The organism is Streptomyces sp. NPDC053750, assembly GCF_044544295.1.
Classification (GTDB): Bacteria; Actinomycetota; Actinomycetes; order Streptomycetales; family Streptomycetaceae; genus Streptomyces.
Genome location: NZ_JBITXB010000005.1, coordinates 107,702 through 333,331, shown reverse-complemented (window position 1 = coordinate 333,331; position 225,630 = coordinate 107,702). Strand labels below are relative to the sequence as shown.

Here is a 225,630-nt window from a genome sequence, read left to right as displayed (position 1 = left end):
TCCAGAACCCGTCGATCACGGACTGCCGCAGATCCAGCTCACCGGCCGCGTCCGCCGCGCCCATCGTCACGAACAGCGGCGCGAAGTGCTCGGTGCGCGGGTGGGCGAGCCGGCCCGCCGGGGACTTGCGGGTGAAGTCCAGCAGCCCGTCCACGTCACCGGCCTCCAGCGCGCGCCGTCCCCAGTCGTCGAACTCGGCGGACCAGGCGGGGATGCCGCCCTGGCGCAGCGCGGCCAGGTTGTGCGTGAAGAAGCCGGAACCCATGATCAGCACGCCCTCGTCGCGCAGCGGCGCGAGCCGGCGGCCGATCTCCATGAGCCGCGCCGGGTCGAGGGTCGGCATGGAGACCTGGAGGACCGGGATGTCGGCGCCGGGATACATCTCGACCAGCGGCACGTACGCGCCGTGGTCGAGGCCGCGGTCGGGGACATCCTGCACGGGCGTGCCGGGGGCGCGCAGCAGCTTGCGTACGGACTCGGCGAGCGCGGGGGCGCCGGGGGCCTCGTAGCGCACCTGGTAGTAGTGCTCCGGGAAGCCCCAGAAGTCGTAGACCAGCGGGACGGTCCGGGTGGCGCCGAGGGCGAGCGGGGCCTCCTCCCAGTGGGCCGAGACGACGAGGATCGCCCTGGGGCGGGGCAGGGCGGCGGCCCAGGCGGCCAGCTCGCCGGGCCAGACCGGGTCGTCGGCGAGCGGCGGGGCACCGTGGCTCAGATAGAGGGCGGGCATGCGCTCCGGTGCGGTGGCGGACACGAGGCGACTCCAGTCACTGGTTACTTGAATCCTCAAGCGTTCCCCTCGAATTTAAGGGTTCCTTGTTTAAAGTTCAAGGATTCGTACGATGGATACATGAATACGGCACCCATCCCGCCCTCCGCCGACGAGCCCCGCTGGCTCACCGCCGGGGAACAGCGCGTCTGGCGCTCCTACATCGAGGCCGCCACCCTCCTCGAGGACCACCTCGACCGTCAGCTCCAGCGCGACGCGGGCATGCCGCACGTCTACTACGGCCTCCTGGTCAAGCTCGCCGAGTCCCCGCGCCGGCGGCTGCGCATGACGGAGCTCGCCCGGTACGCGAAGATCACCCGCTCCCGCCTCTCGCACGCGATCGCCCGCCTGGAGAAGAACGGCTGGGTGCGCCGCGAGGACTGCCCCTCCGACAAGCGCGGCCAGTTCGCCATCCTCACGGACGAGGGGTACGACGTACTGCGCCGGACCGCGCCGGGCCATGTGAACGCCGTACGCCAGGCCGTCTTCGACCGGCTCACCCCCGAACAGCAGAAGTCCCTCGGCGAGATCATGACGATCGTCGCCGAGGGACTCCAGCCGAGCGAAGCGGGTGCGGACCTGCCCTGGCTGCGCTGAGCGCGCGGCCGGGGCAGGTCCTGGGAACCGCGGGTACGGGGCGTCCCCTCCCCGTACCCGCGGAGGGCACGGAACGGAACCGGCAGCGCCGGCCTCAGTGGGCGATGACCGGCACCGGCAGCTCGTCCTCGACCGCGTCACCCGAACCGGAACCCGTGACGGTGGTGCTGCCCGGGCGGCCGGCGTTGATGAAGGTCAGGGCGATCACGGCCGCCACGACCAGGATGCCGACGGCGAACCAGATCGCGCTGGTGTAGCCCTGCACCTGGCCCTCCAGCTGGACCAGCTGCTGCTGGGTGCGGGAGGTCGCGCCGGCCATGTGGTCGGCGATGTAGGACGTGGTGGCCGAGGCGGCGATCGTGTTCAGCAGCGCCGTACCGATCGCGCCGCCCACCTGCTGCGAGGTGTTGACCATCGCGGAGGCGACACCGGAGTCCCGCGGCTCCACACCCTGGGTGGCCATGGACATGGCCGGCATGAACGCCGTACCCATGCCGAGGCCGAGCAGCAGCATGCCGGGCAGCAGCACGGCGGCGTACGAGGTGTCCAGCTCCAGCTGAGTCAGCAGCAGCATGCCGAGGGCGGCGACCAGGAAGCCGGGGCCCATCAGCAGCCGGGGCGCGACCCGGGTCATCAGACGGGTACCGATCTGCGTGGAGCCCGTGATCATGCCCACGACCATCGGCAGGAAGGCGAACCCGGTCTTGACCGGCGTGTAGCCCTTCACGATCTGCAGGTAGTAGGTCAGGAACAGGAACAGGCCGAACATCGCGATGATCGCCAGGCCCAGCGAGAGGTAGATCCCGCCCCGGTTGCGCTCGGTGATCACGCGCAGCGGCAGCAGCGGGGCCTTGACCCGCGACTCGACGATCACGAAGGCGAGCAGCAGCACGGCGGAACCGACGAACATGCCGACCGTCACCGCGTCGCTCCAGCCCTCGGACTCCGCGCGGGTGAAGCCGTAGACGAGCGCGACCAGACCGAGGGTGGACAGGATCACGCCGGGGACATCGAGCGGCGAGCGATTGCGGCCGCCCTGCGGCTCGCGGACGACGAGGTACGCACCAACCGCGGCGACGACCGCGAACGGGATGTTGACGAAGAACGTCCAGCGCCAGTTCAGGTACTCGGTGAGGAAACCGCCGAGGATCAGGCCCACGGCGGCGCCGCCACCAGCGATCGCACCGTAGATGCCGAAGGCCTTGGCGCGCTCCTTGCCGTCCGTGAACATCACGGCGAGCAGGGAGAGGGCGGCCGGCGCGAGCAGGGCACCGAAGGCGCCCTGGAGGGCGCGGGAGCCGAACATCATCGCCTCGTTGGTGGCCGCACCGCCGAGCGCGGAGGCGGCGGCGAAGCCGGCCAGACCGAGGACGAAGGTGCGCTTGCGGCCCCACAGGTCGGCTATGCGTCCGCCGAAGAGCAGCAGCCCGCCGAAGGCGAGGGCGTAGGCCGTGACGACCCACTGCCGGTTGCCGTCGGAGATGCCGAGGTCCTGCTGGGCGGAGGGCAGGGCGATGTTCACGATGGTGGAGTCGAGGACGACCATCAGCTGGGCGAGCGCGATGAAGACGAGCGCTTTCCAGCGGCCGGCGTCCGGGACGCCGGGAGCCTTGACGGCTGTTTCAGACATGGGGATACCCACTTCGGGACTTCGTGACGGAAAAAGGCGAGCAAAGGGACGTAAGGCCCCAGGGCGACGGCCGCGAGGGCCGCCGTCCGCTGTTCAGACGGTCAAGTTGTGCGGAACTACTGGTCGCAGGGCCGGCGCAGGTCCTCCAGAGTCGCGGGGGTCCCCGGCAGGTCGGAGCGGGCCGGAGCCCGCAGACCGTCCAGGAACAGCTGCAGATGGCGGTGGACGAACCGGTCGGCGCTCATGCACCCCGTACCGGCCGGGGGCCGGCTCAGCTGGGCCGCGACGATCATCACGTCGCCCACGCCCACGTCCCTACGGAGCTGACCGGCCGCCTTCGCCCGGTCCATGACCTCGGCGACGAGCCGCTCGACCCGTTCGCGCGCCGCTTCCAGGTCGGGGTGGTGCTGGTCGAAGGTGCTGGACACCATGGGGCACAGGGCGCTGATCCGCTCGTCGGCGGAGACGTGCACGAAGCGCTCCAGCGCCTCGAAGGCGTCGCCGGTCTCCGCGAGCGCGATCTCGGCCGCCCGGGCCGTGCGGTCCATGACCGAGCAGACGACCTCGCGGACGAGGGCGTCACGGTCGGGGAAGTTGCGGTACACCGTGGCATTGCCGACGCCGGCCCGGCGGGCGACGTCGTCGAGCGGCACGTCGGGGCCGTGCTCGACGAACATCTCGCGGGCGGCGGTGACGATCCGCTCCCGGTTGCGCAGGGCATCGGCGCGGGGCCGGGGCGCCTTGCGCTGCTCGGGGGCTGCGGTCTGCACGGCGTACTCCTCGGACGACTGGGTGGGCGATCCGGGGAGGGAATCCCCGTTTCGCTCGGACACTGGGCTAAACGGGGAAACGATCCCCGGTTATTTCCCGCACCCGAAGAGTTCTGCGGTGACCTGCGTCACACTCCACCGAGGCGCGAGCGCCCCTCCGCCGGCAGGCCACCCGGCCGGCGGCTACCGGCGAGAAACCCACGATCGGCTGCTCCAGCGCGCGCCCGCCCACCCCTCGACACAGGGTGATCACAGGGTGCAGCCGGTGTCCGGCGGCTGCCGGGGTCCGGGAGGTCTGCATGCCGCCGCAGCCGCAGGCGCCCAGCCGTCGCATACGCACGCGCCGGCTGGCCGCGCTCGCCACCGTCTCCGTACTGACCCTCGCGGTCAGCACCTCGGCGGGCGCCGGGCGGCTCGCGCCGAGCACCACGGCGGCGGGCCCGGGCCCGGCCACCCTCTCCCGCTCCTCCGCGCACGGCCCCTGCCTGATCACCGGCGGCCCCGAGATCCAGATGTCCGAGGGCGTCCCCACCTCCGCCGGCTACGCCCGCTCCACGGGCACCGTCCGCGCCCTCACCCTGATGGTCGACTTCTCCGACGCGCCCGGCGTGGGCAAGGCGCTCGACCGCTTCGCCGAGTTCTTCCCGCAGACCCGGGAATGGTTCCGCACCAGCTCCTACGGCCGCCTCGACTACCGCGCCGAGACCCCGATCCGCGACTGGCTGCGCATGCCGAAGTCGTTCGCCGAGTACGACATAGAGCGCGGCGCCCCCTTCGACCCCGGCTACCGGCAACTGGTCCAGGACCTGGTCGCGCAGGCCGACGCGAAGGTGGACTTCCGGTCGTACGACCTCCTGAACGTGCTGGTCACGCCGAACGCGGGCCCCTCCGCCCTGGACACGGTCCTGTCCGTGACCTTCGCCGGCAACACCGAGGCTCCGGTGGCCGACGGCGTCCCGGTGGCGAACGCGTCCTTCGTCTACTCCCGCCAGGACGACGGCTCCGGCTCCTACGACGAGACCGGCTACCGCGTACTCCCCCACGAGAACGGCCACGTCTTCGGCCTGCCCGACCTCTACACCCAGGAGGGCGGCGGCGCGGCCGGCCACTGGGACATCATGAGCGAGGACTGGGGCGCCAACAACGACCTCCTGGGCTGGCACAAGTGGAAGCTGGGCTGGCTGGACCGCACCCAGGTGCACTGCGCGTCGGCGCCCGGAACGACGGAGTACACGCTGACGCCGCTGGCCCGCAAGGGCGGCGACAAGCTCGTGGTCGTCCCGCTGGACGGGACGTCCGGGTACGCCGTCGAACTGCGCACCCGCGAGGGCAACGACGAGGTCATGTGCCGGCCGGGCGTGCTGATCTACAAGATCGACGCGGACGTGGACACGGGAATGGGCCCGGTCACGGTCTACGACTCCCGCCGCGACAGCGGAGGCTGCACCCGCAGCCCCAACGTCCACGCCGAACTCTCCGACGCCGCCTTCACACCGGGCGAGACCTTCAAGGACCCGCGCCGGGGCATCACGATCGCGGTCTCGGGAGCGAACGCGAAGGGCGACCATCGGGTACGGATCACGCGCGGTCGGGACGGCGGGTGAGACAACGGGTGAGGCAGCGGGCGGCACAGCGGTGAGCTGGTGGGAAAACGGCGACGCCCGGACCAGCCCACCACCGGCATTACGGTAGGCCTGCCGCGACCGCCGTACCGGAGACCCGATGCCCGCCACCACCACGAACGACGACGCCGCCGCCCCCGGCGAGGCAGTCGCACCCCTGCTGCGCGGAATCGCCGTACTGCGGCAGCTGACCGAGGCCGACGACGGCGGCACCCTCAGCCTCAGCGGACTGGAGAAGGCCACCGGCCTGGCCCGCTCCACGGTCGACCGCGTCACCGCGACCCTCGCCCGCATGGACTACGTCCGACTGGACGGCCGCGACGTCACCCTCGCCCCCCGCCTGATGGAACTGGGCAACGCCTACCTGGCCGCCCTCCGCCTCCCCGCCCTGCTGTCCGCCCGCGCCGACGCCCTGGCCGACGAACTGGACGAGTCGGTCTCCCTCGCCGTCGGCGACCGCGACGGCATCCGCTTCATCCACCAGGCCACCCGCCGCCGCGCGATGTCCCTGAGCTTCCGCATCGGCGACCTGCTCCCCGCCGAACGCACCGCGCCGGGCCCGCTGTTCGCCACGGAGTGGACGCAGGCCGACTGGCGCCGCTGGCACGACCGCCGGGCGGCGGACCCACAGGACCGCACCTTTCCCGCCGTACCCCCACGCGAACACGCAACCCCGGACTCCGACTTCGAACACCGCACGGCCCGGGCCGCGTCGGACGGCTGGGCACTGGACGACCAGCTGATCGAACCGGGCCTGATCGCGATCTCGGCCCCGGTACGGGACCCCCGCACCGGTCGTACGGCGTGCGTGGCGAACGTGGTGAGCCACACCAGCCGCCACACGGCCGAGGACCTGCGCACGACCCTGCTCCCCCGCCTCCGCACGGCGGTACGTTCGATGGAGGACGACCTGCGCACCGCCCCGCCCCCGGAGCCGGGCGCTCCCCCCGCCGGCCTGGCCACCTGGACGGGTGCGTCGAAGCAGGAACTCGGCCGGGAGTTCATCGAGTCCCTGGCCCGCGGCCTGACGGTACTGACCGCCTTCGGCGAGGGCCGTTCGCCGCTGACCCTCACGGAGGTCGCGAAGGCGACGGGCCTGGCCCGCGCCACGGCACGCCGGGCCCTGATCACCCACGAACACGCGGGCCTGGTGACCCCGACCCCCGACCGGGGCGCCTTCACCCTCACCCCCCGCGTCCTCTCCCTCGGCTTCCCGCCCCTCTCCCGCACCTCCCTGCCCCAGATCGCCCAGCCCCACCTGACCGCCCTCGCCGACCGCGTCCACGAGTCGGCCTCGCTGGCCGTCCTGTCGGACTCGGGCGAGGAGATCCAGTACACGGCCCGGGCGTCCACGAGCCGCGTGATGAGCGCCCACATCACGGTCGGCACCCGCCTCCCGGCCCACGCGACCTCCCTGGGCCGCGTCCTGCTGGCCGACCTCCCGACCGCCGACCCCCGCTCCGAGATCCGCTCCCAGGGTTACGCCCTGGTCGACGAGGAGCTGGAGCCCGGCCTGCGCTCCCTCGCGGTCCCGGTCCGCGACCGCACGGGCCGCGCGGTCGCCGCGGTGAACGTCGCCATGCACGCCGCCCGCCGCACGGCAGCGTCCTGCGTGACGGAGATCCTGCCCGCCCTCGAGGACACGGCGGCCCACATCGAAGGGGACCTGCGCGTGGCGGGCCGCTTCCGCACAGTCCCCCTCACCTGACCAGCCCCGGCTCTTCGACCCACCCGCTACACTGTCGGGCGGTGGCACACCCACACCCAGCAACACCGCCACCGCACCACGACCGGCCTTCGTAGCTCAGGGGATAGAGCACCGCTCTCCTAAAGCGGGTGTCGCAGGTTCGAATCCTGCCGGGGGCACAGAGGAAGGGCACCTACGGACCCGTAGGTGCCCTTCGGCGTTCGTAGTCGGCGGTTCGTCTGCCGAGGGCTCACGCGGCGTGCGGGGTGAAGGTGACATGCGAGTCGCCTTCGTCGATGGTCAGGTTCAGCGTGCCCTCCAGTGCTTTGGCCAAGCGCCGCAGCAGCGGAAGAGTCGGCACGGTGTCGCCGCCCTCCATCCGGGAGACCTGGGGCTGAGTCATCCCAGCCCGCTCTGCCAGCTCCGTCTGAGACAAGCCGAGTTCGATCCGGCGGTCGTAGACCGCCTGCCCGAGATCGCCGGCCAGCCGCGCGTCGACGTACTCCTGGTCATACTCCACCGCCTCACCCGCAAGCTGCCGGGCCCGGCGCGTCTTCCACGTGCTGTGATTCATCAGTTCTCCTTGCGTCGCTCGTACGTGTGCTGAGCATGACCATGCTCGGCCTCGCAGACCTTCTGGGCCTGGTGCGCACGCTCGACTTCCGCCGCTTCACGCATCCTCGTCTTACGGAAGACCGTCAGCAGCACGATCCGTTGTCCCGGCGCCAGCCAGTACGGGATGCGCACGGCTTCGCCGTCCAACTCGAAGCGGAGCTCACGTAGCTTGCCACCCAGGTGCCGCGAGTACGGCTCGCCGAGGGTCGTCGGCTCGTCCAGCAGTCGGTCCGTCTTGTCCTCGACCCGCCGGTAGAGGCGGAACGGAAGCAGCTCCAGCCAATCCCGTACCTCGGGTTCGATCTCGATCTCCCACTGCTCCGCCATGCAATCAACGGTATATACCTCCAAATATATAACGCAAGCCGCTGCGGCCCACAGGAGCTGCTACTGCCCCATGCCGCGCTGCCATCCCGACCCGCCCGAAAAGGTCGCTGCAGTAGACGGCCTGACGTTCTCCCCCAGGGAGGGCTGCTCCTACTCGGGCTCGGACTCCTCGTCCGGTGCGGGCCCGGTCGGTGAGGGCCGGTCGTCTCAGTCCCGCGCCGGCGCGGGCCGGGACAGGTTCCAGTACGCGGCGTACCGGCCGGCGTGCCGCAGCAGCTCCTCGTGGCTGCCCTGTTCGACCACCCGCCCGGCGTCCAGGAAGACGACCCGGTCGGCCCGGCGCACGGTCCCCATGCGGTGCGCCACCAGCACCACGGTCCGGCCCGCCATCAGCTTCTCGATGCCGGCGTGCACGGCCGCCTCGTTCACCGGGTCCAGGGCGGAGGTGACCTCGTCGAGCAGCACGATCGGCGCGTCCTTCAGCAGTGCGCGGGCGATGGAGACGCGCTGCCGCTCGCCGCCCGACAGCAGTGCCCCGCCCTCGCCCACCTCCGACGACCAGCCGCCCGGCAGCCGCTCGATCACCTCGTCGAGACGGGCCGCGGCGGCCGCGGCCCGTACCTCGGCGTCGGTGGCGTCCGGGCGGCCGAGGCGCACGTTCTCCTCGATCGTGCCGTCGAAGAGGTGGACGTCCTGGAAGACGATGGCGATCCGCGCCATCAGCGCCGCGGTGTCCATCTCCCGCACGTCCACGCCGCCGATCCGCACCGCGCCCCCGTCGACGTCGTGGAAGCGGGCGAGCAGCTGCAGCAGCGTCGTCTTGCCCGCGCCCGACGGTCCGACGACGGCGAGCCGCCGGCCCTCGGGCACGGACAGCGTCACGCCGTCGGCGACCGTGCGGTCGCCGTGCCGGAAGGTGACCGCGTCGAACTCGACGTCGTGGCGGGACGGTTCGCGCGGTGCGCGGGGCTCCGGCAGCGGCTCGGTGGTGAGGACGTCGTCGAGGCGGGTGAGTTCGGCGCGGGCCGCGCGGATGCCACCGCTCATCTCGGCGAGGGACAGCAGCGGGTCGGCGCAGCGGGCGGCGAGCACCAGGACCGCGAGCACCTCGGCCGCGCCGGTGTCCCCGCCGAGGGCGAGGTACGCGGCGAGTGCGAGCAGTGCGGTGAACACCGCCTGCACGGTGACCGCGAGACCCAGCACACCGGGCAGCGCCGAAAGGGTGGAGCGTCGCGAGGCGCGGCCCAGTTCCTCCAGGGAGTCGTCCAGCAGACCGAATCGCTCGCCGGTACGGCCGCCGGCGCGCAGCACCGGCTGGGCCTGGAGGTACTCGATGACGCGGCCGGTGGCCTCACGCTCGCGTTCCGCGCGCTCCGTGTCGGTCGCCGCCGTCGCGCGGGCCGTGCGCAGCTGGACCGCGGCCACCAACGGCACGGCGGCCAGGCCGGCGAGCCCCAGCTGCCAGTTGAAGGCGAGCATCACGGCGACGATCGTCAGCGGCGTCACGCAGGCGGCGATGAACGGCGCCAGCAGGTGCGCGATCACGCCCATCGCCTGCAACACGCCCTGGCTCGCGAGGACGGACACCTCGCCGGTGCGGCCGGGTTGATACCAGCCGATGGGCAACCGGGCGAGGTGTTCGCCGAGGCGCTCGTACATGCCGTGCAGCATCGTCGTGCCCACGCGGAAACCGGAGCGGTCGCTGATGTACCGCAGCACCGCGTAGACCGCGACCGCCGCGCCGAAGGCGGCCAGCCAGGGCCGGGCGTCCTCGGGTGTGCTGCCGAAGAGCGCGCGCAGCACGGGCACCAGCAGGGCGTACGACAGTCCCTCGGCGAGGGCGGTCGCCGTCATCAGGGCAACGGTGCGGCGCACCGGCCCGGCGTACTCGTGGCCGAGCACACGCAGCAGTGTGCCGATCATCGGGCCTCCTCCCCTTCCGGGGTGCCGAAGTGGATCTCCCAGAATTCGGCGAACGCGCCGCCCCGCGCGAGGAGTTCCGCGGGCGTGCCCCGCTCCACGATCTCGCCGTCGCGCAGCATCACGACGGTGTCGGCGTCGGCGATCGTCTCCAAGCGGTGGGCGATGACCAGCGTCGTCCGCTTCTCCCGGGTCTGGGCCAGCGCCTCGCGCACCGCCTGCTCGGTCCCCGGGTCGGCGAAGGCGGTGGCCTCGTCGAGGACCAGGACGGGGGCGTCCGCGAGCAGGGCGCGGGCGATCGAGACGCGCTGCGCCTCGCCGCCGGAGAGGCGGGCGTCCTCGCCGATCACCGAGTCGTAGCCGCGGGGCAGTTCGAGAACGCGGTCGTGGATGCTCGCCCGGCGGGCGGCGCGGACGACGGCGTCGCGGTCGGCGTGCGGGACGGCGAGGGCGATGTTGTCCGCGACCGAGGCGCGCAGCAGCCGGACGTCCTGGAAGACGAAGGACACCCGCCGGTACAGCTCCTGGCTGCCCACCTCGCGCAGGTCGACGCCGCCGAGGAGCACGGAGCCGTGCGTCGGGTCGTGGAACCGCGGCAGCAGCTGCACCAGCGTGGACTTGCCGCTGCCGGACGGCCCGACCACGGCCGTGATCGTCCCCGGTTCCAGCACCAGGTCGATGCCGCGCAGCACCTCGCGCCCGGCCGCGGCGCCCTCGTACCCGAAGCGGACGTCCCGCAGCTCCACCCGGTGTCCCTCGGGCGCCACCGGCCGTACGGGCTCGGGCAGCGACGGCTCGGCGAGTACGTCCCGGATGCGGCCGACGGCGCGCCGGGCAGCCTGGAGGTCGTCGAAGCCGTGCCCGAGCGCGGCCACGGGCGCGGTCAGCCCGAGGCCGAGGAGCAGGAAGGGCAGCAGGTCCGCCGGGGCGATCCCGCCCCCGGTGATCCGGTATGCGCCGCCGGCCAGCACCGCCAGCAGCACGAACGGCGGCGACAGCGCCACCTGCATCCCGGCGGCGACCCCGGAAAGACCGCGCACCATCCGGTAGAAGCTCCGGGTGAAGTCGTCCACCGCGGTACGGAACCTGCCGTGTGCCCGCTCCGACCCGCCGAACGCCTTCACCACCGCGATGCCCTGCACGAACTCGACCACCGACGCCGAGATCCGTCCCATCGCGGCGTCGAACTCCTTCTGCTCGCGCAGCCGCGCGGGGGTCATCATCAGGGGCACCAGCGCGACCGCCAGCAGCACGGGGATCAGCGTGATCAGCGTCAGCCGCCAGTCCACGGTGAGGAGGTAGCCGAGCGAGACCAGCGGCACCACGAAGGCGGAGACCAGCTCGCCCGGTGTGTGGGCGATGAACGGGTGCACGGCGCTGACGTCCTCGCCCACCAGCTTCGCCAACTCCCCGCTGCGCCGCCGCGCCAGCCGGCCGATCGGCACCCGTCCGAGCCGCGCGGCGAGTTGGCGGCGCAGCGCCAGCTGCACCCGGGTGTCGAGGAGGTGTCCGACGCCGGACGAGGCGGCCGTGAACAGCAGCCGTACGAGCAGCCCCGCCGCGCCCGCGATCACGACGCCGCGCACGTGCCCGTCGTCGGCCGGTCCCGGCGCCAGCAGCGTACGGCCGAGCTCGACGACCGCGAGCAGCGGCGCCAGGCCGGCGACGGCGCCGATGACCTGCAGGACGACGACGACGGCCAAGCCGCCCGCGTACGGGCGCAACAGGCGGGCCATGCCCGGTGGTGGCGGCGCGGCGGTTCCGGTGGAAGTCATGCGCTCACCTTCGCCGCGGCTGCGGCCCGCTGGATTGAAGAAATGTTCCGTCCGGATGTTCCGTGCGGATGTTGCGTACGGGCGGCCCGTAGCATGGACGCATGTCAACTGCCGTGCGCCGGCGCGTCGCTGATCCCGTGTGGCAGGTCACGCGTCCGGCCCGGCCCGGCCGCGTACCCGGCGTCGTCCTGGCGGGGATGCGCGACCGCGGCCCGGCGCCGGTCGACCACCGGCTCGACCCGCACCCCGTGCTGACGCTGGCGCTGGCCTGCGGCGAGGCGGTGCTCGGCATCGACGAGTCGACGGGGCGGCAGCACCGCGGCAGCCTTGTCACCGGGCTGGAGTTCGGTGTCGGCGGTGCGGCGCGGGTGCGGGCCGCGAACGTCGAGTGGATGCAGGTGCGCCTGTCCCCCGCCATCGCGCGCGCCGTGCTGAGGGTGGGCCCTGGTGAGCTGGAGGGCTCCGTGGTGGCCCTGGACGACCTGTGGGGCGAGCGGCGGGCAGCCCGGCTGCGCGAGCAGCTGGCCCAGGCCGCCTCGTGGGAGGACCGCTTCGCGCTCGTCGAAGCGCTCCTCGCCCGGCTGTCCGCCGCGGGGCCCGCCATCGAGCCGGAGCTGGCCTGGGCCTGGGACCGTATCGTCGCCGGGCACGGCCAGGTGCGGGTCGAGGGGCTGGCCGACGAGCTGGGCTGGAGCCGCAAGCGCCTGTGGTCCCGCTTCCACGCGCAGCTCGGCCTGCCGCCCAAGCGCGCGGTGAAGCTCGTCCGCTTCGACTGGGCCGCCACCCGCCTGGCCGGGGGTCAGGAGGCGGCCGGGGTCGCGGCCGACTGCGGCTACGCCGACCAGTCGCATCTGCACCGGGACGTCGTGGCGTTCACCGGTGTGACCCCCGCGACCGTGGCCGGCCAGTCGCTCGTCGCGACGACCGACCTGGCGTGGGTGGACCACGTGCCGCGCCTCTCGGCACGATGGGGCGGTGCCCCGGCCTCCCGTTCCGACGGGCCGCACCGGCCACTGCCGCCGGCCGGCGGAGACACCCGAGGGGGAGGGGTTCCCGGGGGGCCCACGGATGTACGGTCGCGTCACCGGCGCCGGCAGCCCGCTCACGCCGCCGATGCGGGTGACTCCGGCTGACGGCGGTCAGACGTTCATGGTGATGCCGATCCGGGAGTGCCCGAGGGTTCCGTGGCCGGCTCACGCCGGCGGGTGTGGGCCGCGGTGGACGACCGTGATGAGGCGGTCGGGGCCAGGGGTCTCGAGTTCGTCGACCACGGCGACGGCCAGGTCCTCGGCGCTGATCCAGGACCGGCCGTCGTCGCTGACGAGCAAGGTGTCGGTGCCGCGCCGGTAGCGGCCGGTCCGTTCGCCGGGCTCGAGCAGGGCCGGTGGACTCAGGTACACGTAGTCGGCACCGGCATGGGACCGGCAGGCCCGCAGCTGGGCGACTCCGGCGGCGGCGACCGCCCTGATCTCGGCGGGCACGTACGCCGGGTTGTCGGCGACCAGCAGATCGCGGTCACCGGGGCTGCGCAATGCGCCGGCGCCGCCGACCACGAAGACGTGGATCCCGAGCCGGGCGGCGACGTCCAGCACCGTACGGGTGGCGCCGACCAGGAACGCCTCGTCGGCCGGCACGGTCCGCACGGCGAGCACGACAGCGTCCGCGACGCCGTGGGAGGCGGAGCCCGCGAGTGCCTCGTGCAGGGCGTGCGAGTCGGTCACGTCGGCCGCGACCGGCGTCACGTTCGGGTTCCCCGGGTTCTCACCCGCGGGTTTCCGGGACAGGGCGAGCACCTGGTGTCCGCGTGCGCCCGCCTCGTCGACCACTCGGCTGCCGACCATCCCGGTGGCGCCCAGTACGGCGATAGTCATGCCTGTCCTCATCGGGTCCGTCCTTCTCGTATGTCTCGTAGGGGGGCGTCGTGCTTCCGGTCTTCTCGGCTGTGGGCTTTTGCCGGCCCGCCGCGCGCCACGCGGCCCGACCGGTTCGGGGCATCGAACTGCGCCGCGAGCAACGCGGCCAGGGCGAGGACGAAGCCGGAGGTCTGCAGCAGGCTCAGTGACTCGCCCAGCGCGGCGCCGATGACGGCCGCGACCATCGGGGACAGCAGGACCAGCGGCGCGGACGCTCCGACCGGCAGCTTTCCGATACCGCGGAACCACAGCGTGGACGCGATCAGTCCGCCCACACTGCCGAGCCACAGGTATCCGCCGGCGGCTCCGGCGTCGATTCGGGGCGGCGCCCCCTCGATCGCGACGGTCAGCGGGAGCAGGAGCAGGCCGCCCGCCGTCAGTTGCCAGCCGGTCAGGGTCAGTGGACCGACACCCGCGGGAAGCCCCCACCGCTTGGTGAGGACGATCCCGGCGGCCATGGTGGCCGTACCGCCGAGGCCGGCGACGACCCCGACGGCGTCCAGCCGGGCCTGCGGCCCCAGTACGACGAGGCCGACGCCGACCACGCCGAGCACTCCCCAGGCCAACCGCCAGGCCGTCGGCCGGTCGTGGAGCAGCGCGACGGCCAACCCGGCGACCAGCAACGGCTGGGTGGCACCGAGGGTGGCGGCGACACCGCCGGGGAGTCGCTCGGCCGCCACGAACAACAGGGGGTACAAGGCACCGATGTTGAGCGCGCCGAGGACGGTGGCCTTCCACCACCAGTCCCCGCGCGGGAGCACGCGGGTGATCGCCAGCGCGAGCAGCCCGCCGGGCAGGGCGCGCAGCATCCCCGCGAACAGCGGATGGCCGGGCGGGAGCAGTTCCGTGGTGACGACGTACGTGGTGCCCCAGGACGCGGGGGCGAGCGCGGTCAGTGCGACGGTGGCCGCCCGCATCCCGTAGCGCGGCGGGCCCGGTGCCCGCTCGGTCGAGGTGTGCATGTGAGGAAGTCTCGGGACGAGCCCCGCCATGAGTCCAACACATGCTTGTCATCACAGCCATGGACCAGAACGATGGATGGGTGGATCTCCAGCAGATGCGCTACGTCGTCGCCGTGGCCGAAACCCGTAACTTCACCCGCGCCGCCGAGCGCTGCTTCGTGGTGCAGTCGTCGCTCAGTCACCGGATCGCCGGTCTGGAGCGGGAACTCGGGGTCAAGCTGTTCGCCCGGTCCAGCCGCCGCGTCGAACTGACCCCTGCGGGAGCGGCGTTCGTCGCCGGTGCGCGCGAGTGCCTGGCCGCCGCCGACCGCGCCGCTGCCGACGCCGCCGCCGCGACCGGCCTGGTACGCGGCCGGCTCGCCGTCGGCGTGATCGTGACCACGGCTGCCGTGGACGTACCGGAGCTGCTGCAGCGGTACCGTGCCCAGCACCCGGACGTCCAGGTCGCCCTCCGTTCGGGACGCAGCGACGAGCTGGCGGCGGCGGTCCGGAACGGCGACCTGGACATCGCCTTCCTCGGCATGCCGGAGAGCGAACGGCCCTCCGGTGTGGAATGCGTGGTTCTCGCTCACGACGAGCACGTGCTGGTGGTGCCGGCGGGACACCGGCTGGCGCACGTTCCCCGGGTCACGCTGCGGGAGATCGCCGACGAGACGTTCGTGGACTTCGTGAGCGGGACGCCCGCCCGGGCCCAGTCCGATCAGGCATTCGCCGCCGCGGGCCTGATCCGCGAGGTCGCGTACGAAGCCGGCGTCGTGGAGCTGATCACCCGGCTGATCGGACGCGGACTCGGCATCGCGCTCCTGCCGTCGGCGTTCATCGCACCGCGGGCCACCGACGACCCGGATCTGGCGCTGGTCCCGATGGCCGGCGGTCCGCGTCGCGTCGAGTACCTGGTGTGGAACCGCTTCAACCCCAGCCCGGCCACCCGGGCGATACTCGACCTCCTCGAGGCCGGACCGCCGATGACAGTGTCCTGACCCGCAAGGGAGCGGCAAACGGCTGCGAGCGGGGCATCTCCCGGCCGACGGCTCGCCCGGCACCGTGGTGTCGCCCGCAGGCAGGCGGGGAACGGGACGGGGGGGTCCCGTGGGGCGGGTGGGCCGCCGCGCGCCCCGGCCGCAGGGCTGGGATGCTGGGCGTAGCGACCGATCCGTGACGTGACCCTGGCGGACTGGGTGGTGAGCGCCGTGGCCGGGACCGACAGGGGAGCGGGACGAGCGGACGAGCCGGTCGTCGTAGGCGTGCCGTGTGCCGATCCCCTCGGGGACCCGTTCTTGCGTACCCGGTTCGTTCTTCCCTCACTCCCGGCCACGTTCCTGCGGCGGCAGCGGCTCGTCGATCATTTCGACCGGGCTCTGCGGACACCGTTGACGCTGGTCAACGGGTCGGCCGGAGCCGGCAAGACGCTGCTGGCCGCCGACTGGGCCGCCGGGCTGCGGCAGCCGGTCGCCTGGCTCACCGTCGAGGCGGGGGACCGGCGCCCCGGGGTCTTCTGGGCGTACGTCTTCGAGTCGCTGCGTGCCTGCGGTGCGCGGGCGTCCGGCGCGGCCGGGGCTCCGGCCGACGCGGACGGGGTGGACCGCGCACTGCTGGCCGCGCTCGCCGCCGAGCTGAACGCCCGTGAACGGCCGGTGGTCCTCGTGCTCGACGAGTACGACCGGATGACCGCACCCGAGGTCGCGCAGCAGTTGGAGTTCGTCCTGCACCACGCCGGGCAGGGGCTGCGCCTCGTCCTCGTCACCCGTACCGAACCGCTGCTTCCGTTGCACCGTTACCGGGCCACCGGCGAGCTGACGGAGATCCGTGGCGCCGAGCTGGCCTTCACCGCGGGGGAGGCCGTGGCGCTGCTGGAGCTGCACGGGCTGCACCTGCCGGTCCACGCCGCGAGCGCCCTGGTGGAGCGCACCCGGGGGTGGGCCGCCGGGCTGCGGCTGTCCGCGCTGGCGGCTCGGGAGAGCGCCGACCCCGAGCTCTATCTCAAGGAGTTCGAGGCGGACCACACCACGGTCGCGGACTTCCTGCTGGCCGAGGTCCTCAAGGGCCGGACGGCCGAGACGCAGGACCTCCTGCTGCGCGTCAGCGTCCTGGAACGCTTCTGCCCCGACCTGGCCGACGCACTGACCCTGCGGACCGACGCCGCGCCCCTCCTCGCCGGGCTGCACCGCGAGAACGCGTTCATCGAGCGGCTCGGACACTCCTGGTACCGGCTGCACCCGCTGTTCCGGGAGATACTCCGGGCCCATCTGCGCGAGCGCCTGCCCGGCCTGGAGCCGGAGCTCCACCGGCGGGCCGCGCGGTGGTTGCGCCGTTCCGGCTTCCTGCCGGAGACGCTGGCGCACTGCGCCGCCGCGGGCGACTGGGACCTCGCCGCCGGGGCCCTCGTCGACGACCTCGCGATCGGCCGGCTCTTCACCGGCCTGCGCTCGGGTGACCTGGCCCAGCTGTTCTCCGGCATGGGGCCCGAGTCCCGCAGCCCGGCGTCGGAGCTGGTGCGGGCCGCCCATGCCCTGTCCCGGCAGGACATCGATCACGGCCTGGAGCGTCTGCGGCGCGCCGAGGACCGTCTGTCCGACGACGGGTCCGGGGCGGCGCAGGTCCGGCTGAGCTGTGCGCTGCTGGAGACGCTGGCCGCCCGGCTGAGCGGGTCTCCCCCGCGCGCGGAGAGGGCCGCCGAGGCGGCCGACGCGCTGCGGGAGGAAGTACCGGCCCACCTCCTGGACAAGCACCCCGAGCTGACCGCGCTCCTGCTCACCCACCTGGGCTCGGCACGGCTGTGGGCCGGGCGTTTCGAGGACGCGCGTGCCGTCCTGACCGGCGTGGCCGGCACTCCGGGCGGGGCGGCCACCGTGCTGCCCCGGGCGGAGTCGATGGGGCACCTGGCCCTTCTCGACTATCTGAACGGCTGGATCGGCCGGGCGGAGCGCAGGGCCCTGGCCGCGGTCTGCGAGGTGGAGCGGGCCGGCCTGCCCCGGCCCGCCGGCGCCGGTCTCGGCCGGCTGGTCCTGGCCGCCGTGGCGGTGGACCGTCACGAACTGGACCGCGCCCAGGCGCTCCTCGACGAGACGGCCACGGCCCGGCTGCCGGCGGGGCAACGCGATCCGGTGCCGGCGGCGGGGCGGGCCATCGCCGCGTCCCGTCTGCTGCTGGACCGGGGCGACGCGCGAGCCGCCGTGGAGGCGGCGCGTCCGGGGGTCCCCGTCGCCGTGGCCTCGCCCTGGGCGACGAGCCACGCGGCGCTCGTCGTCTCCGCCGCCCGTCTGGCCGAGGGCCGGCCGGACAGCGCCGCGCAGGCGCTCCGGGGCGTGTCCGGCGATCTGCCGGTGTGGGCCGTGGAGGCCGCGGCGATCCAGGCCGCCGCGGGGCGCCCCCGGGCCGCCGCCGACCTGCTCGACGGCCTGCGCACCGAGGGCCGGGCCGGGCCCGCGGTGTCGGTGGGGGCGGCGCTCGTGAGGGCGCGGGCCGCCCTGGGGTCGGGAGACGAGGCCACCGCCCGCAGGCTCGTCGCGCGGGCGCTGCTCGACGCCCGGAGGGAGCGGCTGCGGCGTCCGTTCCTCCGGGCCGGGGAGTGGATACGACCGCTGCTGGCCACGCCTGACCTGCACGAGCTGGCCGCGGGCTGGCTCACGGGGGCCGGACCGTCGCGACGCCGGGGTGGGCGGACCCGGTGGCAACCCGGGACCTCGACCTCGGCCTCGGCTCCGCCCCTCGTCGCGGTGGAGCTGAGCGGACGCGAGCGGGACGTGCTGGAGCGGCTGGCCCGGATGATGTCCGCGGAGGAGATCGCCGCCGATCTCTGGGTATCGGTCAACACGGTGAAGACTCACCTGAAGAGCGTGTATCGCAAGCTGGCGGTGAACCGGCGCAACGACGCGGTGCACCGTGCGAGGGACCTCGGACTCCTGTGACCCCGGACTGCTGTGATCTCGGGCTCCTGTGACCCCGGACTGCTGTGATCTCGGGCTGCTGTGACGGGGTCCCGCCGAGCGGCCCTCCCCCCCCCTGGCGGGTGAGGCGCGGGGCGCCCGCATCGGGCGCGAGGGGAGGCGTGAGGGGGGTGAGGTGCATGGAGGGAGGCGTCGGTGTCCAGCAGAGCCGGGGCCGGGCGGGCCACCGGTCGGCGGGCGCGGCAGTCGCCGTCAGCCCGGCTGGTCCACGCAGGAGCCCGCCGGATCGGTACCGGGTCACCTGTACCGGGTGAGGCACGCGCCGGACCCGGCGGCGGACGATCGACGGGAAGGAGAAGGGGCAGAGTGCCGGCCACCCGTCGCCGGAGGGACCGCTCGTGCGTTACGAGATCCGCGTCGAGGGACACCTGTCGGAGACGCTCGCGAACGCGTTTCCGGAGCTGGACCACGTCGTGATGTCCGGCCAGACGGTCCTGTACGGCACGGTCGTGGACGAGGCCCAGCTGTACGGGCTGCTGTCGCGCTGCCAGTCACTGGGGCTGCACGTCATGGAGATGCGGCAGGTGCCCGAGGTCCGGTGACGGGCGGCCGGGCCGCCGCACACTCACCCGCGCAGGGTGAGGCCGTACGCAGTGGCCGTCGGCACCCTGAAGTCGGTACGGCACGGCGGCCGGGCACACGCCCGGGACGGACGACGGAGGACGGACATGAGCGCGCAGACCTACCTGGCGTACGACTACCCGCTGCTGGGCGCCTTCTGGACCATGCTGATGATCTTCCTGTGGATCATGTGGTTCGTCCTGCTCTTCCGGATCGTCGCCGACATCTTCCGTGACGACGAACTGAGCGGCTGGGCGAAGACCGGCTGGCTGGTGTTCTGCATCGTCCTGCCCTTCCTCGGCGTGTTCGTCTACGTGATCGCCCGCGGCAGGAACATGGGCCGCCGGGAGCGGGCGCAGGCACGGGCCCAGCAGGAGGAGTTCAACGCCTACATCAGGAAGACCGCGGCGAGCGACCGGCCCAGCAGCGTCGACGAGCTCGCCAGGCTCTCCGAGATCCGCGACCGGGGCGCCATCACGGACGAGGAGTTCCGCAAGGCCAAGGAACTGGTCCTGAGCGGCCACGGCCCGACGTAGCACCCCCCACCACGAATCGAGGCGCAAGATGACCGCGACACACACCCGGCCGGTGCACACGGCGAGGCAGGACTGGGCGACCGGCCTGACCGCCTTCGCGGCCGTGATGCTCTTCCTGGCCGGCCTGCTCGGCGTCTTCCGGGGCATCATGGCGATCGCCGAGGACGACGTCTTCGTCACGACGCCCAACTACGTCTTCAAGTTCGACCTCACCAGCTGGGGCTGGATCCACCTCGTACTGGGCGCACTCGCCATGCTCGTCAGTTTCGGGCTGTTCAAGACCGCGACGTGGGCACGCGTCGCCGGCGTGACCATCGGCGCACTGGTGATCATCGCCAACTTCCTCTCCATGCCGTACTACCCGGTGTGGTCGATCGTGGCGATCACCATGTCGGGCTTCATCATCTGGGCCCTGACCGTGGTCCATCGCGACACGGTCTGACCTCCACAGGCTGCTTGCGGAAATCGGGCCGCCGGTGATGTCGAGAACGCGTCGGCGGCTCCGTCCTCGGAGTGAACGCGGCCACAATGGGCCGCACCCCACCGAGGAGAAGCACCATGGCCAAGTACCTGTTGCTCAAGCACTACCGCGGCGCCCCGGCGGCCGTGAACGACGTGCCCATGGACCAGTGGACGCCGCAGGAGATCTCGGCGCACATGCAGTACATGCAGGACTTCGCGTCCCGGCTCGAGAAGAGCGGCGAGTTCGTCGACGGCCAGGCGCTCGCCCCCGAGGGAGCGTGGGTCCGCTACGACGGTGAGGGGCGCCCGCCGGTCACCGACGGCCCCTTCGCCGAGACCAAGGACCTCATCGCCGGCTGGATGATCATCGACGTCGACAGCTACGAGCGCGCCGTCGAGCTGGCCGGGGAACTCTCCGCCGCCCCCGGGGCCGGCGGCAGGCCGATCCACGAGTGGCTCGAGGTACGGCCGTTCCTGACCGCGCCGGCCACCACCGTCACCGAGTGACCCCTGTGGTCGACGAGGCCCTGCTGAGGAGCCTCACGCCGAGCGTGCTCGCCGTCCTCGTCCGCCGCGGAGCCGACTTCGCGGCGGCCGAGGACGCCGTGCAGGACGCGCTCGTCGAGGCGGTCCGCGTCTGGCCCGACGATCCCCCGCGGGACGCGAAGGGCTGGCTGGTCACGGTGGCCTGGCGCCGGTTCCTCGACGCGACGCGGGCGGACGCCGCGCGGCGCCGGCGTGAGGACCGCGTCGACGAGGAGCCCGCGCCCGGGCCCACGCCCGCCGTGGACGACACCCTCCAGCTCTACTTCCTGTGCGCCCACCCCTCGCTCACGCCGTCGTCCGCGGTGGCGCTCACGCTGCGTGCCGTCGGCGGGCTCACCACCCGCCAGATCGCCCGGGCCTACCTGGTGCCCGAGGCGACGATGGCGCAGCGCATCAGCCGGGCCAAGCGCACCGTGTCCGGGGTGCGGTTCGACCGGCCCGGTGACGTCGCCACCGTGCTGCGCGTCCTCTACCTGGTCTTCAACGAGGGCTACTCCGGTGACGTCGACCTCGCCGCCGAGGCGATCCGCCTCACCCGGCAGCTCGCGGACCGGGTCGACCACCCGGAGGTGGCGGGGCTGCTCGCGCTCATGCTGCTCCACCTCGCCCGGCGCGCCGCCCGTACCGCGGCCGACGGCAGCCTGGTCCCGCTGGCCGAGCAGGACCGGAGCCGGTGGGACACCGCGTCGATCGCGGAGGGCGTCGAGATCCTTCAGGCGGCCCTCGCCCGCGACCGGCTGGGCGAGTTCCAGGCGCAGGCCGCCGTCGCGGCCCTGCACGCCGACGCGCCCACCGCCGAGGAGACCGACTGGGTGCAGATCGTCGAGTGGTACGACGAGCTGGTGCGACTGACCGACAGCCCGGTCGTCCGGCTCAACCGCGCGGTGGCCGTCGGCGAGGCGGACGGACCGCGCGCCGGACTGGCGGCGCTCGCGGCGCTGGACGACTCGCTGCCCCGCCACGCGGCGGTGGCGGCGTACCTCCACGAGCGCGACGGCGACCTGGCGACGGCGGCACGGCTGTACGCCGAGGCGGCCCGGAAGGCACCCAACCTCGCCGAGCGCGACCACCTGACGCGCCGGGCCGCCCGGATCAACACCCGGCGTCGTCACTGACGGGTCGCGCTCGGCGCGCCTCCGGGGCGCCGGCCGGGTCAGATCAGGCGGAACAGGTCGGCGGCGGCGTGGACGTCGGTGAGGTCCTCGACGCAGCGGAGGTTGTCGCACAGGGCGTCCAGGACCGAGTCGGCCTCGGCGACGCGCGGGGCGCCGACGGCCACGCCGAAGACCCGGAAGCCCAACCGGTGCTTGGCCTCGTTCCAGCCGCGCATCCAGTCCTCGGTGACGCCGCAGTCGTCGTCGGTGATCATCACGATGTCGCCGCGCGCACGGGCGGCGTCGTCGAACTCCTCCTCCAGCAGTTCACGGGCCGCGGTCAGTGGCCGCTGGTAGCTGGTGCCGCCGCCGAGGAAGGTCTCCGCGAAGTCGAGGACTTGGGCGGTGCCGGCGGGCTCGCCGGCCGGGAAGCGGAAGACCTGGAGCTTGTCGGCGGCGGAGAACAGGATGCCGACGAAGTCGCGTCCCGCGTGGCGGGCCTGGTCCAGCAGCGCCAGGGCGCACGCCTTGGCCCACGCCTCCCGGGTGATCCCGCCGGGCCCCGCCTCGTACATCGAGTGCGAGGTGTCGACGCACGCGATGACGGCGCCCTTACCGGTGGTCTGCTCGCCCTGGCTGTCGTAGAGCATCAGTTCCCCGGCGGCGTAGCGGGCGGCGAAGACCGCGCGCAGTGCGGGCAGGCCGAGGTTCGCGAGCTCGGAGGGGATGACGCGGGAGAGGTCGTCGCCGAGCGTGACGCCGACCAGTTCGCCGGTGGCGTTCTCGACCTTGCGGGCGCGCTCGCCGTCGGCCATCTGCCGAAAGCGGCCGATCAGGTCGGCCCACCGGGCGAGACGGCCGGTGCGCAGCCGCTCGGCGAGCCGCGCGCGCCGGTCGAACGGCATCCGCTCCAGCTCGCCGGGGCCCACGCCCCACGCCCGCATCAGCGCGGCCTCCTCGCGGGCGGCCCCGGCCGCCGTGGCCGTGGCGTTCCGCGCGGCGGCACGGACACCGGGGGCCGCCGCCGCGAGGGACGGCGCGGCATCCCGGGCGCCCTGGCGTGCGGCGGCGTCGGCCCGTTCGGCGGCCTCGGCCGTCTGCCGTACGGCGTCGGCGGCCTGGCGTACGGCGTCGGCGGCCGGGGAGGGCGCGGTGCCGTCCCCGTCGGCGGCCTGCCGGAGCGCCTCGTCCGCGGCGGTGGCCGCGTCGTCGGCGGCCTGCCGGGCCTTCCGCGCCGCCTCGGCCCGTTCCCCGGCGTCCCGGGTGCCCTCCAGCATCCGGCGCAGGGCGGGCGCCTGGGCGAGCACGGCCATGGCGGCGGCGTAGGGATCGCCGGCCGTCTCCCGGTGCAGCTCGGCGAAGGCCGGTGACTCCATCAGGGAGGTGACGATCAGGTGGTCGACCAGCCGGGAGGGGTCCATGTCGGCGCGCTCGCGCACCCGGGGACGGGCCTTGTAGGCGGCCAGGAACGCGTCGGTCAGGAGGTCGGTGGCGTGGTCGTGGAGGTCGGTCAGCTCCTCGGCCAGCTCACGCAGGCCGGCCGACTGTACGTAGGTGTCGCGCCAGGTGATCCGGTCGAACCGGTCCGCGACGACGACCGCGGTGTGCCGCCCGGGAGCGGCGACGGGCCCGCTCGACGCCCCGGCCCCACCCACGGCCTGGTCTGCCTCCCCCACGGCCCGGTCAACCTCCCCCACGGCTTGGTCCCCCTGCCCCACGACCCTGTCCCCTTGCCCCATGGCCTGGTCCCCCTGCCTCACGGCCCGGCCCCGTTGCCCCACGACCGGGTCCGCCTAAACCCACAGCCCGATCCCGTTGCCCCACAGCCCGGCCCCCTTGCCCCACCGCCCTGTCCCCCTCCCTCCACGACCCGGCCCCCGTGCCGCGGTTCGGTGGTCAGAGCTGGGTCTGGATCATGCTCGCGTCCATGCCGAGGGCCTCGGTGAGGACGCGGGCGCGGACGGCGCGCTGGCGGCCGGTGACCCGGTCGAGGGCCGTCGTGGAACGGCCCGCGCTCGTCGCCTCCGCACGCAGCTTCTCCAGCCGTTTGCCCGCCATGGCGAGCTGGTTGTGGGCCTTCTTGATGACCCACTCGCTCAGCGCCTCGCGCGACTGCCCGGCCATGGCGTCGAGCTGGGCCTCCAGCTCGTCGATGACGTCGGCCAGGTCGAGCGCCTCCTTGGCGTCGGGGTTGACCAGGTGCAGCACCTCACGCTCGACGGTGGGGCGCTGGGCCGGGGAGTCCCACAGCACGTGTGTCAGCACCGACAGGTCGGACTCGGTGACCTCCGCGCGGCCGTCGAGGTACGCCGACGCCTGGAGCAGGCCCACCGCCTGTCGCCAGCGCCGGTCGGAGGCGACGAGTTCCCTGCGGCGCAGGGCGGCCCGCAGGGTGCACACCGCGTCCACGATCGCGTCGGGGACCTCCACGGCCGGGACGGCCTCGGTCACGGCGTGCTGCAGCGCGGCCAGTTCGACGGTGGTCCGGCGTGGTTCCGCCGGGCGGCCGACGGCGGAGCGGACCAGCGCGGCGAAGTTGGCGGGGTCCTGCAGGTAGCCGACCTCGATGCGCACCAGCAGCCGGTCGTAGATCGCGGCCGAGTCCTCGCCGCCGGGCAGTTCGTTGCTGGCCGTGATGGCCCCGATCAGGGGGCAGCGGATCGGGGCGCCACCGCTCTCGGGGTGGTAGATCCGCTCGTTGAGGTAGCCCAGCGTCTCGTTCAGCGCGGCCGTGGAGCACTTGAAGATCTCGTCGATGAAGGCGACGTGCGCGGTCGTGGCGCGGCCGTCGTAGACCTGGCGGTACTCACCGCGGGCCAGCGCGGCGACGTCGACCGGGCCGAACATCCTGGTCGGCGCGGTGAACTTCGACAGGAGGATCTCCCAGTACGACGCCCCGTCGATCCGGCCCGTGAGTTCCCGGGCCATCTCGGACTTCGCCGTCCCGGGCGGGCCGAGCACCAGGGAGTGGCGGCCGGCCAGCAGCGTCACCACCAGCGTCCGCACCACGTCGGCCCGCTCGTAGAACCGGTCCGCCAGCTCGTCGCCGATCGCCCGCAGCCTCGCGGCCGTGTCCTGCGCCCCCTGCGCGTCCATCTTCGACTCCTCGCCCTTGCCCCGAGCAAGATAGCGCCACCGGGAGGCCCCACCGCGGGGCTTTCGGTCAGGAGCGGCCGTACTCCGCGAGGGCCGGGGTCAGCAGGTCGAAGGCCTGCCGGGCCTCCTGCGTCAAAACCTCCGCGATCTCCGGGTTGGTGCGCCCGGCCAGGGTCAGCTGCTGGATGCGGGTGAACAGGACGCGGTGGACGCCGCCGAGCAGGGCCGCGGCCGTGCGGGGCGTGATGGCGTCGGGCGAGGTGGCCGTCGCCTCGGCCAGGGCCGCGGTCAGCGCCTCCTCTCGCCGGTCGTGCAGGCCGCGCAGGCAGGACGTGAGGGTGGGGCTGTCGGCGATCATGCGGGTGAAGGCGGGGCCGGCGAAGCCCGCGACGGGGTCCTGGGCCGCCACGGCCGCCAGGAAGGCGCGGCGCAGGGCCGTCAGGGGCGTCTCCCCCGGTTCGCGCGCGGCCACGGTGTCGGCGAGCGCGGCGACGAACTCGTCCTGGTGGTCGAGGGCCAGGTCCTCCTTGCGCGGGAAGTAGTTCGTCACCGTCTTCTTGGCGACGCGGGCGGCGTCGGCGATCTCGGCGATCGTCGTGTGCTCGAAGCCCTGCTCGATGAAGAGCCTGGTCGCCTGGTCGGAGATCAGCTGCCGCGTCTCGCGCTTCTTGGTCTCGCGCAGGCCCAGTGCCGGTGTGTTCGGATCCATGGAGAGAATCTTACCTCGGTTGTATTTTTATGTTGACAGGCAACATAGCCCGTGCGTAAAGTTATCTCCGATGAATGAATATTTCGAGGGGAGCGGCACTGGCGACGGCGCCGTCATCTACGTGCACGGGGGCGGGTTCGCCCACACCGCACCGGAGGCCGAGCGGGCCCTCGCCCGCCGACTGTTACGGGCCACCGGGCGGCGCGTCCTGCGGGTGGACTACCGGCTGGCGCCCGCCCATCCGTACCCGGCGGCGCTCGAGGACGTCCTCGCCGCCTGGCGGAGCGTGCTGGACCAGGGCGTTCCGGCCGCGCGCGTGGCGTTCTTCGGCGAGTCGGCGGGGGCGACGCTCGTCCTGTCCGCCCTGCTGGAGATCGAGCGGACCGGCGGGCCACGGCCCGAAGCCGCCGTCGTCGTCTCGCCCGTCACCGACCTGGCCCTCACCGGCGACTCCCTGACGGCCAACGACGGCAAGGACGTCATCGACCGGACCGTCCTCACCTCCGTCTGCGCCCAGTACCTCGCGGGCGCGGACGCCACCGAAGCGCCGCAGTCACCGCTGTACGGCGATCTGCGCGGGCTGCCGCCGCTGCTCGTCGCGGTCGGCGGGGACGAGGTGCTGCTGGACGACGCCCGCCGGTTCGCGCGGGCCGCGCAGGACGCCGGGGTGAGCGTGACCCTGCGCGTCCACGAGGGCATGAAGCACGCGTTCCACCTCTCCGAGGACGACGGCGCCCCACTGTTCGAGGAGGTCGGGCGCCTACTCGCCGACCCCGGCACCGAGCCCGACGCCAAGTCGGATCCCGACCCCGACCCCACCCCCGCTCCCTCCCTCACCCCCTCCCCCGTACGCGAGTTCACCGTCAGCGGCCCCGAGGCCGGCCCCTACGCCCTCGCCGAAGGGCCGGACGGCGCCCTCTGGTTCACCCTCGTCCACCAGGGCGCCGTCGCCCGCCGGGACCCGGGCGACGGGAGCGTCACCGTCCACCCGGTCGGGGACGGGCCGACCGTCATCGCGCGGGGGCCGGACGGGGCGATGTGGTTCACCGAGTACCGGGCGCACCGCATCGGCCGCCTCTCCCCCGACGGCACCTACTCCTCCTTCACGCCCCCGACCCCCGAGGGCGGACCGTTCGGGATCGTCGCCGGGCCGGACGGGGCGATGTGGTTCACCCTCTCGTCCGCCGACCGGATCGGCCGGATCACCATGGACGGCGAGATCACCGAGTACCCGGCGCCCGGCGCCTTCCCGTCCGCCATCGCGGCCGGCCCGGACGGCGCCCTGTGGTGCACCCTCAACCAGCACAACGCCGTAGGACGGCTCACCACCGACGGCCACGGCACCGCCCACCCCCTGCCGACCGAGGGCGCCGCCCCGGTGGGCATCGCCGCGGGACCCGACGGGGCGCTGTGGTTCACCGAGATCGGCGCCGGACGGATCGGCCGGATCACCGTCGACGGCACCGTCACCGAGCACCCGCTGCCCGACCCGGCGGCCCGGCCGCACGCGGTCACGGCCGGGCCCGACGGCGCGCTCTGGTTCACCGAGTGGGGCAGCGGCCGGGTCGGCCGGATCACCGTCGACGGCCGCATCACCTCGTACGCGCTCTCCCGCCCCGACAGCGAACCGCACGGCATCGCCGTGCACGACGGCGCCCTGTGGTGCGCCCTGGAAACCGGCTCCCTGGCCAGAATCGAGGTCACCGCATGACCGGTCCCGCCGCCGCTCCCGACCCCGGCGTCCTCCACCCGCTCGCGCAGCATCCGCGGGTCGTCCTCCTCAAGCCGCTCGTCACCGACGAGCGCATCCAGGTCGGCGACTTCACCTACTACGACGATCCCGACGACGCCACCGCCTTCGAGACCCGCAACGTGCTCTACGCCTACGGGCCGGAGAAGCTGATCATCGGCAAGTACTGCGCGATCGCCTCCGGCACCCGGTTCCTGATGGCCGGGGCCGAGCACCCCACCATGGGCGTGTCGACCTTCCCGTTCACCATGTTCGGCGGCGCCTGGGCCGAGGCCACCCTCGACCTCGTCACCACCATGCCCAGCCGCGGCGACACGGTCGTCGGCAACGACGTGTGGTTCGGCTACGGCGCCACCGTGATGCCCGGCGTGCGCATCGGGGACGGGGCGATCATCGCCGCGGGCTCGCTGGTCACCGGCGACGTCCCCCCGTACACCGTCGTCGGCGGCAACCCGGCCCGGCCCATCCGCGCCCGGTACGACGCCGAGGACGTCGAGCGGCTCCAGCGGGCCGCGTGGTGGGACTGGCCGATCGAGCTGGTCACCCGCCACGTCAGGACGATCATGTCGGGCAGCCCGGCCGACATCGAGACCATCGCGACCAAGGAGAACCTCGCTTGACCGACCGGACGCACTCCCCCGCCCACTCCGCCCACTCCGCCGGTTCCGCCGGTTCCGCCTACGACGCCGCCGCCGAGTTCGACCGGCAGGTCCACACCCTCACCGCGCTCGGCTACCCGGCGCTCGGCGGGCGCACCCCGGAGCAGTTCGCCGAGCTGGTGGCGCCGCTGCGCGCCGAGGCCGTGGCCCACGCGGGTGACCCGGGCCAGGAGTACGACCCCGCCGTCACCGGACGGGTGCCGTTCGTCCTGGTCGTCAGCCGCGAGCTCGCCCCGGTCGAGCGGACCATGCCGCTGACCGCACTGCACGGCGGCCGGCTGCCCGGCTTCGTCGACCGCACCTTCGAGCCCGGCTCCCTGGAACGGTTCGTCGCCACCAAGGAGGCCGAGCCGCCCGGCCGGGACGGTGTCCACCTGCTGTTCGACGTCGAACGCGGGGAGGAGTTCTGCGGTGTCGTGCCGAACGACGCGATGGCCACCGTCGCCGAGCGGGGGCGCGGTCTGCTCACCATCGAGGAGGGCATCGCGCTGATGACCCACGTCCCGCAGCTCCTGGTCAAGAACAAGTGCTTCTCGCTGGGCGGTTCACGCTCCGGCGACCGCCGGGTCCCGGCGATCTGGATCAGCCAGAAGGCCCCGAAGCTCGGCTGGTGCTGGGAGGGCAACCCGCACACCTGGCTCGGCATGGCGTCCGCGGGCTCCCGCCGCGCCTGAGCGCACCCCCCGCACCGCTGTCGTCCGGGACGGCCGCGCTCACCCCCGTGGGCCGGCCGTCCTGCCTAGGCAGGGGTTCACCCCGGCCGGCGTGCTCCGGCAGGTCTTGACCCAATCGAGGCCGGGCGGCCGGCCGGTCCGTCCCGGCAGCACATCTACGCTGCTGCCGTGAACGACGCCGCCCTGCCCGGGCCTGCCGCCCGCCACCGTCGCGGCACCCCGGTCGACACCGTGGTCCGCCGCCTCGCCGACCTGCTGGGGCCGGGCCTCCTGTGGTGCGGGCCCGTCACCGAGGTGCGCGACCTCGTCATCGCCGAGCCGGGCGAACCACTCGACGGCCCGCCCGACGACGTCGACTCCGACGACGTCGGCTCCGGCGACGGCATCTCCGGCGCCCTCGTCCTCGCGGTCGGCGCGCGCGGCCCCGAGGCCGCCGCGATGGTGACGGCGGCCGGTGCCGCGGGCGCCGCGGCCGTCGCCGTACGCCTGCCCGTGCCGGCCGCTCCGGACACGGACGAGCACCCGCCCGCGGACCCACCGGAACCCGCGGGCGCCCTCCCCCGGGGCGTGCGGGCGGCCGCCGAACGCGCCGGGATCGCCGTACTCGGCATTCCCGCCGGGGTGCGCTGGGACCGGGTGGCGGCCGAGGCCCGCACGGTGCTGGACCACGGGCGGGGCGCCTTCGGGCTCGGGCCGGACCGGAGCGGTGACCTGTTCTCGCTGGCCCAGACCGTGGCGACGCTGACCGGGGGCCTGGTCAGCATCGAGGACGCGGCGCACCGGGTGGTGGCCTACGCGGGTTCCGGCGACGAGGCCGACGAGCTGCGCCGGCTGTCCGTACTGGGCCGCAGCTGCCCGGAGCCGTATCTGGCGCTGCTGCGGAAGCTCGGCGTGCACCGCCGGCTGCGGGCGGGCGACGAGGTCGTCGAGGTCGCGGAGCACCTGGAGCTGGGGGCGCGCGCCCGGCTGGTGATCGGCGTCAACTCCGGGCGGCGGCCCCTGGGATCAATCTGGGTGCAGGAGGGCGCCCGGCCGCTGGCCGAGCGGGCGCCCGAGATGCTGCGCGGCGCGGCCCGGCTGGCCGCCCCGCACCTCGTCGACCACTACTTCCAGGGCGACGCACGGACCCGGCTGGCCTCCCGCGAGGAACTCAGCCACGGCCTGCTGACCGGCCGCTTCGACGCCGCCGCGCTCGCGGCCCACCTGGGCATCGATCCGTCCGCGGGCGCGGACGTCCTCGCCGTCGACCTGCGCGAGCCCACCGGCGAGAACGGCACCGGCCACTGGGCGGCCCAGCGCGCCGAGGCGGCGGGGATCATCTCCGTGCACGCCGCCGCACACCGGAAGAACGCCCTCGTCGTCCAGGCCTGCGGCCAGATCTACGCCATCCTTCCGGCGCCTCCGGCCGGATCGGGCGCCGACGCCGAGGGCCCGCTGCTGCGCTGGACCGGCGACCTGGTGACCACGTTGCGCCGGCTGACCGGGACCGGCGTCCAGGCGGTCCTCGCCGGTCGGGCGGAACGCCTGGCCGACATCCCGGCCGTCAAGCTGCGCGGGCACCGGGCACTGCTGTTGCTGGCCCGCACCCCCGGCGTCCCGGTCGGCACCCACACCCGGCTCACCCCGGCGCTGCTGGTGCGCGACACGCTCGACCTGCTCGCCGGGGCCCCGGGCATCCGCTTCCCGGCGGTGGCCGACCTGGTCGTCCGCGACCGCGAGCAGGGCACCGACCTGGCCCGGTCGCTGCTGCTCTACCTGGACGCCTTCGGCGACGTCGGCGCGGTGGCCCAGCACCTCAACGTGCACCCCAACACACTGCGTTACCGGGTGCGCAGGGCCGTGGCGCTGACCGGGCTCGACCTGGACGACCCGGAGCACCGGCTGGCCGCCGCCCTCCAGCTGCGCCTGGACCTCGACGGACACGAGCGCGAGGCCACGGCCTTCCCGGCGCCCTGAGGCCCGGCCCGGTCCGACCGCCCTGCCCGACCGCCCTGTCCGGTCGCCCTGTCCGGTCGAACAGGACGAGGGGCCGAGCGCTGTCCGGGCGGACAAGAACCGGGCCGATGACGTCGGCTTACGTTCACACCCTGTTCGCGTTCTGCGACGGCGTCCTTGTCCCTCACCGCTCCGGAGGCCCCTCATGCCGTCATCCGCATCCCCTGGCACCCCCCAGTCCGGACCCCCCGCCCCGGCAACGCCCCCGGCCTGCGCACCTGAGGAGCAGGGCTCCTCGGACATGCGCCGGGTCGCCACCGCCAGCTTCATCGGCACGGCCATCGAGTTCTACGACTACTACATCTACGGAACCGCCGCCGCCCTCGTCCTCAACGACGCCTTCTTCCCCGAACTGTCCGAGACCGCCGGCACCCTCGCCACCCTGTCGACCTTCGCGGTCGGCTTCGCCGCGCGGCCACTGGGCGCGGCGATCTTCGGCCACTTCGGCGACCGCGTCGGCCGCAAGGCCGTCCTCGTCGTCTCGCTGCTGATGATGGGCCTGTCCACGGGCGTCATCGGGCTCCTGCCCGGATACGACACCCTGGGCGTGGCCGCCCCGATCCTGCTGGTGCTCCTCCGCGTGATCCAGGGCCTCGGACTGGGCGGCGAGTGGGGCGGCGCCGCACTGCTCGCCGTCGAGCACGCGCCGAAGGGCAAGCGGGGCCTGTACGCCGCCGCCCCGCAGATGGGCTCGCCCGTCGGCTACTTCGCCGCGACCCTCACCTTCCTCATCATGTCCTCGGTGCTCGACGACGACGCCTTCGACAGCTGGGGCTGGCGCATCCCGTTCCTGATCTCCTTCGTGCTGGTGGCCGTCGGCCTGGTGATCCGGCTGCGGATCGCCGAGACCCCGGCCTTCTCGAAGGTCACCGAACAGCGTGAGACGGCCAAGGCGCCCCTGCTGGAGGCGTTCCGTGTGCACCCGAAGGAGATCCTGCTCGGCGCCGGCATGATCACGGTCGTGTACGTCATGTTCTACACGGCGGCCACCTACTGCATGACGTACACCACCGACGACCTCGGTATCCCGAAGAACGACATGCTGCTGCTGACCCTGGTCGCCGTCGCGGTCCTCGGCGTCTCGACGTACGTCGTGGCCCGCTGGTCGGACAGCATCGGCCGCCGCAAGCTGATCATCGGCGGCGCCGTCTTCGGCATCGTGTGGGGCGCGGTCCTCTTCCCGCTCCTCGACACCGAGAACTACGTCCTCATCGCGGTCGCCCTCAGCGGAGCCCTGCTGTGCATGGGCATCATCTACGGCCCGGCCGGCGCCTACATGCCCGAACTGTTCGGCACCCGTATGCGCTACTCCGGCGCCGGTTTCTCCTACAACCTCGGCGGAGTCCTCGGCGGCGCTGCCGCACCCCTGATCGTGACGGCCCTCGCCGAGAACTACAGCGCGACGGTGGGCGGCTGGTTCATGAGCGCCATGGCCCTCCTCTCCCTGCTCTGCGTCCTGGCCCTGCCGGAGACGAAGGACAGGGACCTCGACGCGGTCTGAGGGAGCGCGGGGCTAGCATCCGCTCCATGACGACCTCACAGAACACGCAGCCCCACGACGGCCTCCCCCTCGACGTAGAGATCGGCGCCCTGCAGGGCGGGGCCGCCGACCTCTCCCAGTACGCCGGCCGGGTGGTCCTCGTGGTCAACGTGGCCTCCAAGTGCGGGCTGACCCCGCAGTACGCCGGCCTGGAGCGGCTGCACGAGCGGTACGCGGAGCAGGGCCTCACCGTGCTCGGCGTGCCGTGCAACCAGTTCATGGGGCAGGAGCCGGGCAGCGCCGACGAGATCGCCGAGTTCTGCTCGGCGACGTACGGCGTCACCTTCCCGATGACCGAGAAGGTGGACGTCAACGGGGAGGGCCGGCACGCGCTGTACGACCGGCTGACCGGCTTCGCCGACGCCGAGGGGCACAGCGGTGACATCCGCTGGAACTTCGAGAAGTTCCTGATCGGCCGGGACGGCAAGGTCGCCGCCCGGTTCGCCCCGCAGACCGAGCCGGAGGCGGCGGAGGTCGTGGCGGCCGTGGAGGAGCAGCTGGCCGGTTGAGTCGGAGGCCGGTTGACCTTGCCCCTGGGGCAGGCCCGAGGGTCGTCGTCGCCGGGCGGAACAGGCCGCCCGGTGACGGAGGATGACGCTGTGGACGATGCACGCGACGACGAGTTGCTGACCATCGGGGCGTTCGCCGCGCGGGCCCGGCTGTCGGCCAAGGCCCTGCGCCTGTACGACCGCCTGGGCCTGCTGGCGCCCGCCCATGTGGACGGGACCACCGGCTACCGCTACTACCGCGCCGAACAGACCGAGCGCGCCCGTCTGGTGGCGCTGCTGCGCCAGTTGGACATGCCGCTCGCGCGGGTCGCCGAGGTGGTCCGCGCGGACGGGGTCGAGGCGGCGGGGCTGCTCGACGCCTACTGGGCCGGGATCGAGGCCCGGGTGGCCGGGCAGCGGACGCTCACCGACTACCTCCGTGCACGACTGTCGGGGAGGAGCTCCGAGATGTACGGAAAGTTCGTGGTCGAGACGGTGGACGTGCCCGAGCAGGTGGTGATCAGCGAGACGCGGCACACGCTGGCGGACGAGCTGCCGACGTGGATCGGCGCCTCGCTGACCCGGTTGGAGGAGGCGGCCCGGGACTGCGGGGGTGTGACGGCGCCGCCGTTCGTCGTCTACCACGCCGAGGTGTCGACGGAGAGTGACGGCCCCGCGGAGTCGTGCGTGCCGGTCGCCGACGAGGCGGCGGCACGGTCGTGGGTCGAAGGTCGGGGACGGGCCTGGCAGTCACAGGTACGGGTGGAGCCGGCCCGGCGGCTGGCCCGCACCCGGATCACCAAGGCGCAGGTGGCCCATCCGCAGATCCTGGCGGCTTTCGAGGCGGTGGAGGAGTGGGTCGCCGCTCAGGGTCTGACGGTGGCGGGGCCGTGTCGTGAGGTGTACTTCGCCGACTGGGAGGCAGCGGGACCCGAGGACCCGGTGTGTGATGTGGCGTTCCCGGTGAGGTGAGACAGCTCCCCCGTGAGACAGAGCCCTCTCGGCAAGGTCGGCGAACTGGTCGAGAGGGCTCCGCCGGCAGGGCCGACGGCGCGTGGGGCCGTTACTTCTTGACCGAGGTCACGAAGGCGTTCCACGCGTCGGCGGGGAAGGCCAGCACCGGGCCCGCGGGGACCTTGGAGTCGCGGACGGCGAGGGCCGCCACGACCGGTGACTTGACCTCGACGCACGCGCCGTTGCCTCCGGAGTAGGAGGACTTGGTCCACGATTCCTGGGCGCCCTGAAGAATTGCCATGTCTGCTCCGATGGCGAGTCGTTGAGTGTGGTTTACGCCAATGACGCGTGATCTTTGGCGTGATCGACGCTACTCGCTGTCCTCGCCCCACGGAGCCGTCATTCACCCGACCGGATGGCATATTCCAGGTGAGTCTTCCAGTGCAACCTGGCGGGGGTGTAGCATCCCGCCCCCGCCTCCCCAGGAGTCTCAGCGCGCGTAATCCTTGGCCACGTCCTCGATGCGCTGCCGCGACTGCTCCACGTTCAGCGCCTGCGCCCGCAAGTGCTCGTACATCACCGTGTACTTCTGCACGTCCTGCGCCTTCTCCAGGTACAGGTCGCTGGTGACGCCCTCGATGTACACGACGCTCGAGTCGGCCGCGTCGGCGAACTCCAGGATCGAGTACTGGCCGTTGATGCCGGGGTGCGCCCCGACGTCGAACGGCAGCACCTGCACGGTGATGTGCGGCAGCTGCGACATCTCGGCGACGTGCTCCAGCTGCTCCCGCATCACCTGAGGGCTGCCCACCACCCGGCGCAGACAGGCCTCGTCGAGAACCACCCACAGCCGCAGCGGGTTGCTGTCGGCGGAGATGCGCTCCTGCCGCCGTATCCGGACCTGGACCCGTTTCTCGATGTCGGCGACCGACGTCTCGGGCAGGGCGCCCTGGATGAGCGCCTCGGCGTAGGGCCGGGTCTGCAGCAGGCCGGTGATGATCTGGGGCTCGTAGGTCCGCAGCGACTCCGCGTCGGTCTCCAGGCCGATGTAGACGCTGTACGGGATGTCCCCGAAGGCGTGCCACCAGCCCTGCTGGCGCGAGTCCTTCGCCATCTGCATCAGCGAGTCGACGATCCGCTGGTCCTCGACCTCGTAGACCCCGCACAGGTCGCGGACGTCCCGCTGGCTGATGCTGCGCCGGCCGTTCTCCAGGCGGCTGATCTTCGACTGCGAGACCAACAGCCGCTCCGCCACCTCCTCGGCCGTCATGCCCTTGAGCTCACGGAGCCGGCGCAGCTCCTGGCCCAGCCGGCGCCGCCTGACGGTGGGATTGACATTGGACGCCACGGAACGTGCACCTCCGGCTGCGTGACTCACACTGTGCCACTTTGCGTATCTGCTGCTGAGCAGACTGCCACCAAGGTGCTTTCTACCGCTGGGAAACGGTCGATATGCGCCGCGTACACGCCAGTTCGGAGCGCCACCCGCACACATGGCCGCGCGGGGCGGCGGGACCGGGCCGTACGTCCGGACGTGCCGGACGTACGGTCGGCCCCGCCGCCCCGCGCGAACCTGCGGCTCCCGTGACCGGGTCTTGGGGACTGGCGGTGCGGCGGTGCGGTACTGCGGGTGCTGCGGGCGTCGCGGTGCGGCTCAGTGGGCCACCGCGCGCGCCATGGATCCGTGGCGCGGTTGCGCCGGAACACCGCGGGCGGGTTCCGGGGCGGGCCTCGCTCCCGGCCCCGCGGCCTGACGGCCTGCCGGAGCCGTGCGGCGTGGCTGGGCCGCCGCGCCGTTCTGGACGTCCATCACCGCGTGCGCCACCAGTCCGCCCATGGGGTCGTGCCTGATGAGGTCCCGCAGACGGGACCGCGACGAGCGTCCTTCGTTGCCCGGGTAGAGGTGCTTGCCGAGACCGACCGCGTGGGCCAGCGCGGCGAGCGCCGCGGTCCGCGGGTCCGGCGGTACGCCGGTGCGGATCGCCGAGTCCAGCCGGGCCTTGATCTCCCTGCTGATCGCCGTGTCCGTCGCCTGATAGCGAGTCGTCGGCAGCACCCCGCACATCTGGCCCTCCACGGCATGCACCATGCCGCATCGCTCCAGATGCGAGAGGTAGGTCTGACGCAGCCCCAGGCGGGGCCCGCCAATCCAGTTGACCGCCCGTACGGGAGCGCCACGCCTTCGCAGCAACTCCAACGCGCAGTCCAGTGTTGGATCTCCTGTCGGCCGTGGGGCCACCACGGCGATACGATCCCCGTCTGGGGCTATCCGTCCGGCCAGCGCCAGCTCCACCAGCTGTGCTCCGGCCAGACCGAGGTCGAGCGACTGCGGCTGCGCGGTGGTACCCGTGGTCGGGTCCAACGCCAGCAGCAGAAGCTCCTCCGGAAGTGTTCTGCGGCTCCTGCCCATCCATGCCTCCCCGCGTGGATGACAGACAGGGTGACCCCTCTCACATTGGTCTGTCGAGGGTGCGTGACCGCTTCGTAGTGGAACCAGTAGGTATGTCGTTCTCGTCTACCGCGTGGGTCCTACCCGTACACAGGACACTGGTACATGGTTCGGTACGCGGTTCGGTAGCGCACGCAGGACGTGCGGCGCATGGAGGAGGCATCGGTGGCGGGCGAGTCCCCCGACAGGTCGAAGCAGCGCGAGTCGTCGGAAGAACCGACGTCGGGGAGCGCGGGTCCGGTTCCCGAAGCCAGGACCGAGACGAACGAGACGCGTGACCCGCGGCTGGCGGTGGCGCGGGAGACGGCGAAGCCGTCGAAGTCCGCCGGGTCGCGCGGGGGCGTCGACACCGCCACCCGGGTGCTGTCGGTCCGCGACACGGCGGCGGACGCCGGGGCAGAGGCCGAAGCCGCGAAGGAGGCCGGGACCGAGGCCGGGGCGGAAGCACCCGATACCGCCGACACGGCCGATACCTCCCACTCGCCCGAAAGCGACCGCGCCGAACCCGCCGCCGCGAACGACGGCCGGCTGCGGGACGCGGTCGCGGCCTGGGTCGCGACCGCGGAAGAACGCGCCGCCGCGAACGCGAGGCACGACGACGCGGAAGCGCCGGAAGCCGCGGAAACCGCGGCGGAGGACACCGAGGACGCCGGTACGACCGAGGAGGCGCCCAAGGCGCCCGAGGGCGCGGAGGAGTCCGCGGACGGCCCGGAGGAGGCCGAGGGCGCGGAGGAGTCCGCGGACGGCCCGGAGAAGGCCGAGGGCGCGGAAGAGGCCGGGGACGGCCCGGAGAAGGCCGAGGACGGCCACGAGGGCGCGTCCGAGGCGGTCGGGGACGGGGAAGAGCTCACGGGCGGCCCGGAGGAGGCCGAGGGCGTGCCCGTCGAGGCCGACGCCGACGCCGGTACCGACCCCGCCACGGACGAGGCCGCCGACACCCCCTCCGAGCCCGAGCCCCAACCCGAGGCGGAGACGGAGACCGACGCCGAGTCAGACGCCGACGCCAAGTCCGAGACCGGCACCGAAGACGACACCGACACTGACGCCGAGGTCGCGCCCGACGGCGGCGGCAAGGCCGATGCCGCGGCAGACCCCGACACGGACACGGACCCCGACGCCGGAACCGACTCCAAAGCCGATGCGGACGCCGACGCCGACGCCGGTAAGTCCCCCGTCGATCAGCCCACCGCCGTCTTCAAGGCGCCGCGGCCCTCCGCGCCCGCCGTCGACCAGCCGACGACCATGCTCAAGCTGGGCGACGCCGCCACACCCAAGAAGGCGGAGGAAAAGGGCAGGTCGCCCGAGGCCGATGCCGAGCGGACCAGCAAGTTCGTCGCGCTCAGGCACCCCGACGACCCGGCGACGCGCAAGCCCCCGCGGACCCCGTCCCAGGCCCCGTCCCCGGCCCCCGAGGCGCCGCAGGCGCCCCGTACCGGGACCACCACCGCCGTACCGCACGTCGGGCCCGAGCGCACCACGCAGCAGCCGGTGCCGCCGAAGCCGCCGCTGGACCTGCTGGCGGAGCTGACGAACACCCCGCCGCCCCCGGAGACCCCGCTCCGCACGACGGTGCGCCGGGTCAAGATCTGGACCCCGCTGGTCATCCTGCTGGTGATCGTCTTCGGCGTCGTGCAGGCCATGCGTCCGCTGCCCGCGCCCACCCTCGAGCTCACCGCGCAGGACAGCTTCACGTTCGAGGGCGGCAAGCCCGAGATCCCGTGGCCGTCCAGCGGACAGGCGGCGCTGGACGTGCAGGGCATCGGCACCTTCGGCTCGTCCGGCGACCAGAAGCCCGTGCCGATCGCGAGCGTCGCCAAGGTCATGACCGCGTACGTCGTCCTGCGCGACCACCCGCTCAAGAGCGGCGCCGAGGGGCCGAAGATCCCGATCGACCAGGCCGCCGAGGACCAGTCGCAGGCGGGCCAGGAGTCGACGGTCAACGTCTACGCGGGCGACTCGATCTCCCAGCGCGAGGCCCTGGAGAGCATTCTCATCGCGTCCGCGAACAACGTGGCGCGGCTGCTCGCCCGCTGGGACGCGGGGTCGGAGAAGGCGTTCGTGGAGAAGATGAACGCCGCCGCGAAGGACCTCGGCATGACCAACACGACGTACACCGACCCGTCGGGTCTGAACGACACGACGGTCAGCACGGCCGTGGACCAGGTGAAGCTGGCCAAGGCGGCGATGCAGGAGCCGGCCTTCCGTGAGGTCGCCGCGATGATGTCGTACGACGACTACAAGGGCGTGAACCACTCCAACTGGAACCACCTGGTCGGCAGCAACGGCGTGGTCGGCATCAAGACCGGCACCACCACCTCCGCGCTCGGCAACCTCGTCTTCGCGGCGAAGAAGGAGGTCGGCGGTGAGACGCGGACCATCGTCGGTGCCGTGGTGCGCCAGCCGGCGGGCGGCAAGGACAACACCATCCTCGGCGCCGCGCTGGACTCCAGCGACAAGCTGATCCGGGCCGCGCAGGACATCCTGGAGTCGTCGACGATCCTGCAGAAGGGGACCGTCGTCGGGTACGTCGACGACGGTCTCGGCAACCGTACGCCGGTCGTCGCCACGCAGGACGTCAAGGCCGTCGGCTGGCCGGGCCTGACCGTGAAGCTGACGTTCCAGGCCGACGAGGTGCCGCACACGGCCGCGGCCGGTACGAAGGTCGGCACGCTCACGGTGGGTGACGGCGGCGCCGCCGGCGCCGTGAAGGTGCCGGTCGCGCTGCAGGAGGAGCTCGCGGAGCCCGCCTTCACGGACAAGCTCACCCGCCTGGGCTGACGGCAGCGGCCCCCTGGGGCCCGACCGACGCCTCCGCCCCCGTGGCCACCGGCCGCGGGGGCGTTCGCGTGCCGGAACGTCCGGGAAGCTCCCCCCGGGGCCCGCAGGCGAGGAAGCCACGGTGCGGGGGTGCGTGCTAGCGTCACGAAACGGGGCAGGTCGCCGGTCGCGGGAACGGGACACGGCCCGAAGCAGAAGACGGGACACGGGGAGTGCCTTCAGGTGGCCACTGCGGAGCCGACACGCGCCGACGACGCCGATTCGGGCCCGGGAGCCGGTCCGCGACCACGCGTACCCGCGCCCCGCAAGGACGACGGGGAGAGGGCGGAGAGCGGGCGGGCCGGTCATGACCCGGCGGCCGGCGGCCGTGCACCGGACGGTGCCGAGCCGGAAGCACCGTCCGCGGTGAAGGCCGCCTTCCTGGCCCTGCGCGAGCGCATGCTGCGCCACCCCGTGCTGTCGGTGACCGCCCTGGCGGGGCTCCTCCACATCGCCTGGTTCTTCACGTTCGCGAACAGTGGCGGCGACCTCGCCGCGCAGGACGCGTGGGCGGAGTTCGTCGGCCGGCACCCGGACTCGGCGTACAACCTCGCCTGGTACGGCGGCATGCACCCGGTGTCCTACAGCGTGGTCTCGCCGTATCTGATGTCGCTGCTCGGCGTGCGGACGACGATGATGATCGCGGGGACGCTGTCGGCCGGGCTGCTGACGATGGTCCTGATCCGCAGCCGTGTGGTCCGCAATCCGCTGTGGGCGTCGCTGGCGGGCCTGTTCGGGCTGCTGTGCAACGCGGCGTCGGGGCGGGTGACGTTCGGGCTGGGCATGATGTTCGGTCTCGGCGCGGTCGCGGCGGTGTTCTGCTGGCCGCACCGCTGGCGCCACGAGCGCTGGGCGAAGGCGCTGTGCGCGGCGCCGCTGGCCGCGCTGGCCACCATGGCCTCGCCGGTCGCCGGCCTGTTCGTGGGCCTGGTGGCGGTGGCCCTGTTCCTCCAGAAGCGGCGCCCGGGCGCATGGGCGCTCGGGCTGGCCCCCAGCGTGGTCGTCGGGCTGTCGGCCTGGCTCTTCCCCTTCTCCGGCACGCAGCCGATGGGCTTCGGCTCGGCGGTCCTGCCGATCCTCTACGCGGGCCTGGTGTACGTGTTCGTGCCGCGTACGTGGACGACCGTGCGCATCACGTCGGCGGTCTACGGGCTGTCCGTGCTGCTGGTCTGGCTGATCAGCTCCCAGATCGGCTCCAACATCACGCGCCTGGCGATGCTCTTCGCCGGGGTGGCGCTGGTGGCCGCGCTGCCGTTCACGGTGGCGCGGACGCGCAAGTGGTACGCGCTCGTGGTCGCCCTCGTCGGCTTCGTCGGCTGGATCGGCTTCAAGTCGGCCGACGACATCGTCCACACCACGCCGGCCGCTTCCTGGGCGCGCGAGCTGGCGCCGCTCGTCAACGAGTTGCAGGAGGTCGGTGCGGAGAAGGGCCGGGTGGAGGCCGTACCCGCCCGCTCCCACCGGGAGGCCTCGGCGCTCGCGCCGTACGTGAACCTGGCCCGCGGCTGGACCCGTCAGGCCGACATGAAGCGCAACCCGCTCTTCTACGACGACACCCTCAACTCGGCGAACTACCACGAGTGGCTGAAGCGCTGGGCCGTGCACTATGTGGTGCTGCCCAAGGGCGAGCCGGACGGCGACGGCGGCAAGCGCGAGCGGGAGCTGCTGCAGCGAGGGCTGCCGTATCTCAAGCAGGTCTGGGGCGACGCCAACTGGCAGCTGTTCCAGGTGACCAACCCGACGCCGCTGGCGGAGCCCCACGCGGTCGTCCAGCGCGCCGAGCAGGGCGAGTGGACGATCGACGTGCAGCAGCCGGGCCGCATCCTGGTCCGGATGCCGTACTCGCCGTGGCTGAGCATCGTCGACGCCGAGGGCAACAAGCTCGATCCGCCCGAGGAGACGGAGGCCTCCAAGAACGGCCCGGAGGGCTCGCCGAAGACGTACGACAACGTCAACGGATGCCTGGCGGAGACGGAGGAGACCCCCGAGGGCGACACGTGGACGACGCTGGTCGCCCCCGAGGCGGGTACGTACCGGCTGGCCGCGCCGTACGGGCTGCAGCGCGGCACACCGTGTCCGGACGAGCTGAAGTAGGCCGCGGAGCAGGGAGAACACGGGGTGGACCGGGCTCTCGTCGCACCCGTCCTGCGTTCATGTAGGTGAACCAAGGTCAGCAAGCCGAACCTTTTTACTTCCTCTTGACCATCCTCTTCCTTGTCGTGCCCGCGTCCACGCACCCACGATGAGCGGGCACTTCGCGGCCTGCCACGCCCTTACCCCGCTCGTGCGAAGTGCCAACCAGCTGAGCGGAGTTCACAAGGCGGACCCCGGAAGGGGGCACATGAACGGTCTCGACTGGTCCGTGCTCATCGGCTACTTCGCCGTGATGGTGGTCATCGGCGTGTGGTCGCACAAACGCGTGGACAACGTCAGCGACTTCTTCACGGCCGGCGGCAAGATGCCCTGGTGGCTCTCCGGCATCTCCCACCACATGTCGGGCTACAGCGCGGTGATGTTCACCGGGTACGCGGGCATCGCCTACACCTACGGCGTCACGTCCTTCGTCACCTGGTCGTTCCCCATCGCGCTCGGCATCGCCATCGGCTCGAAGCTGTTCGCGCCGCGCATCAACCGGCTGCGCTCACGCCTCCACGTGGCCTCTCCCCTGGAGTACCTGAAGAACCGGTACAACCTGCCGACCCAGCAGGCCCTCGCCTGGTCCGGCATGCTGCTGAAGATCGTGGACGTGGCCGCGAAGTGGGCGGCCATCGCCACCCTGCTGTCGGTCTTCACCGGCATCACCCTCAACCAGGGCATCCTGATCACCGGCGTGGTCACCGGCATCTACTGCACGATCGGCGGCCTGTGGGCGGACGCGCTGACCGAGCTGGGCCAGTTCGTGATCCAGCTGCTGGCCGGCATCGCGATGTTCGTGGCCGTCGTCATGAAACTCGGCGACCACGGCGGCTTCTTCGGCGTCTGGGACGAGCCCGCTCTCCAGGGCCACGGCAAACCGCTGGTCGGCCCGTACGGCACGGTGTTCCTGCTCGCGTTCCTCTTCATCAAGCTCTTCGAGTACAACGGCGGCATGCTCAACCAGGCCCAGCGCTACATGGCCACGCCCAACGCCCGCGAGGCCGAGCGGTCGGCGCGGCTGTCGGCGGTGCTGTGGCTGGTCTGGCCGCTGGTGCTGTTCTTCCCGATGTGGATGTCGCCGCTGCTGGTGGAGTCGCAGAAGCCGGACGGCTCCGACTCCTACGCCCTGATGACCGAGCAGCTCCTGCCGCACGGCCTGCTGGGTCTGGTCATCGTCGGCTTCTTCTCGCACACCATGGCCATGTGCTCCTCGGACGCCAACGCCATCGCGGCCGTGTTCACCCGTGACGTGGCGCCGGTGCTCTCCGCGCGGGCGCGGGAGTGGGGCGCACGGACCGGGCTGCTGGCGGCGCGGCTGGCGACGGTCGTCTTCCTCGGGCTGTCGATGGCGGTGGCGACGCAGGTCGACTCGCCGACGTTCAAGGACATCATCACCGTCGTGATCAAGTGGGTGGCCGGGCTGATGGGCCCGATCGCGATCCCGATGATGCTCGGTCTGCTCCGGCCCTTCCGCCGGTCGGGCCCGACGGCCGCGCTCACCAGCTGGGCGATGGGCCTGCTCGCCTTCTGGCTGGTCAACTACCCGATCCACTGGAACGTGGACGGCGGGGTGCCGCTGGAGTACCAGGTGTCGATCCCGCTGGCCGTGTCGCTGATCCTGTACGTCCTGATCGGCTATCTGAAGCCGGAGGACACCCCGGAACGGCTCGCGATCATCGAGCGGGTCAACACGGACGGCGACGACGACGCCTCCGGTGCGGCGGCCGCGATCCCCACGCCCGCGGGCGCCGCGGAGGACGCGGTGGGGCGGACCCGGACCGGCCCCGGGGCGTGAGGGCGGTCGCCCGGGCCCCCGGTGCCCCGGCTGCGGCCGCGGCACCGGGGGCTCAGCGCACTTCCTGGATGCGGACCTGGTTGCCGGCGGGGTCGCGGACGGCGCAGTCGCGCATGCCGTACGGCTGCTCGGTCGGTTCCTGGACGATCTCCGCGTCGCCGGCCCGCAGCTTGTCGAAGGTGCCGTCGAGGTCCTCGGTGGCCAGGAGGATCCACCCGTAGGTGCCCTTGGCCATCATCTCGGCGATCGTCCGGCGCTCGGCGTCGGTGATGCCGGGGTCGACGGCCGGCGGCGCCAGGAGGAGGGAGATGTCGGGCCGGCCGGTGGGGCCGACCGTGATCCAGCGCATCCTGCCCTCCCCCACGTCCTTGCGGACCTCGAAGCCGAGGAGGTCGCGGTAGAAGGCCAGGGCCGCGTCCGGGTCGTCGTGCGGGAGGACGATGGTGTGAATGCTGAGGTCCATGGCCCTCACGCTAGCCCCACTGCGGTGACCTGCGCCGTCCGAATCCCGACGGGAGGGGACCGTCAGCTCCGCGGGTAGCGGGCCAGCCAGCCCGGGGACGAACCCGCCGGGCCGTGCAGTGCGGCGCCCTGGGTCATCTCCATCGCGAAGTCGTCCGCCAGTTCCAGCATCGTCGGCCGGCCCTCCAGCTCGGCCAGCCAGGCCGGCGGGAGAGCCGTCTCGCCGTGCAGCGCGCCGAGCAGCCCGCCCGTCAGCGCGCCGGTCGCCGCGGAGGGACCGCCGTGGTTGACGGCCAGCCGCAGCCCGTGCCGTACGTCCTCGCCGACGAGGGCGCAGTACACCGCGGCGGCGACCAGTCCCGCCGCCGTGCCCTCGCCGATCAGCTCGCTCACCCGCGCCGGGCCCGGCAGCCCCTGCCGTACCGCGCCCAGGGCGTGCTGCAGGGCGTCCGCCACGGCCTGGTGCCCCGGGCGTGCGGCGAGCAGCGCGAGCGCCCGCTGCACGGCACCGTCCAGGCTCTCCCCGCGCGCCAGCCCGTGCACGATCACGGCGTACGCGCCCGCCGCAAGAACGCCGGTGGGATGGCCGTGGGTCTGCGCCGCGCACTCCACGGCGAGCTGGGCGACCAGCTGCGGCTCCCAGCCGACCAGCAGACCGAACGGCGCCGACCGGGCCGCGGCCTCGGGCCCGCGCTCACCGGGGTTCTTGGGCGCCTGAGGCGTCCCCATCGTCTCGTCCCCGAGCCCGAGCAGCAGCGCACGCGGGGCGTTCCGGCGGACGTACATCCACTCCTCGCGGGCCAGCCAGCCGTCGTCCTTGCGCCGCAGGTCGGGCCCCCAGTCACGCTGGGTCGCGGCCCAGCGCCGGTACGCCCGGTGCACGTCGGTCGGCGGATGCCAGGCGCCGGTGTCCCGCCGTACCTGGGCGCGGATCAGCCCGTCCACGGAGAACAGGGTGAGCTGCGTGAGGTGGGTGACGGCGCCGCGCCGGCCGTACGCCGGGGCCAGGTCGGCCAGCCCCTCCGCGCCGTGCGCCTCCCGGATGGCGTCGAGGTCCAGCCCGTCGACGGGCGCGCCGAGGGCGTCCCCGACAGCCACGCCGAGCAGCGTCCCGCGGACCCGGCTGCGGAAGTCCTGCTGCTCGGCACGCCCCCAGACGGCACCGGCTGTCACGCCCACCTGGACCTCCCCTCGGCCCTGTCCACACCGCTGTCCGTACGTACGACGTCCAGCACTGTATGCGAACGGAAGCGGTCGGTTCAGTGCCGGAACGTGCCGTAATCGTGTGGAAACCCGCACGGCCGGGGGTGTTCCCAGGTACACCCCCGATCCGCCACCTGGCACCATCGAGCGGACAGCCGGGCTGCGACAGGCTCAAGGAGTCGCGAGAACAGCCCTGTTGGAAGGAACCACCGTGTCCGCTCGTCTCCACACCGCCTCCCTCCGGAACAAGCCGAAGAAGCAGCGCGGGCGCGCGCTGGCCGCGGTCGCCGCGCTGGCCCTCCTGGGCGGCGGCCTCGCCGTGACCGGTTCCCTGGCCTACGGCGCCCCGGGCCACACCGGTCACCGCGACGCCGTGCGCGAGGGTGCGAAGGACCTGGTGCGCGAGGACGGTTTCCCCGCCGCGCTGGTCGCCGACCAGGGACGTGACGGACGCGTCCGCGACTACACGGCGGGCACCGGCGACCTGGAGACCGGCGCGTCCGTGCCGGTCAACGGCCAGGTCCGGGCGGGCAGCAACACCAAGGCCTTCACCGCGGCGGTCGTGCTCCAGCTGGTCGGCGAGGGCAAGGTGAAGCTGGACGAGCCGATCGAGACGTACCTGCCCAGCCTGGTGCACGGCGACGGCATCGACGGCGGCCGGATCACCGTGCGGAACCTGCTCCAGCACACCAGCGGCCTGCCGGACTACGTGCAGACGCTGGGCCTGGACCCCTTCGAGGTCCGCGACACGTACTACAACCCGCGTGACCTGCTCGACCTCGCCCTGAGCCAGAAGGCGGCGTTCGAGCCCGGCGCGAAGTGGCAGTACAGCAACACCAACTACGTCCTGGCGGGCCTGCTCGTCGAGAAGGTCACGGGGCGCCCCTTCGGCGAGGAGATCACCGACCGGATAGTCCGCCCCCTGGGTCTGAAGGGCACCTACTGGCCCGGCGTCGGCGAGCGCGGCATCCGGGGCGCCCACCCCAAGGGCTACGCCGCCCCCACTCCCGGCACTCCGCTGGAGGACATCACCCGCCTCGACCCGTCCCAGGCCTGGGCCGCCGGACAGCTCGTCACCACCCCGCGCGACCTCAACCGCTTCTTCTCCGCCCTGCTCGGCGGCGAGGTCCTCGAGGCCGCCGAACTGAGGGAGATGAAGACCACGGTCCCGGTGACCGAGGGCGCCCCCGCGCCCGGCACCGGCTACGGCCTGGGCCTCTTCCGCACCCCCCTGTCCTGCGGCGTCGAGCTGTGGGGCCACGGCGGCTCCGTCCACGGCTACGAGACCTACGGCGGCGCCACGCAGGACGGCCGCGCGGCCACGGTGGCGACGACGGCACTGTCCAGCTCGGTGGCCGCCGAGCCGGCCGACATGATGGCGGCGCACCAGCACGTCTTCGACGTGGTGGACACGGCCGTCTGCGAGTGACCGGGTGAGCCGGAGGGCGTGAGCACCTCGGCGCAGCCGGGTCGCCCGTCCACACCGTCGCGTCGGCCGGCCGACTCGCGTAGTTCATGATCCGTTGGCGGGGTGCCCGTCCGGGCGCAGAACGATCCGGCCATGACGACCAAGACACGTGTCACCCTGGCCTGCGCCCTGTCGGCCACCGCGCTGCTCACCGGCATCGCCGCCCCCGCCGCCACGGCCGCCCCCGCCGGTCACCACAGCTCGCACCCCGGCGACTCCGCGCGGCAGATACCGTTCACCGCCGCCGAGGTGACCGCGCAGGACGACGGCACGTACGAGATCACGTGGCAGGCGCCGGGCACCCGCAAGGTCGCCGTCCGGGCGAACGGACGTACCGTCGCGACGGGCGGCTCCGCCGGGAAGGTCACCGTGTCCGGGCTGCCCGCCGCCGACCGGCAGTGGTTCGACCTGGTCCCCGACCGAGGGCAGCGGCTGCGGCTCGCCGACCGGCTGATCGAGCTGGAGGGCACGGTCAACTTCCGTGACGCGGGCGGCTACCGCACCAAGGGCGGGCAGTGGGTGCGGATGGGCGCGGTGTACCGGACCGACTCCCTGGACAGGCTCACCGACGCCGACCTGGCCAAGCTGAAGCGGCTCGGCATCTCCGTCGACTACGACCTGCGTACCGCCTCCGAGCGCTCCGCGGCCCCGGACCGCCTCCCCGAGGGAGTGCGGTACGTCGTGGCGGACGTCCTGGGGGACGACTCGCCGGTCTTCTCCATGCCGACGACGGCCGCCGAGGCCGAGCAGATGATGATCGACGGCGAGAAGACCATGGTCAGCGGCGAGAACGCGAAGGCCGCCTACGCCACCGTCTTCTCCGGCCTGGTCCGCGACGCCGACGGCGCCCTCTACCACTGCACCGCGGGCAAGGACCGCACCGGCTGGGCCGGCGCCACCCTCCTCACCGCGCTCGGTGTGCCGCGCGAGACGGTCATGGCGGACTACCTGGCCTCCAACGAGTACCGCGCCGAGGCCAACGCCGCCGCCCTGGCCGCCATGCCCGCCGAGCAGGCCGCGGTCTACAAGCCGATGCTCGACGTGCGCGCCGAGTACCTGAACTCCGGTTTCGCCGAGGTCGAGGACGCGTACGGCTCGTTCACCGCGTACGAGGAGAAGGCCCTGGGCCTGGACGCCCGGGAGCTGCGCCGGCTCAAGGCCGACCTGTTGGTGGGCTGACCGTGGGCGGCGTGGGGAAGGGACAGATCATGACCACCACCAGACACTCCCTGCGCTCCCTTCCCCTCGCCGCCACGGTCCTCACCGGCATCCTGGCCCTCTACATCGCCCTCGTGGCCCTGGGGAACATCACCGACTTCGGCAGCAACCAGCAGTTCGTGCGTCATGTCCTCGCGATGGACACCACCTTCAAGGACGACGACCTGATGTGGCGGGCGATCACGAACACAGGCGTTCAGGACGCCGCGTACGTCGCGATCATCGTGTGGGAGACGGTGGCCGCGCTCGTGCTGCTCTACGCGACCTGGCTGTGGATACGCCGGGACCACGCGCCCGCGCGGCGGATGACCACGTACGGCACGCTCATGCTGATGCTGCTCTTCGGCGCCGGGTTCCTCGCGATCGGCGGGGAGTGGTTCGCGATGTGGCAGTCGGAGGACTGGAACGGGCTGGACGCGGCGACGCGGGTGTTCCTGGTCAGCGGTGTCGTGCTGATCGTCGCCCAGCTGACGCCCGGCGACGCGGACGCTAGCCGACGACCGTGACCTTGGTGCCGGACGTCGCGAAGGCCCAGACCGCCGCGCCGTCCGCCGTCTGCAGCCGTATGCCGCCCGTCTTCGTGCCGGAGGCGGGCGGAGGGGGCGAGGAGCCGTCGACCGCGTTGGAGAAGGCGACGGAGACGCCGTCCTCCTGGGCGAAGTAGACGATCTGCTCGATCTGTACGCCGTCGGAGCCGGTCGTGGCCCCCTTGGTGCGGCTGCCGACCGTGTAGGTGCCCGGGTCCGGGTCCACCGTGCCCGGCCACACCGTGAACGTCCGTCGCGCGGCGTCGCTCGCGTCGACCAGCCAGACCCGCTTCTGGTCGAGGGAGTACACGACGCGCCGCCCGGTGCCGGAACCGTCCGGTACCGGGGTCGGCGCGGTCTCCTTCGGCGTCGGCTTCGCGTCCGCCGTCGCCGAGGGACGGGGTGCGGTGGCCGCGGCGGTGGGATGAGGGCCCTGGTCCGCCTGCACGGCCAGGACGGACACCGCCGCGATCGCCCCCACGGTCAGACCGGAGACCCAGGCCCATGAGGGAAGTCGGGCAGGCACGGGCACGCATCTCCTCAGCTACGAGAACCCCGACACACCGGGGGCCCGATCATCGTACTGCGGGAGCGCCGTGCCCCGACGCCCGTGCCGCAGTCCCCCGGTCCCTTCAGTCCAGCACCGGCAGCAGCTTGGGCAGGTGCCCGTCCGAGGCCGTCGCCGCACGCCGGCGTTCCTCCGGTACGGGGCCGTACAGCGTCGTCCGGGGCTTGGCCGGGCGGCCTGCGGCGTCCGCGACCGCGATCAGGTCCTTGACCGACTTGTAGGAGCCGTAGGACGAGCCCGCCATGCGGGAGATGGTCTCCTCCATCAGGGTGCCGCCGAGGTCGTTGGCGCCCGAGCGGAGCATTTCCGCCGCACCCTCCGTGCCCAGTTTCACCCAGCTTGTCTGGATGTTGGGGATGTGCGGGTGCAGGAGGAGACGGGCCATCGCCGTCACCGCCCGGTTGTCACGCGTCGTCGGGCCCGGCCGTGCGATGCCCGCCAGGTACACCGGCGCGTTGGTGTGGATGAAGGGGAGCGTCACGAACTCCGTGAAGCCGCCCGTGCGCTGCTGGATGCCGGCGAGGGTGCGCAGGTGGCCGAGCCAGTGGCGGGGCTGGTCGACGTGGCCGTACATCATCGTGGAGGAGGAGCGGATGCCCAGGTCGTGGGCGGTCTCGACGACCTCGATCCAGGTGGCCGTGGGCAGCTTGCCCTTGGTCAGGATCCAGCGGACCTCGTCGTCGAGGATCTCCGCCGCCGTGCCCGGGATCGAGTCCAGGCCCGCCTCCTTCGCCGCGCTCAGCCACTCGCGGATCGACATGCCGGTGCGCGTCGCGCCGTTGACGACCTCCATGGGTGAGAAGGCGTGCACGTGCATGCCGGGGACACGCTCCTTGACCGCCTTCGCGATGTCGAAGTACGCCGTGCCCGGCAGGTCCGGGTGGATGCCGCCCTGCATGCAGACCTCCACCGCGCCCACGTCCCACGCCTGTTGCGCGCGGTCGGCGACCTGCTCCAGGGAGAGCGTGTAGGCGTCGGCGTCCGTGCGGCGCTGGGCGAAGGCGCAGAAGCGGCAGCCGGTGTAGCAGACGTTGGTGAAGTTGATGTTCCGGGTGACGATGTAGGTGACGTCGTCGCCGACCGCCGACCTGCGGACGTCGTCGGCCACCTTGCACAGGGCGTCCAACGCCGGGCCGTCGGCGTGCAGCAGGGCGAGGGCCTCGTCGTCCGTCAGCTTCGTCGGGTCGTCGGCCGCCGTGGCCAGCGCGGCGCGTACGTCGGTGTCGATGCGCTCGGGTGCCATGCCGGGGGCGGCGGCCTCGCGCAGGACGCTCCAGTCGCCGTAGACCTCGTCGAAGTCGTCGCGGCGGTCGGCGGTACGGCCCTCGGTGTCGATGGTCGCGTGCAGGTCGGTGCGGCCGGTGGCGGTGAAGGCCTCGTCGGGTTCCTGCCAGGGGTGGCCCTCGACCGTCGCGTCCTCGCGTGCGAGGCCCGTGGCCGGGTCGGCCAGGGCGGCCACGTGCGGGCGCAGGCGCGGGTCCAGCCAGGGCTCGCCGCGCCGGACGAACTCCGGGTACACGCACAGGCGCTCGCGCAGCTCGAAACCGGCCGCGCGGGACCGCTCGGCGAGTTCGTCGATCTGCGGCCAGGGGCGCTCCGGGTTGACGTGGTCGATGGTGAGCGGGGAGACGCCGCCCCAGTCGTCGATGCCGGCGCCGATGAGGCGCTCGTACTCCGAGTCGACCAGGTTGGGCGGGGCCTGGAGGCAGGCCGCGGGGCCCATGATGTGCCGCGCCACCGCCACCGTCGCGACCAGCTCGTCCAGTTCCGCGTCCGGCATGCCGCGCATCGCGGTGTCCGGCTTGGCGCGGAAGTTCTGGATGATCAGTTCCTGGATGCCGTGGTAGGCGCGGGAGACGCGGCGCAGCGCGAACAGGGACTCGGCGCGCTCCTCGTAGGTCTCGCCGATGCCGATCAGCAGGCCCGAGGTGAAGGGGACGGAGGAGCGGCCGGCGTCCTCCAGGACGCGCAGCCGTACGGCCGGTTCCTTGTCCGGGGAGCCGTGGTGCGGGCCGCCGGGCTCGGACCACAGGCGGGTGGCGGTGGTCTCCAGCATCATGCCCATCGAGGGCGCGACCGGCTTGAGGCGCTGGAAGTCCGTCCAGGCCATGACGCCCGGGTTGAGGTGCGGGAGCAGTCCCGTCTCCTCCAGGATGCGGATGGAGATCGCGCGGACGTACGCGATCGTGTCGTCGTATCCGTGCGCGTCGAGCCACTCGCGCGCCTCGGGCCAGCGGTCCTCCGGCTTGTCGCCGAGGGTGATCAACGCTTCCTTGCAGCCGAGGGCGGCACCGCGCCGGGCGATGTCGAGGACCTCGTCGGGCGACATGAACATCCCGTGCCCGGCCCGGCGCAGCTTGCCGGGGACGGTGACGAAGGTGCAGTAGTGGCACTTGTCCCGGCACAGCCGGGTCAGCGGGACGAAGACGCTCTTCGAGTACGTGATGACGCCGGCGCGTCCGGCGGCCTCCAGGCCCGCGTCCCGGACCCGGGCGGCGGACGCGGTGAGGGCGTCGAGGTGCTCCCCGCGGGCCTGGAGCAGCACCGCGGCCTCGGAGACGTCGAGGGCGACGCCGTCCCGGGCGCGTTTGAGGGCGCGACGCAGGGAGTTCTCGGTGGGACCGGTCGGACCGTGGGGACCGGTGGAGTCGGCGGGTCCGGTTCCGGGGGTCGCGGAAGTCGTCATCCTTCGAGCATACGAGCGGCATGATCGGCTCGCGGGAGCCGGCCGCACCGGCCCCCGCCCGGTCTCCTGCCCTCAATCCGTCGAACCCCTTTCCTTGCACGGGAGTTCACGGCTCAATACGAGGGTTGCACGCACCACCCCTGCACCACCCATGTCAGGTCACTCACGACGCCTTGGGAGCAGCAGCATGTGCGAGGACGACCACGCCGGCATTGGCAGACGCGCGGTGTTCGTGACGGGAGCCGCCGCCGCGCTTACGTTGGGAAGCGTGAGCTTCGCATCGGCGGCACCCCGCGAGCAGCGGAAGAGAACGGTGCGCGGCACCCTGCCCACCGGTTCGCCCGACTTCGTGTACGTCCCCGTCGAAGTCCCGTCCGGTGTCCGGGAGATCCACGTCGCCTACACGTACGACCGCCCCGCCGTCCCGGCCGGTACGGCGGGCAACGCCCTCGACATCGGCCTCTTCGACGAACGCGGCACCGACCTGGGCGGCCGGGGCTTCCGGGGCTGGTCGGGCGGGGCCCGCACGGAGTTCTTCGTACGGGCGGACGACGCGACCCCCGGCTACCTCCCGGGGCCGCTGCGGGCGGGCACGTGGCACATCGCGCTCGGCCCGTACACGGTGGCGCCGCAGGGCCTGTCGTACGAGATCACGATCACGCTGACGTACGGGGAGCAGGAGGAGACCCCGCGGCCGGTGTATCCGCCCGAGCGGGCCAAGGGGCGGGGCCGCGCCTGGTACCGGGGCGACTGCCACCTGCACTCCGAGTACTCCGACGGGCGCTACACCCTCGCCGAGATCGCGGCGCTCGCCCGCGCGGCGGGCCTGGACTTCATCAACTCCTCGGAGCACAACACGCACTCGGCGCACGCGCACTGGGCCGACCTGGCCGGGGACGACCTGCTGATCCTGCTCGGCGAGGAGGTGACGACGCGCAACGGTCACGTCGTCGCCCTCGGCACCGACCCCGGCACCTTCGTCGACTGGCGCTACCGGGCCCGCGACAACCGCTTCGGCCGCTTCGCCCGGCAGATCCGCCGCGCCGGCGGCCTGGTCGTACCGGCCCACCCGCACGCCACCTGCATCGGCTGCAACTGGAAGTTCGGGTTCGGGGAGGCCGACGCGGTCGAGGTGTGGAACGGGGCCTACACGCCCGACGACGAGGTGGCGCTGGCCGACTGGGACAGCATGCTGGTCGCGTCCGTACGTGACGGGCGGGGCGACGGGGGATGGCTCCCGGCGATGGGCAGCAGCGACTCCCACCGTGCGCCGGACGTCATCGGCCGCCCGCAGACCGTCGTCCTCGCCGACGACCTGAGCCGGGAGGCGATCCAGGAGGGCATCCGCGCGGGACGGTCGTACGTCGCGGAGTCGGCGAGGGTGTCGCTGGCCTTCACCGCGTCCGGCGGGCGCGGCGAGCACGCCGGCATCGGCGAGCGGCTGCACGTGGACCAGGACACCCCGGTCACCGTCCGTCTGGAGGTGACGGGCGCCCCGCGCTGCACGGTGCGCTTCGTCACCGACCAGGGCGTGCTGTTCACCAGCGCGCCGCTGCCGGTGTCGGGCTCGGGCGTCGTCGAGTGGCGCACGACCGCCTCGTACGCGGCGTACGTACGGGCGGAGCTGCGGCACGAGGCGGCGGCGGGTCCGCTGCCGGGGGCGCTCGCGGCGTTCACGAACCCGGTGTTCCTGGGGCGGCGGTAGCCGGAGTACCGGTGGGCCCCGTCGCCCGGCCGTCGTCCAGGTCGGCGACGACCGCGGCGTGGTCGGAGGGCCAGACACCGCCGACGGGGCCGTCGCCGGCCCGCCGTACCGCCCGGACCCGGCCGAGCCCGCCGGGGCCGGGCGGGCCCACGTGGACGTAGTCGATCCGCAGGCCGGGCCCGCCGTCGGCGGGCGCCGCCACGTAGGGGTTCGCCGGGTCCCAGGTGCCGGACGCCTGCTGCGGGCCGGCGTACTCCCAGGCGTCCTGGAGCCCCCGGTCCCGCAGGAGGCGGACCTCGGGCGCCTCGGGCGGGGCGTTGAGGTCGCCGGTGACGACGGGCGGGAAGCCGGCGCCGGGCCGGTGCCCGCGCTCGGCGACGAAGTCCGCGAGGGCGGCGGCCTGCGCGCGGCGCGCCTCGCGGGCGTGAGCCCCTGACGTCAGGTGGGCGGTGAAGAAGGGCACCTGGTGGCCGGGCGCGTCCAGGCGGGCGTACAGCGCCAGCCGTCCGTCGTCGAGTTCCGCCGGCACGGGCAGCCGCAGCACCGCCCGCTCCACGATCGGCCAGCGGCTGAGCACCGCCGTGCCGATGCCGACCGTGTCGTCCCCGATGCGCCGCTGCCAGCGTCCGGGAGCGGGCGAGGGCGCCCAGGCACAGTGCAGACCGAGTTCGCCGGCCAGCCACTCGGCGAGATTCTCGCCGTGGGCTGCCCGGGGCGGGGCGGCCCACACCTCCTGGAGGCCGACGACATCGGGCCGCAGCTCCCTCAGCACGGCGAGGATCGCCTTCTGCCGCTCGGCCCACGGACCGAACCGCCACCACAGATTCCACGTCACGACCCGCACGCCCGCACCACCCGTCCTCCCGCCCCGCCCACACCGTCTCCCAGAGGATTTCCGGAGAACATGGAGGCACACGAACCGGAAGGGTGAACGAACGATGTCGTCGTCCTACGCCGAGAAGAAGTACCGGACCGTCACGGCCGTCCAGCGCCGCCTCAACGCCGTCATGCGCCGCCTGCCGACCCAGACCCTGCTGGAGACCACCGGCCGCGTCTCCGGCCTGCCCCGCCGCACACCGGTCGGCGGGCGCCGGGTGGGGGACGCGTTCTGGCTGGTGTCGGAGTTCGGTGAGCGGTCGCAGTACGTCCGCAACATCCGGGCCGACCCGCGGGTGCGGGTGCGGGTCCGGGGCCGCTGGTACACGGGGACGGCCCACGTCCTGCCCGACGACGACCCGGTCGCGCGGCTGCGCCGCCTCCCCCGCCTCAACAGCGCGGCGGTGCGGGCGATGGGCGTCGGGACGGGACTACGGACGGTGCGGGTGGACCTGGAGGGGCGAGGGAGCAGGTGAGGAGTGAGGAACCTGTGATCGGCGTCCCCCGCGGCTGACGTGGTCGGCATGAACAAGGCAAACTGGCGTAGTTGCTCAGGATGTCTAGGGGGACGGCATGGACGGTGTACCGCGGGTTCCGGAGCAGCGGCGTCCCGGGCCCCCGGCGGAGCCGGACGAGCCGGCCACGCTGCGCTTCGGCGTGCTCGGGCCGGTGCGCGCCTGGCGCGGTGACGAGCCGCTGGCCACCGGCTCCCCCCAGCAGCGCGCGCTGCTGGCCGCCCTGCTGCTCCGCGAGGGCCGTACGGCCACCGCCGCCGAGCTGATCGACGCCCTGTGGGGCGAGGAACCGCCCTCGCAGGCGCTGGCGGCGGTACGGACGTACGCGTCCCGCCTGCGCAAGGTGCTGGACCCCGGGGTCCTGGTGAGCGAGTCGGGCGGGTACGCGGTACGGGGCCTGGGCGAGGGCGCGCTGGACCTGGGGCTGGCCCAGGACCTGGCCACCGAGGCGGAGAAGGCGCGCGGCGCCGGGGACCTGTGCCACGCCCGTGACGTACTGCGCCGCGCGCTGGACCTGTGGGACGGCGAGGTACTGGCCGGCGTCCCGGGCCCGTACGCCCAGGCGCAACGCGTCCGCCTGGAGGAGTGGCGTCTCCAACTCCTGGAGACCTGCCTGGACATGGACCTGGAGCAGGGCTGCCACGCGGAGGCCGTCTCGGAACTGACGGCGCTCACGGCGGCACACCCCCTGCGCGAACGCCTGCGCGAGCTCCTGATGCTGGCCCTCTACCGCAGCGGACGCCAGGCGGAGGCCCTCGCGGTCTACGCGGACACGCGGCGCCTGCTCGCCGACGAACTCGGCGTCGACCCGCGCCCCGGCCTCCAGGAACTCCAGCAACGCATCCTCCAGGCCGACCCGGCGCTGGCCGAACCGTCGGCACCGGCCGCGGAGACGTCCGTACCGCAGGTCCGCCCGGCCCAACTCCCCGCCACGGTCCCGGACTTCACGGGCCGCGCCTCCTTCGTCCGCGAGCTGAGCGACGTACTGTCCTCGGCCTGTGACGACGGGACGGGCAACGGGGGCCGCGTGATGGCGGTCTCGGCACTGGCCGGCATCGGCGGCGTCGGCAAGACGACCCTCGCGGTGCACGTCGCCCACCAGGCGCGGGCCGCCTTCCCGGACGGACAGCTGTACGTCGACCTCCAGGGCGCGGGCGCGCGGCCGGCGGAGCCGGAAACGGTGCTGGGCTCCTTCCTGCGCGCCCTGGGCACGGCCGACTCGGCCATCCCCGACTCCCTGGAGGAGCGGGCCGCCCTCTACCGCTCCGTCCTGGACGGCCGACGCGTCCTGGTCCTCCTCGACAACGCCCGCGACGCCGCCCAGGTACGCCCACTGCTGCCCGGCACGGACGGGTGCGCCGCCCTCGTGACGGCACGGGTGCGGATGGTGGACCTCGCCGGGGCGCAACTGGTCGACCTGGACGTGATGTCCCCGGACGAGGCGCTGGCCCTCTTCACGAAGATCGTGGGCGAGGAGCGGGTGGCCTCGGAACGGGAGGCGGCCCTGGACGTGGTCGGCGCCTGCGGCTTCCTGCCGTTGGCGATCCGCATCGCCGCGTCGCGCCTCGCGGCCCGCCGCACGTGGACGGTGTCCGTCCTCGCGGCGAAACTGGCGGACGAGCGACGCCGGCTGGACGAGCTGCAGGCCGGTGACCTGGCGGTCAAGGCCACCTTCGAGCTGGGCTACGGCCAGCTGGAGCCCGCCCAGGCCCGCGCCTTCCGCCTGCTGGGCCTGGCCGACGGCCCGGACATCTCCCTGGCGGCGGCAGCGGCGGTACTGGACCTGCCGGCGGAGGACACGGAGGACTTGCTGGAGTCCCTGGTCGACACGTCGTTGCTGGAATCGGCGGCGCCCGGCCGCTACCGCTTCCACGACCTCGTCCGCCTCTACGCGCGTGCATGCGCGGAACGCGACGAACACCCGCCGACCGAGCGGGATGCGGCGTTGTCACGGTTGCTGGACTTCTACCTGGCCACGGCGGCGGAGGTCTACGCGATCGAGCGGCCGGGCGACCGGTTGGTGAAGGATCTTGAGCCGACGCAGTACCCAGGGCTTCGTTTCGACGACGGGTCAAAGGCCCTCGACTGGCTGTACAGCGAAGCATCCCCCTTGTTGGCCTGCGTGCGGCAGGCGGCGAGCTCGGACCGACTGAGGCCGGCCGTGGACCTCCTGTGGGCGGCCAAGGACTTGATCGAGTCCGGGGCCAACTCCCACCAGTACGAGGCGACAGCCCGCGCCATGTGCGAGGCGACGCGGACCGCCGGGGATGCTCGCGCCGAAGGAAGAGCGCGGACGACGCTCACCAACGTTCTGCTGGTCTACGGCCGCATTCAGCAGGCGGAGGAGGAAGCACAGTTCGCCATGGAACTGGCGGCGTCCGCACGGGACGCGACCGCCGTCAGTTGGGTGGCCAACGATCGCGGCCTCATCTGTCTTCACCAGGGCCGCCATGAGGACGGGAAGGCCTTCTTCGAACAGGCGATCCACGGCCATCGGGCTGCCGACAACAGGCTTGGCGAAGCCGTCACCCTCGCCAATCTGTCCCGTGCGTATCTAGGCCTCGGAAACGTGTCCCAGGCCGTGGAGATCGCGCAGCAAAGCCTCGCCGCGCACTCACAGTTGGGTCGGCCCATGCGCCGCGCCAGTGCCCACTTCGCCTTGGGGCTGGCCCTGGCCAAGGCCAACCGGCACGCTGAGGCACTCGGTCAGTTCACTGATGCGCAGGGCATTTTCCATGCTCACCGGCAGCGGCTCTGGGTGGGAAACACACATTTCCGGATCGCAGAGGTGCATCTCGCCGCCACTCGCTTTGCTTCAGCGGCCCAACATGCCGAGCAGGCACTGGCCTTGGGCTGTGTCGGCGGTGACCGGATGCGCGGCAACGTCGTGACCCTCCTCGGCCGGGCCCTTGCCGCTCTCGGCCAAGCAGACCGGGCGAGGGCCTGCTGGCAGGAGGCCCTCAACCTCTACGAACAGAGCGGAGCCGCGGAGGCGAGCGAGGTCCGCGCCCTGATGTCCCCCGCGTCGGCTGCCTAGCAGGCGCCGAACACGGGCGTTCAGCAATCGTTTATGTCCGCCCGGCACGCTGACACCAGTCAGACCGTCGCGTCGGGGGGCAGACGGTCCGACAGGAGCCCAACGAGCTAATGTGCGGCTCCGAACGCCCGTCCGGCGGCCCTCGGGGGAGCTTCCGGACGGGCCTTTCCGACCTGTAACGACCTGGAGGAAGCCAAGCTCATGAGCGACACGAAGAGGGACGCGGCCGTCACGACGCAGGACAACAGCATGCCCACGCCGCCGAAGGACGCGGACGCGACGACGCAGGACAACAGCATGCCGAGCGAGCCCGCCAAGGGCGAGGCCATCACCACGCTGGACAACAGCATGCCGACCCCGCCTGCCCTGGACCTGGACGGCAAGTAGACCTTCTTCCCGCACGGGGATCGGCCGCGGCGGCGCGGAGGGGAGCCGCCGCGGCCGACGTGTGTCGTGATCAATCCCCGATGTCGCCGCCGAGCCGGGCGAGTTCGTCCGCCCGGCGGTGGTCCTTGGGGCGGCCCAGGGAACGCCGCATCTGGATCAGGTCGTCGCGGGTGGCGTAGCGGATGGTGAAGCCTGCCGGGTCGCGGGTGGTTTCGTACCGGGTCAGGCAGGGCGTCACGTTCATGGAACCCCAGGGCAGGGCGGGGGTGCACAGGTCACCACCGGCACCGGTCACCCGGTATCCCGCCTGCGGGCGGTCGAGGTCGGGGAGTTCGGTGCAGCCGCAGCGGGCCAGGGCTTGGCGCAGGGCGCGTGCCTCGTCAGGGGTTCCGTCCCAGAGCAGGTCGAGGTCTCCGGTCAGTTCGGTGGAGCCGTGCATGATGCCGGCGACCTGACCGATGACCACCGCGTGCGCGCCGGCGTGGTGGAGCGCCCGGAGGAAGGGGAAGGGGTCGAAGCCGAGGGCGCCGTCGGTGGCGAAGGTGCCCAGCAGGTCGTCGGCCTTCTCCGGGGGGCGCCCGGTGACGGCACGCTCTCGCGTTGCCTCTTCGGTCCGGGCGATCGCCTGCCGCAGGCGCAGGGCAGCTGTCGGGCTCATGCCGCCGTCCAACAGGTACGGCCGCCGCCTCGCCCACCCCTGTCCCGGCTCACGTCGTGCGTGCCGTCCCCGTTCCCTTCTCCGCGTCCAGGGCGTACACGCAGCGGTCCTTGCTGCAGGCGTACACGATGCCGTCGCGGACGACCGGGGAGCCGGTGATCTCGCCGCCCGTGGCCAGCTTCCAGCGGAGGCGGCCGTCGTCGGCCTTCAGGGTGTAGAGGAGGTGGTCCGTGGAGCCGAAGTGGATGCGGCCCTCGGCGACCGCGGGGGCGCCCACGATGTCGCCGCCCGCCTGGAAGCGCCACTTGGGCGTGCCCGTGACCGCGTCCAGGGTGTAGAGGGCCTTGCCGCTGCCCACGTGGACGTGGCCGGCGGCGACCAGGACCGGGTCGGTCGAGGAGCGGCCCTCGGTGGCGATGCGCCAGCGGTCGCGGCCGTCGGTGGCGTCGAGGGCGTAGACCGTGCCGAGGTAGTCGGCGAGGTAGACACCGCCGCCGGTCACCGCCGGGCCCGGCACGAAGGTGGGCGGGGCGAGGAAGACCGCCGGGGCCTCGAAGTGCCAGCGGACGTGGCCGGAGGTGACCTCCAGGGCGAGGACCCGGGTGCCGGCCGAGACGTAGACGTAGCCGTCGGGGGCGGGGGCGACCCGGACCGGGACCCCGCCGCAGGAGGCGGCGTCGCCGATCGGGTACGACCATCTCTCGTCGCCGGTACGGGCGTCCAGGGCGCGCAGCCGGGCGTCCTGCCAGACGTACACCGTGCCGTCGTGCAGCGCGGCGCCCGCCTCCGGGGACTCGAAGTCGGTCTGGCAGCCGGTGACCTCCCACAGCTTCTGGCCGCCCGAGGCCTCCCAGCCCTGCACGCCACCGCCGCGGGTGGCGGTGACGACGGTGCCCCGGTCGGCCTGGAGGGAGTACACCCAGGCGTCGGTCTGCACGCGCCACAGGTCGGCGCCCTCGCGGGCGTCCAGGGCGAAGAGGGTCGGGCCGTCGGAGGCGTGGATACGGCCGTCCGCGACCGCCATCGACCAGGCGACGTCCCGGGTCTTGAAGCGGCGGCGGCCGGTGGCGACGTCCAGGGCGTGCACCTCGAAGGAGGTGACGTAGACGAGGTCCTCGGCGACGGACGGCGTGCCCCAGACGTCGTTGGACATGCGGAAGCGCCAGGGGCGCCAGCCGGCCGGGGACGCCTCCGGGGGCGCGGCGGGGGCGGGCGGCGCGGCCGGTACGGCGGGGTCGGCGCCGTTGACGCCGGGGCGGGGCCGGGACCAGGACGCGGAGAGGGCGGCCTCCGGCGGGGGCGGGGCCACGGCGGCGGCGCGCATGTCGGCGACGCGCGGACCGGGGCCGATGGGCACCGGCGCCCCGGCCAGCTGGACCGGGCCGGTGTCCGGCGCGCCGACGGGCGCGGGAACCGGCGGCGCGTGCACGGGCGGCGCGTGCACGGGCGGTGAGGGCACGACGGGGTCGTGGGAGGGCGGGGGCGGGAGGGGAGGCGCGGGCGCCGCGGGACCGGCGACCGCGGAGGCGGCGCCGCCCGCCCGGCCGCCGGCGGTCGTGGCGAGCTTGGGTGCGGGGCGCCCGCCCCGGCGGGTCTCGATCAGGCCGACCGCCCGCTCCGGCAGCCACGCCGACGCCGTACCGCTGTCGTCGGAGCCGGAGCCGAACAGGTGCGGGGCGAGCTGGGCCTGGAGGTCGGCCGGGCCCGGGCGGGCCGTCGCCTCCATCTGCATACAGGACTCGATGAGCGGACGCAGCTCGTCCGGGAGGCCCTCGAGGTCGGGGCCCTCGCGCAGCAGCATGAAGACCGTCTCGACCGGGTTGGCGCCGTGGAAGGGCGGGTGGCCCGTGGCGGCGAAGACCAGCATGGAACCGAGCGAGAACACGTCGCTCGCGCCGGTGACGCTGCGGGAGTCCTTCGCCTGCTCGGGGGACATGTAGGCGGGGGTGCCGACGGCGACGTTCGTCATCGTCAAACGGGTGTTCGAGACGCCGGACGCGATACCGAAGTCGATCACCCGGGGGCCGTCCTCGACGACGAGGACGTTGGACGGCTTGAGGTCGCGGTGGACCAGGCCCGCGCCGTGGATCGACTGGAGCGCCTCCGCGACGCCCGCCGCCAGCCAGCGCACCGCCTGGGCCGGGAGCGGCCCGCACTCGTTCACTATCTCCTCTAGGGAGGGCGCGGGGACGTACGCCGTGGCCAGCCACGGGACCGCCGCGCGCGGGTCGGCGTCGACCACGGCCGCCGTGTAGAAGCCGGAGACGGCACGGGCCGCCTCCACCTCACGCGTGAAGCGGACGCGGAACAGCTGGTCCTCCGCCAGCTCCGTCCGGACCGTCTTGATCGCCACGCGCCGCCCGGACGCCGAGCGCGCGAGATAGACCAGCCCCATGCCGCCGGCGCCGAGCCGCCCCAGCACCTCGAACGGCCCGATCCGCCGCGGATCGTGCTGCGTCAGCTGATCCACCACTTGCCTGCCACCTCCCCGTACGAGCCGCGCCACCCACATATGTACGCGACCGAAGTGCAGCGTCTCACCACCGCACCTCCGTGGCGGCACGCACCCCGATTCTTCCTGTCCGAGACGCTGGTGGCGAACCTCGGGACAATCGGGGTGTCTCGCCTCATCCCGGGCAAAGGGCTGTGCTCGTCGGCCCGTGTTCAGCGCTGGAGCAGCGCGAACGACGCCCCCTGGCCGTCCGAGACCACGGCCACCCGCCCGTACGACGTCTCGAACGGTGGTACGCGTACCCGTCCGCCGAGCCGGGCCACCGCGCCGAGCGCGGCCTCGCAGTCCTCGACCAGGAAGTGGACGAGGAAGTGCGGCGGCATCTCGGCGGGGAAGACGTCGGAGACCGGCGCCCGGCCGAAGTCGGGCGCGGCGCCGGGGCCGAACAGGGCGTCGTGGAACAGGTCGCCGTAGAAGGCGTTGGCCGCCTCGGTGTCCCGGGTGTACAGCTCCACCCAGGCGAAGGCGCCCGGCACGTGCCGCTGCCCGAAGCCGGCGAAGCCGGGGGTGCCCTCCGTGGCGGCGGCCGGCTGCCACAGGGCGAAGACCGCGCCCTGGGGATCGGTGACGAGGGCGGTCGTGCCCAGGTCCGCCACCGGCTGCGGCGGCGTGACGATCTGCCCGCCGGCCGCCCGGATCCGCCCGGCCAGCGCCGCGGCGTCGGCGGCGGCGAAGTACACCGTCCAGACGGTGGGCAGCCTGCCGTCCGACTTGCGTACGAGCGCGGCGACGGGCTCGCCGTCCAGTCGCGCCCCTACGGACTCCCCCGGCGCCTCCTCGAAGGTCCAGCCGAAGAGCTCGCCGTAGAAGCGCTTGCCCGCCTCGACGTCGGAAAGCTGCGCCTCCACCCAGCAGGGAACGCCTTCCGGATAGGCGGACGGGTCGCCGGCCGTCCGCCTGGATGTCCGCTTCGCAGATGCACCGTTTTCGGCCATGCCGTCAAAGTAACCGCGTCGCCCGCACCGCGCAGACCAGGCACACCAGCCCCTCTTCGCCCGCGCACCCCATTTGCACTCGGCCGAATCGCGCCCGGATCACCCGCCGGTAAGCTGACGGCATGACAGGACAAGTGCGCACCGTTGACGGCCGCGTGGCCGGTCGACGCGGGCAGGCGACCCGGCAGAAACTGCTCGACTGCCTCAGCGAAATGCTCAGCTCCTCCCCCTATCGCGATGTCAAAGTCATCGATGTCGCCCGCAAGGCGGGCACCTCGCCGGCGACCTTCTACCAGTACTTCCCGGACGTCGAGGGCGCCGTCCTGGAAATCGCCGAGCAAATGGCCGCGGAAAGCTCCGGGTTGGCCGAGCTGACGGCGGGCCGCTCGTGGGTCGGCAAGGCCGGCTGGCAGACCGCGCAGGAACTCGTCGACGGATTCCTGGAGTTCTGGCGGAAGAACGACGCCATTCTCCGCGTGATCGACCTGGGCGCGGCCGAGGGCGACAAACGGTTCTCCAAGATCCGCATGAAGATCCTGAACTCGGTGAACTCCTCCCTCGCGGACGCCGTCGCCGAGCTGCAGGCCAAGGGCAAGATCGACAAGGACGTGAACCCCGCGGCGATCGCCGGTTCACTGGTCGTGATGCTCGCCGCCGCCGCCTCACACCAGAAAGGTTTCTCCTCGTGGGGCGTCAAGCAGGCCGAACTCAAGCCGGCGCTGTCGCTGTTGATGTACCTGGGCGTCACCGGGAAGAAGCCCACCAAGTAGGAGGCGGTGGAGCGGCGACGCGACACAGCGGCCTGTCACCTGTGCCACGTCCCCCACGGCCCCCACTTCCCCCGCAGCACCTCCCCCGCTAGGCCGGCAACGGCCGGTCCCGCACCACGTGCTTCATCACCAGCGTCGACGTCAGCCGCTGCACACCCGGCAGGGTCGCGAGCCGCTCGTCGTAGAGCCGCTGGTAGGCGGCCAGGTCGGCGGCGACCACGCGCAGCAGGTAGTCCGGCTCCCCGAACAGCCGCTGCGCCTCCTGCACCTCCACCACCTCGCTGACCGCCCGCTCGAACTCGGCGACCGTGTCCCGGTCCTCCTGCCGCATCGACACGAAGACCAGCGCCTCGAAGTTCAGCCCCACGGCGGCCGGATCCACCACCGCCCGGTACCCGCCGATCGCCCCCGACCGCTCCAGCTCGCGCAGCCGCCGGTGACAGGGCGAGACGCTCAGCCGCACCCGCGCGGCCAGCTCGGTCACGGTCAGCCGCCCGTCCTGCTGCAGCTCGGCAAGAATCTTCCGGTCCATGTCGTCCATGGGGGAGATTTTTCCAGCACCGCGCTGGTGAGGGGCAAATTCCGGGAACATCTTTGGGACAATCGCGCCTAATCTTCCCCGCATGGACTCGGGACTCCTCATTTCCTTCCTCGCCCTGGACCTCCTGCTGGTGTGCGTGCCGGGTGCCGACTGGGCGTACGCCATCGCGGCCGGGCTGCGCGACCGGTCGGTGACGTGGGCGGTGGGCGGCCTGGTCGCCGGGTACGCGCTGCACACGCTGCTGGCGGCGGCCGGGCTGGCGGTCCTGGTGGCCGGGTCGCCGGGCCTGCTCACGGGGCTGACGGTGGCGGGGGCGGCGTACCTGGTGTGGCTGGGGTGGGGGGTGCTGCGCCGGCCCGGCACGCCGGGTTCCGCGGCGAGTGACGCGGCGGGTGCCGCGACCGGTGCCGCCCGGGACGCGGCGCAGAGCGCCCCGCACGCCGCGGAAGGCGGCTCGCGGGCCCGGGTCTTCCTGCGCGGTGCCACGATCAGCGGGCTCAACCCCAAGGGCCTGCTGCTCTACCTCTCCGTACTGCCGCAGTTCCTGGTCACCCGGGGTGCGCACCTGCCGGTGCCCGTGCAGACTGTCGTCCTGGGGCTGCTGCACATGGCGTGCTGTGCCGCCGTCTACCTCACGGTGGGCCTGGCCGCCCGTGCCGTCCTGGGCGCCCGCCCGGCGGCGGCCCGCGCGGTCACCCGTACGTCGGGCGCCGCGATGCTGGGCATCGGCGCGTTCCTGCTGGTGCAGCGCCTGGCGATGTCCTGACCGACGTCGGGCACTGCCGGGACGGGGAACAGCCGCCCGCCCGGCCGGTGTTGTGCTCGGCATCGACGCCCGTACCCGCAGGAGGAGACCGGAATGGCCCTGACCCGCGATGAGCGTGAGAAGTTCCTGGCCGAGCCGCACGTCGCCGCGCTCGCCGTCGACGCGGAGGCGGGCCGTGCCCCGCTGTCCGTGCCGATCTGGTACCAGTACGAGCCCGGTGGCGACGTATGGATCATGACCGGGCTCGACAGCCGCAAGAACCAACTGATCCAGGCGGCGGGCCGGTTCTCCCTGATGATCGACCGGCTGGAGCCCACCATCCGGTACGTGTCGGTGGAGGGACCGGTCGTCGAGACGGTCGCCGCCACGGAGGAACAGCTGCGGGAGCTCTCCTCCCGTTACCTCCCGGCCGACAAGGTCGACGGATACGTCGCCTTCGCCACGGCGAACCACGGCGAGCAGGTCGTCGTCCGCATGCGGCCCGAACGCTGGGTCTCCTCCGACCTCGGCACCGTGTGAACCCGCCCGAGCCGCCCCGCACAGCCGCGACACCCGCGACAATCGCGGCATGGGAACCGATCTTCACGAGCTGCTGAGGTCACTGCGGGTATGGGACCCCGCCGTCACCGAACTGCCGCCCTTCGACCCGGCCACCGCGCCCGGCGAGCCCCTGCCCCTGTTCACCCGGTGGTTCGCCGAGGCCGTGGCGGCCGGACAGACCGAGCCGCACACGCCCGCGCTGGCCACGGCGGACGCGGAGGGCCTGCCGGACGTACGGATCGTGATGCTGCACGGCGCGGACGCGGCCGGCTGGTCCTTCGCCACCCACGCCGACAGCCGCAAGGGCCGCCACCTCGCCGCCCGCCCGTACGCCGCCCTCTCCTTCTACTGGCCGGTGCTGGGCCGTCAGGTGCGGGTGCGCGGCCCGGTCGCCGTCGCTCCGGCCGAGGAGGCGCAGGCCGACCTGCACGCGCGGTCGACGGGCGCGCTGGCCGCCGCGCTCACCGGGCGGCAGAGCACGGAGCTCGGCTCGCCGGACGAGCTGGCCCGCGCCTCCGAGGCGGCCTGGGAGCGGGCGGGCCGGGAACCGGAGGCGCCCGTCCCGTCCTGGACGCTGTACCGGCTCCAGCCCGACGAGGTGGAGTTCTTCCAGGGGGACGCCCGCCGCCGCCACGTACGGCTGGCCTACCGGCGGTCGGAGCAGGAGGGGGGCGGTTGGCGCACGCGACTGCTGTGGCCGTGAGCGGCGGTCGGCATCCGTCGCCCCGGCCGCGGACCTGTGGGTCTCCCGTGAGTACCCATGAATCCGCTCGGATTGTTGGCAATTTTGTCGGCACTCGAAGCACAGGGCAGTCAAGCGCAGGAGCGTCGTCATGGGCATCGGGGCGACCGCCGGGGTCGCGGCGGTCGGCGGTCTGGCGCTGAACGCGCAGGCGTCGGGCGAGGGTGCCGGGTCGGGCGGCTCGTCGTCCTCCGAGGCCCTCGTCTTCGACCAGGACGGCTACTCGACCCTGACGACGACGATCACCGACGCCGACGGCGCCGACCACGAGGTGACGTACCACTTCTACAAGGCGATCACCTACGTCGCCCGCCCCGTCGACGAGAAGTACCAGAGCCTCAACATCAGCGTCCCCGTCACGATCGACGGCAAGGCGGTGGACGCCACCGACGCGCCCATCCTCTTCGCCAACTCCGTGGGCGGCTACATGCCGTCCTCCGTGGCGGACGCCACCGGCGTGGGCGGCGGCGGCATGGCCGGCGGTCGCGGCGGCGCGGGCGGCGCCTCGGCGAGCGCCGCCCCGAGCGCGAGCGCCCCGTCGGGCGGCACCGAGTCCGGCAGCGCCGGCCAGGTGAGCGGCGGCAAGATGGTCAGCCTGCCCCGGCTGGGCCTGGCGGCCGGCTACGTCGTCGTGGAGCCCGGCGCGCGCGGCCGCACCCTGAAGGACGCCGCCGGCGCGTACTACGGCACCGCCCCCGCCGTCATCGTGGACCTGAAGGCCGCGGTCCGGTACCTGCGCGCCAACAAGGGCCGCGTACCCGGCAACGTCGACCGGATCTTCTCCACCGGCACCAGCGCCGGCGGCGCCGTGTCCGCGCTGCTCGGCGCGTCCGGCGACAGCCCGCTCTACGACGAGTACCTGAAGGAGATCGGCGCCGCCGACGCCGGCGACGCGATCTTCGCCACCGGCGCCTGGTGCCCGATCACCGACCTGGAGCACGCCGACGGCGCCTACGAGTGGTGCTGGGGCACCAACGCGCTCAGCACCGGCGAGCAGGCCGACCAGACGGTGTCGAAGCAGCTCAGGTCCCAGTTCGCCGAGTACCAGGCCGGACTGAAGCTGCGCGGCCTGAACGGCTTCGGCCCGCTCACCGCCCGCAACTACGACGAGTACATGCTCAAGCAGTACCTCCAGCCGGCGGCCTCCACCTACCTCGGGGGCCTGTCGGACTCCGCCCGTGAGACGTATCTGGCCGCCCACACCTTCATCACCTGGGACGGGAAGAACGCCACCTTCACCTGGGCCGACTTCCTCACCCACGTCGGCGCGCGCAAGAAGGACGCCCCGGCCTTCGACCTCTTCGCCTTCCCCACCGACTCCTCCGACACGATGGCCGGGGACATCAACAACGAGTTCGGCACGGGCACGACCCAGTACCGGCACTTCACGCCGTACAGCCTGCGCAAGGACAAGGGCGCCGGCGCGCGGCTCGCGGGCGACGTCCCCGAGAAGCTGCGGCTGATGAACCCGATGTACCACCTGGTCGACAAGCCCAACGCGGGCCGGTCGAAGCACTGGTGGATCCGCCTCGGCAGCTCGGACTCCGACACCTCACTGACGGTCTCCGCCAACCTGGCCGCCGCCGCGCACCGGTTGGGCGACGAGGTCAGCCACCTCTACTACTGGGACCAGGGCCACGGCGCGAACACCGACGCCGGCGACTTCGTCGCGTGGATCGCCAGGACGGCGGGGCACCGCGCCCAGTAGCGCCCCGTGACCAATCCGCAACCGATTTCGGTCTTGACCGAGACCCATCAAGCGAGTGCGAGATTACGCTCGCGGCATGCCCGACTCCACAGCGTCCGCCGACCCCTCGCCCGCGGACCGTCCCGTGTACGTCATCGGCGGCGGCCCGGGCGGTCTCGCCGCCGCGTACGCCCTGCGCGCGCGGGGCGTACGGGCCGTCGTCCTGGAGCGGTCCGACCAGGTCGGGGCGTCCTGGCGGCGCCACTACGACCGGTTGCGGCTGCACACCACCCGCCGGGCGTCAGCGCTGCCCGGGCTGCCGATGCCACGCCGCTTCGGGCGGTGGGTGACCCGGGACGACGTGGTGCGGTACCTGGAGAAGTACGCCGAGCACCACCAACTGGAGATCGTCACCGGCGTCGAGGTGTCCCGCGTCGAGCGCGCGCCCGACGGCACCGGCTGGTTGCTGCACGCCTCCGGCGGCCGCGAGCTGACCGGCGCCGCGGTCGTGGTCGCCACCGGCCACAACCACACCCCGCGCGTGCCGGACTGGCCCGGCCGCGACACGTACACCGGCGAGCTCCGGCACGCCGCCGAGTACCGGAACGCGGCTCCCTACGCCGGACGGGACGTCCTGGTCGTCGGCGTCGGCAACACCGGCGCCGAGATCGCCGTGGACCTGGTGGAGGGCGGTGCCGCCCGGGTCCGCCTGTCCGTGCGCACGCCGCCCCACATCGTCCGCCGCACCACCGCCGGCTGGCCCGCCCAGTACTCCGGCGTCCTGTGCCGGCGCCTCCCGGCCGCCCTCGTCGACCGGCTGGCCCGTCCGCTGGCCCGGATCAGCACGCCCGACCTGTCGGCGCACGGGCTGCCCCGCCCGGAGACCGGCCTGCTCACCCGGGCCGCCGAGGGCGCCGTCCCGGTGCAGGACGTCGGCCTGATCGACGCGGTGCGGTCGGGGCGGGTGGAGGTCGTCGCCGCCGTGGACGGCTTCGAGGACGGCAAGGTCGTCCTCGCGGACGGCACCCGCACCGCCACGGACGCGGTGATCGCGGCCACCGGCTACCGGCGGGGCCTGGAGGACCTGGTCGGCGACCTCGACGTTCTCGACCCCCGCGGCAGGCCGGTCGTCCGGGGCGCCCGCACTCCGGCGCACGCCCCCGGCCTGTACTTCACCGGCTTCACCAACCCGATCAGCGGCATGCTCCGCGAGCTGGCGATCGACGCGGAGCGGATCGCCAGGGCCGTGGCGAAGCACAACGCGGGCCGCGTTTCGCGACTGCCGGGCTGAGCGACGGGCGCGCCGAGCCACCGGCGGGTCGATCGACCGGCGGGCCGGAAGCACCGGGCCGGTCAGGACGCCGCCCCGGGCTCCGGAGCCGTCCGGCGCCGGATCACCAGGGCCATCAGCGCCGCCGCCGCGCACAGGGCACCGGAGGCCACCCAGACCACGTCGTAGGAGCCGAACCGGTCACGGGCGACGCCGCCGAGGAAGGCGACGAGGGCGGCGCCGACCTGGTGGGAGGCGAGGACCCAGCCGAAGACGATGGCGCTGTCCTCGCCGTACTGCTCGCGGCACAGGGCGAGGGTGGGCGGGACGGTGGCGACCCAGTCGAGGCCGTAGAAGACGATGAAGAAGACCATCGGCGGGTGCACGCTGGGCGCGAGCAGGAGCGGGAGGAAGAGGAGGGAGATGCCGCGCAGGGCGTAGTAGACGGCGAGCAGGCGGCGCGGTTCGAAGCGGTCGGTGAACCAGCCGGAGGCGACCGTGCCGACCACGTCGAAGATCCCGATGACGGCGAGCAGCGAGGAGGCGGTCGTCAGCGGCATGTGGTGGTCGTGGGCCGCCGGGATGAAGTGGGTCTGGATCAGGCCGTTGGTGGAGGCGCCGCAGATCGCGAAGGTCCCGGCGAGCAGCCAGAAGGGGCCGGTGCGGGCGGCGGAGAAGAGGACCGTGAGGGCGCGGCGGGCGGCGCCCGGCACCGGGGCGGGCTTGGGGACGAACTCCTCGGCACCGTAGGGCTTCTGGCCCACGTCGGCGGGGTGGTCGTGCAGGAGGAGCCAGACGAAGGGGACGACGGCGAGGGCGGCCAGGGCGACCGTGACGGCCGCGGGGCGCCAGTCGTACGTCTCGACGATCCAGGACAGCAGCGGCAGGAAGATCAGCTGTCCGGAGGCCGAGGCGGCGGTGAGGACGCCGGTGACCAGGCCGCGCCGTTCGGTGAACCAGCGGTTGGTGACGGTGGCCGCGAAGGCCAGCGCCATCGAGCCGGAGCCCAGGCCGACCAGCAGGCCCCAGCAGAGGATGAGCTGCCAGGCGGAGTCCATCCACACCGTCAGGCCCGAGCCGAGCGCGATCACGGTCAGGGCGACGGCGACCACGCGACGGATGCCGAAGCGGTCCATCAGCGCGGCGGCGAAGGGCGCGGTGAGCCCGTAGAGCGCCAGGTTGACGGAGACGGCGGCCCCGATGGTGCCGCGCGACCAGCCGAAGTCCTGGTGGAGCGGGTCGATGAGGATGCCGGGCAGCGAGCGGAAGGCCGCGGCGCCGATGATCGTCACGAAGGTGACGGCGGCGACCCACCAGGCGCGGTGCACGCGGGGGCGGCGGGGCCGGGTGGGCTCGGGCTTCCGTACGGCTGCTGCGGCGTCGGTTGTCTGGGTCACGTCATCGAGCTTCCGCCACCGGGCCCGGCCGAACGAGTGGCCCGAAAGACAGGGTTCGTTAGGATCGGGCCATGACGTCCGAGCCCCTGCCTCCCGCTCCCCGGCCGCACCGCGTCGTCGTCCTCGCCCTCGACGGCCTGCTCCCGTTCGAACTGGGCATCCCGCAGCGGATCTTCCGACTCGCCCGCGACGAGCACCGGCGCCGGCTGTACGAGGTCGTCACCTGCTCCGTCCGCCCGCCGGGGCCCGTCGAGACCGACGCGGACTTCGCGATCTTGGTCGAGAACGGCCCGGAGACGCTGGCCACCGCCGACACGGTCGTCGTCCCGGCCTCCTACGAGCTCGGCCCGGTCCACGACGAGGGCGTGCTCACCGAGGAACTGGCCGCCGCGCTCGCCCAGGTCCGGCCCGGCACCCGGCTCGTGGCGATCTGCACCGGCGGTTACGTCCTGGCCGCGGCCGGGTACCTCGACGGCCGCCCGGCGACCACGCACTGGGCCTCCGCCGAGCACTTCCAGCGGCTGTTCCCCAAGGTGCGGGTGGACGCCGACGTGCTGTTCATCGACGACGGGGACGTCCTCACCTCGGCCGGGGTGGCGGCCGGGATCGACCTGTGCGTGCACATCGTGCGCCGCGACCACGGCACCGCCGTCGCCAACGAGGTGGCCCGCCGCACCGTCGTACCGCCCCACCGCGACGGCGGACAGGCGCAGTACATCGAGCGGCCGGTGCCGGATCCGCAGCAGTCGTCCACGACCAACGCCCGCGCCTGGGCACTCGCCCGGCTCCGGGAGCCGCTCCAGCTGCGGGACATGGCGGCGCAGGAATCCATGTCGGTACGCACCTTCACCCGCCGGTTCCGCGAGGAGGCCGGCATCAGTCCGGGGCAGTGGCTCACTCAGCAGCGCGTCGAACGGGCCCGGCACCTACTGGAGTCCACCGGCCTGTCCGTCGACCAGGTGGCCACCGAGGCCGGCTTCGGCACCGCCCAGTCGATGCGGCAGCACCTCCAGGCAGCGCTCGGGGTCACCCCGACCGCGTACCGGCGAACCTTCCGGGCGGAGTTGTCCACAGCTTGTGGAGAGTGACGAGGCGGAGATGTCGGCCGGCGGCGCGGCGCCATTCGCCCCGAGCCTGACATCGCGCGCCGCCACCCGACTCCGGCGCTCCCGCCCGGCTCCCCTCGCCCCCGAGGGAACCGCCGCCGAATCACGACCCACACTCGCCGAGGGCCCCGTCACCGGGCCCTCGCCGTCCCCTCGCGGCGAATCGCTGCCTACAAGCGTGAGGAAACGGTAACGATCCGTCAACCGGCGCAGAGGGATTCACCACTTACCCCCGTCGGCGAAGGGCGCGCACGGAAGCACACGCAGGCGCACCGCCGCACCATCCCCCGGGGAGCCGGCGGCCCGTGCACCCGGCGCCTCTAGACCACTTCGTACGCCAGCCCCTCGTACGGCACCGCACCGACGCTCCCGCAGGCCGCTGCGGGCTCCGCGCGCTCGGCGCAGCGGTCCAGTTCGCACCAGATGCGCTTGCCGGCGCCCTCGCGGCTCCAGCCCCAGCGGTCGGCGAGGCCGTCGACGAGGGCGAGGCCCCGGCCGCCCGTCGCCTCGCCGTCGAGGCAACGGGGCACCGGGGCCCGGTCGCTGGCGTCGTCCACCTCGAGACGGACGGTCGCCCCCTCGGTCTCCTCGGTCACCGCTCCCGGCAGCACCAGCCGCACGACGGCGGAACAGCCGGTGTGCACCACGGCGTTGGTGACGAGTTCGGAGACGAGCAGGACCAGCGTCTCCGCGAGTGGTTCATCGGCCTGTATCCCGGACCCGACGAGCCGTGATCGCGCCCACCGCCGGGCACGCCCCACTTCCGAGGGGTCGGGCCGGATCTCCAGCTGCACTTGAAGCACCTGCACCGCTCACACCATCCGAACCGGCGGACACAAAGGCTCGCGCCTCATGAGGGCCACGATCGTAGCCATTTTCTGCATGACCAGAACAAAGGCCGGGCGAGGGTTCACGGAACGTGAATCCCTTGTGGGACAGCATGGTTGACGTACAGTCACGCCAACAAGCGCTTCGGGCATATTCCAGCGCGAAGGAGTACCCGTGCGGCATACTGTGCGACGCTCGTTCCGGGAAGTCGAACAGGCGGCGGTCGACAGCCGTTCCACCCTGTAGGGCAGGCCGCGCACCTCGGGTTCCGGAGCCGCCTCGGGGGCAACTCCGGCACGGTCGGCGCTCGGGACCACTCGCATCCCACACAAGGTACCGGAGTGTGGCACCGACTCCGGGCCGTGACGGGACCCCCGGCGGACACAACCCGATATCAACGCTCTGTGACGCCGCTCTGCCACGATCCGCGACATCCGGCCCCGGCGCTACTCGGGAACCGTGAAGTAGCGGGCGAAGGCCGGGACGATGTCCGCCTCCCCCACCCTGCCGTCGCGGTCCGTGTCGAGCGCGGTGGCGACCTCCGCCGCGACGTGGTCCGGCAGATCGAGCGCGGCGAGCAGGCGGGTCACGTCCCCGACGGTGACGCCTCCGTCGCTGTCGGCGCCGGCGACGGCCAGGGCCGCGTGCAGGAACGGGCGGGCGATCTCGCCGAACCGTTCCGGGTTGTCCCGCAGCCGCTTGACGGCCCCGGTGACGAACTCCTCACGGGTGATGCGCTGGTCGCCGTCCCGGTCGGCGATGCCCGCCATGCCCTGCCAGAACGCCTCCGCGCCGCTGTACAGGGCCTGGCCCCTGGCGGACCGGGCGGCGGTACCGAACGCGGCGAGCACCGCCTTGGCCGCGCGACTGAAGTCCTCGCGGTCGATGTAGCCGTTGCGGTCCTGGTCGAAGGTGGCGAACCGCGCGGCGATCCTGCGCTCGTACTCGCTGTTGTCCATCTTTCCTCCGGCCGTCTCACGTCTCGGTGTCGGTGCGTGCGTCTGGCTCGGAGCGTACGACGTCACAGGCGGGCGCGGGCGGGCGCGGGTGGAATCCTCCGCGGTCTACGCGGAGAGCGGGCGCGGCTCGTCGCCGGTCGCCGAGGCGAGGTCGGGGTGCACGTCGAAGAGCCGGCGCACCCCGAGCGCGCCGAGCACGCGGTTGACGTGAGACCCGTCGACGGCGCCCTGGGCGGGCAGTATCAGGCGCAGCCGCCCCTGACAGGAGCGGATGAGCCGTCGCGAGGCAATGAGCACGCCGACCCCGCTGGAATCGCAGAACAGGACCTCCGAGAGATCCAGGACGAGACTGTGCCGGCCCTCGGCCACCTCGTCGTGCACCCGCTGCCGCAGCACCGGTGACGTCACCAGGTCCAGCTCGCCCGACACCTGGAGCACGGCCCACTCGCCCCGACCGCCGCCGGTCACGTTGAACATCACCACCATGCCCTTCATTCGTCGGACCGTTCTGATTCACCCGAAACGGAAGCCGTGCCTACGCTTCTTGGGCGCGCGCCTGCCCACCGGCCGTTCCCGCAAACACGCGACGGGAAACGGAGTCCGGTCGGAAGTGGCTTGTTTCAGACGCTTTCGATCTCGTTCGATCGAATTCGGTCGCACGGTAGAGGGTAGGGGAGACGTGGGCAGGCGCTTACCACCTGCGGACCGTCGGGGGCGCACATTGGCACAAAGGGGCGTGCGCTGTCGGACGTGCCGACTACATTCGGGGAGACGGTGACCGCAGGCTGGGGCGTGGGCTGGGAGGCTGAAACCCGGAGCCACGGCGAGCGGGGGCCGGACGCAGCAGGCCGGACAGGGGGTGAAGGAACCGCATGGCGAAGAGGGACGTACCACTGCGCTGGGACCGCAAGATGCAGCAGCGGCTCGCGCGCGGCGAGGCGGCCGCCCTGGGTGAGCTCTACGACCGGTTCGCGTCGCTCGTGCACGGTCTCGCGCACCGTGTGCTCGGTGACGAACGCGCCGCCGACCGCATCACGCGCGACGTCTTCGCGCACGTCTGGGAGCATCCGGACGCCTACGACCCCCGGCAGGGCCCGCTGCGCACCTGGGTCGCCACGCTGACCCACCGCCTGGCCGTGCAGCGGCTGCGCGCCACCGAGACGGCCGCCCTCGCGCGCGGGGGCCCCGGCACCACCGAGGAGCTGGAGAGCAGGGTGCGCCACGCCTCGGTCGCCGCCCGCGCCGACTACATCGTCCAGTCCATGCCGGCCCCGCTGCGCGCCGCCCTGGAGCTGGCCTACTTCCAGCGCCGCGACTACCGCCAGACCGCCGCCGACCTCGGCGTCACGGAGGACGAGGCCCGCCGCCGCCTCCGCCTCGGCCTCCAGCTGCTCTCCACCGCCCGCGACGCCGGCTCCCCGCAGTCACCCGGGGCGCCACCCGGATACGGGGGTGCGGCATGAGCGACGCGTACGACGAGCACGGCGAGCACGGGCCCCGCGACGTCCCGGGCATTCCCGACGGGCCGGGGACCGAGAGGCGTATACCGCTTCCGAGGATCTCCGTCGAGGACGGTGGGCGGTCCCTGCCCGACCCGCCGGTGGTCGCGCCGCTCGCGCTGGAGCACCAGGTGCTGACGTCGCTGCTCGGAGCCTGGGCACTGGCCGCCTGTTCGCCGGAGGAGGCGGCGGCCGTCGAGGAGCACCTCGGCGGGTGCGACACCTGCGCCGAGGAGGCCCTGCGGCTGCGGGAGGCCGTCGGGCTGCTCCAGCGCCCGGAGAGTCTCGACCTGGACCCCGCCCTGCGCACCCGCGTGCTGGAGGGCTGCCTGGAGCGGCGTCCGCCGCGCATCCCGGTGCCCGAGTGGGCCACGCCCTACGACGCCGAGACGGCACGGCTGGACGCGCTGCTCCAGGACATCGGGGACGCCGAGTGGCACGCCCCGGTCCGGCTGCGCTGGTTCGAGGCCGACAGTGCCGCGAGCCGCCGTACCACCGTCGCCGGTGTCCTCGCGCACCTCCTGACGGTCGACGGGCTGGTCGCGGTCGCCCTGGGCCTCACCGACCCGCTGGGCGAGATCACCGCGGCGGCCCCCGCACCGGCCGCCCGCACCGAGGCCTACTGGCGTGCCTCGCACTACCCGCCGACCCGCGCGGTGCGCGCGCCGTGGCGGGAGCAGAGCCACGGCATCGTCCGCACCGTGGCGTTCACCGGCGGCTCGGGCGGCGGCGCGGGGCGGATGCCGGTCTCGTACGGCGACTTCGAGCTGCCGCTGCACGACGCGATGCTGGACCGGGCGTTCGAGTGCTGGGTGCACGCGGAGGACATCGCCGACGCGGTGGACTACCCGTACGAGCCGCCCTCCGCGCGCCACCTGAACCTCATGATCGACCTCGCCGCCCGGATGCTGCCCCGCGTGCTGGCCGAACGCCGCCGCGCCGGGCCGGCCGCGCCCGGCACCCGGCCGCATCTGGTCGCCGCCGGTGAGCCGGGGCGCAGCCTGCGGCTGGAGATCGAGGGCTCGGGCGGCGGCGAGTGGTTCATCCCGCTGGACTCACCGGGCGCGGTGGGCTCCGCCGAGCACGAGGTGGCCCATGTCGCCCTGGACGGCGTGGAGTTCTGCCGACTGGCCGCGGGCCATGTGCCTCCGGCGGAGGCGGCGGCGGGTCAGGTCGGGGACCGGGAGGCGATCCGGGACGTACTGTTCGCGGCGGCGAGCTTGAGCCGGATGTAGGGGCCGAGCCGCTAGGCGAACACGACCGTCCGGCGTCCGTTCAGCAGAATCCTCCGCTCCGCATGCCACTTCACGGCCCGCGCCAGCGCCTGGCACTCCACGTCCCGCCCGACCGCGACCAGCTGGTCCGGTGTGACGTCGTGGCCGACCCGCTCGACCTCCTGCTCGATGATCGGCCCCTCGTCGAGGTCGGCCGTCACATAGTGCGCGGTCGCGCCGATCAGCTTCACGCCCCGGGCGTGCGCCTGGTGATACGGCTTCGCGCCCTTGAAGCTCGGCAGGAAGGAGTGGTGGATGTTGATGATCCGCCCGCTCAGCTGCTTGCACAGGTCGTCCGAGAGGACCTGCATGTAGCGGGCCAGCACGACGAGTTCGACTTTCTCCTCGCGCACGAGCTCCAGGAGCCGCGCCTCGGCCGCCGCCTTGGTGTCCTTGGTCACCGGGATGTGGTGGAAGGGGATGTCGTAGGACCCCACCAGCTCGGCGAAGTCGGTGTGATTGGACACCACCGCCGCGATCTCCACCGGCAGCGCGCCGATCCGGGACCGGAACAGGAGGTCGTTCAGGCAGTGCCCGAACTTGCTGACCATGAGGACGATGCGCATCTTGTCGTCGGCCCGGTGGATCTGCCAGTCCATGTGGAAGGCGTCACCGATCGCCGTGAAGCTGGCGCGCAGCTTGTCCACGGTCACCGGAGCCTCGGCCGAGAAGTGGACCCGCATGAAGAACAGTCCCGTGTCGTGGTCGCCGAACTGCTGGCTGTCCTCGATGTTGCAGCCGGTCATGAACAGGTAGCTCGACACGGCGTGCACGATGCCCTGCTTGTCGGGGCAGGACAGGGTGAGGACGTACTGGTCGGCCGGGGCGGCGGAGGGGGCGGCGGCCGGGGAGGACTGCTCGTTCATGCAGGACAGGTTCCCATATCCGGCCCCGGAACCGGTGGGCGTCCCGTCAGACGGACCGGGTCAGGATCCGCAGCACCTCGAGCGTGCGCGGCGCCGCCTCGGGGTCCTCGCCGTCGCCGGTGGCCAGCCGCACGTGCGCGTCGCGCGCCGCCCGCACCGCCTCCGGCCAGTCCGGGTGGTCGAGGTACGCGTGCACCGGCGCGTCCGGTCCGACCTGGTGCATGATCCGCAGTACGCGCAGCACGGCGGTGTCGACGAGCGCCGCCTCCTGCGAGTCACGGAAGACCGTGCCCACGTACTTCTCCGCGGACCAGTGGTCCAGCCAGGTGTCCTCCACCAGCCGGTACACCGCGTCGGTGACGTCCCCGTAGCCGTCCACACCGGCCAGCCAGACGTCCCGCTGGAAGGCGGGGGCGGAGAGCATGTGCAGCGCGGAGCGCACATTGCTGCGCCAGCGCCACCACGGCATGTCGTTGAGTGGCATGCCGCCCATGGTGGAGGAGCGACGGCCGCGACGGGAAGAGTTCTCCGAACCTTGCACGGTCATCGATCGTACGTTCCCTTCCACTCGTGACGCGCCGACCCCCGCAATTCACCTCCGCGTCACCATGTGTTGACCGCAGGTCACTGCCAGGTTGGCCGGGTGACGGAATCGTGCGGATACATGACCGGAAGGCGACCAACCCGCAGCAGCTTCCTCCGCGGCCTCTGCGGCCGCTCCCGGGCCACCCGTCGCGGCGCGCTGTCCGCCGGCGCGCTGGTGGCGTGCGCGTCGCTCGCCTCCTGCGGGGTCGTCCCCGGTGCCACGGGGGGCTCCGGGGACGACCCGATCACCGTCATGACCTGGGCCCCCGCGGACACGGGCGCGACCAACAAGCCCGGCATGCCCGCCTTCGCGCGCGCCTACGCCCGCTGGATCAACGCCCAGGGCGGCATCAACGGCCGCAAGCTCAACGTCCTGACCTGCAACGACCACAACGACAGCGTGACCGCGGCGAAGTGCGCCCGCCGTGCCGTCAAGGAGAACGCGGTCGCCGTCGTCGGCTCCTACAGCCAGCACGCCGACTCCTTCTTCCCGGTGCTGGAGGGCGCCGGGATCCCGTACATCGGCGGCTACGGCATCACCAACACGGAGTTCACCAGCCCGCTGTCCTACCCGGTCAACGGCGGCCAGCCCGCGCTGCTGGCCGGCCTCGGCAGCGCGCTCGCCGACACCTGCGGACCCGTCACGCTGGTGCGCCCCGACACCATCGCGGGAGACCAGCTGCCCGTGCTGCTCGACTCGGGACTGACCGCGGGCGGACACGAGCCGTCCCACGACCAGCGGGCGGAGGAGGACGCCACCGAGTACGACGGCCAGTCCGAGCGGGCGCTGGAGCGGACGACCACCGACCCGACCGAACCGGGGTGCGTGGTGCCGGTCCTCGGGGACCGCACCGGCACCTTCATGGACTCCTTCCGGCGGGCCCGCACGGACTACGCCGAGGTGCGGACCGCGACCGTGCTCGGCAGCGCCGACCAGACCACGATCAACGCGAGCGGCGGGGCGACCGGGCCGTACGAGGGGGCGTACGTCACCGGCTGGTACCCGGCGGCGAGCGACCCGGCCTGGGACGGGATGAAGAAGGTGATCAAGGAGGAGGCGTTCGGCGACAACAGCATCGACGCCGCGGACGCCGGAGTGCAGACGACCTGGATCGCGTACACCGTCCTCAAGGAGGTCGTCGAGTCGCTCGGCGACGGCGAGGTGAGCGCCGGCACCGTCCGGCGGGCCCTCGACGGCGGGCTGAAGGTCGGCACGGGCGGACTCACGCCGACCCTCCAGTGGACGTTCGCCGACAAGCTGGCCTCGGTCGGCTTCCCGCGCCTGGTCAACACCGAGGTCACCGTGCAGGTCGTCCGGCAGGGCCGCCTGGTGTCGGACCGCGAGGACGCCGTCGACACCACACGGATCCTGCGCAACGCCGACGTGGCCTGACCCGCGCCGCGGGGTCACAGCTCCGTCGGGGCGCGTTCGGTCAGGCCGTACTGCTTGGCGATGACGTTCCAGAGCTTGGCGGCCGTGGCCTTCTCCTTGCTCGCGGTGCCGCTCGCGCGGTTGGCCTCGTTGGGCTGCGTGGCGGCCTTGCCCTTCTTGCAGCCCTTCTTCCCGGCGGTCCGGTCGGCCCAGGCCGCGTAGTGGTTGTCGGCCGACGCCGAGGCCTGCCACGCCTTGGTGAGGGCCGCGGTCAGCTCGGTGTGCTGGGGCAGCTTGTCCACGGACAGCTGGGAGAGGCTGGTGACCAGCCCGGTGCGCTGCTTGGCGGCCTCGCGCAGGTCCTTGGCCGCCTGGGGGAGGTTGTCGCAGGACCGCACGTCGGCCACGGCGTTGATCACGGTGGTCCGGCTGTTGCCGCTGTGGGCGAGGAGCTTGTCCAGCTCGACGGCTTGCTGCCGCACCGGATCGGCGGACGGCGAGGCGGAGGCCGACGCGGACGCGGTCGCGGACTCGGAGGCGGGGGCCGTGGCGGACACGGTCTGGTTGCCGCCCTGGTCCTCCTCGCCGTCCCCGCCGGCCATCAGGGCACCGGCGCCGACACCGACGACGGCGATGCCGACACCGACGGCCGCGAAGAGCGGCAGCCGCGAGCCCGTCCGGCCGCCGCGGCCACCCCGGCCGCCGTCGTCGTATCCGCCGCGCCGCCTGCCGGCCCCGGCGCCGGGGCCCTGCGGGGCGTATCCGGACGGGCCGGCGGGGCCGGGTGGCCGCGGCTCGTCGAAGTCGAGGCGGGGCATCTGCTGGGTGCTGGAGGCCGCACCGTCGGCGGCCGGCGCGCTGCGGAAGAGGTTGTCGAACTCGGCGGGCGGCTGCCGTCCCTCGTCACCACCGGGCACGGGCGCGATGTACTGCGTGGCCTCGGCGTCGGGGTTGGGGACGGGCGCGGCGGGGGCGGGCTGCGGGGCGTACTGCGGGGCCCGGCCGAGGAACTGGGTCGACTCGGCGTGCGTCTCGACGGGTCTTTCCGGCGGCAGCGCCCCCGGGGCGACGGGGGGTATGTACTGCGTCGCACCCTCGTCCACGGGTACGCCGACCGGCGGCAGGTACTGGGTGACGCCCTCGTCGACGGGCGCCGACCCGGGCGCCTGCGGGAGCGGCGCCTGCGGCTGGGCGGCGGGCGAGGGCAGAGGCGCCTGCGGATACGCGTGGGACGACGGCAGGGGCGCCTGCGCATGAGGGGCGGCCGTCGGCAGGGGCGCCTGCGGCTGAGGGGCCGCCGCCTGGCCGTACTGCGGGTACGGCGGCTGCGCGCCGTAGGCGCCGCCGGCGGCCGGTGTGCCGTACGCCGGGGCGGGCGCGCCCTCCGGGGGCAGCGGGCCGGGGCCGGCCTGGGGCGGCAGGGCGCCGGGGGCCTGGGCCGGGCCGTCCGGCACGGACCAGGGCTGCGGGGCAGGAGAACCGGCGGACTCCAAAGACCCCCAGGGCTGGGCGCCGGACGGCGTGGGCCAGCCCTGGTCCGGGACCGGGCTCTGCTGCCCGGGGCCCCACGGCTGGTCCCAGGCCTGGCCGCCGGGCGGTGCCGAGGCGGGCGCGCCGACCTGCGGGCCGACGGGACCGCCGGCCGCCGGGCCGGGCAGCAAGGGCTCACCGCCGTCGGAGGGCAGCACGATGCCTTCGCGCGCTTGCCGCGCCGAGGGCTCCTCGCCCTGTCCGCTCTGCGTCACCGGGACTCCTACGAATGGGGGACCTTCGGAATCGTCGGCTCACGCTACCGGGTCCCCTGAGCCCGCTGCCACGCCGCCCGGGGCGTCAACTCCTTCCCTGTGACCGCAGTAACAAAACCGGGCCGCGGCACGCTGTTGATGGTCGTTTGCGCTCATCGGCCCGCGTTCACCGCCCTGTTCAGGCGGCCGCCTGCAGGTCGATCCGCGCCCCGAACTCCCTGACCACCGCCTCCTCCCGGTACGGCTCCAGTCGCGCCTGGAAGTCGTCCAGGTACTCGGCGCCGCGGTTCGAGCGCAGCGTCTCGAGGAGTTCCACGGCCTTCGTCGCGGTGGTGCAGGCCTGTTCGATCTCGCGCTGCTGCACCTGCGCGGTGGCGAGCAGCACATGCCCGATGGCCCGCCTGCGCGCCCGCGACTCGGGGTGCCCCTCCAGCGACTGCCGCGCGTACCGCGCCGCCGCGTCGGCCTGCCCGAGGTCCCGGTGGCAGTGCGCCAACTCGTCGGCGAGATAGGCCTCGTCGAAGTGCCTGATCCACACCGGGTCGTCCCCGGAGGCCGCGTCGGCCGCCTCCATGGCGCCGACCGCGCGCCCGGCCGCCTCGTGGGCGGCCCGCACGTCACCGAGCAGCGCGTGCCCGCGTGCCTCCGCCGCGTGGAACATCGCCTCCGCGCGCGGTGTGACCCGCCCGCGCGCACCCTCCTGCGCCGCGCGCGCCAACTGTGCGATCTCGCGCGGGTTTCCGAGCTGTGCGGCCAGATGGCTCATGGACGCGGCGAGGACGTACCCGCCGTATCCGCGGTCCCCGGCCGCCTGCGCGAGGCGCAGCGACTGGATGTAGTACCGCTGGGCCAGGCCCGGTTGCCCGGTGTCGACGGCCATGTAACCGGCGAGCTCGGTCAACCGGGCGACCGTGGCGAACAGTTCCCGTCCGACCGCCTCCCGGTAGGAACCGGCGAGCAGCCCCGAGACGACGCTGTTCAGGTAGTGCACGACCACCGGGCGCACGTGCCCGCTGCCGTACTGGTGGTCCAGGTCCACCAGGGCCTGCGTCATCGCCCGCACGGCCGCCACGTCCGACTGGCCCACCCGCGGCCCGGCCGAGCGCGACACCTGCGAGTCGGGCGCGGAGATCAGCCAGTCGCGGCTGGGTTCGACGAGCGCGGAGGCGGCGACGGACGAGCCGGACAGGAAGTCCCGGCGTCCCACGTCGCTGCGCCACAGCTCGCAGACCTGCTCGATGGCCCCCAGTACCGTCGGCGAGAACTGGAGGCCGACGCCCGACGCGAGGTTCTTGCCGTTGGCCATGCCGATCTCGTCGATCGTGACCGTGCGGCCGAGCTTGCGTCCGAGCGCCTCGGCGATGATCGCCGGGGCCCGGCCGCGCGGTTGCTGTCCACGCAGCCAGCGGGCCACGGACGTCTTGTCGTACCGCAGGTCGAGGCCGTGCTCGACGCCGCACATGTTGACCCGGCGGGCGAGGCCCGCGTTCGAGCAGCCCGCTTCCTGAATGAGCGCCTGCAGTCGTTCGTTCGGCTGCCGCGCGACGAGCGGCCTTGCGGCCATGGCATAACCCCCATGCGGTCTCTTGCGGTTCGATGCTGTCCCGGCGGACGAGAAGGTCCGGCCGTGAAGATCAATGCCCCGTCGATGTGCCGACAATGCGAGTCTTGCGAAGCTTGCGAGGATCGCCCGGGATGACGGTCGGTGACGATCGCCGCCGGTCCGTGCTGGTCTGCGCCGGTCCCCGTCGTGGCTACCCAGACGTGGCTACCCAGCTCGCGCGGCGAATCCTCCCGCGCGCCCCCACATATGCGCCCATGCGCCCCGAATGCGGCATCGATGCTCCTCCCCCGCGCGCGCAACCCCCGTAACCCGGGTTGAGCACGGGAGTTGTGGTTCACGTGACAGAGACCATCCGGGGCACCGAAACCGCTCAGATCCCGCAGCAGCGCGGCGCAACGCTGCTGGAGACCGCCGTCCGCTACGCCGAGGAGCGCCACTGGGACGTGTTCCCCGGCACCTGGCTGGAAGCCGCCGACGGAGTGCAGCGCTGCTCCTGCGGGGACCCGGCGTGCGCCGCCCCGGGAGCACACCCGGCGCGCGAGGACTGGGCGACGCAGGCGACGGGCAGCGCGACCGTCGCCCGCCGGATGTGGCAGAAGCAGCCGACGGCGTCGATCCTGCTGCCCACGGGGCGCACGTTCGACGCGATCGACGTGCCCGAGACGGCGGGGTTCCTGGCGCTGGCCCGGATGGAGCGGATGGAGCTGACGCTCGGGCCGGTGACGCTGACGCCGGACCGCCGCATGCGGTTCTTCGTGCTGCCGGGAGCCGCGGTGAAGGTGCCGGATCTTGTACGGCGGTTGGGGTGGTCGCCGCTGGCCCTTGATCTCACGGCGTTGGGGGAAGGGACGTACGTGGCTGCGCCGCCTACGCGGTACGGGACGCGGGGGGCCGTGCAGTGGGCCTGTCGGCCGACGCCGGCGAATCGGTGGTTGCCGGATGTGGAGGAGCTGATCTCGCCGTTGGCGTATGCGTGCGGCAGGGATCGTTAGGGGCGCCTATTCGCCTATTCGTCTGCCGGGTTGCAGTTTGTCTGGCGACCGCGGGCCCGTCGTGGTTGATCGCGCCCACGCGGCGGAGCCGCACATCGACACCGCCCCGCGCCCCTGACGGGACGCTTCTCCCTCCGTAGGGTTCGAAGGTGACGGAGGGAGACGCAGGTGGGTACGAGCGCCGTACGTGTGCAAGGGCTCTGGAAGCGGTTCGGGCAGCAGGTTGCCGTGGGTGGGGTTGATCTGGAGTTGCCTGCGGGCAAGTTCATCGGGCTTGTCGGGCCGAACGGGGCCGGGAAGACGACCACCCTCTCCATGGTGACCGGGCTGCTGCGGCCGGATCAGGGGTCGGTCCAGGTCGTCGGGCACGACGTGTGGCGCGATCCGGTGGAGGTGAAGGCCAGGATCGGCGTGCTGCCCGAGGGGCTGCGGCTGTTCGAGCGGCTGTCGGGGCGCGAACTGCTCGGCTACACCGGGCGGTTGCGCGGGCTGCCCGGCGCCGAGGTCGACAAGCGGGCCACCCAGTTGCTGGACATGCTCGACCTGGCCGGGGCCCAGCACAAGCTGGTCGTCGACTACTCGACCGGCATGCGGAAGAAGATCGGGCTCGCGGCAGCACTGCTGCACAATCCCGAAGTGCTGTTCCTGGACGAGCCGTTCGAGGGCGTCGACCCGGTGTCGGCCCAGACGATCCGCGGGGTGCTGGAGCGCTACACCGCCTCCGGCGCCACCGTCGTCTTCTCCTCCCACGTCATGGAGCTGGTGGAGTCGCTGTGCGACTGGGTGGCCGTCATGGCCGCCGGCCGCATCCGCGCCACCGGGACCCTCGCCGAGGTGCGCGGTGAGGCGGACTCGTTGCAGCAGGCGTTCCTCGAACTCGTCGGTGCCGGGGCCCGGGACGCCGGGTCCGACCTGGACTGGCTGGGTGGCGGGGCCCGATGAGAGCGGAAGCCGCGCCCGTCGCGTCCGTCACGTCCGTCTTCGTACGGCTGAAGCTGTCGCTGCTGCGCAACGGGCTGCGGCAGTCCGGCGGGCGGCGGGCCGCCTACATCGCGTCGGTCGTCGTCGTCCTGCTCTTCACCGCGCTCCAGCTGCTCGGCCTGATCGCCCTGCGCGGACACGCGCACGTGGACTCGCTGATCGTGCTGCTGGCGGCGGTGCTGGGACTGGGCTGGGCGGTGATGCCGCAGTTCTTCCCGAGCGGGGACGAGACGCTCGACCCGACCCGGCTGGTGATGCTGCCGCTGCGGCCCCGCCCGCTGGTCCGGGCCCTGCTCACGGCGTCGCTGGTGGGGATCGGGCCACTGTTCACGCTGTGCATGTTCGCCGGTTCCGTGGTCGCGGTCGCGCACGGCGGGGCGGCGTACGCCGTCGGGGTCGTCGGTGCCGTGCTCGCGCTGCTGGTGTGCGTGACCCTCGCCCGGGCCGTCGCCGCCGCCAACGTACGGCTGCTGACCAGCCGCAAGGGGCGTGACCTGGCGGTGCTGAGCGGACTGGTCGTCGCGGTCGGGGCGCAGCTCGTCAACTTCGGGGCGCAACGGCTGGGTTCGTCGGGCCTGGAGCAGCTCGATCCGGTGGCCGACGTGCTGCGCTGGGTGCCGCCCGCCTCCGCGGTCGGCGCGATGGACGCGGCGAGCGACGGGTCGTACGGCGTCGCCGTCGCCCAGCTGGCGCTCACCGCGGCGGCCCTGGTGCTGCTGCTGCGGGTCTGGTCGCGCCATCTGACCCGGCTGATGACCACGCCCGACGGCTCCACCCTCCAGGGCGACACCCGGCCGGTGCGCGAGCGGGACTCGGCGGGGCTCGCCCGGCTGCTCCCCGCCGGACGCACCGGCACCACCATGGAGCGCACCCTGCGCTATGTGTGGCGCGACCCCAAGACCAAGGCGGCCTGGGTGACGTCGCTGGCCATCGGTCTGATCGTGCCGGTGTTCAACGCCTGGCAGGGCACCGGTTCCGTCTACTTCGCGTGCTTCGCCGCCGGGATGCTCGGCATCCAGATGTACAACCAGTTCGGGCAGGACACGTCCGCCTTCTGGATGGTCGCGATGACGATCTCGTCGACGCGGGACGCCTACGTCGAGCTGCGGGCCCGCGCGCTGGCCCTGCTGCTGATCACGCTGCCGTACGCCACCCTCGTCACCGTCCTGACCACGGCGATGCTCGACGACTGGCGGACGCTGCCGGAGGCGCTGGGCCTGTCCTTCGCGCTGCTCGGCGCGATGCTGGCGACCGGCGCATGGACGTCGGCCCGTTTCCCGTACTCCATCCCGCAGGAGGGCTACAAGAACGTCGCGCCCGGTCAGGTCGGGCTGGCCTGGATCTCGATCGTCGGCGGCATGGTCGGCGCGGCCCTGCTGTGCGCGCCGGTGATCGCGCTGACGATCTGGCTCAACGTGCGCGAGGGCGGCGGCGGGGGCTGGCTGCTGCCGGTCGGCGCGGTGTACGGCGCGGGTCTGACGCTGCTCGGGCTGCGGCTGGCGGCGCCGCGTACGGCGGGTCGGCTGCCGGAGATTCTCACGGCGGTCAGCAAGGGGTGACGGGGTCAGCTCTCCCGGAGGCCGTCCAGGAAGGGTTCGATGGCCGCCCGCCAGGCCTCCGGCTGGTCGTAGTGGACGAGGTGGCCGGCGTCGGCGACCTCCGCGTACTGACCGTGGGGCAGCACCCGGACCATCTCCTGCGCCTCAGCGCGGCCCAGCTCGCCGTCGAGGCCGCGGACGACCAGGGTGGGGCAGCGCACCTGGGCCAGCTCCTCCCAGTGGGCGTCGTAGACCCAGGTCTCGCGGGACCTGAGCATCTGCTCCGGTTCGAAGACGGGCCGCCAGCCGTCCGGGGACTCGGCCATCACCTCGACGTAGAACTCGCCGCGGGCCGGATTCGGCCGTTCCACCCACGGGTCGTCCTCGCCGAACCACTTGCGCACGTCGGCGAGCGTGGCGAAGGGGACCGGCCAGGCCCGGAACCACTCGGCCCAGGTGTGCTGCGAGGCGGCGCCCAGCGCGGAGGCCCGCATGTCGCAGATGATCAGACCGCGGACCAGGTCGGGGCGTTTGGCGGCGAGCTGCCAGGCGGTCAGCGCACCCATGGCGTGGCCGATGAGGACGGCCGGGCCCAGGGCGAGCTGCTCCAGGGCGGCCTCGGCGTCCTCCACGTAGGCCTCCCGGGTGTAGGAGGCCCGCGGGGGCTTGTCGCTGCGGCCGTGGCCGCGCTGGTCGAGGGCGACGGCCCGGTGGCGGGCGGAGAGCCAGCGGGCCGTGGGGGCCCAGTGCGAGGCGCGGCCCATCAGGCCGTGCAGTAACAGCACGCCCGGCCGTCCGTCGGCCTCGTGCGCCCGGTCGGTCTTGGGAGGGTCGCCGAACTCCCAGGCGGCGAGGCGTACGCCGCCCGCGCCGGTCACGTCGATGCGCCGCGCCATAGGTCTGGCACCCCCAAGCTCCGCTCGGACGGCGCCCCTCGGGCCGCCGGTCCTGTGAACCGTGTCCTGCCTGCCGTGCCGTCCTGCTTGCCGGTCGACACTCGCAGCGTATCGAATACCTATTCGAAGACGCCGTTTCGGTGAGCAACACCCCTCGTTCGAGTGACCCCCCTCAGGGATTGATCGCCGCCGCCGGGGGGAGATCTTCAACGGGAGGCGGACCGCTCGGGGAAAACGGTCCGAGGGGATTGACCCTGAGAGCTCGGGGCTCCGGGTCAGCACAGGGGAGGACAGGCCCCGGCGCCATCGCGCGCCGGGGCCCTCTCCTTCTCTCCGGCACGTCCCTCCCCCTCTCCGGCCGGGTGACATCACTGTCGGCCCGCGGCCAAGAGCCCGCACACCATGGGTCGCACATCGCGGACCGCACATCGCGGCCGCACGCCACAGCCTCGCACGCGCGGCGGCCGGACGCTGCGATTCGGCGCACTGAATCCCGGAAACGACGGGAACCGCGCGATGGGCGCCGGTGGCGCGAACTCCCCGCACCGGGCGGGAAGTTGACGACTCAGCGCTTGGCGACGAACACGTGGGAGGCGATCTCCGACTCGAGCTCGGCCGCCTCGCCGCCGCTGCCCACCAGGACGCCGCCCGCCGACTCCGTCACGCTCACCACCGAGCCGGGCTGCACACCCGCCCGGCGCAGCGTGTACATCAGCTGCGCGTCCGTCTGGATCGGCTCGCCGATACGGCGCACGACGACCGTCTTGCCCTCCATGCCCGGGTCCAGGTCGGCGAGCGACACCATCCCCTCGTCCAGGAACGGGTCCGCGCCGTCGGTCTCGCCCAGCTCCTCCAGGCCCGGGATCGGGTTGCCGTACGGCGACTCCGTCGGGTGGCGCAGCAGCTCCAGCACGCGGCGCTCCACGGCCTCGCTCATCACGTGCTCCCAGCGACACGCCTCGGCGTGCACCTGCTCCCACTCCAGGCCGATCACGTCGACGAGCAGGCACTCCGCCAGGCGGTGCTTGCGCATCACCCGCGTGGCCAGCCGACGGCCCTCGTCGGTCAGCTCCAGGTGCCGGTCGGCCGCCACGGACACCAGACCGTCGCGCTCCATGCGCGCCACCGTCTGGCTGACCGTCGGGCCGCTCTGGTCGAGCCGCTCGGCGATCCGGGCGCGCATCGGGACCACACCTTCCTCCTCCAGCTCGAGGATGGTGCGGAGATACATCTCCGTGGTGTCGATCAGTCCGGACATACGTGCCCCTCGATGAGATTGCCGGAGGCTGCGGCCCACCGGCGCGTGCGCTGGCCCTGCATCCAATTCTGACGCATACCACTGACAACCGTGCCTCGCCGCGGAAAGCCGGGGCCACCCGGGGCTCCCCGAGGGCCGTCCGGCCGTCCGTACCGGCGTGTTCCGGCCACCGGTGCCGCCGCCGCGGCCCGGCCCGGCCCGGCGTATTGACACCGCACTGGTCCAGACCGCACGGTGATCGCGACGCAGCCACACCGAAGGGACACCGCATGAGCGACCGCAAGCCGGCCGGCCAGTTCCTCGACGCGGCGATCGACCTCCTGCGACGCGTGCGCGACGAGGAGGCGGACACCATCGAGGCGGCCGGTACGCTGCTCGCCGACACCGTGCAGAACGGCGGCCGGCTCTTCGCCTTCGGCGCCGGCCACTCCTCCCTCGCCGCGCAGGACGTCGTGTACCGCGCCGGCGGACTCGCCCTGATGAACCTGCTCGCCGTGCCCGGTGTCGTCGGCGTCGACGTCATGCCGGCCACGCTCGGCTCCGCCCTGGAACGCGTCGACGGTCTCGCGAGCGCCGTCCTCGACTCCTCGCCGCTGCGCGCGGGTGACGCCCTGGTGATCGTCTCCCTGTCCGGGCGCAACGCCCTGCCCGTGGAAATGGCCGTGAACGCACGCGCGCTGGGCGTGAAGGTGATCGGCGTGACCTCGGTGGCGTACACCTCCGGGACGACGTCGCGGCACGCCTCCGGCACCTTCCTCAAGGACCACTGCGACCTCGTCCTGGACTCCAAGATCGCCGTCGGGGACGCGGAGCTCACGCTCGACACCGTCCCGGCGCCCTTCGCGCCCGCGTCCACGGTCGTCACCAGCGCCCTCCTCCAGGCCGTGATGGCCACGGCGGCCACCTCCCTCGCCGACCGCGGCATCGAGCCCCCGCTGCTGCGCTCGGGCAACGTGGACGGCGGCCACGAATGGAACGGCCGCGTGCTGGACCAGTACCGGGACCGGATCTTCTACCGCCACTGATCCCCCCGCGGACCTGCCCCCGGGGCCCCACCACGGCCCGCCCGGACACGACCGGACCCACGCCCACCCGGGCACGCAGCCACCCGCCCGAACACCACCGGCCGCGTCCCCGCCCGCCCCGGCGCCGCAACCGACACCCCGCGCCCGAACACCATCGGCCACACACCCGCGCCCGCCGGCACCACCGGCCACACGCCCGCGGCCCGTCCGCGCCGGCGGTCGGGTGCGGGCGGCCGGCCCGGTGCCCTGCTACCTCTTCTCCGGCTGCTCCATCGTGTCGGCCAGGTCCAGGGCCGTTGCGATGTGGGTCGCCACGTCCTCGGCGTACATCGCGTCGGGGCGTTCGAAGGCGCTGCGGCCCGCGCCGCGCAGGAACGTCACGACTCCCAGGGTCCGGCCCCGGCTGCGCAGCACCGCGCACAGGCCGTGCACGGTGTCCGCCGGCCACTGCCGCGCCGCGGCCCACTCGCGCGCCTGCTCGGGCGTGGCCCTGACCCCCGCGCCGGTCCGCACCGAGCCCGTCCGCTCCACGCACTGCACCGCCGGATGCCCCTCGGCGTACCGCACCGGCACCCCCGCCGTCCCGGTCAACACGCTCGGGCCCGGCGCGCCGGACGGTGTGGCCGCGACCCGGACCAGCCGGACCGGCTCGGCCGTGTCGGTGTCCGCCGCCGACCCGCCCACCACCCGGTCGATCAGGGCGTGGTCGGCGAACCCGGCGAGCGCGAAGTCCAGGTGGACGACGGCCGCCTCCGCCGGATCCTCGCACTCGGCCGCCGCCCGCGCCGCCCGGTGCAGCTGATTGGCCCGGAACCGCAGCAGCGCCGCCTCCTGCTCGCCCTGTTTGGCCTCGGTGATGTCCTGGAAGAGCCAGCCGACGCCCAGGGGCACCGGCTCCTCGGCGAGCGGCGACGCCAGCCGCACGAACCCGCTGCGCCAGCACCGGCGCCGCTCGCCCTCGGAGGTGCGCACCCGCACCCAGACCTCGGCGGGCGCGGGCGGCGCGCCCTCCGCGAGGACGTGCGTCAGCGCGTTCTCCAGCTCCTCGACGCCCTGGGTGAGCAGCTCGCCCAGCGGCCGGCCCAGTACGGACGTACGCCCGGCGCCCAGCGCACGCGCCGCGTGGGCGTTGACCACGGCGGGGCGCAGGTCGGCGTCCACGAGCACGACACCCCAGCTCGCGTCCTCCAGCAGGGCCTCGCTCAGCGCGATGGACCGCTCCAGGTCGATCTGCGCGTGCACCTCGCTGAACGCGCAGTACACCCCCGCGGGTCTGCCGTCGGGGCCGCGCACGGCCGCGGACTGCGTACGCACCAGCACGCGCCCGCCGTCCTTGGTCAGCAGCGCGAACTCGTGCACCTGCCGCCCCGGCGCCCGCATCGCGGACAGCAGCCGCTCCTCGACCTCCCCGGCGTCCGCCGTGCGCACCGCCCAGCCGGCGAAGCCCTGCCGCCCCACGGCCTCGGCCGCGCTCCAGCCGAGGATCCGCTCCGCCTCACGGTTCCAGTGGGTGACGACCCCGTCCGCGTCGAAGGCGCACAGGGCGGCGTCCATGCCGTCGAGGAGCGCGGCCAACAGGTCCGCGCCGTCCCGCTCGGGCTGCTCCGGCTCGTCCGGCCCCAGCTCGTCGGTGGTCCCACTACGCCGGGAAGCACTCACCTGGACCCCCTGCAGGCTGCGTCCGCCGTACCGTACGCCGGTTCGTTCACTGGCCTTCATTCAACTCGAACGTGATGCACCACACACCGGGTTCCCGCAAGATTGCAGAAATCGTTGTACTGCGGAAACTCGGCATACGCCCCCGTCATGCCGGGTGCGGGACGAGCCGCAGATCGACCCATTCGTCACTCTCGCCGTCCAGCACGTACCGCTCCCGCTCCGCGAACCCCCGCGCCTCGGCGAACCGCAGCCCGTCGGCGTTGGCCGCCAGCACCACGGTCTCCACGGCCCCGGCGCCCAGTACGCGCGCGTGCGCGAGCCCCGACGCGTAGAGCGCCGTACCGATCCCGCGCCGGCGGAACGGGGGCAGTACCCGGGCGATCACGGTCGCCACCCGTTCCTCGCCCTCGGGCGGGCGCACGGTCGAGCAGCCGACGAGCACGTCCCCGAGGTAGGCGTTCTCCAGCCGGTAGCGCGCGCAGCGTTCCCGCGCCTCGTCCAGGGACATCGCGGCGGGCGGCACGACGGCGTTGTGCACGTGGCGCCACTCCTCCACCATGGCGTCGCCGTCCACGGTCGCGATCCGCAGCGTCGGGTCCGGCAGTCGGCCCAGTCGGTTCGTCATGGGCGGAACCGTAGGTGACCAGCGCGGACGCGTCCATGGAGATCGTCGGCGGATCCGGGGCGAAAAAACCGATTGCCCGGTGGGCGACCGGTTCCTAGGGTGTGGAGTACACGGAAGGGAGGTGGTTCGGCAGATGTATGACTACCGGACGCGTGAGGTGACTGCGGGCTAGCGGCTCGCCACCACACTCAGTGCGGTGCCGGACCAGCGTGTGACAGACGCGCGCGGCCGGCCCAATCCCAAGCAGTCACCCGACCCGCGAGTCGCCGGTACGTCCGGCCGGCTCCTCCACTGGAGGAACCAGACTCGCGGGTCGTCTGCGTGTACGGGGGCTCCTCGGCCCCCGCCCGTCAGTTCGCGATGTCCTCGTAGCCCTCGATCTCGCGCGGGTTGCGGGTCCCCGGGCCCACGTAGCGGGCGGAGGGGCGGACCAGGCGGCCGGTGCGCTTCTGTTCGAGGATGTGGGCGGACCAGCCGGCGGTGCGGGCGCAGGTGAACATCGAGGTGAACATGTGCGCCGGGACCTCGGCGAAGTCCAGCATGATGGCCGCCCAGAACTCGACGTTGGTGGCCAGGACGCGGTCGGGGCGGCGGGCGTGGAGTTCGGCCAGGGCGGCCTTCTCCAGGGCCTCCGCGACCTCGAAGCGCGGCGCGCCCAGGTCGCGGGCGGTGCGGCGCAGCACGCGCGCGCGGGGGTCCTCGGCGCGGTAGACGCGGTGGCCGAAGCCCATGAGGCGTTCGCCGGCGTCCAGGGTCTTCTTGACGTAGGCCTCGGCGTCGCCGGTGCGTTCGATCTCCTCGATCATGTGCAGGACGCGGGAGGGGGCACCGCCGTGCAGCGGGCCGGACATGGCGCCCACGGCGCCGGAGAGGGCGGCGGCCACGTCGGCGCCGGTGGAGGCGATGACGCGGGCGGTGAACGTGGACGCGTTCATGCCGTGCTCGGCGGCGGAGGTCCAGTAGGCGTCGACCGCGGCGACGTGCTTGGGGTCGGGCTCGCCGCGCCAGCGGATCATGAAGCGTTCGACCACCGACTGCGCCTTGTCGATCTCGCGCTGCGGGACCATGGGCAGCCCCTGGCCGCGGGCCGACTGGGCGACGTAGGACAGGGCCATGACGGCGGCGCGGGCCAGGTCGGCACGGGCCTGCTCGGCATCGATGTCCAGGAGGGGTTTGAGGCCCCAGACCGGTGCCAGCATGGCGAGCGCCGACTGGACGTCGACCCTGATGTCGCCGGAGTGCACCGGGATCGGGAAGGGCTCCGCGGGCGGCAGGCCCGGGTTGAAGGCACCGTCGACGAGCAGGCCCCAGACGTTGCCGAAGGAGACGTGCCCGACCAGGTCCTCGATGTCGACGCCGCGGTAGCGGAGGGCGCCGCCTTCCTTGTCGGGTTCGGCGATCTCCGTCTCGAACGCGACGACTCCTTCGAGCCCGGGTACGAAGTCGGACATCAGGCGGCTCCTCGTGATCGTGATGTGTGGCGACCGGCCCGTCGCGTGCACCGGGTCCCCCGGATCCGCGGTCCTGCTCCGACTCGCGGTCCTTGTGTGCGGTCATCCCTGTGATGCCCCGTTCGGTCGGCGGTCATCCAACCGGGACGGGACCAGCACGATATCTCCGAGTGCCACCTTTGGGGAGGGGGCGCGGCACTCAGTGCCACTCCGTGACGAAGGACACGACGCATACGGCAGGATGGCCGATGTGACCGACCGCGATGCCATCCCCCATGCTCTCGCCTCGATGCGCAAGCAGTACCGGGCCGAGGGGCTTTCCGAGTCAGCGCTCGCCGCCACCCCCGTCGAGCAGTTCGCGCGCTGGTTCAAGCAGGCCGCGACCGATGGCGGGCTGTTCGAGCCGAACGCCATGGTCGTCTCCACGGCCGACGCCGAGGGCCGGCCCAGCTCCCGCACGGTGCTGCTGAAGCACTTCGACGAGCAGGGCTTCGTCTTCTACACCAACTACGACTCCCGCAAGGCGCGCGAGCTGGGCGAGAACCCGTACGTCTCCCTGCTGTTCCCCTGGCACGGAATGGCCCGGCAGGTCGTCGTCACGGGCGTCGCGCGGCGGACCGGGCGGGACGAGACCGCCGCGTACTTCCGGACCCGGCCGCACGGCTCCCAGCTGGGCGCCTGGGCCAGCGTCCAGTCGGCGGTGGTGGCCGACCGGGGCGCCCTGGACTCCGCGTACGCCGAGCTGGCCGCGCGCTATCCGGAGGGCGAGCAGGTGCCGGTGCCGCCGCACTGGGGCGGGTTCCGGGTGGCGCCGCGGACGGTGGAGTTCTGGCAGGGACGCGAGAACCGGCTGCACGACCGGCTGCGGTACGTGGCGGAGGCGGACGGAAGCTGGCGGGTGGAGCGGCTCAGCCCCTGAGCGGACCGGGCTTCAGTCCAGCGCCTCGTCCAGCAGCCGGGCCCACTGCTCGACCACCCGTTCCCGGCGTGCCGCGTCGTCGGTGAGGAGGTTGGCGAGGCCCAGGCCGCGGGCCATGTCCAGCAGGCCCTGGACGGTCTCGCGGACGCCGGGCCGGGACTCGTCGGCGCCGAGGAGTTCGACCGCGATGCGGTGGCTGTCGCGGCCGACGCGGGCCTCCAGCTCGGTCACCCGGCCGCGCAGCTGCTCCTCGTTGGAGGCGGCGACCCACAGGTGGAGGGCGGCGCGGAACAGGGGCCCGGTGTAGAGGTCGACCAGGGCGGCGACCACGGCCCGGCGGTCGTCGGCGGCCGCGCCCTCGGGGAACAGGGCCCGCAGGGCGACGGACCGCTCCTCCGCGACGTACTCCACGGCCGCCGTGAACAGGTCCTCGCGGGTCGGGAAGTGGTGCTGGGCGGCGCCCCGGGAGACCCCGGCGTGTTCGGCGACGACGGAGACCGTGGAGCCCGCCCAGCCGCGTTCGGCGAGGCAGGCCACGGCGGCCTCGAGGAGCCGTTGCCGGGTGGCCCGGCTGCGGTCCTGCTTGGGCCTGCGCTCCGCACGGTCGGCCGTGTGCACGGCGCCGCTCACACCACCCATTCCGGATCCCGTCGTTCGAGGAAGGCCGTCATCCCCTCGCGGGCCTGCGGGGAGGCGAACAGCCGGGCCGAGAGCGCGGTCAGGTCGGCCGCGTCCCGGTCGAAGGCCTCCAGCACCCTAGCCGTGAGCAGCCGTTTCGTCTCGGCCAGGCCCTGCGGTGAGGCGCGGCGCACACCGTCCAGGACGGGTTCCAGTACGGCGTCCACGTCGTCGCCCGCCGCCGTGACCAGGCCGATCCGGGCGGCCTCGGCGGCGTCGAGGCGCTCGCCGGTGAGGTAGTAGCGGGCGAGGGCGCGGGGGTCGGTGCGCGTCAGGAGCGGGAGGGAGATGACGGCGGGGGCCACGCCGATGCGCACCTCCGTGAAGGCGAAGGTGGCCTCCGTCGACGCCGCCGCGATGTCGCAGGCGGCCAGCAGGCCGAGGCCGCCCGCGCGGACGTGTCCGCAGACGCGGGCCACGACCGGCTTGGGCAGCTCGACGATCTGACGGAGCAGGCCGACCAGGGCGCCCGGGTCGGGCGGGTCGCGCAGGTCGGCGCCGGCGCTGAAGGTGTTGCCGGTGTGGGTGAGAACGACGGCGCGGACGTCGGTGTCCTGGCCGGCGTCGGTGAGGGCGGCGGCCAGGTCGGTGACGAGGGCGGCGGAGAGGGCGTTGCGGTTGTGCGGGGAGTCGAGGGTGAGGATCTCGACGCCCCGCGCGCGCGTGCGGGCGACCGGGCTCATGAGTGGCGCTCCCGCAGTTCCCGGCGCAGGATCTTGCCGCTGGCCGCCCTGGGCACGCCGTCGATGAAGGTGACCCCGCGGACGCGTTTGTAGGGCGCGACGCGTTCGGCGACGTACATCATGATCTCGCCCGCCGAGAGGTCGTCCGCGGCGGCCGGCCCGCGCACCACGTACGCGTGCGGCACTTCGGTGCCGTCGTCGTTGTACACCCCGACGACGGCCGCGTCGGCGACGCCGGGGTGGGTGAGCAGCAGGGCCTCCAGTTCGGCGGGGGCCACCTGGAAGCCCTTGTACTTGATGAGCTCCTTGACCCGATCGACGACGAACAGCCAGCCCTCGGCGTCGACGTGTCCGACGTCGCCGGTGTGCAGCCAGCCGTCCTCGTCGATCATGGCGGCGGTCGCGTCGGAGCGGCCCAGGTAGCCCTTCATGACCTGGGGGCCGCGGATGAGGATCTCGCCGGACTCCCCGGTCCCGAGGTCCTTGCCGGGGTCGGTGAGGGAGACGATGCGCATCTCGGTGCCGGCGATCAGCTTGCCGACGGTTCCGGGCGGCGCCTCGGCCATGGCGTCCAGGGGGACCACGTGGGTGCCCGGGGACAGTTCCGTCATGCCGTAGGCCTGGCCGACGGGCGGCAGGCCGAGCCGCTGCGAGCAGGCGGCGGCGAGCTTCGCGTCCAGGGGGGCGGCGGCGCTGACGACGTACTTCAAAGAGGAGAGGTCGTAGTCGGCGACCAGGGGGTGCTTGGCGAGGGCGAGGACGATCGGCGGGGCGACGTACAGGCCGGTGATGCGGTGGTTCTGGATGGCGGCGAGAAACTGCTCCAGGTCGAAGCGGGGCAGGACGACGACGGTGGCGCCGAGCCGCAGCGGCGCGTTCATGAGGGCGGTGAGGCCGTAGATGTGGAAGAACGGCAGCACGGCGAGGACGCGGTCGCCCGGCGCGGCCGGCATCAGCGGTTCGAGCTGGGCGAGGTTGGTGGCGATCTGCCGGTGGGTGAGCATCACCCCCTTGGGGGTGCCGGTGGTGCCCGAGGAGTACGGCAGCGCGGCGACGTCCTCGGCCGGGTCGACGGCGACGGACGGTTCGGGCGCGGTCGAGGCCAGCATGTCGATGAGCGAGCGGTGGCCGGGCGCGCTGTCGCAGACGAAGATCTCCCGTACACCGCCGGCGAGTTCGGCGGCCCGGCGGGCGGTTTCCAGCAGGGGCGAGACGGTGACGATCCAGCGGGCCCGGGAGTCGGCGAGCTGCTTGGCCAGCTCCTCCGCCGTGGCGAGCGGGTGCACGGTGGTGACCGAGGCACCCGCGCGCGTGGCGGCGTAGAAGGCGAGCGGGAAGGCGACCGTGTTGGGGCTGTGCAGGGCGAGGACGTCGCCCTTGCGGACACCGGCCTCGGCGAGGGCGGCGGCGACGCGCCGGTGGAACCGGTCCACCTGCTCGTAGGTGAGGGTGGTGCCGTCGGTGCCGTCGATCAGCGCCGGGGTGCTGCCGAAGCCCGCGGCCCGGCCGAGCACCGCGTCGTGGATGGGCAGGTCGACGGGCGGGACATCTGCGTACGCGCTGCGGAACACGGTTCCTCCCAAACGGGTTGGGGCACGGGCTAGTACGACTTGGGCAGACCCAGGGTCTGGTGGGAGACGTAGTTGAGGATCATCTCCCGGCTCACCGGTGCGATACGGGCCACGCGCGCCGCCGTTATCAGCGAGGCGAGCCCGAACTCGCGCGTGAGGCCGTTGCCGCCGAGGGTGTGGACGGCCTGGTCGACGGCCTTCACACAAGCCTCCCCGGCGGCGTACTTGGCCATGTTGGCGGCCTCGCCGGCGCCCGTGTCGTCACCGGCGTCGTAGAGGTGGGCCGCCTTCTGCATCATCAGGCGGGCGAGTTCGAGGTCGATGTGCGCCTGGGCGAGCGGGTGGGCGATGGCCTGGTGGGCGCCGATGGGGGTCTTCCAGACGGTGCGCTCGCGGGCGTACTCCAGGGCCCGGGAGAGCGCGTAGCGACCCATGCCGATCGCGAACGCCGCCGTCATGATGCGCTCGGGGTTGAGGCCGGCGAAGAGCTGGAGGAGGCCCGCGTCCTCGTCGCCGACGAGCGCTTCGGCGGGCAGCCGCACGTCGTCGAGGGTCAGCTCGAACTGCTTCTCCGCGGCGTTGAGTTCCATGTCGATCTGCCGGCGCTCGAAGCCGGGGGTGTCGCGGGGGACGATGAACAGACAGGGCTTGAGCCTGCCGGTGCGGGCGTCTTCCGTTCGGCCGACGACGAGGGTGGCGTCGGCGATGTCGACGCCGCTGACGAAGACCTTGCGGCCGGTGAGGAGCCAGTCGGTGCCGTCTTTGCGTGCCGTCGTGGTGATGCGGTGGCTGTTGGAGCCGGCGTCGGGTTCGGTGATGCCGAAGGCCATGAGGCGGGTGCCGTCGGCGAGCGGCGGGAGCCACTCGCGCTTCTGTTCGTCGGTGCCGAAGCGGGCGATGACGGTGCCGCAGATCGCCGGGGAGACGATCATCATGAGCAGGGGGTTGCCCGAAGCGCCCATCTCTTCGAGGACGAGGGAGAGTTCGGTGATGCCGCCGCCGCCACCGCCGTACGCCTCCGGCAGGTTGACGCCGATGTAGCCGAGCTTGGCTGCGTCTTGCCAGAGGCGGGTGTTGTCTTCGGCGTTGAGGGTGTGGGGGTGGGTTTTGGCGAAGGCCGTTACCGCTTCGCGGAGGGACTTGTGCTCTTCGGATTCGAGGAGGGTGGTCATCTCTGTGCTCCTTCGGGTGCGGGATTCGTCGTGGCTTGTCGCGCAGTTCCCCGCGCCCCTACTCGGCATCTCCCTCTACTACGGCCAAGAGGGCGCCGACCTCCACTTGCCTGCCGGGCTCGGCGTTGAGGGCCGTCAGCGTGCCCGTGGCCGGGGCGGTGATCCTGTGTTCCATCTTCATGGCCTCCAGCCACAGGAGGGGCTGGCCGGCTTCGACCCTCGCCCCCTCCGTCAGGCCCTCCGCGACGCGGACGACCGTGCCCGGCATGGGGGCCAGGAGGGAGCCGGGGGCGTGCTGGGCGGTGGGATCGGGGAAGCGGGGCAGAACGGTGAGGGTGGTGGCGTTGACGTGGACGCGGTCGCCGTAGCGGGCGACCTCGTAGCGGCGCTGTACGCCGTCCGCTTCGAGGACGACCCGCGTGGCGTCGGCGTGGACGACGCGTACGCCGTCGGCGGCGAGGCCCGTGCGGGTGTGGTGGTAGCGGACCTCGTGTTCCTCGCCCGCCATGGCGTACCGCTTGAGCTGGGGCTGCGAGGGCAGGTTGCGCCAGCCGCCGAAGCGGGAGCGGGCGGGCGCGCTCGCGTCGGCGAGGGCGGCGGCCAGCGGAGCGAGAGGGTCCGGCGCCGGCACCGTCAGGTCGGTCAGGTGGCGGTCGTAGAAGCCCGTGTCCATGCGGGCGGACGTGAACTCCTCGTGGCGCAGGGAGCGGACGAGGAGGTCCCGGTTGGTGACCGGGCCGTGGATCGCCGCCCGTTCCAGGGCGCCGGCGAGGCGGCGGACGGCCTCCGCACGGGTGGGTGCGTGGGCGACCACTTTGGCGAGCATCGGGTCGTAGTGGACGCCGATGTCGTCGCCGTCGGTGTAGCCGGTGTCCAGGCGAATGCCGTCCGGGACGGCGAGGCGGTGCAGGCGGCCGGTCTGCGGGGCCCAGCCCTGCGCGGGGTCCTCGGCGTACAGGCGGGCCTCGACGGCGTGGCCACGCGCGCGGGGGAGGTCGTTGTCGAGAGCGTGGCCCTCGGCGATCCGCAGCTGGAGGGCGACGAGGTCAACGCCGAAGATCGCCTCCGTCACCGGGTGTTCGACCTGGAGCCGGGTGTTCATCTCCAGGAAGTACGCCCTGCCGTCGGCACCGACCAGGAACTCGACGGTTCCGGCGCCCACGTAGGAGACGGCGCGGGCGGCGCGGACGGCCGTGTCGCGCAGCTCGGCGTCGAGCCGGGGACTCAGGCCGGGTGCCGGGGCCTCCTCGATCACCTTCTGGTGGCGGCGCTGGAGGGAGCAGTCCCGGGTGCCGAGCGCCCACACCGTGCCGTGGGTGTCGGCGAGGATCTGCACCTCCACGTGGCGGCCGTTCTCGACGTACGGCTCGACGAACACCTCGCCGTCACCGAAGGCGCTCGCCGCCTCCGCGCGGGCGGCGGTCAGTTCGGCTTCGAGGTCGACGAGACGCCGTACGACGCGCATGCCGCGCCCGCCGCCACCGGCCGCCGCCTTCACCAGGACCGGCAGGTCGGCCTCGGTGACCCGGTCCAGGGGCGCGATGCCCATCAGCTCCTTGGCGCGCGTCTTGGACGCCATCGCCTCGATCGCCTCCGGCGGCGGCCCGATCCACACCAACCCCGCGTCCCGCACCGCGCGCGCGAAGTCGGCGTTCTCGGAGAGGAAGCCGTAACCGGGGTGCACGGCGTCCGCTCCGGCGGCGATCGCGGCCTTCACGATCAGGTCGCCGCGCAGATAGGTGTCGGCGGAGGCCGTCCCCGGCAGTCGTACGGCCGCGTCGGCCACGCGCGCGTGGAGGGCGTTCTCGTCGGCGTCCGAGTGCACCGCGACCGTTCGGATTCCCGACTCACGGCAGGTGCGGAAGATCCGGCAGGCGATCTCGCCCCGGTTGGCGACGAGGACGGTGCTGATCACGATGTCTCCCTCGTTGATCACGGGGTTCCCCTCACATCCGGAAGATGCCGAAGCCACCGCGCGCACCCTCGTAGGGCGCGGTGTGGATCGCGGACAGGCACAGGCCGAGGACGGTGCGGGTGTCGCGCGGGTCGATGACGCCGTCGTCGTAGAGCCGCCCGGACAGGAACATGGGCAGCGACTCGGCCTCGATCTGCTGCTCCACCATGGCGCGCAGCGCCGCGTCGCCCTCCTCGTCGTACGGCTGTCCCTTGGCGGCGGCCGACTGGCGGGCGACGATGGACAGCACGCCGGCGAGCTGCTGCGGGCCCATGACGGCGGACTTGGCGCTGGGCCAGGCGAAGAGGAAGCGGGGGTCGTACGCCCTGCCGCACATGCCGTAGTGACCGGCGCCGTAGGAGGCGCCCAGGAGGACGGACAGGTGGGGGACGCGGGAGTTGGAGACCGCGTTGATCATCATCGCGCCGTGCTTGATGATGCCGCCCTGCTCGTACTCCTTGCCGACCATGTAGCCGGTGGTGTTGTGCAGGAAGAGGAGCGGGATGTCGCGCTGGTTGGCGAGCTGGACGAACTGGGCGGCCTTCTGTGACTCCTCGCTGAAGAGGACCCCTTGGGCGTTGGCCAGGATGCCGACCGGGTAGCCGTGCAGGGACGCCCAGCCGGTGGTCAGGCTCGTCCCGTACAGCGGCTTGAACTCGTCGAAGTCGGAGGCGTCGACGATCCGGGCGATCACCTCGCGCGGGTCGAAGGGGGCCTTGAGATCGCCCGGGACGATGCCGAGCAGGTCCTCCGCGTCGTACTTGGGTGGCTCCGCGAGGGGCGGGTCCGGGTACGCCTTGCGGTGGCCCAGTCGGGCGACGACGCGGCGGGCCTGGCGCAGGGCGTCCGGCTCGTCGACGGCGAAGTAGTCGGCGAGACCGGAGGTGCGGGCGTGCATCTCGGCGCCACCCAGCGACTCGTCGTCGCTCTCCTCACCGGTGGCCATCTTGACCAGGGGCGGCCCGCCGAGGAACACCTTCGCCCGCTCCTTGACCATGATCACGTGGTCGGACATGCCGGGGATGTACGCGCCCCCGGCCGTGGAGTTGCCGAAGACGACGGCGACGGTCGGGATGCCGGCCGCCGACAGCCGGGTGAGGTCCCGGAAGATCGCGCCGCCGGGGATGAAGATCTCCTTCTGGGACGGCAGGTCGGCGCCGCCGGACTCGACCAGGCTGATGCAGGGCAGCCGGTTGGCGAGCGCGATGTCGTTGGCGCGCAGGGCCTTCTTCAGCGACCAGGGGTTGCTGGCGCCACCGCGCACGGTCGGGTCGTTGGCGGTGATCAGGCACTCGACGCCCTCGACGACCCCGATGCCGGTGACGAGGGATCCGCCGACGGCATACTCGCTCCCCCAGGCGGCCAGCGGCGACAGCTCCAGGAAGGGCGTGTCGGGGTCGAGGAGCAGCTCGATGCGCTCGCGGGCGAGCAGCTTGCCGCGCTTCCGGTGCCGGGCGACGTACTTCTCACCCCCGCCCGCGAGCGCCTTGGCGTGTTCGGCGTCCAGGTCGGCGAGCTTGGCGAGCATGGCCTCGCGGTTGGCTCGGTGGTCGGGGGCGGCGGGGTCGAGGGCGGAGGCGAGGACGGTCACAGCAGAACCTCCGGGATGTCCATGTGCCGGGCGCGCAGCCATTCGCCGAGTGCCTTGGCCTGCGGGTCGAAGCGGTGCTGGGCGGCGACGCCCTCGCCGAGGAGGCCCTCGACGACGAAGTTGAGGGCGCGCAGGTTGGGGAGCGGGTGCCGGGTGACGGGGAGGTCGCGGGCCTCGGGGATCAGTTCCCGGAACCGGTCGGCGGTCAGCTCGTGCGCGAGCCAGCGCCAGGCCTCGTCGGTCCGCGCCCACACACCGACGTTGGCGTCCCCGCCCTTGTCGCCGCTGCGGGCGCCGGCGACGAGACCGAGGGGGGCGCTTCTGCGCGGCCCCGGCGGGAGCGGCTGCGGCAGGGAGGGTTCCGGTACGTCCGTCAGTACGGCGGTGTCCTGGGCCGGCGCCACCGGCACCCGGCGTCCGTCGTGGAGCACGGCCACGTGGTCGACGGTGTCCTGGGGGACGTGGGTGGCCTCGAAGACCCCATAGGGCGCGCCCTTTCCGGGTGGCGCGAGCACATGGAAGCCGGGGTAACCGGCCAGCGCCAGCTCGACGGCGGCCCCGCTGAGCGCCCGCCCCACGACCTGCTGGTCGGCGTCCCGGACGACGAGCCGCAGCAGGGCGCTGGCCGTCTCCTCGGTCGGGGCGTCGGGCCGGTCGGTGCGGACCAGGTCCCAGCGGACGTCGGCGGCCTTGCCGAGCACCGGCTCCATCTGGGCCCGCACCAGCGCGGCCTTGGCCTCGATGTCGAGGCCGGTGAGGACGAAGGCGACCTCGTTGCGGAAGCCTCCGAGGCGGCTCCGCCCGACCTTGAGGGTGGGCGGGGGCGCCTCGCCGCGCACCCCCTCGACCCGCACCCGGTCGGGCCCGTCCTGGGTGAGCCGTACGGTGTCCAGCCGGGCGGTGACGTCGGGTCCGGCGTACCGGGCGCCGCCGGTCTCGTACAGCAGCTGGGCGGTGACCGTGCCGACGTCGACGAAGCCGCCGGTGCCGTCGTGCTTGGTGATGACGCAGGTGCCGTCGGCGTGCAGTTCGGCGAGGGGAAAGCCGGGGTGCCGTACGTCGCCGTCCCGGAAGAACGCGTAGTTCCCGCCGGTCGCCTGCGCCCCGCACTCCAGCACGTGCCCGGCGACGACCGCGCCCGCGAGCCGGTCGTACTCCGTCGGCGCCCAGCCGAAGTGCGCGGCGGCGGGCCCGGTGACCAGGGCGGCGTCGGTGACCCGCCCGGTCACGACGACGTCGGCGCCCGCGCGCAGGCACGCGGCGATGCCGAAACCGCCGAGGTAGGCGTGGGCGGTCAGGGCTCCCGGGTGGGCGGCGGTGAGGTCGTCGCCCTCGACGTGGGCGACCCGTACGGGGATGCCGAGCCGGTCGGCGAGGGCGCGTACGGCGTCCGCGAGACCGGCGGGGTTGAGTCCGCCGGCGTTGGCGACGATCCGCACACCCCGCTCGTGGGCGAGGCCGAGGCACTCCTCCAGCTGGCGCAGGAAGGTGCGGGCGTATCCGGCGTTCGGGTCCTTCAGCCGGTCCCTGCCCAGGATGAGCATGGTCAGCTCGGCGAGGTAGTCGCCGGTGAGGACGTCCAGCGGCCCGCCGGTGAGCATCTCGCGCAGGGCGGCGAAGCGGTCGCCGTAGAAGCCGGAGGCGTTGCCGATGCGGAGCACGCTCACCGGGCGGTTCCCTTCGGCGGGCGTCCGGCTCCCGGCGGTCCGGCGAAGGCCTGGGCGAGGTCCAGCCAGCGGTCGGCGTCCGGGCCCTCGGCGGTGAGGGCGAGGTCGGTGCGGTGGGCGCGCTGGGTGGCGAGGAGGCAGAAGTCGAGCGCGGGGCCGGTGACGCGCTGGGCGGCGTCCTCGGGGCCGTAGGTCCACAGGTCCCCCGCGGGGCCGGTGAGCTCGACGCGGAACGGGGCGGCCGGCGGGGTGAGGCCGTGGGCCGCGTAGGCGAAGTCCCGGGCGCGGACGCCGATGCGGGCGATGTGCCGCAGACGGTCGGTGGGCGGCCGGGTGGCGCCGAGGGTGTCGGCGATGTCGAGGCCGTGGGCCCAGGTCTCCATCAGGCGGGCGGTGGCCATGGAGGCGGCGGCCATGGGCGGGCCGTACCAGGGGAAGCGGGCGCCGGGAGCCGACTCCCGCAGCGCCTCGTCGAGGGCGGCGCGGCCCTCCCGCCAGGCGGCCAGCAGCGCGTCGGGGTCCTGGCGGGCGCCTTCCTCGGCGCCGTCGTCGACGTACCGGTCGGGGGCGGCGAGGGCCTGCTCCACCAGTCGCCTGAATCCGTCCTCGTCGGTGACGGCGACGCGTGCGGCCCGGTCGGTCCAGGCCAGGTGCGCGATCTGGTGGGCGATCGTCCAGCCGGGCGCGGGGGTGGTGAGCCGCCACTCCTCGGGGCTCAGCCGGGCGACCAGCGCGTCGAGCTCCTCGCTCTCCTCGCGCAGGTCGTCGATCACGGGCGTCGGGTCGGACACGGGGCGCTCCCCTCGGGCACGGCGGCGTGCGGCGCGGCGTGGGGAGGAGCATGGCAGCGGGCGTAGAAACAATCAAGCATGCTTGCATGAATTGAGTGCCCGGGTGACCGGGCACCCCCGGCCCCGGCCCCGGCTAGTGGCCGTCGTCCCCCGGCCCCGGGAGCGGTCGCTTCGCCCGGCTCCCCCGCCCCACCTGGGTCCGCACCGCGCCCATGCTCGCCGCGATGACGAGCGCGATGGCGGCGGACTGGGTGGCGGACAGGGCCTGGTCGAGGATGAGGAACCCGGCCGCCGCGGCGATGGCGGGTTCCAGGCTCATGAGGATGGCGAAGGTGGGCGCGGGCAGGCGGCGCAGGGCGAGAAGCTCGAGGGTGTAGGGCAGGACGGAGGAGAGCAGGGCGACCCCGGCGCCCAGCGCGAGCGTCACCGGGTCGATGAGCGCGGTGCCCGACTCGGCGATGCCCAGCGGCAGGAAGAGCACCGCCCCGACCGCCATCGCGAGGGCCAGCCCGTCGGCCTGCGGGAAGCGGCGCCCCGTACGCGCGCTGAAGACGATGTACGCCGCCCACATCCCGCCCGCCGCCAGCGCGAAGGCGGCGCCGACCGGGTCGAGGCTGTCGAAGCCGCCGCCGCCGAGGAGGAACACGCCGGCCAGGGCGAGCGCGGCCCAGACGAGATTGACCGCGCGGCGGGAGGCGAAGACGGAGAGGGCGAGCGGGCCGAGCACCTCCAGGGTGACGGCGGGGCCGAGGGGGATGCGGTCGACGGCCTGGTAGAAGAGGCCGTTCATACCGGCCATGGCGATGCCGAAGACGACGACCGTGCCCCAGTCGGCCCGGGAGTGGCCGCGCAGCCGGGGCCGGCACACCAGGAGCAGGACGACGGCGGCCACGACCAGCCGCAGGGTCACCACTCCGAGCGCACCGGCGCGGGGCATGAGGCTGACGGCCAGCGCGGCGCCGAACTGCACGGAGAGCCCTCCGGCGAGGACCAGACCGACGGGACCGAGGGCACCCCACCGGCCGCCCGGCGCGCCACCCTGCGCGGGCGCGCGGCCGGAGGCGGGCGCTGTCTCGGGGGCGGCCACGGGGGCGGCGGCCGGGGACGAGGTGCCGGGGGTGGCGCTGGGGGTGCTCACGAGGGCTCCGGGACGGGACGGCGGGTGGACTTTGTTCATCATGCTGTACGGCAGAGTCCAGGGTAATGGACTCGGTCAGGCGTGTAGCGCTTTTATGCAACTGTCAGGGGCGGGGAACGGGGCTGTCAACGGACGTCCGCCAGGCGGGCAGGACGCGCCGGACGACACCGCTCGCCGACCAGGTAGCGTCCGCCTTGTGAGACGACTCCTGACCCGCCTCTGGCGCCTCCTGCGCCCGCTGCAGAGCCGCGTCATGTGGCTCGTGAACGCCAAGTTCGTGGTCGGCGTGACCGGCGTCGTGCGCGACGACGAGGGCCGGGTCCTGCTGCTGAAGCACCGGATGTGGCCGCCGGGCCGTCAGTGGGGCCTGCCGAGCGGTTTCGCGCACAAGGGCGAGGACTTCCGGCAGACCGTGGTCCGCGAGGTCAAGGAGGAGACGGACCTCGACGTGGAGGTCGGCCGCCTGGTCATGCTCAACAGCGGCTTCCGCACCCGCCTGGAGGTAGCCTACGAGGCGCGACTGCTCGGCGGCGAACTGCGCCTCGACCCGTTCGAGATCCTGGAGGCCCGCTGGTGTCACCCGGACGACCTGCCCGAGGACGTCCAGCCGGTGTGCCGCCCGCTGGTGCGCGGCGAAACGGCGCCCTGAAGCACCTTCGTGGGCGTGTTCGTGGGCGTCTTCGGCGACGCACCTGAAGTATCGCCTCGGAGAATGAGCCCGGCCGCCGTCCCGCCGCTACCCTCGAAGCCGTCACAGCGAGGAGGGCTTCTGATGCGCAGCGTGACCTATTCGATGGGTGTCTCGCTCGACGGCTACATCGTCGGGCCGGACGGCGACTTCAACTGGACGGAGCCCGACGCGGACGTCTTCCGCTTCTGGATCGACGAGATCCGGGACGTCGACGTCCACCTGCTCGGACGACGGCTGTACGAGACGATGCTGTACTGGGAGACGGCCGAGCAGGACGCGTCGCTCGACGACTCCGAGCTCGAATGGGCCGCGCTCTGGAATCCGCTCCCGAAGGTGGTGTTCTCGACCACGCTGTCGTCGGTGCAGGGCAGCGCCCGCCTGGCCTCCGGCGGGGTGGCGGAGGAGATCGAGCGGTTGCGGGCCGAGCCCGGGGAGGGCGACATCGCGATCGGCGGCGCGACGCTCGCCGCCCAGGCGGCCGAGGCGGGCCTGATCGACGAGTACCGCGCCGTGGTCCACCCGGTGCTGGTCGGCGGCGGCATTCCGTTCTTCCCCCGGAGCGAGCGCCGGGTGGATCTCGAACTCGTCGAGACCCGCACCTTCGACTCGGGAGTCGTCTACCTCCGCCACCGCGTGGCACGGGCCTAGAGGCTAGTGAGCGATCCCACCGCCCCCCATCAGCAGGTCCAGCCTCTCGCTGTCGTCGAAGGTGTCCCCGTACAGCCGGGTGACACCCGCGGCGGACGGCCCGCCGCCCGTGCCGGGCAGCAGCCACGCGGAGCTGTCGCTCGTGTCGCCGCCCGGCTCGGCCACCACCAGGTCGGCACGGTGGTCGCCGTCCAGGTCGGTGAGGGCCACCTCCGCACCGAAACCGGCCCGCTCGGCCGAGCCGGGGAGGTCACCGCCCTCGAACACCCGGGCGCCCTCGCCGGTCAGTCCGTCCGGGCCGCCCGCCAGGAACAGCACCTGCTCCGGGCCCGGTTCGGCGTACGGGTCCCACCTCGAGGCCCCGGCCACCACGTCCGCGTATCCGTCGCCGTTCACGTCCCCCGTATCCAGGGAGACGAGAACGGCGTCCTCGTCCTGGGGCTCCTCACCGGGCACGCCCGGCGTGTCGCGGTCGATCGTCGTCCTGCGCTTGCCCGGCCCGGACTCCGACCCGTAGACCACCGTCACCGAACTCCGGCTCGCGTCGCCGCCCCGGGGACTGAGCACCAGGTCCCCGTATCCGTCGCCGTCCACGTCACCGACGGCCGCCGTCGCCGCGTCGGGGAGGTCGACGCCGTCCGGCTGGGTGAGGCCGTCGGAGCCGCCGCGGAAGTAGCCGACCGGCCAGCGGGTCTCGGACCATGAGGCGTCCCGGGACCAGTCGTAGTGGAAGGTCACCAGCTCGTCGGCGCCGTCGCCATTCAGGTCCCCGGCGACGAGGTCGAGGTAGTTCGCGTTGTCGACGTCCCCCGAGGGCCGGCGCGGGGCCGGGACCGCGGCCGTCTCCGCCGGGGTGCCGTCCCTTTCGAACGGCCCCTTGAGCAGGCCCTCCCCTGAGCCCAGCCCGAAGACCAGATCGGCGTGCCCGTCCCCGTCGAAGTCACCGGCGGCGAGCTGCTCGTCCAGGATCGGGTCGTTGTCCCAGGAGACGTGACTGGTGTCCGTCCCCGGCACCCGGGTGGCACGCGACAGCCCGTCGGGGGAACCCCACATCACGACGACGCCCGGTTTCCAGTCGAAGACGGAGGTGGCGAGGTCGGTGTACCCGTCCTCGTCGAAGTCACGGGCCACGACGTCGGTCCCGAAGAACGCCTCGTCGCGGTTCTTCCCCGGTATCCCGGGGTCGTCCTGCGTGAGGTACTGACAGCGGGAGAGCCGCGTCCCGTCCCCCGCCCCGTACGCGACCTCGATACTCCCGCCACCGCTCCCACCCTCCACGCTCCCCAGCGAGCCGAAGGCCAGGTCGGGGTGGCCGTCCCCGTCGAAGTCGGCGGCGGTGGTGGCGGTACCGGCCGGAACGGGCCGGTCCGAAGCGGGCGCGGTGCCGTGCAGCGAGGTCCGGCAGGCATGCGGCGCGGCGAGGTCGGCCGCCGAGTCCCCCGCGATCACCACACCCGCGACGACGGCCAGCGCGACAAGGGCCGCACCGCCCCCGACGAACCACCACCGCTCACCGCCCCGCTGCCGCGCCCCTACCCCTTGATCACCCGAACCGTCCATACGAACGATCACGCAGCGGCTGCCCGGCACGGTTCCGGTCAGGCCGGGGCGGCGTCACTGCCTTCCGGCCGCTCGGCGACGAAGGACCCGAGGCCGGGCTCCGTGTAGGTGAGCCCCTCTTCGCGCAGTGCCCGCAGGACCTTGTGGGCCGTCGCGTTGGCGATCCCGAACTCGGCGGTGAGTTGCACGACGGACGGGACGCGCGTACGCGGCGGGTAGGTGCCGTCTGCGACACGACCACGCACCACCTCGGCGACCTGACGCCAGCGGGGGACGTCGGGAACAAAATCGATCACCGGTTCAGGATGAGCATACTTAGCGCGATAGGCGATACGTAGCACCCCTAGCATGCCTAGAATGCTCACTGTCGTACCCCCGCGACGGATGGAGCCGTCCGGGGGCGTGGCCACCAGCCAAATCCACGAAGGAGCTGATGACATGACCGACCTTATCGGCCGCCTCATCACCTGGGTGAGCCTCCTGCTCAACCCTCAAGGCACCCACCGCCGCACCGGCCCACGTCCGACGGCCCGCCCCGCACCGCCCCACCCGACCCCCACCGGCATGGCCCCCCTCCCCGCCCACCGCAGCTCCTACGGCCTGCCCACCCCCCTCGACGGCGCAGAGACCGCGGCCGTACGCCCGTACGTCCTCCTCCACACCCCGTACGAGCTGGAGGCAGCGGCATGACGACACCCCGCGAGCCCCGCCTGCTCCCCTGGTCCGGCCCCGAGGGCAAGCCCTGCTACCTGATCACCGACGACGACGGTGGCCCCGTCTCACGACTGGCCGACACCACCGAGGTCACCCAGCTCGGCATGGGCGCAGAGCTGCTCGCCCATGCCCGCGAGCTCCTCCCCAGCACCCCGCGCGGCGAACTCCACTACCTCGCCGAACGATTGGCGGAATGCCTGGCCAACGCCCTGAGAGTGGCCGAGAGTCGCGGCCGACGACTGGAAGCCATCGACTCCGCGGGCTGAGGCACTGACACGAGCCGCCCCTCCCCTCACCCCGCGGTATCACCCCGTCCTCTGGCATCACCCTCCAGTCGTACGCCAAGTAACGCCAGGGATCGATGTGTTGAGTGCGTTCGGAACCTAGGTTCGGTGCATGACCACAAGATCGCGCAAGGCCGCAGTAGCCGCTCTGCTGACGTGCGCGTTGGCTGCCCCGCTCCTGGGCGCCGCGCCCGCGTCGGCTTCACAGCAGGCGCACGCTCAAGCGCAGTACTCGGTACCGGGGACGCGCAGCACCAGCGCACTCGAGCTCCCGCGTCCCGCCGGACCGTACCCGGTGGGACGCCGCACCCTGCACCTCGTCGACCGGCACCGTACCGACCCCTGGGTACCGACGGCACAGGGAAGAGAGTTGATGGTGTCCGTGTCGTACCCGGCCCGGTCGGCGCGGACCGGGTCACCGGCGGCGTACGTGACGGCCGGCGAGGCACGGCTCCTGCTGGAGGCCAGGGGCCTGACCGGTGTCGTGCCGGCCGAGACGCTGGCCGGCACCCGGACGCACGCGCGGGTCGACGCCGCTCCGGCGCGGGGACGCTTCCCGCTGGTGGTGCTGTCTCCCGGGTTCGGGATGCCGCGCACCACGCTCACCTCGCTCGCCGACGACCTGGCCAGTCGCGGCTATGTCGTCGCCGCCGTGGACCACGCCTACGAATCGGTGGCCACGGAGTACCCCGGGGGACGGATTCCGGCCTGCGTGGCCTGTGACGAGGTCGACGGGCCTCCGGCACTGGCAGCCGTGGTGCGCGGGCGGGCGGACGACCTGTCGTTCGTGATCGACGAGCTGACCGACCACCGGAGGGCCGGGGCGCTGGCCCGCATGATCGACTCGCGGCGGATCGGGGCAGCCGGGCATTCGATCGGCGGAGCGACGGCCGCGGCGACCATGGCCACCGACCGCCGGGTGCGGGCCGGCGTCGACCTGGACGGCAACTTCTTCGTCGACGACGCCGGGGCAGGGCTCGGTACGCGGCCCTTCATGATGCTCGGCGCGGAGAACGTCCACAGCCCCGGCGGCGACATCACCGACTGGGACGACGCCTGGGACCGTCTGCACGGCTGGAAGCGCTGGCTGACCGTCGAAGGCGCCGGGCACTTCTCCTTCACCGACTTCCCCTGGCTCGCCGACCGGTTGGGACTGCCGGAGGACCCCGCGGTTCCGCTCTCAGCCGAGCGGGGTTGGTACATCACCCGCGACTATGTCGGTGCCTTCTTCGACCTCCACCTCCGCGGCAACCCCCAACCCTTGCTCGACGGCCCCACGGCATCCCGCCCCGAGGTCGACTTCCACCGGCCGTAGCCCGCGTCACGCCTGGTCCAACCCCTCCGCCAGCACCTCCGCCAGATGCCGCCCCCGGGTCCCCGCCAGTTGCTCCAGCTGCGTCCGGCACGAGAAGCCGTCCGCCAGGACCACCGCCCCCTCCGGCGCCTCCCGCACTGCCGGGAGCAGCTGGTCCTCGGCGCACGCGGCCGACACCTCGTAGTGGCCCTTCTCGAAGCCGAAGTTGCCCGCGAGGCCGCAGCAGCCGCCACTCAACTCGCCGCTCAGGCCCGCTGCCTCACGCAGGCGGCGGTCGGCCGCGTCGCCGAGGACCGCGTGCTGGTGGCAGTGGGTCTGGCCGACCGCCGGGAGGTTCAGGGCGGGCGGCCTCCAGTCGGGGGCATGGCGCTCCAGGGCCTCCGCGAACGTCACCACGCGGGCGGCGAGGCGGGCCGCTCGCGGATCGTCGTGCAGCAGTTCCGGCAGGTCCGTGCGCAGGGCGGCGGCGCAGCTCGGTTCCAGGACGACGACCGGAGCCGAGGTCTCCAGTACCGGGGCCATCAGGTCCAGCGTGCGGCGCATCACCGCGCGGGCGCGGTCCAGTTGGCCCGTCGAGACGTACGTCAGGCCGCAGCAGACCCGGCCCCGGCGGGCGGTGAGGAGCGAGGCAGCCGACCTCGACGTACCGTCCCCGACCACGGCACGCCCCCGCAGCGTCGGCGGCAGCACCACCCGCAGCCCCGCCGCCTCCAGCACCCGTACGGCCGCCCGGCCCACGGACGGCGACAGGTGCTCGGTGAAGGTGTCGGGCCACAGCACCACCAGCTCGCCCTCGCCGACGGGACGCCCACGCCGCCGCCACCACCGGCTGAACGTCTCCCCCGCCAGCCGCGGCACCTCCCGCTCCCCCGCGATGCCACCCAGCCGTTTCGCCACCGCCGCCAACGGGCCCACGGACGCCAGCGCGTTGACGACCGGCGCCACCCGCGTCCGCGCCGCCCAGCGCAGCCACACCGGCAGCCACCCCATCGCGTAGTGGGCGGCCGGGCGGCGCCGCCCCGCGTAGTGGTGGTGCAGGAACTCCGCCTTGTACGTGGCCATGTCGACCTCGACCGGGCAGTCCGAGCGGCACCCCTTGCAGGACAGGCACAGGTCCAACGCGTCCCGGACCTCCGGCGACCGCCAGCCGTCCGTCACCAGCTCCCCGGCGAGCATCTCGTGCAGCAGCCGGGCGCGGCCGCGCGTGGAGTGCTCCTCCTCCCCCGTCGCCCGGAACGACGGGCACATCACCCCCGAGCCGGACACCGACGTCGTACGGCACTTGGCGACCCCGACGCAGCGCCGGACCGCCGCCGAGAAGTCGCCCCCGTCGGACGGGTAGCCGAACTCCACGTCCACCGGCTCGCGCGGCAGGACGGAGAAGCGCAGGTTCGTGTCCAGCGGCGCCGGACGGACCAGCATCCCCGGGTTGAGGAGGTCGTCCGGGTCCCAGACGGCCTTCGCGCGCTCGAAGAGCGCCACCGTCTCCCCGCCGTACATCCGCGGCAGCAGCTCCGCCCGCGCCTGCCCGTCCCCGTGCTCCCCGGACAACGAACCCCCGTGCGCCACGACCACGTCCGCCAGCTCCTCCGAGAAGCGGCGGAAACGGGCGACCCCGGCGTCCGTCAGCAGGTCGAAGTCGATGCGCACGTGGATGCAGCCGTCGCCGAAGTGGCCGTACGGCGTGCCGCGCAGGCCGTGGGCGGTCAGCAGGGCCCTGAAGTCCCGCAGGTAGGCGCCCAGTCGGGCCGGCGGCACCGCGCAGTCCTCCCAGCCGGGCCACGCCTCCGCACCGTCCGGCATCCGCGTCGCCGTACCGCTCGCGTCCTCCCGGATGCGCCACAGCGCCCGCTGCCCGGCCGGGTCGGTCACCACCAGCGCGTCCACGGCGTCCTCCGCCGCCCGCACGACCGCCTCGGCCCCGGCCCGCGCCTGCGCCGCCGAGTCCCCGCCCGTCTCCACGAACAGCCACGCCCCGCCCCGCGGCAGCCCCTGCGTGGACGGGACCAGGTCCACCGCCATGCCCTCCACGGTCAGCGGCCCGAGGGGCAGCAGCCCGGCCGCCGCCTCCGCCGCCCCGGCCTCGTCGGCGTATCCGAGGACCGCCAGAGCACGTGCCCTCGGAGCCTCGACCAGCCGCACGACCGCCTCGGTCAGCACGCCCAGCGTGCCCTCCGCACCGCAGAAGGAGCGGGCCACGTCCGCGCCCCGCTCCGGCAGCAGCGCGTCCAGCGCGTAGCCGGAGATACGGCGCGGGAGGTCGGGAAAGCCCGTGCGCAGGCGCGCCAGGTCGCCGGACACCAGCTCGCGCAGGCCCTCCGGCGCCCCGGCCCACCCCTGCCCGAGCCGCAGGGACCGCCCCCGCGCGGTGAGCACCGTGAGCTCGCGCACGCTGTCCGCCGTCGTGCCCCACGCCACCGAGTGGGAGCCGCACGAGTTGTTGCCGATCATCCCGCCGAGCGTGCAGCGGCTGTGGGTGGAGGGGTCGGGGCCGAAGCGCAGGCCGTGCGGGGCGGCGGCCTGCTGGAGCCGGTCGAGGACCAGGCCCGGCTGGACGACGGCCGTACGGGCGTCGGGATCGAGGGCGACCAGCCGGTTCATGTGCCGGGTGAAGTCCAGGACCACGCCCGTGCCCGTCGCCTGCCCGGCGATCGACGTGCCCCCGCCCCTCGGCACGACCGGCACCCCGTGCGCCCGGCACACCTCCAGCACCGCCGCCACGTCGTCGGCGTCCCTCGGCGCCACCACGCCGAGCGGCACCCGGCGGTAGTTGGACGCGTCCATCGTGGTCAGCGCCCGGGACGTGACGTCGAATCCGACCTCGCCCCGGACGGCCCTGCGCAGTGCTGCCTCCAGATCGGTCATGCCCCCAGCATGGGCTCTCGTAGCTCCGTACAGGTCCGCACGGCGGAGATCTCGTCTCATCGGACGGACATGACGCCGTCCGGATCGGCCGAGGGGATACGCTCCGGATCGTGGCTGAGATCCAGATTCCTGCTGACATCAAGCCCGCGGACGGTCGATTCGGCGCGGGTCCCTCCAAGGTGCGGGTGGAGGCGCTGGACGCCCTGGCCGCCACCGGTACGTCCCTGCTCGGCACCTCCCACCGCCAGGCGCCCGTCAAGAACCTCGTCGGCAAGGTCCGTGAGGGCATCCGCGAGCTGTTCCGGCTCCCCGACGGCTACGAGGTGATCCTCGGCAACGGCGGGTCCACCGCGTTCTGGGACGTCGCGACCCACGGTCTGATCGAGAACAAGTCGCAGCACCTGAACTTCGGTGAGTTCTCCTCCAAGTTCGCCAAGGCGGCCAAGCTCGCCCCCTGGCTGGCCGAGCCGACGGTCATCGCCTCCGACCCGGGCACGCACCCCGAGGCGCAGGCCGAGGCCGGGGTGGACGTGTACGCGTTCACGCACAACGAGACCTCGACCGGCGTCGCCATGCCCATCAGGCGCGTGGCCGGTGCCGACGAGGGCGCCCTCGTCCTCGTCGACGCCACCTCCGGGGCCGGCGGCCTGCCGGTGGACATCGCCGAGACCGACGTCTACTACTTCGCCCCGCAGAAGTCCTTCGCCTCCGACGGCGGCCTGTGGATCGGCGTGTTCTCCCCGGCCGCGATCGAGCGCGCCGAGCGGATCCACGCGTCCGGCCGCCACGTCCCGGAGTTCTTCTCCCTCCCCACGGCGATCGACAACTCCCGCAAGAACCAGACGTACAACACCCCGGCGCTCGCCACGCTGTTCCTCCTGGGCGAGCAGTTGGAGTGGATGAACGGCCAGGGCGGCCTGGACTTCACCACTGCCCGCACCAAGGACTCCTCGACCCGCCTGTACACGTGGGCCGACGAGTCCAAGTACGCCACCCCGTTCGTCTCCGACCCGGCCAAGCGCTCGCAGGTCATCGGCACCATCGACTTCGCCGACGACATCGACGCCGCCGCCGTCGCCAAGGTGCTGCGCGCCAACGGCATCGTCGACACCGAGCCGTACCGCAAGCTCGGCCGCAACCAGCTGCGCGTCGCGATGTTCCCGGCGATCGACCCGGCGGACGTCGAGGCACTGACGAAGTGCGTCGACTACGTCATCGAGAAGCTGTAGCCGCCACCACCGGCACGACGACGGAGGGCGCCCGGCGGATGATCCGCCGGGCGCCCTTCGTACATCGGTGGGATCTCTACTCCCCGACGAACAGCTTCTCGGCGTGCTCCACAGTCAGGGAGCGGTCGAGCCAGGTGCCCAGCACGTCGAGGTCGGTACAGGCGGTGACCCGGTCCCGGACGGAGTCGGAGGTCTCGACACCCCGCACCTCGAGAATGCGCAGAATATCCTCCGCTTTGCCCTTGGCGCGGCCTTCGAGCCAGGACTCCTCGACGATCGAGTTGCTGCCCGGAAAGTTCGGGGTGTAAGTGGCCATCAGCTGCCTCCAATAGTCACGCCCCGGGCCCTCGCCCAGACCGACTTCTACGATCTCCGCCCAGTCCACCCGGTCCACTTTCCCGGATCCGGACTTCCCTGCGTCGTCCGCCACTCCTGACGCCAGCGCGTCCAGTATCGCAGTCAGTCCCGGGTCCGAGGCGTAGGCGAGTGCAGAGAAGACGGCGACCCCGAGGTCTCGGGCCGCCTCGTCCGGCTCCGTGATCACGGGGAGGATTCCAGGTCCCAGAACCAGCGGGAAAACAACCATGCTCGTGTGGAACCCGCGGCCGACACGGATCGGTTCCGACGCCCAGGACGCGGTCGCCTTGTCCTTGCACACCACCAGAAGGAACGGCGGCAACCGGTACTTGGCGTACATGTGGCCAAGTAGTAGGTCCAGCTGTTGTGCTTTTCCGGGTCCGGCTTGCCCTGCGATTCGACGGCGAGCACGAAGCCGCCCTCCTCACCGGGCACGTGCACCCGGAACACACTGTCCACGCGGCGCTCAAGTGGCCTGATCTCGGTGAGATCGGTGTCCAGGGGTTCGATCGCGGTGTGCTCCGGAAACCCAATGCCCGCCCGCGGCAACAGCCGGGCGAACAGCCCCGGATCCACGCGGAAGATCCGGTGCAACGCTTCATGCGGTGAACTCACCATGCGACGGAACGTAATTGCATGGGCATATTAAGCGGGGGGATTCGGCTCGGACCCAGCCGAACGGGTGAACATGCCAGCGACCTATGCCAGAAGCATGCGTCTCCGGTACGACAGCGGACGGCGCCCGGCGGCGCACCGGCAGGACGCCAAGACGTTCCGACGAACGCGCGTGATCCCCCGCCGCGTCTCCTGGTCGGCCAGTGCTCCGTCAACCGGGCTTGAAGCTGACACCGTGTGAGGGCCTAGCGTTGCCGCCGTGGACGACGGGACGTGGTGGACGGTGGGCGAACTGGCGCACGCGTCCGGGGTGTCGGTGCGGGTGTTGCGGCACTGGGACGCGTTGGGCGTGGTGTCTCCCGAGCGCACGCCGAGCGGTCACCGCCGTTACGGCCCCGCGCACGTCACACGTCTCTACCGGGCGATGGCCCTGCGCCGGACCGGCCTGGGGCTTCGGCAGGTCGCCGCCTTGCTGGACCGCGAGGATCCGGACCCGGCGGCGACGCTGCGCGCGCACCTCGACGACGTCGAGGAGGACCTCAGGCGGCGAAGTCAACTCCGCGACCGGCTCGTGGCCGCGCTCGGGGGTTCGGAGCCGGACCAGCTGATGAAGGTGATCGAGACCATGACCATGTTCGAGCAGTACGTGCACGGCTACCGGCCCGAGGAGAGCACGCGGCTCGCGGACCAGGCGGACGCCCTGGTCGAGCTGTTGCACGGCGACACCCGGTTCCGGCCCGGCGAGCGGGTTCTGGAGATGGGGTGCGGCGTGGGCGCGCAGACCACCGCCCTGGCTTCGCGCAGCCCGCACTCGCACTTCGTGTCGGCCGACATCGCCACCGACTCGCTGAAGTCGGCCTCGGGGCGTGTCGCTGCCGCGGGGCTCACGAACGTCGAGTTCGTCGAGAAGGACGTCTTCGGGCTCCCCGAACGGGAGGGCGGGTTCGCCGAGGCGTCCTTCGACCACGTCTTCGTGTGCTTCCTGCTGGAGCACCTGCCCGCTCCGGTCGACGCGCTGCAACGGCTGCGGCGTCTCGTGCGGCCCGGCGGGACGATCACCGTGATCGAGGGCGACCACGGCTCGGTCTATTTCCACCCGGACGACGAAGCGGCGCGCGCGGCGGTCGCGTGCCAGGTGACGCTGCAGCGGCACGCCGGCGGTGACGCCCTCATCGGCCGGCAGCTCTTTCCCCTGCTGCACGAGGCGGACTGGTCGGACATCGCCGTCAGCCCGCGCACCGTCTACGTCGACGGCAGCCGGCCGGAACTGGCCGAGAGCTTCACCAGACGCACCTTCACCGCGATGATCTCGGGGGTCCGGGAGCCCGCCGTCGCGGCGGGGCTGATCGACGCGCGGACCTTCGACGCGGGCATTGCCGCCCTGCGGCGCACGGCCGAACCCGACGGGGTGTTCTGCTACACCTTCTTCAAGGCGGTCGCACACCGCCGGACCTAGTACTCAGAGGCTCCCTGGGCCTGCCTGCCGGCGAGGACCCGTGGGTGGAGCCGGGAGTGGAGATCCACCGCTCCCGCGGCCTCCACCCCCGGCTCCCCCCGGTCGTCCCGCCACGGCCCTACCGGCTCAGCCGCTGGAACCTCCGTACCGCCAGCGGCAGGAAGACCGCCGTCAGGACCACCGGCCACACGCCCGCCATCAGCAGCGCGTGCTGCTCGACCCACGAGTCGCCGCCGCCCACCGGCGTGCCGAACAGCTCGCGGGCGGCTGCCGCCGTGGAGGAGATCGGGTTCCAGGCGGCCACCCAGCCCAGCCAGTCCGGCATGAGCTGCGGTGCGACGAAGATGCTGGAGATCATCGTCAGCGGGAACGCGACCGCGAACAGGCCGCCCGCCGCCTCCGGGTTGGGGACCAGGAGCCCCAGCCACACGCCGATCCAGATCAGCGCGAACCGCAGCCACAGCAGCAGTCCGAACGCGGCGAGGAATCCCCAGCCGCCGTCCGGCCGCCACCCCATGGCCAGTGCCGTCAGCATCATGATGGCCAGCTCGGCACAGGCGACCAAGAGGTCGGTCACGCCGCGCCCCGCCACCACCGCCGAGGACGACATCGGCATGGAGCGGAACCGGTCGATGACGCCCTTGGTGGAGTCGTAGACCACGACGGTCGCGGTGTTGATGAAGCCGAACGCCATGGTCATCACGAACATGCCCGGCATCAGGAAGTCCTTGTAGTCCCCGCCGCCGGGCACGGTCATCGCGCTGCCGAAGACATAGCCGTAGAGGAGGACGGAGAGGATCGGGAAGCCGAGCTGCCAGGCGATGTTGACGGGCTGGCGCTGGTAGTGGGTCAGGCCGCGGCGGACGATGTTGCCGCAGTCGGCGAGCAGCCAGTGCAGCCGTCCGCGCTCGCGCGGGACCGCGGTCGGGTCGAGGGCGCTCATGCCGCCACCGCCTCCTTGTCCGCTTCCTGCGTGGGCTCGGCACTCGTACGGTGGCCGGTCAGGCGCAGGAACACGTCGTCGAGGCTCGGCCTGCGCAGCCCGATGTCCTCCACGGCGACGCCCTCGTCCCGGAGGGTGCGCGCCACCTCGGTCAGCGCGGACACCCGGTCGGTGACCGGGGCGTGCACGCGCAACGCCGCCTCGTCGGCCTCGGGTTCGCCGTCGCAGACGCGGGCGACCACCTTCACCACCCTCGGCATCCCGGCCCGCTCGGCGACCACCACCTCGATGCGGTCGCCGCCGACCAGGTTCTTCAGCCCGTCCGGGGTGTCGTCGGCGATGGCCCGTCCCTGGTCGATCACGGTGATCCGGGAGGCCAGCTTGTCGGCCTCCTCCAGGTACTGCGTGGTCAGCAGCACGGTCGTGCCGCTCGCCACCAGCGCCCGCACGGAGTCCCACACCTCGCCGCGGCTGCGCGGGTCGAGTCCCGTGGTCGGCTCGTCGAGGAACAGCACGGACGGGGCGAGGATCATCGACGCGGCGAGGTCGAGGCGGCGTCGCATGCCGCCGCTGTACTTGCCGACGCCCCGGTCGGCGGCGTCGGTCAGGTCGAACTGCTCCAGCAGCTCGACGGCCCGCGCCCGGGCCCGCCTGCCGCCCAGGTGGAACAGGCGCCCGAACATCTCCAGGTTCTGCCGGCCGGTGAGCACCTCGTCCACGGCCGCGTACTGCCCGGTCAGGCCGATCCGCGCCCGGACCTCGCGCGCCTGCCGGGCGACGTCGAGGCCGGCGACCTCGGCCCGTCCCCCGTCCAGCCGGATCAGCGTGGACAGGATGCGCACGGCGGTGGTCTTGCCCGCGCCGTTCGGCCCGAGCAGGCCGTGCACCGTGCCCTCCCGGACGGCCAGGTCGAAGCCGTCGAGGGCGCGTTTCTCGCCGTACCGCTTCTCCAGCCCCTCGGCCCGTACCGCGTGTCCGTCGCTCATGGGTGGCCCCCTCTCACTCCTTAACTGAGTACACCGTACCCGATTACGCGTACACCGTACTCAGTTTTTTCGCGCGGACCTAGACTGACCCCATGGCAAGCGGTACGGAGACCAGTGGCAGCGGTGACGTCACCCGCACCCTGGAACTGTTGTGGGACACCGGCCGACGGCCCAGCCGTGGACCCAAGCCGGGGCTGACGCTGGAACGGATCGTGGAGGCGGCCGTCGAGATCGCCGACCGCGACGGGCTCGGGGCCGTCTCGATGCGCCGCATCGCCACGGAGCTGGGCACGGGCACGATGTCCCTGTACCGCTACGTCCCCGGCAAGGCCGAACTGCTCGACCTGATGCTGGACCGTGTGCAGCGCCCCTCCGAGGACCCCGGCGACCTCGGCGACGGCGACTGGCGCTCGGCGCTGGAGGCCCTCGGCCACGCCACCCTCGCCCTCTACCGCCGCCACACCTGGCTGCTGGAGGTCAACCAGTCCCGCCCGATCCTGGGCCCGAGCGCGCTGGACGGCATGGAGAAGGTGCTCGCCAGGATCAAGCCGATGGGCCTGACCGACCCCGAGCTGGTCTCGGCGCTCGTCCTGATCGACGGGTACGTCGTCGGGGCCGCCCGCACGCAGGTGTACCAGGAGGAGGCGGAACGCACCTCGGGGCTCACCGACGCGCAGTTCTGGCAGGCCCAGGAACCGGTGCTGGTGAAGGCCATGACCAGCGGGCGCTACCCCGTGCTGGCCTCCCTCTCCGAGGACGCCTTCGGCACCGGCTTCGACCACTTCGGCTTCGGGCTGCAGCGCATCCTGGACGGGCTGGAGGTGCTGGTGGCCGCGCGGAACGCGACGGACGGTCCCGCCGGATCAGCGGCGGCGGAACAGCCGTCGTAGCCCGAACAGGGCCACGACGGCCACGATCAGCCCGACCGCCCCGACCTTGATGGTGTCCCCGCCCGGACCGTCGGACCCGTCGGTGCCCTCGCCCGGGGCGGCGGACCCGCCCCCGCCCGGCCCGCTGCCCGTCCCGGGCACGTCCTCGGCCTTGACGGGGCTGCTCTCGCCCTCCATGCCGAGCAGCAGCTTCTCGCCGTCCGTGGTGTACGTGGCGGACTCGCCCTGCCCGAGCGGCACGCTGATCCGCCCCGTGCGCTGGATCTTCCCGCCGTTCCAGTCGTACCAGATGCCCCCGAGGTAGCCGCGCACGGCCAGCTGCTCGCCGTCCGGGGAGAAGGCGGCGTCGGTGGCCCAGAGCTCGACGGGGGCGGCGGGCCGGAAGACGTTGGTGCCGGAGGCGGAGAGCTTCGCGGGGCCCTCGTACAGGTGCCCGCCGTCCTCGTTCTTGTCGATGAGGTAGACCCGCCCGGTCTTCGGGTGGACGACCATCGACTCGGCGTCCCGCGCACCGTCCGCGTACGTGACGACGTACTGCGTGGCCTTGACCGTCTGGTCCTTGAGCTCCTGCGGCTCGGGCAGCTCGTAGATCCACACGTGCGGCCAGGTGCCACCGAGGTTGTCCCCGATGTCGCCGACGAAGATCCGGTTGCCGGGCCCGACGGAGATCGCCTCGACGTCGCGCGGCGTGCCGACGCCGGAGAGCGCGACGCGGGCGACGGTCTCCCCGGTGGCACCGTCCACGGCGTACAGGTACGGGCCGTTGTCCTGGTCGTTGTGCGTCCAGTAGATGCCGGGGTGCAGGCGGGAGGCCGCGAGCCCGCTGGACTCGGTGATGCGCGGGTCCTTGATCGTGAAGCCGCTGCTCCCGTCCCCGTCGGCGGCGGAGGCGGGCACGGCGAACGCGCCCACGAGAAGGGCCGAGGCGAGGAGGGCGAAAGATCGGCGCATGCGCCAAGCCTGCCATCCCGCACACGCGTTCACGCCGCCGGTCACGCTGCGTGGCCGGGCTCACATCGCGTCGACCAGGCCGATCGTCCATGATGAGCGGATGCTCAGGTTCATGTTCGTCGGTGACTCCATGACGATCGGAAGCGCCGGCGAACACACGTGGCGCTACCGGATGTGGCAGCACCTGCGCGACTCCTACGGCCGCCCCTTCACCTTCGTCGGCCCCCGCGAGACGCTGCACGACCACTCGACGGACGCGCCCACCTCGTACGCCTACGCCGCCCCCGACTTCCCCCGCGCCCACCTGGCCGGCTGGGGCGAGGGCTGGCACCACATGGCCCCGCTGATCGGTGAGACGGTACGCGCCTTCCGCGCGGACGTGCTCCTGGTCTCCCTGGGCCTGATCGACCTCGGCTTCTACACGAACGCGGAGCAGACCGCGGCCAACGTCCGCGCCTTCGTGACGGACGCGCGCGCGGCGAACCCGCGCATCCGCATGGCCGTGATGCCGGTGCTGCACAACATCCGGGTGGACGCGGACGACACCTTCGCCGAGCAGGTCGCCCACTTCAACGAACTGCTCGTGAAGACCGCCGCCGACCTCGACACCCCGGGCTCCCCGCTGCTGCTCGTCCCGCCGCCGCCCGCGTACGACTTCCACACGGACACCTACGACGGCACGCACCCCAACGAGAGCGGCGAGCACCGCATCGCGGAGGCGTTCGCGACGGCGATGGACGAGGAGTGGGGGCTGGGCGGGCCCTACTCCCCCGCCTCGTAGGCCGCCCGGATCTCCCGGACCAGCCGGTCGGCACAGGACCGCACGGACCGGCCGCTCCAGTTCTCCGTCTCCTGCCCGAGGTAGACGGCGCGCGCGTGGGCGAGCGGCGGCCGGTACGAGGCGGGCAGCCGCCCAAGAGCCCAAGCCGCCGCCGCGTCCTTCGACCGGATGTCTCCGGTGACGAGCGTGCTCCAGACGCGGGCGAGGGTGAGCAGCACGTTGCGCGTGTCCGACTCCACCTCGGCCATCAGCTCCGGCACCCCCGCGACGATCGCGCGCCGCAGGTCCGTGTGCGGAACGGGGTCGAGCAGGGTCGCGGGCGGCGGGCCGTACAGCGGCGCGTCGGCGCGCAGCACCATCGTCAGGAGCGGGGCCAGGTCGGGGTCGTCCTCGGGCTCCGGGACGGCGCCGCGTTCGTAGGCGTCGCGCAGCCACTCGCCGTACAGGTACTCCCGGCGGGGCGGATACCGCCAGGGCCGGACCTCGTCCCGCACGACGGCGATCAGCTCGACGGGACGCCCTTCACCGCCGGACACGCCGAGCAACTCCCCGGTGAGCCGCGCGCGTTGCCCGTACGTCGTCGGACGCGCCAGGACGACGAGCAGATCGAGGTCGCTGTACGGGCGCAGCCCGCCGAGGGTGCCCGAGCCGTGCGCGTAGACGCCGAGCACGTCGTCGTCACCGAGGTGACGCCGGACGAGGGCGACGAGGTGGTCGGTGCGGTCCCGCTCTGGCATATGCGCGTCCTCCCGTGTCCCGGTCGCCGTGCGTATCGTTGTACCGCGCGGCTGCTCCCGCCCGGGGGACGGCCGGGGAGGAGCGCCACGATGACCGTCCTTGAAGACAGGATCGCCATGGCCGACGCCAACACCCAGCGCCTGGACGAGTGGTTCGAGCGGCTGGAGCGGATGCCCGTCCCCGAAGGATTCAGGGTCGAGATCGTCGGGGGCAGCGTCCACATGACACCGCAGCGGGACACGCACTGGGAAATCATCCGCCGGATCGTACGGCCCATCGAGGACCGGTTCGGCATGAACGTCGCCGTCTTCTCGGACGTCCGCATCGACTTCCCCGGCCATGAGAACGGCTTCTGCCCCGACGTGGCCAAGCTCTGCGACGGGGCGAAGCGGGATGAAAGCGGCCACTGGCGCCACCAGGACGTCGAGTTCGTGGCCGAGGTCATCTCACAGGGCACCGCTGCCAACGACTACGGCCCCAAGAAGCTCGCCTACGCCACCGCCGAGGTCCCCCTGTACCTCATCGCCGACCCGTACCAGGGCCGCTGCCACATCTTCACGCACCCCAAGGACGGCGACTACACCACCGAGACCCGCGTCGCCTTCGGACAGGATCTGGACCTCACCGACACCGTCCTCGGCCTCACCCTCAGGACCGACACCTTCCCCCGCGACTGACCGACCGAATCCGCTTGCCTGGAGCGCACTCCAAGCCGTTGGCTTGGGGGCCATGGAGTACACGCAGCTCGGACGCACGGGACTCAAGGTCAGCCGGCTCGTCCTCGGGACCATGAACTTCGGTCCGCAGACGGACGAGGCCGACAGCCACGCGATCATGGACGCGGCGCTGGACGCCGGCATCAACTTCTTCGACACCGCCAACGTGTACGGCTGGGGCGAGAACAAGGGCCGCACCGAGGAGATCATCGGCAACTGGTTCGCCCAGGGCGGCGACCGGCGCGAGAAGACCGTCATCGCCACCAAGGTGTACGGCAACATGGGCGCCGACGGCGAGGCCTGGCCCAACCACGACAAGCTGTCCGCGGTGAACATCCGGCGGGCGGTCGACGCCAGCCTCAAGCGGCTGCGGACGGACCACATCGACCTGTACCAGTTCCACCACATCGACCGCGCCACCGGATTCGACGAGATCTGGCAGGCCATCGACGTACTGGTCCAGCAGGGCAAGATCCTCTACGCCGGGTCCTCCAACTTCCCCGGCTACAAGATCGCCCAGGCCAACGAGACCGCCGCCCGGCGCGGCGGCACCATCGGCCTGGTGAGCGAGCAGTGCCTGTACAACCTGGCCGAGCGCCGCGCCGAGATGGAGGTCATCCCGGCCGCGCAGGACTACGGCCTCGGGGTCATCCCCTGGTCACCGCTGCACGGCGGGCTGCTCGGCGGCGTGATCAAGAAGGAGGTCCAGGGCGGGCGCCGTGCCTCCGGGCGGGCGGCCGACACCCTGGCCGACCCCGCGAAGCGGGCGCAGATCCAGGCGTACGAGGACCTGCTCGACAAGCACGACGTCGAGCCCGGCGAGGCCGCCCTGGCGTGGCTGCTGACCCGGCCCGGCGTGACCGGCCCGATCGTCGGTCCGCGCACCGCCGAGCAGCTCACGTCGGCGCTGCGGGCCGTGGAGCTGGAGCTGTCGGAGGAGCTGCTGACCGGGCTGGACGAGATCTTCCCGGGGCCGGGGCCCTCACCGGAGGCGTTCGCCTGGTAGCGGAGTGACGTGGTGAGCGGGGCGCCGGCCGCCGCACGGCTGCTCAGCCGAGGGCCGCCGCCACCGCCACCACCACGAGCATCAGTACGAGCACACCGGCCATGATCCGGTTACGGGTCTTCGGGTCCACGTGTCCGAGCCTAACCGGACGCGCCGAGCGGGCTGCGGGCGACCGCCTCGTAACGGGGCTGCTCGCCCGGCACCCCGGACGTCGGCAGGTTGCTGCGCACCAGCGCCAGGTCCGTCACGGTCCAGGTGCGGCTGGTGAAGCCGTCCAGCGCATCGACGTAGGGGCGCACGTCGTACGCGTCCCGGCTGCGGGCCAGCGTCAGGTGGGGGTGGTAGCGCCGGTGCTGCCCCATCGGGACGCCCGCCCTGCGCGCCGCCGACTCCGCGCGGTCGGCGAGCAGCCGCAGCGTCGTGAGATCACCCTCCGCTCCCGCCCACAGGGCCCGCCCGTGCCCGAACTGACCGCCCCCGCGCAGCGCCAGCCCGAAGGGCGCGGTCCGCCGGGCAGCCCGCTCCAGGCGGGCCGACAGATCCGGTACGAGCTCGTCGTCGACCTCGCCGTAGAAGGCGAGGGTGAAGTGCCAGCCGGGGCGGCCGGTCCAGCGCAGCCGGTCGGCGCCGGGCAGCTTCTTCAGCGCGGCCACTTCGGCGGCGAGGGAAGCGGCGACGTCCTCGGGGGGCAGTACGGCGGCGAACAGTCTCATGGACCCCCAGTCTGCCCGCATGACCCCACGACGACCCGGGCGCCGGCTACGCCGCCCGCGCCAGCTCCTCCCGGCGCTCGCGCGGCACGAAGCGCACCTGCGGGTGCCCCCGGTGCCAGCCGACCGACAGGCGCAGGTTGCCCACGCGCGCCAGGACCAGGCCGATGACGAGCGCTGCCACGGCCGCGACCGCGCCGCCCGCGGCGAAGCCCGCGCGGGCGCCGTAGGTGTCGGTGACCCAGCCGACGATCGGGGCGCCGACCGGGGAGCCGCCCAGGAAGACCATCATGTAGAGGGCCATCACGCGGCCGCGCATGGCCGGGTCGGTGGACATCTGGATGCTGGTGTTGGCGGTGACGTTCACCGTCATGCTGAAGACGCCGAGGGGGATCATCAGCAGCGCGAACAGCCACAGCTCGGGTGCCGTCGCCGCCACGATCTCCAGGGCGCCGAAGGCGAGCGCCGCCGCGATCAGGACGCGCAGCCGGGCCGTGCCGCGCCGGGCGGCGAGCAGGGCGCCGGCGAGGGAGCCGACGGCCATGAGGGTGTTGAAGAGGCTGTAGGCCCCGGCGCCCGCGTCGAAGACGTCGTCGGCGAAGGCGGACAGGAAGACCGGGAAGTTGAAGCCGAAGGTGCCGATGAAGCCGACCAGAGTGATGGTCCAGATCAGCTCGGGGCGGCCGGCGACGTAGTGCAGGCCCTCCCGCAGCTGGCCCTTGCCGCGCGGCGTGCGCTCGACGGCGTGCAGGTCGCGGGCGCGCATCAGCAGCAGGCAGCCGAGCGGCGCGACGAAGGACAGACCGTTGGCGAGGAACGCCCAGCCGGTGCCCACGCCGGTGATCATCAGGCCGGCGACGGCGGGGCCGACGAGGCGTGCGGACTGGAAGTTGGCCGAGTTGAGGCTGACCGCGTTCTGCAGCTGGTCCCGGCCGACCAGCTCGGAGACGAAGGACTGGCGTGCCGGGTTGTCGACGACCGTGGCCAGGCCCATCGCGAAGGCGGCGACGTACACGTGCCAGACCTCGACGTGGCCGGTCAGGGTGAGGACGGCGAGGAAGAGCGCGGTCAGGGCCATCGCCGACTGGGTGACCAGCAGCGTGGGCCGCTTGCGCAGGCGGTCGACGAGGACGCCGCCGTAGAGACCGAAGAGCAGCATCGGCAGGAACTGCAGGGCCGTGGTGATACCGACGGCGGCCGAGGAGCCGGTGAGGCTGAGCACCAGCCAGTCCTGGGCGATGCGCTGCATCCAGGTGCCGATGTTGGAGACGACCTGCCCCAGGAAGAACAGGCGGTAGTTCCTGACCTTCAGGGAGGAGAACATCGAGGTCTTGCGAGGGGCGTCGGGGGTGGTGGTGGTCGGGTCGTCGGGGCCGTCAGGTGCGGGGGCGGAAGCTGCTCCGGATCCCGTACTCAAAAGGGTTCGCCTCCTCGCGAGAACTGCTTACTTGTGTGCGAGCTTCTCCAGCACGGGGGCGGCGGCGCGCAGTTTCGCCCACTCGTCCTCGTCGAGTCCCTCGACCAGCGTGGCCAGGAACGCGTTCCGCTTGCGGCGGCTCTCCTCGAGCATCACCACGGCCTGCTCGGTCTGTGTCACGACCTTCTGCCGCCGGTCCTCGGGGTGCGGCTCCAGCCGGACCAGCCCCTTGGCCTCGAGGAGCGCCACGATGCGGGTCATCGAGGGCGGCTGGACGTGTTCCTTGCGGGCGAGCTCGCCCGGGGTCGCGCTGCCGCAGTTGGACAGGGTGCCGAGCACCGACATCTCGGTGGGGCTGAGCGACTCGTCGACCCGCTGGTGCTTGAGCCGACGGGACAACCGCATCACGGCGGAGCGCAGGGAGTTCACGGCGGCGGCGTCGTCGCCATGCTTGAGGTCCGGCATGTTCCTTAGCGTAACTCATTAGTCTCGCGAAATACCAACGCTCACTCGCCCGCCTGCCCGTGACGCCCGCCACGGAAACCCACGATTCACCCGTACGAGTGAGCCGTTTCCGGAAATCGGAGCGTCACCCGGTCCCCGGGGCGACCCTCGTGCCCATGGGGACCAGCGTGCTCAGCCTGCGGATGGACGGGGAGCTGCTCGAAAGGCTCCGGCACCATGCGGCGAAAAGAGGAATGAGCGTCCAGGACTATGTCGTCCGGACGCTCATTCGTGATGACTTCGACCAGCGGTTCCAGTCCGCCGTGGAGGAGACGGAACGGTTCTACGGGGTGCCGTGACCCGAGGGTCAGGTCAGACCCAGGGCCGGCATCAGGTAGTAGAAGGCGAACACCGCCGACACCGCGTACATCGTGACCGGGACCTCGCGGCCCCGCCCGACGGCCAGGCGCAGCACCGAGAAGGCGATGAAGCCCATGCCGATGCCGTTGGTGATCGAGTAGGTGAACGGCATCATCAGCATCGTCACGAAGGCCGGGATCGCGATCGTGAAGTCGCTCCAGTCGATCTCCCCGATCGAGCCGGCCAGGATCAGGAAGCCGACCGCGACCAGCGCCGGGGTGGCCGCCTGGGACGGCACCATCGTGGCGACCGGCGTGAGGAAGAGGGCCAGCGCGAACAGCGCGCCGCTGACGATGTTCGCGAAGCCGGTGCGGGCGCCCTCGCCGACGCCGGCCGTGGACTCCACGAAGCAGGTCGTCGCCGAGGCGGAACTGGCACCACCCGTGGCCACCGCGATGCCGTCGACGAAGAGGACCTTGTTGATGCCCGGCATCTGGCCCTCGCCGTCGGTCAGCTTCGCCTCGTCGCCGACCGCCATGATCGTGCCCATCGCGTCGAAGAAGCACGACAGCAGGACGGTGAAGACGAACAGCACGCCGGTCAGGACGCCGACCTTCTCGAACCCGCCGAACAGGCTGACCTCGCCGACCAGGCCGAAGTCCGGGGCGGAGACGGGGTTGCCGGGCCACTCCGGGGTGGTCAGACCCCAGGAGGGGACGTCGGCGACCGCGTTGATGATCATCGCGATGATGGTCATCACGACGATCGAGATCAGGATCGCACCGGGCGTCCGGCGGACGATCAGCGCCAGGGTCAGCAGCACACCGAGGACGAAGACCAGCACCGGCCAGCCGAGCAGATGGCCGCCCGTGCCGAGCTGGAGCGGGACCGTGGTCTGCGCGGCGTCGGGCATGCGGGTGACGAACCCGGAGTCGACGAGCCCGATCAGCATGATGAACAGGCCGATACCGATGGCGATGGCCTTGCGCAGGCCGAAGGGCACGGCGTTCATGACACGCTCACGCAGACCGGTGGCGACCAGCAGCATGACGACGAAGCCCGCCAGCACCACCATGCCCATGGCGTCCGGCCAGGACATCCGCGGGGCGAGCTGGAGGGCGACGACCGAGTTCACGCCGAGGCCGGCGGCGAGCGCGATCGGGACGTTGCCGATGACGCCCATGAGGAGCGTGGTGAACGCCGCCGTCAGCGCGGTGGCGGTGACCAGCTGGCTGTTGTCCAGCTGGTGGCCGTACATGTCCTTCGCGCTGCCCAGGATGATCGGGTTCAGCACGATGATGTAGGCCATCGCGAAGAAGGTCGCGAAACCGCCGCGGATCTCGCGGGGCAGCGTGCTGCCGCGCTCGGAGATCCTGAAGTAGCGGTCGAGGGCGTTCTGCGGGGGCCGCCGGTCTTCCGGCGACTCGGGGGACGGGGGGACCTTGGCGGAGGCCGAGGTGGACATGCGGGACCTCATGCACCAACAGGTTCCCCCACGGCCTTGTCGGTGTTCCTATTGGTGGTTTCTACGAATGAAAGCGGTCAGAGACAAACGGGTTCAGTATGAACGTATGAGCCCCTGATCGCTATCTCCGCGCGTAGACCCGCATGGCGCCGCGCCGTCAAGCCGTCGGCTCCCTCCTCGTAAGCTGTACGCATGACGAAGTGGACACCCACGCACGAGGCGCCGGAGCCCCTGGAGGGCCCCGTGGTTCCGACCATCATCGGCGGCACCGTCCTCTGGTTCGTCCTCTTCCTCGTGCAGCTCCCCTTCTACGGCTGGTTCGACGACCACGGGCACACCTGGTGGGTGTGGACCTGCCTGGCCGGCGGCGGGCTCGGTCTGATCGGCGTCTGGTACGTGCGCAAGCGCGACGCCGCGATCAAGAGGGACGCCGCGATCAGGCAGGCGGCGGCGCGGGACGCCGCGTAGTACCACGGCATCATCGCCCGGGCCGCCCCGTCCTCCCCGGGTCGGATCTTCCTCGCATTCGGCGGGTGAAGCCGTAAAGCCGCACGTACCGTCGAATGCATGACGCATCTCGACGCGGACGACCGAATCGATCCCGCGGACCCTGTGCACGCCCTCTCCCCGGCGACCGGGCTGACCGCGGCGGCCGTCGCCGAACGGGTCGCGCGCGGTGAGGTCAACGACGTACCGGTGCGCAGCAGCCGTTCGCTGGCCGACATCGTCCGCGCCAACGTCTTCACCCGTTTCAACGCGATCATCGGCGTGCTCTGGGTGATCATGCTGATCGTCGCGCCGATCCAGGACAGCCTGTTCGGCTTCGTGATCCTCGCCAACACCGGCATCGGCATCATCCAGGAGTGGCGGGCGAAGAAGACCCTCGACTCCCTGGCCCTGATCGGCGAGGTCCGGCCGACCGTGCGCCGGGACGGGACGGCCGTCGAGGTGAGCACGTCCCGGATCGTGCTGGACGACGTCATCGAGATCGGCCCAGGGGACAAGATCGTCGTCGACGGCGTCTGCGTCGAGGCGGACGGGCTGGAGATCGACGAGTCGCTGCTGACCGGTGAGGCCGACCCGGTGGTCAAGCAGCCGGGGGACGAGGTGATGTCCGGCAGCTTCGTGGTCGCGGGCGGCGGCGCGTTCCGGGCGACCAAGGTGGGGCGCGAGGCGTACGCCGCGCAGCTCGCCGAGGAGGCCTCCCGCTTCACCCTGGTCCAGTCCGAGCTGCGCTCCGGCATCTCCACCATCCTGAAGTACGTCACCTGGATGATGGTCCCGACCGCGATCGGCCTGATCGTCAGCCAGCTGGTCGCCAAGGACAACGAGCTGGACGACTCCGTCGCGCGGACGGTCGGCGGCATCGTGCCGATGGTCCCGGAGGGACTGGTCCTGCTCACCTCCGTCGCCTTCGCGATCGGCGTCGTCCGGCTCGGCCGCAAGCAGTGCCTGGTCCAGGAGCTGCCCGCCATCGAGGGCCTGGCCCGCGTCGACACCGTCTGCCTGGACAAGACCGGCACCCTCACCGAGGGCGGCATGGACGTCACCCACCTGCGGATGCTCGACGGTGCCGACGAGGCCTACGTCCGCACGGTGCTCGGCGCCCTCGGCGAGTCCGACCCGCGCCCCAACGCCTCCCTCCAGGCGATCATCGACGCCTACCCGCTCGCCGAGTTCGACGGCGAGTGGCGCTGCACGGAGTCCCTGCCCTTCTCGTCCGCCCGCAAGTACAGCGGCGCCACCTTGGGCGAGGGCGACGGCACCTCCAGTACGTGGCTGCTGGGCGCGCCGGACGTGCTGCTCGCCGAGGACGACCCCGCCCTCGCCGAGACCGGGCGGCTCAACGAGCAGGGCCTGCGGGTGCTGCTGCTCGCCCGCGCCGTCCGCGACCTGGACGACCCCGAGGTGGCCGAGGGGGTCACGGCGACCGCGCTGGTCGTCCTGGAGCAGCGGCTGCGCCCGGACGCCGCCGACACCCTGCGCTACTTCGACGAGCAGAACGTCCGGGCCAAGGTCATCTCCGGCGACAACGCGGTGTCGGTCGGCGCGGTCGCCGCCAAGCTCGGGCTGTCCGGCGCCACCGTCGACGCGCGCCGACTGCCCGCCGCGCGGGAGGAGATGGCAGGGGCGCTCGACGAGGGCACGGTGTTCGGGCGGGTCACCCCGCAGCAGAAGCGGGACATGGTGGGCGCCCTCCAGTCACGCGGCCACACGGTCGCCATGACCGGCGACGGCGTGAACGACGTCCTCGCGCTGAAGGACGCCGACATCGGCGTGGCGATGGGCTCGGGCTCGGAGGCCACCCGGGCGGTCGCGCAGATCGTGCTGCTCAACAACAGCTTCGCCACGCTGCCGTCGGTGGTCGCCGAGGGCCGCCGGGTCATCGGCAACATCACCCGGGTCGCGACCCTGTTCCTGGTCAAGACCGTGTACTCGGTGCTGCTGGCGATCCTGGTGGTCTGCTCGCAGGTGGAGTATCCGTTCCTGCCCCGGCACCTCACCCTGCTCTCCACGCTCACCATCGGCGTCCCGGCCTTCTTCCTGGCCCTCGCCCCGAACAGGGAACGGGCCAAGCCGCACTTCGTACGGCGGGTGATGCGGTACGCGATCCCGGGCGGGGTGGTGGCCGCGACGGCGACCTTCGCGACGTACCTGGTGGCCCGGCAGCACTACTCCGGGCCCGGGGCGCTGGACGCGGAGACGAGCGCGGCGACGCTGACGCTGTTCCTGATCTCGATGTGGGTACTGGCGATCATCGCGCGGCCCTACACGTGGTGGCGGGTGGGCCTGGTGGCGACGATGGGCCTGGGTTTCGTGGTGGTGCTGGTGGTGCCGTGGTTGCAGGACTTCTTCGCGCTGAAGCTGGTGGGGGTGACGATGCCGTGGACTGCCGTCGGCATCGCGGTGGCGGGAGCGGGGCTGTTGGAGCTGGCGTGGAGGTGGGTGGACCGGCGCATTCCAGCGTGACGGTCCGTTGTTCGCTGCGGCGCCGTCGTGGCTGGTCGCGCCCACGCGGCGGAGCCGCATGTCGAACACGGCCCCGCCAACCGCATGGTGCTGTACCTCAGTCGAACCAGCGGTCCCGCGCCAGTTCCTCCGTGCGGGACTCGTCCTCCAGGAGCGCCGCCACCTCGAACCGCCGCGGCCACTGCCCCGCCGCCCAGGCGAGCCCCGCGGCGACGCCCTCCAGCGTCGCCGCGTGCACCGCACCGTCGTCCGTCATGCGCCAGTCGATCTCCACGCCGTCGACGACCAGCTCCTCGTGCTCCACGTACGAGACCGGGGTCCGGGCCCCGAGCAGCACCCGCACGGGCTCCGGTACGGCGTGCTCGGTGCCCTCGGAGTCCACCCGTCCGGTGACGGACTCGCTCAGCCGCCGCACCTGGAACAGCTCCGCCAGGTCCGCGGCCCGCGCCGGCCGTACGGGCAGCAGCGGGACGCCCGACGTGAACGGCAGCAGGTCGGGCGAGTCCACCACCACGGCGTCGGCGGCGTCCACGACCTCCACCCGGCCGTCCACCACGGCCCGCACCTCGTCCGGCAGGGTCACCTGCTCCGGTTCCAGCTCGGCCAGCGCGCCGTACAGGGCGTGCAGCTGGGCGGCCGTGACCGGGCGGTCGGGGTCGGCGAGGCGGTCCAGCAGCTCGGCCGCGCCGCCGGGCTCGTCGAGGAGGGCGGCCACCGACGTGCGGACGCCCAGCGCCCGCAGTACCTGCTCGTCCTCGAAGCCGGTGGCGTCGGCCTCGTCGTACAGGCCGCGCAGCAGCGGGTCGCCGCCCGCCGCGCGCAGGCCGGCCGGGCGCCGCCCGCCGAGCACCGGGTGGCCGCGCAGCCACCACGCGGTGTAGGGCCGTACGACCTCGTGGGTGCCGTCGTGGAGCAGGATGCGGACCGGCTGGACCAGTGCGTCGCGCAGGGGCGGCCGGGACAGCAGGGCGAGGGCCTCGGGCCACCGGTCGTCGGCCACGAGGTCCAGGTCGCGGACGGCGACGATCTCGGTGGCGACCGGCGGGACGGGACTGTCCGGGAAGCGGTCGAGGACGTCCTCGCTCCAGACGTCCACGGCGTCCAGCAGGCCCGCGTCGTCGGGTTCGGCGAAGTCGCCCTCGCGGGGCTCGAGTTCGTCGGGGTCGAGGACGACGTCGGTGGCGCGGACGAGTGCGAAGGTGACCAGGACACCGCAGGCGGCCAGCGGCTCCGGCCCCCACTTCTCGGCCAGCTCCGCGTCCACGGCGGCGAGTTCGTCCTCGCGCATGACCTGGGCGAAGGGGCTGCCGGGGAAGACGAGTTCGCCCGCCGGAGAGAGTTCGCCGTCCTCGTCGGGCAGGGCGAGCGCGCCGAGCCAGGGCTCGTCCCCGGGGTCGAGTCCGGCGTCGCGGACCAGGCCGAGGACGGTGTCGGCCAGTTCGTCGGCGTCGAGGGTGTCCTCCTCCCAGTTCGTGCCGCCCTCGTCCTCCAGGGACGCGGCGACGGCGGCGCGCACCTGCGGGGTGGTGAGCACGGCGCGCGGGGTGGCCGCGAGGGCGCCGAGCTTCTCCAGGAGCGGATGGGCGGCGTCCGGGTGGGCGACCTTCAGGCCGAGGCGGGTGAGGACCTCCGGGTCGAGGGAGGCGGCCTCCGGGGAGGGCAGGAGCACCTGCCGGGGGCCGATGGTCGTACGGCCGTCCGCGAGCGGCACGGGCAGCCCGGACAGCCGGTCGGGATCCACCCCGGCGAGGCTGTCGTAGAGCCGCCGCCACCAGGCGGGGGCCTTCTCCAGTCCGGCCAGGCGGTCGATCGCGTCGGTCAGCGGCACCCGGGCCACGCCCAGCGTGCGCAGCTCCGTACGGCGTTCCAGCCCCGCGGGCAGCAGGGTGGGCAGCACCTCGGCGAGGACCCGTACGGTGTCGGCGCCCGCGCCCTCCACCACCTCGGCGTCGCGGGGCCGCAGGGACTCGGGCAGCTCCGGGTCGTCCTCGCGGGGCGGGGCGGCGGGCGGCAGGAACGAGGTGCGGGGCAGCCGTGCGAGGATCGCCTGCCGCAGCGCGCCGTCCAGCTCGCCCTTGCCCAGCGGGCCGGGCACCAGGTCGATGAGACCGGCGGCGACCGGCCGCCAGTCGGCGAGCAGCCCGGCGTAGGCGTCCGCGGCGCGCTCCGTCAGGAAGTCGGTCAGAGGGCCGCGCGCGGCGTGCCGGCGGGTGGAGTCCAGCGGGAAGGACGCGATGAGCAGGGCGGGCACGCCGAGGGGCTCGTCGCTGGGCGTGGGCGCGTGGACGACGGGGCTGGTGCGGGGCCGCTCGGGGCCGCCGTCGGCGTCCACGGGCACCGCCCAGGTCACGGACCAGTGGGGGCGCAGCCGCTCCTCCACCGGCCGGTCGGCGAGGAGGTCGGGGGTGAGGGGGCCGTGCGCGGCGGCGGTGCGCCAGCGGGTGACGCCCTCCCGGGAGTCCTCCACGACGGTCAGCGGGCCCTCGGTACGGCGGGACAGCGTGCGCACGTCGTCCGCGACCTCGACCACGACCTCCTGAAGGCCCGGCAGGGCCAGGAGCAGGGCGTCGTCCACGGCGTGCAGGAGCCGTTCGGCGAGGTCGGCGGCGGCCGTGTCGCGCAGCGGGAGGATGACGGCGGTGTCGTACGGGTCGGGGGCGCTGCCCTCGGCGGGGAACGGCAGCCGCAGCAGCGGGACGTGTCCGTCGCGCCGCCGGATCTCGTCGCCCAGGCCGGGGCTGTGCCGCGCGGTGTCGGCGGCCAGGTCGCGGGCCTCGGCCAGGGACCAGCGCACCCCGCCGTGCCGGGCGACGACGGCGGGTTCGTCGGTGACGGCCAGGACGGCGGCGAAGCCCACCCCGAACCGGCCGACCGCGCCGGCCGCGGCGTCCCGCTTGGCGGAGGCGCGCAGCGTGGACAGCGACTCGACGCCGGCCGCGTCCAGCGGGGCGCCGGTGTTGGCGGCGACGAGGACACCGTCGCGCAGGGTGAGCCGGAGCCGGCCGGGCACACCGGCCCGGGCCGCGGCGTCGGCGGCGTTCTGCGCGAGCTCGACGACCAGCCGGTCGCGGTAGCCGCCGAGGACGAGGTCCTCCTCCGCGTTGGCGTCCTCACGGAACCGGGCCGGGCTCGTCGCCCAGGCGTCCAGCACCCCGCGCCGCAGACGTGCCGTACCGAACGGGTCCGCGCCCTCGGCAGCAGGCCGTACGAACATGCTCACGGTGACTCTCCTCATCGACGGACCACGAAGGTACCGCCCTGCGAGCCTGTCCCGCGTCCGAGGACGGGGCTCGCGCTACGAGTGCCCCAGCTCCGCCGACGCCTCGTCCTCGGCCACGGGGACCGAACCGGAGTCGGCCGCCGGGCGCAGCGGGAACGGGTCGACCCGCGTCTCGTCGATCACCGGCGGAGCCACCCGCGGCGGCTTCGGCATGACCGCGGCCTCGGAGTGCCCGCCGCACCCGTAGGCCAGCGACACCACGTGCCCGTCGGCCGGCGAGAACTCGTTGGCGCACACCCCGAAGGCCTGCCCCAGCGAGCCGCCGATCCGCGCCAGGAAGCCGCAGCTCACACAGGAGGCGGGGGCCGCCTGGGCCATCGCGGTCTTCGGGCCGTAGCCCTCCTCCCAGCGGTCCGCGGCGACATGCAGCCCGTACCGGGAGAGCACCCGCGCGCGGCGCATGCCCAGCTCCTCGGCGACCGCCGCGATCGTGCCGCGGGCCGGGGCGGTCCGCAGCTCGGCGGGCGGCCCTGCGGTGACCTCGGCGTCCTCGGCCTCGACCAGGTCGGCCATCTCGTGGGACACGGCGGAGTTCGGCGGCGGCTCGTCCTCGCCGGTCCAGCCGGGCTCGAGCCGCAAATCCTCCGCGTCGGTGGGCAGCAGGTCGCCGGGGCCCATGTCGCCGGGGCGCAGCCGCTCGCTCCACGGCACCCACTCGGGGGCGAGGAGGGCGTCGGGGCCGGGCAGCAGGACCGCCTCGTCCACCGTGACGATCTTGGCGCGGGAGGCGCGGGCCACGGTCACGGCCCAGCGCCAGCCGCGGTACCCCAGCTCCTTGCAGGCGAAGTAGTGCGTGACGACCCGGTCGCCCTCCGACACCATGCCCTCGTGCTCGCCGACGACGCCGGGGGCGGCGGCCTCCTCGGCTGCGGCGCGGGCGAGGTCGACGGCCTCGGCGCACAGACGGTCAGGGGTGCGGCTTCGCGTTGTCGCTGCGCTCACAGGTATCGCTTCTCTCCATACGCCGTCTCACGAGTGCGCCGCTGCCTGCGAGGGGCGGACGGAGCGGACCTGTGGACCGCGTCGACGTCCGCGCCCGATCGCGCTCGGGCACACCTACGTCATCCATTCTGCGGGATGGCCGTAAGGCGCGCGGCCGAGAACGTTCGCCACGGCGCGCTACGCACGCTACCTGCTCATGTGCCCTGGGCCTACACCGACGGGAGTTTCGGCGGGGTACGGACCTGACGTTCCCCGCTGGTGCCGGTGCGGGGGTCACCCGACTCGATCACCGCCATCCGCGCCGTATCAACGCTATAGCCCCGGCTCTCGGGGCACTATGACGGGGTGGCAGCCGCACGCACGGACTTCAGGGGCGGAAGCCGGGGCCGCGCCCCCGGGCGGTTCCGCGTGATCGGCCGTGCCCTGCGCCTGCCGGTGACCGGGACCGCGCGCGGCATCCGCCGGGCGACGCACGCGCACGGCGCCGGCGAGTCGGGCCTCGGCAAGCTGATCGAACTGCACGGGGTGAACGGCGCCGGCGACGTCATGATCACCGTCGCCCTGGCCTCCACCGTCTTCTTCTCCGTCCCGACCGACGAGGCGCGCGGCCGGGTCGCGCTCTACCTCGCGATCACCATGGCGCCGTTCACGCTCCTCGCGCCGGTGATCGGCCCCCTCCTGGACCGCCTGCCGCACGGCCGCCGCGCGGCGATGGCGGCGGCGATGGGCACCCGGGCGCTGCTGGCGCTGGTGCTGTCCGGGGCTGTCATCACCGGCAGCATCGAGATGTACCCGGCCGCGCTCGGCGTGCTGGTGGCCTCGAAGGCGTACGGCGTGGTCAGGAGCGCGGTGGTGCCGCGGCTGCTGCCGCCGCGCTTCTCCCTGGTGAAGGCGAACTCGCGGGTGACGCTGTGCGGGCTGCTCGCCACCGGCGTCGCCGCGCCGATCGCGGCGGGGCTCCAGCAGGTCGGGCCGCGCTGGCCGCTGTACGGCGCCTTCGTGATCTTCGTCGCGGGGACGGTCCTGTCGTTCACGCTGCCGCCGAAGGTGGACTCGGCTCGCGGCGAGGACCGGGCGCTGCTCGCCGCCGACGAGCGGCACCTGCACGGGCCGCACCGCAAGCCGGTCAAGCGTCCCGGGCTGCGCACGGTGGGCCCCGCGGTGACCCACGCGCTGGCCGCCAACGCCGCCATCCGCTGCCTCACCGGCTTCCTGATCTTCTTCCTGGCGTTCCTGCTGCGGGTGCATCCGCTGTCCGGGCAGAGCGCGGCCGTGTCGCTGGGCATCGTGGGCGTCGCGGCCGGCGCCGGCAACGCGCTGGGCACGGCGGTCGGGGCATGGCTGCGCTCCCGCGCACCGGAGATCATCATCGTGACGGTCGTCGCGTTCGTGCTGGGCGCGGCGGTCACCGCCGCGGTGTTCTTCAGCACCGTCCTGGTGGCGTGCCTGGCGGCGGTCGCGGGGTTCGCGCAGGCGCTGGCCAAGCTGTCCCTGGACGCGCTGATCCAGCGGGACGTGCCGGAGCAGGTCCGCACCTCGGCGTTCGCGCGCTCGGAGACGCTGCTCCAGGTCTCCTGGGTGCTGGGCGGGGCGGTCGGCATCGTGCTGCCGCTCAACGGCACGCTGGGCCTGTCGGTGGCCGCCGCGATCATTGCCGCCGGGTGGCTGACGACCGTACGGGGGCTGATCGGCTCGGCGCGGCACGGAGGTCCGGCGCGCCCGAGGGTGGCGTGACCACGCCACGCCGTACCCAGGTGGGGGGACCGCCACGGCCGCCATATAGCCTTCGGCCATGACCACGTTGCCCCGCGGCAATGCCGCTATCGGACACGGCGCCGTGCGACGCCGCCGCGCCGTCGCCGCCGCCGGCGCCGTTTCCGCCGGACTGCTCCTGCTGTCCGCCTGTGACCAGCCGACGCCCATGGCCACGGTCACGGTCGGCAGTGACTCGGTCAGCTCCGAGGCCACCTGCGGTGGCGAGGACAAGGTCCTGGAGACCGCCGAGATCCAGAAGTGCCTGCAGGACGACGACGTCAAGTCCATCGCCGTCGACCCCGACGAGACCGTGCGCTTCGGCGTCGACCCGGACCTCGCGGACAAGCGCTGGACGATCCTGATGAACGGTCAGCAGCTGGTCGACGACACGGACAACACCTACCGCACCGTCCCGGGCAGCGTGTTCTTCAACGCCCAGTACGGCGCCCAGGGCGACTCGACGCTGGTCACCATCAAGGCCGGCGACGGCAAGGACGACAGCGAGGAGGCCACCGGTCTGTGGTCCTTCAAGCTGAAGAAGGACGACTGACCACGTCCCCCGTGCGCGTCCTCGTGGCCACCGCGGTCCCCGTCGAACGGGACGCGGTGGCCCGGGCGTTCCCCGAGCCGGGCACGGAGGCGCCCCTGCCCGGGGCGCGGCTCCTGCGGCTCCCGGACGGCCCGGACCTGCTGGCCGCCGGTGTCGGCCCCGCCCTCGCCGCCGCCTCCACCGCCGCCGCCCTGACCGCGGCGGCCCTCGACGGCGCCCCGTACGACCTGGTCGTCTCGGCCGGCATCGGCGGCGGCTTCGCCCCGGACGCGCCCGTCGGCTCGCTCGTCGTCGCCGACGGGATCACCGCGGCCGACCTGGGCGCCGAGACCGCGGACGGCTTCCTGCCGGTCACCGAGCTCGGTTTCGGCACCGTCACCCACCGCCCGCCCGCCGGCCTCGTCCGCGCCGTCGCCGCCGCGACCGGAGCCCGCCCCGGCACCGTCCTGACCGGCTCCACCGTCACCGGCACCGCCGAACGCGCCGCGCTGCTGCGCGCCCGCCACCCGGGCGCCCTGGCCGAGGCCATGGAGGGCTTCGGCGTCGCCGAGGCGGCCGCCGCGCACGGGGTGCCGGTGCTGGAGCTGCGCGCGGTCTCCAACCCGGTCGGCCCGCGCGACCGCGCCGCCTGGCGCATCGGCGACGCGCTCACGGCACTGACGGACGCCTTCGGGAAGCTCGCACCCGTCCTCACGAGTTGGAACCCACATGAGCGCTGAGTCCCCCGAGTCACTCGAGTCCCCTGCGTCCTTGCGGATCGCGTACTCCCCCTGCCCGAACGACACCTTCGTCTTCGACGCCCTGGCCCACGGCCGCGTCCCCGGCGCCCCCGCGCTCGACGTGACGTTCGCCGACATCGACATCACCAACGGCATGGCCGAGCGCGGCGAGTTCGACGTGCTGAAGGTGTCGTACGCCGTGCTGCCGTACGTCCTCGGCGAGTACGCCCTGCTGCCCTGCGGGGGCGCGCTGGGCCGGGGCTGCGGGCCGCTGGTGCTGACCCGGGAGGCGGACGCGGACCTGGCCGGCCGCCGGGTCGCGGTGCCGAGCGAGACCTCGACGGCGTACCTGCTCTTCCGGCTCTGGGCGGCGGACACCGTGCCCGGAGGGGTCGGCGAGATCGTGGTCATGCCGTTCCACGAGATCATGCCGGCCGTGCGGGACGGGAAGGTCGACGCGGGACTCGTGATCCACGAGGCCCGCTTCACCTACCAGAACTACGGGCTGCACAAGCTCGCCGACATGGGCGAGCACTGGGAGCAGACCACCGGGCTGCCGATCCCGCTCGGCGCGATCATCGCCAAGCGGTCGCTGGGCGAGGCGACGCTGACCCGTCTCGCCGACGCGGTCCGCGCGTCCGTGCGCGCCGCCTGGGACGACCCGGAGGTCTCCCGCCCGTACGTCATGGAGCACGCCCAGGAGATGGACCCGGCCGTCGCCGACCAGCACATCGGGCTGTACGTCAACGAGTTCACGGCCGACCTCGGCGAGGACGGCTACGCGGCGATCCGGGGCCTGCTGACCCGCGCGGCGGCCGAGGGACTGGTACCGGCCCTCGGCCCGGACGCGTTGGCGTTCCCGTAGGACGTGTGCGGCGCGGTGGTCAGACGTCCAGCTGGTCGGCCACCGCGCGGAGCAGGCCGGCGATCTTCTTGCCGGCGGTCTTCTCCGGGTAGCGGCCCCGCTCCAGCATCGGGGTGATGTTCTCCAGGAGCGTCGTCAGGTCCTGCACGATGGAGGCCAGTTCGTCCGGCTTCTTGCGCTGCGCGGCCGCGACCGAGGGGGCCGGGTCCAGCAGGGTGAGGGACAGGGCCTGGTCACCGCGCTGTCCGGCGACCACGCCGAACTCCACGCGCTGTCCCGGCTTCAGTGTCTCGACTCCGGCGGGGAGGACCGAGGAATGGACGAAGACGTCACCGCCGTCGTCGCGGGAGAGAAAGCCGAAGCCCTTCTCACTGTTGAACCACTTGACCTTGCCGGTAGGCACGTCTGTCCTCGTCCTCGTACTCGTCGGAAAACTGCTCGGAATACTGCTTGAAAACGGCTCTTGATAGCACTTGGGCGGGTCGTCCGGACCCGCCGGTACCAAGCCTATTGGTCTTCGGGCCGGTGACAAGACGTCCCCCGGTTGTTCCCTCGGGCTGGGAACTACCCTGGTCGGGTGCGTGACAAAGCCCAAACGAATTCCGCCGCGCCCGGTGACCGACTGATCCGCGCCGGTGCGATCGTCTTCTTCATCGGTACCGTGGCCACTCTGGTCACGGTGGCCCCGCTGCTGCTGGGGACGACGCCGTTTCCCACCTACATGTTCGTGCTGAGCATGCTGATGGGCGTGGGCTTCCTCATCGCCGGGGCCGGCGTCTTCCAGTCGATCGCGGCGGGCCGGCGTCAGGCCCGCGCGGCGTCGAGCCCGTCGGCGCCGGCGTCGCAGTAGTCCGCGAGCCAGGCCGGGAACGCGGTCAGGTCGCCGAGGACGACGTCGGCGCCGGCCTCCCGCAGCTCCTCGGCGCTGCACGGGCCGCTGGCCACCGCCACGGCGCGGGCGTCGGCGGCGCGGGCGCCGCGTATGTCGCCGAGGTGGTCGCCGACGTACACGTGGGCGCCGTGCTCGCGCAGGGCCACGGCCTTCTGCTCGGCCCACAGGTCGCCGATCACGGCGTCCGGCTCGATGCCGAGGTGCGCCAGGTGCAGCTTGGCGTTCGGCTCGTACTTGGCGGTGACGACGATCGCCCGTCCACCGGCCTCCCGTACGGCGGCGACGGCCTCGCGGGCGCCGGGCAGCGCGGGCGTGGCGGCCACGGCGTACGTCGGGTACATCTCCCGGTACAGGTCGGCGGTGGCCGCGATCTCCTCCGCCGGGAACCAGTGCGCCAGCTCCTCCTCCAGCGGCGGCCCGAGCCGGGTGACGGCCAGATCGGCGTCGACGTACGTCCCGGTCCGCTCGGTCAGTGCCAGGTAGCAGGCGTGGATGCCGGGCCGCGAGTCGATCAGCGTCATGTCGAGGTCGAAACCGACGGTGGGCGCGGGGCGGGTCGTGGAGGCCATGCGCCCCATTGTGCCGGGAGGCCCCGGCCGGGCCTGGATCAGCCCCGGGGGCGGCGGGAGCGCCACAGGAGGTACAGGGCCGTGGCCACGGCGGCGGAGCGCAGGACCCAGGGCCAGGTCTCGGTGACGGCGTCGCTCATGTGGCCCTCGGCGACCGGGTCGCCCCAGCGGCCCTCCGCACGGCCCCACAGCCAGACGACGCCCGCGGCGGCGACCGTGCCGGGCAGGCCCAGTACCGCCCACTTCGCCTGGGCCGGGGTCAGGCGGCGGGAGAGGTAGACGATCAGCCAGCCCAGGCCCAGCGGGACGAGGCTGCCGAGGACGGCGCCGGCGATCAGCAGGGCGGCGGCGAGCAGCAGCAGGGGGTTGTTCCAGCCGCCCTCGGGCCACGGGCGGGGCAGGCGGCGGCGCGGGGCCCGGCCCGGCTGCCCGGCATCCGGCCCGGCGGCCGCCTCCCCCACCGGTTCCGCGGCCGCCTTCTTGGCCCCGTCGGCCCTGCCGGTCTTCTCCGCGTCGTCGGCCTTCTCCCTGGGCGGTGGCTTGAACAGCTCCGGGATCTCCACCCCGCCGACGAAGCCCGGCACGCTGTCGCCGCCGACCCCGAACGGGCCGTTGTCCACCCGCCACCAGTCGGGCTGTGCGGCGGTGTCGCCCAGTTCCTGGGCGCTCGCCAGGTGCGGCGGGGAGGGCGCCGGCGCGGGGGTGGCCCCGGCCTCCGGCTCGGGCACGGCCGGGCGCGGCACCGCGCGGCGCAGGCCCTTGCGGCGCTCCGTCTTCCGCGGCTCGCCCTCCCGCTGGTCGGGCACGGCCGTGGGGGGCGGCGGCGCCGGCTGCGGGGCACGACTGCCGCCGCTCGCCGCGTCCACGACGTCGTCGGGGCTGCCCAGCCGGTCCAGGATGCGGCGGACGGCCGCGGGACTGTCCACGGTGGCCCTGGCCCGGCTCCGGTCGATCTCGCCCCGCAGCTCGGACACCAGCCGCATGCGGGTGGCCGACGGCAGCTGCCGTTGCTGGGCCACGTCGCCGACGCGGCTCAGATACTCGTAGACGACCTGGTCGCTCTCGATCCCCACGAACCCCTCCGGGGCGGTGCGTTGTGGTACCCGGTCGGACGAAGGTATCGAATGTTCCCGTGCACGGCGGAGCCCGTGGCCACCGCGCCACCGCACGCGCGCCCCACCGTCGTACCCACCCGCTAACGTGGGCCGGATGAGCACCGAGGAGAAGTCCGCGGCCCCCCGGTCCCTGGCGGAGGCGCTCCGTGTCAGGGACGACGTCTCCCTGGCCGCCCTCCTGCGCAGCCGGCCCGACCTCATCACTCCCGTACCCACGGACCTCACCCAGCTCGCCACCCGCGCCGGCACCCGTGCCTCGGTCGTCCGGGCCCTGGAGCGGCTGGACCGGTTCGCGCTGCAGACGGCCCAGGCGCTGGCGGTGGCGGCGGACCCGGCGCCGTACGAGGAGCTGTTGCGGCTCATGGCCGGGGACCCCGCGGTCGCCGCCGATCCGGCCGTCGCCGCCGCCCTGCCCCGGGCCGTCGCGCTGCTGCGCGAGCAGGCCCTGGTGTGGGGTGCCGACGACCGGCTGCGGCTGGTGCGCACCGCCCGTGAGCTGCTCGCGCCCTCCGCGCAGCACCCGTCCCCGACCGGCCTCGGCCCGACCGTGCGGGAGGCGACGGCGGGGATGTCGCCCGGCCGGATCCAGGAGATCCTCGCCGCCGTCGGCCTGCCCTCCACCCACGACTCCGTCTCCGCCGTGTCCGCGCTCTCCGCCCTGTTCACCGACCGGACGCGGATGGCTGCGCTCCTCGCCGAGCTGCCCGAGGAGTCCCGCGAGGTGCTGGACCGGCTGGTGTGGGGCCCGCCGTACGGCCAGGTCACCCACGACCCGGCGCCGCACCTGCGCGCGCTGCTGGACCGCGGTCTGCTGCTGCCGACCGCGCCGGGCACGGTGGTCCTCCCCCGCGAAACCGCCCTGCACCTGCGCGCGGGCCGGGCTCACCGCACGCCCGAGCCGGTGCCGCCGCCGGTGGAGGCCGCCGCCACGCACCGTCCACAGATCGTGGACGCCACCGCGGCCGGGCAGGCCCTGGCGGCGCTGGCCACCGTCGAGGAGCTGCTGAAGGACTGGGACGAGGGCGGTCCGGCGGTGCTCCGGGCCGGCGGGCTGAGCGTGCGCGACCTGAAGCGGACGGCCGTCGCCCTGGACGTGCCCGAACCGGTCGCCGCCTTCTGGGTCGAGCTGGCCTACGCGGCCGGGCTGATCGCCTCCGACGGCGAGGCCGACGAGCGGTACGCGGCGACCCCGGCCTACGACGAGTGGCGGGAGCTGCCCCCCGCCGAGCGCTGGGCCCGGCTGGCCGGGACGTGGCTGACGGCCACCCGGACGCCGGGTGTGGTCGGCGGGCGGGACGCGAAGGACCGCACGCTCTCGGCGCTGGGCCCGAACCTGGACCGTTCGGCGGCGCCCGAGGTACGGCACCGGGTGCTGGCCCTGCTGGCGGGGCTGCCGGAGGGCACCTCGGCCACCGAGGAGTCGCTGCTGGCCCGGCTGCACTGGGAGCGCCCCCTGCGCGCGCCCCAGCGGGAGCAGCGGGAGGACGACCTGCGCACCAGGATCGCCCGGTGGACACTGTCCGAGGCCGAACTGCTGGGCGTCACCGGGCGCGGTGCGCTGGCCGCGCCGGGGCGGGCGCTGATCGGGGCGCCCCCGCCGCCGCACCGGGCCGAGCCGTCCGGGACATCCGAGGGGCAGGCGTCCCGGGGGCCCGGCGACAAGCTTCCCGTGCACCACCACACGCCGCCCCCGCTCGCGCCCCTCACCCCCGCCGAGCAGGCCGCGGCCACCGCGACCGCCGCCCGGCTGCTCGCGCCGCTCTTCCCCGAGCCGCTGGACCACGTGCTGCTCCAGGCCGACCTGACGGCGGTGGCGCCGGGGCCGCTCGAGCGTCCGCTGGCCGATCTGCTGGGGGTGCTCGCGGACGTGGAGTCCAAGGGCGGGGCGACCGTCTACCGGTTCACGCCGGGCTCGGTGCGCCGCGCGCTGGACGCCGGGCGGACCGCCGCCGACCTGCACGCGTTCCTCGCCCGGCACTCCCGTACGCCGGTGCCGCAGCCCCTGACGTACCTGATCGACGACGTGGCCCGGCGGCACGGGCGGCTGCGGGTGGGCGCGGCCTCGGCGTACGTGCGCTGCGACGACGACGCGACGCTGGACGAGATCCTGGCCGACAAGCGGGCCGCCGGCCTCGGGCTGCGCCGGCTCGCGCCGACCGTGCTGGCCGCGCAGAGCGACCCGGCGGCGCTGCTGGAGGGGCTGCGCGCGATGGGGTTCGCGCCGGCCGCCGAGTCCGCCGCGGGCGACGTGCTGATCGCCCGCGCCGACGCCCACCGCACCCCGCCGCGGGCGGCACCGGAGCCGGTGCCGGAGGGGCCGCCGGCCCCCGACGACACGCTGCTGACGGCGGCGATCCGTGCGATCCGCGCAGGGGACCTGGCCGCCACGACCCCGCGCAAGCCGGGCCCCCCGGCCGACGAGGGCGACCCCCCGGCGGCAAACGGCGACCTGCCCCGCACGGCAGCCGCCGAGACCCTCGCCACCGTGCAGGCGGCCGTCCTGACCGGCGAGGCGCTGTGGATCGGCTACGTGAACGCCGAGGGCGCCGCCAGCCAGCGCGTCATCGCCCCGATCCGGGTCGAGGGCGGCTTCGTCACGGCCTACGACCACACGGCCGACGAGGTGCGCACGTACCCGCTGCATCGGATCACCGGCGTGGCCGAACTCGCCGACGACGCGACGTGACGGGGGCGGGGCGGGGGCGGGACGGGACGCCCCGTTCACTCGTTCGGGCGTACGCGGTGATTCATGCACGCCACGCCGGGTGATTCGCACCTGCGAGGGAGCTTTTTTCATCTACCGCATCGAGCCGTCGACGGTCGGGCAGCCACCGGGTGTCCTGCACCGAACCGAAAGGGGAAACCCGATGCGTGCCGTTCGTCGTGTCGCCACCGTCCTGACCTCCACCGCCGCACTGATCGCGGCGTTCGCCGCCGAGGCCGCCGCGATCGGCATCGACCTCGGCGGGGGCGTGACCCTCTGATCAGAAACCTTCTGATCAGGACCTCCTGATCCGTCCGCCGTTCCGTACCTCTCCTACCGCGGGCCGGGTCCCCGTCCCCCAGGGCCCGGCCCGCTCGGAACTCCCCCACCACTCCCTCCCCTGCTCCTCGCCCTCCTTCGAAAGGCCGACCTCATGCGCTCCAAGCTCCCCACCTCCGACCGTTCCACCGCCCGCTCCGCCGTCGCCGTCTCCGTCGCCGCCCTGATCACCGCCGCCGCGCTGTTCGGCGCCCTCGCCCCCAAGGCCGCCGCCCTGCCGCTGCCGCTGCCGGCCACCGGCGTCGAGTCCCTGGTCACGGAGGGGGTAACCGTGGAGGGTCCGCTGATCAACAACATCGGTCTCAAGTAGCCCGGGTCCGCGATCAGGCACACTGGACGTTTGGCCGGTCCGTCCAGTCGCGGCCGGCCGTACGCACGCGAGAGGGTGCCGCCCGTGAATGGTCCGCTGATCGTCCAGTCCGACAAGACCCTGCTCCTGGAAGTCGACCACGAGCAGGCCGACGACTGCCGTCGCGCCATCGCGCCGTTCGCCGAACTGGAGCGGGCGCCGGAGCACATCCACACCTACCGGGTGACCCCCCTGGGCCTGTGGAACGCGCGGGCGGCGGGCCACGACGCCGAACAGGTCGTGGACGCGCTCGTCGAGTACAGCCGCTACCCGGTGCCGCACGCGCTGCTCGTCGACATCGCCGAGACGATGGACCGCTACGGCCGCCTCACCCTCTCCAAGCACCCGGCGCACGGCCTGGTCCTGACGACCACCGACCGGCCGGTGCTGGAGGAGGTCCTGAAGTCGAAGCGGATCGCGCCGCTGGTCGGGGCCCGCATCGACCCCGACACGGTGGTCGTGCACCCCTCCGAGCGCGGGCAGATCAAGCAGACACTGCTGAAGCTGGGCTGGCCCGCCGAGGACCTCGCCGGGTACGTCGACGGCGAGGCGCACCCGATCGAGCTGGCCGAGGACGGGTGGGCGCTGCGCCCGTACCAGAAGCAGGCCGTGGAGAACTTCTGGCACGGCGGCAGCGGTGTCGTCGTCCTGCCCTGCGGCGCCGGCAAGACGCTGGTCGGGGCCGGTTCGATGGCACAGGCCAAGTCCACGACCCTGATCCTGGTCACCAACACCGTCTCCGCCCGGCAGTGGAAGCACGAGCTGGTCAAGCGCACGTCGCTGACCGAGGACGAGATCGGCGAGTACAGCGGTACGCGCAAGGAGATCCGGCCGGTCACCATCGCCACGTACCAGGTGCTGACGACGAAGCGGAAGGGCGTCTACCCGCACCTGGAGCTGTTCGACTCCCGGGACTGGGGCCTGATCGTCTACGACGAGGTGCACCTGCTGCCGGCGCCGGTCTTCAAGTTCACCGCCGACCTCCAGGCCCGGCGGCGGCTCGGCCTGACCGCGACCCTCGTCCGTGAGGACGGCCGCGAGTCGGACGTGTTCTCCCTCATCGGGCCGAAGCGTTTCGACGCCCCGTGGAAGGAGATCGAGGCGCAGGGCTACATCGCGCCCGCCGACTGCGTGGAGGTCCGGGTCAACCTCACCGACTCCGAGCGGCTCGCGTACGCCACCGCCGAGACGGAGGAGAAGTACCGCTTCTGCGCGACGACCGACACCAAGCGCAAGGTGACGGAGGCGATCGTGCGGCGCTTCGCCGGGCAGCAGATCCTCGTCATCGGCCAGTACATCGACCAGCTCGACGAACTGGGCGAGCACCTGGGCGCGCCGGTCATCAAGGGCGAGACGTCCAACGCCCAGCGGGAGAAGCTCTTCGAGTCCTTCCGCCAGGGCGAGATCAGCGTGCTCGTCGTGTCGAAGGTCGCGAACTTCTCGATCGACCTGCCGGAGGCGACCGTCGCCATCCAGGTGTCGGGCACCTTCGGGTCCCGGCAGGAGGAGGCCCAGCGGCTCGGCCGGGTGCTGCGTCCCAAGGCCGACGGCCACCAGGCGCACTTCTACTCGGTCGTCGCCCGCGACACGCTCGACCAGGACTTCGCCGCCCACCGCCAGCGCTTCCTGGCGGAACAGGGCTACGCGTACCGGATCATGGACGCGGACGAGATCCTCACGCAGAACTGAGCGGTGTGCGTCGGCGTACTCGAACGCCGACGAGGGCGGCGTGCACCGACGCGGTGTCGGCGTACGCCGCCCTCGGGCGGGCGGGGTGCGGGCGGTGGCCCGCACTGTCACGGGGGTTACTTCGGGTCCTGGTTGAACTTGGCGGCCGACCAGAAGTAGCCGAGCACCGCCAGCCCCAGGCACCAGGCCACGGCCAGCCATCCGTCGTGGCCGATCTCCGTGCCGAGCAGCAGTCCGCGCAGGGTCTCGATGGCCGGCGTGAAGGGCTGGTACTCGGCGATCGGCTGGAACCAGCCGGGCATCCCGTCGACCGGGACGAAGGCGCTGGACAGCAGGGGCAGGAGGATCAGCGGCATCGCGTTGTTGCTGGCGGCTTCGGCGTTCGGGCTGATGAGGCCCATGCCGACGGCGATCCAGGTGAGCGCCAGGGCGAACAGGGTGAGGAGCCCGAGCGCCGCGATCCACTCCAGGGCGGTGGCGTCGGTGGAGCGGAAGCCGATGGCCACGCCGACGGCGCCGACGAGGATGACGCTGGCGATCGACTGCAGCACGCTGCCGATGACGTGCCCGATGAGGACCGAGCCGCGGTGGATGGCCATGGTACGGAAGCGGGCGATGATGCCCTCGGTCATGTCGTTGGAGACGGAGACCGCGGTGCCGATGGTGGTGGATCCGATGGTCATCAGGAGCAGGCCGGGCACGATGTAGGCGATGTACGCGGACCGGTCCGCGCCACCGTCGCCGAGGCCGGCGCTCATCGCGTCGCCGAAGATGTAGACGAAGAGCAGCAGGAGCATGACCGGCGTGAGCAGCAGGTTCAGGGTGAGGGACGGATAGCGCCGGGCGTGCAGGAGGTTGCGGCGCAGCATCGTGGACGAGTCGCGCACGGCGAGGGAGAGAGCACTCATCGGACAGCCTCCTTGGGCTGGGCGGGGACGGCGGCGGCGCCGGTCAGGGCGAAGAAGACGTCGTCGAGGTCGGGGGTGTGCACGGTCAGCTCGTCCGCCTCGACGCCGGCCGAGTCGAGCCGGTCGAGGACGGCGCGCAGCTCGCGCTGGCTGCCGTCGCTGGGGATCTGCAGGGAGAGGGACTCGTCGTCGCAGGAGGCGTCCCGCAGTGCGGAGGCGGCGGCCCGGTAGGCGGCCGGGTCGGTGAAGCGGAGCCGGACGTGTCCGCCGGGGATCAGCCGCTTCAGCTCCTCGGCGGTGCCCTCGGCAGCGATCCTGCCGTCGTTCAGTACCGCGATGCGGTCGGCGAGTTCGTCGGCCTCCTCCAGGTACTGGGTGGTGAGGAAGACGGTGACGCCGCCGGTGACCAGCTCGCGGATGATCTGCCACATGTTGTGGCGGGAGCGCGGGTCGAGGCCGGTGGTGGGCTCGTCGAGGAAGATGATCCGCGGGTCGCCGACCAGGGTCATGGCGATGTCGAGACGGCGCTTCATACCGCCGGAGTAGGTGGAGGCGGGCTTCCTCGCCGCCTCGGTGAGGTCGAACCGCTCCAGCAGCTCGGCGGCCACCCGCCGCCCCTCCTGCTTGGAGAGGTGGTGCAGGTCGGCCATCAGGAGCATGTTCTCCTCGCCGGTGATCAGCCCGTCCACGGCCGAGAACTGACCGGTGACACCGATCGCGGCCCGCACGGCCTGCGGGTCGGCGGCCAGGTCGTGGCCGCCGACCCGCAGATCGCCTGCGTCCGCGGTGATCAGGGTGGAGAGGATCTTGACGGCGGTGGTCTTGCCGGCGCCGTTCGGGCCGAGCAGGGAGAAGATCGTTCCTTCCGGGACGGTGAGGTCGACGCCGTCGAGGACGACCTTGTCGCCGTAGGACTTGCGCAGCCCGTTCGCCGCGATGGCCAAGCCGGTCATGAGGGGTTCTCCTTTACGGATCTACAGGCGGCGGACGGTCACAGGCTGCGGGCGGTGATGTCGCCGTAGGCGGTGGTCGCGTGGAGGGTCAGGCCGGCGGCGGCGCCGTCGGCGTTCCGGAGCGTGTTGTGGACCCGGCCGTAGCCGGTGCCGGCGTCCAGCGAGGCGGAGACTCCGTGGGCGGCGCCGACCGAGATGTCGCCGTGTTCCGTGCGCAGCGTGACCGTGCCGCGCAGGGCCTCGCCGATGTGGATGTCGCCCTTCTGGGTGCTGATCTCCGCGGGGCCGCCCAGGCGGCCGACCGAGATGTCGCCGGCGAGGACGGTGAGGCGGGCGCTCGCGGTCTCGTCGAGCTTGAGCGTGCCCTGGGCGCCCTCGAGGGTGACGTCGCCGAGCCGTCCGACGCCCCGGAGTTCGGCGGAGGCCGCCTTCGCCTCGACGTGGGAGCCGGCGGGCAGCTGGACGGTGACCTCGACGGCGCCGGACGGGCCGAGGATCTGGTTCTTCGCCGGGGGACCCTCGATCCGCAGGACACCGTCGCCGTACTCGACCGTGGTCTGCTCCGCCGCGTTCGTGTCGCGGCTCTTCCTGGCGTCCGCGGGCAGGACCTCGACCACCGTGTCGGCCCGGTCGGCGGCGATGAACCGGATGCGGCCCGCGGGGACGTCGAGGACGACCGAGACGGGGGCGGGGGTGTCGAACTGCATGGTGCGCTCCTTCGGGTTGTCGTTTCTGACACCCGAAACGCTACGTTGCATTCATAGGCTCGGCAACTACTTCGTTGCATACAGTATTGATTTCTGCAGTTCAGAGCCTATAAATCGTTGCAACGGACGGAAACGTAACGCAACAAGTAGAGGTTCGTTCATTGCAATGAATGGAAGTGAACGCTACTCTGTCGACGTCACCGGACCACGAAGGAGACCGCGTTGCCAGGAGGCAGGCTCACCCAGCAGGAACGCCAGCAGATCGCGACGGGGCTGGCCGACGGGCTCGCCTACGCGGAGATCGCCAGGCGTCTGGACCGCCCCACCTCGACGATCACGCGCGAGGTGATGCGCAACGGCGGACCCGCCGGCTACCGCGCGGACCTGGCCCACCGCGCCACCGAACGCCGCGCCCACCGGCGCAAACCGGCCGCACCCCGGGGCCCGAGGGCGCTCACGGAGGACCACGGACGCGACGCGGAGGCCGTGCGCGAGTACGAGGAGACGCTCACCACCGTCTTCATAGCGTCGGGCACGCCCAAGATGATGGCCCGGGTCATGGCCTGTCTCACCCTCACCGACAGCGGGAGCCTCACCGCCGCCGATCTCGCCCAGCGCCTCGAGGTCAGCCCGGCGTCCATCTCCAAGGCGGTCACGTTCCTGGAGGGCCAGGGCCTCGTCCGGCGGGAGCGCGAGGAAGGGCGCCGGGAGCGCTACGTCGTCGACGACGACATCTGGCACCAGTCGATGATCGCCAGCGCCCGGTCCACCGCCCAGGTCGCCGAGACCTCACGGCAGGGCGTCGGCATCATGGGACCCGGCACGCCGGCCGCCACGCGCCTGGAGAACATCTCCCGCTACCTCGACTTCATCTCCGAGGCGATCACCCGCGCCGCCGAGCAGGCCCGCGAGATCCTTCACACGAAGTCCACCGCGACCCCGGACGACACGGCCGAGTCGGGTCCGGCTCACGGGTGAGGTGACCGGCCCGGCGATGCGGGGCCTACTTGCGGCGGACGCCGGCCTCCTCGCCGTACTCGCCGAGGATGACCACGTCGAAGGCGGCGCCGGCGAACACCCTGACCGCGCGCAGGGCGTCACCGAGCCGGTGCCGGTGGCTGCCGGCCACGGGCGTGGCACCGGACGGGCGGCCCGGTGCCGGGGCGGGGGAGATGGTTGCTGCGCTCATGTCTCCATGGTGCGACCGCGGCCCCCGGACCGGCATCGGTCCCCGGGCCAATCCCCGCCGTCCCCCGCTACGACCGTGGAGGGAGCGCATCCCCCCGGAGCGGAGGACGTGATCCCCTAGGGGACGAAAAAACCGTTGGCCCGCGACTCCCCCGCTCCCCTACAATCTCCGCTCTTGCCCGCCTCCCCACGGAGCGCCGCCGACCGGACGGAAACCGGCCGGCCCACCGCGCGAACCCGCGCCCACCACACCGCAGGTCATCCGGAGGCACCCTCTTGTCCACGCCCGTCCACGACGACCCCCTGTCCCGGGAGCGCGACCACCTGGCCGCGTCCCGTTCCGCCCTGCGCGCCATGCGGGAGGACGTCGAGTCCCTCGACATCACCGACGTCACCGCGAACTGGGTCAACGCCGCCGTACTGCAGAGCCAGATCGAGGAGCGCATCAAGGCGCTCGCCGACCTCAGTGAGACCCCGCTGTTCTTCGGCCGGCTCGACTACCTGCACGCGCCGGGGGCCGACCAGGCCGAGGGCGCGGAGGGGGAGCGCTTCTACGTGGGGCGCCGGCACGTGCACGACGCGGACGGCGACCCGATGGTGATCGACTGGCGGGCGCCGGTCTCGCAGCCGTTCTACCGGGCGTCGAAGAAGGACCCGCTGGACATCGGGCTGCGCCGCCGCTTCGGGTACACCGGCGGCGACCTCACCGCGTACGAGGACGAGCACCTGTCCGACCCCACCGAGGCGGCGACCACCAGCAAGCTGCTCCAGCAGGAGATCGAGCGGCCCCGTGTCGGCCCGATGCGCGACATCGTGGCGACCATCCAGCCCGAGCAGGACGAGATCGTGCGCGCCGGGCTGGCCGGCTCGGTCTGTGTGCAGGGCGGTCCCGGCACCGGGAAGACCGCCGTCGGCCTGCACCGGGTCGCCTTCCTCCTCTACGCCCACCGCGAGCGCCTCGCCCGCACCGGCACGCTCGTCATCGGCCCGAACAAGTCCTTCCTGCACTACATCGAGCAAGTCCTGCCCGCCCTGGGTGAGCTGACGGTGCACCAGGCCACCGTCGACGACCTGGTCGCGCACGTCGAGGTGCGCGGGGCGGACGACGCCACGGCGGCGGTGGTCAAGGGCGACGCGCGGATGGCGGCGGTGCTGCGCAGGGCGCTGTACGCGCACGTCGCCCTGCCCACCGAAGGGCTGGTCGTCGTGCGCGGGTCGCGCCGGTGGCGGGTGGCGGCGTACGAGCTGGAGGAGATCGTCCGCGAACTGCTCGCCCGCGACATCCGTTACGGGGCCGCCCGCGAGGCCCTTCCGCAGCGCATCGCGCACGCCGTGCTGGTGCAGATGGAGCGTGCGGGCGAGGCACCGGACGACCGCGTGCAGAACGCGGTGGCGCGCAACGCGGCGGTGAAGGCGGCGGTGAAGGCCGTCTGGCCGCAGGTCGACCCGGCGAAGCTCGTCCTGCGTCTCCTCTCGGACGCGGACTTCCTCGCCGCACACGCCGAGGGCGTCCTCACCGAGGACGAGCAGAAGGCGGTGCTGTGGGTGAAGCCGGCCCGCTCGGTGAAGTCCGCCAAGTGGTCACCGGCCGACGCCGTGCTGATCGACGAGGCCACCGACCTGATCGAGCGCACCCACTCCCTCGGGCACGTGGTCCTCGACGAGGCGCAGGACCTGTCCCCGATGCAGTACCGGGCGGTGGGCCGGCGCTGCTCCACCGGCTCGGCGACCGTCCTCGGCGACCTCGCGCAGGGCACCACGCCGTGGGCGACCCGAAGCTGGGAGGAGGCGCTGGCGCACCTGGGCAAGGGCGAGGCGGTGGTCGAGGAGCTGACGGCCGGTTTCCGCGTGCCGACGGACGTCATCACCTACGCCTCCCGGCTGCTGCCGCACATCGCGCCCGGGCTGACGCCGGTGGCGTCGATCCGCGAGAATCCGGGCTTCTTCGAGATCCGCACGACCGGGGCGGGGGCGGTGGACGCCGGGGTGACCGAGGCGGGGGCGGCGGACGCCGGGACGGCCGGTGCCGGGACGGCGGACGTGGTGGCGGCGTGCCGCGAGCTGCTGGAGCGCGAGGGCTCGGTCGGCCTGATCGCGGCCGACGCGCGGGTGCCGGGGCTGGCGGAGGCGCTCGGCGCGGCGGGCATCGGCTTCGTCGCCCCCGGCGAGGAGACGACCCACGCCACCCGGCTGACCCTGGTCCCGGCCTCGCTGGCGAAGGGCCTGGAGTACGACTACGTGGTCCTGGACGAGCCACGGGCCGTGGTCGACGGCGAACCGGACGAGCGGACGGGGCTGCGGCGGCTGTACGTGTGCCTGACCCGAGCGGTGTCGGGCCTGATCGTGACCCACGGAACGGACCTGCCGCCGCAGCTGGCGTAGCGCGGCCGCGGCCGCCGCTGCGGGCAGTCGTGCCTCCCCCAGTGCCTGCCCCATGGGGGGGGTACCTCCCAGGCCCTTCAGGCACTGGGGGAGGCACGACTGCCCGCGGTTACGCCCCCAGCACCCGCCGCCACTCCGCGACCGCCTCCGCCGAGACCGGACCGTCCCACCCGGAGGGCCTCGCCGCGCCGCCGATGTGGAAGCCGTCGATCCCCACGTCCAGCAGCCCGGGTACGTGCTCCAGCCGCAGGCCACCCCCCACCAGCAACTGCTGCTCGTACCCCGGCTCCCCCCGCCGCCGCGCCTCGGCGAGCAGTACGGGCAGCCCCTCGTCCACCCCACCGGCCGCCCCGGCCGTCAGATACGTGTCCAGGCCGGGAAGGTCGGCGAGCTGCTTGCGCAGGGCGTCCCGGTTCCCGGCGCGGTCGATCGCCCGATGGAAGGTCCACCGGCATCCGTCCAGCGCCCCGACGACCCGCTCCACCGCCCGGAGGTCCACGTCACCGTGCGCGTCGAGGAATCCGAGCACGAACTCCGAGGCCCCGGCCTCCCGCATCTCGCCGGCGATCCGCGCCAGCCGCTCGACGTCCCCCGCCGCGAACCCGTCCGCGAGCCGCAGCATCACGCGCAGGTCGATGTCGACGGCGGCACGGATCGCGGCGACGGTCGCGGTCGACGGGGTGAGTCCGTCGGCCGCCATGTCGGTGACCAGTTCGAGGCGATCCGCGCCTCCGGCCTGGGCGGCGACCGCGTCCTCGACGTCGAGGGCGATCACCTCCAGGACTGCACGCTTGCTCATGGGACCCCATTCATCGGCCTACTACAGGTCTAGTCCAATCCAAGACTACGCCCAGACCGCGCGCCGGGGATGCCCGACGCCCCCACTCAGCCGCTCACCCGCCGAAGAGGTTCAGCTCCTCCGCCTTCACCCCGGCCAGCTCGTATCCGGCCGCGTGGTCCACCGCCCGTCCCGCGTACAACCGAACGAGCGTGGCGGCGTCGCCGATGAAGCGCCCCGGCGGCCGCTCGCCGCTCACCTCGCCGAGTTTCAGGGGCTCGTCCAGGTCGTCGAGGTCGGCGTGCAACGGCACGTGGGCGCGCTCGCGGGTGAGCGAGGCGAGCAGCGCGAGCGCCACCGGCAGCCCGCGCCCGGCGTACGCCCCCGGCTCACCGAGGGCCACCCGGACATCACCGGCGTGCACCCACTCGCCCAGCGCGAGCCCGTCCAGGGCGCCGCCCGCGCGGCCGATCACCGGACCGGCCTCGGTCATGCCGCGCTCCAGCTCGTCGACGATCCGGGCGTTGCTCCAGTCGGCGCGTTCGGCGATGTCGCGGTCGTTGGACTCGGGCGAGAAGACGCCGTCCTCGAAGCGGTTCTCCACCGCCCGCATCAGCGCGCTGGAGCAGTGGGCCAGCACGTCCCGCACGGTCCAGCCCGGACACGCGGTCACCGGCAGCGCGAAGTCGCCGTCCGTCCGGGCGCGCAGCAGCGGCACCAGTTCGTCCCGCTCGATGGTCAGCAGCCGCCCGGGCAGCTCGGGGTCGTGTACGTGGTTCACGTCGGCAGGAGTCGTCATGGGACCACGTTAGGGCCGGCGCCGCCTCGCGGTCAGTGCGCCGACAGGTCGTCCAGTTCGGCGGCGTAGAGCAGGGCGGGGTCGAACGCCATGCCGGTGAAGTGGCCCGCGAGCTCCAGGGAGAGCACGCCGTGCAGCCGGGTCCAGAAGGCCAGGGCCCGGTGGAGGGCCGCGGGCGGGGCGGCGTGGGCGCCCGCCCACTGCCGGTGGCCCTCGATGTGCGTGTCGAACGGTGTCGCGGGGCGGTCCGAGGGCAGCGCGGCACAGGTGTCGAGGATGGCCGCCATCGTCTCGGCGGCGATCTCGGTGACGTCGTCGGGCGCACGGTAGCCCGGGACGGGGGTGCCGAAGACGAGGAAGTAGCGCTGGGGGTCGTCCAGCGCCCATGCGCGCAGGGCGTGCGCCAGCCCGGCCAGGTCGGCACCGGCCTCGGAGGCCGCCCGGAAGGTGTCCGCGAGGCTCCGGTAGGCGTCCCTGACGAGCTCGGTGATCAGTTCGTCGCGGCCGGCGAAGTACCGGTAGAGCGCGGGACCGCTCATGCCCATCCGCTTGGCGATCGCGTTGAGGGAGAGCGCGGACGCCCCCGCGGTGGCGATCTGCTCCCACGCGTGTTCCTTGATCTCCGCGCGCACCTGGGAGCGGTAGCGCTCGCGCGGGGTCTTCGCGCGTGCTTCCGGCATGATCCCGCCACCTCCGCCCTCTACGGCTTCACCCGTCCGTTAGAAGCTATCACGAAGGTTACTGGGGTCGTCGCATCTCGCCTCTCCCACTGGAACAATGAGCGCATGGCCGATCTCGACGCCCTGCGTTCCCGCTTCGCCCGCGCACTGGAAGGAACCCGGAGCCCGGGCTCCGGCCCGGACCCGACGCCGTACGCCGACAACCTGCTCGCCCGCTGGCAGGAGCCCCAGCGGCACTACCACACGCTCGCCCACCTCACCGCGGTCCTGGACCACGTCGACGTACTGGAGGAGTGCGCCGACGCCCCCGACGTCGTACGCCTCGCCGCCTGGTTCCACGACGCCGTCTACCTCCCCGACCGCTCCGAGAACGAGGAACGCTCGGCCCGTCTCGCCGAGCGCGCCCTGCCCGAGGCCGGGGTCCCGGCGGAGCAGACCGCAGAGGTGGCCCGGCTGGTCCGCCTCACCGTCACCCACGCCCCGGCCGACGACGACCGCGACGGCCAGGTGCTGTGCGACGCGGACCTGGCGATCCTCGCCTCGCCCCCGTCGGCGTACGCGGCGTACACGGCCGCCGTCCGCGAGGAGTACCACTTCGTCCCGAACGAGGCCTTCCGCGAGGGACGGGCCGCGGTGCTGCGCCAACTCCTCGACCTGCCCCGGCTGTTCCACACCCCGCACGGGCAGCGGAAGTGGGAGGCGACCGCCCGCTACAACCTCACCGGTGAGCTGGAAATGCTGTCGCTCGCGGACACCCCGTAGCCGTAGCCTGCCCGGCATGCGGACCATGGGTGGGGAACAGGTGGAAGAGGCCGTCGCGGGCGCCGTCGCGCTGCTGCGGACGGCGGCGGACCGGGACTGGGAGGCGGTGCGGGCCGCCCGGCTGGAGTGGAGCTGCCGGTACACGGCGGAGCACATCGCGGGCGACCTGATCGCCTACGCCGGCCAGCTCGCCGGCCGCGCCACCGAGGCGTACGTGCCCTTCGAGATCACCCTGGACGGCACCGACGACGGCTTGGACCCCGCCGACAACGAGGGCGTCCTGCACGTCATCGAGACGACCGGCGCCCTGCTCGCCGCCGCTGTCCGCACCACCCCGCCCGAGGTCCGCGCCTTCCACCCGTACCCCTTCCGCAGCGCGAACCGCGAGGGCTTCGCCGCCATGGGGGTCGCCGAAGTGCTGTTGCACACCCACGACATCGCCGAAGGCCTCGGACTGGCCTACGAGCCGCCCACCGGGCTGTGCCAGGACGTCCTCACCCGGATCTTCCCGCACGTCCAGCCCGGCGCCGACCCCTGGCGCACCCTGCTGTGGGCCACCGGCCGCGGCGAGCTGCCCGGACGCGCCCCGGTCACCGAGTGGCGCTGGCGCAACAACCTCGTCATCCCGGCGGAGCGGCTCACCCTCCAGGGCGTCACGCCCGCCGCCGCGTACGACCTGGCCGCGGGCGGCGACGGCGGGTTCGCGTGGGTCGAGGGCGGGCCGTACCAGGGCACGCGGGATGCCGCAAGCATGCTGCTGAAGGCGTACGAGGCGGGCGTGCACCGCCCGGAGTGGGGCGTGTTCACGCTCGTACGGCGGGAGGACCGACGCGCGGTCGGCGGCATGGGCTTCCACGGCGCGCCGGACGAGGACGGCCGGGTGGAGATCGGCTACGACCTCGTCGAGTCCGCCCGCGGGCACGGCTACGCCACCGAGGCGCTGCGCGCGCTGTCCGCGTGGGCGCTGGCCCGGGACGAGGTGACGTCCGTGTTCGCGACGACCGAGCCGGACAACACCGCCTCGCAGGCCGTCCTCACCCGCGCCGGTTTCACCCGGGTCTGCGGGGAGGACACCGAGGACACGCCGGACACCGGGCAGTTCGCCTACGAACTGCGGGGCTGAGCGGAGCCCTTGCGCCGGCGCAGCCCCGCCCCGTGCAGCAGCCGCACCACCTCGCGGCTGCTGACCTCCAGCGCACCGGCCGAGACCGCGTCGGCGTAGCGCTGGGCGGGGAGGTCGTAGTGGTCGCGTTCGAAGGCGCGGCGGGGCACGCCCAGCCGCTCGGCGAAGGCGTGCAGTTCGGCGTAGGAGACGTCGCTGACGAGGTGGGACCACATGCGGCCGTGGCCCGGCCAGGACGGCGGGTCGATGTAGACGGTCACCGGGCGGCCCCGGTCACGAGGACTGCGCGTCGCCGGTGGCCGCGCCCAGCGAGCCGACCGCGGCGACCTTCACGCCCGCCTTGCCGCACACCCAGTGCGGGTCGGGACCGAGCTCCGGTTCGACGTCCAGCGCGTGCGGGTCGCCGGAGCCGCACACCGGGCACAGCGGCCAGCGGCCGTACCGCTCCAGCAGGGCGTCCTGCACGTCCTGGGCGACCAGTCCGGCCACGAACTCCACGCCCTCGGGCCACTGCTCGACCCACCAGCGCCGCTGCACGACGGACTCCTCGACCAGTGACACGACGTCCGGCTCGGCGACCTGGCCCGCCACCAGATCGGCGAGCACGAGGGCGCGCGCGGCGTGCAGCGCCTGCTCCAGGGGGCTGATGGGGTCCATGCACCCATTGTGCGCACTCTTGACCCGTCGACCGAAACGAAAATATCTTTCATGAGTGACCGATGAAGTGAAGGAAACTTTCGCAGGGGAAACTTTCGCAGGCGCGGGCGGCACCAGGACCTCGACCTCGCTTCCCGTGCCCGCCGCCCTCGCGGCCAAGGTGCGGACCCTCGCGCCGTCGATGACCCGTTCCATGCAGCGGGTCGCCGAGGCCGTCGCGGGCGACCCGGCCGGCTGCGCGGCCCTCACGGTCACCGGCCTCGCCGAGCTCACCGGCACCAGCGAGGCGACCGTCGTACGCACCGCCCGGCTGCTCGGCTACCCCGGCTACCGCGATCTGCGCCTGGCGCTGGCCGGCCTCGCCGCGCAGCAGCAGTCCGGCCGCGCGCCCGCCATCACGACCGACATCGCGGTCGACGACCCGATCGCCGACGTCGTCGCCAAGCTGGCCTACGACGAGCAGCAGACCCTCGCCGACACCGCCGCCGGCCTGGACACCGTCCAGCTCGGCGCGGCCGTCGCCGCACTCGCCGCCGCCCGCCGCACCGACGTGTACGGCATCGGCGCCTCCGGGCTGGTCGCCCAGGACCTCACCCAGAAGCTCCTGCGCATAGGGCTCATAGCCCACGCCCCCAGCGACCCGCACCTCGCCGTCACCAACGCGGTGCAGCTGCGCGCCGGGGACGTCGCCCTCGCCATCACGCACTCCGGTTCGACCGGGGACGTCATCGAGCCGCTGCGGGTCGCCTTCGAACGCGGGGCCACGACCGTCGCCATCACCGGCCGCCCCGACAGCCCCGTCACGCAGTACGCCGACCACGTGCTGACCACGTCCACGTCCCGGGAGAGCGAGCTGCGGCCGGCGGCGATGTCCTCGCGGACCAGTCAGTTGCTGGTGGTGGACTGCCTGTTCGTGGGGGTGGCGCAGCGGACGTACGAGGCGGCGGCGCCTGCTCTGGCTGCGTCCTATGAGGCGTTGGCACACCGGCACGGGGCGCTCCGCGCGGGGGCCGGGGACCGTAGGGCTTGATCTTTGTGGGTGGCTGCGGGCCGAGTGTGGCTGGTCGCGCGCACGCGGCGGAGCCGCACATCGACACAGTCCCGCGCCCCTGGGTTAGTACTGGCATCGCAAGTTGAAAAGGGCCGCATCCTTATGACCTCCACCCCCCATCACCCCGACCTCCTTTCCCAGTTGGAGACGTTGACCACCGAAGCGTTCCGGCCCGAGCTGGCCGAGATCGACCGGATGGCCACCCTCGACATCGCGCGGCTGATGAACGGTGAGGACGCCACCGTGCCCGCCGCCGTCGCCGAGCGGCTGCCCGAGATCGCCGCAGCCATCGACGCAGTGGCCGCCCGGATGGCGCGCGGCGGCCGGCTCGTCTACGCGGGCGCCGGCACGGCAGGCCGGCTCGGAGTGCTGGACGCCTCGGAGTGCCCGCCCACCTTCAACACCGCCCCCGGGCAGGTCGTCGGCCTGATCGCGGGCGGCGCGGACGCCATGGTCACCTCCGTCGAGGGTGCCGAGGACTCGGCCGAGCTGGCCCGCGCCGACCTGGACGCCCTCGCCCTCACCTCCGACGACACGGTGGTCGGCGTCTCCGCCTCCGGCCGCACCCCGTACGCCATCGGCGCGGTGGAGCACGCCCGCGCGCAGGGTGCCCTGACCATCGGGCTGGCCTGCAACAGCGGCAGCGCCCTGGCCGCCGCCGCCGAGCACGGCATCGAGGTCGTCACCGGACCCGAGCTGATCACCGGCTCGACCCGGCTGAAGGCCGGCACGGCACAGAAGCTGGTCCTGAACATGCTGTCGACGATCACGATGATCCGGCTCGGCAAGACGTACGGGAACCTGATGGTGGACGTCCGGGCCTCCAACGAGAAGCTGCGCGCCCGCTCCCGCCGCATCGTCGCGCTCGCCACCGGGGCCGCCGACGCCGACGTCGAACGCGCTCTGACCGCCACCGACGGCGAGGTCAAGACCGCCATCCTGACCCTGCTGGCCGACGTGGACGGCCCGACCGCCGCCCGTCTCCTGGAGGACTCCGGCGGCCATCTGCGCGCGGCGCTGACGGCGGCCCACGACTGACGCGCGCCCCGGGCCGTCAGTGCGGTGTGCGACTCTGGGGAACATGAACCACGCCCAGCTGACCGCCCTGGGCCGCGCCCTGCGTCTCCTCGGTGAGCACGGCGAGGCCCTGACCTCCGACACGCCGGAGGCCAAGCTGCACGAGGTCCGCGCGGACCTGAAGCGTGCGCTGGACCAGCTGGAGGAGAGCGTCACGACGACGGCGCCCAGCACCCGCTGCCCCGAGCACCCGAACGGCCCGGTCGACACGGCCGCCCCCGACCTGTGCCTCCTGTGCGAGACCCGCCGCCGCAGCGCCCGCCGCGCCGAGTACAGCGGCGGCCCCCTCCCGACGGCCCCGCCCACCGAGCCGGTCCAGTCCCGGTACGGGGTGCGCGGCGACCGGCCGCAGCCCCAGCAGCGCTGGCTGCCCGAGCTGTGGAACGGCCAGGCGTGGCAGCTGTGCGGCACCCCGCGCCGCGACCGCCGCGAGGCCGAGCTGTACATCGCGGCCCAACTGCGCGGCCCGCACGCCGCCATGGCGTACCGGCTCGTCCACGAGTTCACGGACTACGAGGTCCTGCGGGTGTGGGGCACGCCGGTACGGGTGGACATCGAGCCGATGGGCGGCCTCTGACCCGTACCGGCGTCACCCCACCGGGTCAGATCTGGTTCTCGCCGCCGTCGACGTACCAGTTCGCCCCGAGGACGAAGCTGCTCTGCCCCGAGGCGAGGAAGGCCACCACCGCGGCGACCTCCTCGGGGCGCCCCATCCGCCCGATCGCGGTGTCCGATGCGAGGGTCGTCCGCATGGCGGGCAGGTTCTCCTCGCCGAAGAGGTTGGTGATCCCGGGGGTCTCGACCGGACCCGGGGAGATCGCGTTGACCCGGACGCCACGCCCCTTGAGTTCGTTGGCCCAGCCCCGCGCGAAGGTCCGGACGGCGGCCTTGGAGGCGGCGTACAGACTGAACGCCTCCGCGCCGTTGTCGGCGGCGGTGGAGGCGTTGAGGATCACCGAGGCGCCGTCGTTGAGCAGCGGCAACGCCTTCTGCACGGTGAAGACCGTGCCCCGCACGTTGACGCGGAAGATCTCGTCGAACCGCTCCTCGGTGATCTCCTCCAGCGGCACGAGGGAGGCGATCGCCGCGTTCGCGAAGACCACGTCGAGCCCTCGGCCGCGGGCGCGGACCGCGTCGTAGAGCCGGTCCAGGTCGGCCTGGTCCGAGACGTCACCGGCCACGCCCGTGGCCCGCTCCGGACCGATGATCTCCACGGCCGCGTCCAGCGCCGCCTTGCGCCGCCCGGTGATGAACACGTGCGCGCCCTCTTCCGCCAGCCGCACCGCGCTGGCCAGGCCGATCCCCGTGCTGCCGCCGGTGACGACGGCCGTCTTGCCTTCGAGCTGTCCCATGGTGAAAGACCTCCACGATCTTCTGTACCGATCGGTACTGAAAGCGACCGTAGCACATCCGTACCGATCGATACGGAAGGCGTAGACTGGGGGCCATGGAGACGCGACAGAAGGGGCCGATCGGCCGGCCGAGGGGCTTCGACGCCGACGAGGCCCTGGAGAAGGCCATGCGGGTCTTCTGGGAGCAGGGCTACGAGGGCGCCAGCCTCACCGACCTGACCAGCGCCATGGGCATCACCCGCACCAGCATGTACGCGGCCTTCGGCAACAAGGAGGACCTGTTCCGCAAGGCGCTCGAGCGCTACGAGGAGGGGCCCGCCTCCTACGTCGCCCGGGCCCTGCGGGAACCGACCGCCCGAGAGGTGGCGACGGCCTTCCTGAAGGGTGCCGTGCAGGTCTGCACCCGCCCCGACTGCCCCTCGGGCTGCCTGGGCGTGCAGGGCTCACTCGCCTCCGGCGAGACGGGGCGCTCCGCCCGTGACCTGCTCGCCGACTGGCGCGAAGGGGGCGTCGCCCAGCTCCGCGACCGGTTCCGGGAGGCCGTCGACGACGGCGACCTGCCGCCCGGCACCGACCCGCTGCACGTCGCCCGCTACCTCATGACGTTCGCCAACGGCATCTCCGTGCAGGCCACCGGGGGAGCCACCCGGGAAGACCTCCAGCGGGTGGCCGACACGGCCCTGCGCAACTGGCCACCCGCCTGACGGACGCGCTGGGGCCGCACGACACCGCCCGAGAGGCGGGCGGCCCCACGGCCACGTGGAAGTCGGGGACGCCTGGAACGCCGCGAGACCCGCGCCTCAGGAGCGACGGCGTTCTCGGCCCCGGTGGGCGACGACGGCCAGGCCCGTCACGCCGTACGCGAGCCACCAGCCCCCGGCCCAGTAGTCGTCCACCGCCTCCTCGTCCTGCGCCTTCTTCTGCTGCTCGTACGTCCGCGTGCCCGACGAGCGGCCGTCGGTGAAGTCGTACAGGTTGCACGTTTCCCCCGGCTTCATGGGGCCGGAGCGTTCCGCGTCCCCGTACTCCTCGATGATGCCGTCGCACTGCGGGGTACCGTCGGCGGTCGCCGCCTGGCCGAGGAAGTACAGGCCGCCGACGACCGGCACGACGAACAGGCCGAGCAGGGGGCCCCGAAAGCTCAAGCCTCCGGTCCCAGCAGGGGCAGCGCCGCGAACTCGTGCCCCTCCCACAACCGCCGCGACGCCTCCTGCGGATACGGCGCGACGACCGGCTCGGCGTCCAGCACCTGCACCAGGCGCCGCTGTGTGTCGTACGCGGGCCAGCCGGGATCACCCGTGCGCGCGAACGCGGTCCACGCGGCCCGGAAACGGGACGACAGGGCCAGCGCCTCGGGGGACGGCTCCGTACCGGCGAAGAGGAGGGCGCCGAGGTCGGCGTGGTAGGTGCCGAAGAGGAGGGGGAGGTCCAGGGCGTGACAGGCGCCCAGGGCACCGCCGAAGGCCGGGGCCGGCCAGGTCAGTTCGTAGACGTGGGCCCGGCCGCCGCCCGCCAGGTGGGCCTCGGCCAGGTGCAGGGACGGCATCGCGAACAGCCAGTCGGTCTGGACGCGTTCGTAGAGGTCGTTGGCCGACGCGTCCGGGAACGCCGCGCGGTAGGCGGCCTCGCCTCCCGGGGCGTACAGGCACAGGGCGGCGCTCGCCCGGTCCTCGCCGATCTCGCCCAGCTTGCCCGCCATCGCGGTGAACAGCCGGTTCTCGTCGCGGTTGTGACCGACGACCAGCTCGACGTCACGGGCCGCGCCGGACGCGAGCGCCTGCCAGGGCGCGACCGGCAGGAACTCGCCGTCCACGACGGGCGCGTACGGGGTGACCGTGGGTGCCGCCTGGCCCCAGCGGGGGACATTGCCCGGCATCTTCGGAGCGAGGGCCTGACCCGCCTTGACGAGCTGGTCCGGAGCGACCTCCCCGAGGTCTTCCACGGTGGGGCGCAGACCCAGCTCGGCGGCGAGGGCGGCGCCGATGTCGGCGGCGAGGGCGGTGGAGAAGAACGTGCCCGGCACGCTCTGGGCGATGGCCCGCCGGAAGAGTCCGGTCGCGCGGGGCATCGCGAGCAGGGAGGCCACGGAACCGGCGCCCGCCGACTCGCCGAAGACGGTGACCTGGTCGGGGTCGCCGCCGAACGCCGCGATGTTGTCCTGCACCCAGGCCAGCGCTGCCACCTGGTCGAGCAGGCCCCGGTTGGCGGGCGCGCCCTCGATGTGGGCGAAACCCTCCATGCCGACGCGGTAGTTGAAGGTGACGACGACCAGGTCGCCGTCCTCGGCGATGCGGCGGGCGTCGTAGCCAGGGCTGCCGGAGTGGCCGAGCTTGTAGGCGCCGCCGTAGATCCAGACCATGACCGGGCGGCGGGCGGCCGGGTCGGGGGCAGGGGTCCAGACGTTGACCGTCAGCCAGTCGTCGCCCTCGGGGGCGTCGAGGACGCCGGTGGTGCCCGCGATGCCGAGGTCCTGCGGGGGCGGCGGGCCGAAGGCGTACGCGTCACGTATGCCGTCCCAGGGACGGGCGCGGCGCGGGGCGGCGAACCGGGCGTCTCCGACCGGGGGTTGGGCGAACGGGATGCCTCGGAAGACGGTCAGCCCGTCCTCGGTCCGGCCGCGCACCGCGCCGCAGGCGGTGCGCACCACGGGTTCCACTGACTCCACGGGTCCAGGGATCGTCATCCCACGGACCCTACGCCGTGGTGCGCGCCCGGCTCAGCTGAGGGTCTTCAGCGACGCCGCGTCGTACGGGGCGAGCGCGTCGAAGCGGCCGGTGAGGACCTTCTCGGCCCACTGCGGGTCCTGGAGCAGCGCGCGGCCGACGGCGACGAGGTCGAACTCGTCGCGCTCCATGCGGTCGAGGAGGTTGTCGAGGCTGCCGATCGGGGCGCCCTCGCCCAGGAAGGCCTTGGTGAAGTCGCCGTCGAGGCCGACCGAGCCGACGGTGATGGTGGTCTTGCCGGTCAGCTTCTTGGTCCAGCCGGCGAGGTTGAGGTCGGAGTCGTCGAACTCGGGGTGCCAGTAGCGGCGGGTGGAGGCGTGGAAGGCGTCGACGCCGGCCGAGGCGAGCGGGGTGAGGATGGCCTCCAGCTCCTCGGGGGTCTCGGCGAGGCGGGCGTCGTAGGCGTCCTGCTTCCACTGCGAGTAGCGGAAGATCACGGGGAATTCGGCCGAGACCTTCTCCCGCACTGCGGCCACGATCTCCGCGGCGAACCTGGTGCGGGCCACCGGGTCGCCCCCGTAGGCGTCGGTGCGGCGGTTGGTGCCCGACCACAGGAACTGGTCGACGAGGTAGCCGTGGGCGCCGTGGATCTCCACGCCGTCGAATCCGATGCGTTCGGCGGCGGCCGCCGCCTCGGCGAAGGCGCCGACGACGTCGTCCAGGTCGCGCTGGGTCATCACCTTGCCGGTGACCTCGTCCTCGCCGATGCGCAGGCCGGAGGGGCCGACGGCGGGCGCGTCGGCGAACGGCGGGTCCCCGGCCTTCCGCACCATCCCGATGTGCCACAGCTGCGGCACGATGGTGCCGCCCGCGGCGTGCACCGCCTCGGCGACCTTCGCCCAGCCGGCCAGCTGCTCCTCGCCGTGGAAGCGGGGGACGCGGTCGCTCAGCCCGGCGGAGTCGTGGCCGACGTAGGTGCCCTCGGTGACGATCAGACCGACACCGGCGGCGGCACGGCGGGAGTAGTACGAGACCACGTCCTCGCCGGGCACGCCGCCCGGGGAGAACATCCGGGTCATCGGCGCCATCGCGATGCGGTTCGGGACGGTCAGACCGTTGATGGTGGCCGGGCGGGCGAGGACCTGGGCGGCGCGGGACGCGGCCTCGGAGGCGGTGACGGTCACGTGGGGGCTCCTGGGGAGAGGTACCGGTCAGTATGTGCACATGCATTGAAGCTGCGGTCATGCACAACCAGCGCTCCCGCCTCCGCATTCCGGCCCCCGTCCGTGACCCGGGTCATACACGCCCCGGCGGCCCGGACCATCGGCCAACTGGAGTCAGGGCCCCGGGAACTGACACCCCGACAGGCCGTGCGCCACCGGCGCCGAGCCGCTTCGCACCTGGTCAGGAGACGCACGGAAGGATGAACGCGCGCGGAAACTGATCATCGCCGTCCACGCCCGGGTACATCAATGCCCGTACACCGCAGTACACCTCGTTCAACGATCAGGAGACGGAACATGAGGAAGATTCTCGCCCGCACTGCGATCGTGGCCGGCCTGGTGGCCGGCATGGGCGCCTTCGCCGCGCCCGCGGCGACCGCGGACGTCATCATGGTCTTCGAGCAGGGCCCGGGCGACTCCACGTCCGCTCAGGTGAAGGACTCGGAGAACGTCGACCAGAAGGCGAACGACAAGAGCGTCCGCACCGGCGACCTCACCTGGTGGCTGAAGGACGTGAAGAACAGCCCGCTCACCACCGAGGTCGAGGGCGCCGAGCAGGACCAGGGCGAGCAGGCCTGATCCACCCGGGCACCGGCGGGCTCGACATCCACGCCGACCGAGCCCGGCGGCCGGACGCACCCGAGGGCGGCACCCCCTGCAGGAACAGGGGGTGCCGCCCTCGGCGCGTGCGGGACGCTGATCAACCAGAGGTCGATCAGAAGTCCATGTCACCGCCCGGCATGCCGCCCGGAGCACCGGCCGCGGCGGCCTTCTCCGGCTTGTCGGCAATGACGGCCTCGGTGGTGAGGAACAGCGCGGCGATGGAGGCGGCGTTCTGCAGCGCGGAACGGGTCACCTTCGCCGGGTCGATGATGCCCTCGGCGATCATGTCGACGTACTCGCCGGAGGCGGCGTTCAGGCCGTGGCCGACCTGGAGGTTGCGCACCTTCTCGACGACGACGCCGCCCTCGAGACCACCGTTGACGGCGATCTGCTTCAGCGGGGCCTCCAGGGCGAGCTTCACGGCGTTGGCGCCGGTCGCCTCGTCACCCGAGAGCTCCAGCTTCTCGAAGACCTGGGAGGCCTGGAGCAGGGCCACGCCACCACCGGCGACGATGCCCTCCTCGACGGCCGCCTTCGCGTTGCGGACGGCGTCCTCGATGCGGTGCTTGCGCTCCTTGAGCTCGACCTCGGTGGCGGCACCGGCCTTGATGACGGCCACGCCGCCGGCCAGCTTCGCCAGGCGCTCCTGGAGCTTCTCGCGGTCGTAGTCCGAGTCGCTGTTCTCGATCTCGGCGCGGATCTGGTTGACCCGGCCCTGGACCTGGTCGGCGGAGCCGGCGCCGTCCACGATCGTGGTCTCGTCCTTGGTGATGACGACCTTGCGCGCGCTGCCCAGCAGGTCCAGCGTGGCGTTCTCGAGCTTGAGGCCGACCTCCTCGGAGATGACCTCGCCGCCCGTGAGGATGGCGATGTCGCCGAGCATGGCCTTACGGCGGTCGCCGAAGCCCGGGGCCTTGACGGCGACGGACTTGAAGGTGCCGCGGATCTTGTTGACGACCAGGGTCGACAGGGCCTCGCCCTCGACGTCCTCGGCGATGATCAGCAGCGGCTTGCCCGACTGCATGACCTTCTCCAGGAGCGGCAGCAGGTCCTTGACGTTGCCGATCTTGGAGTTGGCGATCAGGATGTACGGGTCGTCGAGCGACGCCTCCATACGCTCCATGTCGGTGGCGAAGTACGCCGAGATGTAGCCCTTGTCGAAGCGCATACCCTCGGTGAGCTCCAGCTCCAGACCGAAGGTCTGGGACTCCTCGACGGTGATGACGCCTTCCTTGCCGACCTTGTCCATGGCCTCGGCGATGAGCTCGCCGATCTGGGTGTCGGCGGCGGAGATGGAGGCCGTGGAGGCGATCTGCTCCTTGGTCTCGACGTCCTTGGCCTGCTCGAGCAGGGCGGCGGAGACGGCCTCGACGGCCTTCTCGATGCCGCGCTTGAGGGCCATCGGGTTGGCGCCGGCGGCTACGTTGCGCAGGCCTTCCTTGACCAGGGCCTGGGCGAGGACGGTCGCGGTGGTCGTTCCGTCACCGGCGACGTCGTCCGTCTTCTTGGCGACTTCCTTGACCAGCTCGGCGCCGATCTTCTCGTACGGGTCCTCGAGCTCGATCTCCTTGGCGATGGAGACACCATCGTTGGTGATCGTGGGGGCGCCCCACTTCTTCTCGAGGACGACGTTGCGGCCCTTGGGGCCGAGCGTCACCTTGACGGCGTCCGCGAGCTGGTTCATGCCGCGCTCGAGGCCGCGCCGCGCCTCCTCGTCGAACGCGATGATCTTGGCCATGTGAAGTGGTCCCTCCAGGACTGGGGGTGATTCCTTCGGACCGCGCCCGCGCCCGCGACGGACGGCTCGCCGGCCTCGCGGTTCCTTCCCCACGCGGCCTGCGGGCCTCACCGACCCGGTCCTTCGTTGTCACTCTCACCTTCAGAGTGCTAACGCCAATGATTAGCACTCGCCCCTGTCGAGTGCAAGCGCCTCCCGCGGATCGGGCGGGGCGCTCAGCCCCCCGCGAACAAGGCTCCGGGCAGGCCGAAGGGCCCGCACCCCGGGAGAGGTGCGGGCCCTTCGGAGAAGAACCGTTTACTTGCGGTGGCCGAACGTCTCAGGCGCTGAGGCGAACCATGTCGGCCTGCGGGCCCTTCTGGCCCTGCGAGATCTCGAACTCGACCCGCTGGCCTTCTTCGAGGGTGCGGTAGCCGTCCATCTGAATCGCGCTGTAGTGGACGAAAACATCCGCACCACCGTCGACCGCGATGAAGCCGTACCCCTTCTCCGCGTTGAACCACTTGACGGTGCCCTGAGCCATGCCTAACTCCCCTATTACTGGCCCTTGCACAGATCCGCACTTCGCGGACCCGGGTCAGACCTCACCCCCCACGACTGGGGGCGTGCGCCGGAACGCGTCGACCGCGGCTGAATGTATCTGTCCAACTGCCGTCTGCAACAGGTCAATCGGACGAGAAATCTGGACGTACCCGGTCCGGAATATGGCGAACTTTCGCCTGAATTCGGGTCAAGTCGGGTGACGCGAAAGGCACAAAAGCCGCGAAATACGCCCACACTTTGGCTACTTCTTGTCGGGCGCAAAGCAGGAATTCAAGGCTCCGGATCTCTCGATCAGGGGCGCGTTCCCCAACTCTACCGCGCTCAATCCAATGGAATTGCCCCCTCCGCTTCTCTCACGGAGGGGGCAATGGGTACTACGAGGCGTATCAGCCGCCGGCGACCGCCGGGATGATGGAGACACCCGCGCCGTCCGGGGTCGCGGTCTCCAGGCCCTGCTCGAAACGGACGTCGTCGTCGTTGACGTAGACGTTGACGAAGCGGCGCAGCTTGCCCTGGTCGTCCAGGACGCGGGCGGCGATGCCGTTGTGGTTCTTCTCCAGGTCGGTGATGACCTCCCCGAGGGTCGCGCCCTCGGCGGCGACCTCGGCCTTGCCGCCGGTGTAGGTGCGCAGGATGGTCGGGATGCGAACGGTCACGCTCATGCGAGGCCAGCCTCTCGGAAGGAGTCCAGGTTGGGGCGGATGGTGGCGGTGAGACCGGTGCCGGCCACCGCGTCGAGGGTCTTGAGGCCGTCGCCGGTGTTGAGGACGACGGTGGTGAGCGACGGGTCGAGCACGCCGTCCTCGATCAGCTTCTTCGTGACGCCGACCGTCACACCGCCGGCCGTCTCCGCGAAGATGCCCTCGGTCCGCGCGAGCAGCTTGATCGCGTCGACGACCTGCTCGTCCGTCACATCCTCCACCGCGCCACCGGTGCGGCGCGCGATGTCGAGGACGTAGGGCCCGTCGGCCGGGTTGCCGATGGCCAGCGACTTGGCGATGGTGTTCGGCTTCTGGGGGCGTACGACGTCGTGGCCCGCCTTGTACGCGGTGGACACCGGCGAGCAGCCCTCGGCCTGGGCGCCGAAGATCTTGTAGGGCTTGTCCTCGACCAGACCGAGCTTGATCAGCTCCTGCAGACCCTTGTCGATCTTCGTGAGCTGCGAGCCGGAGGCGATCGGGACGACGAGCTGGTCGGGCAGCCGCCAGCCGAGCTGCTCGCAGATCTCGTACGCGAGGGTCTTGGAGCCCTCCGCGTAGTACGGCCGCAGGTTGACGTTGACGAAGCCCCAGCCCTCGCCGGCCGGGTCGCCGATCAGCTCGGAGCAGAAGCGGTTCACGTCGTCGTAGTTGCCCTGGATGCCGACGAGTTCACCGCCGTAGACGGCGGCCATGACGACCTTGCCCTGCTCCAGGTCGTGCGGGATGAACACGCAGGAACGGAAGCCGGCCCGGGCGGCGGCGGCGCCGACGGCACCGGCGAGGTTGCCGGTGGAGGAGCAGGAGAGGGTGGTGAAGCCGAAGGCGCGGGCGGCCTCGAGGGCCTGGGCGACGACGCGGTCCTTGAAGGAGTGCGTCGGGTTGCCGGAGTCGTCCTTGACGTACAGACCGCCGGTGACGCCGAGCTCGCGGGCGAGGTTGTCGGCCTTGACCAGCTTGGTCCAGCCCGGGTTGATGTTCGGCTTGTCGGCCACGTCGGCGGGGACGGGCAGCAGCGGGGCGTAACGCCAGATGTTCGCGGGGCCCGCTTCGATGCGCTTGCGCAGTTCCTCGGTGTCGTACGCCGAGAAGTCGTAGGCGATCTCGAGGGGGCCGAAACACTCCTCGCAGGCGAAGACCGGGCCGAGGGGCACCCGGTGGCCGCACTCCCGACAGCTCAGGGCGGCGGCGGGGCCGAGATCGACCGCGGAGTGCACGTCGTTCGCGGGGTTCGTGGAGCTTTCGGCAGTCTGCACAGCCATGGAGGCGAGGCCCTTTCTCCTCATCTTCCTCACGACGCATCTCGCCGTGAGACGGATTTGGCACCTTCCCTAGCCGGGAGCCTCGCCACGTCTGTGTGACAAGAACCGACTGGAGGGTTGCCGGGGCTTCATCGGGCCGTATCCCTCTGCCCCTCTGGATGAGCGGTATGTGGTTGTTGTTCGGTTGTACGCGCGGCGACCCCCGGCATGCGACGGTCCTCCGCGTTGTTCAAGACTGTAACCGAAGGCCAGGACACTTGAGATAGTCGTCCGTACCGCGAGATGGATCACAAAAGGAGCGACCGACCGTGCTGGAAGAAGTCGAGCGCTGGCTGAGCGCACGCTCCTGGTCCGCCGCGGACCGGCCGATCCAGCGCCTGCTGACCGCCAAGCACGCCACCGGTCAGTCGGTCAGCGTGGTGCTCCCCGCCCTGAACGAGGAGGCGACGGTCGGCGACATCGTCACGGTGATCCGCCGGGACCTGATGGAACGGGTCCCGCTCGTCGACGAGGTCGTCGTCGTGGACTCGGGGTCGACCGACCGTACGTCGGCGGTGGCCGCGGCGGCGGGCGCGCGCGTCGTGCACCGCGACGCGATCCTCCCGCGCATCCCGGCCGTGCCCGGCAAGGGCGAGGTGCTGTGGCGTTCGCTGCTGGTCACCGGCGGCGACATCGTCTGCTTCGTCGACGCCGACCTGCGCGACTTCCGCGCCGAGTTCGTCTCCGGGATCGTGGGCCCGCTGCTCACCGACCCGGACGTGCACCTGGTCAAGGCCATGTACGACCGCCCTCTCGGGGAGGCGCCCGGGCAGGGCGGCCGGGTCACGGAACTCATGGCCCGCCCGCTGCTCAACTTGCACTGGCCCCGGCTGGCCGGCTTCGTCCAGCCGCTCGGCGGCGAGTACGCGGCCCGCCGCTCCCTGCTCGAACAGCTCCCCTTCCCCGTCGGCTACGGCGTCGAGCTCGGCATGCTGGTCGACGCCCTGCACCTGGTGGGCCTGGACGCTCTCGCGCAGGTCGACGTCGGCGTCCGCCGGCACCGGCACCAGGACGGCCAGGCCCTGGGCCGGATGTCCGCCGCGATCTACCGCACCGCCCAGCTCCGGCTGGCCCGCGGTCATCTGGTCCGGCCGTCCCTCACCCAGTTCGAGCGCGGCGCCGACGGCTTCGAGCCGCGCACCTACTCCGTGGACACCGAGGAACGGCCTCCGATGGCGCACATCGCGGAGTACGCGGCGCGCAAGGTGGCGTGACGCGTCAGCCGGTGACGCCGTCCGACCAGCGCCAGGTGCCGGAGGCGTCCGGCTCGCAGGTCAGGTACTCGCCGCCGCGGCCGTGGGTGCTCAGGCCGCGGTGCTTCTTGGCGCAGAACTGGCCGTCGGCGTAGCAGTTGCCGGCGGGGCTGGTGAGCTCGCAGGCGCCGGTGCCGCCGCCGGTGCCGCCACTCGTCGTGCCTGCCGTGGCGGTCCCGCCGGTGCCGGTGTCCTGCGGCTCGGCCGATTCGGGGGCAGGGGTCGGCAGCGGGTCCAGCAGACGTCCGTCGCAGTCGCGGCCGTCGCGGGGGACGGTGAACGTCACGCCGCCGGGGCCGTCGGTCTGCTCGCAGACCTCCTCGTCCAGGTCCCAGGCGGAGGCTTGCCGCCCTGTTCCCTGCAGCTGAACGGTGTAGTCGATGTGAGCCGCCTTGGCCGCGAGCACGGCCCCTCCGACGTCCCGGCCGGTGTGGTCCGGCAGCGTGACGGTGGTCGGCGACGGGGTGTGGGTGGGGCTGGAGCTCTGTGCCGCGGTGGCCGTCGCGGGCCGCGCGTCCGCCTGCGGGCCGCCGGTGCTTCCGTCGCCGCAGCCGACCAGTGCCAGCGCGCAGGTTGCGACCAGCGCCGCGGCTCCCCCGAGTCTGCGTATGCGTGTGCGTATGGGCATGGCGCCCGCCCCCCAGAAAGTTGAAATGTGCACCGCATAGCCTCGGCCTTTTCACATCTCCCACACAAGTGGCGTGACCGAATCGCCGCCGAAGTGATCCCCGGGCACGTTTGAGGTTTTCGGGGCCGGGCTAGGTTGAGGCGTATGGCTTCAAGCTTCGGTGCTGCTCAGGTGCTGGTCGCCTCCAACCGGGGGCCGGTCTCGTACGAGGTGCGGGAGGACGGGTCGCTGCACGCCAAACGGGGCGGTGGCGGGCTGGTCTCCGGACTGTCGGCCATCGGGCCGGACGCGGGTGCGCTGTGGGTGTGCTCCGCGCTGGGCGACGGCGACCGGGAGGCGGTGCGGCGCGGGGTCGGCGAGGACGGCGTACGGATGCTGGACGTCCCGGCCGACGTGCACGCGGACGCGTACAACGGGATCGCGAACTCGGTGCTGTGGTTCGTCCACCACATGCTGTACCAGACCCCGCTGGAGCCCGTCTTCGACGGTGAGTTCCGGCTGCAGTGGGCGTCCTACGAGGCGTACAACCGGGCCTTCGCCGAGGCGCTGGCCGAGGAGGCCGCCGAGGGGGCGGTCGCGATCGTGCAGGACTACCACCTGACGCTGGTGCCGGGGATGCTGCGGGAGCTCCGTCCCGACCTGCGGATCGGGCACTTCTCGCACACGCCGTGGGCGCCGGTGGACTACTTCCGGGTGCTGCCGGACGACATCGCGGAGCAGGTGCTGCGCGGGATGCTCGGCGCCGACCGGCTCGGGTTCCTCACCCGGCGGTGGGCCGACGCGTTCACCGCCTGCTGCGATGCGCTGGTGGGCGGGCTGGGCGGCACGGAGATCGGCGTGCACGGGCTCGGCGCGGACGCGGACTTCCTGCGGAAGCGGTCGCACGAGGCCGACGTGGACGAGCGGATGGCGGCGCTGCGGGCGGAGATCGGCGAGGGCCCGGGCGGCAGCGCACGGCGGACGATCGTCCGGGTGGACCGGACCGAGCTGTCCAAGAACATCGTGCGGGGGCTGCTGGCGTACCGGGAGCTGCTGGCGGGGCGGCCCGAGTGGCGGGAGCGGGTCGTGCACGTCGCGTTCGCGTATCCCTCGCGGCAGGATCTCGCCGTGTACCGGGACTACACCGCCGAGGTGCAGCGGGTGGCTCAGGAGATCAACGCGGAGTTCGGGACGGCGGACTGGACGCCGGTCGTGCTGCATGTGAAGGACGACTTCGCGCGGTCGCTGGCGGCGTACCGGCTGGCGGACGTGGCGCTGGTCAATCCCGTCCGGGACGGGATGAACCTGGTCGCGAAGGAGGTGCCGCTCGTCTCCGACGAGGGGTGCGTGCTGGTGCTGTCGCGGGAGGCGGGGGCGTACGAGGAGCTGGGCGAGGACGCGCTGGTGGTGAATCCGTACGACGTGTCCGGGACGGCGGAGGCGTTGCACGAGGCGTTGTCGATGAGGGCCGGGGAGCGGGCGGAGCGGTCGAAGCGGCTGGCGGCCGCCGGCACCGCGTTGCCCCCGGCGCGGTGGTTCCTGGAGCAGTTGGAGGCGCTGCGGGGCTGACGGCCGGGGGTAGGGCGCGGGTGTGGGCCGGGGCTACCGGGCCTGGACCGGCGGGCAGTACCCGGTCTCCTCGCCGATCGAGTTGATCTCGGCGTTCGGCCTCGGGTCACCGGCGTAGTTCACCTGGTCCGTGCACTTCACCCCGTCCTGCTTCGGGGTGCCGGACGGCGTGCCGCCCGACTGCGGCTCGGGGCAGGTGCCGGTCTCCTCGCCGATCGAGTTGATCTCGGCGTTCGGCCTGGGGTCATCGGCGTAGTTCCGCTGGTCCGTGCACTTCGCGCCCTTCCCCTGGTCCGGCTGCGCGCCCGCCGGGGTCTTTGCGGACGTGCCGCCGGTGGTGGTTCCGTCGTCGGTGGTCCCGGTGCCGGCGGTGGGGGACTGCGCGGTGCTCGTCGCGGTGGCTGCGGGGGTGGCGGGGGCGGCGTCGTCGCTGGTGCCGCCGTTGTCGCTGGTGCCGCAGGCGGTCAGCGCCAGGCCGAGGGCCACGGCGGCGAGGGCGAGCATCGGGGTCTTCCGAGCGGACATGACGGGTTCCTCCACGGTTCTGGGCCTCACTGAGCAGGCTTTACGGCGTGCAAGACCGTGGGGCGGCAGACCGCGTTGCCCCGCCCGTGATGCCCGGACATGCCTGTGACGATCGGCGGAACCGTCCGTGACGTTGTCTCAGGCCAGCCGGTGCGCGAGGGCCGCCAGGAGGGCCACCACTCCGGCCGGGCCGGGCACCTCCACGTCCGCACGCTTCCTCAGTTCCGTCACCTCGTCGCTGCCGCTGCAGACCAGGAGGCCCGGGGTGCCCTCGGCACGGAGGGTGTCGACCGCCGCGTAGGCCGGGAGGTCGCCGAGGTCGTCGCCGGCGAAGAGGACGGAGGCGGCGTCGAGGGAGTGGACGTACGACCGCAGGGCCGCGCCCTTGTCCATGCCGGGTGGGCGCAGTTCCAGGACCATGCGACCCGGCTCGACGATCAGGCCGTTCCGGGAGGCCAGGTCGGTGAGCGGGGCACGCAGGGCGTCGAAGGCGGCCTGCGGGTCGGGGGCGCGGCGGGTGTGGACGGCGACCGCGTGGCCCTTGTCCTCCGTCCAGGTGCCCTGCGCCGCCGTCCCGGACCGCTCCAGCAGCCCCGGCAGCTCGGCGCGGACGGCGGCGACGCCGGGGTGCGGTTCGGGCGTGGTGAGGGTGCCGGTGGCGGCGTCCCAGCGCTCGGCGCCGTAGTGGCCGAGGACGACGAGGTGCTCCAGGCCGGGGACATCCGCGAAGCCGCCGTGGTGGACGGCGACCTCGGCGGGGCGGCCGGTGATCACGGCGATGGAGGCGATCTTCGGGGCCAGGGCCGCGAGCGCCGGTACGGCCTCCGGGTGGGCGCGGGCCCGGTCGGGGTCGGGCACGATCGGGGCGAGCGTGCCGTCGAAGTCGAGCGCGACCACCGCACGGCCGGGGTGCGCGAGGAGGGCGTCGAGCCCTTCGCGTCCGGCCGCCGTCGCGGGCGTCGGCAGGGGGTGTGGGGAGTCGTCTCGGGAGGAGTCCTGGTGGCTGCCCATACGGCGAACCTATCCCGTCGGGGCCGACCGCAACCGCACGTCGGCCTCACCGCTCCGCTGCCTCACCGCTCCGCGCGGCGCGACTCCCGTATCCGGCGCAGCCGGTTGACCGTCACCGGGTCGGCGGCCAGGGCGCGGGGGTCGTCCAGGAGGGCGTTGAGGAGCTGGTAGTAGCGGACGGGGGCCAGGCCCAGCTCCTCGCGGATCGCGCGCTCCTTCGCGCCGGGGCCGGGAAAGCCGCGGCGTTCCAGCGCGAGGATGTTCCGCTCCCTGTCTCCGAGCTGCCCCACGTCCATGTACGGCACCGTAACGCCCCCCACCGACAACGGCCGCCGCTACTCCGCGCTGCCCGCCCGCATCGCCGTCGCCTGGATCTGGCCGAGCACCTCGGAGGGGCTGCCGCCGGAGGCGACCGCCTGGCCGATGCGCTTCTTGACGTCCGCGCTGACCGAGGCCCAGGAGGTCTTGCCGACCGGGTACAGCTCGGAGAGCAGCAGCTCGTCCAGGAACGGCTGGAGGTTCTTGTCCTCCGCCGCCGCGCTCATGACCTGGGACGCGGAGGTGGTCACCGGCAGCAGGTCGTACTGGCGGGAGAAGTCGAGGACGTTCTCGTCGCTGTAGACGAAGTCGAGGAAGTCGCCGATCTCCTCCTGGTGGCCGTTCTTCTTGAAGGCCGTCATCCAGTCGGTGACGCCGAGCGTGTTCTGGCTCTCGCCGTCGGCGCCGGGCGTCGTCACCATGCCGTACTTCACGCCCTTGTCGGACGCCGCCTTCATCAGTGTGGGGTGCCCGTTGAGCATGCCGACGTCGCCGTTCGCGAAGGCGGCGAAGGCGTCGGCCCGGTTGAGCCTGCCGGGGGCCACCGGGCCGGTCAGGCCCTTGCCGACCAGCTCGTCCTTGAGCCAGGTGAAGGTGGTGACGTTCTGCGGCGAGTCGATGGAGTAGGTGCCGACGTCGTCGGTGTAGCCGCCCCCGCCGCTGAGCATCCACTGCATCGCCTCGGCCGGCGCCTCCTCGGGGCCCAGCGGCAGCGCGTACGGGTACTTCACGCCCTCGTCCTTGAGCGCCTCGGCGGCCTCGGCGAGGTCGTCCCAGCTCTTGGGAGGGGTGACGCCGGCCTTGTCGAAGAGGGTCTTGTTGTAGAAGAGCACGCGCGTGGAGGCCGCGAAGGGCAGGCCGTACTGGACGCCGTTGACCTGGCCGGCCGCGGAGAGCTGGGAGACGAAGTTCGCCTGGACCGGGATGGAGAGCACGTCGTCGGCCCGGTAGAGCAGGCCCTGGTCCGCGTAGTCGGAGTACGCGCCGATCTGCGCCATGTCGGGCGCCTTGCCGTCCTCGACCATCTCGCGGACCTTGCGGTCGACGTCGTTCCAGGAGTAGACGGTGACGTCCACCTGCACGTCGGGGTGCTTGGCCTCGTAGGCCTTGGCCAGCTCGTCCCAGTAGTTCTGGGAGCTGTTGGCCTTGCTGTCGCCGTAGTCGGCAGCGACCAGCCTGAGCGTCACCTCGCCGGAGTCGCCGGTGAGGCCGCAGCCGCCGAGGACGGCCGTCATGCCCAGTGCGGACACCACCGCGATCGTTCCTGTCCTTCGCCGCTGCACCTGATTCCCCACCCTGCCGATGGCACGTCGTTTCACCGCACGTGCCCGCTCGCCTGTTTGCTTGTTTGCTTGTTCGTGCGTTCGTTTAACGGATTAAGGTCTACACCACAGCAGTGGACTAGACCTCTCGCGGGTCAACGGGCCACACTGTCCCCGTGAGACATGTCATCGCCCTCGATGTGGGCGGCACCGGGATGAAGGCCGCTCTGGCGGGGCCGGGGGGCGAGCTGCTGCACCAGGCCCGCCGCGCCACCGGCCGCGACCGCGGGCCCGAGGCGGTCGTCGCGGGCATCCTGGACTTCGCCGCCGAACTGCGCGCCCACGGCGTCGACCGGTTCGGCGAGCCCGCCCGCGCCGCCGGTGTCGCCGTCCCCGGCATCATCGACGAGGAGCACGGCACCGCCGTGTACGCGGCCAACCTCGGCTGGCGCGACGTACCGCTGCGGGCACTGCTCGGCGAACGGCTCGGCTCCATCCCGGTCGCCCTCGGCCACGACGTGCGCACCGGCGGGCTCGCCGAGGGGCGGATCGGGGCCGGCCGGGGCGCCGACCGGTTCCTGTTCGTGCCGCTGGGCACCGGCATCGCGGGCGCCATCGGCATCGACGGCCGGGTGGAGTCGGGCGCCCACGGCTTCGCGGGCGAGATCGGCCACGTCGTCGTGCGCCCCGGCGGCATCCCGTGTCCGTGCGGGCAGCGCGGCTGCCTGGAGCGGTTCGCGTCCGCGTCGGCGGTGAGCCAGGCATGGGCCGAGGCCTGCGGCGACCCGGACGCGGACGCCGCCGACTGCGCCAAGGCCGTCGAGTCGGGCGACGCCCGGGCCGTACGCGTGTGGCAGGACGCGGTGGACGCGCTCGCCGACGGGCTGGTCACCGCGCTCACTCTGCTGGACCCGCGCGTCCTGATCATCGGTGGCGGCCTCGCCGAGGCGGGGGAAACCTTGTTCACACCGCTGCGGGACGCCGTCCGGCGGCGCGTCACCTTCCAGAAACTGCCGGAGATCGTCCCCGCCGCGCTGGGGGACACCGCCGGCTGCCTCGGTGCCGGGCTGCTCGCCTGGGACCTGCTCGGCGCCGGCCCCGCGACCGCACCCGCTCCCACGACCCTTCCCACGACCGCGACTCCCCCGGAGGTAACCACCTGATGGCCCCAAGCAAGGTTCTCGCCGGTGCCCGGGTGGTACTGCCCACCGGGACCGTGGACGACGGCCGCGTGATCGTCGACGGCACGCGGATCGCGGACACGGCACCCCCGGAGGCGGACGTCCTCGACGCGTCGGGCCACTGGGTGGTCCCCGGCTTCGTCGACATCCACAACCACGGCGGCGGCGGAGCCTCCTTCACCGGCGGCACCCCGGAGGACATACTCCGGGGCGTCCACACCCACCGCCTGCACGGCACCACCACCCTGGTCGCCTCCGCCGTCACCGGCGACCTGGACTTCCTCGCCCGGCGCGCCGGGGTGCTCGCCGAGCTGGCCCAGCAGGGCGACGTCGCCGGCATCCACTTCGAGGGGCCGTTCATCTCCCCGTGCCGCAAGGGCGCCCACGACGAGCAGCTGCTGCGCGCCCCCGACCCGGCCGAGGTCCGCAAGCTGATCGACGCGGCGCACGGCCACGCGAAGATGATGACGCTGGCCACCGAACTGCCCGGCGGACTGGACTCGGTACGCCTGCTCGCCGACCACGGCGTGATCGCGGCCGTCGGGCACACCGACGCGACGTACGAGCAGACGGTGCAGGCCGTCGACGCGGGCGCGACCGTGGCCACCCACCTGTTCAACGCGATGCCGCCGCTCGGCCACCGCGACCCGGGCCCGATCGCCGCCCTCCTGGAGGACGAGCGGATCACCGTCGAGCTGATCAACGACGGTACGCACCTGCACCCGGCCGCGCTCCAGCTCGCCTTCCACCACGCGGGCGCGGCCCGGGTCGCCTTCATCACCGACGCGATGGACGCGGCCGGCTTCGGCGACGGCCGCTACATGCTCGGCCCGATGGAGGTCGAGGTCGCGGACGGGGTGGCCCGGCTGGTGGAGGGCGGCTCGATCGCGGGCTCCACGCTCACCCTGGACCGCGCCTTCAAGCGGGCGGTGACGGTGGACGGGCTGCCCGTCGGGGACGTCGTCGCGGCGATCTCCGCCAACCCCGCGCGGCTGCTCGGCATGTCCGACCGGATCGGCTCCCTGGAGCCCGGCAAGGACGCCGACCTCGTGGTCCTGGACCCCGGCTTCGACCTGGTGGGCGTGATGCGCCGGGGTGAATGGGTGGTCGATCCCCAACTGGGCTGATCCGTCCGGCCGGTCATGGGGACGGTGGCCGACGCGGGGACTGGGCCGACCGCCGTCCGTTTGGCATGATCGTGTCTTCGGAAAACATCTCCGGGACAGGCAGCCGGAGGCGATCGGGGGAGGTCGGTAAGGGTGATCCTCACCGTCACGCTCAACACCGCTCTCGACATCACCTACCGCGTCCGGTCCCTGCGGCCGCACACGTCCCACCGGGTCACCGACGTGACGGAGCGGCCCGGCGGCAAGGGGCTGAACGTGGCCCGCGTACTGGCGGCCCTCGGACACGAGGTGACGGTCACCGGCTTCGCGGGCGGCACCACCGGGGACGTCGTGCGCGCGGGGCTCACCGGCGTGCGCAAGGTGGCCGACGCGCTGGTCCCGGTCGCGGGGGCGACCCGGCGCACCATCGCCGTCGTCGACGAACGCACCGGCGACACCACCCAGCTCAACGAACCCGGCCCGGCCGTCGCACCCACCGAGTGGAACGCCTTCCAGGCGGCCTACGAGGATCTGCTCGCCGATGCCGCCGCGGTGGCCCTGTGCGGCAGCCTGCCGCCGGGCGTGCCGGTCGGCGCGTACGCCGGGCTGGTGCGCACCGCGCGGGCGGCGGGCGTGCCGGTGCTGCTGGACACCAGCGGGGAGCCCCTGCGGCGGGGGGTGGCCGCCCGCCCGGACATCATCAAGCCGAACGCCGACGAGCTCGCCGAGCTGACCGGTTCGCACGAGCCGCTGCGGGCCACGCAGGCCGCCCGGCGCCGCGGCGCCCGTACCGTGGTCGCCTCGCTGGGCGCCGAGGGGCTGCTCGCGGTGACCCCGGAGGGCCACTGGCGCGCCGCTCCGCCGGCCCACGTCCACGGCAACCCGACGGGCGCGGGCGACTCGGCGGTCGCCGGTCTGCTCTCCGGCTTGGTCGAGCACCTGCCCTGGCCGGACCGGCTGGCCCGGGCGGTCGCCCTGTCCGCGGCGACGGTGCTGGCACCGGTGGCGGGCGAGTTCGACCGGGCGGCGTACGAGGAGCTGCTCGGGCGCGGGGTCGCGGTGACGGCGGAGGCGGGCGCGGCGTGAGCGCTACTCCTTGACCTGGCCCTTCTTCAGGGAGAACTGGTCCAGCAGCACGTTGCACTTGTCGCCGTCGGCGCAGGAGAGCGTGATGGTGTTGGTGCCCTTGTTGAGGGTGGGCCAGGCGTAGGTCTTGGTCCACCCCTTGGCGAAGTCGCCGTCCTTGGCCCCGGTGAAGTTGCCCAGGTTCAGCTTGCTGCCGAACTCCTTGCCGTTGACGGTCAGCGTCATCGACTGGTCCTCGCCGGCCGCGCTGTAGCCGGCGAAGAGGGTGTAGAGGCCGTCCTCGGGGATACCGTCCACGGTCCAGGTGACCGAGGCGCCGGGCTGGTTGAGGTTGGCCACGTAGACGCCGCCGTCCGACCGGGCGCCCTCGATGTCCGAGGCCGTCGCCACGCCGGGCGACAGGCGCAGCGTCTTCGCGTCGACCTCCGGGAGCTTCACCTCTTCCTCGGCCGTGTCACTGGCGGACGGGCTCGGTTCGGTGGTCTCGGACTGGGTCGGGGTGATGCCGCCACCCGCCTCGTTGCCGCCCTTGTCGTCGTCCGAGCCGCTGCTCGTCATGGCCACGGCGATGCCGATGACGACCGCGGCGACGACCGCGACCGCGCCGATCAGCAGGCCCTTGGTGTTGGGGCCGCGGCGCCCGCCGCCCCCGCCGTGCCCGCCGTGCCCGGACTGCTGCGGGGCGGTGGGGGCGCCGCCGCCGGGGAACGTCTCCGGCGCGGCGTAGTGTGCGTTCGGCTGCCCGTAGGCGCCCTGCTGCTGCGGGGCGGCCTGCCCGTAGGCGGCGGTCGGGGCGGTCTGGCCCTGCGGTGCCCCGTACTGCCGTGTGCCGACGGGACGCACCCGGTTGACGGAGTTCGGGTAGCCGTAGCCACCGGACGGCGGCTGGGCCCCGTTGGCCTGCCCGTCGGCGTACAGATAGCCGAACGGGTCGTCGTCCTCGGGCGTGCTCGCGCCGTTGTTGCCGGGCGTCATCCCTAGGTCTCCTAACCAGGTGCGGTGTGCGTGTGCGGTACGTCGTGAGAGGGCGAGCCTACCCGCTCCGGCTGGGCCAAACGGGTGACTCAGACCGCATCAGCCCGCTGACCTGGGGTTCATCCCGCACGCCTGTGCTGTTTGGGACGAGATCGTTTCTCGACGTACATCCGCTCGTCCGCGGATTTCAGGACTTCGTCCGCCGTCATGCCGCAGTGGGCCCATCCGATGCCGAAGCTGGCGCCTACGCGGACGGCGCGGCCCTCGGCCCGGATCGGCTGGATGATCTCGTTGCGCAGGCGGACGGCGAGGTCCTCGGCGTCCGCCCGGCCGAGTCCGTTGGCGAGGATCACGAACTCGTCGCCGCCGAGCCGGGCCACCGTGTCGCCGTCGCGCACGCCGCCGCCGAGCCGGCGGGCGACCTCGATGAGCACGGCGTCACCGGCGTTGTGCCCGAACCGGTCGTTGATCGACTTGAAGCCGTCCAGGTCGCAGAAGAGGACCGCGAGCCCCTTGGTGCCGTCGTCGCGGCCGTCCGCGGGGGCGACGGCGTGCACATGGTGGTCGTAGGCACCGTACGGCTCGGTGAGCGCGCCGAAGTCGTAGGTGTGACCCCCGGAGTCGAACACGGCGGAGTGCCCGTACGCCGCGTCCATGGCGTCGGCCACGGACACCTGCGAGGACTGCGGGCGCTGGCACAGCCGGGCGGCGAGGCGCGAGCGCAGCTCGGCGGAGTTCGGCAGTCCGGTGAGGGAGTCGTGGGAGGCGCGGTGGGCGAGCTGGAGCTCGCGGCGCTTGCGCTCCTCTATGTCCTCGACGTGGGTGAGCAGGAAGCGGGGCCCGTCGGCGGCGTCGGCGACGACGCTGTTGCGCAGGGAGACCCAGACGTAGGTGCCGTCGCGGCGGCCCAGGCGCAGCTCGGCCCGGCCGCCCTCGGCGGAGGTGCGCAGCAGGGTGCCGATGTCCTCGGGGTGGACGAGGTCGGAGAAGGCGTAGCGGCGCATCGCGGAGGCGGGGCGGCCGAGCAGACGGCACAGGGCGTCGTTGGTGCGCAGGATGCGGCCGTGCTGGTCGCCGCCCATCTCGGCGATGGCCATGCCGGAGGGGGCGTACTCGAAGGCCTGCCGGAAGCTTTCCTCGCTGGCCCTGAGCGCCTGCTGGTCGCGTTCCAGGCGGACCAGGGCGCGCTGCATGTTGGAGCGGAGCCGGGCGTTGCTGATCGCGATGGCCGCCTGGAACGCGTACATCTGCAAAGCCTCGCGGCCCCAGGCGCCGGGACGGCGGCCGTTGCGCGGCCGGTCCACGGACAGGACGCCGATCAGCTCGCCGCTGGTGCCGCCGCCCTGCGGGCCGGGTGCGTACATCGGGGCGAAGAGCCGGTCCGAGGGGTGCCACTCGTCCTCGAAGCGGGGCGCGGGTCCGTCGGTGTACCACTGCGGGACGTCGTCGTCGTCGAGGATCCAGCCCTCGGTGTGGGGGATGAAGATCAGGTCGCCCCACTGCTCGCCCATGCTCAGGCGCCGGTCCCAGGACTCGCGGGAACCCGCCCGGCCGGTGATCAGCGCCTCGGCGGCCTGGTTGCCGGAGAAGGCGGCGACGACGAGGTCGCCGTCGGGACGGACCATGTTGACGCACGCCAGCTCGTACCCGAGGGCCTGGACGACGCCGTCGGCGACGGCCTGCAGGGTGTCGGCCAGGCTGCGGGCCTTGTTCATGTCGGCCATGACCTGGTGCAGCTGCCGCAGGGACGCAAGACGGACGTAGGGCTCCGACTCGGTCTCCATGCTCGCCCTCCCCCCGAGACCTCGCAGCGAATCAAGGGTTGCCTTGGCGCCTTTACTGATGGTGCCCTTCCAGTTCCCCGCCACTGAATCACAGCGCGCTGCCCACTCGGTACACAGGGTCAACAATTACCGCCCCTTGTGACTCAAGTCACAGCGAAAGATGAACAATTGAGTGGTGTTTCTGCGTTTTCCCGGTGCGTTTACTGAACGCAAAGTTTGTAGGTATGCGCACGTCTCCTGAAGGGGCTCGCGGAAGGGGCTCGCGGGGCTCCTTCTGTGGTCCTAGGTCCCGGTTCGGAACCCGGTTCGGTCCGGGGTCCGATGCCGGACCGCCGGGGCGGCGATTAGCGTGACGGGGTGCCGAACACTCCGTCTCTCACGTCCCCCGCGTCCCCCACGCTCCCGTCGCCGTCGCCCGCCGCCGGGCATGCTGAGGGGGTGAGCAACGACGAGTTCCGTGCCGCCATGTCCAGGCTGGCCTCGGGCGTGGTCCTGGTGACCGCGCAGGAGCCGCCGCTCGACCCCGACGACCCGCTCGCTCCGCGCGGCGAGGACGTCGGGATGACGGCCACCGCGTTCATGTCGGTGTCCCTGGACCCGCCGCTGGTCCTGGTCGGCCTGCGCGAGGGCTCCCGCATGGACGACCTCCTCGACGAGCAGCCGCTGTGGGCGGTCTCCGTCCTGTCCGAGAGCCAGCGGCACATCGCGGGCCGCTTCGCGATGAAGGGCCGCGTCAGCGACCGGCTCCTCTTCGAGGACATCCCCTACACCCGGGGCGGGGCGTCCGGGGCGCCGCTGGTGGGCGGGGCCCTGGCCACCCTGGAGTGCCGCACCGAGCAGCGTGTGCCGGCCGGGGACCACACCCTGGTGATCGGCCGGGTGCTCACCGCCGCGGTGCCGAGCGCGGACGGGGGACCACTGGCGTACTTCCGGGGGCGGTATCGGCAGTTGGGGTGAGTACTGGCAGTTGAGGTGAGCCCCATTCGCTGGTCGCCACGGAAGTCACCCGCTTAGGGTGCGCGCATGACGACCAGCACCGCGCTCCGCCTGGAGCAGATCACCCCTGCGAACATCGAGGCCGCCCTCGCCATACGGGTGCGCCCCGAGCAGGAGTTCGCCGTCGACCCGGTGGTGAAGTCCCTCGCCGAGGCCTACGTCCACTCCGCCAGGGCCTGGCCGCGCCTGATCCTCGACGGCGACCGTCCCGTCGGCTTCCTCATGGGCTTCTTCGACATCGACTGGTACGACGACGGAAGCGCACTGCGCTCCGGCCTGTGGCGCCTGAACATCGCCGCCGACGAGCAGGGCCGGGGCTACGGCCGCTTCGCCGTGGAGTCGGTGGCCGCCGAGATACGCCGCCGCGGCGGCAAGGAGTGCTTCGTCACCTGGCATCCCGGCGCGAACGGTCCCGAGAACTTCTACCTGCGCCTCGGCTTCCGTCCGAACGGCGAGAAGGCCGAGGAGGAGACGGTGGGTGTGCTGGAGCTGGACTAGTCAGTTCCAGTTCTTCGGGGACCGGCCCCGCTTCGTCTCCGAGCGCTGCTTCTTCTCCCGCAGCCGGCGCTCGTTGATGCCGCGCGGGATGCGGGTCGGCCGGCGGGGCCTGGGCGGGGGCGCGGTGGCCTCGGCGAGCAGGGCGGCGAGGCGTACGGCGGCGGCCTCGCGGTTGCGCCACTGGGAGCGGTGCTCGGAGGCGCGGACGGTGACGACCCCGTCGGTCAGCCGCCCGGCCAGCCGCTCCAGCGCCCGCCGCTTCCACACCTCGGGCAGGGACTCGGTCCGCGCCAGGTCGAAGCGGAGCTCCACCGCCGTGTCCGTGGTGTTGACGTGCTGCCCGCCCGGCCCCGAGGAGCGGGAGAAACGCCAGACGAGCTCGGCCTCGGGCAGCGAGACCGAGCCGCGGATGACATGGGGACCGGACATGCCGTCCATGTTCCCGTCCCCGGGCGGCCCGCGTCACCCGAATAACCGTCAGTAAAGAAAGTAAAGAGAGCTGGAACCTTGTGTACCCCTCTCCTCGTTCATGGGGGTAGCTGTAGCTTTCTTGCCGTACGTAAACGAAGGAAGGGACTCCCAACAATGGCTGTAAGCCTGTCCAAGGGTGGCAACGTCTCGCTCACCAAGGAGGCTCCGGGCCTGACCGAAGTCACCGTGGGCCTCGGCTGGGACGTCCGTACCACCACCGGCACCGACTTCGACCTCGACGCCTCCGCGATCGCGGTCAACACGCAGGGCAAGGTCTACTCCGACGCCCACTTCGTCTTCTTCAACAACAAGCAGACGCCGGACAACACCATCGTCCACACCGGTGACAACCGCACCGGCGAGGGCGCCGGCGACGACGAGGCGATCAACGTCAACCTGGCCGGCCTCCCGGCCGACATCGACAAGATCGTCTTCCCGGTCTCGATCTACGACGCCGAGAACCGTTCGCAGAACTTCGGCCAGGTGCGCAACGCGTACATCCGCATCGTCAACCAGGCCGGCGGCGCCGAGATCGCCCGCTACGACCTGTCCGAGGACGCGGCCACCGAGACCGCGATGGTCTTCGGCGAGCTCTACCGCAACGGCGCCGAGTGGAAGTTCCGCGCCGTCGGCCAGGGCTACGCCTCGGGCCTGGTGGGCATCGCCCAGGACTTCGGCGTGAACGTCTGACGTTCGCTCGCCCGTCCGTTCCGTACGAAGGCCTCCCGGTCGCGCGCCGGGGGGCCTTCGGCGTCATCGCGGCGGGGCGTCACGGCAGCAGGCGCTGCTCCTTCGCCACCGCGACCGCGCCCGCGCGGGTGTCGACGCCGAGCTTGTCGTAGATGCGGCGCAGGTGGGTCTTGACCGTGGCCTCGCTGATGAACAGGGCGCGGGCGATCTCGCGGTTGCCGAGGCCCGTGGCGAGTTGGGCCAGGATGTCGTGTTCGCGGTCGGTGAGGGAGGGGCGCGGGCTGCGCATGTTGGCCATGACCCGGCTGGCGACCGGCCCGGACAGTGCCGTGCGGCCCTGGGCGGCGGCGTGGATGGCGGCGAACAGCTCCTCGGGGCGTTCGGCCTTCAGCAGGTACCCGGTCGCGCCGGCCTCGATGGCGCGGGTGATGTCGGCGTCGGTGTCGTAGGTGGTCAGGACCAGGACGTGCGGGACGGTTCCCTGGGCTCCCGCGGTGGCGGTGAGGCGGCGGGTGGTCTCCACGCCGTCGATGCCCTCGCCGAGCTGAAGGTCCATCAGCACCACGTCCGGGGCCAGCCGCGCGGCGAGCGCGAGCGCCTCCTCGCCGGTGCCGGCCTCGCCGACCACCTCGATGCCGGGCGCGCTGTCGAGCAGGGCGAGGAGCCCGGCCCGTACGACGACGTGGTCGTCGCAGACCAGGATGCGCACGGGGGCCGGGCGGGTGTCGGCCGGATCGGTCATCGGGGTGCCTCCGAGGGGTCGGCCGGGTCGGTGCGGGGTGCCGCCAGGGGGACGGCGGCGGACACCACGGTGCCCTCGCCGGGGGCGGACTCGACGGTAAGGGTGCCACCGAGCTGACGGAGCCGGGCGTGCATGGCGGGCAGGCCGTGTCCGCGCATCCCGGCGGGGGCGTCGGGCAGCACGGCCGGGTCGAAGCCGTGCCCGTCGTCGCTGACGTCCAGGAGGACCTCGTCGTCGAGGAGGGTGAGGGTGAGCGCGGCGGTGGACGCCCCCGCGTGTTCCCGTACGTTGGCCAGGGCGCCCTGGGCGATGCGCAGCAGCGCCGACTGGACGCGGTCGGGCAGCGGTGGGACACGGGCGCCGTCGTCGACGTGGACGCGCACGGTGAGGGCGTCGCCGCTCTCCCGCACGGCCAGCGCGCGCAGCGCCGCCTCCAGACCGCCGCCGCCGGCGAGGTCGGCCGGGGCGAGGTCGTGGACGAAGCGGCGGGCCTCGGCGAGATTGTGCTCGGCGACGGAGGCGGCGCCCCGGACGTGGGTGCGGGCCTTGTCCGGGTCGGACTCCCAGACCCGCTCGGCCGCCTGGAGCAGCATCCGCTGGCTGGACAGGCCCTGGGCGAGGGTGTCGTGGATCTCCATGGACAGCCGCTGGCGTTCGGCGAGGGTGCCCTCGCGGCGCTCGGAGGCGGCGAGCTCGCGGCGGGTGCGGATCAGGTCGTCGATGAGGGCGCGCTGCCGGGCCGCCTGCCGTTCGGTGTGCAGGAACACGGCCGCCGCGATGGCGGCGACGGCGGGCGGGGCGAGCAGCAGGTTCGGGTCGAAACGCCCGGCGAGCCGGAGCTGCGCGGCGACGACGAACACCGTGAGCACGGTGACCAGCACGAGCGCCGCCCGGGCCGGCAGGGTGCGCAGGCCGGTGTAGAAGAGGGGCACCGCGCACCAGGCGAAGCTGGGCGCGAGGACGACCAGCACCATCCACACCACGACCACCAGGCCCAGCCAGGCCAGGCGCCGCCGGGTGGGCCGCTCCCCGGGACCGCTCAGCACGGGCCCGAGGACGTACAGCACTGCCAGCGCGACGGACAGGGCGATGATCCACGGTGTGCGGGGCTCGCCGGGGTGGCGCAGCAGGAAGCGGGCCAGGGCGCCGCCGAGCAGCAGGAAGAACGCCGCGTGCATGACGGCGCCGAGCCACCGGGTGTCCGTGTCGTCCGGCTTCGGCATCCGCGCCTGCCTCCTTGTCACCGTCGTGTCCTTCCGGGCCGGGCCGAGCTGCGTCTGTGTCCTTCCACGCCGGCTGCGTCTGTGTCCTTCCACGCCGAGCTGCGCTTCGACTCCCATGGTGGCCCCTGGGGAGGGCCCGCGGGTCAGCCGATCGGACGACCCCGCCGTCGCCCGTTCCGTCGCCGACGAGCAGCCGGAACGGCGACCGTGCGCCCCGGGTTCCGGACGGAGAGTGGAGAGCAGACGGACGGAAGCGGCCCCGAGGGACCTCGACGCGGACCGTCCGGCCCGAACCCGAGGAGCAGATCAGCATGCAGAAGACCCTTTCCCGGCGCGCCCGTATCGCCACCGGCGGTGCCGTCCTCGCCGCCGTCGCCGTCGGCACCTTCGGCGCGGTGTCGGCGAACGCCGCGGCCCCTCAGGCCGCCCCGGCCGCCGCTCCGATGGCCGCCGCGGACCGCGACCACACCACCACCTCCCGGCACCTGACGATCGACGCCGCGACCGAGGCGGCCCAGGCCGCGCTCGAGGCGGCCAAGAAGGAGGGCCAGCGGATCACGGTCGCCGTCGTCGACCGCAACGGCAACACGATCCTCACCATGCGCGGCGACGGCGCCGGCCCGCAGTCGTACGAGTCGGCGGTGAAGAAGGCGTACACCGCGGTCTCCTGGAACGCCCCGACCACCGAGCTGGAGGGCCGCCTGGAGAACGCCCCGAACCTGAAGGACATCCCGGGCACGCTGTTCCTCGGCGGCGGTGTCCCGGTCACCGCCGACAAGGCGCCGATCGCCGGTATCGGTGTCGCGGGCGCCCCGTCCGGCGCCCTGGACGAGAAGTTCGCGCAGGCGGGCGCCGAGGCGCTGAGCTAGTCCCGCTCCCTCGGTCCGGGTCCCTCGCCGCCTGCATCCGTGGGCGTTTCACGTGAAACGCCCCATAGGATCATGACGTGCGCCTCCCCCGTCCGCTCGTCACGATGACCGCCGTCGCCGTCGCCGCCCTCACGGCGTGCAGCGGCGACGGCGTGCACGGCACCCCGGGCGCCTCCGGCGTACGTGACCCGTACTTCCCCAAGGCGGGCAACGGCGGCTACGACATCGGCCACTACGACCTGGCCCTCGTCTACGACCCCGACACCGAGCACCTCACCGGCACGGCGACGATCACCGCCCGCGCCACCCAGGACCTGTCCGCCTTCAACCTGGACCTCAAGGGCCTGGACGTCGAGAAGGTCACCGTCGAGGGCCGGGACGCCCGCGTCAACCGGGCCGGGCAGGAACTGACGGTCCGGCCGCCCGACGAGCTCGACGACGGGGAGACCTTCCGGGTGGCCGTGCGCTACTCCGGCGACCCGGTGACGGTGACCGACCCCGACGGGTCCGAGGAGGGCTGGCTGCCCACCGAGGACGGCGCGGTCGGACTCGGTCAGCCGACGGGTTCGATGGCCTGGTACCCCGGCAGCCACCACCCCTCCGACAAGGCGACCTACGACCTCGCGGTGAGCGTGCCGGAGGGGTTCGGGGTCGTCTCCAACGGCGAGTTGACGGGCGAGGCCACCCGGGGCGGCCGTACGACGTACACCTGGCACGTCGCCGAGCCGATGTCGAGCCATGTCGCCACGGTCGCCGTCGGCGAGTGGGAGACCGACCGCTCCACCACCGGCGACGGCCTGCCCGTCCACACCGCCGTCGACCCGCAACAGGCCGACGCGAGCCGGAAGGTCCTCGAGCGGATCCCCGAGGTCATGGAGTGGGCCCAGGAGAACTTCGGGCCGTACCCCTTCTCCTCCACCGGCGCGATCGTCGACCGCGTCGAGGACGCCGGTTACGCCCTGGAGACCCAGAACCGGCCCTACTTCCCCGGCGCCCCGAACACCGTCCTGCTCGTCCACGAACTCGCGCACCAGTGGTACGGCAACTCCGTCAGCCCGAAGACGTGGCGGGACATGTGGCTCAACGAGGGCTTCGCCACCTACGCGGAGTGGCTGTGGGCGGAGGACGAGGGCGGCGACACCGCGCAGGAGACCTTCGACGCGCTCTACGAGGGGACCTACTACCCCGACGAGGACGCGAACGACTCGGTCTGGGCGTTCCCGCCCGCCGACCCGCCCGACGCGAAGGCCATCTCCGCGAGCCCCGTCTACCAGCGCGGCGCGATGGTCCTGCACAAGATCCGCCAGACGGTCGGCGACGACGCCTTCTGGTCCCTCCTGAAGGGCTGGGCCGCCGCCCACCGCCACGGCAACGCGGACACGGAGGACTTCACGGCGTTCGTGGAGAAGGCGGCCCCGGACGAGGACTTCACGGAGGTCTGGGAGGAATGGCTGTACGGGGACGGCAGGCCGGAGAAGCCCTGAGCCGCCGGCCGTGGGGCACCGCCCCTGTGAGACACCGGCCCTCCCCTCGGCTCACTCTCCGGGTGCCCCCGGTGCCTCGAACGCGTCGAGCAGTCGGGCCAGGTCCGGTGGCCAGAGGGGCTCGGGGGCCTCGGCGAGTTCCTTCCGGGTCCACCAGCGCCAGGTGAGGATGCCGTCGGCCGCGTGGGCGGCGGCGAGGTGGGGGCCGGTGGGTTCGCGACGGGGGCCCCGGGCGACGTAGATGTGCTCGTGCTGGCGGACGGGGCCGACGGTGAGGTGGGTGAAGTCGTGTTCCCAGGTGCACAGCAGCGGGCCCGGGTCCAGGTCGGTCCAGCCGGTCTCCTCGCGCACTTCGCGCAGGGCGCCCTCGCGGGGGCTCTCGTCCGCCTCGATGCCGCCGCCGGGCATCGCCCAGTACACGCCGACCTCGACGTTGTCGTAGCGGAAGAGGAAGACCGCGCCCTCGGGGTCGAGGACGGCGACGCGGGCGGCGCGGCGCGGGGTGCGCGGGGGGCGGCCCGGCGGTTCTTCCAGCGGTTTGCGCAGCACCGTGCAGGGGCGGTCGAGGCTCAGGTCGCGGCGGTGGTCGACGGCCGTGTAGCCGAGGGCGGTCCAGAAGGCGAGTCCGTCGGTGTTGCCGTCGAGGACGGCGAGCCGTACGGCGGTCCGGCCCGCGGCCCGGAAGCGGTCCTCGACGAGGGACGCGAGGCGCCTGCCGTACCCCTGCCGTCGCAGGCCCGCGTCCACCATCAGCAGCCCGATCCAGGGATCGGGGTCGGCCGGGTCGGGGTGCCGGGCGAGGGTGACCGCGACCCCGACCAGCCGGCCCGCGTCCCTCGCGAGCAGCACTTCGGCGCCCGGCCGTGCCAACTCGTCGGCCAGCGCCGCCGCCACCTGCTCCGGCCGGATGTCGTCCGGGTCCGGGAAGTCGCCGCTGAGCGCGTGGAAGGCGCGGTTCGCGGCGTAGAGGGCGGTGAGCTCGGTGAGGAGCGGGCCCGGGATGTCGTGGTCGGGGGTGAGGTGGAGCGGGCTGAGGATCACGGGGGCAACCTATCCGGCCGTCGTCGTCGCCATGTCGGGGCCGGCCGCGTCCGCCCGGCGCTCAGACGGCCCCGGTGGCGCGCTTGCGCTGGAGCGAGGTGAGCCGGGAGACGTAGAGCACGGCGAGTACCGCGCTCACGACGGCGAAGACGTTGCCCGACTGGGCGTTGAGGATGATCCCCATGGCATCGTCGGCGGTCTCGGCCTCGTCCCAGCTCCGGTAGGCGCTCAGCTCTGTCGCGAGCTGGGCGAGCCAGAGCCACCACCAGGTGTGCATCAGCCACCGTCCGGCGCCCTTCGGACGGCCGGTCGTCGCCGTCCAGATGTCGTTGGCGATCTGCTTGGGCATGAACACGTTGACGACGGGGATGAACCAGGAGCCCACCGCCAGACCGGGGCTGTAGCGGATGCGGCCCGGCGCGAAGGCCTCGGCGTTCTGCCGCATGCGACGGAACCAGCACACCCACAGGACCGCCACCACGACGAGCAGCAGCAGGTCCAGGACCTCGGCCACAAAATTCATGATCCGCAGCGAATCGAAGTCGTCGTCGGTGGGCGACGAACCGGGCCGCCCGTCGAGCTGGGTGTAGACCTCCATGAGGACGTTGAACTGGAACAGTGCCGGCAGCGTGAACAGCACGAGGAAGACGTTCAGCGCCGTGGCGAGCGACTTCACCGGGCGCGCGGGCGGCGGGGCGTACGGCGAGGGGGTGGCGGGGCCCGGTGCGGAGTACGGCGACGGCTGGGCGACGGCCGGCCCCGCCGCGAACGGGGCGGGGCTCTGCCACGGGGGCGTCGACGGACTGTACGGGGAGGGCGGCGGGCCGAAGCCCGCGACGGGCGCCGCGACCGGAACCCGGTCCTCCGGGTCCTCGCTGTCCAGGAGTTGTACGGCGTGCCGGCCCAGCTCGGCCAGCACCTCGCCGGGCAGCCACGCCCGGCCCGGCGCGGCGTCCGCGTCCGCCATGTCCTCGATCGACGTCAGCAGCTCGTCGAGGGTGGGGCGCTTGTCGGGATCCTTGACCAGGCAGGCCGCGACGACGCCCTGCCAGGGCTCGGGCACCCCGGTCAGGTCCGCCTCCTCGGTCGCGATGCGGAAGAGCAGGGAGTGCAGCCCGCCCTCGTCGGTGCCGAAGGGCATCCGGCCCGTCGCCGCGTAGGCCAGCACCGCACCGAGGCAGAAGACGTCACTCGCGTACGACACCTTCTCGCCGCGCACCTGCTCGGGCGACATGAAGCCGGGCGACCCCACGACGGCGCCGGCCTTGGTGAGCCCCTCGGCGGACTGCGTGGACGCGTCCAGGGCGCGGGCGATGCCGAAGTCGATGACGCGGGGGCCGTCGATCGTGACCAGGACGTTGGAGGGCTTGAGGTCGCGGTGCACGAGGCCGGCGCCGTGGATGGCCCCCAGCGCCCGCACCAGGCCCGCCGCCAGCACCCGCAGGGTGGAGGGGGGCAGTGGGCCGTACTGCCGGTCGACGACCTCGGCGAGCGAGGGCCCGGCGACGTAGCCGGTGGCGACCCATGGCGTCGCCGCCTCGGTGTCGGCGTCCAGCACGGGCGCGGTCCACTCGCCGCCGACCCGCTGGGCGGCCTTCACCTCCTGCGCGAAGCGCCGCCGGAAGTCCGGCATGCGGGCCAGGTCCTCCCGGACGGTCTTGACGGCCACCGTCCGGCCCCGGTCGGAGCGCGCCAGGTACACCCGGCCCATGCCGCCCTCACCGAGCCTGCCGAGCAACCGGTACCTGCCGATCCGTTCGGGATCGTCCGGAATCAACCCGTCCATGCCTGCTCCCTCTCCCCCGGCGACACCTTGCGCACCGGGATTGTGGACGAGGATAGAGACAGGAGGTGACAGCGGAAAACCCGGTGCTCCTGGGGCAGTTGAGCCGTTCCCCGCCGTCGGCCACCACCGTGGGCACGGCGCACGGCACCTGTACGCGGGCGTGGACGTGAACGTGGACGTGACACCATCACCTGCGTGCTCGACATCGGCTACGCCCTCTCCACCCGCTTCCCCGACCCCCCGCAGACCGACTACCGCCGCGCGGACGTCCGCGCGCTGCGGCACGACCTGTTCTGCGGGGACGTCTATCTCGCCGACACCAAGGCGGACCGGGAGATCTCCACAGCCTGGGGATGGGTGCCGGTGCTCGACTTCGCCTGGGCGCTGTGCGACATCGTGGAGCACGTCGACCGGGACCCGGCGGGCTCCCGGGCCGCCCGGCCGCAGCACGCGGAGCTGGACTTCACCGAGTCCACCGACCGGCTGCTCTTCGAGCGCCGCTTCGGCTGGGTCGACATCGAGGCGGAGTGGCTGCCGGCGGACGAGGCCCCGCTGTCCTTCTCCCACACCGAACTGCGCCGCGAGGCCCGCGACTTCCTGCACGACCTGATCGCCGACCTCACCGACCTGCACGAGGACCTGGCGGACAACCCGGCGATCTGGACCCTCCAGGCCCGCTTCCCGCGCATCTCGTCAACGACCCGGGACTAAAGGTTCCTCGCAACAATCTGCTGAAGAGGCTCCGGGCTCCTACTCCCCCGCCAGCACCCGCACCCCCAGCTCCGCCGCCAGCACCGGGGCCAGGTCCAGGAGCTGGGCCGGGCTGATCACCGCGCCCGACAGGCGGTCCACGCCGCGGGCCAGGTCCAGCGGGGCGGCGCCGCGCAGGTCGACGTCCGTGAGGGTGGCCGCGCTGAGGTCGGCCCCCTTCAGGGCGCAGTCCACGAACTCGACCCGCTCCAGGCGGGCGCCCCCGAAGTCCGGCTCGACCAGGACGCAGCCCTCGAAGACGACGTCCTTGAGCCGGGCCCGGCGCAGGTTCAGGTAGTCGATCTTGCCGCCGCGGATCACGACCCGCTCCAGCACGGCACCGTGCAACTGGACGCCGCCCAGGCGGGCGTCGACCAGCTCGACGTCGCGCAACGTGGCCTCGGCAAGCTGCGTGCCGACACCCCGGACGCCGGTGAGGACCGAGTCGAGCAGCCGGGCCCGGCGCAGCGACGCCTCGTCCCACGCGCAGTCCGTCAGCGCGCAGTCCATGAAGCGGGCGCCCGCGCCGTCCTGACCGGCGAAGTCCGTCTCCCGGAACTCCAGCCCGTCGTAGTCCCCGTCCGGCTCCAGCCCTCCGCCGTCGTACGGCTCCAGGGGCGGCAGCCGCAGCTCGGGGCGCCGCGCCGCCCGCACCGTCGTCGTACCGCCGCCGCCCGCCGCTCTCCTCGCCATGCCCCCATGCTGCACCCCACCACTGACAACGGGCCCTGACCTGCGGAAACGACGTCCCTTCCCGCTCGATGTCACATTCCGGGGTCCCGGTTCCGTCGTACTCGCAGACAGGCATCGCGCAAGGCGACCTCGACCCCAGGGAGAACCCAGCCATGCACCGCATCACCGTCATCGGCGGCGGCTTCGCCGGACTGACCGCGGCCATCACCGCCGCCGAGGCGGGCGCCAAGGTGACCGTCCACGAGGCGCACCACACGCTCGGCGGACGGGCCCGGACGGCCGACGGCCCCTACCGGACCAACGACGGCCCGCACGCCCTCTACAACGGCGGCCCGCACTGGGCCTGGCTCGAGCGGCGCGATCTGATCGGGCCCCTCGCGCCGCTCCCGCCCCTGGAGGGGGCGCGGTTGCGGCTGCGGTACAAGGGCGTGCTGCGCCGCACCCCGCCCTTCGCCATGCTCAAGCTGCTGCGCCGGGACCCCGCGAAGGCGCCCGTCGACACCGACTTCCTGACCTGGGCGACCGGCATCGTGGGCGAGGAGGGCGCCCGCGCCGCCGCCCACTACTGCGCCGTCGCCCTCTTCCACCACGACCCCGGGTCGCTGTCCGCCGCGTTCGTGCAGGAACGCCTGCGCCGGGCCACCAAGCTGCCGCCCGAGGCGCACTATCCGCGCGGCGGCTGGTCCGGGGTGATCGAGCGGATGGCCGCCCTGGCCTGGAACCTCGGCGTCCGGGTGGAGACCCTCTCCCGTGTCGACGCCGTGCCGACCGACACCCCGGTCGTCGTCGCCACCTCCCTGGACGCCGCCCGCCGTCTGCTGGACGACCCCGCGCTGACCTGGCCGAGCGGGCGCACCACCCTGGTCGACCTCGCGGTGCGGACCCGGCGCGGTGACGCGTTCGCGGTCTCCGACCTGGACGCGCCGGGGTGGATCGAACGGTTCACGGCCCAGGACCGCACGCTCGCACCGGCCGGCGAGCAGCTGATCCAGGGGCAGCTCCCCCTCGCGCCCCACGGGTCGAAGGCCGACGGCGTCGCCCGTGCCGAGCAGCTCCTCGACCTCGGCTTCCCCGGCTGGCGCGAGCGCCTCACCTGGCGACGGGAGGCCGTCGCGAACGGCCGTACCGGCGCCGTCGACCTGCCCGGCACCACCTGGCGCGACCGGCCCGCCGTCGACCGCGGCGACGGGGTCTACCTCGCCGGCGACCAAGTGGCCGCGCCCGGTCTGCTGTCGGAGGTCTCCTTCAACAGCGCCCTGACAGCGGTGTCCCTCGCGCTCGGCCGGCGAGAGCTTGACCTCAAGCATGCTTGAGGTCGTTGAGTGGGGCCCAGACAGTCCGCCTCACCCTGGGGGTCCCATGCGCGCCATCCGTCTGCACGCCTTCGGTCCGGCCGAGAACCTCGTCCTCGAGGAGGTCGAGGACCCGCGGCCGGGCCCGGGCCAGGTCCGTGTCGCCGTCCGCGCGGCGGGCGTCCACCTCCTGGACACCGCCCTGCGCGAAGGCGTCCAGGGCCCCTCCCCCGAGCTGCCCGCCCTGCCCACCGTCCCCGGCCGCGAGGTCGCCGGGGTCGTCGAGTCCCTCGGCGAGGGCACGCCCGCCGACTGGCTCGGCAGGCGCGTCGTCGTCCACCTCGGCTTCGCACCCGGCGGCTACGCCGAACTCGCCGTCGCCGACCACGCGCGCCTGCACGAGATCCCCGGGGACCTGGACTTCGCCGAGGCCGTCGCCATGATCGGTACGGGGCGTACGACGATGGGGATCCTCCAGTTCGCCGACCTCGGCCCCGACTCCGTGGCCGTGGTCCCGGCCGCCGCCGGCGGCATCGGCACCCTGCTGGTGCAGTACGCGAGGAACGCCGGCGCCACCGTGATCGGTCTCGCCGGCGGCCCGGAGAAGGTCGCCCGCGTCGCCGCGAACGGCGCCGACCTGGCCGTCGACTACCGGGACCCCGAGTGGCCCGCCAAGGTCCGCGCCCACCTGGGCGGCCGTACGGCGTCCGTCGTCTTCGACGGTGTGGGCGGGGACGTCGCCCGCGAGGCCGTAGCGCTGTTGGGTCCCGACGGCAGGCACCTGGTGTTCGGCTGGTCGGGGAAGGGGCTGCACGACGGCGCCCCGTACCTCGTGGACGGGGTCTCCCAGCAGGTGCTCGGCCCGGTGATGATGGAGCGGGCCGGCGGCCCCGATCCCGTACGCACCCTCGAACTGCGGGCCCTCGCCGAGGCGGCCGAGGGCCGGCTCGCCCCGGCCGTGCACCGCTTCCCGCTCGCCGCGGCCACCGCCGCACACCGGGCGCTGGAGACCCGGGGGACGACCGGGAAGGTGGTCCTGGAGCCATGAGGACGGGGGTGACGGCCGGGGTGGCGATCGGCGGAACAGGATGCGATACGCCCCGAATCATGGTGTTCTGGCCAGATGAGTGGCACCCGGACAGGTGAGCCGGCCGCGCCCACGGACGTCGACCCCCGCCGCTGGTGGGGGCTGATGGTGATCGCCCTGGCCCAGCTGATGGTCGTCCTCGACGCGACCATCGTGAACATCGCGCTGCCGTCGGCACAGCGCGACCTGGGCATGTCCGACGGCAACCGCCAGTGGGTGATCACCGCGTACACCCTCGCCTTCGGCGGCCTGCTGCTGCTCGGCGGCCGGATCGCGGACCTCGTGGGGCGCAAACGCACCTTCGCCATCGGGCTGATCGGCTTCGCCGCCGCCTCCGCGATCGGCGGCGCGGCCACCACCTCGGCGATGCTGTTCGGCGCCCGGGCGCTGCAGGGCGTCTTCGCCGCCGTCCTCGCGCCGTCCGCGCTGTCGCTGCTGACGACCACGTTCACCGACCCGAGGGAACGCGGGAAGGCCTTCGGCATCTACGGCGCGCTGGCCGGCAGTGGCGCCGCGGTCGGTTTCATCGTCGGCGGGGTGCTCACGGAGTACCTGAACTGGCGCTGGTGCCTGTACGTCAACGTGCCCATCGCCGTCGTCGCCGTGATCGGCGCGTTCACCCTGCTGCACGACCGCCCCGGAAACACCGGCGCCCGCCTCGACGTGCCCGGGGTGCTCCTGGGCTGCGGCGGACTGGTCGCCCTCGTCTACGGCTTCAGCGAGGCGCAGCCCCGCGGCTGGACCGACCCGCTGGTGCTGGCGATGTTCGCCACGGGCATCGTCCTCCTGACGGTCTTCGTGTGGTGGCAGGCCCGGGCCGCGAGCCCCCTGCTGCCGCTGCACGTCGTCCGCGACCGCAACCGCGCCGGCTGCTTCCTGACGATGATGCTGGCCGTCATCGGCATGTACGGGCTGTTCCTGTTCATGACCTACTACCTCCAGGTCATCCTCAACTACTCCCCCCTGAGGACCGGCCTGGCGTTCCTGCCGATGACGGTGTCGATCGTGCTCGTCTCCACCCAGTTCTCGGCCCGGATGCTGCGCCGGGTGGGCCCGCGCATGCTGATGGTCCCCGGCATGCTCCTCGCCGCCGCCGGCATGGTGTTCCTCACCCGAATGACCGTGCACTCGCACTACACCACCGACATCCTGCCCGCGCTGATCCTGATGGGCATCGGCATGGGCCTGACCTTCATGCCGGTCTTCTCCACGGCCACCGCCGGGGTCGCCCCGCGGGACTCCGGCGTGACCTCCGCGACGGTCAACACCTCGCAGCAGGTGGGCGGTTCCATCGGCACGGCGCTGCTCAACACCATCGCCACCAGCACCAGCGCGACCTACATCACCTCCCACCTCACCGATCCGTCCCGGCTGGAGTCCGTCGTCCGGGAGGGCATCGTCCACGGCTACACGGTCGCCATCTGGCTGGCCGCCGGCATCATGCTGCTGGCGGGCCTGGTCGCGGGCCTGATGGTGACGGCCAAGGCCCCGGAACACGGCGCCCCGGCCGACCGGCCGGTGCCGGAACCGGTGGCCTAGGGGGAAGCGGCCCCGCCGTCCGCGGGGCCCCGGAGGCGTCCGGCGCGCGGCAAGCGTCCGGTGTGCGCCCGGCGTGCGTCAGCCCCGGCCCGCCACCCGGTCCGCCACCCGCGCCAGCCGGGACGACCGGGCGCCGTGGCTCGTGCGTTCGCGCCGGTCGGCCTCGCGGTAGACGGCGTACATGCCCTGGACGCCGAGCCAGCGCAGCGGCTCCGGTTCCCAGCGGCGCACCCGGTGGTTGACCCACGGCAGGTCGGTGAGGTCGGTGCGGCCGCCCTGTCCCGCGTCCTGCAGGACCAGGTCGCACAGGGTGCGGGCGGCGAGGTTGGCGGTGGCGACGCCGGAGCCGACGTAGCCGCCCGCCCAGCCGAGGCCCGTCGAACGGTCCAGGGTGACGGTCGCGCACCAGTCGCGGGGCACGCCCAGCACTCCCGACCAGGCGTGCTCGATCCGCAGCCCGGCGAGGGAGGGGAAGAAGCGGACCAGGATCTCGCGCAGCGCCTCCACGGTCGCCGCCTGCGTGGTGCCGTCGTTGTCGGTGCGGGAGCCGAAGCGGTACGGCACTCCGCGCCCGCCCAGCGCGATCCGGCCGTCGGCGGTGCGCTGGGCGTACATGTAGGCGTGCGCCATGTCGCCGAGGGTCTGGCGGTCCGCCCAGCCGACCGCCTCCCACTGCGCGTCGGTCAGCGGCTCGGTGGCGATCATCGAGGAGTTCATGGGCAGCCAGGTCCGCCGCTGGCCCTTGAGGGAGGCGGTGAAGCCCTCGGTGCAGCGCAGGACGTGGGGCGCGCGGACGGTGCCGTACGGGGTGACCGCGTGCCGGGGCCGGATCTCCGTGACCGGCGTCGACTCGTGGATCGTCACGCCGAGGCGCTCGACGGCCGCCGCCAGCCCCTTCACCAGCTTGACCGGGTGCAGCCGGGCGCCGTGCGGGGTCCACGTCGAGCCGACCGCGCCCGCGACCCTGATCCGTTCGGCCGTCTCCCGGGCGCCGTACAGCTCCCGGTCCTTCTCGCCGAAGGCCAGCTCGGCCTCGTGGAACGCCTTCAGCCGGGCCGCCTGCGCGGGCGTGCACGCCACTTCGAGCACCCCGCCCTTGTGGACGTCGGCGTCGATGCCCTCGGCCTCGGCGGCGCGGATCACCTCGTCGACGGTGTGGTTCATCGCCCGTTGCAGCCGCACCGCGGCCTCGTGGCCGTGCAGCCTGGCGTAGCGGTCCCGGCCCGCGATGCCGTTGTAGAGCCAGCCGCCGTTGCGTCCGGAGGCTCCGTAGCCGCAGAACTTCTGTTCCAGGACGGTGATCCGCAGGAAGGGTGCCGCCTGCTTCAGGTAGTACGCGGTCCACAGCCCGGTGTATCCGCCGCCGACGATCACCACGTCGGCCGACGCGTCACCGGCGAGCGGCTCGCGCACCGTCGCGGGCAGACCGTCGTCCGCGTACCAGAAGGAGATGCCACCGTTGACGACGCCGTCGCTCGACCTGCTCATGGGCAGGACGTTAACCCTGGTGAGAGGCGCCTGTCTGCTTCGGATTCCGTGGAATTTCCGGGGCCTCGGTGGGTCGGGGGGCCGTGGGCGCCGCGATAACCGCGTGCCCGTGCCGCCGTACGCCGGTAGCGTCACCCGACGTGATCGAGGTTCCGGACGCACTCGCGGCATCCCAGGCGAAGTACAACGGAGCGGCGGGCCGCGCCTTCATCGACGCGCTGCCCGAGGTGGCGGCCGGCTTCCTGGACCGCTGGGGGCTGCGCCTCGACGGGCCGTCGATGCACGGCTGGGCGGCCCTGGTGCTGCCCGTCGTACGGCGCCGGGACGACACCCCGGCCGTGCTCAAGCTGCAGATCCTCGACGCGGAGACCGAGGGCGAGCCCGTGGCCCTGCGGCTGTGGGACGGTGACGGGGCGGTACGGCTGCTCGACCACGACGCGGCCACCGGCACCATGCTCCTGGAGCGCCTCGACCCGGCCCGCATGCTCAGCCACGTCGAGGACTCCCGCGAGGCCGTCCTCGTCATCGCCCGGCTGCTGGCGCACCTGACCTCGGCCCCCGCCCCGCCCGGCCTGCGCCGGCTCGGCGACATCGCGCGGGGCATGCTGGAGCGGACGCCGCGGGCCCTCGAACGCATCGCGGACCCGGCGGACCGGCGCCTGGTCGCCGACTGCGCCGCCGCCGTGCGCGAGGTCGCCGACGAACCCGGCGACCGGCTGCTGCACTGGGACCTGCACTACGAGAACGTCCTCGCCGCGGACCGCGCCCCCTGGCTCGCCATCGACCCCAAGCCGCTGGCCGGCGACCCCGGCTTCGACCTGCTGCCCGCCCTGGACAACCGCTACGACCCCGGCGAGACCCAGTGGCGCTTCGACGCCCTGACCGACGTCCTGGGGCTGGACCGGGAGCGGGCCCGCGCCTGGTCACTGGGCCGCGTCCTGCAGAACTCCCTGTGGAACGTCGAGGACGGCGACCCGCTGGAGGAGGAGCAACTGGCGATCGGGCGGCTCCTGCGGAAGCCGTGAGCCGGCCGGTGCCGTCGCACGGACCCCACGCCCGCGTCCGGCGAGGTTCAATCCTGGCAGCTGTGGCGGACCGGTGGGGGGCGGTGGTGCCGGGCCGGTTCGCGGGTCTGCTGAAGGGCGGCGGGCAGTTCCGTCCGCCGGCGTATGCGGAGCTTGCGGTACGTGCTGGTCAGATGGGTCTCCACGGTGCGGCGGGCCAGGTGCAGCAGCTCGGCGATCTCGGTGTTGGTCCGGCCGTCGGCGGCCAGTTCGGCGATACGGCGTTCGCTGCCGGTCAGTGCCCCGGAGCCGGAGGCGGCCGTCACCGGCCCCCGGGCGCCGCTCTCGCGCAGGGCCTGCTCGGCGAGCGCGAGCAGCCGCAGGGCGCCCTTGCGCTCGGCCACGTCCGCCGCCTCCCGCAGACACGCGCGGGCGCGGCCGCGTTCACCGGCGGCAAGGAGCTGACGGCCCTGGGCGAACAGCGCCGGCGCCAGCTCCACGTCGGTGTCGACGGGCGCGTCCCGCAGGACCCGTACGGCCTCCTCGGCCAGCTCCAGGCCGCGCCGCCCGCCGGTCGCGGTGCCCAGCACGCGCAGGGCGCGGCCCACCGTGCGCGGGGTGTTCCACACCCGGGCCAGCCGCAGTTCCTCCGTGGCCAGGGCCAGCGCCTCCTGACCGCCGCCCAGCGCCAGACGGCACTCGGCGATCGCCGTCCGCCACGGGGTGACGACCGGGCTGACCACCTCGCGGGCCGACTGGCGCCGTCCGCACTCCAGGAAGTCGTGGAGCGCGCCCGCCCGGTCGCCGGTGGCGGCCCGCAGCACGCCCCGCGCGTACAGGAAGCGGTTCAGCTCCCAGTTCTCCGCCACCTCGCGCAGGTCGAACCGGTCGGCGAACCGCTGGGCCTCGTCGACGCGGCCGGTGTGGACGAGGGCCATCAGGGCGTGGGCATCCAGGTTGGAGGGCCCGGTGCGCGGACGGGCCTGGTCCCCCGCCGGGCCGGCGCCGGGCTCGGCGGGGAGCAGGCGGGCGTAGTCGCCGCGGGCCCCCGCGATGTCGGCGCGGGTGTTGAGGAGCGCGTGGTGCATGGGGTGGAGCAGCGCGGGGTGCTGTCCGGCCAGACCCCGCTCCACGAGCCGGTCCGCCTCGTCGAGTTCGTCGGCCCACTGGGCGACCGCGGCAGCCGTACCCAGCAGGAACGGCTCGGCGAGCGGGTCGGTGGGCTGGGCGAGCAGCGCCCGTACCCGCGTCATCGCCTCCTGCGCCGAGATCAGCCCGGCCGTGGACGCGTAGCGCACGAGCAGGGCCTGCCCGGCGGTGCCGACCAGCTCGGGGGACTGCTCGCCGGCCTCGCACAGCGACCGGTACACCTCGCGCCGGGTCGCCAGGTCCTCGTCGGACAGCAGGGCGCCGGCGGTCTGCACGGTGCGGGTCAGGTCCGGATGCCCGGACAGCCGGCCCTCGGTGCGGCGCAGCACCTCCATGGCCGTACGGATCTCGCCGCGGCCGGCGAGCGCGGTACCGAGGGCGACGGCCGTACGCACCCGGTTGCGGGGGTCGGCCGGCAGGTGCTGGGCCTCGGCGAGGCGGGCGATGGCCGCCGGGGCGTCGGCGGACGCGTACTCCAGGGAGCCCAGTTCGGTCAGCAGCCGCTGGCGGAGGTCGTCGCGCAGCGGCTCGTCCAGCGCCCGGCGCAGATAGCCGACGGCGTCGGCGGGCCGGGCGTCGTGCACGGCGACCGTGACCGCGTCCCGCAGGACGCGCAGCGCCCAGGGCTGTCCGACGGCCGGGGTCCGCAGCAGGTGCCGGGCGACCGCCTCGACCCGGTCGCCCCGGCGCAGCATCGCCTCCGCCGCCGCCCGGTGCGCCGCCTCCCGGCGGGGCCGGGGCCAGCCGGTGAGGACGGCGTCGCGCAGCAGCGGGTGCGCGTAGCGGGGGCGGCCGGTGGCGTCGGGGCGCAGCAGACCGAGCCGGGTCATGGCGGCGAGCCAGCCGGCGACCCGGGCGGGGTCGGCGTCGGCCGCCTCGGCGAGGAGGTCGTGGGGGTCCCCCGGCTCGGGGGAGGCCGAGGACGGGCGCAGGTCACCGCCGACCGTCGCACCGGTACGGCCGGGGTCCGCCGGGTCGGCCTCCGCGGTCCCCGGCCACGCCTGTTCCAGTGCCGCGAGGCACCGCGCCACGTCGGCCGTGGCGGGTCCGGCACTGTTCAGCCACCAGGAGACGGCCGCCGGATAGGTGCCCGGGTACAGCGCGGCGCAGGTGTCGGGCAGGGGCGGGACGCCGGCGGGCGCGGCACCGCCCTGCCGCGGGGTGCCGCCGAGGTCGTCGAGCAGGGCGTGCAGCAGCAGCGGGCTGCCGGCGCCGGCCCGGACGCACTGGGCCGTCCAGTGCGGTCCGGCCGTGGGGAAGGCGGCCCGGACCAGTCCGGCCGCCGCCGCGTCGCTGAGCGGGGCGAGGGTGTGGGTGCGCACGAGGGAGGGCGACAGGGCCTGGGTGAGTCCGGCGGGCCGCGGCTCGATGTCGTACTGGCTGCGCTCGGTGACCACCATCAGGACCGGTAACCCGTCGACGCGCCGGGCCGCCTCGACCAGCCAGCGGCGCGAGGGTCCGTCGGCGAGGTGGACGTCGTCCACGGCCACCAGCAGCGGGCGTTCGGCCGCGTACGAGCGCAGCAGCCGCCACAGCCGGGCCGCGCTGCCGCGGTCGTCGTCGCCGGGTGCCATGTCGGCGAACTCCGGGACGGTGCCCAGGAGGTGAAGGACCGTGGCGAAGGGCACCCCGGTGTCCTCGGGCGAGCAGCGGACGCGCAGCACCCGCAGGCCGCGGTCCGCGGCGTGCCGGGCGGCGGCCTCCAGTACGGCGGTCCGGCCGGTGCCGGTGGCGCCGCGCAGCAGGACGAGGCCGCCGGTGCCGACCCGGGCGCGCTCGGTCTCGGCCGTGAGCAGCGCCAGGGCGTCGTCGCGTTCGCGGAGCGGTCCGGTCATCGGTGCCTCCTGTGGTGGATGATGCTCCCCCGGCCTGTGAGACGTACGGATGCGGACGATGGTGGTGTGACGTGGCCCACCCCGGGGCACGGAGTACCACGGACCGGCCGGTCGCTGTGGTGATGCTCACGGTGGTGAGCAGACGGCGTCACGGTCCCGCCCGCCGTTGCGCGGGGCCCTGCTGACCTGCACAAACACCCGTCCGGCGCCCCGGCCTCGGGGGCCGTCGGCGTGGTCTCGTGGTGTGCCTCGTGGTGCTCCACGATTGCGCAGTCCCAGCTGTCCCAGAAGTGTGGAACACGCTCATCCGCCGCAGGCTTGTGCCGGTCGGCGGGCCCGTGAACAGGGGGTAAACGGTTGCTGAACTCACCCCGGACCACCGCCACTTCGAGTACCGGGGCCGCCGGAACCGCCGGCTCCGTCGGCGTCACCCACCGCCGCGTCCCGGTGGCGGTGACCGCCCCGGACCCGATCAGCCGCGAGGGCGCGGTCAGCCAGTTGCGCCGGCACCCGGAGATCGACCTGCGCGAGGAGTCCGGCCCCGGCACGGTGGCCCTGCTCATCGAGGACGTGCTCGACGACACGGCGCTCACCCGGCTGCGCCGCGTCGTGCGCAGCGAGGGCGCGCGCGCCGTGCTCGTGGTCGGCGCGATCCGCGAGAACGAACTGCTGGACGTCGTCGAGTGCGGCGTCGGCGCCATCGTCTGGCGCCACGAGGCCACGGCCCACCGGCTGGTGCAGGCGGTACTGGCCGCCTCCCGCGGCGACGGCGACCTGCCCGCGGACCTGCTCGGCCGGCTCATCAGCCAGGTCGGCACCCTGCACCGGGGTGCGGCGGGCCGCCCCGGCGCCCCCTCGCTGGGTCTGGCACCCCGCGAGGTGGACGTCCTGCGACTGGTGGCAGAGGGCTTCGACACCGGGGAGATCGCCGGCAAGTTGTCCTACTCCGAACGAACCGTGAAGAACGTCATGCACGGGCTCACCACGCGGCTCCACCTTCGCAACCGCGCGCACGCCGTGGCCTATGCCCTTCGGGAAGGCTACATCTGACCGAAAGGGCAACAGGGAGCGGCCCCTTGGGGCCTCACGGGCAGCGCCGCCTGCCCGACCGACGTCCCCGACGCGCCTGCGGACGGGACGGCGCCCGGGGCACGATCGGTGACAGGCGGCGGCCGCGGACGGGCCGGCGGAGCGCAGGCGCGGGCAGGGCAGGAGCACGAGCGTGATCCACGAGGTGGACGAGGTCCTCAGGAAACTCCTCGACAGCGGGGCGTTGACGGGCTCGGGCATCAACGTGGCCTTCGAGGCCCCCACCCGCGACTGGGCGGCCCGGCGCAACGGACCCGTGGTCAACGCCTACTTGTACGACATCCGGGAGGACGTGGGCCGCCGGCACGGCGGGCACGTGATGATGCGCGACGAGCAGGACATCGTGGTGCGGCGGCGTCGTCCCCCGCGCTGGTTCCGGCTGTCGTACCTGGTGACGGCCTGGACGAAGACCCCGCAGGACGAACACCGGCTGCTGTCGGCGGTACTGGCCACCCTGCTGCCCCGCGACCTGCTGGCCCCCGCCGAACTCCCCGCCTCCCTGGCCGCGCTGAACCTGTCGGTGCCGCTGTCGGTGGCCGGCGTCCAGACGGAGTCCCGCTCCCTCGCCGAGATCTGGTCCGCCCTCGGCGGCGAGCTGAAGCCGTCCCTGGACCTCGTGGTGACCGTGCCCTTCCCCGCCTACCCGGAGTACGAGGCGGGGCCCGCGGTCACCGAGGGCGCGACGGTCCGGCTGCGCGACACGGCCGACGACGCGTCGGATGCGAAGGGGCGCTCCCACCGGCCCCACCAGGTGGCCGCGGCCCGTGCAGCCCGCAAGAGGGCGGCGAACCGCCGTACGGACAAGTGGTGACCGTGCCGCCCGCGCCGACGTCGGCGGCACCGACGTCGCCCGCGCAGACGCCGGCCGACGGCTCCACCGCCCAGGTGCTGCTCGCCCGCCTCTCCGCCCTGCGGGAACAGGTGACGGCGCTGGTCGAACGCCGTGCCGCCGACGACCCCACGGCCGACGACCCGCTGCGGGGCCTGTACCTGTCCGACGAGGCCGTGCGACACGTGCTGCGCACCTGGCCGACCGCCGGCGCGGCGGGTGCCGCGGTTGCCCTCGAGGCCGAACCGGCAGGATCGGTCGGCCCGGGTGACAGCGACCGGCTGGCGCGGCTGGCCGGGCGGACGGGGCTGACCGAGCTGGACACCGCGCTCCTGCTCATCGCCCTCGCCCCCGACGCCGACCGCACCTTCGAGCCGCTCTACGGCTACCTCAACGACGACGTGAGCCGTCGCCGCGCCACCGTGGGCCTCGCCCTCGACCTGTGCGGCGTGCCCGCGCACACCTCTGCGGCCCGCGCCCGCCTGCACGCCTCGGCCCCCCTGCGCGCCCTCGGTCTGCTGGAGGTCGAGGACCCCGAACGCCCGTTCCTGACCCGTGCCCTGCGCGTCCCCGACCGGCTGATCGGCCACCTCCTCGGCGACGACACCCCGGACGCCGCGCTCCTCGGCCTGCTGCACCCGATGCCGCAACCGCTGCCCGCCGACCCCGCCGCCGAGCACTTCGCGCACCGGCTGGCCGCACGCCTCCACGACGGCCCGCTCACCGCCTACCTGCGCGAACAGCGCGAGGGCGACGGCCTGGCCGCCCTCGCCGCCGCCCTGCGCGCCGCCGGACTCGACGCCCTGCGCTGCTCCGCCCCCGAGGACCACGTACCCGAGCTGCTGCGCGAGGCCCGCCTCGGCGGCCGGGCGGTCGTGGTGTCGGGCCTGCCCGAGAAGCCGGGCCCGCTGGTGCGGGCGCTGACCGCGGCGACGGACGTCACCGTGCTGCTGACGGACCCCCGCCCGTACGACCCGCACTGGTCCCCGACCGACCCGCTGGTCCTCGACGCGCCGGGCCGCCGGGCCGGTGGCGCGAGCGCCTGGCGGGCCGCGCTCGGCACGGACGCCGACGGCTTCGACCTGGCCGCCACCGTCGCCCCGTACCGCCTCGGCGGCGACCGTATCCAGCGGGCCGCGCACGCCGCCCGTGCCCTCGCCGCCTTCGACGGCGGCCCGGTCACCGCCGACCACGTCCGGCTCGCCGCCCGCCGTCAGTCGGCCTCCGGCCTGGAGAGCCACGCCCGGCGGATCCGGCCCGCCGTGGACTGGCGGGACCTGGTGCTCCCCGACAACCCCCTCACCCAGCTGCGCGAACTCGCCCTGCGCGCCCGCCACCGCGACCGCGTCCTCGGCGACTGGCGGCTCAGCGCGGGCGGCGGGCGCGGCCGGGGCGTCCTCGGTCTGTTCGCGGGCGAGTCCGGCACCGGCAAGACCCTGTCGGCGGAGGTGGTCGCGGCCGACCTGGGCCTCGATCTCTACGTGGTCCAGCTGTCGTCGGTCGTGGACAAGTACATCGGCGAGACCGAGAAGAACCTCGAACGGATCTTCACGGAGGCCGACCGCACCGACGCGGTGCTCCTCTTCGACGAGGCCGACGCCGTCTTCGGCAAGCGCTCCGAGGTCAAGGACGCGCACGACAAGTACGCCAACATGGAGAGCGCCTACCTGCTCCAGCGGCTGGAGTCCTTCGACGGCATCGCCCTGCTCACCACCAACCTGCGCGCCAACATCGACGAGGCGTTCACCCGGCGCCTGGACCTGGTGGTCGACTTCCCGTTCCCCGACGTCGAGCAGCGTCTGGCGCTGTGGCGGCACAGCCTGTCGCGGGTCCCGTCCACCGACGGCATCGACCTGGAGCCGCTGGCCCGGGAGTTCGAGCTGGCCGGCGGTTCGATCCGCAGCGCGGTGGTCACCGCCGCGTACTTCGCCGCCGGACGCGACGACACGGTGACGGCGGGCGACCTCCTGGAGGGCGCCCGCCGTGAGTACCGCAAGGCCGGCCGGCTGGTCCCGGGGGAAGGCAACTGGTGACCGCCGGGACCGCCTGAGCCTCAGTCCTTCTTCGGGTGGATGATCTCCCACTCCTGGTCGTCGATGTTGCTGCACTTCTCGAGCATCATCTTGGAGAAGAGTGCGCCGCCGTTCGTGCCCTCCACACCGAGGCAGTTCTGGTTGCTGGCGAAGTTGCGGATCCAGTAGGCCCCGCTCTCCTGCTTGTCGACCCACCAGTACTGGTTGTCGGTCATGCCGGTGCTGTCGCAGTGGAACTCGGTGATGGGCGTCCCCACGGCAGCGCCGACGTGATCGGGCAGGTCCATGCAGAACTTGTCCTTGATGTTCCGGATCTGGAAGAGCGCAGCCCCGCCGGGCCCGCCCTCCGGGTACTTCACCTCGAGGTTCCAGATCTGGTTGTCCCCGTCGGTGTCGTCGCAGACGGCCTGCTGCACCGGGCCGTCGGCCGTGCCCTTCTCCCGCCCGGGAAGTTCGGCACACATATGGCTGGTGGTGTTCCGCAGCAGGATGTTCTGGGCGGGTACGACGGGCTTCGGCGTGGGCTTCTTCGACTCGCCGCCCCCGCCACCGCCGCCGCCCTTGTCGCCGCCACCGCCGTCGCCCTTCGGCTCCTCAGTGGCCGGCTCCTCCTGTTGCGGCTGCTCGGCAGGGGCGGACTCGGCCGTACTGGGCAGGGGCTGTTCGATCGACGCGCTGGGGCTGGGCGCGAGCGCGACACCCGCCTCCTGGGTCTGTTCGGTGGCGCTGGTGCGGACCTGGGGCTTGTACGCGATCCAGATCATCACGAACGCGATGCTCAACGCCAGGGCGATCCCGAAGAACGTCGCCAGCCAACGCGGCAGGAAGCCGCGCTGGACGTACGTCCCCTCGACCTCCGTCGGATCGACCCCGGACCGCCGCACCGCCAGCGTGTACGGCCGCTCCTCCTTCGACCCGAACCAGATGATCTCCCGCGGCTTCAGCGTCGTCTCCACGAACGCCGCACGCCCCGGCTCGATCTGCACGTTCCCCGGCCGGATCTCGTACGAAAGATGATCACCGGTGTCACTGCCCGACACCGACGCCGTCACCTTCGTATTGCCCAGGTTGTCCACCGCCAGCCGCGGCCGACCCCGGAACCGCCCCTTCACCGTGTGCGGCACCAACTCGGCCCGCACCTCGGTGAACGGCGTGATCGTCAGGTTCCCCTCCGGAACCGTCACCGCGTCCGGATGCTCCGTCGGCGTGATCCGCACCGCATACGGATTCGGACCAGCGGTCGCATCCGGCGTACGCGGCGGCGCAAACGTCAGCTCGACCGTCCCGGTCGTCCCCGGATACAACCGCAGGGACTGCGGCTCGATCGTCGTCCAGGGCGCCACGTCCCCGACCGGCTCGAACCGGTACTCGTCGACGACGTCGCCGGTATTGCGCACCCTCAGGCGCACACGCGTACTACTGCCGGGGTCCACAGTCGCGGACGCGGGCTCCAGGGAAGTCCACAGGCTCACGTGGCGAGGCTACGAGGGTTGCCTCTCCCCGTCAGGAGTCGTAAGGGCAAAGCTGGTTGCCCCGGCAGACGTCTTCACACCGTGAAGCGGACCGCCTCCAGCTGAAGCTTGTCCTTCTCCATGTCACTGCCGAAGTAACGCCACTTCGGCGTGGTGCAGCCCTGGTTCAACCAGCCCTTGTCCTTCACGTGAGTGTTCGCGCAGACGGCGCCTTCCCCGGTCGCGAGGGTGAACCCCTCCATCGGTGAGACCGCCTCCTTGGTGCTGCCGAGATACATGTCGGCCTGGTCGGGGGCGCTCGTCCACTTGTCGCCGGTCAGCCGCCATCCCTCGACGACATGGGCCCCGTTGCCGGACACGCCCTTGGTCCCGGACACGGCGATGTTCAGGGCCTTGATCGGAAGGCCCTTGCCGACCGTGCCGGCCTCGGCTCCGTCGCACACCGGGGCCTGCCAGCCCTGGTCCGCCACGTAGGCGCGGTAGCAGATGTGCCGGCCGTCGCTGCGTGCGGCGAGCTCCTTCACCGCCGTGGCCGCGGTGCGCGCCGGAGGCTTGGGCTTCTTCGACTCGCCGCCGCCTCCGCCACCGCCGCCGCCCTTGTCGCCGCCGCCACCGCCGTCGCCCTTCGGTTCCTGCGTGGCCGACTCCTGCTGCTTCGGCTGCTCGGCGGGGGCGGACTCGGCCGTACTGGGCAGAGGCTGTTCCGGGGATGCACTGGGGCTGGGCGCGAGGGCGGCACCGGCTGCCTGCGTCTCCGTGGCGCTGGTGCGGACCTGGGGCTTGTACGCGATCCAGATCATCACGAACGCGAGGGCGAGAGCGACGAAGATCCCGAAGAACGTCGCCAGCCAACGCGGCAGGAAGCCTCGCTGGACGTACGTCCCCTCGACCTCCGTCGGATCGACCCCGGACCGCCGCACCGCCAGCGTGTACGGCCGCTCCTCCTTCGACCCGAACCAGATGATCTCCCGCGGCTTCAGCGTCGTCTCCACGAACGCCGCACGCCCCGGCTCGATCTGCACGTTCCCCGGCCGGACCTCGTACGAAAGATGATCACCGGTGTCACTGCCCGACACCGACGCCGTCACCTTCGTATTGCCCAGGTTGTCCACCGCCAGCCGCGGCCGACCCCGGAACCGCCCCTTCACCGTGTGCGGCACCAACTCCGCACGCACCTCGGTGAACGGCGTGATCGTCAGGTTCCCCTCCGGAACCGTCACCGCGTCCGGATGCTCCGTCGGCGTGATCCGCACCGCGTACGGATTCGGACCAGCCGTCGCATCCGGCGTACGCGGCGGCGCAAACGTCAGCTCGACCGTCCCGGTCGTCCCCGGATACAACCGCAGGGACTGCGGCTCGATCGTCGTCCAGGGCGCCACGTCCCCGACCGGCTCGAACCGGTACTCGTCCACCACGTCACCGGTATTGCGCACGCGCAACCGGACACGCGTACTACTGCCGGGGTCCACAGTCGCGGACGCGGGCTCCAGCGAAGTCCACAGGCTCACGTCGCCAAAATACGGAGTGGGCCACGCGCTGTCAGGGCCCGTCGGGGCAACCGCCGTTGCCCCGAGAGGCCAATCGGCCGGGGGCGTCGACTACTCCGTCTCGTCCGCATGGTCGGCCGCGGAGCGCTGGGCGACGACGGACGGGGCGATCTCGGCCCCGGACTTGAAGGCTGCTCCGTCGTTCACCGCCGCGACCTCGGAGCCCTGCTTCGGATCCGTGGTGGCCGGGCCGCCACCGTTGCTGGCGCCCGTCTCCTTGACTCCTCTGCTGTTCATGTTGAGGTGGCTGGCCTCGTGGGCGAGGATCTCCTCGTTGCCGATGGCGGACGGGCCGAGGAACACATCCATGCCGATCGTCATGGCCTCGGCGCCCATGGCCGCCGTCGCGCGCTGGGCGACCGCGTCCTTGTGCACACGGGCCGCGGCGATGCCCGGGTTCTGGTAGAACGACGTCGCCCTGTTGAGGAAGGACGTGGGGAGCGGCGAGTGGGGCGACTTCTGGGCTTCGGACAGGAGCTGATGCTGCCCCTCCGGACTCCTGTCGTCGATCCCGTCGTGCCCACAGCCTGCACCGTGCTGGTGCGAGTCCGGGTCGAAGCGGCGCTGGACGGCGTGCCCGCAGCCGGGACCGTGCTGGTGCGTGTCCCGAGCGACGACCCGCTGGACGGCGGCGTTGCCGGCGGACTGCTGGAGTGCCAGGACCGCCGCGGGGGCCATCAGCGGTCCGCTCACTCCGATGGTGGGCGCGGTCACGGCCCGGTGCGGAGCCCGACCGCCCCGCGCGGCCTTCTGGTCGGCGGCTTCCTCGTGCGCGCGCACCCTGTGCTCCCTTCGACACCGGACCTGTGGCCCTCAGCTGTACCGGACCATCCCCGCGACCGACAGGTCCCTGAGGGCAATGCCGGGGGCAGGAGCCGCCCCCGGCATCGGATGCCGGTCTCGGCCGGGGGTGCTCAGGCCGAGGCGATCTGCTTGGCGATCGCGTTCTCCCACGCCGTCTGCATCTGTGGGTCGTTGAGTGAGTCCCGCCACTCCTTGTCGTTCTGCTTGTGCCTTGCCGGGTCGCACTTGATGGCCTTGAGGAAATCGAGTACTTCCTCACGGATGTCCGTGGGGACGTTCCGGCTCACCGGGACGGCCGGACCGGCGGCGAGCGCATAGATCTCCTGCGCCACGACCTGCCGCTTTCCCTGCTTGATGGACTTCGTCACCTTGAAGGCTTCCAGCCAGGCAGCCGCCTTGCTGCCACCCTTGCCGTCCTTGGACATCTTGGGCGGCTCGGACTCCTCGGTCCCTTCCTGGGCCGTCGTGGTGCGGGCCCACTTCTCGTGGTCCCGCACCGAGTTGTAGCGCTTGTTGGCCTTCCTCCCGCCCTTCACCGCGGCAAGACCACCCAGGGCCAATGCCGCCGTACCACCCGCGACGGCAGGGCCGATCGGGCCACCGATCACGGCGGTGGCGGCCAGGATCGCCACGGCACCGGCTCCGATGCGCGCGACGTTGCCCGTCAGGTCGACGGCGCGCTTGACGATCTTCCTCTTCTGCTTCTTGACCACGTAGTCCCTTGCGAAGGCCAGGTGCCCCATCAGCTCACCCCTGAGGCCCTCAATGCGGTCCCGGAGTCCTTCGACGGCATCCAGGGTTGCCTCGGTCGACTCGGTCGGCGGGCCCGACAGCTTGGCGCTTTCCTGCGTCAGCTCCTGCGTCGCCGCCCCCAACTCGTCGAGTACGTCCTGAAGCTTTCGTTTGCGCTCTGCGGCAACGCCCTTGAAGTGTTCCTTGACCTTCTTGCGGGTTTCCGCGGTGTTCTTGATGACCACAGCGTCGCGAGTGGCGATGATTCCGGAGAACCCGATGGTGAGAGCACCGCCGGCGTCTCCGAGGGCAGCCACTCCTCCGACGGTTCCGGAGTTCCTGACGCCGTTGTCGACGATCTTCACGACGTCGTTGGCACCCATCAGGGAGTTCTGTGTCAGACCGGCGGACTTGCTCTTCAGCTTCTTGTCGTCCTGATGAGCGTCCGGACCCTGTCCGTTGCGCCCCTTGTATCCGGACATGACATCTCGGCCGTCGTTGACCATCCCCAGCAGACTGTTCGTGACATTGGGCACGGTCTCGACCTGCTGCAGTATCGCGGTGTTGTGCATCACCGCGGTGTTGCCGTCCTTCGTCGCGTCCGACCGAACTGCGCCTCCGACCGGTGCGCTGCCACGCAGGACCGCCGTGTCGGCCGGATCGAGCCTCTGCTTGGCCTTGGTGAGGCTGAACGTCTCCTTGAACTTCTGCCTCTTCGATGGGTTCGGGTCCGCCGTGACCTCTGGTGCCGCCGCCTTCTTCGCCGCGTCCTCGGCCTTCTTCGCCGCGTCCTCGGCCGACTTCGCCCCGGTCTCGGCCTCCCCCGCCCGCATCCGCTCCTGCGCCGCGCTCGCCGCCTGCTGCCGGGCCTGGGCCGCCTCTTCCGCCCGCTGCCGCTCCGTCCTTCCGGCCGTCGTCGCCGACTCCCGCGCCTGTGCCGCGGTCGTGGCGAACGCTTCCGCGTTCTTCCGAGCCCGGCCCGCCTCCGCCCGGGCCTGCCCGGCGGCCGCTTCGTGCTTCGCCGCCTCCTTCTGAGCCGTTTCGTACAGCTTGTGCGCGGCGTCGGCCTCGCCCTCACGCTGCTTTGCCGTGGCCGCCGCGTCCTTCGCCTGCTTCCGCGCGGTCCCCGCAGCCTCCTCCCAGCCGGCGGCGGCCTCCGCGGCCTGCTTCCGCGACTCCTTCGCGGTGTCGGCGTCGCCCCCGTGCTTCTTCACCGCTTCCTCGGCCTGCCCCGCCCGGGTCAGCGCCTCGGACGCGATCCTCGCCCACTTCCGCACCTCTTCCTCAGCTGCGGCCCGGGCCTCCGCGTCCGCCTCTGCCTTCGCCGCCTGCTCCTGGGCCTTCTCCTCGGCTGCCGCCCTCTGCTGCGCCGCGGTCCTGGCCGCCGCCTCCTCCCGCTCCGCCTCCTCAACCTCCTTCCTGAACTTGGCCGCTTCTTCCTCGGCTGCCTTCCGCTTCCGTTCCGCGTCCTCGGCCTGCTGCGCGAACTCGGCCACGTCCTTCTCGGCGGCCTTCTGCCTCTGCTCCGCTTCCTCGGCCTGCTGCTCGAACTTCGACTGTCTGGCCTTGGCGCTCTCCGCCTCCTTGCGCGCCGTTTCCTCGGCGCCCTGGTGCTTCTGCGACCTCGCCTGTGCTTCCTTCTGCTTCCCTGTGGCGGTGTCGGCGTCCTCTGTGAGCCGCAGGTCCTCGGCCCTCGCCTTCCCCTCCTGCTCGGACGCCCGGCCGGCCTCCTGCTCGAACTTCTCCCGAGCGGCCTGGGCCTCCTTGGCCTGCTTGCGCGCGTCGACCGCGTCCCCGGACGCCTTCCACACCTCGGCCGTCGCCCCGGCCCGGCCCGTCGCCGCCGCCGCGGCGTCCTTCTTCCGCTTCGCCACCTCGGCCTCGGCGGCCAGCAGCTTCTCCTTCGGGTCCGCCGCCGGCTGCTTCCCCTTCGGGTCCTTCCTCTGACGCTCCTCGCGGCTCTGCTGCTCGGGCTCCGTCACCGGCGAGATCACCAGGTCGTCCGATGCCGAAGTGCCCGTCTGCTCCTGGCCCGTGGACTTGGCGAGCTGCCCCGTACCGGCCGCACGCTGGAGCACCGTGGCGACGGCCCGGTTTCCCGCTGCGGCCTGCAGCGAGGCCAGGGGCGGTGACTGACGTGCCTGCGGGCGGGGCCGCGCCGGAGTGGCCCCGTTCGGGCGGTGTCTCTGCGTGTGGTTCAAGCGGTCCGGCATGGACGATCCCCTCCTGACACCCCGTCACCGACCCCGCTCGCGCGGGGCAGCGCCCCGGTGCGGCGGGACGGCGCGCCCCGTAACGGGGCTTGATCGCAAGATGACATCTTGGCGAACTGACAGTCGACAGAAGATGTTGAATCAGAAACCCCTGGCGTACGCCAGGGGTCTTCGAGGGGAAGGGCCGGGAAGGTCCGGGAGTCTGCCCCAACGGGCACGACCAGGGGCAACGGCGATGCCCCCGGACCGGCCCCCGGAGACGTTTCGGGGGCGGCAACGCGCGCGTGAGGCTGAGGGGCGTCCTGTCTCGTACCCCGAGGAGAGCAGAGCATGCCGTCCTACCTGTCGCCCGGCGTCTACGTCGAGGAGGTGGCCAGCGGCTCGCGCCCGATCGAGGGAGTCGGCACCTCGGTGGCGGCCTTCGTCGGTCTCGCCCCGACCGGCCCGCTGAACGAGCCCACGCTGGTGACCAACTGGACGCAGTACGTCGCGGCCTTCGGTGACTTCACCGGCGGGTACTACCTCGCGCACTCCGTCTACGGGTTCTTCAACAACGGGGGATCCGCGGCCTACGTCGTCCGCGTCGGCGGTTCGGCCGAGGACGCCGTCGCCGACGACGCGGTGAACGGCACCGGCGCCCCCGCCGCCGTGACCGGCAGCACCGCCAAGGCCGCGCTGCCCGCCGCCGAGCCCAAGCAGCTCGGCACGTTCGCCGTGACGGCCACCGCCGCCGGCCAGAGCGGCCCGCTGACCGTCGAGGTCGCCGACCCCGAGGGCGAGGGCCCCGCCGAGCGCTTCAAGCTGATCGTCAAGGACGGCGACAAGCCGGTCGAGACCTTCGACGTGAGCGCCAAGAAGGGCAACCGCTCCTACGTCGTCACCCAGGTCAAGGAGCGCTCCAAGCTCATCACCGTGACCGAGGCCGCGCCGTCCGCGCAGCTGGTCCGTCCGGAGAACCAGACCCTGACGCTGCCCGCGCCGCCGTCCGCCGCGCCCGCCGTCCCGGCCGCCCGGGCCGAGAGCGCGCACCCCGGCCCGGCCGAGTACCTCGGCGACTCCGCGGACCGCACCGGCTTCGGTGGCCTGGAGGCGATCGACGAGATCTCCATGGTCGCGGTGCCCGACCTGATGGCCGCCTACCAGCGCGGCGCGATCGACCTGGAGGCCGTCAAGGCCGTCCAGCTCGGTCTCATCGCCCACTGCGAGCTGATGGGCGACCGCGTCGCCATCATCGACCCGCCGCCCAGCCAGAACGCCCGCCAGATCCGCGTCTGGCGCCAGGAGACGGCCGGCTACGACTCCAAGTACGCCGCCCTGTACTACCCCTGGATCAAGTCCTTCGACCCGGCGACCGGCCAGTCCCGGCTGGTCCCGCCGAGCGGCCACGTCGCCGGCATCTGGGCCCGCAACGACTCCGAGCGCGGCGTGCACAAGGCCCCGGCCAACGAGGTCGTCCGCGGCGCCGTCGACCTGGAGCTGCAGATCACCCGCGGCGAGCAGGACCTGCTCAACCCGATCGGCGTGAACTGCATCCGCTCCTTCCCGGGCCGCGGCATCCGCGTCTGGGGCGCCCGCACCCTCTCCTCCGACCCGGCGTGGCGCTACCTGAACATCCGCCGGTACTTCAACTACCTGGAGGAGTCGATCCTGATCGGCACCCAGTGGGTGGTGTTCGAGCCGAACGACCACAACCTCTGGGCGCGCATCCGCCGCAACATCTCCGCGTTCCTGGTCAACGAGTGGCGCAGCGGCGCCCTGTTCGGCCAGAGCCCGTCCGAGGCCTACTACGTCAAGTGCGACGAGGAGACCAACCCGCCGGAGTCGGTCGACCTGGGCCGGGTCGTGTGCGAGATCGGCATCGCGCCGGTCAAGCCCGCCGAGTTCGTGATCTTCCGGCTGGCCCAGTTCTCCAGCGGCAGCGGGGAGCTGGAGGAGTAACGGGCGCCTCGCCCACCAGGTCCGCGTAACTCCCGCACGCCAACGTCAAGCAGCGTCAGAAGGACAGCGAACACATGAGTCTCAATCCGGGTGACTCCCTTACTTCACACAATTTCGGCCTCCAGATCGACGGCGTGATGATCGAGTACCTCTCCGAGGTCAACGGCATCACCCTCGAGCAGGACGTCATCAAGTACCCGCAGAACAACGGCGCGACCGGCAAGCTCGAGATCGCGGTGATGCCGGGCTCCGCGAAGGACGGATCCTGCACCGTGGTCCGCGGTATGACCCAGTCGTCCGCGTTCACCGAGTGGATCAACGACTCGCTCGAGGGCCGTATGTCCTCCGCTCGCAAGAACGCCTCGATCATCGTGATGGACTACGAGGACAACCCGGTCAAGCGGTACAACCTGCGCAACGCCTGGTGCAGCAAGCTCGACATGAGCCCGGTGAAGGCGGGCGACGCCTCCGCGCTGACCGAGACCGTCACCATCGTGTTCGAAGAACTGGTCATCGAGTAATGCGGCGTACGCCTGCCAAGGCACCTGCCGCGGCACCCCAGACCGCGGCGGCGGGAGCGGACTTCCCCCGTTCTGCTTCCGCCGCCGCACCGGCGGACCCGCCGGCCGCTCCCCCGGCGGGTCCGGAGCCGCGGCAGCAGCTGCGCACCGAGTTCCCCTTCGAGCTGCCGCGCGGCTACGTCGACGAGTCGGGCACGGTGCACCGGGACGGTGTGATGCGCCTGTCGACGGCACGGGACGAACTCGTCCCGCTGCGCGACGTGCGGGTGCAGCAGAACCCGGCCTACCTGTCGGTGGTGCTGCTCGGCCGGGTCATCACCCAGCTGGGCACGCTGACGTCGGTGCACGACGGGATCGTGGAGAACATGTTCGCCTCCGACCTGGCGTTCCTCCAGGACTTCTACCGCCAGATCAACGCGGAGGGGCACACCCGCGCGGCCGTGCAGTGCCCGCACTGCTCGGAGCCCTTCGAGGTGGAACTCGGCGGGAGCCGCCTGGGGGAATCGTGACGTACGCGACCGACCGGCTGCACGAGGAGATCGCGTACGTCGCCTACCACTTCCACTGGGGCCTGGAGGCGATCCTGGACCTGGAACACCAGGACCGACGCCGGTACACGGACGAGATCGCGTCCCTCGTGACGCGCGGCGCTGCGGAGGGCTGAGCGGTGGGATTCCTGGACCGGTTGCGGGGCCGTCGGGACGACAGCGCCCCGGCCCCGGGCGGTAGTACGGGCTCGGGCTCGAGCAGTGGTACGAGCCCGAGCCCGAGCGGTGGTACGGGCTCCGGCTCGGGCGGAAGTACGGCCACGGGTGCGCCGCCCGTGGCCCTCGCCGCCTGGCCGGCCCTGCCGCCCATCCAGCGTGCGACGGGTGACGGACGAACGGGAGTCGCGGACGCCGGTTTCGGCGGACGGCTCCCGACGTGGCAGAACCCGTCGTTCACAAGGGCGCCGTCACCCGGGATCCTCGACCCGGCGGCGGGCAGCAGCCTGCTCTCGGGGGCGTTCGCCGAGGCGGCCCCTCCTGTGGCGGGCCTCGAAGGCCCCCCGCGGACTCTGCCCACGCAGTCCTCGGCCGGCGAACCGGCAGTGCAGCGGACGCCGGTCGCGCCGCTGCGGGCGATACCGGAGGCGCCCGCGTCGTCGTCCACGCCCACGGCTCCCGCGGCGCGTACCCGGCCCCGGCCGGCCGGCACGGCCGCGACCGCACCGGACCCGGCCCCGGCGGCACCGGTCCAGCGGTCGCACACGGCCGCGGCGACGTCGTCCACCACTCCGGCGAACCCGCCCGTGCAGGCTCCACGTGGCATCCGGGCAACACCCGTACCGGCCGCGCCGCCCCGGCCGCGGTCCCCGCTGACCAAGGCCCCGACCGGGCCGGCGACCGTGCAGCGACGGACCCTGCCCGCCACCCGCCGCACCACCGGCCCCGCACCGGCCGCCTCGGGAGCGGCACCTTCGTCGGCGGACGGCGACCGGGGGGAACCCGGCTCGCCGTCCGCGGACGCCGTACCGCCCCGGCCGGCAGGGTCCGACCACCGGACGCCCGCGTCCACGACCACCCCGCCCGTCACCACCGGCGCCCCGGGCCGGCGGGCCGTGCCCCAACAGCCGAACGAGGACACCGCGACGTCCGCCCTCCCGGTGCAGCGCGCGGCGACCCGGCACGCTCCGAACGCCACCGACGTACAGCGCACGGCGCCGTCACCCGGCAGGAGCTCGTCCGGCACCGATACGCCGAGCCGGCCCGCCACCAGCGGACCGACCGGTACGCCGATACAGCGAGCGACCGCCCGGCAGGACGCGACGCCGACCCGGCGCACCGACCCGAACCCGCCCGCGCCCGGCAACAGCCCGGCCCCGGGTACGCCGGTACAGCGAGCGACCGCCCGGCAGGACGCGACGCCGACCCGGCGCACCGACCCGAACCCGCCCGCGCCCGGCAACAGCCCGGCGACCGGTGCGCCCGCACATCGAGCAACCCCCCGACACGGCACGACCCCGACCTCGCCCGGCAACAGCCCGGCCCCGGGTACGCCGGTACAGCGGGCGACCGCCCGGCAGGACGCGACGCCGCCCCGGCGCACCGACCCGGCGCCCAGCGCGAGTCGGCCCAGCGGCCGGGCAACGCCCACGTCCGGCGCCGACGCAGGGACCGGCGCTCCGGTGCAGCGCGCGGTGCCCGGAAGCAGCAGCCCCGCCCCGGCCTCCCGCACCTCACGCACCACGCCCCCCTCGGCACCGGCACCCAAGGCCGACCCCGTGGGCGACGGGCCCACCACGCCGACCGGCGCCACGACCGAGCTCCCGGTCCAGCGCGCCGTGCCCCAGAACGACCCCACCCCGGCGCCGCGCACCCCGGCACCGGCACCGGCACCGGCACCGGCACCCAAGGCCAACCCCGTTGGCGGGGGCCCCACTCCGCCGGCCGAGCTCCCGGTCCAGCGCGCCGTGTCCCAGAGCAACCCCGCCCCGGCCGACCGCGCGCCGCGCACCACGCCCCCGGCGCCCACCCCGGCCGCCGACCGGCCGACGCCGGGCCCCAGCGGAGACACGCCGACCGGCACCCCGGCCCAGCGAGCCGTCACCTCCGGCAACCGAGCAGCAGCCGCACCCGACCGCAACGCGACGACCGGTGCCCCCGTACAGCGCGCGACCGCGCGGCCCGACCACACCGCCGCGCCCCCCGTCCGCGCCGCTCAGCCCGACAGGGCGCCCGGCACTCCGCCTCCGCCGGTCCAGCGAGTCGTACCCCAGAAGGACCCCGCGCCGCACCCGGCCGACCGCGCCGCCGACACCCCGACGTCCAGTACGGCACCACGCACAGGCACAGGCACAGGCACCGGCCCGGACACGCGCCCCACCGCAGGCACAAGCCCCGTAACCCCGCCCGTGGTCCAGCGCTCCACGCGCACCCCCTCGGTCACGTCACCGAACGCCTCCACCGCCGCCTCGATCCCCGCCGCGTCGGAACCCACCCGGTCGAAGCCCGCCCCGGTGAAGCCCACCGCACCGACGCCCGCCCCGCACCACGCGCCCCGCACCACCGCGTCCACTCCCGTCCAGCGCTCACTCGCGGACACCACAGGCCCGACGAACACCGCACGACCGACGGACACCACAGGCCCGACGAACACCGCGAGCCCGGCGAGCACCGCACGACCGACGGACACCACACGACCGGCCACCGCCCCGACAAAGCGACCGGTGACCGCGACCGGGACCGAGCCCGGGACGGGGACTCCCGCCCCCCAGCACCCGGCGGCCGGCCCCTCCCCCCTCCCCCCGGTCCAGCGCAGCACCACGCCACCCCGGGTCGGCCTGGGCGCCCCCACCCCGTCCGTACCGCCCACCGCCGGACGGCAGCACCCCAACCCCTCGGCCACCGCGCCCGTATCCCCGGCCGCCGGCCCTGCCTCGCGCCCCACCACCCGGCGTTCCCCGCTCGGCGCCCCGCTCACCGCCCCGCCCGCGGACGCCAGGCCACTCGGGAGCCCCACAGCACCGCCCCCCAACACCACCCGCGCCGACAGCAGGCACGCGCCGGTCCAGCGAGCCACCGCGCCCACACCCCCGCCCGCCCAGCGGTCGACCACCACCCCCACGCCTCCCCCGGCGTCGTCCCACGCGACCCCCCGGCGCTCCCCCCTCGGCGCCCCTCCGGCCACCGCGCCGACCGACGCCCAGCCACTCGTCGGCCCCACCGCACCGAGCGCCACCCACCCCCCGGTCCAGCGGGCCATCACCCCCACAACCGTCACCCCCACAACCGTCACCACCACGACCTCCACCACCACCCCCCTCAAGGCCCCCGTCACCCCACCTCCGGCACCACTCCCCACATCAGCCGCCCTGCCTCCCTCACCCCTGGCCTCTCCCTCCCCCCTGCCCTTCCCCTCACCCCCGGCGTCCCCACCGCCTCCACCCACGCCAGGCGCTCCCTCCATCCCCACGGTCCAGCGCGCCGCCGCCACCCCCGGCCCCGTGCCCCTGCGCCGACCCGCCCCACTCGGCAGCACCACCGCGCAGACGCCCCTCCCCGTGGCCCCGCTCACCCCACCCCCGGCATCGGCGCCCCCGCCGGCCCTGCCGATCCAGCGAGCCACCGCCCCGGCCCCGGCGACACCCGCAGCGGACACCGCCGCCTCCACCTCCGCGGCGCCCCCCGTCCAGCGCCTCCCCGGACGCCATGCGACCGGCGCCCTCGCCGCCTTCGCCGCGGCCACCGCCGGCTCCGCCCTGCGCCGCCTCCAGGAGCGGGCGTCCCAGCACACCCCGCCGCCGGACGATCCGCCGCCCGCCTACAGTCAGGCCGCGCAGCCACCCGGCAGCCCGCCCCCGTACTCGGCGATCCCCGCCTCCCGCCCCGCGGGGGCACCGGAGCCGCCACCCGCGTACACGGCGGTCCCCGACGGCGCGCTCGACCCGCGCAAGCTCACCGAGTTCCAGCTCGACGAACTGGCGCACCGGCTCATCGGCCGCGTCACCCGTCTCGTCCGCACCGAACTGCGCATGGACCGCGAACGAATCGGCAGACTCCGCGACCCCCGCGGCTGACCGACCGCCACGGACCGACCAGCCACCACGAACCGGCCCCCGGCCGGTCGGAGAAGCGACACCACGGCAGACGACAGAAAGGCCCACCCCCGATGCCCCGCCAGGACCCGGGCTCCACGATCTGGTTCTCCCTCACCATCGACGGCGAGAGCCTCGGACACTTCAACGGGTGCGAAGGCCTGTCGTCCCAGGTGGAGATCGAGCAGCGGCAGGAGGGCGGCAACAACGGCTTCGTATGGCAACTGCCCACCCGCGTGTCCTTCTCCAACATCCGGCTGACCCGGCCCATCACGCCGGACACGGCCAAGGTCGCCAAGTGGATCTCCTCCGTGCAGACCGGCATCAACCGGCCCACCGCACAGATCTCGGCGCTGCGCGCGGACGGGTCGCTGGTCGCTCGCTGGGGGCTGATCGACGTACTGCCCGTCAGCTGGCAGGGCCCCACCCTCGACCCCAACAGCCCGGCCGTGGCGAACGAGGTCCTCGAGATAGCCCACCACGGCTTCACCGACTGACGGCGCCGAGGAGCAGAGAGGAAGACCCATGGCAAAGAGCAGCAAGGGCGCCGGCAAGAGCCTGGTACGCGCCAACCTCGCCATCCACGAGCCGCCCACCGGCAAATCCACCACCCCCGGTGCGCTGATCCGAAGGTTCCCCTTCGAGTTCAACCCGGCCCAGTTGTCCATCAGCCAGCGCACCCAGTGGATAGCCACCCCCACGGCGGCCGTGCGGGAGGCCGCGAAACCGGAGTTCCAGGGCGCCGAGCCGCGCGAGATGACCCTGGAGATCTTCCTGGACTCCTCGATGAAGCCCGGCGGCAACACCGTGATGAAGAAGGTCGAGTCGCTGCTGCTCTGCTGCGAGGTGACCGCCAAGAGCCTGGCCGCCAAACAGCCGTCACCGCCCTGGGTGGTCTTCGAGTGGGGCTCGTTCTCCACGGCACGGTTCACCGCCTACGTCTCGTCCATCGAGACCCAGTACACGCTCTTCGGCACCACCGGCGTCCCCATCCGCGCCACCTGCCAAGTGGCGCTGGTGGAGATTCCCGGCCCGACCCCGCGCCAGAACCCGACCTCCGGCGCCCTCACCGCCCAGCGCGTGCACCGGGTCGTCGCGGGTGACTCGCTCCAGTCGCTGGCCTGGAGCGAGTACGGCAGCGCGAACGCCTGGCGCGTCATCGCCGAGGCCAACGGCATCGACGACCCGAACCACCTGCCGACCGGCACCGAACTCATGCTGCCCGCCACCGAGGAGGTGCCGCGCTGATGGTGCGTCCCTCGTTCTCCAGCATCGTCGAGGTGAAGATCGGCGGCGCGAAGCTGCCCGACACCATCGCCCCGATGCTCACCGACGGCTGGGTCGACCAGGGCGTCAATGTGCCGGCGGCCTTCCGCCTCACCTTCCGCGACCCCTACCACCGGCTCCTCGACGAGCTGAGCGTGGAGTTCGGCAGCAAGGTCGTCATCACTCCGATCGCCGACGGACACGGCAAGGGCAACCCCCTGCTGACCGGTGAGGTCACCGGCCTGGAGACCGACTACGACGGCACCGGCAGCTTCACCGTCATCCGCGGCTACGACTACGGGCACCGGCTGATGCGCCAGCGCCGCGTGGCCGCGTACCGCAATCAGAAGGCCTCCGACATCGCCCGCAAGATCGTGGGCCTGGACGGCGTCTCCATCGGCCGCATCCAGGCGACCAAGGGCACCTACGGGTTCATCAGCCAGTCCAACGTCACGGACTGGGACTTCCTCTCCCGGCTCGCCGACGAGAACAACATGGTCATGTACCTGGACTCCAAGGGGAAGTTCCGGTTCGTCACCCCGAAGCCGTCGGCCGGCGCGCCCTCCCCGAAGACGGACGGCGACCAGAGCACCTTCGTCCTCCAGGCCGGCCACGACATCCTGCGGCTGCGGGCCGCCGTCACCGCCGCCGACCAGATCGGCAAGGTCGAGTCACGCGGCTGGAACGTCACCACCAAGAAGAAGATCACCGAACCCGCCCCCGCCACCACCGACCCCGGCATCAGCATCGGCTGGACCCCCGGAACGGCCGCCGGCAAGTTCAAGCCCGGCAAACTCGTCGAGACCGCCAACCCCTACGACAAGCAGGACGAGGTCCAGCACGCCGCGAAGGCCCTCGCCGCCGACGTCACCTCCTCCTTCGCCGAGCTGGAGGTCGCCGTCCACGGCCACCCCGACCTGCGGCCCGGCGTCCCCGTCGCCCTCTCCGACGTCGGCAAGCCCTTCGAGGGCAAGTACACCGTCACCTCGGTACGCCACCACTTCGGCGACGGCGTCCCCTACCAGTCCTGGCTCACGGTCAGCGGCCGCCAGTGGCGCTCCCTGTACGGACTCGCCTCGGGCGGCAGCGGCGGCGCGGACCCGGCGAGCGCCGCCCGCCTGCCCAGCGTCGCCAACGCCATCGTCACCGACGTACAGGACCCCCTCAAACAGGGCAGGGTCAAGCTCCAGTTCCCCTGGCTCGACGACACCTACGTCAGCGACTGGGCGCGCAGCGTCCAGATGGGCGGCGTGGCGGGCGGCGGCGTTTTCCCCATGGACGTCGGCGACGAGGTCCTGGTCGCCTTCGACCGGGGAGCGCTGGACCACCCGTTCGTGATCGGCGGCCTCTACAACGGCCGGGACGTACCGACCAAGAGCGACGTGCCCCTGCACGACGGCCTGAAGAAGAAGGCCGTACGGCACACCCTGTCCGACCGCCAGGGCAACCGCGTCGACCTGCTCAGCCAGCGCACCGGCGGCCGCAAGCAGGGCGTCCGGATCGCCAGCGGCAACGACAGGCTGACCATCAACCTCGACCGCACCAAGACCGAGATCACCGTCGACAGCAAGGGCACGGTCAGCATCACCGGCAGCCGCTCGGTGTCGGTGGATGCGGGCACCGACCTGTCGCTCTCCGCCGGGCGCTCCCTGACCATCAAGAGCGGCGGCCCGCTCTCCCTCCAGGGCGGAAGCATGATCAACATGCGGAGCGCGGGCCAGATCGGGGTGAACGCGGCAGCCGCCCTGAACCTGACGGGAACCGCTGCCGTGACCCTGACCAGCCCGGCCATCACCAACATCACCGGCGGCACCACACTGCAGCTCAACTCCGCCTCGACGCGGGTCCTGGGAGCGGGCTTCTCGGTCCTGACCGGCAAGTTCAACTTCGTCTCGCCCCCCATGCCCGGTGCGTCATGAACCGTTCCCGAGGAAGGCAGGTGGCTCCCTGATGGCCGAACAGTTCGTCGGCTCCGGCTGGTCGTTCCCGTTGCGCATCGGACCCACCGGCGGCATCGCCCTCGTCAGCGGCGAACAGGAGATCGAGGAGGCCATGCGGCTGATCCTGGCCACCGCCCCGGGCGAGCGGCCGATGCGCCCCGAGTTCGGCTGCGCCATCCACGACCTCGTCTTCGCCCCGGTCAACGAGGAGACCGCCGGCCGCATCCAGCACGAGGTGTACGTCACCCTGGACCGCTGGGAGCCGCGCATCGAGGTCCACGACGTCGACGTCACCACCGGCGACGGCCAGAACGTCCTCTACATCGACGTCCGTTACTCGATCCGCGGCACCAACAACCCGCGCAGCCTCGTCTTCCCGTTCTACGTCATCCCCTCCCACGACGAGCCGGACCTCCCCGACGGTCCTGCCGGCCCCGCGGGCCTCCCGGGCTCTCCCGAAAGCGATCGCTGATGTCCCTGCCCTCCCCCAACCTCGACGACCGCCGCTTCCAGCAGTTCGTCGACGACGCCAAGCGCTACATCCAGCAGCGCGCCCCGGAGTGGACCGACCACAACGTCTCCGACCCCGGCGTCACCCTCATCGAGACGGTCGCCCACATGGCCGACCAGATCGTCTACCGCCTCAACCGGGTCCCGGAGAAGAACCACCTCGCCTTCCTCGACCTCGTCGGCATCACCCTCTTCCCACCCTCCGCCGCCCGCACGGACGTCACCTTCTGGCTGTCCGCACCGCACGAGGACGCCATCCTGGTCCCGGCCGGCAGCGAGGTCGCCACGCTGCGCACCGAACGCGACGAAGCCGTCGTCTTCGCCACCGAACGCGACCTCACCGTCGTACCGTGCTCGCTCAGCCACCTGGTGGTGCAGCGTCAGGGCGAACCCGTCACCGACCGCACCACCGACCTCGCCGAGGAAAAGGACGTGATGTGCTTCGCCGAGGCCCCGAGCCCCGGCGACTGCATGCTCATCGGCCTCACCGCCGCCGCCCCGCACTGCGCCCTCGCCCTCGAACTCGACAGCCGCGTCGACGGCGTCGGCGTCGACCCCCGCCAGCCACCCCTCGCCTGGGAGGCCTGGACCGAGGACGGCTGGCAGCTCTGCGAGGTCGACCGCGACGGCACCGGCGGCCTCAACCGCCCCGGCGACATCGTCCTCCACCTCCCCGGCGGCCACGTCCTCTCCCGCAACGGCGGCCACGAAGCCGGCTGGATCCGCTGCCGCGTCACCGAGCCCCTGCCCGGCCAGCCCTTCTACACCACCTCACCCACCATCCGCTCCGCCGAGGCCTACACCATCGGCGGCACCACCCCCACCCTCCACGCCGAGACCGTCCACGACGAGGCCCTCGGCGAGGCCACCGGGCTCCCCGGCCAACGCCTGCGCCTCGAACACTCCCCCGTCGTCGCCGGCGACCCGCCCGTCCTCCTCCAGACCTCCGCCGACGACGGCTGGCAGGACTGGCAGGTCGTCCCGCACTTCGCGGGCTCCCGCCCCGACGACCACCACATCACCCTCGACGCCGCCACCGGCGAGATCGCCTTCGGCCCCGCCGTCCGCGAACCCGACGGCACCCTGCGCCAGTACGGCGCCGTCCCGCCCAAGGGCGCCGTCATCCGCGCCCGCCGCTACCGCACCGGCGGCGGAAAGGCCGGCAACGTCGCCCGCGGCGCCGTACAGGTCCTGCGCACCTCCATCCCGTACGTCTCCGAAGTCGTCAACCGCGAAGCCGCCCGCGGCGGCGTCGACGGCGAGACCGTCGAAGAGGCCAAACTCCGCGCACCCATCACCCTCCGCGCCCAGGAACGCGCCGTCACCCTGCGCGACTACGAGGAACTCGCCCGCCGCGCCGCCCCCGAAACCGCCCGCATCACCTGCCTCGAGGGCAAGGAGAACGAATACGGCGCCCACGCCGTCCGCGTCCTCGTCGTCCCCCAGGCCGTCCCCGACCCCGGCGGCCGACTCCGCTTCGAACAACTCGTCCCCGGCGACGCCCTCCTGGAACGCATCACCCGCCACCTCGACGAACGCCGCCTCATCGGCACCCGCCTCGCCGTCGGCCCGCCCTACTACCAGGGCGTCACCGTCGTCGCCACCCTCCACGCCTTCCGCGGCACCGACGCCGACCGCGTACGCCGCCAGGCCCACGACGCCCTCTACCGCCACCTCGACCCCCTCACCGGCGGCACCGACGGCAAGGGCTGGCCCTTCGGACGCCCCGTACAGGCCGGCGAGATCTTCGCCGTGCTCCAGCGCGTCCCCGGCGTCGAACTCGTCGACGAGGTCGTCCTGCACCCCGCCGACCCCCTCACCGGCAAACGCGGCGACCCCACCAACCGCATCGACCTCGAAGCGCCCTCCCTGGTCTTCTCCTTCGACCACCGCGTCCGAGTCATCGGAGACGGCGCATGACGACCTCCGCGTACCGGGGCTCCCTCGACGGACTCGGCTCCTCCCTGCCCATCAGCTCCATGCTCCCGGCCGTCTTCGCCGACGACGACCTCGCCCAGCGCTTCGTCGGCGGACTCGACGACGTCATCGCCCCCATCCTCAGCGTCCTCGACTGCCTGGACACCTACTTCGACCCCGCCCTCACCCCGGCCGACTTCGCCCAGTGGCTCGGC

202 protein-coding genes, 1 tRNA gene, 1 pseudogene and 1 riboswitch (2 of these 205 only partly in view) are annotated in these 225,630 nt (G+C 72.9%); of the genes and pseudogenes, 105 read left to right on the top strand and 99 right to left on the bottom strand.

What is annotated here, in order from left to right:
• Window positions 1-727, bottom strand: partial view of a dioxygenase gene (locus tag ACIGO6_RS17385; protein WP_399877024.1) — the 5' portion only. 35 nt of this gene lie to the left of the window's left edge; the window shows 727 of its 762 coding nt (coding positions 1-727); the start codon lies at window positions 725-727; its stop codon lies beyond the left edge, outside the window.
• 120 nt (window positions 728-847) lie between these two features.
• Here ACIGO6_RS17385 and ACIGO6_RS17380 point away from each other — a divergent pair, with 120 nt between their 5' ends.
• Window positions 848-1,363, top strand: coding sequence for a MarR family winged helix-turn-helix transcriptional regulator (locus tag ACIGO6_RS17380; RefSeq protein ID WP_399876623.1), 516 nt, complete (start codon window positions 848-850; stop codon window positions 1,361-1,363).
• Window positions 1,364-1,457: 94 nt separating this feature from the next.
• Here ACIGO6_RS17380 and ACIGO6_RS17375 read toward each other — a convergent pair whose 3' ends face one another.
• Window positions 1,458-2,993: an MFS transporter gene (locus ACIGO6_RS17375; RefSeq protein ID WP_399876620.1), complete on the bottom strand. Its 1,536-nt coding sequence runs from the start codon at window positions 2,991-2,993 to the stop codon at window positions 1,458-1,460.
• A gap of 116 nt (window positions 2,994-3,109) precedes the next feature.
• On the bottom strand, window positions 3,110-3,763 hold the full coding sequence (locus ACIGO6_RS17370) for a TetR/AcrR family transcriptional regulator (RefSeq protein ID WP_399876617.1): 654 nt from the start codon (window positions 3,761-3,763) through the stop codon (window positions 3,110-3,112).
• 299 nt (window positions 3,764-4,062) lie between these two features.
• Here ACIGO6_RS17370 and ACIGO6_RS17365 point away from each other — a divergent pair, with 299 nt between their 5' ends.
• The 3 genes from ACIGO6_RS17365 to ACIGO6_RS17355 all read left to right on the top strand — a co-directional run bounded on the left by ACIGO6_RS17365 (window position 4,063) and on the right by ACIGO6_RS17355 (window position 7,251).
• Entirely contained in the window at window positions 4,063-5,367 is a 1,305-nt protein-coding gene (locus tag ACIGO6_RS17365) for a M6 family metalloprotease domain-containing protein (protein ID WP_399876615.1), read from the top strand.
• A 118-nt stretch (window positions 5,368-5,485) separates the two neighbouring features.
• Complete coding sequence (locus ACIGO6_RS17360) at window positions 5,486-7,093, top strand: IclR family transcriptional regulator C-terminal domain-containing protein (protein ID WP_399876612.1); 1,608 nt, start codon at window positions 5,486-5,488, stop codon at window positions 7,091-7,093.
• An 85-nt stretch (window positions 7,094-7,178) separates the two neighbouring features.
• A tRNA-Arg gene (locus ACIGO6_RS17355) sits at window positions 7,179-7,251 on the top strand.
• A 71-nt stretch (window positions 7,252-7,322) separates the two neighbouring features.
• Here the strand turns inward: ACIGO6_RS17355 and ACIGO6_RS17350 are convergent.
• From ACIGO6_RS17350 to ACIGO6_RS17335, 4 genes are all read right to left on the bottom strand, one after another.
• On the bottom strand, window positions 7,323-7,646 hold the full coding sequence (locus ACIGO6_RS17350) for a helix-turn-helix domain-containing protein (RefSeq protein ID WP_399876610.1): 324 nt from the start codon (window positions 7,644-7,646) through the stop codon (window positions 7,323-7,325).
• The gene (locus ACIGO6_RS17345) at window positions 7,646-8,014 is read right to left on the bottom strand and encodes a type II toxin-antitoxin system RelE/ParE family toxin (RefSeq protein ID WP_399876608.1); all 369 of its coding nucleotides are present in this window, start codon (window positions 8,012-8,014) and stop codon (window positions 7,646-7,648) included. Before ACIGO6_RS17345 ends, ACIGO6_RS17350 begins: the two co-directional genes overlap by 1 nt.
• Window positions 8,015-8,221: 207 nt before the next feature.
• Window positions 8,222-9,937, bottom strand: coding sequence for an ABC transporter ATP-binding protein (locus ACIGO6_RS17340; RefSeq protein ID WP_399876606.1), 1,716 nt, complete (start codon window positions 9,935-9,937; stop codon window positions 8,222-8,224).
• On the bottom strand, window positions 9,934-11,709 hold the full coding sequence (locus tag ACIGO6_RS17335; RefSeq protein ID WP_399876603.1) for an ABC transporter ATP-binding protein: 1,776 nt from the start codon (window positions 11,707-11,709) through the stop codon (window positions 9,934-9,936). Before ACIGO6_RS17335 ends, ACIGO6_RS17340 begins: the two co-directional genes overlap by 4 nt.
• A gap of 101 nt (window positions 11,710-11,810) precedes the next feature.
• Between ACIGO6_RS17335 and ACIGO6_RS17330 the strand changes: the two genes are divergently transcribed.
• Complete coding sequence (locus ACIGO6_RS17330; RefSeq protein WP_399876600.1) at window positions 11,811-12,842, top strand: helix-turn-helix domain-containing protein; 1,032 nt, start codon at window positions 11,811-11,813, stop codon at window positions 12,840-12,842.
• Between the two features lie 60 nt (window positions 12,843-12,902).
• On the opposite strand, the gene ACIGO6_RS17325 is transcribed toward ACIGO6_RS17330, so the two are convergent.
• Complete coding sequence (locus ACIGO6_RS17325) at window positions 12,903-13,580, bottom strand: NAD(P)-dependent oxidoreductase (RefSeq protein WP_399876597.1); 678 nt, start codon at window positions 13,578-13,580, stop codon at window positions 12,903-12,905.
• Between the two features lie 8 nt (window positions 13,581-13,588).
• Window positions 13,589-14,584 (bottom strand): EamA family transporter, encoded by a 996-nt coding sequence (locus tag ACIGO6_RS17320; protein ID WP_399876594.1) that lies wholly within the window; start codon window positions 14,582-14,584, stop codon window positions 13,589-13,591.
• 80 nt (window positions 14,585-14,664) lie between these two features.
• On the opposite strand from ACIGO6_RS17320, the gene ACIGO6_RS17315 reads away from it, so the two are divergent.
• From ACIGO6_RS17315 to ACIGO6_RS17285, 7 genes are all read left to right on the top strand, one after another.
• Window positions 14,665-15,564: a LysR family transcriptional regulator gene (locus tag ACIGO6_RS17315; protein WP_399877021.1), complete on the top strand. Its 900-nt coding sequence runs from the start codon at window positions 14,665-14,667 to the stop codon at window positions 15,562-15,564.
• 210 nt (window positions 15,565-15,774) lie between these two features.
• Window positions 15,775-18,492 (top strand): LuxR C-terminal-related transcriptional regulator, encoded by a 2,718-nt coding sequence (locus ACIGO6_RS17310; protein ID WP_399877018.1) that lies wholly within the window; start codon window positions 15,775-15,777, stop codon window positions 18,490-18,492.
• A gap of 377 nt (window positions 18,493-18,869) precedes the next feature.
• The gene (locus tag ACIGO6_RS17305) at window positions 18,870-19,073 is read left to right on the top strand and encodes a hypothetical protein (protein WP_399876591.1); all 204 of its coding nucleotides are present in this window, start codon (window positions 18,870-18,872) and stop codon (window positions 19,071-19,073) included.
• 126 nt (window positions 19,074-19,199) lie between these two features.
• A complete protein-coding gene (locus ACIGO6_RS17300) occupies window positions 19,200-19,628 on the top strand; it encodes an SHOCT domain-containing protein (RefSeq protein ID WP_399876590.1) in 429 nt (142 codons plus the stop codon).
• 28 nt (window positions 19,629-19,656) lie between these two features.
• Window positions 19,657-20,070, top strand: a complete 414-nt coding sequence (locus ACIGO6_RS17295; RefSeq protein WP_399876589.1) for a hypothetical protein — start codon at window positions 19,657-19,659, stop codon at window positions 20,068-20,070.
• Between the two features lie 116 nt (window positions 20,071-20,186).
• Complete coding sequence (locus ACIGO6_RS17290; RefSeq protein ID WP_399876586.1) at window positions 20,187-20,597, top strand: YciI family protein; 411 nt, start codon at window positions 20,187-20,189, stop codon at window positions 20,595-20,597.
• Entirely contained in the window at window positions 20,594-21,751 is a 1,158-nt protein-coding gene (locus tag ACIGO6_RS17285) for an RNA polymerase sigma factor (RefSeq protein WP_399876584.1), read from the top strand. The genes ACIGO6_RS17290 and ACIGO6_RS17285 overlap by 4 nt, the downstream gene beginning before the upstream one ends.
• A 38-nt stretch (window positions 21,752-21,789) precedes the next feature.
• On the opposite strand, the gene ACIGO6_RS17280 is transcribed toward ACIGO6_RS17285, so the two are convergent.
• From ACIGO6_RS17280 to ACIGO6_RS17270, 3 genes are all read right to left on the bottom strand, one after another.
• Window positions 21,790-23,469, bottom strand: coding sequence for a VWA domain-containing protein (locus tag ACIGO6_RS17280; protein WP_399876582.1), 1,680 nt, complete (start codon window positions 23,467-23,469; stop codon window positions 21,790-21,792).
• Window positions 23,470-23,626: 157 nt separating this feature from the next.
• Window positions 23,627-24,826, bottom strand: coding sequence for an AAA family ATPase (locus tag ACIGO6_RS17275; protein WP_399876581.1), 1,200 nt, complete (start codon window positions 24,824-24,826; stop codon window positions 23,627-23,629).
• 67 nt (window positions 24,827-24,893) lie between these two features.
• Complete coding sequence (locus tag ACIGO6_RS17270; protein ID WP_399876578.1) at window positions 24,894-25,535, bottom strand: TetR/AcrR family transcriptional regulator; 642 nt, start codon at window positions 25,533-25,535, stop codon at window positions 24,894-24,896.
• Here ACIGO6_RS17270 and ACIGO6_RS17265 point away from each other — a divergent pair.
• From ACIGO6_RS17265 to ACIGO6_RS17230, 8 genes and pseudogenes are all read left to right on the top strand, one after another.
• A pseudogene (locus ACIGO6_RS17265) lies at window positions 25,444-26,238 on the top strand (alpha/beta hydrolase); the annotation flags it as partial. The gene ACIGO6_RS17270 and the pseudogene ACIGO6_RS17265 overlap by 92 nt on opposite strands.
• 36 nt (window positions 26,239-26,274) lie before the next feature.
• Window positions 26,275-27,246, top strand: coding sequence for a virginiamycin B lyase (locus ACIGO6_RS17260; RefSeq protein WP_399877015.1), 972 nt, complete (start codon window positions 26,275-26,277; stop codon window positions 27,244-27,246).
• A complete protein-coding gene (locus ACIGO6_RS17255) occupies window positions 27,243-27,905 on the top strand; it encodes a CatB-related O-acetyltransferase (protein WP_399876577.1) in 663 nt (220 codons plus the stop codon). Before ACIGO6_RS17260 ends, ACIGO6_RS17255 begins: the two co-directional genes overlap by 4 nt.
• On the top strand, window positions 27,902-28,618 hold the full coding sequence (locus tag ACIGO6_RS17250; RefSeq protein ID WP_399876575.1) for a DUF5701 family protein: 717 nt from the start codon (window positions 27,902-27,904) through the stop codon (window positions 28,616-28,618). The genes ACIGO6_RS17255 and ACIGO6_RS17250 overlap by 4 nt, the downstream gene beginning before the upstream one ends.
• Before the next feature lie 168 nt (window positions 28,619-28,786).
• On the top strand, window positions 28,787-30,574 hold the full coding sequence (locus ACIGO6_RS17245; RefSeq protein ID WP_399876572.1) for a PucR family transcriptional regulator: 1,788 nt from the start codon (window positions 28,787-28,789) through the stop codon (window positions 30,572-30,574).
• 280 nt (window positions 30,575-30,854) lie between these two features.
• Window positions 30,855-32,114 carry an MFS transporter gene (locus tag ACIGO6_RS17240; RefSeq protein WP_399876570.1) on the top strand — a complete coding sequence of 420 codons (1,260 nt, stop codon included), beginning with the start codon at window positions 30,855-30,857 and terminating at the stop codon, window positions 32,112-32,114.
• A gap of 26 nt (window positions 32,115-32,140) precedes the next feature.
• Complete coding sequence (locus tag ACIGO6_RS17235; protein ID WP_399876567.1) at window positions 32,141-32,662, top strand: glutathione peroxidase; 522 nt, start codon at window positions 32,141-32,143, stop codon at window positions 32,660-32,662.
• A 90-nt stretch (window positions 32,663-32,752) separates the two neighbouring features.
• Window positions 32,753-33,613, top strand: coding sequence for a MerR family transcriptional regulator (locus ACIGO6_RS17230; RefSeq protein ID WP_399876565.1), 861 nt, complete (start codon window positions 32,753-32,755; stop codon window positions 33,611-33,613).
• A gap of 91 nt (window positions 33,614-33,704) precedes the next feature.
• Here ACIGO6_RS17230 and ACIGO6_RS17225 read toward each other — a convergent pair whose 3' ends face one another.
• The 3 genes from ACIGO6_RS17225 to ACIGO6_RS17215 form a co-directional block, all read right to left on the bottom strand.
• The gene (locus ACIGO6_RS17225; RefSeq protein ID WP_399876563.1) at window positions 33,705-33,896 is read right to left on the bottom strand and encodes a DUF397 domain-containing protein; all 192 of its coding nucleotides are present in this window, start codon (window positions 33,894-33,896) and stop codon (window positions 33,705-33,707) included.
• Between the two features lie 189 nt (window positions 33,897-34,085).
• A complete protein-coding gene (locus ACIGO6_RS17220) occupies window positions 34,086-34,943 on the bottom strand; it encodes a helix-turn-helix domain-containing protein (protein WP_399876562.1) in 858 nt (285 codons plus the stop codon).
• Window positions 34,944-35,249: 306 nt separating this feature from the next.
• Entirely contained in the window at window positions 35,250-36,005 is a 756-nt protein-coding gene (locus ACIGO6_RS17215; RefSeq protein ID WP_399876559.1) for a GPP34 family phosphoprotein, read from the bottom strand.
• A gap of 189 nt (window positions 36,006-36,194) precedes the next feature.
• Here ACIGO6_RS17215 and ACIGO6_RS17210 point away from each other — a divergent pair, with 189 nt between their 5' ends.
• The 3 genes from ACIGO6_RS17210 (at window position 36,195) to ACIGO6_RS17200 (ending at window position 42,792) form a co-directional block, all read left to right on the top strand.
• Window positions 36,195-38,822: a D-alanyl-D-alanine carboxypeptidase gene (locus ACIGO6_RS17210; protein WP_399876557.1), complete on the top strand. Its 2,628-nt coding sequence runs from the start codon at window positions 36,195-36,197 to the stop codon at window positions 38,820-38,822.
• Between the two features lie 222 nt (window positions 38,823-39,044).
• Window positions 39,045-40,955, top strand: coding sequence for an MFS transporter (locus ACIGO6_RS17205; protein ID WP_399876554.1), 1,911 nt, complete (start codon window positions 39,045-39,047; stop codon window positions 40,953-40,955).
• A gap of 247 nt (window positions 40,956-41,202) precedes the next feature.
• Complete coding sequence (locus ACIGO6_RS17200) at window positions 41,203-42,792, top strand: sodium:solute symporter family protein (protein ID WP_399876553.1); 1,590 nt, start codon at window positions 41,203-41,205, stop codon at window positions 42,790-42,792.
• A 52-nt stretch (window positions 42,793-42,844) separates the two neighbouring features.
• On the opposite strand, the gene ACIGO6_RS17195 is transcribed toward ACIGO6_RS17200, so the two are convergent.
• Together ACIGO6_RS17195 and ACIGO6_RS17190 are read right to left on the bottom strand one after the other, a co-directional pair.
• A complete protein-coding gene (locus ACIGO6_RS17195) occupies window positions 42,845-43,255 on the bottom strand; it encodes a VOC family protein (RefSeq protein WP_399876551.1) in 411 nt (136 codons plus the stop codon).
• A 62-nt stretch (window positions 43,256-43,317) separates the two neighbouring features.
• The gene (locus ACIGO6_RS17190; RefSeq protein WP_399876548.1) at window positions 43,318-44,433 is read right to left on the bottom strand and encodes an ADP-ribosylglycohydrolase family protein; all 1,116 of its coding nucleotides are present in this window, start codon (window positions 44,431-44,433) and stop codon (window positions 43,318-43,320) included.
• Between the two features lie 235 nt (window positions 44,434-44,668).
• Between ACIGO6_RS17190 and ACIGO6_RS17185 the strand changes: the two genes are divergently transcribed.
• The 3 genes from ACIGO6_RS17185 to ACIGO6_RS17175 all read left to right on the top strand — a co-directional run bounded on the left by ACIGO6_RS17185 (window position 44,669) and on the right by ACIGO6_RS17175 (window position 47,649).
• Window positions 44,669-45,886, top strand: a complete 1,218-nt coding sequence (locus ACIGO6_RS17185) for a serine hydrolase domain-containing protein (RefSeq protein WP_399876547.1) — start codon at window positions 44,669-44,671, stop codon at window positions 45,884-45,886.
• Window positions 45,887-46,018: 132 nt separating this feature from the next.
• Complete coding sequence (locus ACIGO6_RS17180; protein WP_399876544.1) at window positions 46,019-47,104, top strand: tyrosine-protein phosphatase; 1,086 nt, start codon at window positions 46,019-46,021, stop codon at window positions 47,102-47,104.
• A 29-nt stretch (window positions 47,105-47,133) separates the two neighbouring features.
• Window positions 47,134-47,649: a DUF2165 domain-containing protein gene (locus tag ACIGO6_RS17175; RefSeq protein WP_399876541.1), complete on the top strand. Its 516-nt coding sequence runs from the start codon at window positions 47,134-47,136 to the stop codon at window positions 47,647-47,649.
• Here the strand turns inward: ACIGO6_RS17175 and ACIGO6_RS17170 are convergent.
• Together ACIGO6_RS17170 and ACIGO6_RS17165 are read right to left on the bottom strand one after the other, a co-directional pair.
• On the bottom strand, window positions 47,633-48,196 hold the full coding sequence (locus tag ACIGO6_RS17170) for a hypothetical protein (RefSeq protein ID WP_399876540.1): 564 nt from the start codon (window positions 48,194-48,196) through the stop codon (window positions 47,633-47,635). The genes ACIGO6_RS17175 and ACIGO6_RS17170 overlap by 17 nt on opposite strands.
• A gap of 106 nt (window positions 48,197-48,302) precedes the next feature.
• The gene (locus tag ACIGO6_RS17165; RefSeq protein WP_399876539.1) at window positions 48,303-50,924 is read right to left on the bottom strand and encodes a bifunctional FO biosynthesis protein CofGH; all 2,622 of its coding nucleotides are present in this window, start codon (window positions 50,922-50,924) and stop codon (window positions 48,303-48,305) included.
• Window positions 50,925-51,111: 187 nt separating this feature from the next.
• On the opposite strand from ACIGO6_RS17165, the gene ACIGO6_RS17160 reads away from it, so the two are divergent.
• Window positions 51,112-52,629, top strand: a complete 1,518-nt coding sequence (locus tag ACIGO6_RS17160) for a CehA/McbA family metallohydrolase (RefSeq protein WP_399876537.1) — start codon at window positions 51,112-51,114, stop codon at window positions 52,627-52,629.
• Here the strand turns inward: ACIGO6_RS17160 and ACIGO6_RS17155 are convergent.
• Window positions 52,598-53,473, bottom strand: coding sequence for an endonuclease/exonuclease/phosphatase family protein (locus tag ACIGO6_RS17155; RefSeq protein WP_399876534.1), 876 nt, complete (start codon window positions 53,471-53,473; stop codon window positions 52,598-52,600). The genes ACIGO6_RS17160 and ACIGO6_RS17155 overlap by 32 nt on opposite strands.
• Window positions 53,474-53,567: 94 nt before the next feature.
• Here ACIGO6_RS17155 and ACIGO6_RS17150 point away from each other — a divergent pair, with 94 nt between their 5' ends.
• The 3 genes from ACIGO6_RS17150 (at window position 53,568) to ACIGO6_RS17140 (ending at window position 57,444) form a co-directional block, all read left to right on the top strand.
• On the top strand, window positions 53,568-53,981 hold the full coding sequence (locus ACIGO6_RS17150) for a nitroreductase/quinone reductase family protein (protein WP_399876532.1): 414 nt from the start codon (window positions 53,568-53,570) through the stop codon (window positions 53,979-53,981).
• Between the two features lie 97 nt (window positions 53,982-54,078).
• Complete coding sequence (locus ACIGO6_RS17145) at window positions 54,079-57,057, top strand: BTAD domain-containing putative transcriptional regulator (protein WP_399876529.1); 2,979 nt, start codon at window positions 54,079-54,081, stop codon at window positions 57,055-57,057.
• Window positions 57,058-57,258: 201 nt separating this feature from the next.
• On the top strand, window positions 57,259-57,444 hold the full coding sequence (locus tag ACIGO6_RS17140; protein WP_399876527.1) for a hypothetical protein: 186 nt from the start codon (window positions 57,259-57,261) through the stop codon (window positions 57,442-57,444).
• A 70-nt stretch (window positions 57,445-57,514) separates the two neighbouring features.
• On the opposite strand, the gene ACIGO6_RS17135 is transcribed toward ACIGO6_RS17140, so the two are convergent.
• The 3 genes from ACIGO6_RS17135 to ACIGO6_RS17125 form a co-directional block, all read right to left on the bottom strand.
• On the bottom strand, window positions 57,515-58,102 hold the full coding sequence (locus tag ACIGO6_RS17135; RefSeq protein WP_399876526.1) for a hypothetical protein: 588 nt from the start codon (window positions 58,100-58,102) through the stop codon (window positions 57,515-57,517).
• A gap of 49 nt (window positions 58,103-58,151) precedes the next feature.
• Window positions 58,152-60,575 (bottom strand): PQQ-binding-like beta-propeller repeat protein, encoded by a 2,424-nt coding sequence (locus ACIGO6_RS17130; protein WP_399876524.1) that lies wholly within the window; start codon window positions 60,573-60,575, stop codon window positions 58,152-58,154.
• A gap of 191 nt (window positions 60,576-60,766) precedes the next feature.
• Entirely contained in the window at window positions 60,767-61,549 is a 783-nt protein-coding gene (locus ACIGO6_RS17125; protein WP_399876521.1) for a VOC family protein, read from the bottom strand.
• A gap of 122 nt (window positions 61,550-61,671) precedes the next feature.
• Here ACIGO6_RS17125 and ACIGO6_RS17120 point away from each other — a divergent pair, with 122 nt between their 5' ends.
• The gene (locus ACIGO6_RS17120; RefSeq protein WP_399876518.1) at window positions 61,672-62,319 is read left to right on the top strand and encodes a TetR family transcriptional regulator; all 648 of its coding nucleotides are present in this window, start codon (window positions 61,672-61,674) and stop codon (window positions 62,317-62,319) included.
• Between the two features lie 88 nt (window positions 62,320-62,407).
• Here ACIGO6_RS17120 and ACIGO6_RS17115 read toward each other — a convergent pair whose 3' ends face one another.
• Window positions 62,408-62,860, bottom strand: a complete 453-nt coding sequence (locus ACIGO6_RS17115; RefSeq protein WP_399876515.1) for an Lrp/AsnC family transcriptional regulator — start codon at window positions 62,858-62,860, stop codon at window positions 62,408-62,410.
• 82 nt (window positions 62,861-62,942) lie between these two features.
• Between ACIGO6_RS17115 and ACIGO6_RS17110 the strand changes: the two genes are divergently transcribed.
• The 5 genes from ACIGO6_RS17110 to ACIGO6_RS17090 all read left to right on the top strand — a co-directional run bounded on the left by ACIGO6_RS17110 (window position 62,943) and on the right by ACIGO6_RS17090 (window position 67,886).
• On the top strand, window positions 62,943-63,626 hold the full coding sequence (locus tag ACIGO6_RS17110) for a LysE family translocator (protein ID WP_399876512.1): 684 nt from the start codon (window positions 62,943-62,945) through the stop codon (window positions 63,624-63,626).
• A gap of 93 nt (window positions 63,627-63,719) precedes the next feature.
• The gene (locus ACIGO6_RS17105; protein WP_399876510.1) at window positions 63,720-64,145 is read left to right on the top strand and encodes a pyridoxamine 5'-phosphate oxidase family protein; all 426 of its coding nucleotides are present in this window, start codon (window positions 63,720-63,722) and stop codon (window positions 64,143-64,145) included.
• Between the two features lie 49 nt (window positions 64,146-64,194).
• Window positions 64,195-64,869 (top strand): pyridoxal 5'-phosphate synthase, encoded by a 675-nt coding sequence (locus ACIGO6_RS17100; protein WP_399876509.1) that lies wholly within the window; start codon window positions 64,195-64,197, stop codon window positions 64,867-64,869.
• A 130-nt stretch (window positions 64,870-64,999) separates the two neighbouring features.
• Window positions 65,000-66,616, top strand: coding sequence for a subtype B tannase (locus tag ACIGO6_RS17095; RefSeq protein WP_399876506.1), 1,617 nt, complete (start codon window positions 65,000-65,002; stop codon window positions 66,614-66,616).
• A gap of 76 nt (window positions 66,617-66,692) precedes the next feature.
• Window positions 66,693-67,886 (top strand): flavin-containing monooxygenase, encoded by a 1,194-nt coding sequence (locus ACIGO6_RS17090; RefSeq protein WP_399876504.1) that lies wholly within the window; start codon window positions 66,693-66,695, stop codon window positions 67,884-67,886.
• 62 nt (window positions 67,887-67,948) lie between these two features.
• On the opposite strand, the gene ACIGO6_RS17085 is transcribed toward ACIGO6_RS17090, so the two are convergent.
• The gene (locus ACIGO6_RS17085; protein WP_399876502.1) at window positions 67,949-69,262 is read right to left on the bottom strand and encodes an MFS transporter; all 1,314 of its coding nucleotides are present in this window, start codon (window positions 69,260-69,262) and stop codon (window positions 67,949-67,951) included.
• 71 nt (window positions 69,263-69,333) lie between these two features.
• Here ACIGO6_RS17085 and ACIGO6_RS17080 point away from each other — a divergent pair, with 71 nt between their 5' ends.
• Entirely contained in the window at window positions 69,334-70,350 is a 1,017-nt protein-coding gene (locus ACIGO6_RS17080; protein ID WP_399876500.1) for a GlxA family transcriptional regulator, read from the top strand.
• A 338-nt stretch (window positions 70,351-70,688) separates the two neighbouring features.
• On the opposite strand, the gene ACIGO6_RS17075 is transcribed toward ACIGO6_RS17080, so the two are convergent.
• From ACIGO6_RS17075 to ACIGO6_RS17065, 3 genes are all read right to left on the bottom strand, one after another.
• Window positions 70,689-71,162: an ATP-binding protein gene (locus ACIGO6_RS17075; RefSeq protein ID WP_399876497.1), complete on the bottom strand. Its 474-nt coding sequence runs from the start codon at window positions 71,160-71,162 to the stop codon at window positions 70,689-70,691.
• 480 nt (window positions 71,163-71,642) lie between these two features.
• A complete protein-coding gene (locus tag ACIGO6_RS17070) occupies window positions 71,643-72,155 on the bottom strand; it encodes an EF-hand domain-containing protein (protein ID WP_399876496.1) in 513 nt (170 codons plus the stop codon).
• 105 nt (window positions 72,156-72,260) lie between these two features.
• A complete protein-coding gene (locus tag ACIGO6_RS17065; RefSeq protein ID WP_399877012.1) occupies window positions 72,261-72,641 on the bottom strand; it encodes an STAS domain-containing protein in 381 nt (126 codons plus the stop codon).
• 386 nt (window positions 72,642-73,027) lie between these two features.
• Here ACIGO6_RS17065 and ACIGO6_RS17060 point away from each other — a divergent pair, with 386 nt between their 5' ends.
• On the top strand, window positions 73,028-73,618 hold the full coding sequence (locus tag ACIGO6_RS17060; RefSeq protein WP_399876493.1) for a sigma-70 family RNA polymerase sigma factor: 591 nt from the start codon (window positions 73,028-73,030) through the stop codon (window positions 73,616-73,618).
• Window positions 73,615-74,889, top strand: coding sequence for a zf-HC2 domain-containing protein (locus ACIGO6_RS17055; RefSeq protein ID WP_399876490.1), 1,275 nt, complete (start codon window positions 73,615-73,617; stop codon window positions 74,887-74,889). The genes ACIGO6_RS17060 and ACIGO6_RS17055 overlap by 4 nt, the downstream gene beginning before the upstream one ends.
• Before the next feature lie 11 nt (window positions 74,890-74,900).
• Here ACIGO6_RS17055 and purU read toward each other — a convergent pair whose 3' ends face one another.
• Both purU and ACIGO6_RS17045 read right to left on the bottom strand, forming a co-directional pair.
• Window positions 74,901-75,794 (bottom strand): formyltetrahydrofolate deformylase, encoded by an 894-nt coding sequence (gene purU / locus ACIGO6_RS17050; protein WP_399876487.1) that lies wholly within the window; start codon window positions 75,792-75,794, stop codon window positions 74,901-74,903.
• A gap of 46 nt (window positions 75,795-75,840) precedes the next feature.
• Window positions 75,841-76,341 (bottom strand): hypothetical protein, encoded by a 501-nt coding sequence (locus tag ACIGO6_RS17045; RefSeq protein ID WP_399876484.1) that lies wholly within the window; start codon window positions 76,339-76,341, stop codon window positions 75,841-75,843.
• A gap of 117 nt (window positions 76,342-76,458) precedes the next feature.
• Here ACIGO6_RS17045 and ACIGO6_RS17040 point away from each other — a divergent pair, with 117 nt between their 5' ends.
• Window positions 76,459-77,772, top strand: a complete 1,314-nt coding sequence (locus ACIGO6_RS17040) for an ABC transporter substrate-binding protein (RefSeq protein ID WP_399876482.1) — start codon at window positions 76,459-76,461, stop codon at window positions 77,770-77,772.
• 14 nt (window positions 77,773-77,786) lie between these two features.
• On the opposite strand, the gene ACIGO6_RS17035 is transcribed toward ACIGO6_RS17040, so the two are convergent.
• Entirely contained in the window at window positions 77,787-79,496 is a 1,710-nt protein-coding gene (locus tag ACIGO6_RS17035; protein ID WP_399876479.1) for a hypothetical protein, read from the bottom strand.
• 178 nt (window positions 79,497-79,674) lie between these two features.
• Window positions 79,675-81,060: a transcriptional regulator gene (locus tag ACIGO6_RS17030; RefSeq protein WP_399876476.1), complete on the bottom strand. Its 1,386-nt coding sequence runs from the start codon at window positions 81,058-81,060 to the stop codon at window positions 79,675-79,677.
• A 338-nt stretch (window positions 81,061-81,398) separates the two neighbouring features.
• On the opposite strand from ACIGO6_RS17030, the gene ACIGO6_RS17025 reads away from it, so the two are divergent.
• The 3 genes from ACIGO6_RS17025 to ACIGO6_RS17015 all read left to right on the top strand — a co-directional run bounded on the left by ACIGO6_RS17025 (window position 81,399) and on the right by ACIGO6_RS17015 (window position 84,592).
• Window positions 81,399-82,052 carry a bifunctional DNA primase/polymerase gene (locus ACIGO6_RS17025; protein WP_399876474.1) on the top strand — a complete coding sequence of 218 codons (654 nt, stop codon included), beginning with the start codon at window positions 81,399-81,401 and terminating at the stop codon, window positions 82,050-82,052.
• Between the two features lie 168 nt (window positions 82,053-82,220).
• Entirely contained in the window at window positions 82,221-82,994 is a 774-nt protein-coding gene (locus ACIGO6_RS17020; protein ID WP_399876472.1) for an ABC transporter ATP-binding protein, read from the top strand.
• Window positions 82,991-84,592 carry a transporter gene (locus ACIGO6_RS17015; protein WP_399876469.1) on the top strand — a complete coding sequence of 534 codons (1,602 nt, stop codon included), beginning with the start codon at window positions 82,991-82,993 and terminating at the stop codon, window positions 84,590-84,592. Before ACIGO6_RS17020 ends, ACIGO6_RS17015 begins: the two co-directional genes overlap by 4 nt.
• Before the next feature lie 5 nt (window positions 84,593-84,597).
• Here the strand turns inward: ACIGO6_RS17015 and ACIGO6_RS17010 are convergent, their stop codons facing one another.
• Both ACIGO6_RS17010 and ACIGO6_RS17005 read right to left on the bottom strand, forming a co-directional pair.
• Complete coding sequence (locus tag ACIGO6_RS17010; protein WP_399876466.1) at window positions 84,598-85,467, bottom strand: alpha/beta fold hydrolase; 870 nt, start codon at window positions 85,465-85,467, stop codon at window positions 84,598-84,600.
• 565 nt (window positions 85,468-86,032) lie between these two features.
• The gene (locus tag ACIGO6_RS17005) at window positions 86,033-86,725 is read right to left on the bottom strand and encodes a metal-dependent transcriptional regulator (protein WP_399876463.1); all 693 of its coding nucleotides are present in this window, start codon (window positions 86,723-86,725) and stop codon (window positions 86,033-86,035) included.
• 269 nt (window positions 86,726-86,994) lie between these two features.
• Between ACIGO6_RS17005 and ACIGO6_RS17000 the strand changes: the two genes are divergently transcribed.
• Window positions 86,995-87,750, top strand: a complete 756-nt coding sequence (locus ACIGO6_RS17000) for an SIS domain-containing protein (RefSeq protein WP_399876460.1) — start codon at window positions 86,995-86,997, stop codon at window positions 87,748-87,750.
• A 249-nt stretch (window positions 87,751-87,999) separates the two neighbouring features.
• Here ACIGO6_RS17000 and ACIGO6_RS16995 read toward each other — a convergent pair whose 3' ends face one another.
• From ACIGO6_RS16995 to ACIGO6_RS16985, 3 genes are all read right to left on the bottom strand, one after another.
• Window positions 88,000-89,409, bottom strand: a complete 1,410-nt coding sequence (locus tag ACIGO6_RS16995) for a PAS domain-containing protein (protein ID WP_399876457.1) — start codon at window positions 89,407-89,409, stop codon at window positions 88,000-88,002.
• Window positions 89,410-89,554: 145 nt separating this feature from the next.
• The gene (locus ACIGO6_RS16990; protein WP_399876454.1) at window positions 89,555-90,034 is read right to left on the bottom strand and encodes a GNAT family N-acetyltransferase; all 480 of its coding nucleotides are present in this window, start codon (window positions 90,032-90,034) and stop codon (window positions 89,555-89,557) included.
• Between the two features lie 350 nt (window positions 90,035-90,384).
• Entirely contained in the window at window positions 90,385-91,485 is a 1,101-nt protein-coding gene (locus tag ACIGO6_RS16985) for a citrate synthase 2 (RefSeq protein ID WP_399876451.1), read from the bottom strand.
• Between the two features lie 241 nt (window positions 91,486-91,726).
• Between ACIGO6_RS16985 and pdxH the strand changes: the two genes are divergently transcribed.
• Window positions 91,727-92,404 carry a pyridoxamine 5'-phosphate oxidase gene (gene pdxH, locus ACIGO6_RS16980; protein ID WP_399876449.1) on the top strand — a complete coding sequence of 226 codons (678 nt, stop codon included), beginning with the start codon at window positions 91,727-91,729 and terminating at the stop codon, window positions 92,402-92,404.
• 12 nt (window positions 92,405-92,416) lie between these two features.
• On the opposite strand, the gene ACIGO6_RS16975 is transcribed toward pdxH, so the two are convergent.
• The 9 genes from ACIGO6_RS16975 to ACIGO6_RS16935 all read right to left on the bottom strand — a co-directional run bounded on the left by ACIGO6_RS16975 (window position 92,417) and on the right by ACIGO6_RS16935 (window position 103,649).
• Entirely contained in the window at window positions 92,417-93,043 is a 627-nt protein-coding gene (locus ACIGO6_RS16975) for a TetR/AcrR family transcriptional regulator (protein WP_399876446.1), read from the bottom strand.
• Window positions 93,031-93,765 carry an enoyl-CoA hydratase family protein gene (locus ACIGO6_RS16970; protein WP_399876443.1) on the bottom strand — a complete coding sequence of 245 codons (735 nt, stop codon included), beginning with the start codon at window positions 93,763-93,765 and terminating at the stop codon, window positions 93,031-93,033. The genes ACIGO6_RS16975 and ACIGO6_RS16970 overlap by 13 nt, the downstream gene beginning before the upstream one ends.
• Window positions 93,762-95,336, bottom strand: a complete 1,575-nt coding sequence (locus ACIGO6_RS16965; protein WP_399876440.1) for a 4-coumarate--CoA ligase family protein — start codon at window positions 95,334-95,336, stop codon at window positions 93,762-93,764. Before ACIGO6_RS16965 ends, ACIGO6_RS16970 begins: the two co-directional genes overlap by 4 nt.
• Before the next feature lie 29 nt (window positions 95,337-95,365).
• Window positions 95,366-96,508: an acyl-CoA dehydrogenase family protein gene (locus ACIGO6_RS16960; RefSeq protein ID WP_399876437.1), complete on the bottom strand. Its 1,143-nt coding sequence runs from the start codon at window positions 96,506-96,508 to the stop codon at window positions 95,366-95,368.
• Between the two features lie 58 nt (window positions 96,509-96,566).
• Window positions 96,567-98,423: a biotin carboxylase N-terminal domain-containing protein gene (locus tag ACIGO6_RS16955; RefSeq protein ID WP_399877009.1), complete on the bottom strand. Its 1,857-nt coding sequence runs from the start codon at window positions 98,421-98,423 to the stop codon at window positions 96,567-96,569.
• 31 nt (window positions 98,424-98,454) lie between these two features.
• Window positions 98,455-100,053: an acyl-CoA carboxylase subunit beta gene (locus ACIGO6_RS16950; protein WP_399876434.1), complete on the bottom strand. Its 1,599-nt coding sequence runs from the start codon at window positions 100,051-100,053 to the stop codon at window positions 98,455-98,457.
• The gene (locus ACIGO6_RS16945) at window positions 100,050-101,720 is read right to left on the bottom strand and encodes an acyclic terpene utilization AtuA family protein (protein ID WP_399876431.1); all 1,671 of its coding nucleotides are present in this window, start codon (window positions 101,718-101,720) and stop codon (window positions 100,050-100,052) included. Before ACIGO6_RS16945 ends, ACIGO6_RS16950 begins: the two co-directional genes overlap by 4 nt.
• A complete protein-coding gene (locus ACIGO6_RS16940) occupies window positions 101,717-102,511 on the bottom strand; it encodes a TIGR03084 family metal-binding protein (RefSeq protein ID WP_399876428.1) in 795 nt (264 codons plus the stop codon). The genes ACIGO6_RS16945 and ACIGO6_RS16940 overlap by 4 nt, the downstream gene beginning before the upstream one ends.
• Before the next feature lie 133 nt (window positions 102,512-102,644).
• Window positions 102,645-103,649 carry an EamA family transporter gene (locus tag ACIGO6_RS16935; protein ID WP_399876425.1) on the bottom strand — a complete coding sequence of 335 codons (1,005 nt, stop codon included), beginning with the start codon at window positions 103,647-103,649 and terminating at the stop codon, window positions 102,645-102,647.
• Between the two features lie 196 nt (window positions 103,650-103,845).
• Here ACIGO6_RS16935 and ACIGO6_RS16930 point away from each other — a divergent pair, with 196 nt between their 5' ends.
• Entirely contained in the window at window positions 103,846-104,298 is a 453-nt protein-coding gene (locus ACIGO6_RS16930) for an NUDIX hydrolase (RefSeq protein WP_399876422.1), read from the top strand.
• A 123-nt stretch (window positions 104,299-104,421) separates the two neighbouring features.
• On the top strand, window positions 104,422-104,988 hold the full coding sequence (locus ACIGO6_RS16925) for a dihydrofolate reductase family protein (protein ID WP_399876419.1): 567 nt from the start codon (window positions 104,422-104,424) through the stop codon (window positions 104,986-104,988).
• A gap of 3 nt (window positions 104,989-104,991) precedes the next feature.
• Here ACIGO6_RS16925 and ACIGO6_RS16920 read toward each other — a convergent pair whose 3' ends face one another.
• Window positions 104,992-106,560, bottom strand: a complete 1,569-nt coding sequence (locus ACIGO6_RS16920) for an FG-GAP repeat protein (protein WP_399876417.1) — start codon at window positions 106,558-106,560, stop codon at window positions 104,992-104,994.
• Window positions 106,561-106,586: 26 nt separating this feature from the next.
• Window positions 106,587-106,844: a GntR family transcriptional regulator gene (locus ACIGO6_RS16915; RefSeq protein WP_399876414.1), complete on the bottom strand. Its 258-nt coding sequence runs from the start codon at window positions 106,842-106,844 to the stop codon at window positions 106,587-106,589.
• A gap of 142 nt (window positions 106,845-106,986) precedes the next feature.
• Between ACIGO6_RS16915 and ACIGO6_RS16910 the strand changes: the two genes are divergently transcribed.
• From ACIGO6_RS16910 to ACIGO6_RS16900, 3 genes are all read left to right on the top strand, one after another.
• The gene (locus ACIGO6_RS16910) at window positions 106,987-107,238 is read left to right on the top strand and encodes a hypothetical protein (protein WP_399876411.1); all 252 of its coding nucleotides are present in this window, start codon (window positions 106,987-106,989) and stop codon (window positions 107,236-107,238) included.
• Window positions 107,235-107,528, top strand: coding sequence for a hypothetical protein (locus ACIGO6_RS16905; RefSeq protein ID WP_399876408.1), 294 nt, complete (start codon window positions 107,235-107,237; stop codon window positions 107,526-107,528). The genes ACIGO6_RS16910 and ACIGO6_RS16905 overlap by 4 nt, the downstream gene beginning before the upstream one ends.
• Window positions 107,529-107,658: 130 nt before the next feature.
• On the top strand, window positions 107,659-108,861 hold the full coding sequence (locus tag ACIGO6_RS16900) for an alpha/beta hydrolase family protein (protein ID WP_399876405.1): 1,203 nt from the start codon (window positions 107,659-107,661) through the stop codon (window positions 108,859-108,861).
• A 6-nt stretch (window positions 108,862-108,867) separates the two neighbouring features.
• Here the strand turns inward: ACIGO6_RS16900 and ACIGO6_RS16895 are convergent, their stop codons facing one another.
• On the bottom strand, window positions 108,868-111,726 hold the full coding sequence (locus ACIGO6_RS16895) for an FAD-binding and (Fe-S)-binding domain-containing protein (RefSeq protein ID WP_399876403.1): 2,859 nt from the start codon (window positions 111,724-111,726) through the stop codon (window positions 108,868-108,870).
• A gap of 110 nt (window positions 111,727-111,836) precedes the next feature.
• Between ACIGO6_RS16895 and serC the strand changes: the two genes are divergently transcribed.
• Window positions 111,837-112,955 carry a phosphoserine transaminase gene (gene serC / locus ACIGO6_RS16890; protein WP_399876400.1) on the top strand — a complete coding sequence of 373 codons (1,119 nt, stop codon included), beginning with the start codon at window positions 111,837-111,839 and terminating at the stop codon, window positions 112,953-112,955.
• 76 nt (window positions 112,956-113,031) lie between these two features.
• Here serC and ACIGO6_RS16885 read toward each other — a convergent pair whose 3' ends face one another.
• Window positions 113,032-113,652, bottom strand: coding sequence for a hypothetical protein (locus ACIGO6_RS16885; protein ID WP_399876397.1), 621 nt, complete (start codon window positions 113,650-113,652; stop codon window positions 113,032-113,034).
• 534 nt (window positions 113,653-114,186) lie between these two features.
• Between ACIGO6_RS16885 and ACIGO6_RS16880 the strand changes: the two genes are divergently transcribed.
• Window positions 114,187-115,383, top strand: a complete 1,197-nt coding sequence (locus tag ACIGO6_RS16880) for a methyltransferase domain-containing protein (protein WP_399876394.1) — start codon at window positions 114,187-114,189, stop codon at window positions 115,381-115,383.
• Window positions 115,384-115,501: 118 nt separating this feature from the next.
• Here ACIGO6_RS16880 and ACIGO6_RS16875 read toward each other — a convergent pair whose 3' ends face one another.
• Both ACIGO6_RS16875 and ACIGO6_RS16870 read right to left on the bottom strand, forming a co-directional pair.
• Window positions 115,502-116,326 (bottom strand): ABC transporter permease, encoded by an 825-nt coding sequence (locus ACIGO6_RS16875; RefSeq protein WP_399876392.1) that lies wholly within the window; start codon window positions 116,324-116,326, stop codon window positions 115,502-115,504.
• Window positions 116,323-117,312: an ATP-binding cassette domain-containing protein gene (locus tag ACIGO6_RS16870; protein ID WP_399876389.1), complete on the bottom strand. Its 990-nt coding sequence runs from the start codon at window positions 117,310-117,312 to the stop codon at window positions 116,323-116,325. Before ACIGO6_RS16870 ends, ACIGO6_RS16875 begins: the two co-directional genes overlap by 4 nt.
• A gap of 92 nt (window positions 117,313-117,404) precedes the next feature.
• Here ACIGO6_RS16870 and ACIGO6_RS16865 point away from each other — a divergent pair, with 92 nt between their 5' ends.
• A complete protein-coding gene (locus ACIGO6_RS16865; protein ID WP_399876387.1) occupies window positions 117,405-118,202 on the top strand; it encodes a TetR/AcrR family transcriptional regulator in 798 nt (265 codons plus the stop codon).
• Here ACIGO6_RS16865 and ACIGO6_RS16860 read toward each other — a convergent pair.
• Window positions 118,176-119,153 carry a WD40 repeat domain-containing protein gene (locus tag ACIGO6_RS16860; RefSeq protein WP_399876384.1) on the bottom strand — a complete coding sequence of 326 codons (978 nt, stop codon included), beginning with the start codon at window positions 119,151-119,153 and terminating at the stop codon, window positions 118,176-118,178. The genes ACIGO6_RS16865 and ACIGO6_RS16860 overlap by 27 nt on opposite strands.
• A gap of 100 nt (window positions 119,154-119,253) precedes the next feature.
• Between ACIGO6_RS16860 and ACIGO6_RS16855 the strand changes: the two genes are divergently transcribed.
• Window positions 119,254-119,934, top strand: a complete 681-nt coding sequence (locus ACIGO6_RS16855; RefSeq protein WP_399876381.1) for a GDSL-type esterase/lipase family protein — start codon at window positions 119,254-119,256, stop codon at window positions 119,932-119,934.
• Here ACIGO6_RS16855 and ACIGO6_RS16850 read toward each other — a convergent pair.
• Complete coding sequence (locus ACIGO6_RS16850) at window positions 119,916-120,671, bottom strand: aminoglycoside adenylyltransferase family protein (protein ID WP_399876378.1); 756 nt, start codon at window positions 120,669-120,671, stop codon at window positions 119,916-119,918. The genes ACIGO6_RS16855 and ACIGO6_RS16850 overlap by 19 nt on opposite strands.
• Before the next feature lie 90 nt (window positions 120,672-120,761).
• On the opposite strand from ACIGO6_RS16850, the gene ACIGO6_RS16845 reads away from it, so the two are divergent.
• Window positions 120,762-121,349: a Uma2 family endonuclease gene (locus tag ACIGO6_RS16845; protein ID WP_399876376.1), complete on the top strand. Its 588-nt coding sequence runs from the start codon at window positions 120,762-120,764 to the stop codon at window positions 121,347-121,349.
• Between the two features lie 52 nt (window positions 121,350-121,401).
• Window positions 121,402-122,394 carry an aldo/keto reductase gene (locus ACIGO6_RS16840; protein WP_399876373.1) on the top strand — a complete coding sequence of 331 codons (993 nt, stop codon included), beginning with the start codon at window positions 121,402-121,404 and terminating at the stop codon, window positions 122,392-122,394.
• A gap of 140 nt (window positions 122,395-122,534) precedes the next feature.
• On the opposite strand, the gene thpR is transcribed toward ACIGO6_RS16840, so the two are convergent.
• From thpR to ACIGO6_RS16825, 3 genes are read right to left on the bottom strand one after another with little or no spacing between them, the layout of a single operon-like run.
• Window positions 122,535-123,107: an RNA 2',3'-cyclic phosphodiesterase gene (gene thpR / locus ACIGO6_RS16835; RefSeq protein ID WP_399876370.1), complete on the bottom strand. Its 573-nt coding sequence runs from the start codon at window positions 123,105-123,107 to the stop codon at window positions 122,535-122,537.
• A gap of 46 nt (window positions 123,108-123,153) precedes the next feature.
• A complete protein-coding gene (locus ACIGO6_RS16830; protein WP_399876367.1) occupies window positions 123,154-124,521 on the bottom strand; it encodes an MFS transporter in 1,368 nt (455 codons plus the stop codon).
• Between the two features lie 27 nt (window positions 124,522-124,548).
• Window positions 124,549-124,986: a MarR family winged helix-turn-helix transcriptional regulator gene (locus ACIGO6_RS16825; RefSeq protein ID WP_003974639.1), complete on the bottom strand. Its 438-nt coding sequence runs from the start codon at window positions 124,984-124,986 to the stop codon at window positions 124,549-124,551.
• Between the two features lie 155 nt (window positions 124,987-125,141).
• On the opposite strand from ACIGO6_RS16825, the gene ACIGO6_RS16820 reads away from it, so the two are divergent.
• Entirely contained in the window at window positions 125,142-125,324 is a 183-nt protein-coding gene (locus ACIGO6_RS16820; protein ID WP_399876365.1) for a ribbon-helix-helix protein, CopG family, read from the top strand.
• Window positions 125,325-125,332: 8 nt separating this feature from the next.
• Here ACIGO6_RS16820 and ACIGO6_RS16815 read toward each other — a convergent pair whose 3' ends face one another.
• Window positions 125,333-126,790 carry an NCS2 family permease gene (locus tag ACIGO6_RS16815; protein WP_399876363.1) on the bottom strand — a complete coding sequence of 486 codons (1,458 nt, stop codon included), beginning with the start codon at window positions 126,788-126,790 and terminating at the stop codon, window positions 125,333-125,335.
• A gap of 192 nt (window positions 126,791-126,982) precedes the next feature.
• Here ACIGO6_RS16815 and ACIGO6_RS16810 point away from each other — a divergent pair, with 192 nt between their 5' ends.
• Window positions 126,983-127,258 (top strand): DUF2530 domain-containing protein, encoded by a 276-nt coding sequence (locus tag ACIGO6_RS16810; protein WP_399876360.1) that lies wholly within the window; start codon window positions 126,983-126,985, stop codon window positions 127,256-127,258.
• A gap of 99 nt (window positions 127,259-127,357) precedes the next feature.
• Complete coding sequence (locus ACIGO6_RS16805; protein ID WP_399876357.1) at window positions 127,358-129,760, top strand: HAD-IC family P-type ATPase; 2,403 nt, start codon at window positions 127,358-127,360, stop codon at window positions 129,758-129,760.
• Between the two features lie 97 nt (window positions 129,761-129,857).
• On the opposite strand, the gene ACIGO6_RS16800 is transcribed toward ACIGO6_RS16805, so the two are convergent.
• Both ACIGO6_RS16800 and ACIGO6_RS16795 read right to left on the bottom strand, forming a co-directional pair.
• Entirely contained in the window at window positions 129,858-132,980 is a 3,123-nt protein-coding gene (locus tag ACIGO6_RS16800; RefSeq protein ID WP_399876355.1) for a sacsin N-terminal ATP-binding-like domain-containing protein, read from the bottom strand.
• Between the two features lie 75 nt (window positions 132,981-133,055).
• On the bottom strand, window positions 133,056-133,982 hold the full coding sequence (locus tag ACIGO6_RS16795) for a DUF3027 domain-containing protein (protein WP_399876352.1): 927 nt from the start codon (window positions 133,980-133,982) through the stop codon (window positions 133,056-133,058).
• A gap of 345 nt (window positions 133,983-134,327) precedes the next feature.
• Here ACIGO6_RS16795 and ACIGO6_RS16790 point away from each other — a divergent pair, with 345 nt between their 5' ends.
• The 4 genes from ACIGO6_RS16790 to ACIGO6_RS16775 are packed head-to-tail and all read left to right on the top strand — an operon-like array spanning window position 134,328 to window position 137,871.
• Window positions 134,328-135,716, top strand: coding sequence for an MFS transporter (locus ACIGO6_RS16790; RefSeq protein WP_399876351.1), 1,389 nt, complete (start codon window positions 134,328-134,330; stop codon window positions 135,714-135,716).
• 58 nt (window positions 135,717-135,774) lie between these two features.
• Window positions 135,775-136,287, top strand: coding sequence for a DUF2771 domain-containing protein (locus ACIGO6_RS16785; protein WP_399876349.1), 513 nt, complete (start codon window positions 135,775-135,777; stop codon window positions 136,285-136,287).
• A gap of 11 nt (window positions 136,288-136,298) precedes the next feature.
• Window positions 136,299-137,006, top strand: coding sequence for a futalosine hydrolase (locus ACIGO6_RS16780; RefSeq protein WP_399876347.1), 708 nt, complete (start codon window positions 136,299-136,301; stop codon window positions 137,004-137,006).
• Window positions 136,996-137,871: a 1,4-dihydroxy-6-naphthoate synthase gene (locus ACIGO6_RS16775; RefSeq protein WP_399876345.1), complete on the top strand. Its 876-nt coding sequence runs from the start codon at window positions 136,996-136,998 to the stop codon at window positions 137,869-137,871. The genes ACIGO6_RS16780 and ACIGO6_RS16775 overlap by 11 nt, the downstream gene beginning before the upstream one ends.
• A gap of 19 nt (window positions 137,872-137,890) precedes the next feature.
• Here the strand turns inward: ACIGO6_RS16775 and ACIGO6_RS16770 are convergent, their stop codons facing one another.
• Complete coding sequence (locus ACIGO6_RS16770; RefSeq protein WP_399876344.1) at window positions 137,891-138,274, bottom strand: cold-shock protein; 384 nt, start codon at window positions 138,272-138,274, stop codon at window positions 137,891-137,893.
• Window positions 138,275-138,448: 174 nt separating this feature from the next.
• Here ACIGO6_RS16770 and ACIGO6_RS16765 point away from each other — a divergent pair, with 174 nt between their 5' ends.
• Complete coding sequence (locus tag ACIGO6_RS16765; protein WP_399876341.1) at window positions 138,449-138,721, top strand: hypothetical protein; 273 nt, start codon at window positions 138,449-138,451, stop codon at window positions 138,719-138,721.
• Here ACIGO6_RS16765 and ACIGO6_RS16760 read toward each other — a convergent pair.
• Both ACIGO6_RS16760 and ACIGO6_RS16755 read right to left on the bottom strand, forming a co-directional pair.
• Window positions 138,676-139,332: an HAD family hydrolase gene (locus ACIGO6_RS16760; protein ID WP_399876338.1), complete on the bottom strand. Its 657-nt coding sequence runs from the start codon at window positions 139,330-139,332 to the stop codon at window positions 138,676-138,678. The genes ACIGO6_RS16765 and ACIGO6_RS16760 overlap by 46 nt on opposite strands.
• Before the next feature lie 38 nt (window positions 139,333-139,370).
• On the bottom strand, window positions 139,371-140,405 hold the full coding sequence (locus ACIGO6_RS16755) for a hypothetical protein (RefSeq protein WP_399876337.1): 1,035 nt from the start codon (window positions 140,403-140,405) through the stop codon (window positions 139,371-139,373).
• Window positions 140,406-140,541: 136 nt separating this feature from the next.
• Between ACIGO6_RS16755 and ACIGO6_RS16750 the strand changes: the two genes are divergently transcribed.
• From ACIGO6_RS16750 to ACIGO6_RS16740, 3 genes are all read left to right on the top strand, one after another.
• The gene (locus ACIGO6_RS16750; protein ID WP_399876334.1) at window positions 140,542-143,133 is read left to right on the top strand and encodes a helicase-associated domain-containing protein; all 2,592 of its coding nucleotides are present in this window, start codon (window positions 140,542-140,544) and stop codon (window positions 143,131-143,133) included.
• 451 nt (window positions 143,134-143,584) lie between these two features.
• On the top strand, window positions 143,585-143,800 hold the full coding sequence (locus ACIGO6_RS16745; protein WP_399876332.1) for a hypothetical protein: 216 nt from the start codon (window positions 143,585-143,587) through the stop codon (window positions 143,798-143,800).
• Window positions 143,801-143,884: 84 nt separating this feature from the next.
• Entirely contained in the window at window positions 143,885-145,528 is a 1,644-nt protein-coding gene (locus tag ACIGO6_RS16740; RefSeq protein ID WP_399876330.1) for a DNA repair helicase XPB, read from the top strand.
• 116 nt (window positions 145,529-145,644) lie between these two features.
• On the opposite strand, the gene ACIGO6_RS16735 is transcribed toward ACIGO6_RS16740, so the two are convergent.
• From ACIGO6_RS16735 to ACIGO6_RS16725, 3 genes are read right to left on the bottom strand one after another with little or no spacing between them, the layout of a single operon-like run.
• Window positions 145,645-146,436: an ABC transporter permease gene (locus ACIGO6_RS16735; protein WP_399876329.1), complete on the bottom strand. Its 792-nt coding sequence runs from the start codon at window positions 146,434-146,436 to the stop codon at window positions 145,645-145,647.
• Window positions 146,433-147,389: an ATP-binding cassette domain-containing protein gene (locus ACIGO6_RS16730; RefSeq protein WP_399876326.1), complete on the bottom strand. Its 957-nt coding sequence runs from the start codon at window positions 147,387-147,389 to the stop codon at window positions 146,433-146,435. The genes ACIGO6_RS16735 and ACIGO6_RS16730 overlap by 4 nt, the downstream gene beginning before the upstream one ends.
• Before the next feature lie 38 nt (window positions 147,390-147,427).
• Window positions 147,428-148,096: a DUF4097 family beta strand repeat-containing protein gene (locus ACIGO6_RS16725; RefSeq protein ID WP_399876324.1), complete on the bottom strand. Its 669-nt coding sequence runs from the start codon at window positions 148,094-148,096 to the stop codon at window positions 147,428-147,430.
• A 222-nt stretch (window positions 148,097-148,318) separates the two neighbouring features.
• On the opposite strand from ACIGO6_RS16725, the gene ACIGO6_RS16720 reads away from it, so the two are divergent.
• A complete protein-coding gene (locus ACIGO6_RS16720) occupies window positions 148,319-149,074 on the top strand; it encodes a helix-turn-helix domain-containing protein (RefSeq protein ID WP_399876321.1) in 756 nt (251 codons plus the stop codon).
• Window positions 149,075-149,099: 25 nt separating this feature from the next.
• Here ACIGO6_RS16720 and ACIGO6_RS16715 read toward each other — a convergent pair whose 3' ends face one another.
• The gene (locus tag ACIGO6_RS16715) at window positions 149,100-149,285 is read right to left on the bottom strand and encodes a hypothetical protein (protein WP_399876318.1); all 186 of its coding nucleotides are present in this window, start codon (window positions 149,283-149,285) and stop codon (window positions 149,100-149,102) included.
• 275 nt (window positions 149,286-149,560) lie between these two features.
• Here ACIGO6_RS16715 and ACIGO6_RS16710 point away from each other — a divergent pair, with 275 nt between their 5' ends.
• Complete coding sequence (locus ACIGO6_RS16710) at window positions 149,561-151,666, top strand: HelD family protein (protein ID WP_399876315.1); 2,106 nt, start codon at window positions 149,561-149,563, stop codon at window positions 151,664-151,666.
• Between the two features lie 109 nt (window positions 151,667-151,775).
• On the opposite strand, the gene ACIGO6_RS16705 is transcribed toward ACIGO6_RS16710, so the two are convergent.
• The 3 genes from ACIGO6_RS16705 to ACIGO6_RS16695 all read right to left on the bottom strand — a co-directional run bounded on the left by ACIGO6_RS16705 (window position 151,776) and on the right by ACIGO6_RS16695 (window position 153,923).
• Entirely contained in the window at window positions 151,776-152,465 is a 690-nt protein-coding gene (locus ACIGO6_RS16705; RefSeq protein ID WP_399876312.1) for a copper homeostasis protein CutC, read from the bottom strand.
• 94 nt (window positions 152,466-152,559) lie between these two features.
• Window positions 152,560-153,243, bottom strand: a complete 684-nt coding sequence (locus tag ACIGO6_RS16700) for a maleylpyruvate isomerase family mycothiol-dependent enzyme (protein ID WP_399876310.1) — start codon at window positions 153,241-153,243, stop codon at window positions 152,560-152,562.
• 32 nt (window positions 153,244-153,275) lie between these two features.
• Entirely contained in the window at window positions 153,276-153,923 is a 648-nt protein-coding gene (locus ACIGO6_RS16695) for a TetR/AcrR family transcriptional regulator (protein ID WP_399876307.1), read from the bottom strand.
• 105 nt (window positions 153,924-154,028) lie between these two features.
• Between ACIGO6_RS16695 and ACIGO6_RS16690 the strand changes: the two genes are divergently transcribed.
• Entirely contained in the window at window positions 154,029-154,685 is a 657-nt protein-coding gene (locus ACIGO6_RS16690) for a hypothetical protein (RefSeq protein ID WP_399876304.1), read from the top strand.
• Between the two features lie 16 nt (window positions 154,686-154,701).
• A complete protein-coding gene (locus tag ACIGO6_RS16685) occupies window positions 154,702-155,808 on the top strand; it encodes a GNAT family N-acetyltransferase (RefSeq protein WP_399876302.1) in 1,107 nt (368 codons plus the stop codon).
• On the opposite strand, the gene ACIGO6_RS16680 is transcribed toward ACIGO6_RS16685, so the two are convergent.
• Window positions 155,790-156,068, bottom strand: a complete 279-nt coding sequence (locus ACIGO6_RS16680; RefSeq protein ID WP_399876299.1) for a DUF4031 domain-containing protein — start codon at window positions 156,066-156,068, stop codon at window positions 155,790-155,792. The genes ACIGO6_RS16685 and ACIGO6_RS16680 overlap by 19 nt on opposite strands.
• Before the next feature lie 13 nt (window positions 156,069-156,081).
• Window positions 156,082-156,465, bottom strand: a complete 384-nt coding sequence (locus tag ACIGO6_RS16675) for a hypothetical protein (protein ID WP_399876296.1) — start codon at window positions 156,463-156,465, stop codon at window positions 156,082-156,084.
• Window positions 156,466-156,520: 55 nt separating this feature from the next.
• Between ACIGO6_RS16675 and ACIGO6_RS16670 the strand changes: the two genes are divergently transcribed.
• The 3 genes from ACIGO6_RS16670 to ACIGO6_RS16660 all read left to right on the top strand — a co-directional run bounded on the left by ACIGO6_RS16670 (window position 156,521) and on the right by ACIGO6_RS16660 (window position 159,170).
• Window positions 156,521-157,495, top strand: coding sequence for a MurR/RpiR family transcriptional regulator (locus ACIGO6_RS16670; protein WP_399876293.1), 975 nt, complete (start codon window positions 156,521-156,523; stop codon window positions 157,493-157,495).
• Between the two features lie 123 nt (window positions 157,496-157,618).
• Window positions 157,619-158,554 carry an N-acetylmuramic acid 6-phosphate etherase gene (gene murQ, locus ACIGO6_RS16665; protein WP_399876290.1) on the top strand — a complete coding sequence of 312 codons (936 nt, stop codon included), beginning with the start codon at window positions 157,619-157,621 and terminating at the stop codon, window positions 158,552-158,554.
• Between the two features lie 43 nt (window positions 158,555-158,597).
• Complete coding sequence (locus tag ACIGO6_RS16660; RefSeq protein ID WP_399876288.1) at window positions 158,598-159,170, top strand: hypothetical protein; 573 nt, start codon at window positions 158,598-158,600, stop codon at window positions 159,168-159,170.
• Window positions 159,171-159,195: 25 nt separating this feature from the next.
• On the opposite strand, the gene ACIGO6_RS16655 is transcribed toward ACIGO6_RS16660, so the two are convergent.
• Window positions 159,196-159,945, bottom strand: coding sequence for an SDR family NAD(P)-dependent oxidoreductase (locus ACIGO6_RS16655; protein WP_399876285.1), 750 nt, complete (start codon window positions 159,943-159,945; stop codon window positions 159,196-159,198).
• Window positions 159,946-160,040: 95 nt separating this feature from the next.
• Here ACIGO6_RS16655 and ACIGO6_RS16650 point away from each other — a divergent pair, with 95 nt between their 5' ends.
• Complete coding sequence (locus ACIGO6_RS16650) at window positions 160,041-160,649, top strand: TetR/AcrR family transcriptional regulator (RefSeq protein WP_399876283.1); 609 nt, start codon at window positions 160,041-160,043, stop codon at window positions 160,647-160,649.
• 96 nt (window positions 160,650-160,745) lie between these two features.
• On the opposite strand, the gene ACIGO6_RS16645 is transcribed toward ACIGO6_RS16650, so the two are convergent.
• The 3 genes from ACIGO6_RS16645 to ACIGO6_RS16635 are packed head-to-tail and all read right to left on the bottom strand — an operon-like array spanning window position 160,746 to window position 163,792.
• Window positions 160,746-161,090, bottom strand: coding sequence for a hypothetical protein (locus tag ACIGO6_RS16645; protein ID WP_399876282.1), 345 nt, complete (start codon window positions 161,088-161,090; stop codon window positions 160,746-160,748).
• Window positions 161,087-162,628, bottom strand: coding sequence for a carboxylesterase/lipase family protein (locus tag ACIGO6_RS16640; protein WP_399876279.1), 1,542 nt, complete (start codon window positions 162,626-162,628; stop codon window positions 161,087-161,089). Before ACIGO6_RS16640 ends, ACIGO6_RS16645 begins: the two co-directional genes overlap by 4 nt.
• Before the next feature lie 33 nt (window positions 162,629-162,661).
• Complete coding sequence (locus ACIGO6_RS16635) at window positions 162,662-163,792, bottom strand: NADH:flavin oxidoreductase (protein ID WP_399876277.1); 1,131 nt, start codon at window positions 163,790-163,792, stop codon at window positions 162,662-162,664.
• Window positions 163,793-164,128: 336 nt separating this feature from the next.
• Between ACIGO6_RS16635 and ACIGO6_RS16630 the strand changes: the two genes are divergently transcribed.
• Complete coding sequence (locus ACIGO6_RS16630) at window positions 164,129-164,410, top strand: hypothetical protein (protein WP_399876274.1); 282 nt, start codon at window positions 164,129-164,131, stop codon at window positions 164,408-164,410.
• 136 nt (window positions 164,411-164,546) lie between these two features.
• Here ACIGO6_RS16630 and groL read toward each other — a convergent pair whose 3' ends face one another.
• The 4 genes from groL to thrC form a co-directional block, all read right to left on the bottom strand.
• On the bottom strand, window positions 164,547-166,172 hold the full coding sequence (groL, locus tag ACIGO6_RS16625) for a chaperonin GroEL (RefSeq protein ID WP_399876271.1): 1,626 nt from the start codon (window positions 166,170-166,172) through the stop codon (window positions 164,547-164,549).
• 319 nt (window positions 166,173-166,491) lie between these two features.
• On the bottom strand, window positions 166,492-166,695 hold the full coding sequence (locus ACIGO6_RS16620; protein WP_004929928.1) for a cold-shock protein: 204 nt from the start codon (window positions 166,693-166,695) through the stop codon (window positions 166,492-166,494).
• Between the two features lie 406 nt (window positions 166,696-167,101).
• Window positions 167,102-167,377, bottom strand: a complete 276-nt coding sequence (locus tag ACIGO6_RS16615) for a ubiquitin-like small modifier protein 1 (protein WP_399876268.1) — start codon at window positions 167,375-167,377, stop codon at window positions 167,102-167,104.
• Window positions 167,374-168,675: a threonine synthase gene (gene thrC / locus ACIGO6_RS16610; protein WP_399876265.1), complete on the bottom strand. Its 1,302-nt coding sequence runs from the start codon at window positions 168,673-168,675 to the stop codon at window positions 167,374-167,376. Before thrC ends, ACIGO6_RS16615 begins: the two co-directional genes overlap by 4 nt.
• A gap of 17 nt (window positions 168,676-168,692) precedes the next feature.
• Window positions 168,693-168,840: riboswitch (SAM riboswitch) on the bottom strand.
• A 143-nt stretch (window positions 168,841-168,983) separates the two neighbouring features.
• On the opposite strand from thrC, the gene ACIGO6_RS16605 reads away from it, so the two are divergent.
• On the top strand, window positions 168,984-169,928 hold the full coding sequence (locus ACIGO6_RS16605) for a glucosyl-3-phosphoglycerate synthase (protein ID WP_399876263.1): 945 nt from the start codon (window positions 168,984-168,986) through the stop codon (window positions 169,926-169,928).
• Between the two features lie 4 nt (window positions 169,929-169,932).
• Here the strand turns inward: ACIGO6_RS16605 and ACIGO6_RS16600 are convergent, their stop codons facing one another.
• Window positions 169,933-170,595 (bottom strand): hypothetical protein, encoded by a 663-nt coding sequence (locus tag ACIGO6_RS16600; RefSeq protein ID WP_399876261.1) that lies wholly within the window; start codon window positions 170,593-170,595, stop codon window positions 169,933-169,935.
• Between the two features lie 144 nt (window positions 170,596-170,739).
• Here ACIGO6_RS16600 and ACIGO6_RS16595 point away from each other — a divergent pair, with 144 nt between their 5' ends.
• Window positions 170,740-172,143 (top strand): trehalose-6-phosphate synthase, encoded by a 1,404-nt coding sequence (locus ACIGO6_RS16595; protein WP_399876259.1) that lies wholly within the window; start codon window positions 170,740-170,742, stop codon window positions 172,141-172,143.
• 33 nt (window positions 172,144-172,176) lie between these two features.
• Here the strand turns inward: ACIGO6_RS16595 and ACIGO6_RS16590 are convergent, their stop codons facing one another.
• From ACIGO6_RS16590 to ACIGO6_RS16575, 4 genes are all read right to left on the bottom strand, one after another.
• Window positions 172,177-172,668, bottom strand: a complete 492-nt coding sequence (locus tag ACIGO6_RS16590) for a hypothetical protein (protein WP_399876257.1) — start codon at window positions 172,666-172,668, stop codon at window positions 172,177-172,179.
• Between the two features lie 138 nt (window positions 172,669-172,806).
• Entirely contained in the window at window positions 172,807-173,679 is an 873-nt protein-coding gene (gene otsB / locus ACIGO6_RS16585) for a trehalose-phosphatase (RefSeq protein WP_399876254.1), read from the bottom strand.
• 62 nt (window positions 173,680-173,741) lie between these two features.
• Complete coding sequence (locus tag ACIGO6_RS16580) at window positions 173,742-173,975, bottom strand: DUF3263 domain-containing protein (protein ID WP_399876252.1); 234 nt, start codon at window positions 173,973-173,975, stop codon at window positions 173,742-173,744.
• A 39-nt stretch (window positions 173,976-174,014) separates the two neighbouring features.
• Window positions 174,015-175,232, bottom strand: coding sequence for an ABC transporter substrate-binding protein (locus tag ACIGO6_RS16575; protein WP_399877006.1), 1,218 nt, complete (start codon window positions 175,230-175,232; stop codon window positions 174,015-174,017).
• Between the two features lie 242 nt (window positions 175,233-175,474).
• Between ACIGO6_RS16575 and ACIGO6_RS16570 the strand changes: the two genes are divergently transcribed.
• The 3 genes from ACIGO6_RS16570 to ACIGO6_RS16560 all read left to right on the top strand — a co-directional run bounded on the left by ACIGO6_RS16570 (window position 175,475) and on the right by ACIGO6_RS16560 (window position 178,632).
• Window positions 175,475-176,422, top strand: a complete 948-nt coding sequence (locus tag ACIGO6_RS16570; protein ID WP_399877003.1) for an ROK family protein — start codon at window positions 175,475-175,477, stop codon at window positions 176,420-176,422.
• Window positions 176,422-177,567 (top strand): N-acetylglucosamine-6-phosphate deacetylase, encoded by a 1,146-nt coding sequence (nagA, locus tag ACIGO6_RS16565; protein ID WP_399876249.1) that lies wholly within the window; start codon window positions 176,422-176,424, stop codon window positions 177,565-177,567. Before ACIGO6_RS16570 ends, nagA begins: the two co-directional genes overlap by 1 nt.
• A gap of 132 nt (window positions 177,568-177,699) precedes the next feature.
• Complete coding sequence (locus tag ACIGO6_RS16560) at window positions 177,700-178,632, top strand: 1-phosphofructokinase family hexose kinase (protein ID WP_399876247.1); 933 nt, start codon at window positions 177,700-177,702, stop codon at window positions 178,630-178,632.
• A gap of 3 nt (window positions 178,633-178,635) precedes the next feature.
• On the opposite strand, the gene ACIGO6_RS16555 is transcribed toward ACIGO6_RS16560, so the two are convergent.
• Window positions 178,636-179,607 (bottom strand): carbohydrate-binding protein, encoded by a 972-nt coding sequence (locus ACIGO6_RS16555; protein ID WP_399876245.1) that lies wholly within the window; start codon window positions 179,605-179,607, stop codon window positions 178,636-178,638.
• Window positions 179,608-179,726: 119 nt separating this feature from the next.
• On the bottom strand, window positions 179,727-181,391 hold the full coding sequence (gene cdgB / locus ACIGO6_RS16550) for a diguanylate cyclase CdgB (RefSeq protein WP_399876242.1): 1,665 nt from the start codon (window positions 181,389-181,391) through the stop codon (window positions 179,727-179,729).
• Window positions 181,392-181,748: 357 nt separating this feature from the next.
• Here cdgB and ACIGO6_RS16545 point away from each other — a divergent pair, with 357 nt between their 5' ends.
• Both ACIGO6_RS16545 and ACIGO6_RS16540 read left to right on the top strand, forming a co-directional pair.
• Window positions 181,749-182,348, top strand: coding sequence for a flavin reductase family protein (locus ACIGO6_RS16545; protein WP_399876239.1), 600 nt, complete (start codon window positions 181,749-181,751; stop codon window positions 182,346-182,348).
• A 66-nt stretch (window positions 182,349-182,414) separates the two neighbouring features.
• Window positions 182,415-182,885, top strand: coding sequence for a GNAT family N-acetyltransferase (locus ACIGO6_RS16540; protein ID WP_399876236.1), 471 nt, complete (start codon window positions 182,415-182,417; stop codon window positions 182,883-182,885).
• On the opposite strand, the gene arfB is transcribed toward ACIGO6_RS16540, so the two are convergent.
• A complete protein-coding gene (gene arfB, locus ACIGO6_RS16535) occupies window positions 182,886-183,323 on the bottom strand; it encodes an alternative ribosome rescue aminoacyl-tRNA hydrolase ArfB (RefSeq protein WP_399876234.1) in 438 nt (145 codons plus the stop codon).
• Between the two features lie 147 nt (window positions 183,324-183,470).
• Between arfB and ACIGO6_RS16530 the strand changes: the two genes are divergently transcribed.
• Entirely contained in the window at window positions 183,471-184,046 is a 576-nt protein-coding gene (locus tag ACIGO6_RS16530; RefSeq protein WP_030191275.1) for a TerD family protein, read from the top strand.
• Window positions 184,047-184,125: 79 nt separating this feature from the next.
• On the opposite strand, the gene ACIGO6_RS16525 is transcribed toward ACIGO6_RS16530, so the two are convergent.
• On the bottom strand, window positions 184,126-184,788 hold the full coding sequence (locus ACIGO6_RS16525; RefSeq protein ID WP_399876230.1) for a response regulator: 663 nt from the start codon (window positions 184,786-184,788) through the stop codon (window positions 184,126-184,128).
• Window positions 184,785-186,011, bottom strand: coding sequence for a sensor histidine kinase (locus tag ACIGO6_RS16520; protein WP_399876227.1), 1,227 nt, complete (start codon window positions 186,009-186,011; stop codon window positions 184,785-184,787). The genes ACIGO6_RS16525 and ACIGO6_RS16520 overlap by 4 nt, the downstream gene beginning before the upstream one ends.
• A gap of 311 nt (window positions 186,012-186,322) precedes the next feature.
• On the opposite strand from ACIGO6_RS16520, the gene ACIGO6_RS16515 reads away from it, so the two are divergent.
• Both ACIGO6_RS16515 and ACIGO6_RS16510 read left to right on the top strand, forming a co-directional pair.
• Window positions 186,323-186,880: a heme-binding protein gene (locus tag ACIGO6_RS16515; protein ID WP_399876225.1), complete on the top strand. Its 558-nt coding sequence runs from the start codon at window positions 186,323-186,325 to the stop codon at window positions 186,878-186,880.
• 104 nt (window positions 186,881-186,984) lie between these two features.
• On the top strand, window positions 186,985-188,364 hold the full coding sequence (locus ACIGO6_RS16510; RefSeq protein ID WP_399877001.1) for a M1 family metallopeptidase: 1,380 nt from the start codon (window positions 186,985-186,987) through the stop codon (window positions 188,362-188,364).
• 51 nt (window positions 188,365-188,415) lie between these two features.
• Here ACIGO6_RS16510 and ACIGO6_RS16505 read toward each other — a convergent pair whose 3' ends face one another.
• Window positions 188,416-189,405: a GNAT family N-acetyltransferase gene (locus tag ACIGO6_RS16505; RefSeq protein ID WP_399876224.1), complete on the bottom strand. Its 990-nt coding sequence runs from the start codon at window positions 189,403-189,405 to the stop codon at window positions 188,416-188,418.
• Between the two features lie 61 nt (window positions 189,406-189,466).
• Window positions 189,467-191,191 (bottom strand): DUF4328 domain-containing protein, encoded by a 1,725-nt coding sequence (locus ACIGO6_RS16500; RefSeq protein ID WP_399876222.1) that lies wholly within the window; start codon window positions 191,189-191,191, stop codon window positions 189,467-189,469.
• A 195-nt stretch (window positions 191,192-191,386) separates the two neighbouring features.
• Here ACIGO6_RS16500 and ACIGO6_RS16495 point away from each other — a divergent pair, with 195 nt between their 5' ends.
• Complete coding sequence (locus ACIGO6_RS16495) at window positions 191,387-191,902, top strand: hypothetical protein (protein WP_399876219.1); 516 nt, start codon at window positions 191,387-191,389, stop codon at window positions 191,900-191,902.
• A gap of 39 nt (window positions 191,903-191,941) precedes the next feature.
• Here ACIGO6_RS16495 and ACIGO6_RS16490 read toward each other — a convergent pair whose 3' ends face one another.
• Window positions 191,942-192,634, bottom strand: coding sequence for a pentapeptide repeat-containing protein (locus ACIGO6_RS16490; protein WP_399876217.1), 693 nt, complete (start codon window positions 192,632-192,634; stop codon window positions 191,942-191,944).
• A 152-nt stretch (window positions 192,635-192,786) separates the two neighbouring features.
• On the opposite strand from ACIGO6_RS16490, the gene ACIGO6_RS16485 reads away from it, so the two are divergent.
• The 3 genes from ACIGO6_RS16485 (at window position 192,787) to ACIGO6_RS16475 (ending at window position 196,552) form a co-directional block, all read left to right on the top strand.
• Complete coding sequence (locus ACIGO6_RS16485) at window positions 192,787-193,947, top strand: NAD(P)-binding protein (RefSeq protein WP_399876214.1); 1,161 nt, start codon at window positions 192,787-192,789, stop codon at window positions 193,945-193,947.
• A gap of 46 nt (window positions 193,948-193,993) precedes the next feature.
• Window positions 193,994-194,974: a zinc-binding dehydrogenase gene (locus ACIGO6_RS16480; protein ID WP_399876211.1), complete on the top strand. Its 981-nt coding sequence runs from the start codon at window positions 193,994-193,996 to the stop codon at window positions 194,972-194,974.
• Between the two features lie 75 nt (window positions 194,975-195,049).
• Window positions 195,050-196,552: an MFS transporter gene (locus ACIGO6_RS16475; RefSeq protein WP_399876208.1), complete on the top strand. Its 1,503-nt coding sequence runs from the start codon at window positions 195,050-195,052 to the stop codon at window positions 196,550-196,552.
• 78 nt (window positions 196,553-196,630) lie between these two features.
• Here ACIGO6_RS16475 and ACIGO6_RS16470 read toward each other — a convergent pair whose 3' ends face one another.
• Window positions 196,631-198,040 (bottom strand): NAD(P)/FAD-dependent oxidoreductase, encoded by a 1,410-nt coding sequence (locus tag ACIGO6_RS16470; RefSeq protein ID WP_399876205.1) that lies wholly within the window; start codon window positions 198,038-198,040, stop codon window positions 196,631-196,633.
• A 140-nt stretch (window positions 198,041-198,180) separates the two neighbouring features.
• Here ACIGO6_RS16470 and ACIGO6_RS16465 point away from each other — a divergent pair, with 140 nt between their 5' ends.
• Window positions 198,181-199,065 (top strand): aminoglycoside phosphotransferase family protein, encoded by an 885-nt coding sequence (locus ACIGO6_RS16465; protein WP_399876203.1) that lies wholly within the window; start codon window positions 198,181-198,183, stop codon window positions 199,063-199,065.
• Window positions 199,066-199,112: 47 nt separating this feature from the next.
• Here ACIGO6_RS16465 and ACIGO6_RS16460 read toward each other — a convergent pair whose 3' ends face one another.
• Window positions 199,113-202,028: an AAA family ATPase gene (locus ACIGO6_RS16460; protein WP_399876201.1), complete on the bottom strand. Its 2,916-nt coding sequence runs from the start codon at window positions 202,026-202,028 to the stop codon at window positions 199,113-199,115.
• Window positions 202,029-202,385: 357 nt separating this feature from the next.
• Between ACIGO6_RS16460 and ACIGO6_RS16455 the strand changes: the two genes are divergently transcribed.
• The 3 genes from ACIGO6_RS16455 (at window position 202,386) to ACIGO6_RS16445 (ending at window position 205,979) form a co-directional block, all read left to right on the top strand.
• Window positions 202,386-203,078, top strand: a complete 693-nt coding sequence (locus ACIGO6_RS16455) for a LuxR C-terminal-related transcriptional regulator (protein WP_399876199.1) — start codon at window positions 202,386-202,388, stop codon at window positions 203,076-203,078.
• A gap of 172 nt (window positions 203,079-203,250) precedes the next feature.
• Complete coding sequence (locus ACIGO6_RS16450; RefSeq protein ID WP_399876197.1) at window positions 203,251-203,928, top strand: DUF4255 domain-containing protein; 678 nt, start codon at window positions 203,251-203,253, stop codon at window positions 203,926-203,928.
• Window positions 203,925-205,979 (top strand): ATP-binding protein, encoded by a 2,055-nt coding sequence (locus ACIGO6_RS16445; protein WP_399876195.1) that lies wholly within the window; start codon window positions 203,925-203,927, stop codon window positions 205,977-205,979. The genes ACIGO6_RS16450 and ACIGO6_RS16445 overlap by 4 nt, the downstream gene beginning before the upstream one ends.
• Before the next feature lie 20 nt (window positions 205,980-205,999).
• Here ACIGO6_RS16445 and ACIGO6_RS16440 read toward each other — a convergent pair whose 3' ends face one another.
• The 4 genes from ACIGO6_RS16440 to ACIGO6_RS16425 all read right to left on the bottom strand — a co-directional run bounded on the left by ACIGO6_RS16440 (window position 206,000) and on the right by ACIGO6_RS16425 (window position 212,747).
• The gene (locus ACIGO6_RS16440) at window positions 206,000-207,451 is read right to left on the bottom strand and encodes an RICIN domain-containing protein (RefSeq protein ID WP_399876193.1); all 1,452 of its coding nucleotides are present in this window, start codon (window positions 207,449-207,451) and stop codon (window positions 206,000-206,002) included.
• Between the two features lie 74 nt (window positions 207,452-207,525).
• Window positions 207,526-208,959, bottom strand: a complete 1,434-nt coding sequence (locus tag ACIGO6_RS16435) for a hydrolase (RefSeq protein WP_399876190.1) — start codon at window positions 208,957-208,959, stop codon at window positions 207,526-207,528.
• Between the two features lie 90 nt (window positions 208,960-209,049).
• Window positions 209,050-209,778, bottom strand: a complete 729-nt coding sequence (locus ACIGO6_RS16430; RefSeq protein WP_399876187.1) for a DUF4157 domain-containing protein — start codon at window positions 209,776-209,778, stop codon at window positions 209,050-209,052.
• Window positions 209,779-209,912: 134 nt separating this feature from the next.
• A complete protein-coding gene (locus ACIGO6_RS16425) occupies window positions 209,913-212,747 on the bottom strand; it encodes a hypothetical protein (protein WP_399876184.1) in 2,835 nt (944 codons plus the stop codon).
• A gap of 330 nt (window positions 212,748-213,077) precedes the next feature.
• On the opposite strand from ACIGO6_RS16425, the gene ACIGO6_RS16420 reads away from it, so the two are divergent.
• The 11 genes from ACIGO6_RS16420 to ACIGO6_RS16370 all read left to right on the top strand — a co-directional run.
• Window positions 213,078-214,685, top strand: a complete 1,608-nt coding sequence (locus tag ACIGO6_RS16420) for a phage tail sheath subtilisin-like domain-containing protein (RefSeq protein ID WP_399876181.1) — start codon at window positions 213,078-213,080, stop codon at window positions 214,683-214,685.
• A 74-nt stretch (window positions 214,686-214,759) separates the two neighbouring features.
• Window positions 214,760-215,206 carry a phage tail protein gene (locus ACIGO6_RS16415; RefSeq protein WP_399876179.1) on the top strand — a complete coding sequence of 149 codons (447 nt, stop codon included), beginning with the start codon at window positions 214,760-214,762 and terminating at the stop codon, window positions 215,204-215,206.
• The gene (locus tag ACIGO6_RS16410; RefSeq protein WP_399876177.1) at window positions 215,206-215,715 is read left to right on the top strand and encodes a hypothetical protein; all 510 of its coding nucleotides are present in this window, start codon (window positions 215,206-215,208) and stop codon (window positions 215,713-215,715) included. Before ACIGO6_RS16415 ends, ACIGO6_RS16410 begins: the two co-directional genes overlap by 1 nt.
• The gene (locus ACIGO6_RS16405) at window positions 215,712-215,870 is read left to right on the top strand and encodes a DUF6760 family protein (protein ID WP_399876174.1); all 159 of its coding nucleotides are present in this window, start codon (window positions 215,712-215,714) and stop codon (window positions 215,868-215,870) included. The genes ACIGO6_RS16410 and ACIGO6_RS16405 overlap by 4 nt, the downstream gene beginning before the upstream one ends.
• A gap of 159 nt (window positions 215,871-216,029) precedes the next feature.
• Window positions 216,030-219,764 carry a hypothetical protein gene (locus ACIGO6_RS16400; protein WP_399876171.1) on the top strand — a complete coding sequence of 1,245 codons (3,735 nt, stop codon included), beginning with the start codon at window positions 216,030-216,032 and terminating at the stop codon, window positions 219,762-219,764.
• A gap of 92 nt (window positions 219,765-219,856) precedes the next feature.
• The gene (locus ACIGO6_RS16395) at window positions 219,857-220,279 is read left to right on the top strand and encodes a phage tail protein (RefSeq protein WP_399876168.1); all 423 of its coding nucleotides are present in this window, start codon (window positions 219,857-219,859) and stop codon (window positions 220,277-220,279) included.
• A gap of 28 nt (window positions 220,280-220,307) precedes the next feature.
• Window positions 220,308-221,030 (top strand): LysM peptidoglycan-binding domain-containing protein, encoded by a 723-nt coding sequence (locus ACIGO6_RS16390; protein ID WP_399876165.1) that lies wholly within the window; start codon window positions 220,308-220,310, stop codon window positions 221,028-221,030.
• Entirely contained in the window at window positions 221,030-222,967 is a 1,938-nt protein-coding gene (locus ACIGO6_RS16385; RefSeq protein ID WP_399876163.1) for a VgrG-related protein, read from the top strand. The genes ACIGO6_RS16390 and ACIGO6_RS16385 overlap by 1 nt, the downstream gene beginning before the upstream one ends.
• A 31-nt stretch (window positions 222,968-222,998) precedes the next feature.
• Window positions 222,999-223,460, top strand: coding sequence for a GPW/gp25 family protein (locus ACIGO6_RS16380; RefSeq protein WP_399876160.1), 462 nt, complete (start codon window positions 222,999-223,001; stop codon window positions 223,458-223,460).
• Window positions 223,460-225,418 carry a putative baseplate assembly protein gene (locus ACIGO6_RS16375; RefSeq protein WP_399876157.1) on the top strand — a complete coding sequence of 653 codons (1,959 nt, stop codon included), beginning with the start codon at window positions 223,460-223,462 and terminating at the stop codon, window positions 225,416-225,418. The genes ACIGO6_RS16380 and ACIGO6_RS16375 overlap by 1 nt, the downstream gene beginning before the upstream one ends.
• Window positions 225,415-225,630, top strand: partial view of a phage tail protein gene (locus ACIGO6_RS16370; RefSeq protein ID WP_399876154.1) — the beginning only. 357 nt of this gene lie beyond the right edge of the window; 216 of the gene's 573 nt are visible here — the first part of the coding sequence; its start codon is at window positions 225,415-225,417; its stop codon lies off the right edge, out of view. The genes ACIGO6_RS16375 and ACIGO6_RS16370 overlap by 4 nt, the downstream gene beginning before the upstream one ends.

What these genes read in the sequence shown, in the direction of transcription:
- ACIGO6_RS16725 (WP_399876324.1), bottom strand. Translation starts at nt 148,096, where the DNA reads ATGCAGTTCGACACCCCCGCCCCCGTCTCGGTCGTCCTCGACGTCCCC.
- ACIGO6_RS17150 (WP_399876532.1), top strand. Translation starts at nt 53,568, where the DNA reads ATGTCGTCGTCCTACGCCGAGAAGAAGTACCGGACCGTCACGGCCGTC.
- ACIGO6_RS16825 (WP_003974639.1), bottom strand. Translation starts at nt 124,986, where the DNA reads ATGCCGGACCTCAAGCATGGCGACGACGCCGCCGCCGTGAACTCCCTG.
- ACIGO6_RS17295 (WP_399876589.1), top strand. Translation starts at nt 19,657, where the DNA reads ATGACCGCGACACACACCCGGCCGGTGCACACGGCGAGGCAGGACTGG.
- ACIGO6_RS17325 (WP_399876597.1), bottom strand. Translation starts at nt 13,580, where the DNA reads ATGACTATCGCCGTACTGGGCGCCACCGGGATGGTCGGCAGCCGAGTG.
- ACIGO6_RS17270 (WP_399876578.1), bottom strand. Translation starts at nt 25,535, where the DNA reads ATGGATCCGAACACACCGGCACTGGGCCTGCGCGAGACCAAGAAGCGC.
- ACIGO6_RS16380 (WP_399876160.1), top strand. Translation starts at nt 222,999, where the DNA reads ATGGCCGAACAGTTCGTCGGCTCCGGCTGGTCGTTCCCGTTGCGCATC.
- ACIGO6_RS17320 (WP_399876594.1), bottom strand. Translation starts at nt 14,584, where the DNA reads ATGCACACCTCGACCGAGCGGGCACCGGGCCCGCCGCGCTACGGGATG.
- ACIGO6_RS17175 (WP_399876541.1), top strand. Translation starts at nt 47,134, where the DNA reads ATGACCACCACCAGACACTCCCTGCGCTCCCTTCCCCTCGCCGCCACG.
- ACIGO6_RS17235 (WP_399876567.1), top strand. Translation starts at nt 32,141, where the DNA reads ATGACGACCTCACAGAACACGCAGCCCCACGACGGCCTCCCCCTCGAC.
- ACIGO6_RS16580 (WP_399876252.1), bottom strand. Translation starts at nt 173,975, where the DNA reads ATGGACGTGGGGCAGCTCGGAGACAGGGAGCGGAACATCCTCGCGCTG.
- ACIGO6_RS17210 (WP_399876557.1), top strand. Translation starts at nt 36,195, where the DNA reads ATGGAGGAGGCATCGGTGGCGGGCGAGTCCCCCGACAGGTCGAAGCAG.
- ACIGO6_RS16480 (WP_399876211.1), top strand. Translation starts at nt 193,994, where the DNA reads ATGCGCGCCATCCGTCTGCACGCCTTCGGTCCGGCCGAGAACCTCGTC.
- ACIGO6_RS16960 (WP_399876437.1), bottom strand. Translation starts at nt 96,508, where the DNA reads ATGACCACCCTCCTCGAATCCGAAGAGCACAAGTCCCTCCGCGAAGCG.
- ACIGO6_RS17160 (WP_399876537.1), top strand. Translation starts at nt 51,112, where the DNA reads ATGTGCGAGGACGACCACGCCGGCATTGGCAGACGCGCGGTGTTCGTG.
- ACIGO6_RS16490 (WP_399876217.1), bottom strand. Translation starts at nt 192,634, where the DNA reads ATGGCGAGGAGAGCGGCGGGCGGCGGCGGTACGACGACGGTGCGGGCG.
- murQ (WP_399876290.1), top strand. Translation starts at nt 157,619, where the DNA reads ATGACCTCCACCCCCCATCACCCCGACCTCCTTTCCCAGTTGGAGACG.
- ACIGO6_RS16620 (WP_004929928.1), bottom strand. Translation starts at nt 166,695, where the DNA reads ATGGCTCAGGGCACCGTCAAGTGGTTCAACGCGGAGAAGGGGTACGGC.
- ACIGO6_RS17375 (WP_399876620.1), bottom strand. Translation starts at nt 2,993, where the DNA reads ATGTCTGAAACAGCCGTCAAGGCTCCCGGCGTCCCGGACGCCGGCCGC.
- ACIGO6_RS16865 (WP_399876387.1), top strand. Translation starts at nt 117,405, where the DNA reads ATGGCAAGCGGTACGGAGACCAGTGGCAGCGGTGACGTCACCCGCACC.
- ACIGO6_RS17090 (WP_399876504.1), top strand. Translation starts at nt 66,693, where the DNA reads ATGCCCGACTCCACAGCGTCCGCCGACCCCTCGCCCGCGGACCGTCCC.
- ACIGO6_RS16650 (WP_399876283.1), top strand. Translation starts at nt 160,041, where the DNA reads ATGGAGACGCGACAGAAGGGGCCGATCGGCCGGCCGAGGGGCTTCGAC.
- ACIGO6_RS16750 (WP_399876334.1), top strand. Translation starts at nt 140,542, where the DNA reads ATGAGCACCGAGGAGAAGTCCGCGGCCCCCCGGTCCCTGGCGGAGGCG.
- ACIGO6_RS16895 (WP_399876403.1), bottom strand. Translation starts at nt 111,726, where the DNA reads ATGACCGATCTGGAGGCAGCACTGCGCAGGGCCGTCCGGGGCGAGGTC.
- ACIGO6_RS16900 (WP_399876405.1), top strand. Translation starts at nt 107,659, where the DNA reads ATGACCACAAGATCGCGCAAGGCCGCAGTAGCCGCTCTGCTGACGTGC.
- ACIGO6_RS16820 (WP_399876365.1), top strand. Translation starts at nt 125,142, where the DNA reads ATGGGGACCAGCGTGCTCAGCCTGCGGATGGACGGGGAGCTGCTCGAA.
- ACIGO6_RS17045 (WP_399876484.1), bottom strand. Translation starts at nt 76,341, where the DNA reads ATGACCGTGCAAGGTTCGGAGAACTCTTCCCGTCGCGGCCGTCGCTCC.
- groL (WP_399876271.1), bottom strand. Translation starts at nt 166,172, where the DNA reads ATGGCCAAGATCATCGCGTTCGACGAGGAGGCGCGGCGCGGCCTCGAG.
- ACIGO6_RS16775 (WP_399876345.1), top strand. Translation starts at nt 136,996, where the DNA reads ATGAGCGCTGAGTCCCCCGAGTCACTCGAGTCCCCTGCGTCCTTGCGG.
- ACIGO6_RS17140 (WP_399876527.1), top strand. Translation starts at nt 57,259, where the DNA reads ATGAGCGACACGAAGAGGGACGCGGCCGTCACGACGCAGGACAACAGC.
- ACIGO6_RS16525 (WP_399876230.1), bottom strand. Translation starts at nt 184,788, where the DNA reads ATGACCGATCCGGCCGACACCCGCCCGGCCCCCGTGCGCATCCTGGTC.
- ACIGO6_RS17290 (WP_399876586.1), top strand. Translation starts at nt 20,187, where the DNA reads ATGGCCAAGTACCTGTTGCTCAAGCACTACCGCGGCGCCCCGGCGGCC.
- ACIGO6_RS16500 (WP_399876222.1), bottom strand. Translation starts at nt 191,191, where the DNA reads ATGGACGGGTTGATTCCGGACGATCCCGAACGGATCGGCAGGTACCGG.
- ACIGO6_RS17095 (WP_399876506.1), top strand. Translation starts at nt 65,000, where the DNA reads ATGGGCATCGGGGCGACCGCCGGGGTCGCGGCGGTCGGCGGTCTGGCG.
- ACIGO6_RS17055 (WP_399876490.1), top strand. Translation starts at nt 73,615, where the DNA reads ATGAGCGACGCGTACGACGAGCACGGCGAGCACGGGCCCCGCGACGTC.
- ACIGO6_RS17195 (WP_399876551.1), bottom strand. Translation starts at nt 43,255, where the DNA reads ATGGACCTCAGCATTCACACCATCGTCCTCCCGCACGACGACCCGGAC.
- ACIGO6_RS16735 (WP_399876329.1), bottom strand. Translation starts at nt 146,436, where the DNA reads ATGAGTGCTCTCTCCCTCGCCGTGCGCGACTCGTCCACGATGCTGCGC.
- ACIGO6_RS17005 (WP_399876463.1), bottom strand. Translation starts at nt 86,725, where the DNA reads ATGTCCGGACTGATCGACACCACGGAGATGTATCTCCGCACCATCCTC.
- ACIGO6_RS16390 (WP_399876165.1), top strand. Translation starts at nt 220,308, where the DNA reads ATGGCAAAGAGCAGCAAGGGCGCCGGCAAGAGCCTGGTACGCGCCAAC.
- ACIGO6_RS17110 (WP_399876512.1), top strand. Translation starts at nt 62,943, where the DNA reads ATGGACTCGGGACTCCTCATTTCCTTCCTCGCCCTGGACCTCCTGCTG.
- ACIGO6_RS16530 (WP_030191275.1), top strand. Translation starts at nt 183,471, where the DNA reads ATGGCTGTAAGCCTGTCCAAGGGTGGCAACGTCTCGCTCACCAAGGAG.
- ACIGO6_RS17335 (WP_399876603.1), bottom strand. Translation starts at nt 11,709, where the DNA reads ATGACTTCCACCGGAACCGCCGCGCCGCCACCACCGGGCATGGCCCGC.
- ACIGO6_RS16815 (WP_399876363.1), bottom strand. Translation starts at nt 126,790, where the DNA reads ATGTCCACCTCGGCCTCCGCCAAGGTCCCCCCGTCCCCCGAGTCGCCG.
- ACIGO6_RS17165 (WP_399876539.1), bottom strand. Translation starts at nt 50,924, where the DNA reads ATGACGACTTCCGCGACCCCCGGAACCGGACCCGCCGACTCCACCGGT.
- ACIGO6_RS17135 (WP_399876526.1), bottom strand. Translation starts at nt 58,102, where the DNA reads ATGAGCCCGACAGCTGCCCTGCGCCTGCGGCAGGCGATCGCCCGGACC.
- ACIGO6_RS16690 (WP_399876304.1), top strand. Translation starts at nt 154,029, where the DNA reads ATGGCCGATCTCGACGCCCTGCGTTCCCGCTTCGCCCGCGCACTGGAA.
- ACIGO6_RS17380 (WP_399876623.1), top strand. Translation starts at nt 848, where the DNA reads ATGAATACGGCACCCATCCCGCCCTCCGCCGACGAGCCCCGCTGGCTC.
- ACIGO6_RS17200 (WP_399876553.1), top strand. Translation starts at nt 41,203, where the DNA reads ATGAACGGTCTCGACTGGTCCGTGCTCATCGGCTACTTCGCCGTGATG.
- ACIGO6_RS17010 (WP_399876466.1), bottom strand. Translation starts at nt 85,467, where the DNA reads ATGGCGCGGCGCATCGACGTGACCGGCGCGGGCGGCGTACGCCTCGCC.
- ACIGO6_RS16460 (WP_399876201.1), bottom strand. Translation starts at nt 202,028, where the DNA reads ATGACCGGACCGCTCCGCGAACGCGACGACGCCCTGGCGCTGCTCACG.
- ACIGO6_RS16590 (WP_399876257.1), bottom strand. Translation starts at nt 172,668, where the DNA reads ATGTCCGCTCGGAAGACCCCGATGCTCGCCCTCGCCGCCGTGGCCCTC.
- ACIGO6_RS16420 (WP_399876181.1), top strand. Translation starts at nt 213,078, where the DNA reads ATGCCGTCCTACCTGTCGCCCGGCGTCTACGTCGAGGAGGTGGCCAGC.
- ACIGO6_RS16470 (WP_399876205.1), bottom strand. Translation starts at nt 198,040, where the DNA reads ATGAGCAGGTCGAGCGACGGCGTCGTCAACGGTGGCATCTCCTTCTGG.
- ACIGO6_RS17015 (WP_399876469.1), top strand. Translation starts at nt 82,991, where the DNA reads ATGAGAGCGGAAGCCGCGCCCGTCGCGTCCGTCACGTCCGTCTTCGTA.
- ACIGO6_RS17255 (WP_399876577.1), top strand. Translation starts at nt 27,243, where the DNA reads ATGACCGGTCCCGCCGCCGCTCCCGACCCCGGCGTCCTCCACCCGCTC.
- ACIGO6_RS16970 (WP_399876443.1), bottom strand. Translation starts at nt 93,765, where the DNA reads ATGAGCCCGGTCGCCCGCACGCGCGCGCGGGGCGTCGAGATCCTCACC.
- ACIGO6_RS17100 (WP_399876509.1), top strand. Translation starts at nt 64,195, where the DNA reads ATGGGAACCGATCTTCACGAGCTGCTGAGGTCACTGCGGGTATGGGAC.
- ACIGO6_RS16845 (WP_399876376.1), top strand. Translation starts at nt 120,762, where the DNA reads ATGACCGTCCTTGAAGACAGGATCGCCATGGCCGACGCCAACACCCAG.
- pdxH (WP_399876449.1), top strand. Translation starts at nt 91,727, where the DNA reads ATGGCCGATGTGACCGACCGCGATGCCATCCCCCATGCTCTCGCCTCG.
- ACIGO6_RS16575 (WP_399877006.1), bottom strand. Translation starts at nt 175,232, where the DNA reads ATGACGGCCGTCCTCGGCGGCTGCGGCCTCACCGGCGACTCCGGCGAG.
- ACIGO6_RS16695 (WP_399876307.1), bottom strand. Translation starts at nt 153,923, where the DNA reads ATGCCGGAAGCACGCGCGAAGACCCCGCGCGAGCGCTACCGCTCCCAG.
- ACIGO6_RS17180 (WP_399876544.1), top strand. Translation starts at nt 46,019, where the DNA reads ATGACGACCAAGACACGTGTCACCCTGGCCTGCGCCCTGTCGGCCACC.
- ACIGO6_RS16675 (WP_399876296.1), bottom strand. Translation starts at nt 156,465, where the DNA reads ATGGACCCCATCAGCCCCCTGGAGCAGGCGCTGCACGCCGCGCGCGCC.
- ACIGO6_RS17225 (WP_399876563.1), bottom strand. Translation starts at nt 33,896, where the DNA reads ATGGCAATTCTTCAGGGCGCCCAGGAATCGTGGACCAAGTCCTCCTAC.
- ACIGO6_RS16515 (WP_399876225.1), top strand. Translation starts at nt 186,323, where the DNA reads ATGCAGAAGACCCTTTCCCGGCGCGCCCGTATCGCCACCGGCGGTGCC.
- ACIGO6_RS16760 (WP_399876338.1), bottom strand. Translation starts at nt 139,332, where the DNA reads ATGGCCTCCACGACCCGCCCCGCGCCCACCGTCGGTTTCGACCTCGAC.
- ACIGO6_RS16875 (WP_399876392.1), bottom strand. Translation starts at nt 116,326, where the DNA reads ATGAGCGCCCTCGACCCGACCGCGGTCCCGCGCGAGCGCGGACGGCTG.
- ACIGO6_RS16685 (WP_399876302.1), top strand. Translation starts at nt 154,702, where the DNA reads ATGCGGACCATGGGTGGGGAACAGGTGGAAGAGGCCGTCGCGGGCGCC.
- ACIGO6_RS17240 (WP_399876570.1), top strand. Translation starts at nt 30,855, where the DNA reads ATGCGCCGGGTCGCCACCGCCAGCTTCATCGGCACGGCCATCGAGTTC.
- thpR (WP_399876370.1), bottom strand. Translation starts at nt 123,107, where the DNA reads ATGAGACTGTTCGCCGCCGTACTGCCCCCCGAGGACGTCGCCGCTTCC.
- ACIGO6_RS16870 (WP_399876389.1), bottom strand. Translation starts at nt 117,312, where the DNA reads ATGAGCGACGGACACGCGGTACGGGCCGAGGGGCTGGAGAAGCGGTAC.
- ACIGO6_RS16660 (WP_399876288.1), top strand. Translation starts at nt 158,598, where the DNA reads ATGAACCACGCCCAGCTGACCGCCCTGGGCCGCGCCCTGCGTCTCCTC.
- ACIGO6_RS17070 (WP_399876496.1), bottom strand. Translation starts at nt 72,155, where the DNA reads ATGGACAACAGCGAGTACGAGCGCAGGATCGCCGCGCGGTTCGCCACC.
- nagA (WP_399876249.1), top strand. Translation starts at nt 176,422, where the DNA reads ATGGCCCCAAGCAAGGTTCTCGCCGGTGCCCGGGTGGTACTGCCCACC.
- ACIGO6_RS17060 (WP_399876493.1), top strand. Translation starts at nt 73,028, where the DNA reads ATGGCGAAGAGGGACGTACCACTGCGCTGGGACCGCAAGATGCAGCAG.
- ACIGO6_RS17350 (WP_399876610.1), bottom strand. Translation starts at nt 7,646, where the DNA reads ATGAATCACAGCACGTGGAAGACGCGCCGGGCCCGGCAGCTTGCGGGT.
- ACIGO6_RS16885 (WP_399876397.1), bottom strand. Translation starts at nt 113,652, where the DNA reads ATGTACGCCAAGTACCGGTTGCCGCCGTTCCTTCTGGTGGTGTGCAAG.
- ACIGO6_RS17365 (WP_399876615.1), top strand. Translation starts at nt 4,063, where the DNA reads ATGCCGCCGCAGCCGCAGGCGCCCAGCCGTCGCATACGCACGCGCCGG.
- ACIGO6_RS16990 (WP_399876454.1), bottom strand. Translation starts at nt 90,034, where the DNA reads ATGACGAACCGACTGGGCCGACTGCCGGACCCGACGCTGCGGATCGCG.
- ACIGO6_RS16410 (WP_399876177.1), top strand. Translation starts at nt 215,206, where the DNA reads ATGCGGCGTACGCCTGCCAAGGCACCTGCCGCGGCACCCCAGACCGCG.
- ACIGO6_RS16570 (WP_399877003.1), top strand. Translation starts at nt 175,475, where the DNA reads ATGAAGGCCGCTCTGGCGGGGCCGGGGGGCGAGCTGCTGCACCAGGCC.
- purU (WP_399876487.1), bottom strand. Translation starts at nt 75,794, where the DNA reads ATGAACGAGCAGTCCTCCCCGGCCGCCGCCCCCTCCGCCGCCCCGGCC.
- ACIGO6_RS16850 (WP_399876378.1), bottom strand. Translation starts at nt 120,671, where the DNA reads ATGCCAGAGCGGGACCGCACCGACCACCTCGTCGCCCTCGTCCGGCGT.
- ACIGO6_RS17040 (WP_399876482.1), top strand. Translation starts at nt 76,459, where the DNA reads ATGACCGGAAGGCGACCAACCCGCAGCAGCTTCCTCCGCGGCCTCTGC.
- ACIGO6_RS16600 (WP_399876261.1), bottom strand. Translation starts at nt 170,595, where the DNA reads ATGCCCATACGCACACGCATACGCAGACTCGGGGGAGCCGCGGCGCTG.
- ACIGO6_RS16715 (WP_399876318.1), bottom strand. Translation starts at nt 149,285, where the DNA reads ATGAGCGCAGCAACCATCTCCCCCGCCCCGGCACCGGGCCGCCCGTCC.
- ACIGO6_RS16630 (WP_399876274.1), top strand. Translation starts at nt 164,129, where the DNA reads ATGAGGAAGATTCTCGCCCGCACTGCGATCGTGGCCGGCCTGGTGGCC.
- ACIGO6_RS17125 (WP_399876521.1), bottom strand. Translation starts at nt 61,549, where the DNA reads ATGGCCGAAAACGGTGCATCTGCGAAGCGGACATCCAGGCGGACGGCC.
- ACIGO6_RS16510 (WP_399877001.1), top strand. Translation starts at nt 186,985, where the DNA reads ATGACCGCCGTCGCCGTCGCCGCCCTCACGGCGTGCAGCGGCGACGGC.
- ACIGO6_RS16700 (WP_399876310.1), bottom strand. Translation starts at nt 153,243, where the DNA reads ATGACGACTCCTGCCGACGTGAACCACGTACACGACCCCGAGCTGCCC.
- ACIGO6_RS16595 (WP_399876259.1), top strand. Translation starts at nt 170,740, where the DNA reads ATGGCTTCAAGCTTCGGTGCTGCTCAGGTGCTGGTCGCCTCCAACCGG.
- ACIGO6_RS17215 (WP_399876559.1), bottom strand. Translation starts at nt 36,005, where the DNA reads ATGGGCAGGAGCCGCAGAACACTTCCGGAGGAGCTTCTGCTGCTGGCG.
- ACIGO6_RS17000 (WP_399876460.1), top strand. Translation starts at nt 86,995, where the DNA reads ATGAGCGACCGCAAGCCGGCCGGCCAGTTCCTCGACGCGGCGATCGAC.
- ACIGO6_RS17145 (WP_399876529.1), top strand. Translation starts at nt 54,079, where the DNA reads ATGGACGGTGTACCGCGGGTTCCGGAGCAGCGGCGTCCCGGGCCCCCG.
- ACIGO6_RS17120 (WP_399876518.1), top strand. Translation starts at nt 61,672, where the DNA reads ATGACAGGACAAGTGCGCACCGTTGACGGCCGCGTGGCCGGTCGACGC.
- ACIGO6_RS16655 (WP_399876285.1), bottom strand. Translation starts at nt 159,945, where the DNA reads ATGGGACAGCTCGAAGGCAAGACGGCCGTCGTCACCGGCGGCAGCACG.
- ACIGO6_RS17115 (WP_399876515.1), bottom strand. Translation starts at nt 62,860, where the DNA reads ATGGACGACATGGACCGGAAGATTCTTGCCGAGCTGCAGCAGGACGGG.
- ACIGO6_RS17030 (WP_399876476.1), bottom strand. Translation starts at nt 81,060, where the DNA reads ATGGCCGCAAGGCCGCTCGTCGCGCGGCAGCCGAACGAACGACTGCAG.
- arfB (WP_399876234.1), bottom strand. Translation starts at nt 183,323, where the DNA reads ATGGACGGCATGTCCGGTCCCCATGTCATCCGCGGCTCGGTCTCGCTG.
- ACIGO6_RS16385 (WP_399876163.1), top strand. Translation starts at nt 221,030, where the DNA reads ATGGTGCGTCCCTCGTTCTCCAGCATCGTCGAGGTGAAGATCGGCGGC.
- ACIGO6_RS16375 (WP_399876157.1), top strand. Translation starts at nt 223,460, where the DNA reads ATGTCCCTGCCCTCCCCCAACCTCGACGACCGCCGCTTCCAGCAGTTC.
- thrC (WP_399876265.1), bottom strand. Translation starts at nt 168,675, where the DNA reads ATGGCTGTGCAGACTGCCGAAAGCTCCACGAACCCCGCGAACGACGTG.
- ACIGO6_RS16860 (WP_399876384.1), bottom strand. Translation starts at nt 119,153, where the DNA reads ATGCGCCGATCTTTCGCCCTCCTCGCCTCGGCCCTTCTCGTGGGCGCG.
- ACIGO6_RS16555 (WP_399876245.1), bottom strand. Translation starts at nt 179,607, where the DNA reads ATGACGCCCGGCAACAACGGCGCGAGCACGCCCGAGGACGACGACCCG.
- ACIGO6_RS16810 (WP_399876360.1), top strand. Translation starts at nt 126,983, where the DNA reads ATGACGAAGTGGACACCCACGCACGAGGCGCCGGAGCCCCTGGAGGGC.
- ACIGO6_RS17275 (WP_399876581.1), bottom strand. Translation starts at nt 24,826, where the DNA reads ATGGACGCGCAGGGGGCGCAGGACACGGCCGCGAGGCTGCGGGCGATC.
- ACIGO6_RS16805 (WP_399876357.1), top strand. Translation starts at nt 127,358, where the DNA reads ATGACGCATCTCGACGCGGACGACCGAATCGATCCCGCGGACCCTGTG.
- ACIGO6_RS17065 (WP_399877012.1), bottom strand. Translation starts at nt 72,641, where the DNA reads ATGGTGGTGATGTTCAACGTGACCGGCGGCGGTCGGGGCGAGTGGGCC.
- ACIGO6_RS16840 (WP_399876373.1), top strand. Translation starts at nt 121,402, where the DNA reads ATGGAGTACACGCAGCTCGGACGCACGGGACTCAAGGTCAGCCGGCTC.
- ACIGO6_RS16520 (WP_399876227.1), bottom strand. Translation starts at nt 186,011, where the DNA reads ATGCCGAAGCCGGACGACACGGACACCCGGTGGCTCGGCGCCGTCATG.
- cdgB (WP_399876242.1), bottom strand. Translation starts at nt 181,391, where the DNA reads ATGGAGACCGAGTCGGAGCCCTACGTCCGTCTTGCGTCCCTGCGGCAG.
- ACIGO6_RS16905 (WP_399876408.1), top strand. Translation starts at nt 107,235, where the DNA reads ATGACGACACCCCGCGAGCCCCGCCTGCTCCCCTGGTCCGGCCCCGAG.
- ACIGO6_RS17330 (WP_399876600.1), top strand. Translation starts at nt 11,811, where the DNA reads ATGTCAACTGCCGTGCGCCGGCGCGTCGCTGATCCCGTGTGGCAGGTC.
- ACIGO6_RS16910 (WP_399876411.1), top strand. Translation starts at nt 106,987, where the DNA reads ATGACCGACCTTATCGGCCGCCTCATCACCTGGGTGAGCCTCCTGCTC.
- ACIGO6_RS16985 (WP_399876451.1), bottom strand. Translation starts at nt 91,485, where the DNA reads ATGTCCGACTTCGTACCCGGGCTCGAAGGAGTCGTCGCGTTCGAGACG.
- ACIGO6_RS16975 (WP_399876446.1), bottom strand. Translation starts at nt 93,043, where the DNA reads ATGGGTGGTGTGAGCGGCGCCGTGCACACGGCCGACCGTGCGGAGCGC.
- ACIGO6_RS17080 (WP_399876500.1), top strand. Translation starts at nt 69,334, where the DNA reads ATGACGTCCGAGCCCCTGCCTCCCGCTCCCCGGCCGCACCGCGTCGTC.
- ACIGO6_RS17345 (WP_399876608.1), bottom strand. Translation starts at nt 8,014, where the DNA reads ATGGCGGAGCAGTGGGAGATCGAGATCGAACCCGAGGTACGGGATTGG.
- ACIGO6_RS17105 (WP_399876510.1), top strand. Translation starts at nt 63,720, where the DNA reads ATGGCCCTGACCCGCGATGAGCGTGAGAAGTTCCTGGCCGAGCCGCAC.
- ACIGO6_RS16475 (WP_399876208.1), top strand. Translation starts at nt 195,050, where the DNA reads ATGAGTGGCACCCGGACAGGTGAGCCGGCCGCGCCCACGGACGTCGAC.
- ACIGO6_RS17340 (WP_399876606.1), bottom strand. Translation starts at nt 9,937, where the DNA reads ATGATCGGCACACTGCTGCGTGTGCTCGGCCACGAGTACGCCGGGCCG.
- ACIGO6_RS16425 (WP_399876184.1), bottom strand. Translation starts at nt 212,747, where the DNA reads ATGCCGGACCGCTTGAACCACACGCAGAGACACCGCCCGAACGGGGCC.
- ACIGO6_RS16640 (WP_399876279.1), bottom strand. Translation starts at nt 162,628, where the DNA reads ATGACGATCCCTGGACCCGTGGAGTCAGTGGAACCCGTGGTGCGCACC.
- ACIGO6_RS17280 (WP_399876582.1), bottom strand. Translation starts at nt 23,469, where the DNA reads ATGGGGCAAGGGGACAGGGTCGTGGGGCAGGGGGACCAAGCCGTGGGG.
- ACIGO6_RS17360 (WP_399876612.1), top strand. Translation starts at nt 5,486, where the DNA reads ATGCCCGCCACCACCACGAACGACGACGCCGCCGCCCCCGGCGAGGCA.
- ACIGO6_RS17300 (WP_399876590.1), top strand. Translation starts at nt 19,200, where the DNA reads ATGAGCGCGCAGACCTACCTGGCGTACGACTACCCGCTGCTGGGCGCC.
- ACIGO6_RS16415 (WP_399876179.1), top strand. Translation starts at nt 214,760, where the DNA reads ATGAGTCTCAATCCGGGTGACTCCCTTACTTCACACAATTTCGGCCTC.
- ACIGO6_RS16925 (WP_399876419.1), top strand. Translation starts at nt 104,422, where the DNA reads ATGCGCAGCGTGACCTATTCGATGGGTGTCTCGCTCGACGGCTACATC.
- ACIGO6_RS16395 (WP_399876168.1), top strand. Translation starts at nt 219,857, where the DNA reads ATGCCCCGCCAGGACCCGGGCTCCACGATCTGGTTCTCCCTCACCATC.
- ACIGO6_RS16485 (WP_399876214.1), top strand. Translation starts at nt 192,787, where the DNA reads ATGCACCGCATCACCGTCATCGGCGGCGGCTTCGCCGGACTGACCGCG.
- ACIGO6_RS16615 (WP_399876268.1), bottom strand. Translation starts at nt 167,377, where the DNA reads ATGAGCGTGACCGTTCGCATCCCGACCATCCTGCGCACCTACACCGGC.
- ACIGO6_RS16785 (WP_399876349.1), top strand. Translation starts at nt 135,775, where the DNA reads ATGACCACGTTGCCCCGCGGCAATGCCGCTATCGGACACGGCGCCGTG.
- ACIGO6_RS16730 (WP_399876326.1), bottom strand. Translation starts at nt 147,389, where the DNA reads ATGACCGGCTTGGCCATCGCGGCGAACGGGCTGCGCAAGTCCTACGGC.
- ACIGO6_RS16745 (WP_399876332.1), top strand. Translation starts at nt 143,585, where the DNA reads ATGCGCTCCAAGCTCCCCACCTCCGACCGTTCCACCGCCCGCTCCGCC.
- otsB (WP_399876254.1), bottom strand. Translation starts at nt 173,679, where the DNA reads ATGGGCAGCCACCAGGACTCCTCCCGAGACGACTCCCCACACCCCCTG.
- ACIGO6_RS16540 (WP_399876236.1), top strand. Translation starts at nt 182,415, where the DNA reads ATGACGACCAGCACCGCGCTCCGCCTGGAGCAGATCACCCCTGCGAAC.
- ACIGO6_RS16705 (WP_399876312.1), bottom strand. Translation starts at nt 152,465, where the DNA reads ATGAGCAAGCGTGCAGTCCTGGAGGTGATCGCCCTCGACGTCGAGGAC.
- ACIGO6_RS16855 (WP_399876381.1), top strand. Translation starts at nt 119,254, where the DNA reads ATGCTCAGGTTCATGTTCGTCGGTGACTCCATGACGATCGGAAGCGCC.